This window comes from Shewanella sp. DNRA4 (assembly GCF_012843185.1).
GTDB lineage: Bacteria > Pseudomonadota > Gammaproteobacteria > Enterobacterales > Shewanellaceae > Shewanella > Shewanella xiamenensis.
Genome location: NZ_JABAIP010000001.1, coordinates 57,672 through 288,357, shown reverse-complemented (window position 1 = coordinate 288,357; position 230,686 = coordinate 57,672). Strand labels below are relative to the sequence as shown.

Annotated in this window: 191 protein-coding genes and 3 tRNA genes (2 of these 194 only partly in view); 84 read left to right on the top strand and 110 right to left on the bottom strand. The window is 47.0% G+C overall.

The genetic code is table 11. The annotated features are described in order from the left end of the window. The 7 genes from HG547_RS01210 to HG547_RS01180 all read left to right on the top strand — a co-directional run. Positions 1 to 372: the 3' portion of an ABC transporter substrate-binding protein gene (locus HG547_RS01210; RefSeq protein WP_169546648.1), read on the top strand. 1,254 nt of this gene lie to the left of the window's left edge; 372 of the gene's 1,626 nt are visible here — the last part of the coding sequence; its start codon lies beyond the left edge, outside the window; it ends in the stop codon at positions 370 to 372. After that, positions 372 to 1,403 carry an ABC transporter permease subunit gene (locus tag HG547_RS01205; RefSeq protein ID WP_037417220.1) on the top strand — a complete coding sequence of 344 codons (1,032 nt, stop codon included), beginning with the start codon at positions 372 to 374 and terminating at the stop codon, positions 1,401 to 1,403. The genes HG547_RS01210 and HG547_RS01205 overlap by 1 nt, the downstream gene beginning before the upstream one ends. Beyond that, the gene (locus tag HG547_RS01200) at positions 1,390 to 2,280 is read left to right on the top strand and encodes an ABC transporter permease subunit (protein WP_037417217.1); all 891 of its coding nucleotides are present in this window, start codon (positions 1,390 to 1,392) and stop codon (positions 2,278 to 2,280) included. The genes HG547_RS01205 and HG547_RS01200 overlap by 14 nt, the downstream gene beginning before the upstream one ends. A 3-nt stretch (positions 2,281 to 2,283) precedes the next feature. Then, entirely contained in the window at positions 2,284 to 3,291 is a 1,008-nt protein-coding gene (locus HG547_RS01195; RefSeq protein ID WP_037417214.1) for an oligopeptide/dipeptide ABC transporter ATP-binding protein, read from the top strand. Further along, complete coding sequence (locus HG547_RS01190; protein WP_037417209.1) at positions 3,272 to 4,057, top strand: ATP-binding cassette domain-containing protein; 786 nt, start codon at positions 3,272 to 3,274, stop codon at positions 4,055 to 4,057. Before HG547_RS01195 ends, HG547_RS01190 begins: the two co-directional genes overlap by 20 nt. Before the next feature lie 105 nt (positions 4,058 to 4,162). Next, on the top strand, positions 4,163 to 5,365 hold the full coding sequence (gene fabV / locus HG547_RS01185) for an enoyl-ACP reductase FabV (protein ID WP_037428157.1): 1,203 nt from the start codon (positions 4,163 to 4,165) through the stop codon (positions 5,363 to 5,365). Between the two features lie 117 nt (positions 5,366 to 5,482). Next, positions 5,483 to 5,695 carry a molybdopterin-binding protein gene (locus HG547_RS01180; RefSeq protein ID WP_099457903.1) on the top strand — a complete coding sequence of 71 codons (213 nt, stop codon included), beginning with the start codon at positions 5,483 to 5,485 and terminating at the stop codon, positions 5,693 to 5,695. Positions 5,696 to 5,839: 144 nt separating this feature from the next. On the opposite strand, the gene ppiD is transcribed toward HG547_RS01180, so the two are convergent. The 9 genes from ppiD to HG547_RS01135 form a co-directional block, all read right to left on the bottom strand. Beyond that, positions 5,840 to 7,705, bottom strand: coding sequence for a peptidylprolyl isomerase (ppiD, locus tag HG547_RS01175; RefSeq protein ID WP_169546646.1), 1,866 nt, complete (start codon positions 7,703 to 7,705; stop codon positions 5,840 to 5,842). Between the two features lie 226 nt (positions 7,706 to 7,931). Then, positions 7,932 to 8,204 (bottom strand): nucleoid-associated protein HU-beta, encoded by a 273-nt coding sequence (gene hupB, locus HG547_RS01170; protein ID WP_006081127.1) that lies wholly within the window; start codon positions 8,202 to 8,204, stop codon positions 7,932 to 7,934. A 259-nt stretch (positions 8,205 to 8,463) separates the two neighbouring features. Continuing rightward, a complete protein-coding gene (gene lon, locus HG547_RS01165) occupies positions 8,464 to 10,821 on the bottom strand; it encodes an endopeptidase La (protein ID WP_037428151.1) in 2,358 nt (785 codons plus the stop codon). Between the two features lie 132 nt (positions 10,822 to 10,953). Then, positions 10,954 to 12,234 carry an ATP-dependent protease ATP-binding subunit ClpX gene (clpX, locus tag HG547_RS01160; protein ID WP_037417195.1) on the bottom strand — a complete coding sequence of 427 codons (1,281 nt, stop codon included), beginning with the start codon at positions 12,232 to 12,234 and terminating at the stop codon, positions 10,954 to 10,956. Between the two features lie 99 nt (positions 12,235 to 12,333). After that, entirely contained in the window at positions 12,334 to 12,942 is a 609-nt protein-coding gene (gene clpP / locus HG547_RS01155; protein ID WP_037417193.1) for an ATP-dependent Clp endopeptidase proteolytic subunit ClpP, read from the bottom strand. A gap of 89 nt (positions 12,943 to 13,031) precedes the next feature. After that, the gene (gene tig / locus HG547_RS01150; RefSeq protein ID WP_047538512.1) at positions 13,032 to 14,336 is read right to left on the bottom strand and encodes a trigger factor; all 1,305 of its coding nucleotides are present in this window, start codon (positions 14,334 to 14,336) and stop codon (positions 13,032 to 13,034) included. A 261-nt stretch (positions 14,337 to 14,597) separates the two neighbouring features. Beyond that, a tRNA-His gene (locus HG547_RS01145) sits at positions 14,598 to 14,673 on the bottom strand. A gap of 9 nt (positions 14,674 to 14,682) precedes the next feature. Continuing rightward, positions 14,683 to 14,759, bottom strand: a tRNA-Arg gene (locus HG547_RS01140). Positions 14,760 to 14,858: 99 nt separating this feature from the next. After that, positions 14,859 to 14,935: transfer RNA gene (locus tag HG547_RS01135), tRNA-Pro, on the bottom strand. A 351-nt stretch (positions 14,936 to 15,286) separates the two neighbouring features. On the opposite strand from HG547_RS01135, the gene folD reads away from it, so the two are divergent. Further along, positions 15,287 to 16,141, top strand: coding sequence for a bifunctional methylenetetrahydrofolate dehydrogenase/methenyltetrahydrofolate cyclohydrolase FolD (gene folD / locus HG547_RS01130; RefSeq protein ID WP_169546644.1), 855 nt, complete (start codon positions 15,287 to 15,289; stop codon positions 16,139 to 16,141). A 93-nt stretch (positions 16,142 to 16,234) separates the two neighbouring features. Here folD and cysS read toward each other — a convergent pair whose 3' ends face one another. Beyond that, entirely contained in the window at positions 16,235 to 17,614 is a 1,380-nt protein-coding gene (gene cysS, locus HG547_RS01125; protein ID WP_047535621.1) for a cysteine--tRNA ligase, read from the bottom strand. A 140-nt stretch (positions 17,615 to 17,754) separates the two neighbouring features. Here cysS and HG547_RS01120 point away from each other — a divergent pair, with 140 nt between their 5' ends. Both HG547_RS01120 and HG547_RS01115 read left to right on the top strand, forming a co-directional pair. Then, a complete protein-coding gene (locus tag HG547_RS01120; protein WP_011623251.1) occupies positions 17,755 to 18,246 on the top strand; it encodes a peptidylprolyl isomerase in 492 nt (163 codons plus the stop codon). A gap of 9 nt (positions 18,247 to 18,255) precedes the next feature. Next, positions 18,256 to 18,975: a UDP-2,3-diacylglucosamine diphosphatase gene (locus HG547_RS01115; protein ID WP_047535629.1), complete on the top strand. Its 720-nt coding sequence runs from the start codon at positions 18,256 to 18,258 to the stop codon at positions 18,973 to 18,975. Positions 18,976 to 19,048: 73 nt separating this feature from the next. Here the strand turns inward: HG547_RS01115 and HG547_RS01110 are convergent, their stop codons facing one another. After that, positions 19,049 to 19,831 (bottom strand): tRNA isopentenyl-2-thiomethyl-A-37 hydroxylase MiaE, encoded by a 783-nt coding sequence (locus HG547_RS01110; RefSeq protein WP_169546642.1) that lies wholly within the window; start codon positions 19,829 to 19,831, stop codon positions 19,049 to 19,051. Positions 19,832 to 20,111: 280 nt separating this feature from the next. On the opposite strand from HG547_RS01110, the gene HG547_RS01105 reads away from it, so the two are divergent. Further along, positions 20,112 to 20,708: a Yip1 family protein gene (locus HG547_RS01105; protein ID WP_144376508.1), complete on the top strand. Its 597-nt coding sequence runs from the start codon at positions 20,112 to 20,114 to the stop codon at positions 20,706 to 20,708. 193 nt (positions 20,709 to 20,901) lie between these two features. On the opposite strand, the gene glnS is transcribed toward HG547_RS01105, so the two are convergent. From glnS to HG547_RS01090, 3 genes are all read right to left on the bottom strand, one after another. After that, positions 20,902 to 22,572: a glutamine--tRNA ligase gene (gene glnS / locus HG547_RS01100; RefSeq protein ID WP_037417167.1), complete on the bottom strand. Its 1,671-nt coding sequence runs from the start codon at positions 22,570 to 22,572 to the stop codon at positions 20,902 to 20,904. Between the two features lie 184 nt (positions 22,573 to 22,756). After that, positions 22,757 to 25,051: a Fe(2+) transporter permease subunit FeoB gene (gene feoB / locus HG547_RS01095; protein ID WP_169546640.1), complete on the bottom strand. Its 2,295-nt coding sequence runs from the start codon at positions 25,049 to 25,051 to the stop codon at positions 22,757 to 22,759. Beyond that, positions 25,044 to 25,283, bottom strand: a complete 240-nt coding sequence (locus HG547_RS01090; protein WP_011623257.1) for a FeoA family protein — start codon at positions 25,281 to 25,283, stop codon at positions 25,044 to 25,046. The genes feoB and HG547_RS01090 overlap by 8 nt, the downstream gene beginning before the upstream one ends. Before the next feature lie 425 nt (positions 25,284 to 25,708). Here HG547_RS01090 and HG547_RS01085 point away from each other — a divergent pair, with 425 nt between their 5' ends. The 9 genes from HG547_RS01085 (at position 25,709) to HG547_RS01045 (ending at position 40,233) form a co-directional block, all read left to right on the top strand. Next, the gene (locus HG547_RS01085; RefSeq protein WP_144345834.1) at positions 25,709 to 26,674 is read left to right on the top strand and encodes a DmsE family decaheme c-type cytochrome; all 966 of its coding nucleotides are present in this window, start codon (positions 25,709 to 25,711) and stop codon (positions 26,672 to 26,674) included. A gap of 13 nt (positions 26,675 to 26,687) precedes the next feature. After that, positions 26,688 to 28,826 carry an MtrB/PioB family decaheme-associated outer membrane protein gene (locus HG547_RS01080; RefSeq protein ID WP_169546638.1) on the top strand — a complete coding sequence of 713 codons (2,139 nt, stop codon included), beginning with the start codon at positions 26,688 to 26,690 and terminating at the stop codon, positions 28,824 to 28,826. A 35-nt stretch (positions 28,827 to 28,861) separates the two neighbouring features. After that, on the top strand, positions 28,862 to 30,781 hold the full coding sequence (locus HG547_RS01075; protein ID WP_169546636.1) for an OmcA/MtrC family decaheme c-type cytochrome: 1,920 nt from the start codon (positions 28,862 to 28,864) through the stop codon (positions 30,779 to 30,781). Between the two features lie 245 nt (positions 30,782 to 31,026). Continuing rightward, positions 31,027 to 33,213, top strand: a complete 2,187-nt coding sequence (locus tag HG547_RS01070) for an OmcA/MtrC family decaheme c-type cytochrome (protein ID WP_169546634.1) — start codon at positions 31,027 to 31,029, stop codon at positions 33,211 to 33,213. Positions 33,214 to 33,542: 329 nt separating this feature from the next. Continuing rightward, a complete protein-coding gene (locus HG547_RS01065) occupies positions 33,543 to 35,495 on the top strand; it encodes an OmcA/MtrC family decaheme c-type cytochrome (protein WP_069454675.1) in 1,953 nt (650 codons plus the stop codon). 68 nt (positions 35,496 to 35,563) lie between these two features. Beyond that, positions 35,564 to 36,565, top strand: a complete 1,002-nt coding sequence (gene mtrA / locus HG547_RS01060; protein WP_037417148.1) for a decaheme c-type cytochrome MtrA — start codon at positions 35,564 to 35,566, stop codon at positions 36,563 to 36,565. A 12-nt stretch (positions 36,566 to 36,577) separates the two neighbouring features. Next, the gene (locus tag HG547_RS01055; protein WP_169546632.1) at positions 36,578 to 38,671 is read left to right on the top strand and encodes an MtrB/PioB family decaheme-associated outer membrane protein; all 2,094 of its coding nucleotides are present in this window, start codon (positions 36,578 to 36,580) and stop codon (positions 38,669 to 38,671) included. Positions 38,672 to 38,890: 219 nt separating this feature from the next. Beyond that, positions 38,891 to 39,505: a hypothetical protein gene (locus HG547_RS01050; protein ID WP_037427911.1), complete on the top strand. Its 615-nt coding sequence runs from the start codon at positions 38,891 to 38,893 to the stop codon at positions 39,503 to 39,505. A gap of 2 nt (positions 39,506 to 39,507) precedes the next feature. Then, on the top strand, positions 39,508 to 40,233 hold the full coding sequence (locus HG547_RS01045; RefSeq protein ID WP_169546631.1) for a uracil-DNA glycosylase family protein: 726 nt from the start codon (positions 39,508 to 39,510) through the stop codon (positions 40,231 to 40,233). A 141-nt stretch (positions 40,234 to 40,374) separates the two neighbouring features. Here HG547_RS01045 and HG547_RS01040 read toward each other — a convergent pair whose 3' ends face one another. Further along, positions 40,375 to 41,871: a M4 family metallopeptidase gene (locus HG547_RS01040; protein WP_037427910.1), complete on the bottom strand. Its 1,497-nt coding sequence runs from the start codon at positions 41,869 to 41,871 to the stop codon at positions 40,375 to 40,377. A 229-nt stretch (positions 41,872 to 42,100) separates the two neighbouring features. Here HG547_RS01040 and HG547_RS01035 point away from each other — a divergent pair, with 229 nt between their 5' ends. The 5 genes from HG547_RS01035 (at position 42,101) to panP (ending at position 49,243) form a co-directional block, all read left to right on the top strand. Beyond that, on the top strand, positions 42,101 to 43,336 hold the full coding sequence (locus tag HG547_RS01035) for a sugar diacid recognition domain-containing protein (protein ID WP_169546630.1): 1,236 nt from the start codon (positions 42,101 to 42,103) through the stop codon (positions 43,334 to 43,336). 152 nt (positions 43,337 to 43,488) lie between these two features. Then, positions 43,489 to 44,487, top strand: a complete 999-nt coding sequence (locus HG547_RS01030; protein WP_169546629.1) for a catalase family peroxidase — start codon at positions 43,489 to 43,491, stop codon at positions 44,485 to 44,487. Between the two features lie 301 nt (positions 44,488 to 44,788). Beyond that, on the top strand, positions 44,789 to 46,147 hold the full coding sequence (locus HG547_RS01025) for a GntP family permease (RefSeq protein ID WP_169546628.1): 1,359 nt from the start codon (positions 44,789 to 44,791) through the stop codon (positions 46,145 to 46,147). Between the two features lie 58 nt (positions 46,148 to 46,205). Continuing rightward, complete coding sequence (locus HG547_RS01020) at positions 46,206 to 47,351, top strand: glycerate kinase (RefSeq protein ID WP_169546627.1); 1,146 nt, start codon at positions 46,206 to 46,208, stop codon at positions 47,349 to 47,351. Positions 47,352 to 47,593: 242 nt separating this feature from the next. Next, a complete protein-coding gene (panP, locus tag HG547_RS01015; protein ID WP_169546626.1) occupies positions 47,594 to 49,243 on the top strand; it encodes a pyridoxal-dependent aspartate 1-decarboxylase PanP in 1,650 nt (549 codons plus the stop codon). Positions 49,244 to 49,566: 323 nt separating this feature from the next. Here panP and HG547_RS01010 read toward each other — a convergent pair whose 3' ends face one another. Next, the gene (locus tag HG547_RS01010) at positions 49,567 to 50,007 is read right to left on the bottom strand and encodes a hypothetical protein (protein WP_169546625.1); all 441 of its coding nucleotides are present in this window, start codon (positions 50,005 to 50,007) and stop codon (positions 49,567 to 49,569) included. Positions 50,008 to 50,753: 746 nt separating this feature from the next. Continuing rightward, on the bottom strand, positions 50,754 to 51,311 hold the full coding sequence (locus HG547_RS01005; protein ID WP_169546624.1) for a hypothetical protein: 558 nt from the start codon (positions 51,309 to 51,311) through the stop codon (positions 50,754 to 50,756). Between the two features lie 281 nt (positions 51,312 to 51,592). Between HG547_RS01005 and HG547_RS01000 the strand changes: the two genes are divergently transcribed. From HG547_RS01000 to HG547_RS00965, 8 genes are all read left to right on the top strand, one after another. Beyond that, positions 51,593 to 52,057 carry a hypothetical protein gene (locus HG547_RS01000; RefSeq protein ID WP_023267497.1) on the top strand — a complete coding sequence of 155 codons (465 nt, stop codon included), beginning with the start codon at positions 51,593 to 51,595 and terminating at the stop codon, positions 52,055 to 52,057. 63 nt (positions 52,058 to 52,120) lie between these two features. Then, positions 52,121 to 52,495, top strand: a complete 375-nt coding sequence (locus HG547_RS00995; RefSeq protein WP_169546623.1) for a hypothetical protein — start codon at positions 52,121 to 52,123, stop codon at positions 52,493 to 52,495. Positions 52,496 to 52,636: 141 nt separating this feature from the next. Then, entirely contained in the window at positions 52,637 to 53,404 is a 768-nt protein-coding gene (locus tag HG547_RS00990) for an SDR family oxidoreductase (protein ID WP_169546622.1), read from the top strand. A 13-nt stretch (positions 53,405 to 53,417) separates the two neighbouring features. Beyond that, positions 53,418 to 54,311 (top strand): methylated-DNA--[protein]-cysteine S-methyltransferase, encoded by an 894-nt coding sequence (locus tag HG547_RS00985; RefSeq protein ID WP_169546621.1) that lies wholly within the window; start codon positions 53,418 to 53,420, stop codon positions 54,309 to 54,311. A gap of 123 nt (positions 54,312 to 54,434) precedes the next feature. After that, positions 54,435 to 55,109, top strand: a complete 675-nt coding sequence (locus tag HG547_RS00980; RefSeq protein ID WP_169546620.1) for a Vat family streptogramin A O-acetyltransferase — start codon at positions 54,435 to 54,437, stop codon at positions 55,107 to 55,109. Positions 55,110 to 55,278: 169 nt separating this feature from the next. Continuing rightward, positions 55,279 to 56,115, top strand: coding sequence for an AraC family transcriptional regulator (locus HG547_RS00975; RefSeq protein WP_169546619.1), 837 nt, complete (start codon positions 55,279 to 55,281; stop codon positions 56,113 to 56,115). A 138-nt stretch (positions 56,116 to 56,253) separates the two neighbouring features. Next, positions 56,254 to 56,949: an AzlC family ABC transporter permease gene (locus tag HG547_RS00970; protein ID WP_211164513.1), complete on the top strand. Its 696-nt coding sequence runs from the start codon at positions 56,254 to 56,256 to the stop codon at positions 56,947 to 56,949. Continuing rightward, positions 56,946 to 57,248 (top strand): AzlD domain-containing protein, encoded by a 303-nt coding sequence (locus HG547_RS00965; protein ID WP_169546617.1) that lies wholly within the window; start codon positions 56,946 to 56,948, stop codon positions 57,246 to 57,248. The genes HG547_RS00970 and HG547_RS00965 overlap by 4 nt, the downstream gene beginning before the upstream one ends. Positions 57,249 to 57,321: 73 nt before the next feature. Here HG547_RS00965 and HG547_RS00960 read toward each other — a convergent pair whose 3' ends face one another. From HG547_RS00960 to HG547_RS00890, 15 genes are all read right to left on the bottom strand, one after another. Beyond that, complete coding sequence (locus HG547_RS00960; RefSeq protein ID WP_248278672.1) at positions 57,322 to 58,251, bottom strand: hypothetical protein; 930 nt, start codon at positions 58,249 to 58,251, stop codon at positions 57,322 to 57,324. A 75-nt stretch (positions 58,252 to 58,326) separates the two neighbouring features. Next, on the bottom strand, positions 58,327 to 59,013 hold the full coding sequence (locus HG547_RS00955) for a YafY family protein (protein WP_133180563.1): 687 nt from the start codon (positions 59,011 to 59,013) through the stop codon (positions 58,327 to 58,329). A 110-nt stretch (positions 59,014 to 59,123) separates the two neighbouring features. Continuing rightward, positions 59,124 to 59,573, bottom strand: a complete 450-nt coding sequence (locus HG547_RS00950; RefSeq protein WP_169546616.1) for a GyrI-like domain-containing protein — start codon at positions 59,571 to 59,573, stop codon at positions 59,124 to 59,126. A 170-nt stretch (positions 59,574 to 59,743) separates the two neighbouring features. Further along, complete coding sequence (locus HG547_RS00945) at positions 59,744 to 60,127, bottom strand: VOC family protein (RefSeq protein WP_133180568.1); 384 nt, start codon at positions 60,125 to 60,127, stop codon at positions 59,744 to 59,746. A gap of 153 nt (positions 60,128 to 60,280) precedes the next feature. Further along, a complete protein-coding gene (locus HG547_RS00940) occupies positions 60,281 to 62,002 on the bottom strand; it encodes a phospho-sugar mutase (RefSeq protein WP_169546615.1) in 1,722 nt (573 codons plus the stop codon). 504 nt (positions 62,003 to 62,506) lie between these two features. After that, positions 62,507 to 66,064, bottom strand: a complete 3,558-nt coding sequence (locus HG547_RS00935) for a M1 family aminopeptidase (protein ID WP_169546614.1) — start codon at positions 66,062 to 66,064, stop codon at positions 62,507 to 62,509. Between the two features lie 11 nt (positions 66,065 to 66,075). After that, positions 66,076 to 66,954, bottom strand: coding sequence for an ABC transporter ATP-binding protein (locus HG547_RS00930; protein WP_169546613.1), 879 nt, complete (start codon positions 66,952 to 66,954; stop codon positions 66,076 to 66,078). Between the two features lie 249 nt (positions 66,955 to 67,203). Further along, complete coding sequence (locus tag HG547_RS00925; RefSeq protein WP_169546612.1) at positions 67,204 to 68,733, bottom strand: hypothetical protein; 1,530 nt, start codon at positions 68,731 to 68,733, stop codon at positions 67,204 to 67,206. A gap of 168 nt (positions 68,734 to 68,901) precedes the next feature. Next, on the bottom strand, positions 68,902 to 69,879 hold the full coding sequence (locus tag HG547_RS00920; protein WP_169546611.1) for a TerC family protein: 978 nt from the start codon (positions 69,877 to 69,879) through the stop codon (positions 68,902 to 68,904). Positions 69,880 to 70,322: 443 nt separating this feature from the next. Then, positions 70,323 to 70,562 carry a DUF3624 domain-containing protein gene (locus HG547_RS00915; protein ID WP_109285294.1) on the bottom strand — a complete coding sequence of 80 codons (240 nt, stop codon included), beginning with the start codon at positions 70,560 to 70,562 and terminating at the stop codon, positions 70,323 to 70,325. Positions 70,563 to 70,634: 72 nt separating this feature from the next. Next, complete coding sequence (oleD, locus tag HG547_RS00910; RefSeq protein WP_248278671.1) at positions 70,635 to 71,798, bottom strand: 2-alkyl-3-oxoalkanoate reductase; 1,164 nt, start codon at positions 71,796 to 71,798, stop codon at positions 70,635 to 70,637. Positions 71,799 to 71,938: 140 nt separating this feature from the next. Further along, entirely contained in the window at positions 71,939 to 73,795 is a 1,857-nt protein-coding gene (oleC, locus tag HG547_RS00905; protein WP_169546610.1) for an olefin beta-lactone synthetase, read from the bottom strand. Next, positions 73,795 to 74,757: an alpha/beta fold hydrolase gene (locus HG547_RS00900; protein WP_169546609.1), complete on the bottom strand. Its 963-nt coding sequence runs from the start codon at positions 74,755 to 74,757 to the stop codon at positions 73,795 to 73,797. The genes oleC and HG547_RS00900 overlap by 1 nt, the downstream gene beginning before the upstream one ends. A gap of 169 nt (positions 74,758 to 74,926) precedes the next feature. Next, positions 74,927 to 75,976, bottom strand: coding sequence for a 3-oxoacyl-ACP synthase III (locus HG547_RS00895; RefSeq protein WP_011717598.1), 1,050 nt, complete (start codon positions 75,974 to 75,976; stop codon positions 74,927 to 74,929). A 254-nt stretch (positions 75,977 to 76,230) separates the two neighbouring features. After that, on the bottom strand, positions 76,231 to 77,607 hold the full coding sequence (locus HG547_RS00890; protein ID WP_211164504.1) for a methyltransferase: 1,377 nt from the start codon (positions 77,605 to 77,607) through the stop codon (positions 76,231 to 76,233). Positions 77,608 to 77,886: 279 nt separating this feature from the next. On the opposite strand from HG547_RS00890, the gene HG547_RS00885 reads away from it, so the two are divergent. Then, a complete protein-coding gene (locus HG547_RS00885) occupies positions 77,887 to 78,120 on the top strand; it encodes a DUF1289 domain-containing protein (RefSeq protein WP_011623302.1) in 234 nt (77 codons plus the stop codon). Between the two features lie 26 nt (positions 78,121 to 78,146). On the opposite strand, the gene HG547_RS00880 is transcribed toward HG547_RS00885, so the two are convergent. The 4 genes from HG547_RS00880 to HG547_RS00865 all read right to left on the bottom strand — a co-directional run bounded on the left by HG547_RS00880 (position 78,147) and on the right by HG547_RS00865 (position 81,817). Further along, positions 78,147 to 78,509 carry a YajD family HNH nuclease gene (locus HG547_RS00880; RefSeq protein ID WP_011717601.1) on the bottom strand — a complete coding sequence of 121 codons (363 nt, stop codon included), beginning with the start codon at positions 78,507 to 78,509 and terminating at the stop codon, positions 78,147 to 78,149. Between the two features lie 88 nt (positions 78,510 to 78,597). After that, a complete protein-coding gene (locus HG547_RS00875) occupies positions 78,598 to 80,574 on the bottom strand; it encodes a BCCT family transporter (protein ID WP_144345813.1) in 1,977 nt (658 codons plus the stop codon). A gap of 411 nt (positions 80,575 to 80,985) precedes the next feature. Beyond that, a complete protein-coding gene (locus tag HG547_RS00870; protein WP_169546608.1) occupies positions 80,986 to 81,132 on the bottom strand; it encodes a hypothetical protein in 147 nt (48 codons plus the stop codon). Positions 81,133 to 81,211: 79 nt separating this feature from the next. Beyond that, the gene (locus HG547_RS00865; protein WP_011717603.1) at positions 81,212 to 81,817 is read right to left on the bottom strand and encodes a DUF502 domain-containing protein; all 606 of its coding nucleotides are present in this window, start codon (positions 81,815 to 81,817) and stop codon (positions 81,212 to 81,214) included. Positions 81,818 to 81,972: 155 nt separating this feature from the next. Here HG547_RS00865 and HG547_RS00860 point away from each other — a divergent pair, with 155 nt between their 5' ends. From HG547_RS00860 to HG547_RS00820, 10 genes are all read left to right on the top strand, one after another. Continuing rightward, positions 81,973 to 82,368, top strand: a complete 396-nt coding sequence (locus HG547_RS00860; RefSeq protein ID WP_055646786.1) for a VOC family protein — start codon at positions 81,973 to 81,975, stop codon at positions 82,366 to 82,368. Positions 82,369 to 82,500: 132 nt separating this feature from the next. After that, the gene (locus HG547_RS00855) at positions 82,501 to 83,034 is read left to right on the top strand and encodes a hypothetical protein (protein ID WP_050991394.1); all 534 of its coding nucleotides are present in this window, start codon (positions 82,501 to 82,503) and stop codon (positions 83,032 to 83,034) included. Between the two features lie 109 nt (positions 83,035 to 83,143). After that, positions 83,144 to 83,818 carry a cold shock domain-containing protein gene (locus HG547_RS00850; protein WP_047538552.1) on the top strand — a complete coding sequence of 225 codons (675 nt, stop codon included), beginning with the start codon at positions 83,144 to 83,146 and terminating at the stop codon, positions 83,816 to 83,818. 685 nt (positions 83,819 to 84,503) lie between these two features. Then, positions 84,504 to 84,758, top strand: a complete 255-nt coding sequence (locus HG547_RS00845) for a hypothetical protein (RefSeq protein WP_169546607.1) — start codon at positions 84,504 to 84,506, stop codon at positions 84,756 to 84,758. A gap of 143 nt (positions 84,759 to 84,901) precedes the next feature. Continuing rightward, positions 84,902 to 85,348 carry a diadenylate cyclase gene (locus tag HG547_RS00840; RefSeq protein ID WP_169546606.1) on the top strand — a complete coding sequence of 149 codons (447 nt, stop codon included), beginning with the start codon at positions 84,902 to 84,904 and terminating at the stop codon, positions 85,346 to 85,348. After that, positions 85,345 to 85,740: a hypothetical protein gene (locus HG547_RS20750; RefSeq protein ID WP_211164503.1), complete on the top strand. Its 396-nt coding sequence runs from the start codon at positions 85,345 to 85,347 to the stop codon at positions 85,738 to 85,740. The genes HG547_RS00840 and HG547_RS20750 overlap by 4 nt, the downstream gene beginning before the upstream one ends. Next, entirely contained in the window at positions 85,730 to 86,014 is a 285-nt protein-coding gene (locus HG547_RS20745; RefSeq protein WP_211164502.1) for a hypothetical protein, read from the top strand. Before HG547_RS20750 ends, HG547_RS20745 begins: the two co-directional genes overlap by 11 nt. 19 nt (positions 86,015 to 86,033) lie before the next feature. Further along, positions 86,034 to 86,273: a carbon starvation protein CstA gene (locus HG547_RS00830; RefSeq protein WP_248278670.1), complete on the top strand. Its 240-nt coding sequence runs from the start codon at positions 86,034 to 86,036 to the stop codon at positions 86,271 to 86,273. Between the two features lie 178 nt (positions 86,274 to 86,451). Further along, positions 86,452 to 87,351 (top strand): nucleotidyltransferase, encoded by a 900-nt coding sequence (locus HG547_RS00825; protein WP_169546605.1) that lies wholly within the window; start codon positions 86,452 to 86,454, stop codon positions 87,349 to 87,351. Continuing rightward, entirely contained in the window at positions 87,351 to 87,983 is a 633-nt protein-coding gene (locus HG547_RS00820; RefSeq protein WP_169546604.1) for a hypothetical protein, read from the top strand. The genes HG547_RS00825 and HG547_RS00820 overlap by 1 nt, the downstream gene beginning before the upstream one ends. A gap of 496 nt (positions 87,984 to 88,479) precedes the next feature. Here the strand turns inward: HG547_RS00820 and phoU are convergent, their stop codons facing one another. From phoU to HG547_RS00800, 4 genes are all read right to left on the bottom strand, one after another. Next, entirely contained in the window at positions 88,480 to 89,190 is a 711-nt protein-coding gene (gene phoU, locus HG547_RS00815) for a phosphate signaling complex protein PhoU (protein ID WP_169546603.1), read from the bottom strand. Positions 89,191 to 89,318: 128 nt separating this feature from the next. Beyond that, on the bottom strand, positions 89,319 to 90,137 hold the full coding sequence (pstB, locus tag HG547_RS00810; RefSeq protein WP_037416943.1) for a phosphate ABC transporter ATP-binding protein PstB: 819 nt from the start codon (positions 90,135 to 90,137) through the stop codon (positions 89,319 to 89,321). A gap of 33 nt (positions 90,138 to 90,170) precedes the next feature. Continuing rightward, entirely contained in the window at positions 90,171 to 91,829 is a 1,659-nt protein-coding gene (gene pstA / locus HG547_RS00805) for a phosphate ABC transporter permease PstA (RefSeq protein WP_169546602.1), read from the bottom strand. Positions 91,830 to 91,888: 59 nt separating this feature from the next. Beyond that, positions 91,889 to 94,147, bottom strand: a complete 2,259-nt coding sequence (locus tag HG547_RS00800; RefSeq protein WP_169546601.1) for an ABC transporter permease subunit — start codon at positions 94,145 to 94,147, stop codon at positions 91,889 to 91,891. 199 nt (positions 94,148 to 94,346) lie between these two features. On the opposite strand from HG547_RS00800, the gene HG547_RS00795 reads away from it, so the two are divergent. Then, positions 94,347 to 94,847 carry an ACT domain-containing protein gene (locus HG547_RS00795; RefSeq protein WP_037416937.1) on the top strand — a complete coding sequence of 167 codons (501 nt, stop codon included), beginning with the start codon at positions 94,347 to 94,349 and terminating at the stop codon, positions 94,845 to 94,847. Between the two features lie 61 nt (positions 94,848 to 94,908). Here the strand turns inward: HG547_RS00795 and HG547_RS00790 are convergent, their stop codons facing one another. Beyond that, entirely contained in the window at positions 94,909 to 95,796 is an 888-nt protein-coding gene (locus HG547_RS00790) for a DMT family transporter (protein WP_037416935.1), read from the bottom strand. A 291-nt stretch (positions 95,797 to 96,087) separates the two neighbouring features. Here HG547_RS00790 and HG547_RS00785 point away from each other — a divergent pair, with 291 nt between their 5' ends. Next, positions 96,088 to 96,912, top strand: coding sequence for a DUF2797 domain-containing protein (locus HG547_RS00785; RefSeq protein ID WP_169546600.1), 825 nt, complete (start codon positions 96,088 to 96,090; stop codon positions 96,910 to 96,912). A gap of 84 nt (positions 96,913 to 96,996) precedes the next feature. Here HG547_RS00785 and HG547_RS00780 read toward each other — a convergent pair whose 3' ends face one another. After that, entirely contained in the window at positions 96,997 to 97,395 is a 399-nt protein-coding gene (locus tag HG547_RS00780; RefSeq protein ID WP_144344964.1) for a VOC family protein, read from the bottom strand. 204 nt (positions 97,396 to 97,599) lie between these two features. Next, the gene (locus HG547_RS00775) at positions 97,600 to 98,205 is read right to left on the bottom strand and encodes a DUF4136 domain-containing protein (RefSeq protein ID WP_037416929.1); all 606 of its coding nucleotides are present in this window, start codon (positions 98,203 to 98,205) and stop codon (positions 97,600 to 97,602) included. Positions 98,206 to 98,522: 317 nt separating this feature from the next. Between HG547_RS00775 and HG547_RS00770 the strand changes: the two genes are divergently transcribed. The 3 genes from HG547_RS00770 (at position 98,523) to HG547_RS00760 (ending at position 100,254) form a co-directional block, all read left to right on the top strand. Continuing rightward, the gene (locus tag HG547_RS00770; RefSeq protein WP_011623319.1) at positions 98,523 to 99,116 is read left to right on the top strand and encodes a LysE family translocator; all 594 of its coding nucleotides are present in this window, start codon (positions 98,523 to 98,525) and stop codon (positions 99,114 to 99,116) included. Positions 99,117 to 99,143: 27 nt separating this feature from the next. Then, entirely contained in the window at positions 99,144 to 99,692 is a 549-nt protein-coding gene (locus tag HG547_RS00765) for a DUF1415 domain-containing protein (RefSeq protein WP_169546599.1), read from the top strand. A gap of 73 nt (positions 99,693 to 99,765) precedes the next feature. Next, entirely contained in the window at positions 99,766 to 100,254 is a 489-nt protein-coding gene (locus HG547_RS00760; RefSeq protein WP_169546598.1) for a hypothetical protein, read from the top strand. Positions 100,255 to 100,361: 107 nt separating this feature from the next. Here the strand turns inward: HG547_RS00760 and HG547_RS00755 are convergent, their stop codons facing one another. Beyond that, entirely contained in the window at positions 100,362 to 102,236 is a 1,875-nt protein-coding gene (locus HG547_RS00755; protein WP_248278669.1) for a methyl-accepting chemotaxis protein, read from the bottom strand. A 555-nt stretch (positions 102,237 to 102,791) separates the two neighbouring features. Next, complete coding sequence (locus tag HG547_RS00750; protein WP_169546596.1) at positions 102,792 to 103,202, bottom strand: hypothetical protein; 411 nt, start codon at positions 103,200 to 103,202, stop codon at positions 102,792 to 102,794. Positions 103,203 to 103,499: 297 nt separating this feature from the next. Here HG547_RS00750 and HG547_RS00745 point away from each other — a divergent pair, with 297 nt between their 5' ends. Further along, the gene (locus tag HG547_RS00745; RefSeq protein ID WP_169546595.1) at positions 103,500 to 105,065 is read left to right on the top strand and encodes a S8 family serine peptidase; all 1,566 of its coding nucleotides are present in this window, start codon (positions 103,500 to 103,502) and stop codon (positions 105,063 to 105,065) included. Between the two features lie 220 nt (positions 105,066 to 105,285). Here HG547_RS00745 and HG547_RS00740 read toward each other — a convergent pair whose 3' ends face one another. From HG547_RS00740 to HG547_RS00715, 6 genes are all read right to left on the bottom strand, one after another. Then, complete coding sequence (locus tag HG547_RS00740) at positions 105,286 to 106,572, bottom strand: acetyl-CoA hydrolase/transferase family protein (protein WP_169546594.1); 1,287 nt, start codon at positions 106,570 to 106,572, stop codon at positions 105,286 to 105,288. A gap of 310 nt (positions 106,573 to 106,882) precedes the next feature. Continuing rightward, complete coding sequence (locus HG547_RS00735; protein ID WP_169546593.1) at positions 106,883 to 108,004, bottom strand: ABC transporter permease; 1,122 nt, start codon at positions 108,002 to 108,004, stop codon at positions 106,883 to 106,885. Continuing rightward, positions 107,994 to 108,935 (bottom strand): ABC transporter ATP-binding protein, encoded by a 942-nt coding sequence (locus HG547_RS00730; RefSeq protein WP_169546801.1) that lies wholly within the window; start codon positions 108,933 to 108,935, stop codon positions 107,994 to 107,996. Before HG547_RS00730 ends, HG547_RS00735 begins: the two co-directional genes overlap by 11 nt. A gap of 95 nt (positions 108,936 to 109,030) precedes the next feature. Next, the gene (locus tag HG547_RS00725; RefSeq protein WP_169546592.1) at positions 109,031 to 110,044 is read right to left on the bottom strand and encodes an HlyD family efflux transporter periplasmic adaptor subunit; all 1,014 of its coding nucleotides are present in this window, start codon (positions 110,042 to 110,044) and stop codon (positions 109,031 to 109,033) included. Beyond that, complete coding sequence (locus HG547_RS00720) at positions 110,044 to 110,742, bottom strand: TetR/AcrR family transcriptional regulator (protein ID WP_169546591.1); 699 nt, start codon at positions 110,740 to 110,742, stop codon at positions 110,044 to 110,046. Before HG547_RS00720 ends, HG547_RS00725 begins: the two co-directional genes overlap by 1 nt. A gap of 174 nt (positions 110,743 to 110,916) precedes the next feature. Then, positions 110,917 to 111,264, bottom strand: coding sequence for a hypothetical protein (locus tag HG547_RS00715; protein ID WP_099458520.1), 348 nt, complete (start codon positions 111,262 to 111,264; stop codon positions 110,917 to 110,919). A 490-nt stretch (positions 111,265 to 111,754) separates the two neighbouring features. On the opposite strand from HG547_RS00715, the gene HG547_RS00710 reads away from it, so the two are divergent. The 9 genes from HG547_RS00710 (at position 111,755) to HG547_RS00670 (ending at position 123,678) form a co-directional block, all read left to right on the top strand. Further along, positions 111,755 to 112,612, top strand: coding sequence for a hypothetical protein (locus HG547_RS00710; protein ID WP_144375610.1), 858 nt, complete (start codon positions 111,755 to 111,757; stop codon positions 112,610 to 112,612). Positions 112,613 to 112,622: 10 nt separating this feature from the next. Further along, positions 112,623 to 113,951 carry a DUF4785 domain-containing protein gene (locus HG547_RS00705; RefSeq protein ID WP_169546590.1) on the top strand — a complete coding sequence of 443 codons (1,329 nt, stop codon included), beginning with the start codon at positions 112,623 to 112,625 and terminating at the stop codon, positions 113,949 to 113,951. 368 nt (positions 113,952 to 114,319) lie between these two features. Continuing rightward, positions 114,320 to 117,580 carry a winged helix-turn-helix domain-containing protein gene (locus tag HG547_RS00700; protein WP_169546589.1) on the top strand — a complete coding sequence of 1,087 codons (3,261 nt, stop codon included), beginning with the start codon at positions 114,320 to 114,322 and terminating at the stop codon, positions 117,578 to 117,580. A 19-nt stretch (positions 117,581 to 117,599) separates the two neighbouring features. Continuing rightward, on the top strand, positions 117,600 to 117,977 hold the full coding sequence (locus tag HG547_RS00695; RefSeq protein WP_169546588.1) for a DP-EP family protein: 378 nt from the start codon (positions 117,600 to 117,602) through the stop codon (positions 117,975 to 117,977). Between the two features lie 582 nt (positions 117,978 to 118,559). Further along, positions 118,560 to 119,609 carry a transposase gene (locus tag HG547_RS00690; RefSeq protein ID WP_169546587.1) on the top strand — a complete coding sequence of 350 codons (1,050 nt, stop codon included), beginning with the start codon at positions 118,560 to 118,562 and terminating at the stop codon, positions 119,607 to 119,609. Between the two features lie 266 nt (positions 119,610 to 119,875). Then, positions 119,876 to 120,895 (top strand): diguanylate cyclase, encoded by a 1,020-nt coding sequence (locus HG547_RS00685; RefSeq protein WP_169546586.1) that lies wholly within the window; start codon positions 119,876 to 119,878, stop codon positions 120,893 to 120,895. Positions 120,896 to 120,956: 61 nt separating this feature from the next. Continuing rightward, complete coding sequence (locus HG547_RS00680; protein ID WP_169546585.1) at positions 120,957 to 121,967, top strand: hypothetical protein; 1,011 nt, start codon at positions 120,957 to 120,959, stop codon at positions 121,965 to 121,967. A 232-nt stretch (positions 121,968 to 122,199) separates the two neighbouring features. After that, complete coding sequence (locus HG547_RS00675) at positions 122,200 to 123,105, top strand: EamA family transporter (RefSeq protein WP_169546584.1); 906 nt, start codon at positions 122,200 to 122,202, stop codon at positions 123,103 to 123,105. A 42-nt stretch (positions 123,106 to 123,147) separates the two neighbouring features. After that, positions 123,148 to 123,678, top strand: a complete 531-nt coding sequence (locus HG547_RS00670) for a lipocalin family protein (protein WP_088585804.1) — start codon at positions 123,148 to 123,150, stop codon at positions 123,676 to 123,678. A gap of 102 nt (positions 123,679 to 123,780) precedes the next feature. Here HG547_RS00670 and HG547_RS00665 read toward each other — a convergent pair whose 3' ends face one another. After that, positions 123,781 to 125,373, bottom strand: coding sequence for an ABC-F family ATPase (locus HG547_RS00665; RefSeq protein ID WP_169546583.1), 1,593 nt, complete (start codon positions 125,371 to 125,373; stop codon positions 123,781 to 123,783). A gap of 356 nt (positions 125,374 to 125,729) precedes the next feature. Beyond that, on the bottom strand, positions 125,730 to 127,991 hold the full coding sequence (locus tag HG547_RS00660) for a heavy metal translocating P-type ATPase (RefSeq protein ID WP_169546582.1): 2,262 nt from the start codon (positions 127,989 to 127,991) through the stop codon (positions 125,730 to 125,732). Positions 127,992 to 128,128: 137 nt separating this feature from the next. Between HG547_RS00660 and HG547_RS00655 the strand changes: the two genes are divergently transcribed. After that, positions 128,129 to 128,518 (top strand): MerR family DNA-binding protein, encoded by a 390-nt coding sequence (locus tag HG547_RS00655; protein WP_011717642.1) that lies wholly within the window; start codon positions 128,129 to 128,131, stop codon positions 128,516 to 128,518. A gap of 86 nt (positions 128,519 to 128,604) precedes the next feature. Here HG547_RS00655 and HG547_RS00650 read toward each other — a convergent pair whose 3' ends face one another. The 11 genes from HG547_RS00650 to HG547_RS00600 form a co-directional block, all read right to left on the bottom strand. Next, a complete protein-coding gene (locus HG547_RS00650) occupies positions 128,605 to 130,641 on the bottom strand; it encodes a prolyl oligopeptidase family serine peptidase (protein WP_169546581.1) in 2,037 nt (678 codons plus the stop codon). A gap of 59 nt (positions 130,642 to 130,700) precedes the next feature. Continuing rightward, complete coding sequence (locus HG547_RS00645; RefSeq protein WP_037416867.1) at positions 130,701 to 130,943, bottom strand: hypothetical protein; 243 nt, start codon at positions 130,941 to 130,943, stop codon at positions 130,701 to 130,703. Positions 130,944 to 131,150: 207 nt separating this feature from the next. Beyond that, complete coding sequence (locus HG547_RS00640) at positions 131,151 to 131,909, bottom strand: SDR family oxidoreductase (RefSeq protein WP_011717645.1); 759 nt, start codon at positions 131,907 to 131,909, stop codon at positions 131,151 to 131,153. 19 nt (positions 131,910 to 131,928) lie between these two features. After that, positions 131,929 to 132,831 (bottom strand): 3-hydroxyisobutyrate dehydrogenase, encoded by a 903-nt coding sequence (mmsB, locus tag HG547_RS00635; protein WP_169546580.1) that lies wholly within the window; start codon positions 132,829 to 132,831, stop codon positions 131,929 to 131,931. Between the two features lie 99 nt (positions 132,832 to 132,930). Further along, positions 132,931 to 134,082 carry an enoyl-CoA hydratase/isomerase family protein gene (locus HG547_RS00630; protein WP_169546579.1) on the bottom strand — a complete coding sequence of 384 codons (1,152 nt, stop codon included), beginning with the start codon at positions 134,080 to 134,082 and terminating at the stop codon, positions 132,931 to 132,933. Beyond that, positions 134,082 to 134,855 (bottom strand): enoyl-CoA hydratase, encoded by a 774-nt coding sequence (locus tag HG547_RS00625; protein WP_169546578.1) that lies wholly within the window; start codon positions 134,853 to 134,855, stop codon positions 134,082 to 134,084. Before HG547_RS00625 ends, HG547_RS00630 begins: the two co-directional genes overlap by 1 nt. A gap of 64 nt (positions 134,856 to 134,919) precedes the next feature. Continuing rightward, complete coding sequence (locus tag HG547_RS00620; protein WP_169546577.1) at positions 134,920 to 136,077, bottom strand: acyl-CoA dehydrogenase family protein; 1,158 nt, start codon at positions 136,075 to 136,077, stop codon at positions 134,920 to 134,922. Positions 136,078 to 136,237: 160 nt separating this feature from the next. Continuing rightward, a complete protein-coding gene (locus HG547_RS00615) occupies positions 136,238 to 137,737 on the bottom strand; it encodes a CoA-acylating methylmalonate-semialdehyde dehydrogenase (RefSeq protein WP_169546576.1) in 1,500 nt (499 codons plus the stop codon). 132 nt (positions 137,738 to 137,869) lie between these two features. Further along, on the bottom strand, positions 137,870 to 139,060 hold the full coding sequence (locus HG547_RS00610) for an acetyl-CoA C-acyltransferase (RefSeq protein ID WP_169546575.1): 1,191 nt from the start codon (positions 139,058 to 139,060) through the stop codon (positions 137,870 to 137,872). A gap of 711 nt (positions 139,061 to 139,771) precedes the next feature. Beyond that, on the bottom strand, positions 139,772 to 140,713 hold the full coding sequence (gene metA / locus HG547_RS00605) for a homoserine O-succinyltransferase (RefSeq protein ID WP_037416842.1): 942 nt from the start codon (positions 140,711 to 140,713) through the stop codon (positions 139,772 to 139,774). Between the two features lie 70 nt (positions 140,714 to 140,783). Next, a complete protein-coding gene (locus HG547_RS00600; protein ID WP_169546574.1) occupies positions 140,784 to 141,218 on the bottom strand; it encodes a YbaY family lipoprotein in 435 nt (144 codons plus the stop codon). A 117-nt stretch (positions 141,219 to 141,335) separates the two neighbouring features. Between HG547_RS00600 and HG547_RS00595 the strand changes: the two genes are divergently transcribed. After that, a complete protein-coding gene (locus HG547_RS00595; protein ID WP_169546573.1) occupies positions 141,336 to 142,079 on the top strand; it encodes an SDR family NAD(P)-dependent oxidoreductase in 744 nt (247 codons plus the stop codon). 85 nt (positions 142,080 to 142,164) lie between these two features. On the opposite strand, the gene ompW is transcribed toward HG547_RS00595, so the two are convergent. From ompW to phhA, 7 genes are all read right to left on the bottom strand, one after another. Further along, positions 142,165 to 142,809, bottom strand: coding sequence for an outer membrane protein OmpW (ompW, locus tag HG547_RS00590; protein WP_037416836.1), 645 nt, complete (start codon positions 142,807 to 142,809; stop codon positions 142,165 to 142,167). A gap of 449 nt (positions 142,810 to 143,258) precedes the next feature. Further along, entirely contained in the window at positions 143,259 to 143,846 is a 588-nt protein-coding gene (locus HG547_RS00585; RefSeq protein WP_169546572.1) for a nucleotidyltransferase family protein, read from the bottom strand. 98 nt (positions 143,847 to 143,944) lie between these two features. After that, on the bottom strand, positions 143,945 to 144,595 hold the full coding sequence (maiA, locus tag HG547_RS00580) for a maleylacetoacetate isomerase (RefSeq protein ID WP_169546571.1): 651 nt from the start codon (positions 144,593 to 144,595) through the stop codon (positions 143,945 to 143,947). A gap of 83 nt (positions 144,596 to 144,678) precedes the next feature. Further along, positions 144,679 to 145,665: a fumarylacetoacetate hydrolase family protein gene (locus HG547_RS00575; protein ID WP_169546570.1), complete on the bottom strand. Its 987-nt coding sequence runs from the start codon at positions 145,663 to 145,665 to the stop codon at positions 144,679 to 144,681. Between the two features lie 342 nt (positions 145,666 to 146,007). Continuing rightward, positions 146,008 to 147,546: a transcriptional regulator TyrR gene (gene tyrR / locus HG547_RS00570; RefSeq protein WP_169546569.1), complete on the bottom strand. Its 1,539-nt coding sequence runs from the start codon at positions 147,544 to 147,546 to the stop codon at positions 146,008 to 146,010. Positions 147,547 to 147,806: 260 nt separating this feature from the next. Beyond that, positions 147,807 to 148,145: a 4a-hydroxytetrahydrobiopterin dehydratase gene (locus tag HG547_RS00565; protein ID WP_037416823.1), complete on the bottom strand. Its 339-nt coding sequence runs from the start codon at positions 148,143 to 148,145 to the stop codon at positions 147,807 to 147,809. 351 nt (positions 148,146 to 148,496) lie between these two features. After that, on the bottom strand, positions 148,497 to 149,447 hold the full coding sequence (gene phhA / locus HG547_RS00560) for a phenylalanine 4-monooxygenase (RefSeq protein WP_224020785.1): 951 nt from the start codon (positions 149,445 to 149,447) through the stop codon (positions 148,497 to 148,499). 185 nt (positions 149,448 to 149,632) lie between these two features. On the opposite strand from phhA, the gene galU reads away from it, so the two are divergent. The 6 genes from galU to HG547_RS00530 all read left to right on the top strand — a co-directional run bounded on the left by galU (position 149,633) and on the right by HG547_RS00530 (position 156,716). Next, positions 149,633 to 150,541: a UTP--glucose-1-phosphate uridylyltransferase GalU gene (gene galU, locus HG547_RS00555; RefSeq protein WP_037416817.1), complete on the top strand. Its 909-nt coding sequence runs from the start codon at positions 149,633 to 149,635 to the stop codon at positions 150,539 to 150,541. Then, positions 150,541 to 151,554, top strand: a complete 1,014-nt coding sequence (galE, locus tag HG547_RS00550) for a UDP-glucose 4-epimerase GalE (RefSeq protein ID WP_037416814.1) — start codon at positions 150,541 to 150,543, stop codon at positions 151,552 to 151,554. Before galU ends, galE begins: the two co-directional genes overlap by 1 nt. 76 nt (positions 151,555 to 151,630) lie before the next feature. After that, entirely contained in the window at positions 151,631 to 152,116 is a 486-nt protein-coding gene (gene napF, locus HG547_RS00545; protein ID WP_037416811.1) for a ferredoxin-type protein NapF, read from the top strand. 74 nt (positions 152,117 to 152,190) lie between these two features. Then, positions 152,191 to 152,616, top strand: coding sequence for a polymer-forming cytoskeletal protein (locus HG547_RS00540; protein ID WP_169546568.1), 426 nt, complete (start codon positions 152,191 to 152,193; stop codon positions 152,614 to 152,616). A 391-nt stretch (positions 152,617 to 153,007) separates the two neighbouring features. Continuing rightward, positions 153,008 to 153,997: a LysR family transcriptional regulator gene (locus HG547_RS00535; protein ID WP_169546567.1), complete on the top strand. Its 990-nt coding sequence runs from the start codon at positions 153,008 to 153,010 to the stop codon at positions 153,995 to 153,997. A gap of 421 nt (positions 153,998 to 154,418) precedes the next feature. After that, positions 154,419 to 156,716 carry an OmcA/MtrC family decaheme c-type cytochrome gene (locus tag HG547_RS00530; RefSeq protein WP_047539196.1) on the top strand — a complete coding sequence of 766 codons (2,298 nt, stop codon included), beginning with the start codon at positions 154,419 to 154,421 and terminating at the stop codon, positions 156,714 to 156,716. Between the two features lie 92 nt (positions 156,717 to 156,808). Here the strand turns inward: HG547_RS00530 and HG547_RS00525 are convergent, their stop codons facing one another. From HG547_RS00525 to HG547_RS00490, 8 genes are all read right to left on the bottom strand, one after another. Beyond that, positions 156,809 to 157,504 (bottom strand): DUF2982 domain-containing protein, encoded by a 696-nt coding sequence (locus HG547_RS00525; RefSeq protein ID WP_169546566.1) that lies wholly within the window; start codon positions 157,502 to 157,504, stop codon positions 156,809 to 156,811. A gap of 4 nt (positions 157,505 to 157,508) precedes the next feature. Next, positions 157,509 to 158,243: a YdcF family protein gene (locus HG547_RS00520; RefSeq protein WP_248278668.1), complete on the bottom strand. Its 735-nt coding sequence runs from the start codon at positions 158,241 to 158,243 to the stop codon at positions 157,509 to 157,511. A gap of 106 nt (positions 158,244 to 158,349) precedes the next feature. Beyond that, the gene (gene mak, locus HG547_RS00515) at positions 158,350 to 159,270 is read right to left on the bottom strand and encodes a fructokinase (RefSeq protein WP_169546565.1); all 921 of its coding nucleotides are present in this window, start codon (positions 159,268 to 159,270) and stop codon (positions 158,350 to 158,352) included. Positions 159,271 to 159,332: 62 nt separating this feature from the next. After that, a complete protein-coding gene (gene cysQ / locus HG547_RS00510) occupies positions 159,333 to 160,139 on the bottom strand; it encodes a 3'(2'),5'-bisphosphate nucleotidase CysQ (protein ID WP_169546564.1) in 807 nt (268 codons plus the stop codon). Positions 160,140 to 160,437: 298 nt separating this feature from the next. Continuing rightward, on the bottom strand, positions 160,438 to 161,436 hold the full coding sequence (gene rfbD, locus HG547_RS00505; protein WP_248278667.1) for a dTDP-4-dehydrorhamnose reductase: 999 nt from the start codon (positions 161,434 to 161,436) through the stop codon (positions 160,438 to 160,440). 5 nt (positions 161,437 to 161,441) lie between these two features. Then, the gene (locus HG547_RS00500) at positions 161,442 to 162,200 is read right to left on the bottom strand and encodes a phosphatase (protein WP_169546563.1); all 759 of its coding nucleotides are present in this window, start codon (positions 162,198 to 162,200) and stop codon (positions 161,442 to 161,444) included. Positions 162,201 to 162,321: 121 nt separating this feature from the next. Further along, a complete protein-coding gene (locus HG547_RS00495; protein WP_169546562.1) occupies positions 162,322 to 165,597 on the bottom strand; it encodes an SNF2-related protein in 3,276 nt (1,091 codons plus the stop codon). A 191-nt stretch (positions 165,598 to 165,788) separates the two neighbouring features. Continuing rightward, complete coding sequence (locus HG547_RS00490) at positions 165,789 to 167,612, bottom strand: DUF885 domain-containing protein (protein ID WP_169546561.1); 1,824 nt, start codon at positions 167,610 to 167,612, stop codon at positions 165,789 to 165,791. A 526-nt stretch (positions 167,613 to 168,138) separates the two neighbouring features. On the opposite strand from HG547_RS00490, the gene HG547_RS00485 reads away from it, so the two are divergent. Next, positions 168,139 to 168,348, top strand: a complete 210-nt coding sequence (locus tag HG547_RS00485) for a cold-shock protein (protein WP_011071803.1) — start codon at positions 168,139 to 168,141, stop codon at positions 168,346 to 168,348. 115 nt (positions 168,349 to 168,463) lie between these two features. On the opposite strand, the gene HG547_RS00480 is transcribed toward HG547_RS00485, so the two are convergent. Further along, entirely contained in the window at positions 168,464 to 170,410 is a 1,947-nt protein-coding gene (locus HG547_RS00480; RefSeq protein ID WP_169546560.1) for a monovalent cation:proton antiporter family protein, read from the bottom strand. A gap of 171 nt (positions 170,411 to 170,581) precedes the next feature. On the opposite strand from HG547_RS00480, the gene HG547_RS00475 reads away from it, so the two are divergent. Further along, entirely contained in the window at positions 170,582 to 171,472 is an 891-nt protein-coding gene (locus tag HG547_RS00475; protein WP_099457824.1) for a GGDEF domain-containing protein, read from the top strand. Between the two features lie 50 nt (positions 171,473 to 171,522). Here HG547_RS00475 and tilS read toward each other — a convergent pair whose 3' ends face one another. The 17 genes from tilS to rpsB form a co-directional block, all read right to left on the bottom strand. Continuing rightward, positions 171,523 to 172,920, bottom strand: a complete 1,398-nt coding sequence (gene tilS, locus HG547_RS00470) for a tRNA lysidine(34) synthetase TilS (protein WP_169546794.1) — start codon at positions 172,918 to 172,920, stop codon at positions 171,523 to 171,525. A 52-nt stretch (positions 172,921 to 172,972) separates the two neighbouring features. Next, complete coding sequence (gene dnaE, locus HG547_RS00465) at positions 172,973 to 176,449, bottom strand: DNA polymerase III subunit alpha (protein ID WP_169546559.1); 3,477 nt, start codon at positions 176,447 to 176,449, stop codon at positions 172,973 to 172,975. A 117-nt stretch (positions 176,450 to 176,566) separates the two neighbouring features. Beyond that, entirely contained in the window at positions 176,567 to 177,196 is a 630-nt protein-coding gene (rnhB, locus tag HG547_RS00460) for a ribonuclease HII (RefSeq protein ID WP_037416766.1), read from the bottom strand. Next, the gene (gene lpxB, locus HG547_RS00455; RefSeq protein WP_169546558.1) at positions 177,196 to 178,353 is read right to left on the bottom strand and encodes a lipid-A-disaccharide synthase; all 1,158 of its coding nucleotides are present in this window, start codon (positions 178,351 to 178,353) and stop codon (positions 177,196 to 177,198) included. Before lpxB ends, rnhB begins: the two co-directional genes overlap by 1 nt. 133 nt (positions 178,354 to 178,486) lie before the next feature. Beyond that, the gene (lpxA, locus tag HG547_RS00450) at positions 178,487 to 179,257 is read right to left on the bottom strand and encodes an acyl-ACP--UDP-N-acetylglucosamine O-acyltransferase (RefSeq protein ID WP_169546557.1); all 771 of its coding nucleotides are present in this window, start codon (positions 179,255 to 179,257) and stop codon (positions 178,487 to 178,489) included. Continuing rightward, on the bottom strand, positions 179,254 to 179,718 hold the full coding sequence (gene fabZ / locus HG547_RS00445) for a 3-hydroxyacyl-ACP dehydratase FabZ (protein ID WP_037416758.1): 465 nt from the start codon (positions 179,716 to 179,718) through the stop codon (positions 179,254 to 179,256). The genes lpxA and fabZ overlap by 4 nt, the downstream gene beginning before the upstream one ends. A gap of 32 nt (positions 179,719 to 179,750) precedes the next feature. Then, positions 179,751 to 180,776, bottom strand: a complete 1,026-nt coding sequence (gene lpxD, locus HG547_RS00440) for a UDP-3-O-(3-hydroxymyristoyl)glucosamine N-acyltransferase (protein WP_169546556.1) — start codon at positions 180,774 to 180,776, stop codon at positions 179,751 to 179,753. 3 nt (positions 180,777 to 180,779) lie between these two features. Beyond that, entirely contained in the window at positions 180,780 to 181,277 is a 498-nt protein-coding gene (locus tag HG547_RS00435; RefSeq protein WP_037416754.1) for an OmpH family outer membrane protein, read from the bottom strand. A gap of 65 nt (positions 181,278 to 181,342) precedes the next feature. Beyond that, a complete protein-coding gene (gene bamA, locus HG547_RS00430; protein WP_037416752.1) occupies positions 181,343 to 183,823 on the bottom strand; it encodes an outer membrane protein assembly factor BamA in 2,481 nt (826 codons plus the stop codon). A 31-nt stretch (positions 183,824 to 183,854) separates the two neighbouring features. Further along, positions 183,855 to 185,225, bottom strand: a complete 1,371-nt coding sequence (rseP, locus tag HG547_RS00425; protein ID WP_055648597.1) for a sigma E protease regulator RseP — start codon at positions 185,223 to 185,225, stop codon at positions 183,855 to 183,857. A 51-nt stretch (positions 185,226 to 185,276) separates the two neighbouring features. Then, complete coding sequence (gene ispC, locus HG547_RS00420; RefSeq protein WP_169546555.1) at positions 185,277 to 186,467, bottom strand: 1-deoxy-D-xylulose-5-phosphate reductoisomerase; 1,191 nt, start codon at positions 186,465 to 186,467, stop codon at positions 185,277 to 185,279. Positions 186,468 to 186,471: 4 nt separating this feature from the next. After that, positions 186,472 to 187,329 carry a phosphatidate cytidylyltransferase gene (locus HG547_RS00415; RefSeq protein WP_069454609.1) on the bottom strand — a complete coding sequence of 286 codons (858 nt, stop codon included), beginning with the start codon at positions 187,327 to 187,329 and terminating at the stop codon, positions 186,472 to 186,474. Between the two features lie 20 nt (positions 187,330 to 187,349). After that, complete coding sequence (uppS, locus tag HG547_RS00410; protein WP_037416741.1) at positions 187,350 to 188,177, bottom strand: polyprenyl diphosphate synthase; 828 nt, start codon at positions 188,175 to 188,177, stop codon at positions 187,350 to 187,352. Between the two features lie 82 nt (positions 188,178 to 188,259). Then, positions 188,260 to 188,817 (bottom strand): ribosome recycling factor, encoded by a 558-nt coding sequence (gene frr, locus HG547_RS00405; RefSeq protein ID WP_037416738.1) that lies wholly within the window; start codon positions 188,815 to 188,817, stop codon positions 188,260 to 188,262. Between the two features lie 30 nt (positions 188,818 to 188,847). Then, complete coding sequence (gene pyrH / locus HG547_RS00400) at positions 188,848 to 189,576, bottom strand: UMP kinase (protein ID WP_037416734.1); 729 nt, start codon at positions 189,574 to 189,576, stop codon at positions 188,848 to 188,850. 70 nt (positions 189,577 to 189,646) lie between these two features. Beyond that, on the bottom strand, positions 189,647 to 190,498 hold the full coding sequence (gene tsf / locus HG547_RS00395; protein WP_037429566.1) for a translation elongation factor Ts: 852 nt from the start codon (positions 190,496 to 190,498) through the stop codon (positions 189,647 to 189,649). 119 nt (positions 190,499 to 190,617) lie between these two features. Continuing rightward, the gene (gene rpsB / locus HG547_RS00390) at positions 190,618 to 191,346 is read right to left on the bottom strand and encodes a 30S ribosomal protein S2 (RefSeq protein ID WP_011071784.1); all 729 of its coding nucleotides are present in this window, start codon (positions 191,344 to 191,346) and stop codon (positions 190,618 to 190,620) included. A 309-nt stretch (positions 191,347 to 191,655) separates the two neighbouring features. On the opposite strand from rpsB, the gene map reads away from it, so the two are divergent. The 3 genes from map (at position 191,656) to dapD (ending at position 195,964) form a co-directional block, all read left to right on the top strand. Beyond that, the gene (gene map / locus HG547_RS00385; protein WP_169546554.1) at positions 191,656 to 192,453 is read left to right on the top strand and encodes a type I methionyl aminopeptidase; all 798 of its coding nucleotides are present in this window, start codon (positions 191,656 to 191,658) and stop codon (positions 192,451 to 192,453) included. 82 nt (positions 192,454 to 192,535) lie between these two features. Then, positions 192,536 to 195,121, top strand: coding sequence for a bifunctional uridylyltransferase/uridylyl-removing protein GlnD (gene glnD / locus HG547_RS00380; protein WP_047534636.1), 2,586 nt, complete (start codon positions 192,536 to 192,538; stop codon positions 195,119 to 195,121). 18 nt (positions 195,122 to 195,139) lie between these two features. After that, positions 195,140 to 195,964: a 2,3,4,5-tetrahydropyridine-2,6-dicarboxylate N-succinyltransferase gene (gene dapD / locus HG547_RS00375; RefSeq protein WP_037416726.1), complete on the top strand. Its 825-nt coding sequence runs from the start codon at positions 195,140 to 195,142 to the stop codon at positions 195,962 to 195,964. Positions 195,965 to 196,035: 71 nt separating this feature from the next. Here the strand turns inward: dapD and HG547_RS00370 are convergent, their stop codons facing one another. From HG547_RS00370 to HG547_RS00355, 4 genes are all read right to left on the bottom strand, one after another. Continuing rightward, positions 196,036 to 197,964, bottom strand: a complete 1,929-nt coding sequence (locus HG547_RS00370) for an HD domain-containing phosphohydrolase (protein WP_169546553.1) — start codon at positions 197,962 to 197,964, stop codon at positions 196,036 to 196,038. A gap of 190 nt (positions 197,965 to 198,154) precedes the next feature. Next, positions 198,155 to 198,970: a formyltetrahydrofolate deformylase gene (gene purU, locus HG547_RS00365; RefSeq protein WP_037416965.1), complete on the bottom strand. Its 816-nt coding sequence runs from the start codon at positions 198,968 to 198,970 to the stop codon at positions 198,155 to 198,157. Positions 198,971 to 199,183: 213 nt separating this feature from the next. Further along, the gene (locus tag HG547_RS00360; protein ID WP_144375576.1) at positions 199,184 to 200,665 is read right to left on the bottom strand and encodes a PTS transporter subunit EIIC; all 1,482 of its coding nucleotides are present in this window, start codon (positions 200,663 to 200,665) and stop codon (positions 199,184 to 199,186) included. Next, a complete protein-coding gene (locus HG547_RS00355) occupies positions 200,617 to 201,081 on the bottom strand; it encodes a flavodoxin (RefSeq protein WP_037416717.1) in 465 nt (154 codons plus the stop codon). The genes HG547_RS00360 and HG547_RS00355 overlap by 49 nt, the downstream gene beginning before the upstream one ends. 127 nt (positions 201,082 to 201,208) lie before the next feature. On the opposite strand from HG547_RS00355, the gene HG547_RS00350 reads away from it, so the two are divergent. Further along, complete coding sequence (locus HG547_RS00350) at positions 201,209 to 201,382, top strand: hypothetical protein (protein ID WP_037416714.1); 174 nt, start codon at positions 201,209 to 201,211, stop codon at positions 201,380 to 201,382. 88 nt (positions 201,383 to 201,470) lie between these two features. Here HG547_RS00350 and truC read toward each other — a convergent pair whose 3' ends face one another. Further along, complete coding sequence (gene truC, locus HG547_RS00345; RefSeq protein WP_037416711.1) at positions 201,471 to 202,307, bottom strand: tRNA pseudouridine(65) synthase TruC; 837 nt, start codon at positions 202,305 to 202,307, stop codon at positions 201,471 to 201,473. Next, positions 202,294 to 202,614 (bottom strand): YqcC family protein, encoded by a 321-nt coding sequence (locus HG547_RS00340; RefSeq protein ID WP_169546552.1) that lies wholly within the window; start codon positions 202,612 to 202,614, stop codon positions 202,294 to 202,296. The genes truC and HG547_RS00340 overlap by 14 nt, the downstream gene beginning before the upstream one ends. Before the next feature lie 147 nt (positions 202,615 to 202,761). Between HG547_RS00340 and HG547_RS00335 the strand changes: the two genes are divergently transcribed. Both HG547_RS00335 and HG547_RS00330 read left to right on the top strand, forming a co-directional pair. Next, positions 202,762 to 203,775, top strand: coding sequence for a DUF3549 family protein (locus tag HG547_RS00335; RefSeq protein ID WP_037416706.1), 1,014 nt, complete (start codon positions 202,762 to 202,764; stop codon positions 203,773 to 203,775). Continuing rightward, the gene (locus HG547_RS00330; RefSeq protein ID WP_169546551.1) at positions 203,772 to 204,158 is read left to right on the top strand and encodes a DUF3301 domain-containing protein; all 387 of its coding nucleotides are present in this window, start codon (positions 203,772 to 203,774) and stop codon (positions 204,156 to 204,158) included. The genes HG547_RS00335 and HG547_RS00330 overlap by 4 nt, the downstream gene beginning before the upstream one ends. 1,821 nt (positions 204,159 to 205,979) lie before the next feature. Here the strand turns inward: HG547_RS00330 and HG547_RS00325 are convergent. Beyond that, the gene (locus HG547_RS00325; RefSeq protein ID WP_169546550.1) at positions 205,980 to 206,285 is read right to left on the bottom strand and encodes a DUF962 domain-containing protein; all 306 of its coding nucleotides are present in this window, start codon (positions 206,283 to 206,285) and stop codon (positions 205,980 to 205,982) included. Further along, a complete protein-coding gene (locus HG547_RS00320; RefSeq protein WP_037430045.1) occupies positions 206,278 to 206,916 on the bottom strand; it encodes a GNAT family N-acetyltransferase in 639 nt (212 codons plus the stop codon). The genes HG547_RS00325 and HG547_RS00320 overlap by 8 nt, the downstream gene beginning before the upstream one ends. 145 nt (positions 206,917 to 207,061) lie before the next feature. Here HG547_RS00320 and HG547_RS00315 point away from each other — a divergent pair, with 145 nt between their 5' ends. Then, positions 207,062 to 207,295 (top strand): DUF2789 domain-containing protein, encoded by a 234-nt coding sequence (locus tag HG547_RS00315; RefSeq protein ID WP_169546549.1) that lies wholly within the window; start codon positions 207,062 to 207,064, stop codon positions 207,293 to 207,295. 38 nt (positions 207,296 to 207,333) lie between these two features. Here the strand turns inward: HG547_RS00315 and HG547_RS00310 are convergent, their stop codons facing one another. Further along, complete coding sequence (locus HG547_RS00310) at positions 207,334 to 207,732, bottom strand: DUF3192 domain-containing protein (RefSeq protein WP_047534614.1); 399 nt, start codon at positions 207,730 to 207,732, stop codon at positions 207,334 to 207,336. A gap of 147 nt (positions 207,733 to 207,879) precedes the next feature. On the opposite strand from HG547_RS00310, the gene HG547_RS00305 reads away from it, so the two are divergent. Both HG547_RS00305 and HG547_RS00300 read left to right on the top strand, forming a co-directional pair. Next, positions 207,880 to 208,263 carry a hypothetical protein gene (locus HG547_RS00305; protein WP_169546548.1) on the top strand — a complete coding sequence of 128 codons (384 nt, stop codon included), beginning with the start codon at positions 207,880 to 207,882 and terminating at the stop codon, positions 208,261 to 208,263. Continuing rightward, positions 208,263 to 209,036 (top strand): Zn-ribbon-containing protein, encoded by a 774-nt coding sequence (locus tag HG547_RS00300; protein ID WP_037416681.1) that lies wholly within the window; start codon positions 208,263 to 208,265, stop codon positions 209,034 to 209,036. Before HG547_RS00305 ends, HG547_RS00300 begins: the two co-directional genes overlap by 1 nt. 85 nt (positions 209,037 to 209,121) lie before the next feature. Here HG547_RS00300 and syd read toward each other — a convergent pair whose 3' ends face one another. Beyond that, entirely contained in the window at positions 209,122 to 209,772 is a 651-nt protein-coding gene (gene syd / locus HG547_RS00295; protein ID WP_169546547.1) for a SecY-interacting protein, read from the bottom strand. Positions 209,773 to 209,831: 59 nt separating this feature from the next. On the opposite strand from syd, the gene queF reads away from it, so the two are divergent. Next, a complete protein-coding gene (gene queF / locus HG547_RS00290; RefSeq protein ID WP_037416675.1) occupies positions 209,832 to 210,692 on the top strand; it encodes an NADPH-dependent 7-cyano-7-deazaguanine reductase QueF in 861 nt (286 codons plus the stop codon). A 47-nt stretch (positions 210,693 to 210,739) separates the two neighbouring features. Here queF and HG547_RS00285 read toward each other — a convergent pair whose 3' ends face one another. After that, positions 210,740 to 211,684, bottom strand: coding sequence for a LysR family transcriptional regulator (locus tag HG547_RS00285; RefSeq protein WP_088585831.1), 945 nt, complete (start codon positions 211,682 to 211,684; stop codon positions 210,740 to 210,742). Positions 211,685 to 211,806: 122 nt separating this feature from the next. Here HG547_RS00285 and HG547_RS00280 point away from each other — a divergent pair, with 122 nt between their 5' ends. Beyond that, the gene (locus HG547_RS00280) at positions 211,807 to 213,798 is read left to right on the top strand and encodes an alkyl sulfatase dimerization domain-containing protein (RefSeq protein WP_140906860.1); all 1,992 of its coding nucleotides are present in this window, start codon (positions 211,807 to 211,809) and stop codon (positions 213,796 to 213,798) included. A 63-nt stretch (positions 213,799 to 213,861) separates the two neighbouring features. Here HG547_RS00280 and HG547_RS00275 read toward each other — a convergent pair whose 3' ends face one another. Both HG547_RS00275 and HG547_RS00270 read right to left on the bottom strand, forming a co-directional pair. Continuing rightward, the gene (locus tag HG547_RS00275; protein ID WP_088585832.1) at positions 213,862 to 214,407 is read right to left on the bottom strand and encodes a hypothetical protein; all 546 of its coding nucleotides are present in this window, start codon (positions 214,405 to 214,407) and stop codon (positions 213,862 to 213,864) included. Between the two features lie 157 nt (positions 214,408 to 214,564). Continuing rightward, a complete protein-coding gene (locus HG547_RS00270; RefSeq protein WP_348981353.1) occupies positions 214,565 to 215,545 on the bottom strand; it encodes a 4'-phosphopantetheinyl transferase superfamily protein in 981 nt (326 codons plus the stop codon). A gap of 369 nt (positions 215,546 to 215,914) precedes the next feature. On the opposite strand from HG547_RS00270, the gene HG547_RS00265 reads away from it, so the two are divergent. The 4 genes in view from HG547_RS00265 to HG547_RS00250 are tightly spaced (at most 8 nt apart) and all read left to right on the top strand, a layout consistent with a single transcriptional unit that may run on beyond the window. After that, a complete protein-coding gene (locus tag HG547_RS00265) occupies positions 215,915 to 216,784 on the top strand; it encodes a transcriptional regulator (RefSeq protein WP_169546546.1) in 870 nt (289 codons plus the stop codon). Beyond that, positions 216,781 to 224,427 (top strand): type I polyketide synthase, encoded by a 7,647-nt coding sequence (locus tag HG547_RS00260; protein WP_169546545.1) that lies wholly within the window; start codon positions 216,781 to 216,783, stop codon positions 224,425 to 224,427. Before HG547_RS00265 ends, HG547_RS00260 begins: the two co-directional genes overlap by 4 nt. Then, positions 224,424 to 226,856 (top strand): PfaB family protein, encoded by a 2,433-nt coding sequence (locus HG547_RS00255; protein ID WP_348981352.1) that lies wholly within the window; start codon positions 224,424 to 224,426, stop codon positions 226,854 to 226,856. The genes HG547_RS00260 and HG547_RS00255 overlap by 4 nt, the downstream gene beginning before the upstream one ends. Positions 226,857 to 226,864: 8 nt before the next feature. After that, positions 226,865 to 230,686, top strand: the 5' portion of a protein-coding gene (locus HG547_RS00250; RefSeq protein WP_169546787.1) for a beta-ketoacyl synthase N-terminal-like domain-containing protein. Its footprint extends 2,100 nt past the window's final position; only the first 3,822 of its 5,922 coding nucleotides appear in the window; its start codon is at positions 226,865 to 226,867; its stop codon lies off the right edge, out of view.

Below are 230,686 nucleotides of genomic sequence, written 5' to 3'. Positions count from 1 at the left end.
ACCCAAAGATTAAGTCGAGATGAATACGATTCAGTGCTCATCGGCTGGAACGCCGATAACAGTGATCCCGATAACTTTTTCACGCCACTGCTTAGCTGCGCGTCGATGCAATCAAACAACAACCGCTCTCGCTGGTGCAATAAACAGTTTGATGCCATTCTAGACAGAGCAAGAGAAGTCTCAACACAAGCAGATCGCAAGCAAATTTATCAAGAAGCCGAAGCATTCATCGCCGAGCAAGTACCAATGCTGAGTTTGGCTCATGCCAAACGGGTCGCTTTAACGCGTAATAATGTACATACTATGCAACTCACGCCTTTTGGCGGCATTTCCTTTACAAAAACCAGCCAAACCACACAGGAGACTAACTGATGTTAAGATACCTGTTACGGCGCCTCAATTTATTCCTAGCGACTTCACTCGTCATGATTGGTGTCCTATTTTATGCAACAGGTTTGTTCCCCATTGAACGCACCTTTGCCCTCACAGGAATACATTCACCATCGGCAGCTCAGCTTAGCCAAATCGAACAAGACTATAAGTTAGATAGCAACAAGGCGTTGCAGTTTATTGCTTATTTGCAGCAAAGGCTGAGTGGTAACTTAGGGGTTTCAGTGACTTCCCATCAAAGCGTTGCAGAGGAGTTAAGTACCGTACTCCCCGCCTCCTTCGAGCTCGCAGTCATGGCCGCGGTAATCGCCATTGGTTTAGGCGTGCCTTTGGGCGTTTTGGCTTCACAAAGTCAGCATAAACTCACCCAAAATACCATTATGGCTATTACTCTTACGGGTTACTCTGTTCCAGTCTTTTGGTTGGGACTGTATTTATCGCTTTGGTTTGGTGTCGATCTCGGTTGGTTGCCAATATCGGGGCAACTCAATCTTTTATATGAGATAAAACCCGTCACTGGTTTTATGCTGGTCGATATCCTACTTTCTGATTCGGAGTATCGCATATCGGCGTTTAAGGATGCACTGCTACACATTATTCTGCCAGCGACAACGCTCGCAGTGCTGCCTTTTACTGTGGTAGTACGTAGCACACGTTCTGCAATGATGAATGTGATGAACCAAACCTTTATCCGCGCAGCCGAAGCCAGAGGCATGCACACCAATACCATTATTTTACGCCATGCCTTACCCAACGCGCTTATCCCTGTATTAAAGCACTTAGGTTTAATGCTAGGTGCCTTTGCTAGCTATGCTATTGTTGTTGAAGTGATATTTTCATGGCCAGGTGTAGGCTCTTGGTTAGTATCAGGAATTTATCAGCGGGATTACACGGTTATTCAAGGTGGAATATTGGCTGTCGCCTTGCTGATCATCTTTTTAAGTATTTTGATTGAAGTGCTACATACCGTCTTCAATCCATTAAGCAGAAAAGATCTTTATGCCTCCAGTTAAAATTTATCAGGAAGATCAAATTGCTTCCCCAATGATGCGGGTCTGGCAAAATTTTTCGGCAAACCCTTTTGCCTTAGCGGGATTGTGGACCATTATTTTTCTGCTGCTGCTCACCCTCTTTGGTCCAATGATTGCGCCTTTCGCACCAGAGGCTCAAGATCCACGCGCCCTATTGTTACCTCCCTCTTGGGATCCTTCCGGCACTGTGGCGCATTTTTTAGGCACCGACGATCTTGGCCGGGATATTTTTAGCCGCTTGCTACATGGCGCGCATTTAACCTTTGGCATGGCATTAATGATTGTCGGTACAGCTCTGTTTACTGGATTTATCATCGGCTCACTTTCCGGCATGATGCGTGGATTAAAGTCTAGTATTTTGGGCCATTTGCTCGATGCATTGCTGTCAATCCCTTCGCTTCTGATGGCGATTTTAGTGGTTGCCGTTATGGGGCCAGGACTTGAAAACGTGTTTTGGGCCGTGGGCATTGCCTTGACGCCACAGTTTGTCCGCTCTATTCATCAATCGGTCCATGAAGAATTACAAAAAGAATATGTTACCGCTGCCCGTTTGGATGGAGCCAATTCAATGCAGATTTTTTGGTATGTGATCATGCCAAACGTCTGGGAAGTAGTGATTATTCAAACCACGTTAGCCATTTCTGCCGCGATTTTAGATATTGCTGCCCTCGGCTTTTTAAGTCTTGGTGCTCAAGCCCCTAGCCCAGAATGGGGCGCTATGGTGGCGCAAGGCATGGATAATTTATTGACCGCACCTTGGACTGTAACTATTCCAGGGCTGGCGATTCTCTTTAGTGTGCTTGCCATAAACTTGGTAGGCGATGGCTTGAGATCGGCGCTTGCGCCCATCAGAAACTAACCTATGCCATTACTCGACGTTAGAAACCTGACTATTGAACTCGACACGCCCCACGGCAAAGTGCGGGCTCTTGAGAAAGTAAGCTTGACCTTGAATGCGGGTGAAATCCACGGCCTAGTGGGTGAATCCGGCTCGGGCCGAAGTCTACTCGCCAGAGCCATTCTAGGTATCCCTGGCCCCAACTGGACCATTACTGCCGACCGCATGATGTGGGATGGTAATAATCTGATGGCCATGACCTCGAAGGAGCGCCGTAATCTGATGGGCTCAGATATGGCGATGATCTTCCAAGACCCATCAGGCAGCCTTGATCCTTCGCAAACCGTGGGTAGCCAGCTGATGCAGGCCATGCCTAAGAATCCTAAAGCTTATTTTTGGCAAAAGCATAAACATGCCAAACTCACGGCGCAGAAATGGCTACACAAAGTTGGCATTAAAAATCCGCAAAAAGTCATGTCCAGCTATGCATGGGAATTATCCGAAGGCGAATGCCAAAAAGTGATGATCGCCATGGCAATTGCCAACCAGCCTAGATTATTGATTGCAGATGAGCCGACAAACTCGATGGAGCTGAGTACTCAGGCACAGATATTTCGCCTACTATCACAGCTTAACCAACTGCAAAATGTGTCAATTTTAATCATCAGTCATGAGCTTGAGACCCTCGCCCAATGGTGCGATCACTTATCGGTACTCTATTGCGGCCAAGTGATGGAGTCAGGACCGACGGATGAATTAATTAATCAGCCCTATCATCCTTACACTAAGGCACTCTTGGATAATATGCCGGATTATTCGGGGATAGAGGCGCACAAGGCAATTATGCCAACACTGCCAGGCTCGGCGCCAGCACTCCAACATCTCCCCATTGGTTGTCGCTTAGGGCCAAGATGTCCTGAGGCGCAAAAGAAATGTGTTAATCAGCCAAGTTTGAGTCATTCAAGAGACCGCTACTTTGCCTGCCATTTCCCTTACCACGGTGAAACGACAAATGACGACTCCACTGCTTAAAGTTAACGATCTCTTTAAAAGGTATGATACTGGTTATAAAGGCTTTACCCGCCAATATAACGATGCCCTCGCGCCAGTCTCTTTTGAACTCAATCGCGGTGAGACCTTAGCCATCGTGGGTGAAGCTGGCTCAGGTAAAAGTACTCTTGCACGTATTTTAGTGGGCGCAGAACCGCGCAGCGGCGGTGAAATTTACTTCGAAGGCGAAGCCTTAGACAGCCGCAATATCAAACAACGCTGCCGCCTTATTCGGATGATTTTTCAAGATCCTAATACCTCGCTCAACCCAAGGCTCACCATTGGTCAATTACTCGATGAACCATTGCGCTTTAACACTCAGCTATCTGCCAAAGAGCGTAATTCTCAAGTAATTGAGACATTAAGGAAAGTCGGTTTATTACCTGAACATTCTGACTTTTATCCGCATATGATTTCTGAAGGCCAAAAACAGCGGGTTGCCGTGGCGCGGGCGCTAATGCTCAACCCCAAAATCATTATCGCCGATGAAGCGTTGACCGCTTTAGATCTGTCCGTACGCTCGCAAATCCTCAATTTGCTACTGAAATTGCAAAAAGACTTAGGATTGTCATATATTTTTGTGTCCCATAACCTCAATATTATTCGCCATGTTAGCGATAAAATTATGGTTCTTCATAAAGGCGTTATGGTTGAGAAAGCTCCCACAGAACAGATATTTAATTCACCGCAGCACGAATATACCCAAAGGCTTATTCAGGAGCAGAGCCTGTTTGTTCATAAGCGTTAAACTGCTCCAACCACTTAAATATTCAGGCAAATTGGCTAAAAATAGATGCCATTTAATCGCCGAAGTATTTATCCTATTGGTCATTTTGATAGAAGAAGCTTAAACATGATTATCAAACCCAAAATTCGTGGATTCATTTGTACCACTACTCATCCCGTTGGTTGCGAAGCTAACGTTCAAGAACAAATTGCATTAACCAAAGCGAAGGGCAAAATCGCCAACGGGCCTAAAAAAGTCCTCGTTGTTGGTTCATCAAGTGGTTATGGCCTGTCTTCACGCATTGCCGCCGCCTTTGGTAGCGATGCAGCAACTATTGGTGTGTTCTTCGAAAAACCAGGTACAGAAGCTAAGCCAGGTACTGCTGGCTGGTACAACTCTGCCGCTTTCGACAAGTTTGCCAAAGCGGAAGGCTTATATTCCAAGAGCATCAACTGCGATGCCTTTAGCCATGAAGCTAAACAAAAAGTCATTGAGCTAATCAAGCAAGATTTAGGTCAAGTGGATATGGTGGTGTATTCATTAGCATCACCTGTGCGCAAACTGCCAGATTCTGGCGAACTAGTACGCTCTGCGCTCAAACCAATTGGTGAAACTTACACTGCAACAGCGGTAGACACTAATAAAGACTGCATTATCGAAGCCACTGTCGAACCTGCGACAGAGCAAGAAATTGCCGATACAGTAACAGTGATGGGCGGTCAAGATTGGGAATTGTGGATTAACGCGCTCGCCGAGGCTGGCGTATTGAGCGACAACTGCAAAACCGTTGCCTATAGCTATATCGGTACTGAGTTAACTTGGCCAATCTACTGGCATGGCGCATTAGGTAAAGCCAAAATGGACTTAGACCGTGCTGCAAAAGCCTTAAACGATAAGCTCTCAGTGACAGGCGGTAGCGCCAACGTTGCCGTGCTCAAAAGCGTTGTCACTCAAGCCAGCTCAGCCATCCCAGTGATGCCACTGTATATTGCAATGGTGTTTAAGAAGATGCGCCAAGAAGGTCTGCATGAAGGCTGTATGGAGCAAATCTATCGCATGTTCAGCGAGCGTCTGTTCCGTGCCGATGGTGCAAAACCTGAGACCGATAGCGATAACCGTCTGCGTTTAGACGATTGGGAATTGCGTGAAGATATCCAGCAGCATTGCCGTGATCTGTGGCCACAAGTGACCACTGAAAATCTATCAGAGCTGACCGATTATCAAGAATATAAAGCCGAGTTTATTAAACTTTTCGGCTTTGGTATTGAAGGCATCGACTACGACGCTGATGTGAATCCGTACGTTGAGTTCGATGTGATCGAGCTGTAATCGTCACGATTACAGCTTGCTTTTAAACGCCACCCTCGGGTGGCGTTTTTATTTGCTGCAAACCCATGACAATAGGCTAGAATAGCATGACCATTCAACACTAAATAAGGATAAAGAATGAAGATCAGTGCACGTAATACCCTAAGTGGCACTATTACCGCAATCGAAATTGGCTCTGTAAACAACGAAGTCACTATCGAACTGGCACCGGGCGTAGTGTTAACCTCCGTCGTAACTAAAGCCTCCTGTGAGCGTTTAAACTTGAAGGAGGGTGATTCGGCTTACGCACTCATTAAAGCCAGCAGCGTGATGATTGGCGTGGATGATTAAGCTGCTGAAATAGCGCCCATATCGTTTGATAACGCACAAACAAAAAGGCCAAGTAAACACACTTGGCCTTTTCTATTTGATTAGCAAAACACTTTATATTTGCTTGCGAATATAAGGGATAGACTGAGTTATCCCTTATCACCATTAACCTTCTACAGGGTAATGGATTTTTGCATTCGCTTTCAGTGACTCGATCAGACCGCGGTAATCCGCTTCGCTGTATTGTGCATTTAGGCGTTGTTTTAGTGCATTGACTAACTCATCACTAATAGACTCAGCCGCGTTCACTTTGTCCAGTGCAATCACAGCATAGCCATTTGCTAAAGCGACAGTATCAACCACAGGTGCGGCACTCGGCGTTGGCATTTGGAAGGTTTTTGTCACAATGGCCGCGTCTAAATCCTGTGCACCACGCCCCAATTTAGCCTTAGCGATTAAGCTCACATCAGCAGCGCCAGCTTTCACTTGCGCCATTAACTCTTCTGCTTTAGCACGTGCTGCTGCGTTCGCTTGATCTTGCTTTAAACGCTCTGCGATGTCGGCCTTCACTTCGGCTAATGGCATAGTGCCCGCATCGTGATGTTCTTTCATGCGAATAACCACTACGTGATTCGGTTCAAGCTCAATCACTTCACTATTTAGCCCTTGGCGCATCACTGAGTCTGAAAATGCAGCTTTTACTACATCAGGCTTGTTCAGTGCCGCTGGCACATCATCACGTGAAAATAGCGGCGTTGTCTTAATCTCAACACCCACCACTTTTGCGGTTTCGGCTAAGGTATCAGGCACTTCGTAACTGGTATCGGCCAATTTGCTCTGCAAGCTATAGAATTGATCTACCGCTTTTTTCTCTTGTAACTGAGCAATAATCTTAGTTTTAACGTCGGCAAAGGGCACTGTGGTACCAGGCTGAACGTCTAACAGTTTGATGATGTGGAAACCAAAATCTGTTTTGACGACTGTTGAGTGTTGGCCTTTTTGCAGAGCAAAAAGCGCAGCATCGAATGAGGGGTCCATCACACCGGGCTCAAACCAGTCTAATTTACCGCCCTGCTCCGCACTTAACGTGTCTTCAGAATTGGCTTTGGCTAACTCAGCAAAATCAGCACCGTTATCTAACTGCTTGGCTAAATCTTCAGCCTTGGCTTTCGCTGCGGCTTCATCGCTACCTGGACCAATCAGAATGTGCGCGGCTAAACGTTTCTCGTTAGACACATATTGCGTCTTATGCTCATCGTAGTAAGCCTGAGCTTCTTCTTCGGTCACTTTGCTGTCTTTGGCAAAATCAGCCGCGTTTAACTCAACATATTCTAAACTCACCTTCTCTGGGCTCATAAACTGGCCCTGGTTGGCGTCATAGTAGTTTTTTACTTGCTCGTCTGTCACAGAGGCATTGGCAAGGTATGGCGCAGAGTCCACCACTAAATAACGAATGTCGCGAGTTTGGCCTTGCAGCTCAGCTAATTGTTTAGCTTCACCGGGTAACACAAATTCAGTGCCCACTAACGCCGCTGTTAACTGACGACGAGTCATATCGACACGCATCATGCTTCTAAAGGTTTGTGGTTGATAACCTAACTGACGCAAAATAGCCTGATAACGGTCGTTATCAAATTTACCGTCAGTTTGGAAAGCGGGTTCAGATTTAATCGCTGCAATAATTTGTTCGTCAGAAACACGTAATCCCATCGCAGCGGCAGCTTGATCGATCAGTTTGTCTGCCACTAGACGCTCGAGAACACTCTGCTTAATGCTTTCTAGGTATCTTTCGTCCGCAGATAGGGCAGCAAACATTTCGCCCAGTTGTTGTTCCATACGAGCGCGTTCGCTCTGGTAGGCTTGTTCTAACTCGGCTTTAGTGATCTTGTCACCGTTGACTTCTGCGGCAGGTACATCGGAAGTTGAGCCTAAATAGCTACTCACCCCTGCAAATGCAAAAGATAAAATCACAAGTACGAGAATGCCTTTAGCAATCACGCCTTGCGAACCATCGCGGATCTTTTCTAACATCAGATATCTCGTTCGTTGCGATTAACAAAATAAAAAGGCGCATCAGCTTGAGATGCGCCTTTCTGTAATTAATAGGGATTATTCAGACGCTACCACTGGTAAGTGCTAAAACCCCGAGTAATGGTAGAAATTGACCTTCAAAATCCATTACTTTCAATTCGTAAAAAGCACTGTTTAAACAGTGCTTATCATTACGAACGCCTTACAAAGGCTGCGATATCAAAAATTAATTGACAGCGTCTTTCAGAGCTTTACCCGCTTTAAAAGCTGGGATCTTTGCTGCTGCGATTTTGATTTCTTCACCCGTTTGTGGGTTGCGGCCAGTGCGTTCAGCGCGCTCACGCACTTCAAAAGTACCAAAACCAACAAGAGAAATTTTATCGCCTTCTTTCAAACCTTCAGTCACAGCTGCGATAAAAGAATCCAGTGCACGGCCGGCAGCGGCTTTAGAAATGTCAGCACCAGAAGCGATTTTCTCGATTAGTTCAGATTTGTTCATGTCATCCCCTTGAATGTAATTTTTTTGCGCCGCAACCAAATCCGTCTCTAGAGCGGTCTGCGGAGGCTTTTATAACAAGCTTGAATTCAAAGTTCAAGCTGAGTTCGAAAACCAAAGAAATAAAACTAGATACAGCTCAAAGCCAGTTGCCCCAAGGGCTTGGAGCAGCTGGCTCTCCACTGACCTAGGCTACCACAGGTCTGCGCTTTGTTAAGCCCCTTTTTTCATTTTTTTTAACGTCATAGCGCATTTTCTTGCGTTATGCCAAGTTTTTAACCACTTCGAAGCCTTCAACGGGTCTTTCTAGCGCCAGTTTTAACACTTCGTCGACCCAACGCACAGGGCGAATTTCTAAATCGGCAATAACATTGGCAGGAATTTCTTCCAGATCGCGCTCATTTTCTTTTGGAATAAGCACCAATTTAATGCCACCGCGATGTGCTGCCAGCAGTTTTTCTTTTAAACCACCGATAGGTAACACTTCACCGCGTAAGGTAATTTCACCCGTCATCGCCACATCGGCGCGCACAGGGTTACCAGTGAGGCTAGAAACAAGCGCAGTACACATTGCAGCACCTGCGGATGGACCATCCTTAGGCGTTGCCCCTTCTGGCACGTGAACATGGATATCACGCTTCTCATAAAAGTCGCCGTTGATACCTAATTGTTCCGCACGGGCGCGAACAACTGTCATTGCCGCTTGAATCGACTCTTGCATCACATCGCCAAGTGAGCCAGTGTAGGTCAACTTGCCTTTGCCGGGCACTGAAGTCGCTTCAATGGTGAGCAAATCACCACCCACTTCAGTCCAAGCCAACCCTGTGACTTGACCGATTTGGTTGTTCGATTCCGCCTTGCCATAGTCAAAACGCTGCACACCGAGGAAAGACTTGAGATTATCCGCGGTGACTGTAACTGACTTGATGGATTTATCCAGCAGGATCATTTTTACGACCTTACGGCAAATCTTCGACAACTCACGTTCTAGCGCCCGCACACCCGCTTCACGAGTATAGTAGCGGATGATGCCGACTATCGCACTGTCTTCGATATGAATTTCATTCGCTTTAAGGCCGTTACGCTCGATTTGCTTCGTCAATAAATGCTGCTTAGCAATATTGAGCTTCTCATCTTCGGTGTAACCCGACAGGCGAATAACTTCCATACGGTCCAGCAATGGGCCAGGAATATTCATCGAGTTCGAGGTCGCCACGAACATCACATCGGATAAGTCGTAATCGACTTCGAGGTAATGGTCGTTAAAGGTCGCGTTTTGTTCAGGATCAAGCACCTCTAACAGTGCTGACGCTGGGTCGCCACGCATATCCGAGCTCATTTTGTCGATTTCATCCAGCAGGAATAAGGGGTTTTTCACGCCCACTTTGGCCATTTTTTGGATGATTTTACCTGGCATAGAGCCAATGTAGGTGCGGCGATGTCCGCGAATTTCCGCTTCATCACGCACGCCGCCTAAGGCAACACGCACATACTTACGACCCGTCGCCTTGGCAATCGATTGACCGAGTGAGGTTTTACCTACACCTGGTGGTCCAACTAAACACAGGATTGGCCCTTTCAGTTGACGTACACGGCTCTGCACCGCCAAGTATTCCAGAATACGGTCTTTGACCTTTTCCAAACCATAGTGGTCAGTATCCAATACTTCTTGGGCTTTCGCTAAATCACGTTTGATTTTAGAGCGTTGACTCCAAGGCACGGACGTCATCCAATCCACATAGCTACGAACCACGGTCGCTTCGGCAGACATCGGCGACATCATACGTAATTTGTTCAGTTCAGCGACCGCCTTTTCTTTGGCATCGCTTGGCATATTGGCTTCTTCAATCTTACGATTTAAGACTTCAAATTCGTCATGGCCTTCGTCTAAGTCACCCAATTCTTTTTGGATGGCTTTCATTTGCTCGTTCAGATAGTACTCACGTTGGCTCTTTTCCATCTGCTTTTTAACGCGGGTGCGGATGCGTTTTTCAACCTGTAACAGGTCAATTTCCGACTCCATCATCGCCATTAAATATTCAAGACGTTCGCCAATATTGGTCATCTCAAGGACAGATTGTTTGTCCTCAAGCTTAAGCGGCATGTGAGCCGCCATCGTGTCTGCAAGGCGTGCCGCTTCATCGATACCTGAAAGCGAGGTTAAAACCTCTGGCGGGATCTTCTTGTTGAGCTTGATATAGCCTTCAAATTGGCCAATCGCGCTACGAACCAAGACTTCCTCTTCTTTGTCTTCTAAAGGCTCAGATTCGAGATATTCAGCCTTAGCCACAAAGAAATCTGCTTCTTGGGTATAACGCGTAATACGGGCGCGGCGACCACCTTCGACCAGCACCTTGACTGTACCGTCTGGTAGTTTCAGCAGTTGCAGAATAGATGCCACTGTACCAACGTCAAAGATATCGTCTTTGGTCGGCTCATCTAACTCAGCATCACGCTGAGCAACTAAAATAATTTGCTTATCCTGGGCCATTGCCGTTTCGAGACAACGAATCGATTTTTCTCGGCCAACGAACAACGGAATTACCATATGGGGATAGACCACCACATCTCTCAGTGGCAGCACGGGGAGTTCGATATGCGCTTCACGCTCTAAGGTCATAGTTCGATTCCGTTTAAATAAAAGGGATTTGTTAAGGAGTATATTGGGGCGGTTTAGGCCCTTTCAATGGTCAATACGAAAAAAGGAGCCCATTGGACTCCTTGATTTTCAGTTTATTAGCTATCTGTACAATTATTGTTCGCCAGAAGCCGCCTGTGCTTCATTGCGCTCATAAATCAGAATCGGTGCAGACTCACCATTAACCACTGACTCATCGACAACCGCTTTCACTACACCTTCTATAGATGGGATATCATACATAGTATCAAGTAAGATACCTTCTACGATGGAGCGTAAACCACGGGCACCTGTTTTACGTGACATGGCTTTATGGGCAATCGCTTTAAGTGCATCTTCGCGAAACTCTAATTCGACCCCTTCCATCTCAAACAGTGCGTTGTACTGCTTAGTTAAGGCATTTTTAGGCTCAGACAGAATTTGCACTAATGCATCTTCATCCAATTCAGTTAGTGTAGCAACGACAGGTAGACGGCCGATAAACTCGGGGATCAAGCCGTATTTAACTAAATCGCCTGGCTCAACTTGAGACAGGGTTTCAGATATCGTTGCTTTATCTTTTTCGCCTTTAACTTGCGCACCAAAACCGATACCCGAACCAACATGAGCACGTTGTTCAATCACCTTTTCAAGACCCGCAAATGCACCACCACAGATAAACAGGATCTTAGAGGTATCAACCTGTAAAAACTCTTGCTGTGGATGCTTACGCCCACCTTGGGGTGGAACCGCGGCAACCGTACCTTCGATAAGTTTCAGCAGCGCTTGCTGTACGCCTTCACCCGATACATCACGGGTAATCGATGGGTTATCTGATTTACGGCTGATTTTGTCGATTTCGTCGATATAGACAATACCGCGCTGCGCTTTCTCAACATCGTAATCGCACTTTTGCAGCAGCTTTTGAATGATGTTTTCAACGTCTTCACCTACATAACCGGCTTCAGTTAAAGTGGTTGCGTCTGCCATAGTAAATGGGACATTCAATGAGCGCGCGAGCGTTTCGGCCAGCAGTGTTTTACCGCTGCCCGTTGGACCAATCAGCAGAATGTTACTCTTGCCCAATTCCACCCCATCTTTAGGGGATGAATTTCTCAGACGTTTATAGTGATTGTATACCGCAACAGAAAGGACTTTTTTAGCTCTGTCCTGCCCAATGACATAATCATCTAAATGTGCACGCAACTCATGTGGCGTGGGTAATTTATCATTATCACGCTTGGGGGAGATTTCTTTAATCTCTTCACGAATAATGTCATTACATAACTCGACACATTCGTCGCATACATATACTGATGGGCCTGCAATCAGTTTTCTGACTTCATGCTGGCTCTTACCGCAAAAAGAGCAGTACAGCAATTTACCGCTGTCACCATTATTTTTGTTGTCGCCCATTAATTACCTCATTTGCAGTCTGCTCTACTGCTTATCTTAAACTTGTTCACTTTAAACTCAGCGTTGCTTTACAGAGCATAGCCCAGTCAAAAGTAAAAATCAGCTGCGTTTAGTCATCACTGCGTCAACTAAACCATATTCCACAGCTTGAGTAGCGCTCATGAAGTTATCACGATCAGTATCACGCTCAATTACTTCGAGTGGCTGGCCCGTATGCTCTGACAGCATCAGGTTCAGTTTATGCTTGATGCCTAAGATTTCTTGGGCATGAATAGCGATATCAGAAGCCTGACCTTGGAATCCACCCAATGGTTGGTGGATCATCACGCGAGAATTAGGTAAGCAGAAACGCTTGCCCTTTTCACCGCCAGCTAATAAAAACGCGCCCATACTGGCCGCTTGACCAATACACACCGTACTCACATTAGGCTTAATAAATTGCATGGTATCGTAAATCGCCATGCCCGCGGTGACTGATCCACCGGGTGAGTTGATATATAAAAAGATATCTTTATCTGGGCTTTCTGATTCGAGGAATAGCAACTGCGCCACAATCAGATTCGCCATATGCTCTTCAACTTGACCCACTAAAAAGATAATCCGCTCTTTTAACAGACGAGAATAAATGTCGAATGAGCGTTCACCCTTAGCAGTCTGTTCGATCACCATAGGCACTAAAGCACTTTGTATGTCTGACGCATTATGCATTATTCATTTCCCTAAATAAAAATGGCTCGCATGAGGAGCCTCATACGAGCCATTATAAATGGCGAACTGCCAATCAAGTCAAGCTTAGCTTATGCGCGACCTGTAGCCTTGTTCATAAATTCTTCAAAAGCGACTTCTTTTTCGGTCACTTTGGCTGTTTTAAGCAGTGCTTCAACAGCTTGCTCTTCAAGCGCAACGTTGCGCATGTTTTGCATCAGCTCTTTATTGCTGTTGTAATACGCAATCACTTCACTTGGATCTTCATAAGCAGAAGCCATAGAAGCGATTAAGCCTTGTACACGCTCATCTTCCGCTTTCAGCTCGTTAGTTTTGATCACTTCGCCTAATAACAGACCGATTTTCACGCGACGAGCTGCTTGCTCAGTGAATAATTCAGCTGGCAGCTCAGGCATGTTAGCCGTTTGACCGCCGAAACGTTGCATCGCTTGTTGACGCAATACGTTAACTTCGCCATCGATCAATGCTTTTGGCAGTTCGATGTCATTGTTAGCTAATAAACCTGCGATCACTTGCTCTTTCACATTAGCTTTTAACGCTTGCTCAAGCTCACGGTTCATGTTCTTACGGATTTCAGCTTTAAGGGCTTCTAAACCACCTTCGCTGATACCGAATAATGCTGCAAACTCATCGTTTACTTCAGGTAAGTTAGCCGCTAATACTTCAGTTAAGGTGATAGCAAACTTAGCTGCTTTACCTTTTAAGTTTTCAGCGTGATATTCTTCAGGGAAAGTCACGTCGATAACGAACTCTTCACCGGCTTTGTGACCTAAGATACCCGCTTCAAAACCTGGGATCATACGGTTACTACCTAATTGCAGTTCGAAATCTTCAGCTTTACCACCTTCGAATTCAACACCATCAACTGAACCCACAAAGTTCATTTTCACTTTGTCGCCGTCAGCGGCTTCACGCTCAACAGCGGCGAAAGTCGCGTGTTGCTTACGTAAAGTTTCGATCATGCTGTCTACATCTGCATCGGTTACAGAGGCTTTTGGTTGCTCTACTTCAATTGCATCTAAACCTTTCAGCTCAACTTCTGGGTAGATTTCGAAAGTTGCTACGAATTCGAATTTTTCACCGTCAGTTGCACCTGGAACGAAAGTTGGTGCACCTGCTGGGTTTAATTTCTCAGCGATGATCGCTTCGATAAAGTTACGTTGCATCACTTCACCAGTGATGTCTTGACGAATAGCTGCGCCATAACGTTTGTTGATTACAGTAACAGGCACTTTGCCAGGACGGAAACCTGGGATACGAGCACGCTTAGCTTCACGTTGTAAACTGTCTTTAACCAGTTTTTCAATTTGTTCAGCAGGAACAGAAATGGTCAGGCGACGCTCTAGGCCTTGGGTTGCTTCAACAGAAACTTGCATTGTTTTACCTCGAAATTTGTCTAACGTCCTTTGTAATAGTCGAATCTTCAACTATTCAGGTATTCGTTTCTTGATCATTAAATTTGACTACAATGCCCACCACTACTGGCTTTTGGCACAGGTCGCTGTTAGTTGATATCTATCAAGACGCGACATTATAGCCACCGTTTTGTGCAGAGTCGAGCCTCAACGGCCGAATCTAGGGTATAAAAAAAGCGACCAGAGGTCGCTTTTTTTATTTTGTACTCAAAGTACTAAAAATGGGGTGACTGATGGGGCTCGAACCCACGACAACCGGAATCACAATCCGGGACTCTACCAACTGAGCTACAATCACCACTGAAACTGGTACGCCCGGCAGGATTCGAACCTGCGACCACCCGCTTAGAAGGCGGGTGCTCTATCCAACTGAGCTACGGGCGCATGGTCTACAGATTACTCTGCATCCTAACCGGCGTTGGATAGCATTTGGCTATCCATGCTACTCGCTCATGTAAACACTCGAGCAAATAACAATTAAAGTGGTCGGTGATAGAGGATTCGAACCTCTGACCCTCTGGTCCCAAACCAGATGCGCTACCGGACTGCGCTAATCACCGAAGGTCTTACTATATTTGGCATTAACTGAGAGGGTTTCCTCTGTTCTGCTCTCATCCAAAATCTGGATTCATTACAGGACTGCGCTAATCACCAAAAAAGTTTTCAAAGCAAATCAACACATCTGCTCGAGAACGGAGCGCATCTTAGCCCCTCACTTTGCACCCGTCAACGATTTTTTTAACCGTTCACGCTAGATGCTGAATTATCAGTCGAATACGCTTTTTTTTATCCATTTCACGACGGCATTTGCCATGACACACCCGCTACGCCCTGTTAAAATAGCCGCGATTGCCAATCTCTGTGTTAACTACCGTTTTAACCATCGCCAATATAAAGGATATCCTACACCCATGACAGCCCAAATAATCGACGGCAAGGCGATTGCTCAATACATCCGCACTCAACTGCGCGAAAAAGTTACCGCCCGTAAAGAGGCTGGACAACGCGTACCAGGTTTAGCCGTCATATTAGTGGGAGCCGATCCTGCCTCTCAGGTTTATGTTGGAAGCAAACGTAAGGCCTGTGAAGAAGTCGGTTTTATTTCCCGTTCATATGATCTCGAGACAAGCTGCACCGAAGAAGAATTACTCAAACTCATCGATAACCTCAATGATGATCCAAGCATTGACGGCATCCTAGTGCAACTGCCCTTACCAGCCCATATTGAAGACTCTAAGGTTATCGAGCGAATTCGCCCCGATAAAGATGTCGATGGTTTCCACCCCTATAACGTTGGCCGTTTAGCACAACGTATTCCTGTGCTGCGCTCTTGCACGCCAATGGGCATTATGACACTCATTAAATCCACTGGCGTCGATACTTATGGCTTAGATGCGGTTGTCGTTGGCGCCTCGAACATTGTCGGCCGACCAATGACACTCGAGCTACTGCTTGCGGGCTGCACCACCACAACTTGCCATCGTTTTACTAAAAACCTCGAACAAAAAATTCGCCAAGCTGATTTAGTCGTAGTTGCCGTGGGTAAACCCGGTTTTATTCCCGGTGAGTGGATCAAACCTGGGGCGATTGTGATTGATGTGGGTATTAACCGCTTAGAAAACGGCACTTTAGTCGGCGATGTGCAATATGATGTTGCTGCGCAAAATGCTAGCTTTATCACACCTGTACCTGGCGGTGTGGGACCAATGACCATAGCCAGTCTTTTAGAAAACACCTTATATGCCGCCGAGCAATATCACGACTAGGTTCTAGGTTCGGCAAGCATAAAAAAACCTGCATAATGCAGGTTTTTTTATTGGCTGAAGATTTTTTTGATTAAAAACAATAGCTAATTAAGCTTATTTCTTACGCCAAGTGGTGCCACTTGGGCCATCCTCTAAGACCACACCAAGCTCATTTAAACGATTACGCGCCACGTCAGCCGCTGGCCAATCTTTTTCACTGCGAGCGCGGTTACGTTCAACGATCAAAGCTTCAATCTCTGCCACTTCATCATCGCTCCCTTCGCCTTTAAAGAAGGCATCGGGAGATTGATGCAATAAACCCAGCACATCAGCAAGTTGTTTCATTGATACAGCTAATGCGGAAGCCTCTGCCATATCAGTGAGTTTCAGACGGTTGATCTCACGCACCATATCAAACAGCACTGAATAGGCTTCAGGGGTGTTAAAGTCATCGTCCATTGCCGCTTTAAACTTAGCGACAAACTCTTCGGCAGGTGCCGGCGCTACAGTCAGGTCAACATCTTTAATCGCAGTGTATAAACGCTCTAACGCCGCACGCGCCTGCTTGAGGTTTTCTTCAGAGTAGTTAATCTGGCTACGATAGTGACCCGATAGCAGGAAGTAACGCACGGTTTCTGCGTCGTAATGACTTAATACATCACGAATGGTGAAGAAGTTGCCTAAAGATTTAGACATTTTTTCGCGGTCGATCATCACCATGCCAGTGTGCATCCAATAATTCACATAAGGCGTGTCATGAGCGCAGCAAGACTGGGCAATTTCATTCTCATGGTGTGGAAACTGTAAATCTGAGCCGCCACCGTGGATATCGAAATGTAAACCTAAGTGCTTGCTGTTCATCGCAGAGCATTCGATATGCCAGCCTGGTCGACCTGGTCCCCATGGCGATTCCCATGTTGGCTCACCTGGTTTAGACATTTTCCACAGCACGAAATCCATTGGATTTTGCTTATTATCATCAACTTCAACCCGTGCGCCAGCCTGTAATTGCTCCAGATTCTGGCCAGATAGGCGACCGTATTCGGGGAAAGAGGCCACACTAAACAGCACATCGCCATCGGCAGCGATATAAGCATGACCACGGGCCAATAAACGTTCGACCATATCGATGATTTCGGCAATGTGCAGTGTGGCACGCGGCTCAAAATCAGGGCGTTTCATATTCAGCGCATCGAAATCCTTGTGCATTTCACCAATCAAGCGGTCGGTTAATGTATTGCAATCTTCTTGATTTTCGTTGGCGCGTTTGATGATTTTGTCATCAATATCGGTGATGTTGCGCTGGAAATTCACTTCATAACCCGCGTAACGCAGGTAGCGAACAATCATATCGAAGGAAACAAAAGTACGCCCATGGCCAATATGACAGAGATCGTAAACGGTCACGCCACATACATACATCCCAACTTTTCCGGGATTAATAGGCTTAAATTCCTGTTTTTGGCGGGTAATACTGTTGTAAATCTTCAACATCGGTATTCTCTTCAAAGATAGATTCAAGTGTAAAATCAAGGGGTCAGTCTACCACGCTGACGAGGGTTTTGAATACTGCACTTTGCGCGCAATCCGAGATAAGTTAGAATCGCGCCACTATTTACTGAGAGTATGAAAACATGATCACATTACACACTAATTTTGGCGACATTAAACTGCAACTGAACGCCGAAAAAGCCCCGCTGACCGTGGCAAACTTTATGAAATATGTTGACGAAGGTTTCTTCGACGGCACCATTTTCCACCGTGTAATTGACGGCTTTATGATCCAAGGCGGTGGTTTTACCGCTGAAATGAGCCAAAAACGTTGCCATGAGCCAGTGAAAAACGAAGCGAACAACGGTTTATCAAACCGTACTGGTACTATCGCGATGGCGCGTACTTCGGACCCACACTCAGCGACGGCTCAGTTTTTCATCAACGTCAACGATAACACCTTCCTTGATTTCAAATCTGAAAGCATGCAAGGCTGGGGTTACTGCGTATTTGGTGAAGTGGTTGAAGGCATGGACATCGTTGAAAAAATCAAAGCTGTCAGCACTGGTAACCGTGGCATGCACCAAGATGTGCCATTAGAAGCGGTTGTGATTGAAAAAGTAAGTGCAGCCTAATTCCCTAGGATGCGGACCTTATTTATTGGCGATCTGCACTTAAGTGCCGATCGCCTCGATATCACCCAAGCCTTTAATCGTTTTCTCGATACAGAACTTGATGATGTAGATGCTCTCTATATTCTGGGGGATCTCTTTGAGGTATGGGTCGGCGACGATTTAGCCGCACCTTTTGCCCTCGAATTAGCGCGCAAGCTCAAACAAGTCTCCCAAAGATTGCCCATCTACTTTATTCACGGTAATCGAGACTTTATGTTAGGCAAACAATTTGCCGATGCTGCGGGTATGCAAATGTTGCCCGAAGTCAAATGCTTAGATCTCTATGGCGTTAACACGGTTATTTTGCATGGCGATAGCTTGTGCACCTTAGATAAAGCCTACCAACGCTTTCGCAAACTACGTAGTTTTGCCTTCGCCCGTTGGCTTTATAGCTGTTTGCCGAAGAAAAAACGTCAAGCCATTGCCAATAAAATCCGCAGTAACAGCCAAAGCAGTAATCAGCAAAAAAGCTATGTGATTATGGACGTAGAACCCAGTGCGGTGAATGCGTTATTTGCTCAAACCCACAGCAAACAGATGATCCACGGTCATACCCATAGGCCTGCTATCCATGAATTAAACAATGGCTGCAAACGGATTGTAGTCGGTGATTGGTACGAGCAAGGCAGCGTGTTAGTGGTCAGTGCCGACGGCGTGGAGCTAAAAAGCCTGCCCTTCGACGCCAGCTAAGCACCTATAGCGTCTTCACCATTAAAACATCTACCGCTAAGGCCTCATACCTGAATATGGTTGAGGCCGCTACTTATCTTTCCCGCTGGGCAACTAAGGGTTGACCACTGTGGAAATGAAACTCGTCATCGGGCGCCATAATCAATTCGGCTTCTCTCTCGCCAAAATAAGCAACTCGCTCGCTAATATCCTCGGTCGATACTAACTGTGCCAGCTTAAGATAATCCTCAAAATGACGCGCCTCTGAGCGCAGCAGTGACACATAAAACTTACTTAACTCTGCATCTAAATAAGGCGCTAATTTGGCAAAACGCTCACAGGAGCGCGCCTCAATGTATGCACCCACAATCAACTTATCCCGCAGAATATCCTTCTCATGGGTGGTCACGTGGCTCATCATCCCTTTTGCGTAACGCCCAGCACGAATATTACGATATGGGATTTGCCGTGCGTGCATCAGCTCCAGCACTTGCTCAAAATGATGGAATTCTTCTTTTATCAAACGGATCAGTGGTGGGATCAGATCCTGTGCAAAAGCAAAATGTTGATTCGGCTGTAGATTGGCTACCAACTCGTTCTTTTTGACATCACGAGCCAAAAACTGCTCGATATCGCGATCCTTATGATAAACAAATTCCTCATAAGGTTTCGCCCATGCCAATAGCGATTGTCCGCTGTCTTTATCCAAGGCATATCGCCTCAATAAGAACATCGCAGTCTGCGCCGCTTTTAGCTCACAATTACAATGGTCAATTAAGAGTTCATCTAACGAGGTAGAGGCTCTTGCTACATCAATCCAAGTTTGCGGCGTCTCACAACGAAGAAACGCATGAACAGGTGCCAGTAATTGCTGCATGGGATCACTCAAAAATCTTAAAGAAAATATCGCCATATTTTACGCGTAATTATCAACAAGCTATAGCTTTAGACACCAGTAAACTTGACTAGCTGAACTTTTTGTTCAATAAATAATCTACACTTTAAGAACTGAGATCCTGATCACGGCACATCTCAATTCAAAGAGTAGGCAATCGGGAGTTAAAGGGATTGCGGAGCATTAACCCTGATTGCAGAGCTGTTATCAGCTCGTCTGACGTTTGGCGAGCCATCATCAATGCTGAACAAGGATAATTATAATGATACTGAATCACTTAATGGGGTTATACACTCATCCAAAGCAAGAATGGCATGCGATTGAACAAAACCATGAAGCACTCAAAAGTAGCTTAAGTCACGTTGTTCTCATCGCGCTCATTCCCGCTGTCTGTAGCTTTATTGCAACAGCTTACATTGGCTGGAATCCAGGAGCCGGTGATCCTATTTATCTCACGCCGCAAAGTGCAATGTTTATGTCCGTAGGTATGTATTTTGGCCTAATTGCAGGCGTCTTTGCCCTCGCCTATTTAGCCTTTTGGATGGCAAAAACCTTCGATGCTCAGCCAACTTTCACCCAAGCATTAGAACTCGCGTCCTACACCGCAACACCGCTGTTTATGGTTGGTTTGGCGGCACTCTACCCAGTACTCTGGTTTATTATGATTGTTGGGCTGATTGGCTTAGCCTACTCGGTTTATCTGCTATATGCAGGTGTGCCCATCATTATGAATATCCCTGAAGAGAAAGGCTTTATTTACGCCAGTTCGATGGTCACAGCAGGTTTAGTGCTCTTGGTTGGATTAATGGCCACCAGTGTTATCCTCTGGAGCATTGGCTTTGGTCCTATGTACCAATAAGGGATTAATCCGCACTCAGGTGCAAACGACTTGAAATACTGATAGTGACAAATTGATAGTGGCAAATAGACGTGTTGAAAACGAAAAGTTGTAAAACAGAAAAGGCCCTTAGCTTGAAAACACTAAGGGCCTTTTTATTCTTTACTGCTGTTGACAGTTAGTCGCGACAGAGATTATCGCGGCCAACAACTTGCTATTCAAACGAGTCCCGCAGTGCAACCGTTAAGTTAAACACTAAATGCTCGGCTGAAGAGTCTTTATTGTCAGCACAGAAATAACCTTCACGCTCAAACTGATAAGCTTTTTCCGCTGGCGCATTCGCAAGGCTTGCTTCAACTAAACCATTAACCACTTCAAGTGAGTTAGGGTTAAGCACTTCATCCACTGTCTCGGCAGCAGCAGGATTTGGATCAGTGAACAAGCGTTGGTATAAACGGAACTCAGCAGGTTTAGCCGTAGTCGCTTCAACCCAATGGATTACGCCTTTCACCTTGCGACCATCGGCAGGGTTTTTACCTAAAGTATCAGCATCGTAGCTACAGTAGACGGTAGTGATATTACCTTCACTGTCTTTGTCACAACGTTCGGCTTTAATCACATAGGCGTTACGCAGGCGCACTTCTTTGCCCATGACTAGACGTTTGTACTGCTTATTGGCTTCTTCTCTGAAGTCAGCCACATCGATATACAATTCGCGGCCAAAGGCAAGTTCACGTGTACCCATGCTTTCATCGCTTGGGTGAGAAGCCGCTTGAATCGTCTCGATTTGACCTTCTGGGTAGTTCTCAATCACCACTTTTAATGGGCGCAGTACGGCCATCGCACGTGGCGCATGTTCGTTGAGCTCTTCACGGATGCAGGCATCGAGCATCGCCGCTTCAATCATGTTTTCTTGCTTAGTGATACCAATACGTTGGCAAAACTCGCGGATAGACGCTGGGGTATAACCACGACGGCGTAGACCTGCAATTGTTGGCATACGGGGATCATCCCAGCCGGTTACTAACTTGCGTGTCACTAAGTCATTTAATTTACGCTTAGACATCAGCGTATATTCAAGATTTAAGCGTGAAAACTCATATTGACGAGTACGATTTGGCGCTTGGAAATCATCTAAATTATCGAGAACCCAGTCATACAGACGACGGTTGTCTTGGAACTCAAGTGTACATAATGAGTGAGTAATGTGCTCGAGCGCGTCAGAGATACAGTGAGTAAAGTCGTACATTGGATAAATGCACCACTTATCACCCGTTTGGTGATGGTGAGCAAAACGAATACGGTAAATCACCGGATCGCGCATACACATGAAAGGCGATGCCATATCAATTTTAGCGCGCAGCGCACATTCGCCCTCTTTGAATTCACCTAGACGCATTTTTTCAAATAAGCGCAGGTTTTCTTCCACAGGAGTATCGCGATAAGGGCTATTTTTACCAGGCTCTTTTAACGTGCCACGGTATTCACGGGTTTCATCAGCATTGAGAAAACACACATAGGCTAAGCCTTTATTGATTAACTCAACGGCATATTGATGTAATTGGTCGAAATAGTTAGAGGAATAACGCACCTCACCATCCCACTGGAATCCCAACCAACGCACATCCGCCTGAATAGAATTGACATAATCGATGTCTTCTTTTTCAGGGTTGGTATCATCAAATCGTAAGTTACAGAGACCTTGGTAATCGCGGGCGATGCCAAAGTTCAAACAGATGGACTTAGCATGACCTATATGTAAATAACCATTTGGCTCAGGTGGAAAACGCGTCTGCACACTCGTGTGCTTACCGCTTTTCAGATCCTCATCAATGATATTACGAATAAAGTTACTCGGACGTACTTCAGTGTCCACATGACTCATGGAATTCCTCTTTGCGAACAATGGCAATTTTAACAAAACCAGCATGATCCTACAGATCTCGGCCAGTTACAATGCCCAGTATTAAAAACTAAGGGTTATGCCGTGGATAGTAAAACAATAAAAGCAGCCGTGAAAGCTGCTTTTATCTTTGTAACCACTAAGCTGACATTTATTACTCAGGGGTTTACTCAGTAATAATCCGCACGCCTGGGATAATTTGCTGAGTTCTGCGCCCTTTACGTTTTAGCCATAGATAGAATATGACTAACGCACTGAGGAAGAAACCAATCCATAGACCCGATTGCAATGGGTGCTCGGCAAAGGTTGCTACTTGGTAAGCGATAGTTGCACTGCCATAGGCCAGAGAGAATGTCCATGTCGCTGCAAACGTTGCCCAACGAGTACCAAACTCGTTCACTAAAGCGCCCATCGCCGCAACACAGGGAGTATAGAGTAAGATAAACAGCAAATAAGAAAACGCTGCCACCTTGGTAGTAAACCCAGATTGCAAGGCACTAAAGGTTGACGTTGCAACACCTTGCGCCTCTGCCGCAACATCGGTACTGGACACATCGCCTACAGATAACTTAAGCGGGTCTTCCAAATCTAAACCAAACAAGTTTGCTGGGATAGTCGCAAGAGCCTCATTAAAACTATCGGCTAATGGTGTTAATTCGCCGTCCTCAGAACCGGCATTGGTATATAAGCTATTGAGTGTTCCCACCACAGCTTCTTTGGCAAAAATCCCAGTGATAATCCCGACCGTTGCAGGCCAGTTATCTTGCTCAATTCCCATTGGCGAGAAGATAGGTGTCACTTTCTGGCTCGCTACGCTTAAGAGTGACGCTTGGCTATTCTCATGGCCAAAGCTACCATCTACCCCTATCGCATTGATAAAATTGAGCAGTGTCACCACTAGTACAATGGTTTTACCCGCACCAAGGATAAAACTCTTAGTCCGCTTACCAGTACGCACCATCACCGCTTTAAATTTAGGCAACTCATAACTTGGTAACTCCATCACTACCGCACTACTGGTGCCTGGTAATAAAGTGCTTCGCAGCAACAATCCGGTACCTATGGCCGCAAAAATCCCGATGATATACAGTAAAAATACTAGATTTTGGCCAGAGTCAGGGAAAAATGCCGCCGCAAATAGTGCATACACAGGCAACCGTGCGCCACAAGACATAAAGGGAGCCATCATTCCCGTGACAATACGCTCACGCTCACTGCCTAAGGTACGCGTTGCCATAATGGCTGGCACAGAGCAACCAAAGCCCACGATCATTGGTACGAAAGCTTTGCCCGGCAAACCTATGCGACGCATTAATCCGTCAACCACAAACGCGGCACGAGCCATATAGCCCGAACTTTCAAGAACAGATAAACCAAGGAATAATGCCGCAATCACAGGAATAAACGTAGAAACGGTTTGAATACCTTGGCCCACACCACCCGCAAGGATAGTCACCAACCAAGCTGGCGCGCCTATGTTATTGAGCAGTGCACCAAAATGATCGACCAGTAATGCCCCTGCGAACACATCGAAGAAATCGATAAACGCACTGCCGATGTTGATGCTGAACATAAACATCAAATACATAACAAATAAGAACACCGGAATGCCAAGTACAGGATGTAAGACTAATTTATCGAGTTTATCACTCAAGGTTAAGAAGCCATCGGTTTTAACGGAACCTTGGAATACTCGCTCCACAAAATTAAAGCGAGTGGTTGCGACCATCACTTCAATGTCGTGTCCTTGCTGCGAAATTTGCTGAGTACAAGTATTCACCTCATCCTGAAGCTCAGCATTTTTACAGCTACCACAACCAGAACCGTTACCCAACATCGCTAAGGCGCGGCCACGGCTTAAGTTGGGATCTTTACTACAAAGTAGTTGCACGCCTGCTTCAATTTGCTCGTCGTAATCAAGTAACAAAGGCGCTTCAGATACACGACCTTGAAGTAAGTCAAGCACTTGCGCTTGTACTTTAGCAACATCAGCAGGATCGCGGGAACAAACCCCAATCACTGGGCAGCCCAATTCTTGACTCATTTTCTTTAAATCGACACGAATGCCACGCTTGATAGCAGCATCGATTTTGTTCAACACCACCACCATAGGGATCGACAATTCACGGAGTTGTGCCGTCAAATAGAGGTGGCGCTCGATATTGGTCGCATCAACTAAGTTAATGATGCCATCGACACGTTGTTCGGCGAGATATTGTTGAGCAATCTGCTCATCGAGAGAACAATCACAGCTATTACCCGCAGGGAGTAAATCGTAGATACCGGGTAAGTCGGTTAAGTAAACGTCAGCACCATTGAGAGTGAAATGACCGGTTTTTTTCTCAACCGTCACACCGGACCAGTTGCCAACTTGCTGATTAGCGCCTGTAAGCGCGTTAAAGAGTGTTGATTTCCCAGCGTTTGGGTTACCAACGGTGACGCAATGAAACTGCTTAGTCATTCGCCTTTTCCACCTCAATAATGTCTGCCAAGTCTCTGCGCATACAAAGCTTACTACCACGAATATCCAGCTCTAAACCAGAGCCCATTGGCGCTCGGCGAATCAAAGAAAATCGTGTATTTGGGGTAATGCCCATGGACAATAATTTACGCTTCACTGTTTGCGGCAAATCTAATCGCCCGATTTCAGAAATAATGCCACGGTCACCGGGACTGAGTTCGCTTAACTTCATTACCTATTTCACCTTGTAACAGCTTCAGCTTGAAAAACTGTGTTCATTGTATCTGAGCTATGGAGCTAATAACTTTACCTAGATCAAGCTTTTTGACTGGTAACGATAATAGTTTTCAATTGTGTTGAGTATTATGTGACAAAAATCTCAATGAATAAACGCCTGACCGAAAATAAAAATGCCAGCTAGCTGCCACCATTTATCGCAATCGAACAACATGTTCAATAAGCGTTAAAAAAAGTCATCCTCGGCACAAAATGAGACATTGATCACACTTATTATTTATCCCTACAAAATCATTCCTCTTTACAGTCAACCAGCTAAAAAATGTTAAGCACTTGTCACGTGCTTGTTCTAATATTAATCAGCTAAATTAGCGATGTCGAAAGCTTGAAAAATAACAAATAAAACGCACTCGGGAATAGATGAACATGGATATAGGTTTAAAGTTCAAAAGCATAACTCAGGTTATGCTTGCTCTGATGTTATCGATACTCAGCCTTTCAACGGTAGCGACACCTTGGGATGACAAGCCACCCGAGGAGGTCGTCGCGACTTTGGACAAAAAATTTGCCGAAGGTAAGTACTCGGCCAAAGGGGCTGACACTTGCCTGATGTGCCATAAGAAAAGTGCCACTGTGATGGCCATTTTTGATGGTGTACATGGTAATCCTAATGTCAAAGATTCCCCCATGGCCGACTTACAGTGTGAGGCTTGCCACGGCCCACTCGGTAATCATAACAAGGGCGGCAAAGAGCCGATGATCACCTTCGGCCAGAATTCTCCGGTTCCCGCGCAAAAACAAAACAGTGTCTGCATGAGTTGCCATAACGACGATCAACGCATCGCGTGGAAAGGTAACCACCATGACAATGCCGATATCCCTTGCAGTAGCTGCCACCAAGTACACGTGGCAAAAGATCCTATTAGCGACAAAGCGAACGAAGTAGCGATTTGTACCCAATGCCATACTCAGCAAAAAGCGGATATGCACAAACGCTCATCCCATCCACTACAATGGCAACAAATGGTCTGTAGCGATTGCCACAATCCCCATGGCAGTTTAAATGATGCCAGTCTGAAACAAATGAGCGTCAACGAAAACTGTTACAGCTGCCACGCCGAAAAACGCGGTCCTAAATTGTGGGAACATGCGCCAGTCACCGACAATTGTGCTAACTGCCATAACCCCCACGGCAGCGTGAATGAGTCAATGCTCATCAGTAAACCGCCACAATTATGCCAACAATGCCACGCCTCCGATGGCCACAGCAGTAATGCTTACTTTGGTAATCAAACCAATGCCTTCACCTCGGGTAATTCCTGTATGAATTGCCATGGACAAGTGCATGGTTCAAACCATCCATCCGGCAAGTTGCTCCAGAGATAACAAGGAAATGATCATGCAAATAATGAACATATCGACTCCTAGAGCTTGTTTCTCACTCACATTACTGGCTTGGGCGATTAGTGGCGTACTCAACACAGCCCATGCTGAAGGATATGAAATCCAAAAAGCGAATCGCAGCGGCGTAAAAAGTGACTCATGGAGCTGCAAGCAATGCCAGCCCAAAACAGGGCACCAAGGCAACGTCAGCGCCACGCTCGCCTATAATGACGGCGAAGATAGCCGTTTTGGTAATCGCACTGGCACGGATAAAGATGGCTTGGTCGGTGCTGTGGGCGCCGATATGCAATACCAAGCTGAGAGTGGTTACCAAACCCGGCTAGAGGCCGATAAACTGGGATTTGATACGGGTTCTGCCAAGCTAACCACAGGCCAACCCGGACACTATCAAATCCAATTGGGTTATAAAGGTCTCGCCAATTACCAATACAATCAGCTAAAAAGCCCTTATCTCACCGATAACGATAAGATGCTCTTGCCTGATAATTGGGTAGAGGGAGCAACGACCCAATCCATGCCGTTACTGCAATCGAGTTTAATCGAACAGGACTTAAGCATTACGCGGAATAGATTCAACCTCGGCGGTTACTTCGCAGGCCATATCTCATCGAGCAGCCGCTACAAAGCCTCGGTGAACTACCAGCATGAAAACCGCAGCGGCGCGAAAAAGACCAGCGCAAATATTCTCACTAACAGTGTGATGTTGGCGCAGCCCATTGATGACAGCACAGATGAAATCGATGCCAGAGTCTATTTTGGCGGCGCAGGCTGGCAAGCGGGCATAAACAGCCAGATAAGCCAATACAAGAATGATCATCAGGCACTGCTATGGCAATCGGCCTATACGCCCACATTTGGTGCGGCCTACTTTGGCCAAAATGCCGTCGACCCAGATAATAAGGCCTATCGGATCGCAGCCGAGGCCAGTGGTGGTCAAAATGGCCATAACATCCTTATGCACGCGGGCATCAGTAACATGTCACAGGATGAGGCTTTTCTGCCTGCGACCATTAATGGCCCCTCACCTTTGCTGCCAACCGATAATTTAGATGCCCAAGTGGACGTCCTAGATATGGTGCTTAAGTATTCAGGCCGCATCACACAGGATTTGAGTGTTCAAACCAGTTATAACTATCAAGACAGGGAAAACAAGACGGCTCAGTTAGATTTCCCACAGGTCGTGACCGACAGCTTTTATCAAGGCACAGCTACAAATCGTCTCTACGATAAACGCAGTAAACAATTCGATCTCAAAGGTAAATATCGCCTAACGCCGTCGGCCTATGCTGAAGCGGGATATAGCCGAGATGAAATCATTTATTCGGAGCTTGATAGGCAGTCCATCGATGAATCGGGTCTCTTTGCCAAACTCAGCTACCGCTATTCGCCAGCTTGGTCAGCTTGGTTAAAGGGCGAAGTATTAGATCGTAATGGCAGTGAATACGATGCTGTAACAAGCACACAAAGTCCGAGTAATCCTTGGTTACGTAAGTCTTATCTTGCTGATCGCAAACGTCAAAAAGTCACCTTGCACACAGATTACCAAACCGATATAGGGTTCTCTGTGGGTGCGAGTTTACACAGTATTGATGATGACTATAACCATACATCAGTCGGGCTCACCCAAGTGTCTTACCTTGGCTACGATGTAACTGCGCAGTATCTAATTAGCGACAATCTAAGTCTTAACGCCTATCTCAACCAAGACTGGCGCGATTCAGATCAGGCCGGAAGCAATCGTTTCTCAACACCTGATTGGTACAGCACCGCGGAAGAGAAATCGACCCTGATTGGCGCGGGTATCGCCTATCAAAACCTGCTGGATAATCGTTTAGATCTGGGATTGGACTACAGCTACTCCGATGGTCAAAGCGATACTGAAATCACCTATGGCATCACTAGCCCCTACGGTGACTACTACAGTCGCAAGCACAATATTAACGCCTACGCCAAATATAGGCTGGCCGACAGTATGTCATTACGCTTCGATTGGTTGTTCGAGAAATATCAAGATGCAAACTGGCAAAACCAAAACACCACTTGGGACACTGTCCCCAATGTGCTCAGTTTTGGCGACATCAGCCACGATTACAATGCTCATTACTTAGGTTTGACCTTAAGCTACCAAATGTAACTTAGGCACTGACAGCGTATTCCAAGGATAGAAATATGAACAAGTTTGCCAAATTAACCACACAATATAGTTTGATGCTGCTCCTCACCACACTTGTCTCCGCTTGTGGGGGCAATGATGGTAATGATGGCTCACCCGGTGAGCCGGGGAAACCACCCGCAATAACGATCACTAGCCTAAACATCATGGTCGATAAAGTTACCGTGACCGACGGCATTGCCCAAGTCGATTATCAGGTGAGCAATCAAGACGATGAAGCCGTGGTTGGTATTCCTTCAGCCACCTTTATTGCGGCGCAATTACTACCTCAGGGCGCCACAGGTGCTGGTAATAGCAGTGAGTGGCAACATTTCACCTCTGAAACGTGCGCCGCTTCTTGCCCAGGCACGTTTGTTGACCATAAAAACGGCCATTACAGCTATCGTTTTAGCGCCACATTTAACGGCATGAATGGGGTGACATTCGTTAACGACGCCACCCAACGAGTAGTCATCAAACTGGGCGGTGATGCATTAGCCGATGGCACAGCGCTCCCTATAACTAATCAGCACTATGATTGGCAAACCTCGGGGAATACCTTAGCTTATACCCGTAACTTAATTACCATTGAAACCTGTAATAGCTGCCACAACAATTTAGCGTTCCATGGTGGACGTTATAACCAAGTTGAAACCTGCGTAACCTGCCATAACAGTAAGAAAGTCAGCAATCCCGCGGATATTTTCCCGCAAATGATACACAGCAAACATTTAACGGGATTCCCTCAATCCATCAGTAATTGCCAGACTTGCCACGTTGATAATCCAGATTTAGCCGAGCGTCAAAATTGGCATAGGGTACCCACCATGGAAGCCTGTGGAGCCTGCCATACCCAAATTAATTTCCCTGCGGGCCAAGGCCATCCAGCACAAGCGGATAATAGCAATTGCGTTGCCTGCCATAATGCCGATTGGACCGCCAGCGTACACGGCAATGAAGATCAAATAGCCGCGTTAGCTCAATTTAGTCCAAGCATCAGTAGTGCAAGCATGGATGCCAATGGCACAGTGACTGTTGCGGTGACCCTGATCAACCCCAGCACAGGCACTGTTTACCTAGATAGCGCAGATAAACTCAAATTTATCAGCGACCTAAGGGTTTATGCTAACTGGGGAACTAGTTTCGATTACAGTACCCGCTCCGCGCGCTCAATTCGTCTCCCTGACTCCACGCCAGTCTCTGGCAGCAACGGCACTTACACTTATACCATTTCGGGTCTCACTGTTCCCGCGGGAACTGAGGCCGACCATGGCGGCTTAGCGATTCAGGGCCGGGTATGCGCCAAAGACAAAGTCTTAGTGGATTGCAGTACCGAACAGGCAGAAGTACTGGTGATCAAATCAAGTCATAGTTACTTCAATATGTCTGCATTAACCAGTACTGGCAGGCGCGAAGTCATTAGCAATGCCAACTGTGCTAGCTGCCACGGCGATCAACAACTGAATATTCATGGTGCGCGCAACGATTTAGCAGGCCAATGCCAACTTTGCCACAACCCGAATATGCAGGCCGACGCTACTGCGGCCAATCCCTCCATTACCTCCTTTGACTTTAAGCAGTTAATTCATGGCATCCATACCAGCCAATTTGCTGGTTTTGCAGATCTCAACTACCCAGGCAAAATCGGTAATTGTGCTCAATGCCATATCAAAGATGCAGGAGGCGTTTCAACGGTTGCCCTGCCCTTAAATACAGCGGTTCAACCGCTTGCGCTTAACAATGGCACCTTTACCAGCCCAATTGCCGCCGTATGCAGTAACTGTCACTCAAGTGATATAACCCACAATCATATGAAGCAACAAGGAGCCGTGTTTGCAGGCTCCAAAGCTGATGCAACCGCAGGCACTGAAACCTGTGCATTCTGCCATGGACAAGGGGCCGTCGCCGATGTACTCAAAGTCCACCCAATTAATTAACCCTATGATGCAGGCCAAAAGGCCTGCAACTGCAGATATAAAAGGAACTCATACTATGCAGTCTTCTACCTCTAAAGAAATAGTCAGATCTCAATCACATAACCCGCTTAAAGTGACTGATAAATACCAATGACTTAGTTAGCCTTACAGGTGGGATCTAATCCCACACATTAAATGCCAATAATGAGATTTATTCTTATTTGATAAGTGTTTAATGATGATTAAAACTATTGCAGGGAAATATCATGATGAAACGGTTCAATTTCAATACCGCAACAAAAGCGATGTTGGGTGCCGGTTTACTTTCACTTCTTCTCACTGGCTGCGGTGGCAGTGACGGTAAAGATGGTGAAGACGGTAAACCAGGCGTTGTTGGTGTCAATATCACCTCAACCTCAACCTTAAAAGCAAAATTCACAAATGCCACTGTTGATGCAGGCAAAGTCACCGTTGATTTTACGTTGGAAAATGCTAATGGCGTTGCCGTATTAGGCTTAACTAAAGATCACGATTTACGGTTTGGTATTGCGCAATTAACTCCAGTTAAAGAAAAAGTGGGTGAAACTGAAGCTAACCGCGGTTATCAATGGCAAGCTTATATTAATGCCAAAAAAGAGCCTGGTACCATTCCATCCGGCGTTGATAACCTCAAGCCATCAGCCCAATACCAAGCAAACGTTGAAGCAGCAAGTAAATGTGATACTTGCTTAGTTGACCATGGTGATGGTAGCTATAGCTACACCTACCAAGCCAACATTGCTAATGTAACTGAGCCATTAACCGTTACTTACAGCGCTGACGCGACTCAACGCGCGACGATGGAGCTTGAATTACCACAACTCACAGCCAACGCCCATTTCGACTGGCAACCTTCTACTGGTAAGACTGAAGGTATTCAAACCCGTAACGTGGTTTCTATTCAAGCTTGTTATACCTGTCACCAACCTGAAAGCTTAGAGCTTCATGGTGGTCGTCGTATCGATATTGAAAACTGTGCCTCTTGCCATACTGCGACTTCTGGCGATCCAGAATCAGGCAATAGCATTGAATTTACTTACATGATCCACGCTATCCACAAAGGTGGTGAGCGTCATACCTTCGATGAGACAGGCGCAGAAGTACCTGCTCCTTATAAGATTGTCGGTTACGGTGGTAAAGTGATCGACTACGGCAAAGTAGGCTTCCCATTAAAACCTGCTGCTGATTGTTCAGCATGTCACGTTGAAGGTGCTGGTGCACCTGCCAATGCAGACCTATTCAAAGCAGACTTAAGCAATCAAGCTTGTATTGGTTGCCATACTGAAAAACCATCTGCTCACCATAGCAGCACTGACTGTACCTCTTGCCACAATGCGACAGAGCCTTATGGCGGTACTGGCAGCGCAGCCAAACGTCATGGCGATGTACTGAAAGCCTTCAAAGACACAGAAGCAATGAGCGTGAAGTTTAGCGATATTACCGCAGATAGTAGCGGTACTCTAACGGCTAAAATGCAAGTGCTAGACTCAACAGGTACTGCTATTGATAAAAGCTATGTCGATCAAGGTACTAGCATCATGGTATCTTGGGACAGTGATAAAGATTTCACTGGTTATAAGTCAGTGAAATTATCAAGTCCTACTGATGTCGTATTTGATGCTACAAGTAAAACTTACGCTCTAACCATTAAAGGATTAACTCCACCAGCAACAAGTCAAACCATTCAGTTGTACTCAGACTTAACTGCATGTTTTAACAATGGTGGTTATAATGTTGCTGATGTTGTTATGACAGCTTGCTCTGAACCTAATGTGCGTAAAGTACATATCAAACAAGCACCGCTTAATGTTGTCTGGAATGCAACTGGCATTGATAACAACGCGACACCCAAAGCACGTCGTAACATTATTGATGCAGGTAAATGCCAAGGCTGTCATGGCGATGTCATCTATACGAGTACTAGAGGTGATCACCATGCAAATGGCGTGAATTGTGGAGTATGTCATACCCCAACTAAGAGCCTAAACAAAGATGATAAATATCCTGGAGGTAAAATCCCATCCAGCTTTGCTTGGAAAGCTCACGAGCGTGAAGGACATTATCTGAAATATGCAGGCGTACAATCTGGTACTGTACTAAAAACCGATTGTGCAACATGTCATACTGTAGATAAATCAAACGTTGTAACGGGTATTGCTTTAGGCAGATCACCAGAACGTGTATGGCGCTACGGTGATATCACAAATAATGGTGCTGATATTTGGATATCTTCCGATGCCGGTGCATGCTTAAGTTGTCACCAGAAATATCTGTCTGACGCTGCTAAATCGCATATCGAGACTAATGGCGGTATCTTAAATGGCTCAAGTGCAGCAGATGTTCAAACTCGTGCCTCTGAAAGCTGTGCGACTTGCCATACTCCATCACAATTGATGGAAGCTCACGGTAACTAAGTCGACGTAATTCTCTCAATAGAGAGCAAGAACAAAAAGAGAGAGGTATCCCCTCTCTCTTTTTTATTTTAGCTTCACAATCCGCCGTTTTTTTGATCTAAATTTGTTTTTCCCCTGTGGTTTAACTACCTCTTTAGAAATAGAAAGATCCAAGTCACACATTAGCAAAGGCTTAGAAGATTTTAGAGGCATGTTAGGTTAGCCTTTCCTTGGGGAATTCTATTTCCAGCATCCACTTAGGTTGCCTTCAAGACCAAAGCACAGACAAAGAATCTGTCGGGTGAAGAAGACAAGCACTTAAGTAATGCCAAACCTATGCAGGGAAAAAAATGATGAACGCAAAAAAATCAAAATTCGCACTGCTGCTTGCAGCAAGTGCCGTCACTATGGCCTTAACAGGCTGTGGTGGTAGCGATGGTAACGATGGTAAACCCGGTGAACCTGGTGGAGAGCCAGCTCCCGCTATTCAAAAGCTCAATTTTACATTCAACAAATCTGTTGTGACTAACGGTGTACCTAGTGTTGAATTCACTGTCACCAACGAAGACGATTTACCGGTCGTGGGTCTGCAAAAAATGCGTTTTGCAGCAGCTCAATTACTTCCTCAAGGCGCTACAGGTGCAGGTAATGCCTCTCAGTGGCAATACTTTGGTGATGAAACCTGTGATCTCGCTTCAACTTGCCCAGGTACTTTTGTTGACAAGAAGAACGGCCACTACAGCTATACCTTCAAGATGAACTTAACTGCCAATGCTAAGATCACCTACAACGACCAGTTGGCTCAACGTGTGCTAATCCGCGCTTATAATACGCCACTACCAGATGGCACCTTAGTGCCTAACAGCAACGCTTTTGTAGATTTCACCGCTGACACAGGTGCCGAGCCTGGTTATAGCCGTAAAATCGTTGCCACTGAAAGCTGTAATACTTGTCACCAAGACTTAGCACAGGTTAAACATGGTGGTGCGTATTCAGATGTTAACTACTGCGCAACGTGCCACACCGCAGGCAAAGTGGGCGTAGGTAAAGAGTTTAATGCTCTAGTTCACGCCAAGCATAAAGACCTGACCTTAGGCTCATTAGAAAGCTGCCAAAGCTGTCACACTGAAAATGAAGCAACACCTGATTGGGGCAACTGGTCACGTATTCCAACTGCCGCAACCTGTGGAAGCTGTCATAGCACTGTGGATTTTGCTGCGGGTAAAGGTCACTCTCAACAACTCGATAACTCTAACTGTATCGCCTGCCATAACAGCACTTGGACAGCCGAGTTACATACAGCTAAAACCGCTGACAAAAAAGCCGTTATCGCTCAATTAGGTATGTCTGCAACATTAGCTGCTCAAGCAGACAATACTGCGGTATTAACCGTGTCTATCTTAGATAAAGACGGCAATGCCATTGATGCGGCGAGTGTACAAAATAAGATTAAACGTTTAGAAACTATCACTAACGTCGGTCCTAACTTCCCCATCATGGGCTATAACAAGAGCCCAGGTAGCGGAACAGCTAAAGTGGCCAAAGATCTAGTCAAAGATGGTGCATTACAAGCTGATGTTACCATCGCTGATGGTAAACTGGTGTTCACTACTCCTGCACTGCCATTTGGTGCGGGCGATACTGATACCGCCTTTACCTTTATTGGCTTAGAAATGTGTAACACTGGTACCACATTAACGGCTTGTACTGCTAATAGCACAACCACCAGTATGAAAGCCGAGTTAGCCTTTGGTACTAAATCTGGTAAAGCGCCTAGTACGCGTCATGTTAACTCAGTTAACTTCAGTACTTGCCAAGGCTGTCACAGTGACACCTTTGAAATCCACAAAGGTCACCATGCAGGCTTTGTGATGTCTGAACAAGTTTCACATGCCAAAGACGCAAACGGTAAGCCTATCGTGGGTGTTGATGCTTGTGTTGCCTGTCACACACCAGATGGCACCTATGCAAACGGTGCTAACAAAGGTGGTTTCGAAATGAAACTACACGTGGTTCACGGTGAGCAAGGCGTGATCAAAGAATGTACTCAGTGCCACAACGACTTCAACTTAGATGCGTTTAAAGTGAAAGGTGCACTGGCTACTTCTGCAGGTAAATACACCACCCCAATCACAGCAACTTGTACTTCATGCCACGCGCCAGAATCTATTGGCCACGGCTTAGAAAATATGGGTGCGATTGTGAACGGTGATTATACTCAAGCCAACCAAGCGGCACAGTCAGAAACCTGTTTCTACTGCCATACCCCAACAGTTGCAGATCACACTCAAGTGAAAATGTAATTTGCCCAAGCAGGGGGAGCTCGCTCCCCCTTTCTTGAATTTTGTTGGGACAAATTGGGAAGCCTATTATGAAGAACAGTCACAAAATGAAAAATCTACTGCCGGCATTTGTCATCACAATGGCAATGTCAGCAGTTATGTCTTTATGCATCACACCAAACGCTTACGCGTCGAAGTGGGATGAAAAAATGACCCCTGAGCAAGTCGAAGCGACCTTGGATAAGAAGTTTGCCGAAGGCAACTACTCCCCTAAAGGTGCAGACTCTTGCATCATGTGCCATAAAAAATCTGAAAAAGTGATGGACCTTTTCAAAGGTGTCCACGGCGCGATTGATTCGTCAAAAAGCCCCATGGCTGGCCTGCAATGTGAGGCATGCCACGGCCCAATGGGCCAGCACAACAAAGGCGGCAACGAGCCGATGATCACTTTTGGTAAGCAATCAACCTTAAGTGCCGATAAGCAAAACAGCGTATGTATGAGCTGTCACCAAGATGATAAACGTATGTCTTGGAATGGCGGTCACCATGATAACGCCGATGTTGCTTGTGCTTCTTGTCACCAAGTACACGTAGCTAAAGATCCTGTGTTATCTAAAAACACTGAAATGGAAGTCTGTACTAGCTGCCACACTAAGCAAAAAGCGGATATGAATAAACGCTCAAGTCATCCACTCAAATGGGCCCAAATGACCTGTAGCGACTGCCACAATCCCCATGGGAGCATGACAGATTCCGATCTTAACAAGCCTAGTGTTAATGATACCTGTTATTCCTGTCATGCCGAGAAACGCGGCCCAAAACTTTGGGAGCATGCACCCGTCACTGAGAATTGTGTCACTTGCCACAATCCTCACGGTAGTGTGAATGATGCCATGCTGAAAACCCGCGCGCCGCAGCTGTGTCAGCAATGTCATGCTAGCGATGGCCACGCCAGCAATGCTTACTTAGGTAACACTGGTTTAGGTTCTAATGTCGGTGACAATGCCTTTACGGGTGGAAGAAGCTGCTTAAATTGCCATAGTCAGGTCCATGGTTCTAACCATCCATCTGGCAAGCTATTACAGCGCTAAGGAGACGAGAAAATGAAATTTAAACTCAATTTGATCACTCTAGCGTTATTAGCCAACACTGGCTTTGCCGTAGCCGCTGATGGTTATGGTCTTGCTAATGCCAATACTGATAAAGTGAAATTATCCGCATGGAGCTGCAAAGGCTGCGTGGTTGAAACGGGCACATCTGGCACTGTGGGTGTCGGTGTCGGTTATAACAGTGAAGAGGATATTCGCTCCGCCAATGCCTTTGGGACATCCAATGAAGTCGCGGGCAAATTTGATGCCAATTTAAGCTTTAAAGGTGAAAAAGGTTACCGTGCCAGTGTTGAAGCTTATCAACTCGGTATGGATGGCGGTCGTTTAGATGTGAATGCAGGCAAACAAGGCCAGTACAACGTCAATGTAAACTATCGCCAAATTGCGACCTACGACAGCAATAGCGCCCTATCGCCCTACGCGGGTATTGGTGGCAATAACCTGACGTTACCCGATAACTGGGTAACTGCTGGTTCAAGCAGCCAAATGCCATTGTTGATGGATAGCCTCAATGCCCTTGAATTATCACTTAAACGTGAACGCACGGGATTGGGATTTGAATATCAAGGCGAATCCCTGTGGAGCACCTATGTTAACTACATGCGTGAAGAAAAAACTGGCTTAAAACAAGCCTCTGGTAGCTTCTTCAACCAATCGATGATGTTAGCAGAGCCAGTGGATTACACTACTGACACCATTGAAGCGGGTGTCAAACTCAAGGGTGATCGTTGGTTCACAGCGCTCAGTTACAGTGGGTCTATATTCAAAAACGAATACAACCAATTGGACTTTGATAGTGCATTCAATCCTACCTTTGGTGCCCAAACCCAAGGTACGTTGGCGCTTGATCCCGATAATCAGGCACACACAGTGTCATTGATGGGACAGTACAACGATGGCAGTAACGCCCTATCGGGTCGTATTCTTACTGGACAAATGAGCCAAGATCAGGCGTTAGTAACGGATAACTATCGTTATTCCAGCCAGCTAACAAGCGATGCGGTTGATGCAAAAGTCGATCTATTGGGCATGAACCTTAAAGTCGTTAGCAAAGTCAGTAAAGATCTTCGCTTGACAGGTAGTTACGATTATTACGACCGTGACAATAATACCCAAGTTGAAGAATGGACCCAGATCAGCATCAACAATGTCAACGGTAAGGTGGCTTATAACACGCCTTATGATAATCGTACGCAACGCTTTAAAGTCGCGGCAGATTATCGTATTACCCGCGATATTAAACTTGATGGTGGTTATGACTTCAAACGTGACCAACGTGATTATCAAGACCGTGAAACCACGGATGAAAATACCGTTTGGGCTCGTTTACGCGTCAATAGCTTCGATATGTGGGACATGTGGGTAAAAGGCAGTTACGGAAAACGTGACGGCTCACAATACCAAGCGTCTGAATGGACTTCTTCTGAAACTAACAGCCTGTTACGTAAGTACAATCTGGCTGACCGTGACAGAACCCAAGTCGAAGCGCGCATCACCCATTCGCCGCTTGAAAGCCTGACCATCGATGTTGGTGCCCGTTACGCGTTGGATGATTATACCGATACTATGATTGGCTTAACTGAGTCAAAAGACACCAGTTATGATGCCAATATCAGTTATATGATCACCGCAGACTTACTGGCAACCGCCTTCTACAACTACCAGATCATTGAGTCTGAACAGGCGGGTAGCAGTAATTACAGCACCCCAACATGGACTGGCTTTATTGAAGATAAAGTGGATGTGGTCGGTGCAGGTATCAGCTACAACAACCTGCTGGAGAACAAGTTACGCCTAGGACTGGATTACACCTATTCCAACTCCGACAGTAACACTCAAGTCAGACAAGGTATCACTGGCGACTATGGCGATTATTTTGCCAAAGTACATAACATTAACTTATATGCTCAATATCAAGCCACCGAAAAACTCGCGCTGCGCTTCGATTACAAAGTTGAGAACTATAAGGACAATGACGCCGCAAATGATATCGCCGTTGATGGCATTTGGAACGTCGTAGGTTTTGGTACTAACAACCATGACTACACCGCACAAATGCTAATGCTGAGCATGAGTTACAAGCTCTAATCTGCGTTTATTGATGGTCAAAAGCCCGCACTGCGGGCTTTTTTATTGCCAACAAAAACTCACCGCGCTTTGAATGCAAGTTCTGGCTATTCCAGAAGCAAAAATCTTGAATAAGATCAGAATCTGGGGCAAAACTCGCACTCAAAATAAGGTATTCCTTGAGTTTACAAGCACTTTAGCGGATGTTAATTCAGCCCGTTAATTATCAGTGGATATCAGATGTCGTCCTTCACTTGTTCTTTTTGGCGTTTATCGCCTGTACCCGCCTTGATAGGCTTAAGTTTGTTCTCTACCCCTGCCATGGCATTTGATGCCAGCGGTGGCACTGCAAGCTTATTTATCATCGTCGGTCTGGGTGGATTTACCCTGATCAATAGCTTAATGCAAGGGCTGTTCTTTTTTGCGGGTCAGTATCGTAATCCCATCTTTGCCAAACGCCACGTACTAACCGCACTGATAGTACCACTGCTCGCTTTTACCTTTACCCTTTATGAACACCGCACTTGGAGCGACTTTGCACTCAATCTTGGGATGATCATTGTAGGCGTTGGGCTGATTTTATTGCCGCTGCAGTTACGCCAACTTCATCAGCCCAGCAATCAACATGCGGGCTGGCTACTGAGTCTTGGCGCCTTATTGATTCTCGGCATCAGTTATCTACTGCCGCCCTGCGCGCTCTTTGCTATCATCTTGGCCCATATTGCTTTAGCCTCTCATGCCAAAACTCCCACTAAATCCTTGGGTGCCAAGCCATTGAGTTATCTTGTATTAACCGCCTCTTATGCACTCTTTGGTTATTGGCTCTATCATCTATTGAGCAAACTAGGGGCTTAACGATGACAACCGCCCCACACTCAAGTATCGAGCCCGCTTGCTCAACAGAACTCAATTTACTGCTCAAGCAAATTCGCGCCTGCCAACTGTGTCAGGCCGAGCTTCCACTTCCAGCAAAACCTATCTTGCAAGCCAGTAGCCAAGCACGGATCTTAATTGCGGGCCAGGCCCCCGGTGTAAAAACTCACCACAAGGGCATTCCCTTCGATGATGCCAGTGGCGAGCGTCTGCGCACTTGGCTTAATGTCAGCAGAGAACAATTCTATGATCCCGCCCTGTTCGCCATAGTGCCGATGGGGTTTTGTTTTCCGGGAACCATTGAACGAAACGGTAAAAAGCAAGGTGATAAGCCGCCGCGCCCAGAGTGCGCTACGACTTGGCATAAAAAGTTATTAGCCTTGATGCCACAGGTAGAGTTAGTGCTCGTCCTTGGCCAATATGCAATTGATTACCATCTGCTACGTGCTAAGGCTCGTCTTAGTACTGCATGCAGGGAGTTAACCTCACCGGACTTAACGTTATCGACACCATTGTCGCCCCCAAAAGTCACAGTAACCCAAGCGATTGAGCAATGGTCCTTGTATTGGCCTCAATTGATGGTCATGCCTCACCCTAGCCCTCGAAACAACCTTTGGCTAAAACAGCATCCCGAATTTGAACGCGAACGACTTCCCACGCTTCAAGAGAGGGTTGCTAGCCTACTGGCAAGCTCTCCAGAACCGAAATAAAAATCCATCATCAACAGGATAGCCTTGTGAGGGCAATATAAATCCAATTAAAAAGCCCCATTTAGGGGCTTAGAATAAGATCTTGAACGACCGACTTAATATCTACAACACAGCACTTTATACATTGCGTTTAAAATTAGCTTATTGGCAACTCACACCAACTGCCGAAAATGCCGCTGTCACATCCGCCACAGGATAGCCTGAGCCTTTAGCACTCGCGGCCTGCTGAACCCCACAGGCTGCTTGATTAAACGTCGATGTCGGAGTCCAATACAACTGGTTTGCTAGCACAAACACATCGAACGCCTTACGCGTATTCCAACCACTTTTAGTCGCCAGTGTGTAAAAGGCTTTATTAAAAACACCAGAGGAATAATGCACATCCATAGAACTGGTATAATTGGCGGCATTGTCAATTGAACGTCCATCCTTTGTTGGGGTATCCATATAACGCAGCGCCCCAGCGCCTTTGACTATATCGTAGCCGACTTTCCAATCGTTACTACCACGCATGTAGTACTCGGCCGCTTCACCAGCTATATCCGAAAATGCCTCATTGATACCCCCGGACTGGCCGCTGTAATTTAACCCAGAGTTTTGCTCGGTAAAGCCGTGGCTGACCTCATGGGCGGAAACATCTAAGCTCACAAGTGGATAGAAATAGCTTGCGCCATCCCCAAAGGACATAGCCGTACCATCCCAGAAGGCATTTTCATAATTGCGGCCATAATGCACCCGCATCTCCAGCTGGAATGTTAAAGGTGCGGTGTTATACCAATCCTTGTACATATTAAAAATAACGCCGCCGAAATAGTGCGCATCATTTAAAGGAGAATAAGCACCATTTACCGCCAAATAAGTGTTCTCTGGACAAGTAAAAGTGAACACCGAACCACGGCGAGTCGAGTTCGCCATGTTGACAGTTTTCACATTGGTGTTGGTCATGGTGCATGTACCATTAGACTCGCTCACCTTGAGATAACCATAATCACTGCCGTAGTAATAACCACCGATTTTGGCATTTCCTCCAGGTCCAGTGGCATCTAAGGCTGTGCTACCGCCACCTGAACCACCACCGCCAGGTTTACCTGCGGTACTTTTTGCGGTCATGATTTCATTCCAATGCTCGAGCACCATCCCTGTTTGAGCATCTACAAAGCCCGTTGGTCGAGACAATGCATCGGTTTGGTCGCTTAAATAGGAAACCCGATACGCTAACCTTGGAGTATCACCCGTCATCAGGATAATAAGCTGTACGTCCTTTTTCCCCGTTGCCGCCGAACCCGGATATAGTCTATTCAAGGCCGCAATCGCCTGCCCTTGAGAAATCCCAGCTTCCACGGAAAAATCATCCGCAATTTGTGCCACATCCCCTTCAGCACTCAGTTGTGTATCATCCGTGCTCACAACCAAATGGTGGCCATACACCAGCACCCCATCGAAATACTGCAACGCTTTGGTTTTACTTTGGCTTTTGTTAAGCGTTATCGTTTTAACTTCTTTAAAACTGTGTTTTTGGCTCAATCCTACAGCAGCGGATAAGGATTGCCCGTGATTAAATTTAATTTCAACAGCTTGTGCCTGAATACTCGCCGCTATACACATCGCCAGTGCTGACGGTAAGAGATAAACTTTCATCGTGATATCCTTTGCCTTAGCCCATTAAGGGACAAACGACACTAAAGGGAATAAATACGGTCATCATTTTACCCACCCAATTTGTTAAAATTACGTTAAAACCGATTGAGTTCAATAATCAGTATAGAAGATAAAAAAACACCTGCCCTTTTCTGTCGTTTGCCATTACCCTAACTGCGTTGCTGTTTGCGTCAGTGGTTTATCAATAGATTGAAAAATAAGGTGAGTTATGTACGTTTTGGATCAACACATCGCCAAAAAAATTGTGAGTCGCACAATGAAAATCATTGGACACAATATCAATGTGATGAATGGTCAAGGCGTGATTTTAGGCTCAGGCGACCCTAAACGTATTGGTGCAACCCATGAGGGCGCTTTACTCGCGATTGCGCAAAATCGCAATGTGGAATTGAGCGAAGAAGTCGCCTCCGGTCTTCATGGCGTAAAACCCGGCATCAACTTACCTTTGCATTACCAAGGGCAAATTATTGGTGTGATTGGCATTACTGGCGACCCGGCAGAACTAACTCACTACGGCGAGCTGCTAAAAATGACCGCCGAGATGATTGTCGAGCAAGCCAATCAACAGGATAAATTGCAATGGGAAAACCGCCAGCGTGAAGAATTTATTCTGCAACTTATCAAGGCACAAACCGATGACGATGAGCAATTGCATCGCTGGGCCAAGCAGCTCGATATTGATATCACGCTACCACGAGTGGCCGCCATTATTGAAGTCAGTGAAAAACAACCCTCCGCCATCCACAAAATGATATCGCAGGTAAACACATCAACAGATAACGAGCTAAGCGGTAGTGATGAGCGCAATCCCAGAGTCAGCGAAACCCTCAAGCAAGTATTGCATCTACTGCAAAATCCCGATCGCGGCAACCTAATTGCCATGACATCCATGTCACAGCTGGTGATCCTAAAACCCGCTTTTCTAGATGGAAAACAATGGGATCCCGAGCTTGAAAACCAACGTATTGATAAGTTATTGCAACGATTACCTGCACAGATGGACTTAAATTTTAAAATTGCCTTGGGCCACTTTTTTCCCGTAAAAGGTGGGATTGCACGCTCCTATCAAACCGCGCAAGAAACGTTGAGCTTAGGTAAACAGCTCAACCCTGATGGCACAAAATACCTATTTGAGGATTATTCTTTACAAGTGCTGCTCTCAGGACTCAAGCATGACTGGCGCGGCCAAGCACTCACAAATGCCTACCAGCAATTAGCCAAGGCCGATAAAAACGGCCAGCTACGTAAAACCTTAGCCGCCTATATCACCCACTTTGGCGATGTGCAGCAATGTGCAGATGCACTATTTATTCATCGAAATACCTTGCGATATCGATTAGATAAAATTCAGCAACTCACTAACACCGATATCCATTCCCTGCATGGGCTATTAAGTCTTTATCTTGGGCAGTTGATAGATACCTCCAATTATCAGTTGGAGTGATAATCGTCGCGGGATAGCCCACTCAAATTTGCGCCTAAGCCTTTCAGCCTCATAGCAATATTGCGCAATATTAATGAAAGATTTTTCCGCATTGTCCTTTCCTATACCTAAAGGTGTCACCCATACGGTTAATCATTAAGGAAAGAAGTCCCATGCAGCCATTTCATGCCAAACTTAGTTCACTCGCCACCGCTTGCCTAATCGTTGGCTCAGTGTTTGCAGCCCCAATCGCCAACTCGACGGAGCGTACCATTGCCGAATTAGTGGATGCTGTAAACGGCACGCCAGATGCGGCAAGTCGCGAAGCGGGTAAAAAAGTGAAACTGCGCAATCACACAAAAGGATTTTGCACCTCCGGCTATTTTGCGTCCAACCCAGAGTTACAAGATTCGCTAACGATTCCATTTTTTAATCAAAGCCAAATTAAGGTTACCGCTCGCTTTTCCCTCGGCGGTACCAATCCTAAGCTTTCCGATAAAACCCCAGGGCGCTTTATGTCACTCAAAATTGATGGCGATAAAGAAAACCTGAACTTTGTCACTACCAATGTGCCGATATTCTTTGCCAGCAATCTGGATGATTTTTTTACCTTTCAGACTAAAGTGAAACAAGGTGCCGAGGGTAAACAATGGCTGCTCGATAATAAACCCGATGCCAAAGCCTTTTTCGACTATCTAAAACAATTGCCGCCGAGCCCGAGCTTTGCCAATAGCCAGTACTTTGGAGTGAACAGTTTTCTGTTTACCGATAAGCAAAATAGCAGCATTGCGGGTAAATGGATTTTTGAACCCGTAGCGGGCACCGCAGCACTGTCAGCCAGTGAACTTGCCAATCTGGGTGATGATTTTTTAAAGGCGGAATTACTCCAGCGCATAAACACCCAGCCAGCACAGTGGGATCTGTATATTCAGTTAGCGGAACAGGGCGATGAGATTAATAATCCGACTGTGCTCTGGCCCGAAAACCGCCAGCGCATTCTCGTCGGCCAAGTGGTGATTGATGGTAAGCGCGACAGCGATCCTCAAGTGCAACAATGCGATAAAAGCATTTTTAACCCTCTGCTCCTGCCCAAAGGCATAGCAGCGTCAGATGACCCAATTCTCAATGCCCGCACCGCGGCATATGTCGAGTCCTTTATTCGTCGTCAATAACTCAAGATATTAAACGCTACACTTTTAAGGTTGGTAAACCGCAGGTTTACCAACCCCTCGCAACAATATTTCTGCTATTACATTCGAAGTCACACGCATTATTTTGTGCACACGCACAAAATAATGGCCTGTTTATACCGTAATTCCGTCAGTTTAACCAAAGCTATTCAATTCGCAGTATTCAATAATAGGCTGACCTTAAAGCAGCCTTTATTTGAACTTAGGATCAGATAACAGCCGCGCCCTACAAAAACAGCCAAAACCACTTAAGAACTTCAGCCAAGACTGAACGGGACAATCTATGAACTTAGTGCTCATCCTCATCGGCGTGATTGCATTTATTGTTATCGCGACCTCAAAATTTAAGCTCCATCCGTTTTTAACCTTAATTCTAGCCGCCTTTATTGGCGCCTTCGCCTATGGTTTACCGAGTGGCGATATTGCTAAAACCATCACCACTGGCTTTGGCAATATCCTCGGCTATATCGGTCTGGTGATCGTGCTCGGAACCATTATCGGCATCATCCTCGAAAAGAGTGGCGCCGCCATTACCATGGCAGATGTGGTGATTAAAGTGTTGGGTAAACGCTTCCCAACACTCACTATGTCGATTATCGGCTACTTAGTGTCGATTCCGGTGTTTTGTGACTCGGGATTTGTGATCTTAAACTCGCTTAAACAATCCATGGCGAACCGCATGAAGGTTTCGAGCGTGTCCATGAGCGTGGCGTTAGCGACAGGTCTTTATGCGACTCACACCTTTGTACCGCCCACACCTGGCCCTATCGCCGCGGCGGGTAACCTTGGCTTAGAGTCCAACTTAGGCCTAGTGATTGGTGTTGGTTTATTTGTTGCGGCCGTTGCCTCACTTGCAGGCATGCTATGGGCGAACCGCTTTGCAGGGGTTGAACCCGATGGCGAAGGCGCGGAAGAACTCAAAGCTCAAGCCGCTGATTTTGAAACCTTAAAACAAAGCTACGGCACACTCCCTAGCCCATTAAAGGCATTTGCACCGATTTTTGTGCCTATCCTATTAATTTGTTTAGGTTCTATCGCTAACTTCCCTTCTGCACCACTGGGCAAAGAAGGCCTATTCAGCCTATTAGTCTTCCTCGGCCAACCCGTTAACGCCCTGCTTATTGGTCTATTCCTGTCACTGCTGTTACTGAAAAGCGATAACAAGATTGCCGAGTTTAGCGAGCGCATTAGCCAAGGTTTAGTCGCCGCAGCACCGATTATTTTGATCACCGGTGCCGGTGGTGCCTTCGGCGCCGTGTTAAAAGCCACACCTATTGGTGACTTTTTAGGCAGCTCATTATCAGCACTCGGCGTTGGGATTTTCATGCCCTTTATCGTCGCTGCAGCATTAAAATCGGCTCAAGGTTCATCCACCGTTGCCTTAGTGGCAACCTCAGCCTTAGTCGCACCAATGCTGGGCGATATCGGTCTTGGCAGCGAAATGGGCCGCGTGTTAACCGTAATGGCAATTGGTGCCGGCGCCATGACAGTCTCCCACGCTAACGACAGCTTCTTCTGGGTGGTGACTCAATTTAGCCGTATGAGCGTTAAACAAGCCTATAAAGCCCAAACCATGGCGACCCTTATCCAAGGTGTAACCTCCATGCTGGCCGTGTATGTACTAAGCTTAGTGCTGCTCTAAGCTGCATTTTTCTCGTCCTTGGGCGTATCCTAGCGCCCAAAAAGCTGTAGGATTTTGAATGAAGATAGTTATTGCCCCCGATTCCTTTAAAGAGAGCTTAAGCGCACTCGATGTGGCTAATGCAATCGAACAAGGCTTAACACAAGTGATCCCAGACTGTGAGATTGTCAAAATCCCCGTCGCCGATGGCGGCGAAGGCACAGTGCAATCTATGGTCGATGCCACTGGCGGCAGCCTTGTCAATTTAGAGGTCATGGGGCCACTCGGCCATAAAGTCAAAGCCCATTACGGCATTTTAGGCCAGCAAACCAAAGGCACGATTGCGGTGATTGAAATGGCCTCCGCCTCGGGTTTACACCATGTACCAAGGGATCAGCGTAACCCGCTGATCACCACCAGTTATGGCACTGGCGAGCTGATTTGTGATGCGCTCAATCGCGGGATAAAACACATTATTTTAGGCTTGGGCGGCAGTGCAACCAATGATGGCGGCGCAGGTATGGCCCAAGCGCTGGATATTTTACTGCTGGATAAACAAGGTAAAACCTTAAGTGCGGGCGGCGCAGCGCTATCTCAGCTTGCCAGTATCGATATGAGTAACGCCCATCCGCTACTGAAAGAATGCACCTTTGAAGTGGCCTGCGATGTCGATAATCCGCTGTGCGGCGAGCGTGGCGCCTCGGCCATCTTTGGCCCGCAAAAAGGCGCAACGCCCGAGATGGTGAGCATTTTAGACGCCGCACTGAGTCACTATGCCGATGTGATTGCCCAAAGCGGCGTCACCGATCACCGCAACCAAGCTGGCGCGGGCGCGGCGGGCGGTATGGGGCTTGGCATAATGGCCTTTTTAGGCGCCGAGCTTAAACCCGGTGTTGAGATTGTGATGCAAACGGTAGGACTGGCTGACAAAATTCGCGGCGCGGATCTTGTCATTACGGGTGAAGGCCGAATCGATGGCCAGACCATATTTGGCAAGACCCCGATGGGTGTATTAAAGCAAGCGCAGCTGCAAAATATTCCGACTATCGGAATTGCGGGTTGCCTTGGCGACAATGCCAATGCCGTGCTCGAGCAAGGTATGGCGGCGATTTTCCCTATCATCCCACACTTAAGTCCGCTGGACGATGTGCTGGCTAACGCCAAAGCGAATCTGACCAATACCGCCCGTAATATTGCCGCGGTCTTGATGCTGGGCCAGCGTTAACTTTACCTTAGTGTTGTGATAGCTCACGACAGACACCCAAGGCGCTATTCATAGCGCCTTTGTTTATTCTGTAACCCAAGCACAGACTCAAGCGGTGTTTTAGTACTTGATGCCTAAAAGGCCTTGCAGTAAAGTGAGCTCCCTTTTTGGTAATCCGTAAACGGGTTTAAGCGCCATGTATTTGGTTATACTCTTAATCACCTTTACGGTTTCACTATAAGAATTAATAGACGGCAAGCCCCATGACCCAAAAACTCCCTCGCCAAGCCATCGCATCTGAAGAAAGTCTAATGCGAATTTTCACTGTGCCCGAAGATGCAGATTCCACCTTAAGCATTATCGAGCAGAAGCTTTCCGAGGACTTAGCTGGCTTTTTGGGTGACAGCATTGCCGCGCTGGAAAAGCCGCTCTCCGAAATCGAAACCGATTTTCAAGCCTTTGAAATTCCAAGCCAGCCGCGTTTTGTCTCCGACTACACCGACGAAATCATGCAAAACCTGGTGGCGCATTCAGTACATACAGCGGCGCCGAGTTTTATCGGCCATATGACCTCGGCACTGCCCTATTTCGTGTTACCACTATCGAAGATGATGGTGGGGCTGAATCAAAACTTGGTTAAAATCGAAACCTCCAAGGCGTTTACCCCGCTTGAGCGCCAAGTGCTCGGCATGATGCACCATTTGATTTACGCCCAAGATAATGATTTTTATCGTAATTGGATGCACAGCGCCAACCATTCTCTCGGCGCATTTTGCTCCGGCGGCACTGTGGCTAACATCACCGCCCTGTGGATTGCCCGCAACCAATTACTCAAGGCCGATGGCGACTTTAAAGGCGTGACCCGCGAAGGCTTAATCAAGGCGCTGCGCCACTATGGCCTCGATGATTTAGCGATTCTGGTCTCCGAGCGCGGCCACTACTCTTTAGGTAAGGCCGTCGATCTGCTCGGTATCGGTCGCGACAATATCATCAGCATCCCAACCGATGGCAATAATAAAGTCGATGTAGCCAAAATGCGCGAAGTTGCCGCGGAACTAGCAAACAAACGCATCAAAGTCATGGCGATCGTGGGTGTGGCTGGCACCACCGAGACGGGCAATATCGACCCACTGCGCGAACTTGCCGCCTTAGCAAGTGAGCTAAACTGCCACTTCCATGTGGATGCGGCTTGGGGCGGCGCAAGCTTATTATCCAATAAATACCGTCACTTACTCGATGGTATTGAACTCGCAGATTCAGTCACCATCGATGCCCATAAGCAAATGTATGTCCCCATGGGCGCGGGCATGGTGCTATTTAAAAACCCAGAGTTTGCCCATGCGATTGCCCACCACGCCGAATATATTCTGCGCCGAGGCTCTAAGGATTTAGGCAGCCAAACGCTGGAAGGCTCACGCCCAGGCATGGCGATGTTAGTGCATGCCTGTTTGCAGATTATTGGCCGCGATGGTTATGAAATCCTGATCAATAACAGCCTTGAAAAAGCCCGTTATTTTGCCGAGCAAATCGACGCACACCCTGACTTTGAGCTGGTCACCGCGCCTGAGCTGTGCCTGCTCACCTATCGTTATGTACCCGCGGAAGTGCAGGCAGCCATGCAAGTGGCGATAGACCAAGGCGATAAGGTGAAACTCGCTCGCTTTAATGAGCTGCTCGATGGCCTGACCCAATTTATTCAAAAACACCAACGCGAACAGGGTAAATCCTTTGTCTCGCGCACCCGCATTCAACCCGCGCGCTACTTCAGACAACCCACTGTGGTGTTTCGCGTCGTATTAGCTAATCCCTTGACTAGCCATGAGATCCTTAATCAAGTGCTTATCGAGCAAGGCGAAATTGCCGCATTGGATAAAGAGTTCTTACCTGCGCTATTAGCTATGGTCAATGAATAGCGAGTGATTTAGTGTAAGCGTTAAATCTATTTAAAATACAGAATGTTAATCACAAACAGCCGCAAATATTTGTGGCTGTTTTTGTTTGCAGAGCTGGGATGAAAGAAGGTTAGGTTGAAAATATAAGGCTTTATCCAAGCACTTCTGATCTCGTTGCGGATACGCCGAATTCCATTGCTTCCGTGACACGCCGCGAAGGTCACGTCAGCAATCGAATTAACCTGACACAGAATTATGAACAGCCTCTTAGTGAAAACTCGCCTATGTTAGGGCTAAACAATGAAGAGTTCTTTAACGATAGTGCTTTTCATTCGCAGGATACATTAAGAGGTAAACGTTTTAAGTGCTTGATATAGTTCTAATGGTTCATTAGTTCCAACCACAATTGAAACGCCTGAACTGAAGTCAATTTTAACACCTTCGAAACCGGATATATTATATATTGCTCCTTCAGATGAAATTCGCATACCCCAACCACAATACCATTTATTTTTTACCATAGACACATTGGCAACATCTGAAAGATCAAATCTCTTTTTAAATAAACCAATTCCGTAGCTTAGCGTAAGCTTTTTATCTTCGATACTCACCCTCAACTTAAAGGTCATCAATAGTATGATACTCAATATTACTATTAAAATAATAAAATCGTTTTCACCTTTAAAGTCTTGCAGAAAAATTTTATTGACTATAAAAACAGACAGCAATACAACGAAATAAATTATAATGAAAGGGTATCCAATTTGATTATTTAAGTAACGCATCAACAATTCTCCTTTATGGCAAATTAATCTTGGCTATATTTTTAGATACGAAATTCTTAGCTAGGTATTAAAAATTTAGCCAACCATTTTATCTCATACCATAATGCACTTTCAGTTTACCTACAACCCGTATGGCATAAATTGCTTTAACCAAAGTAATAAAAAACACAAGGAGGTAATAAATCCTACATTTTAAATCAAAGACATAAAAAAGCTCCAAGTCATTAAAAATAGTATATTTCAAACGTGCAACTCCCAATACAACAAATGGCCAGCGTGGAAGATGAAGGTAGCCTCACTCTTTTTCCTACTATTTTCCAGTCGATGACGATTAGGTTCTTATGCTCAAATAGCGAATACGCCAAATTCAGCAGCTTGCGTGACACGCCGTAAAGCCATCCATGGTGGCTCTCGAATACATCCATATTATTGAAGGTCATGCCCGTAATAGAATTCACCTAAACAAATTACGGCTTAATCTGTTGTATATTGAGGAAAAATACTGTGATAACAGTGCTGCATTGTTCACCACTTCCCATAGGAATTATGTAGTAAAAGAGTAACTATGGGAGGATATTAAGGAGTAAGATTTCTCCCCTTGAGAGGGCGCGGCATACAAACCTCTTATTCAATGTTTAACCAAGATATAGCCGGAGGTTCACTGCCACGCTATTAAAGTTGGGAGTCAATATTTTCACCCACTTTTTTAGTTTATATATCTCCGTTTGTATGTCATTAATGGTTACTTAACTCATTTTAAATTTTCTGTAATCCGCCCAACGCTCTCTTAATGACTCAATTAGAGATAGTGCTATGAAGAAAAACACCAAGCACCAAATATTCGGCTCGTAATTAACACCTAATCCATTTACGGGATAAATTAATGGCTCGTTCGTGCTCGCAAGATCAACGGCATAAATCCATAAAGCTCCTTCACTATTTTGGCTAAAAACACCATTATACCTCTTGGTATAATAGATTACTTTTTCGGGAAAACGTAACTCATTTAATGCTCTAGATAAATTTTTGCACTTTTGCCAACCACTAAACCATACCTCTCGTTCAGGAAAGGATGTATACAAAATAATACTATCCGCCCCTGCAATTTTATTCTTACATTCAATCGAGTAAAGAATACCTTCTACTTTTACAAGTTCAGATTCATTAACACCGCTAACAAAGTATCTAAAGTGCCAAGTCAGATAGAATAAAGATATGATTAATATTACTTGTAAAGAAATTGGTAACTGCTTCAACCAGCTCATTAATTTAGATTTTTTCGGTACCGTGGGAATAATTTTCACTGTTTATCCTTTTTCACAGAAAATCGAGCAACCCTTTTCAAAACAATAACATAATGTGCTTTCAACTTACGTTCAAGCAATTAGTTATTAAGTTAGCTCTAAGAAAAAATTTAACAAACACCCATTGTTAAATCCTTGGCATATCCTAATTGTGAGTAACAGACCATCTGCCATACCAACGGCTTAACGGCATTAGGCTGTTGGGTAAAGCCCCACGACCTCGCGGTTGGTTTTTACACCACGACAGAGTAATCTAGCCAAAATCGACAATGGGATGTTCTATGGACAGAAAATCATTATTGCTAGTTACGCTTATCTTGCCTTTTTCGGCCAATGCCGCCGTATACCAATGTGCCGATGGAAAATATCAGGCCGATCCCTGTGATGAAAATAGCCAACCCGTAGATCTCAGCGGCGTCGGTAGCGTGGTTAAAGGCCCTGATATTGCCCATGCAAACGCTGTTACTCACTCGGATAAAAAACAAGAAATTAGCGATTTTATTGATAAACAACGCATTAGCCGTGAAATCACTAAACTAGAAAACGACCGAAAACTCATTATTGATCAAAGGGATAAACGTATTGTCGAGCTAAGAAACGATAGAAGTTACGCCAATAACAATCTTGCTGGGGCAACTTGGGAGCAAAGCTTGGCACAAGAAATGTCGGCGGTGGCGCAGCAAGCAGATACGCAGGTTGCGTCTATCGATAGGCAAATAGAACAATTACGACTCAAGTTAAAGTAGATAAAGCGCAGCCACTCACGCTTTCCCATGCCAAATAGATAAGAACCAATACAAGGAATGACGATGTATTTTATTGCGGCTTTTGGCCTATTGATGCTGTTTTTTAGCCTTGTAATGGTCATCAAGCCTGCGGCTTTCGCTAACGGTATCATTGCATTTAGCGAGCAGCCCTACTTCCATATTGCTGAAGTGGTTAGCCGTATTATTGCGGGTATGATTTTTATCCAATATTGCGCCGATACCCGATTTCCACAGATCTTTTTGGCGATAGGCGTTGTCTTACTCTGTGTGGGAATAGGCTTGGCATGCACGCCGCCGAGTAAACATCGTAAATTTGCCCTATGGTCAGCCCAAGCGTTTAACAATAAATTCCGCTTAATCGGTGTTGTTTCCGTCCCGCTGTCTTTGCTGCTGATTTATGCTGCTGGCATCGCCTAAAACTCAGTGACAATCCACCCAACTTCCACGACTGAAGCGCCGAGTGTAAAAGCGCAAGATTCGGGTCGAGTTGCATACCCTAACCCTGCACTATGTCTCTATCGGCGCATATTGGCCGAGGCAATCAATGGAGACATATCTATGGCAGTGTTACAGGGAAAAGTCGCAATCATTACTGGGGCAAGTTCGGGGATTGGCTATGCCACCGCGAAACGCTTCGCCCGTGAAGGCGCAAAACTGGTGCTAGGGGCGCGCCGCGGCGCCATATTGGCCTCATTGGTGGATGAGATCATCAGCCAAGGCGGTGAGGCGGTTTATCTGGCGGGCGATGTAACCGACGAAGTGTATGCCAGTGATTTAGTGGCACTTGCCGTTGAGCAGTATGGTGGATTGGATATCGCCTTTAATAATGCCGGTATTAATGGTGAGTTAGGCGTAGATTCGGATGCGCTTAGCCGTGCCGAATGGGAAAACACCCTAACAACCAACCTTACCAGTGCATTTTTAGCGGCAAAATATCAATTACCACAAATGCTTAAACGTGGCGCAGGGTCGATTATTTTTACATCTTCCTTTGTTGGCTATACCATAGGTTTTCCGCAAACGGCAGCCTATGCGGCGAGTAAAGCGGGGATGATTGGCTTAACCCAATCCTTGGCCGTTGAATACGGCGCGCGCGGCATTAGGGTTAATGCGCTATTGCCTGGCGGTACAGATACCCCAATGGGGCGGGAGTTCGCCAATACCTCGGAGGCCATGGCCTTTGTGAAAAACCTCCATGCCCTCAAGCGCCTCGCAGATCCCGCGGAAATCGCCCAATCCGCGCTATATCTCGCCTCCGATGCGGCCAGTTTTACCACAGGGATCGCCTTATTGGTCGATGGTGGTGTGTCCATCTGTAAAACCTAGGGAATGGATAACGATGACCCAAGATTACGAGCGAATTGCGCGTGCCATTGACTTTATTCGTCAGCATGTGGGTCATCAACCCTCACTGGCGGAGATTGCGGCGCACGTCCATTTAAGTGAATTCCATTTCCAGCGGCTCTTTAGTCGCTGGGCGGGGATCACTCCCAAGCGTTACTTGCAGGCCTTAACCCTAGAACGGGCAAAACAGTTATTGCAGCAGCCGTCCCACTCGACCTTGAGTGCCAGTTATGAGTTAGGCCTGAGCAGTGGCTCGCGCTTATACGATCATTTTGTGCAACTCGAGGCGGTCACCCCCTTCGAATATCGCCAGCAGGGTTTAGGGATCAACATTGCCTATGGCTATCATCCTACGCCCTTCGGTTTAGCCTTTATCGCCCAAACAGCCCGGGGCATTTGCCAGTTTGATTTTGTCGATATGCTGCAAATTCAATTGCCATTAGAACGTTTAAAGCAGAGCTGGAGTCAGGCCACCATTTATGAGGACACAGCGCAAACAGCAAGCTTAATTGATCACCTCTTTAGCCAGTACTTTGCTGACACGAGTGCCAAAAAGCTTAGTTCAATAGCATCCAGCACTCAAACTATTCACCAAGGTGAGCCTTCCCCGCTCTCACTCTGGGTAAAAGGCACTAATTTTCAGCTTAATGTGTGGCGCGCCCTACTGAATTTACCTAAGGGAGAAGTCGCCTCCTACGGTGATATTGCCAAGGCCATTGGTAAGCCTAAGGCCTCACGCGCGGTCGGTACGGCGATTGGCGCTAATCCGGTGGCATTACTTATCCCCTGCCATCGGGTGCTACGCCAAACTGGTGAACTTAGCGGTTATCGCTGGGGTGAAACCCGTAAACATGTCATATTGGCAAGGGAAGCGGCCTATAGTGAGTAAAAGATTCACCAGCAGGTGTAACTGAGCATTCCAGTGCTTAACGGCGCTCGACTCTTAACTTAGCTCTAATTCTAACTGCGCGACGACCCAATTCTTAACAATTAAATCATCAGGGAGGCAAACATGCCGACGCATTCCCCATCCCAACAGGGACCAAACCCGAATGACAAATCCCCCTTAAAAGGATTTCCTCAGGTGGGTTTTCTGAAGAACTTCATTAGCCGCGACACTATTATCGTCGGCGATTACACCTATTATGACGACCCTGCGGGGCCAGAACGTTTCGAGTCAAATGTGCTTTATCACTTTGACTTTATTGGCGATAAGCTGATTATCGGTAAATTTTGTGCCATTGCACGGGACGTTAAATTCATAATGAATGGCGCCAATCACCAAGTGTCGGGCTTTTCCACTTATCCCTTTTATATCTTCGGCAATGGTTGGGAGAAGGCGGCGCCAGCGCCCGAGGATTTACCCTTTAAGGGCGACACCCACATAGGCCATGATGTGTGGATAGGTTATAACGCCACCATTATGCCCGGCGTCAACGTCGGCCACGGCGCCATTATTGCCAGCCAAGCCGTGGTCACTAAGGATGTGCCGCCCTATGCGATTGTCGGCGGCAACCCCGCGACTGTGATTAAATTGCGATTCGAGCCCGAAGTAATAGACACATTACTCGCCATTGCGTGGTGGGACTGGCCGATTGAGAAAATCAGCGAGCATTTACCTGCCATTGTAGGCGCCGATCTTAGCCAATTAGCCCGCGTGGCCGATGGGATACATACGCGGTCCTAAGCGTTGGTGTCAGAAAACAACGCACAGAACTTCCCAAAAAACACGGCAAAGCGCAATTTTGTACAAAAGTGTCGAGGCGTTCTGGGTTACTATCTGGCAAAACAAGCGTTAAACGCCTTGGTCTTGATAAACCAACTCGCCCATTCATCCAGTCGATAAAGGAGGCCGAATGAACACTGAACATGCGGCCTACCACATCGCCAATGAGCTTGGGGGCCTTGAGCTACTTAATGCCCGCTACCATAAGCAAAATTTTAGCCGCCATACCCACGAAGGTTACACGGTTGGCGTAATAGAAACGGGTGCCCAGCGTTTTTATCGCACTGGTGGCAACCATGTAGCACCCAAGCACAGCATTATTCTTGTCAATGCCGACGAAGTGCATAATGGTTGTAGCGCCACCGAGGACGGCTGGTCCTATCGTGCTATGTATCCCGTCCCTGCTCAATTTGCCAATATGACTCAGGAGTTCACTTCAAGTCGCGGCGCGCCCTATTTCCCGCAACCCGTAGTGCAGGATCCCGAGCTTGCCGAATTGCTGCGCCTCACCTTTAGCACCTTAGATACCTCGGACAATAGGCTATTGCGCGAAAGTCTGGTCTATTCGAGCCTGACGCAACTTATGGCGCGCCATGGCCGTAATTATCCCTGTGACCAGTTGGCAGCAAACGCTAAGCCTGCGTTAGCACTGGTAAAATCCTTTATTGACGATCATCCAGCGGCCGATATCTCCCTCGAAGAGTTGGCAACACTCGCGGGATTAAGCCCCTATTATTTGCTCAGACAATTCCAACGTTGTTATGGTCTGCCGCCCCACGCCTATCAGACTCAAGCTAGAGTCAGACTGGCAAAACAGAAAATAGGCCAAGGAATCAAACTGCTGGATGTTGCCATGGAATGTGGTTTCCATGATCAAAGCCATTTAAACCGCCATTTTAAAAAGACTGTCGGGATCACCCCAGGGCAATTTGCCAAGGGGATTGGCCGCAATATTATCCAAGCTTAAGCCCTGATTTTACGTTAGTCTTAACCCCTTATATTCTTTTTATCCCAGCCGTTGTGAGGAGTCAGAGTGTCTGAGCCGTATATTGTCCATACCCATTCATCCAGTAAGACCAAGGCGTTTTTCAAGGGCACACTCGCTATGTTGCCACTCACTATTGCCGTGGTGCCTTGGGGGATCCTCGCAGGCTCGTTCGCGATTGAGGTCGGTCTGACACCAATAGAAAGTCAGGCCATGTCGGCCATTATTTTTGCGGGCGCCGCACAATTGGTCGCACTCGGTATGGTTAAGGCGGGGATTGGTCTGTGGAGCATTTTAATCACGACTTTGCTGATCACTTCGCGTCACTTGCTGTATGCCATGGCGATGCGCAGCCAAATCAGCCCCTTATCACTGAAATGGCGCCTCAGTCTGGGCTTTTTATTGACCGATGAACTCTTTGCCATCGCCAACCAAGGCAAGCTGCATAAATTCGATCCTTGGTACGCGCTGGGCGGCGGCCTGAGTTTTTACCTCGGTTGGAACCTCGCCACCCTGCTCGGCATTATCGCCGGCAATGCCATCGATAACCTAGGCGAATTAGGGCTCGACTTTGCCATTGCCGCGACCTTTATTGCCTTAGTGGTCCCCACAGTGAAAAAGCCGTCCATCTTAGTCTGTGTGCTGGTTTCGCTCACCTTAGCCGTGGTATGCGCCGTACTGGATATTCAGGCGGGACTGTTAATTGCCGCCCTCTCGGGAATGAGCGCTGGCGTGCTCTATGCCAAAGTCACGGGCGAAGATAAACCAGCCCCCAAAACCGACACAACCGCCATTCAAGCGGAGGAAACCCTATGATCTGGTTAATGATTTTTTCAATGGCGGCGGTGGTGTTTATCAGTCGGCATTTACTGCTCGAGCCCAAACTGCCGCTAAGGCTGAGTAAAAATACCCAGACATTTTTGAGTTATTCGGCGCCCGCCGTACTCACGGCCATCTTTGCACCTATCGTATTTGTGCAGGAAGGGAAACTCGATTTAAGCTTAGATAACAGCTACTTGATATGCGCTGTGGTCGCAACGTTATTAGCATTTGTCACGCGTAATACCCTATTGACCACAGTGCTGAGTATGGGATTATTTTTCACTATTCATTAAGGCGTTAATCTTACCGTCTATACAACCGTAAAAATAGCCATAAGGCAAAGCTAAAATACAAGAGAATAGTGACTTAATGATATTTTTTACATAAAGTCGAAAAGTCACTACTTGGATTGATTAAGAAGTCCTTGCCAACAATAGATGTCATTTCCGCCTCAGAAACCAGTGGATTATTAATCTTAAAAACGATCCTGCGATTAATATTGCTTTTTAATAAAAGATCACAGTGTCTTTGGTAAAAAAATGTATCAAACTGGCCATTTTCAATAATTCGCTGTAGGCCGACTTGTATTCTTTTTGCTAAACGAGGTTGACTTGGAGATACGTAATAATAGGTAGCTAATGGAATATAAAGTAAAATATTATCGTCTACGATTAAATCGGGATATTTTTTATTAAATTGCTCCACTTCCTGAAAGATTTCATTAACTCCACGACCAAATGTAACAAAACGCCCAACAGATAACATATTGAATAAATTATCATATTGAGTGCTCTCTATCACATTGAATCCTGCTTTTTGCATGGCAACTTTAGTCGACCATTGACTACCCGAGCCCGTATCTAATGCCATTAACTCTGCTAAAGTCTTTACATTCGCCATCAGTGGTAAATTATCTTTCTTGATAATAAATAGTCTAAATCCTTGGATCCCTTTGCGGATTGGTATTTTTACGGGAATAAGCTGCTGATCCCAAGTAGCATTAGAGGCCTCTGCCATTACATTAATATTTTTACCTTCTAATAACTCCCTAAAGATTCGATTTCGACTCATCACAACACCAGACATCTCTAGCGTAGCCTCACCAAAATCATCCTTAGTTGCATCAATAACCAATGCCAATAGATCATAGGTATATTGATATCTATGATCATTATCGGACTCGGGAGGATTAATGATAAAAGCGTCAGTTGCGAATGACTGTGAAGGAAAAAAGCATGTACCAATATAAACCAGCATAATTAAAAAACTAAAATGCCTAAATATCATCATGTACATGCCCACTACATATATGAAAGCTGTCCCTATCGTTTGATTCTAGCAGAACGTATCAACAGCGAGTAATAGACTGCACTATTTTTGTGCATTTTGTGAATCCATCAGACAAATATAATCCTCTAATTCCTGCCCGGGCGTCGGTTCAAAATGGCGGTTAAGCCTTAATAACCCAGTGATACGATCGACCCGAAAGTTACGAAAATCCTGGCGTAATTCACACCAAGTCAGCAAGGTCCAAGTGCCACGCCAAAAATAGATGGCCAGCGGCCGCACTTCGCGCTCGGTCAGCGCTTTATTCACATCTTGATAGAAGAGTTTGACGTATTCACGGCGCTGTGCCGCATTACGCAGCGGATCGAGAAACTGAAACTCGTTGGAATCTAAATAAAAATCCGGCGAAAACATCAAGGATTGATAGGCTTGCAAACGCTTAGGTAGTACGGCCTCCACTTTTATCATCGCCTGACGCGCCGCGCTGCCAAGCTCTTTGCCGCCCCATGTTTGCACCATGCGCATGCCAACTTGAATCGCCTCTAATTCGGCCTCGTTAAACATCAGTGGCGGCACATTCACTTCGTGGCGTAAGAGATAACCCACGCCCGCCTCCCCTTCAATGGGAATGCCGCTCAAACACAAATCCTGTACATCGCGGTACACTGTACGGGTCGAGACTTCTAAACGATCCGCCAGCTCTTGGGCGGTCGTCAGTCGTCGATGTTTAAGAATTTGCACTATTTGAAATAGGCGGTCGGCACGGCGCATGGACAGTAATCACACCTTAAATTGGCTTGGCTGCGAAAGTTAAGGGATCTTACCCGCTAAAGTGGGCCAGCCCAAGCGATAGTGTATTGGCACAGTGTTATGGATTCAGCCTACACAATCCCGATATAAATCTCGACCTTATCGGCGCTTCGATACACTTCAAAATCTGTTTGATAATCACGCTGGTGTGGGCAATCAGGCGCACTAAAGTACTGCCAAATCTGTCCCCAAAGGTCAACTACGCAGTGGGGCATTTCCCCCTCGGCACTGAACTTAAGGTAATTTCCCTCACGTAGCAGCAACGCAGTAAAAGGGCCGGTCTCGCTGACAGACTCAACGCTTTTACCCACTAAAACCGAATAGTCTCCCGTCATATCGGATTCATAGTCGTAGTAAACCCCATACATGGGAGAGTCGAGCATCGTCGTGAGTTGTGATGACTCAAAGAATGTCTGCCAAAGCGCTGCAATCTTGCCGCCCTCAGCCGCCATTTCGGCGTTATTATTGGTGCGCGTACTCAGCCCAAGCATAGGTTGAGCCGCCATAAAAACCTGTTCCATTATCCTTTCACCTTCATCACTGAAATTTGCTGTTGCTTGTTTAAGGCTATCGCTAGACGTTATTGCTCGTCGCTATTATCCGCAGAACTGACTTTATCCACTTAAATTAAAGAACTGCTTAAAAATCAGTACCAAGAGCCGTGCCAAGGCACGACTCTTTAGGATATTCATTACTGATTTTGCGACCAGAGGCCGACTTTATTGCCTTCGCTATCCACAAACAGCGCGATATAACCACAACTGCCGTCCTTGATAGGCGTCACAGGCAATAACATAGTCACATTGGCGGCCACGAGTTTATCCACTAAAGGTTGCAATTGCGCGCTGAAATGCAGGTATACAGTGCTACCGTCCATCGACGGTTTGCTCATGCTGCATTTAACGAGGCCAATGCTTGGTGCGCCTTCATCCTCTGTTTCAATCGTGGCGTATTGCATGTCTTCCATATCGTCACGCTTAAATTCAACCCCGAAATGTTGTTGATAAAAAGCGATAGCACGATCCATATCACTGACAGGAATTTCACCCCAGACTAACGGTGCAATTGATAACATTTTCACTTTCTCCTTGTTGAAAAATGCCAATGATTCATCATGTTATAAATGTGATTCACCAGCGGACGACAACAAGAATAAAACAAGGCTACTGACAACATCATGTCAGTAGCCTTTGAGTGAAGCTGATTTTATTGAGTGCGCTCAAGGCGCTTATTTAGGCAAACTCGCCTGATGGGCTGAAATAAACGCCTCCATCGCCTGAGTAGCCCGAGCTTGGGCGCTGGCTAAGGTGTCTTGCGCCGTCATAGGTTCGACTACCTCGTAATAGCACTTAATTTTAGGCTCAGTACCCGACGGCCGTACTATCACCCGCGCGCCATTGGCTAAGCGATAAGTTAATACATCACTGGCGGGCAGATTGATTTTCTCGACCTTGCCATCGGCAAAACGGCGCTCTAACGCCTTGAGATCATCAGTCGACACCACGGCATGCTCACCAATTGCTAACGGCGGATGTTCACGCAGATAGGCGCCGATATTGGGCGTGTCGGGTTTTAAGGCAATGCTGACTTGGGCATTGAGATGGAACCCCTGCTCGCGGTAAATCTGCTCGAGTCTATCCCAAATGGTTTGCCCTTTGGCGGCAAGCTCGGCGGTTAATTGGGCGAAGGCGACGAGAGCTGACAGGCCGTCCTTATCCCACACCATGCTACCCACGGTGTAACCCAGTGCCTCTTCGTAGGCAAACAGAAATTGATTGTCAGGCTGACTCTGCGCAATTCCCACATTCATCAGCCACTTAAAACCGGTGAGCGTGGTATAGCTTTCAACGCCAAAGCCTTTGGCAATTTTAGATAACAAACTAGAAGACACTATGGTGGTGCCCACCAGACGTTGATCCTTGCTCGCATGGCTTAACAGATAATGACCAAAGAGCACGCCTACTTGGTCACCCGTTAGCATTTGATATTCGCCATCATCTTTGCGTACAGCAACCGCAAATCTATCGGCATCGGGGTCATTGGCACAGGCGAGCATGGTGCCATGCTTTTTCGCTTCGGCGATGACTAAGTCCATCGCGCCCTTTTCTTCCGGATTAGGGAAGTTAACCGTTGGGAAATCCCCATCGGGCTCGCGCTGCGCCGCCACCGAATAGACTTGGGTAAAACCCGCATCCTTGAGCACGGTTTCAGCCATTTCAGCACCCACACCGTGCATCGCGGTATAGGCAAGACTGACTTTTTCGGGCGCGGTGTTATTTTGCAGCACATTGGCGTGCATCACGCCGCGGCGATAGGTTTCGTAATAATCGTCCTGCAACCAGATAAGCTTGCCCTGTTTGGTCGCCTCCACCTGATCCATAAACGGAATAGCTTGAGTTGCCGCCAGCTCAATTTGAGCGGCGATACCTGAGTCATGGGGCGGGATAATCTGCGCGCCGTTTTCCCAATACACTTTGTAGCCATTGTATTGTGGCGGGTTATGGCTGGCGGTCACCACAATACCCGCAGCGGCATTAAAATGCTTAACCCCAAAGGCCACCAGCGGCGTTGGCGCCACTTTGGCGGTGAGGCGCACTTTAATCCCCATCGCGGTGAGCACACTGGCGGTATCATGGGCGAAAGTGCGTGAATCGTGGCGGCCATCGTAACCAATCACAACTCCGCGCTCGGCGGCATCTTTAATTTGTTCGAGTAAATAGGCACCAAGCCCAGCAGATGTTTGGCGGATCACTAGGCGATTCATGCCCATGGGACCTGCGCCCACCACACCGCGTAATCCGGCGGTTCCAAATTCTAAACGTCCCGCAAAACGAGCTTCGAGTTCGGCATCATTTCCGGCATCGATTAAGGCTTGCAGTTGTACTTGAGTGCGGAGATCGGGGTCATTTTCGAGCCAATGCTTAACCTGTAATTGCAAATGGGTATTCATAGGGGGCCTCAGTGAAAATCATTTTCAATTACCTTAGGAAAATCCATGCCGAAGAACAAGCAAATTTGCACTAATTTCACCGTCATCCCATGAGTTTTAATCTTTCAGGATGAGTTTTTGAGCGATTTAACCATTGATTTACAAAGTGAAATCAATACTCTTGGAGATTCACATAACTGGACGCTAACCCAGCCCTAAGCAATACAAGCGTCTTACGCTTAGTTGCTTAATAGCCCTAGAACGGTGAAGCTAAATAACCGCTAACAGAATAAAATACGCACTATCCATGCTTTAAGCCAGATAGTGCGTGAGTTGTAGAGCCGTTTTGATTAGGACATGTGAAGTTTCGAAATTCAATATTGCCCCTTGTGGCAGGGCTTGGTTGGCGTTTCTGCAGTGTTATTGTCCAATAAAGGAGAATAACGACATTGCATGAACATTGCCTTGCAGAAACACCAAGCTATTTCGGCAAAAATTCCCAAAACATCAACACGCCCTAGTCATTTACAGTTTAAAGATGTTGTCCCTCGCGTCGCGGTCAATCAATTTCACAAAGGGATCGACACCGACATAGCTTGGTTTTTCATCCAACGTAAGAGTGAGTTTATTTTCGCCACTGACTAAATGATGTTTTCCAAGCAACAAAATTTGCTTTTCATCTTTTAGCTTATCTGGGTCTACACTAAATGCCCCGATATCAACCTGCATATCCAAAGGCTGCTCGGTTTCTTCACCTTTACCACTGGCAACTTTACGACTCGCGTAAATAGTTAATTCAACTTGCGTTTTGCCATTAGGAAGAACCGTTGCCACTGCATTCGTTAATCGCAAATCATAGAGCGTGATGTCATTGAAAGATTCATCGATAAAACGCGACTGAATATCATCTGTTCCCTGCTTGAGATAACTCGCTAAATCTACTGTGGTAGGGAAAGGATCGTTACGGTACTGATAGCGAGTTAAGAAGGCTTTGAGGTTAGCGTTTAGCTTAGCTTCACCCAACACATCCTTAATAGCCATCATCACCACAGAACCTTTTTGATAATGAATGTACTGCTGGTTTTCACTACGCAATAACGGCTGTTCTTTTATCGGCTCTGATGAACGGCCACGCAGATAGCGATCAAGCTCATATTTCAAGAACTTGCGGATCATTTTATCGCCATACTTATGCTCTAACACCATCAGCGCCGAATACTGTGACAGACTTTCGGAGATCACCGCACTGCCCTGAACATCCGCAGCCCCCACTTGGTGTCCCCACCACTGGTGAGCGACTTCATGGGCAGTGACATAATATACAGGGTCAATATTATCCTCATTGCGTAAATCAGTAATAAAGCCAATACGCTCGGAGTAAGGCACAGTATTCGCGAAACTTTGTGCGAAACTTCGGTATCCAGGAAACTCCATAATACGCATTTGCTTATGCTGATACGGGCCAAATGCCACAGTGTAATAATCGATGGAATCCTTAACCGACTCCACCATCCGAGCTACGTTCCAAGGATGATCCACATGGTAATAGACCTCAACGGCAATCCCATTATGTTCAACCTTTTCAACTTGGTAACGACCGGAGATAATGGCATAGAAGTTCACCATTGGACTGTCCATTAAATAATGGAAGTACTGGCGACCATCTTGCTGCCACTGCTTTTGCAAATAACCTGGCGCGAGGGCAATTTGGTCAGTACTGGTCGAAACCGTCGCTTCAAATTGGATAAAGTCGCCATCTACGCCAAAGAAGTTTTGTCGATAATAACGACTGTCTTCCAGCTTGTTCGCCCGCTCTTTTTCTGTCAGTCCGCGTTTTTGGCGCTCATGGCGATCCATAAGCTCGTAACCATCTTGATAACCAAATAAGGGTAATAGCTCAAGATTATTGATAAAAGTGCCATTTTCTACGACAGACAAATCAAAGCCAGACTCGGCAATACCGACAGACTCACGCACTAATTCGATATTTCCTGCAACTGTCTGCCCAGGCAACACTGGCGCAGAAAAACTTAACCAGGTATTACGGAAACGACGATCAAACTCGCCTAACGTCGCATTGGGAATAGTGATCTTTACCGTGTCCGCTTGGGTGTGCTCGGGCAGTTGTACCAGCATCTTTTCAATTGGCTTATCCGATTTATTTTGCCATTCAAACATTACTTTAGCGGCTATTTTGCGTTGCTCAGGAAAAATATCGATATTCGCATTAACCTTAGTGGTCACTAAAATAGGCATGCCTTGATATTGTTTGAACGTCTTTTCGTAATCGGCTTGTAAATCTGTAGTTTCTTCTTGGGTAAGGTAATGATTAACCACCTTAGTTTGATAGAACAGGTAACTACCAGATCCAATAAATATCACTAAGCCCGCCACAACAATGGCCTTGCCACTGAGACCAAGCTGATAACCCAATAATCCTAATCGAGTTTTAAGACTTTGTTGCGGTCCTCTGTGGTATAAACCATAGCCCAACACGAACAGTATTAAGCTAAAAGCGCCCCAATAAACCATATACAAACTATGGCTTAGCAGACCCCAACCATAACCGTTCATATCCGAGTAACTTAAGCTAGGTGATTGGGCAAAGTTATACAAACTATGGCCAAATCCCCAATTTGCCATCACGAATGTCGTCAGGTAATAAGCCACAAACAGCCCCATACCTGCATATTTGTTCGGGCTAAGCACTTGTAAGAAAAATGCCAGTATTGAAGAGAGCAATAATGGCAGTAAGTAATAAAACCCAAGACGAATAAGGTATTGAGATAATTCTAAATTACCTTGGCCCTTTATCAGTTGGAACACTATTGTGGTTGACATCGCCAGCACATACAGCAAGGTCATCACAATAAGTACAGCAACTAACTTTGACGCCCAAAAACATAGGTTAGATACAGGCGCACTATCAACAATATCTCCCATGCCAGAGGTGCGTTCACGCCAGACAATTTCCGCGCTGTAATAAATCAGTACGATAACCATTAATAATCCGGTCGCACCGGCAATGTTATCCACCATATCCTGAGTTAAAGGCCAGTTAGAGGTACCGTACCATCCAAAATCATCAAACATTGGGCCTACTAAGTTGAATACTGTTAACACCCCTAGTACCAAAAAGGGGGCAGTAAACAGCACTTGCTTCACCTCAAATTTAACCCGAGTCCAAAATTGCAAGCGCGCGTTAATTTCAGTGCGAGTCGATAGTCTAGATAAAGGGACTAACTCAGGGATCTTTTCAACTTTGGTGGATTTTTTATCGCGCTTTTTCGTTAATGTGGGCTGGCGGAAAATCCCTGACAAAGCCAGTAATACGCAGGCGATCGCAAGCCACAGTGTTCGATTTTGTAGCACGAGTCCTGACAACTCGAGTAACTGGTGATTCTTCTCACTAATCGTCCAATAACGGGTCACTTCAGCGAAGGTACGAAGTGCAAAGGGGTCGAGTAATGCCGCGATAGTACGATACTGCGGTTGGCTCGCCATTTCGCCTGTCAGCGTGTAAAGCACCAACATAGCCACGGCCGTCAAATATAAGGCCATCAAAGATCGGAAACGGCTTGCCATGGCATAAAATAGGCATGAGATAAGCAGTAAACTTGGAACCGATAACTGCAAATAAGGGATCAAATAGTGGCTAAGGACAAAGGGGCCAAAGCGACTCCCGTCAACCCAAGGCATAAATGAACCTAATATCAAGCCAATTGGTACAAAGGCGAATACGGCAAGCACTACCATAAAACTGCCTAAAAAATGCCCAAATTGATAGGCGAAAGGCGATAGTGGTTTACTGTAAATCAGCTCCTCCATTAAATTCTGATGATTACGAATGGCGGTGCTACCGACAAAGTTTACAACAGCAAACATAGAGATAAGCCCCATGATGAGCAAGGTTTGGCTAATACCAAAAGGGCTATTTTTCAACACTTCACCACCGCTACCAATTTGAATATTATTGGAGGCAACTGATAAAAAGCTCATTAAAAACAATAAAAAAGAAACAACGTAAAATGATGGCTGACGCAAATAATAACGCCACTCAAATCTCAACATAGATAACAGCATAGGGAGTCTCCTTAAGCTGCCTGATGGCGATGGCTGTGCAAGGTTGAGAAATACAAATCCTCAAGCCCAGCAGCGGCTGGCGTAAACCCTTCAGGGCATGTATCAGCCATCACATTTAATATCGTTCGACCGGCAAGTAATCGTTTTGAGATGACCGGCAATACATTCTCAAGTTGTTGCGCTTCAGCCTGATCAACGGTTTTAGTCCAAATCTTCTCAGTTAACTCACTGACTAATTGCTGCGGATTTCCCTGTAATAGGATTTTTCCCGAGGCTAGCACCGCCATATTCGGGCAGAGCTCCGACACGTCCTCAACAATGTGAGTTGAGAGGATAACCACTTTTTCCTCGCCCAAACTCACTAACAAATTGTGAAAACGATTGCGCTCTTCAGGATCGAGCCCTGCGGTTGGCTCATCAACAATCAATAATTTAGGATCGCCTAGTAATGCCTGAGCAATCCCAAAACGTTGCCGCATACCGCCGGAAAAGCCACTTACCGCCTTATTTTTATGTTGGTATAAGTTAGTGTGGGCCAATAAGCCCTCCACGATTTCTTTGCGTTGCTTGCTCTGATTGATGCCTTTTAACACCGCTAGGTGGTCCAATAAGTCAAAGGCGCTAATTCGCGGATAAACATTAAAATCCTGTGGTAAATAACCTAAGGTTTTACGCAATGCCTGTGGGTCCGCTAAGACATCAATACCGTCGAAAACGATGCTGCCACTGTCAGCACTTTGAAGTGCAGCAATAGTTCGCATCAAAGAGGATTTACCCGCTCCATTCGGTCCTAGTAGGCCAAACATACCCTTCGAAATAGTTAAGTTAACCCCATCGAGCGCCCTAACGCCGTTATCATAGGTTTTGGTTAAATCAGTAATTGTTAGCATGCTTCCCTCTTGCTTTTATGTTCAAAATAACGCCAAGTTATCACAAATAATTAACCAAAACAGCAGTTACTAATGTATTCATGCACTTACCGAATGACTAACTAAATAATGCAAAGAGAAACAATCGATAGAATTAAAAGCAAAGGGCCCGAAATGGGCCCTTCAATATTGAAATGACTGATAATAGTCAATGATGTAAGTTTATCCCTATAGCAAACGCTAAATACAATTCCTTACATAAATCACGTGTTAACGGGAAGGCAGCGTGCCATCAAACACGCGCACTTTAATATTCTTCTTCAGATTTTCCTGATCCTGTTGCCATTCCTGCCACTGAGTCAGACTGATACTCAACTGCAAAGAGAAATCCGTGGAGATCCATTGTGTTTGTCCCTGCGCATATTGCGGCAGTGGCACAATATTTTTAGGGCCATTGAAGGATTCAGAGCATTGGAAGGACTTAAAGTAAACTTGGTCGATAGCCAGATCGAGCTTACTCGGCGTCGTCATACATTGGCCGCTTCCAGGCTCTTGGTAGGAAGCAAATTGGTACATAATCGCTGGGGTATTATTGCTGCTATCGGGCACGGAAGCCGTTTGATGGCAAGATAAGCAGCTACTTAGGGCATTATCTGCTGGACCGTTTAACCTGCCATTACACCCTAGATGCCCTGCATTGGTTTTCTCATTTAATCGTCCAACCACCTCTTGAAACACCGCGCTATCTTTAAGGCCTGACACCGGATTTTGTGGAAAGGCAGCCGCGCCCAAGTTTACAGGAGGGGTATCATTGCCCCACATAAGTCCAAGGGGTGAGATACGGTTCCACGGATTTTTCTCTTTTGCCTTAAATTGGCCGTCGGCCACAAAGGTGCCATAGGCCCAGCCTACTGGGGAGCGGCTGTCACGTACCGCGATATCAAACTGTAGCAAGTACACATCGGCGACCGAACGTGGACACTGCTCTGTTTCTTGCTGGAAGCTACAGGCACTACCATCGGCATTTTTACACTCACAAAAATCACTCGAACTGATATTAGCTTGCCATACAGGCACATTCTCTAAGAAGGGGTAATTATTGGGCGTAGCCGTAGTAAACAGCAATTTGCCAATCACACTGCCTTCATTAAAGGCAAAATTGGCTTGGGGCATCACAGGTGCAGCAGCCCCCGTCCACACCTTAGCTAAGCTGCCCGCAGCCTGAGGGTTATAAAAGCCGACGGCCCACATGGTGGTTTTAATATCGCCTTGGTCTTTCACCGCCATAGTGACGGGTGCTTCACGGGTTAATCCATGGATAAATTCGCGTCCACTCATGGGATCGTAGGTTTGATAAGGAATATGGTACCAAGAACGTACCTTGTTATTACACAGATCCCAGTCGGTATTAACATCACCACTGTCGATATTGCCCGCTTGGATATACTGCATAACGGCCCAAAGATAATTCCAAGCTTGGGTGTTCTTATCCTTTTCGGAGAGATTTTTATCGAAGGGATTGAACTTGAGCCATGGCATTTGCTGATCGACTTTGGCTGCGGAGTAGGCATCACTTAACTGAAAAATGGGCCCTTTCCAACCAGGATAGGCCTGATTAATGATTACTTGATTATCCCACATGCCGGTTTTGGCAAAGGCTGGGTCTTGAAAGTAACTCGGGTAAGTTCCTGTACAAGTGGAGCTTGAAGGGGCTGGTGTTTGGCTGGTTTGAGTTCCAGCGGCGTGGGCATTGGCTCCGAGCAAAACGCCAATCAATAAACTCGCAAGAGGTAGTTTCATCGCTTCATCCTTGAAAGTATTCGTCATCTTTAGGGTTTGCACCGCACCATGGCAATGCCAATTAAGCATAGACTAATTTTCCAAGTCGCGATTTTGCCTTCCACAGAAGTAAAAAGGCCATTTAGCATGGGCTAAATGGCCTTGATCGATTCCTAAGTCATTAGGAGCTTACTTCTGCTCGCGCGTCTTCCACAGGGAGAATAATACCCCCGCCAGCAAGAGGCCGAAGGTGACACCAAGGGATAAGGCCGTTGGGATTTTAAAGTCCACAATGCCTTCATGATTAAAGTACACCAGTCCGACTTTTACACCGATAAACACCAATACCACCGATAGCGCATACTTGAGGTACTCGAAACGATGCACCATGGCCGCGAGGGCGAAATACAATGCCCTCAAACCTAAAATAGCAAAGATATTAGAGGTATAGACGATAAAGGGATCTTGGGTAATCGCAAAAATCGCCGGAATACTGTCCACCGCAAACACCAGATCCGCGGTTTCGACTAAGATCAACGCCAAGAATAGAGGCGTTGCCCACCAGCCTTTGCGGAGTTGATGCTCCTCTCCCCTTACCCAAAACTTCTCTTGATGAAGGCTTGGGGTAAAACGCATTTTAGAGCGTAACCATTTGTAAAACTTATTATCTTGGATATCACCATGCTCATCATCGGAAAAGAGCATCTTAATACCGGTGAAAATCAAGAACAGGCCGAATAACACCAACACGCCTTGGTATTGCGCCACCAGTGCCGCGCCTAAGCCAATCATAATGGCACGTAGCACAATAACGCCCATGATCCCCCAGAATAACACTCGGTGTTGATACAGACGGGGAATGCCTAAGCTACTGAAAATAAGCGCGATAACGAAGACGTTATCCATAGATAAGGATTTTTCGATAAGGTAACCCGTGAAGTATTCCATCCCCGCGGTCGAACCCTTGTACCACCATAACCAAGCGCCGAACAACAGACCCATACAGATATAAAAGGCCGATAACTTAAGACTCTCTGCCACGGTAATTTCGTGTTGCTCTTTGTGTAGCACGCCTAAGTCAAAGGCTAACAATGCCAACACAAAGCCAAAAAACATTAACCAAACCCATATCGGGTAACCCACAAATAGCGTGGTAAAAAACTCCATAACACTCCCTAAAACCTAAAAATACCGAGTTTTCTCGGCCACATCGCCATGCTCGATCTTAATACTTAGCGACACCAAAAACAGTGAAACAGGGTAAAAAGTTTAAAATAGCAGATTAAAATTTGTTTAAATCCATACTAAACAGCCAAAACAACTAGTTGCACTAGACCCTCTCTTCGGAACATTTATCGTACTCTTATCAGATTTAAGCCTAGTCCTAACGCTCACGGACTCATCAATACTCACGCCTTAGCCAGCACAAATCGATAGCGTTTGCGCTAACGGTGTGAAAAGCGAGCTGTTTCAGCGCACTGTGTAACACTTGAGCATTAAGCGAAAATGAAAAAGTTCGCGGGCAAGCATGGCCGTTTGAAATAGCGTTAATGGCGAGTGTGACCACTCACCACAAAGGATAAAAAGGAGATTCGATGGGAAGTGAAAAACTACTCACGCCCGAGCAGACGGCGCGCGACTAATACCACAAGATGCAGTAACAACAGGCCACTAAAGGCTAAGCAGAAAAACAGTAAGGCGATGGAGTTGACCTCTCGAGGAGCGTCACTGTAGAGATACCACCACAAAGGCCAACCGATAAGCGACAGCAACGTCAACTGCCACATGCAGCGTTTGCAGCGGCCAATCTTTTGCCGAAAAATCGAAGTATTACAATCGTCGCACGCCATTAACGTTTTAATCCATTAGCTTACCGTAACGGCATAAGATATCACCAAGTTTGTCCTGTGCTAAATACCGCACTAGAGCGATGCCTTGAGGCGCCTCATACCCTCTTCTATCGACACTAAGGCATGATAACCAAAGTCCCGTTTTGCCGCGCTGATATCGAAGTAATGGCTACAGGAGAGCTGTTTGGCAACAAAGCGGGTCATTATCGGCTCTTCTTGCTTATTCAGCAGTCGATATGTCATTTCTAACACTGTGCCCACCACATAGGCCAGTGTCTGTGGCACGCGCGCGGTCACTGGCGGCAGCCCATCACAGGCTAGAATGAGGTTCAGCATCTTGGCCATAGTTACAGGCTCGTCGTTACTGACAAAATAGGCTTTCCCTTGGCACTTAGGCGAGACTTGGCAAAGCTCAACGGCCGCCAGAATGTGGGCATAAGCCGCATTATCGATATAAATGGTATCGACCAGTTTATCTTCACGGCCAACCAGTTTTAACTTTCCTAAACGGCCACGTTCCAGTACCCGCGGCACAAGGTGGGGATCGCCAGGACCCCAAATCAAATGCGGCCGCAGGGCAACGGTCTTTAGCGCATACGCCGATGCAGTTATCGATGCTTGATTTGCATCGAGCATCATCTTCTCGGCAATCGCCTTGGAGTGAGCATAATAATTTAAAAAACGGCTGGCGTAGGGCGTCGATTCATCAATACCCGATTCATCCTCGCCCGCAAAGGTCACGCTAGGGGTGCTGGTATAAACTAATTTGCTGATTTTAAGCGTTTTACAAGCGGCAATCACATTAGCTGCGCCCTTCACATTAGGGCAAAAATAGCTGTCCCTGTCGCCCCATACCCCCGCTTTTGAGGCCACATGGAACACGATATCGCAGCCCTGCATCGCCTGTTTGACTTGCTCAGGATTGGCTAAATCCCCCTGTACCATAGTCACGCCAAGAGCTTCAAGCTCAGGGTAATGGCCACGGGCAAACCCTGTTACCTTAATCCCAGCAGCAAGTAAGCGTAGGCAAATCGCCTTACCCAAAAATCCGCCCGCGCCAGTCACAAAGGCATGGCTGACCTTAGCCGCCAAGGCATAAAGCGCGACTTGCTCACGCTTATCGAGACTCAATTTGCTACATGCTTGGTCACCGCCCACTTGGTTTAGGCCTGTTGGTTGCGACGGCGTACATTCTAAGTCCGTAGGGGCGAGAGAAATGGAACAATTATCGGTCATCTTGCTATTCCGAGACACACAGTGCCGTTTACAGTATTAAGTTCAGCGCTTATATGCAATGGAATAATATTTCATCCCTATGCCACTAAAAAGCAACAGAAAATCTAGACGAGTAAGGTTAAAAGTCCCTTAAATGAACATCAGCCTTTGGTTTGCGATTGCGCCCAAACGGCTAATTTTTCTCTAAATATTTTGGCATTGTGCCGCACATCCACAGGGAAATCGGGATGAATGAGAAAACGTCTAATCCCCTGAGTGTGGCTATACTGCTCGGCAATCGCCATCAGCTCTTGATAGAGCTGCGCGCTCTTATTGCATACCAAAGATTGGTCAAGCTCAATGCAGATGAGGGGTTCAATCTCACTCGCGCCGCCTTGCCCCTTCACTTTGATCCCCACTAACGCCGAGCGCTTCACATTCGGATGGGTATTAAAAATACGCTCACTCGGAATGGAATAGTAACGTTTAATACACTGCCCGCCTTGGGTGGCATCCACTCTATGGGCTTTGCGGCCACACATCCACAACCGGCCGCTGTCGTCCAGATAGCCAAGGTCGCCCATTCTGTGCCTAAAGGTTTGCTGCTCGCGGTCCCAGATTTTAGCCGCCGTCGTTGCCTTTTCGCGGCGATAATAGGACTGGCTCACCATAGGGCCTGTTACCACTATTTCGCCAATTTCCCCCGCGTTAAGACGCAGGCCATTATCCCACTCAGGAATATCCGCTTCAGTGATGGCGATAATCTCGATGCTGACACCATCGATGGCGCGACCGACACAAATCCCACCACCATTATCTGTGGTTTGAGTCGTGGTAAATAGCTCATCGCTGGCGATCATGCTGATGGGTAAGGATTCGGTAGCGCCGTAGGAATTGAGTACAGGCACGCCGTCACTGAGCATTTTGCTAAAACGGGCAATCGAGGCAATGGTCGCGGGCGCGCCAGCGGAAATTACGCGTTTCACACTGCTGAGTTTATGTTGGCGCTTCGACTCGGTTTGCTCACCGGCACGGCCTAAACGCTCAAGCAATGCAGGATTGACAAAGATATTGCTGCATTGGTATTTCTCAATGGCGGCAAATAAAAATTCAGGATTGGCCGTAATCGGTTTACTGGCATCCATCTCAGGCACAATCGATGCCATACCGAGCGCCGGACCAAAGAGGGAGAATAGCGGAAATGTCGCTAAATCACGCTCGCCATGTGCAATGCCATAATCCTGTTTTAGCGCCTGAATTTGCGCCTCAAACATGCCATGGCTATAGACAACGCCCTTTGGCGTCCCCGTGCTGCCACTGGTAAAGAGAATCGCCGCCATCTCGTCATGCCTAAGCAGCACCATAGGATACTCAGCCTGTTCCGGCAATTTAGCCGCAGATGACTTAGCTGTAGATGTCTTAGCTGTAGATGATTTCGTTGTAGACGACTTAGCTGTTGATAAGAGTATCGACGCTAAACTTGGCGCGCCCGTGAGTAAGCGCGATAGCGTGCCAGCAACTCCGCGTGGATTAACATCCACGTTGATAAGATGCTGCACACTGCCCTTACCCCAGCCTAATAAGCGTCTGGCGATATGGGCTTTAGGGATACCGATAAAGGCATCGGGCGCAGCTTCAATAAAACATTGCTTAAGGTTTTTAATGCCCATGCCCGGGTCAACCAGCACGGGAATAATCCCCGCCTTAAACAGCGCAAACGTTAACGCAAAAAAATCCAGACTCGGTGTGACCATCAGCACCGCCTTCATCCCCCGCGTCAACCCATGGGCATTGAGCGCGAAGGCGATGGCATCGCTTTGTTTATCGAGGCTAATAAAATCGAGTTCTTGGTAAGTTAGGTTGGCAAGGGATTTCCCCTTGCCCTGTTGCACCGCAACCGCAAGATGATGGGGAATGTGATGGGCGGCCTGCTTTAAATGCCGACAAATATTGGCATCGCTTGCTTGCTCGGCGGTAGATGTCCCATGGCCGAACTGCGCATCCTCCACCCTAGCCATTAATGTAAGGCCTGTGGCGCTTGAGTCTCTGCCTCAGGCTCTGTGGCCTGTTCCATTTCAACGCGCTGCACTTCTGCCGCTGGCGTTTGCGCCTCAGCCATAAAGTGTTTGATATGGGTAATCACCTCATCACTCGCATCTTCGAGGATATAGTGACCACAATCGGCAAATTCATGCACCTGTGCATGGGGCATATGTTCGCGCCATTTGGCTAAAAAGTGCTTATCGAACACAAAGTCCTGTAATCCCCAGCAAATCAGTGTCGGCACCTTGGCAAACTTTGGCAGACTGGCGGCGATATCCGACACTAGCTGATAGTTTCTGTCACCCGGTTTTAGCGGAATATCCTGCACAAAACGCAGGGTCGAAATCCGATTCGCCCAGGAGTTAAACGGCGCGACATAGGCCTCACGGATGTACTTTGACATCGGCTGACGCTTTACCCCAACGTAGGAGGCAATTGATGAAAATGCATTAAAACCACGCACTAATACGGTGCCAAGCAGTGTATTACGGCAAATCCACAGCGCCAGCGGTAAAGGTTTAGTTTCGGGTAAATGGAAGGCGCCGGTATTTAAAATCACCAGACGTTTAATTCGTTCAGGGTAACGCGCAGCATAGCCCATGCCGATCATGCCGCCCCAGTCGTGGACGACTAAAGTAATGTTTTCGTTTACCTTTAGGCTGTCGAGCAGCGCCTCTAAATCGTCAATGCGATTCTTAAGGGTGTAGTCGTAACCGCTGTCATCCGGCTTATCCGACAGGCCACAACCAATATGGTCGGGCACGATACACTGGTGAGTATCCTTAAGGGCGCTCACGAGATTACGGTAATAAAAACTCCAACTTGGATTACCGTGCACCATGACCACAGGCTCACCTTGGCCTTCATTGATGTAATGCAGCTTGTTGCCATTACGGCTAAGAAAATGACGTTTAAACGGCAACAGAGTGTCTAACATGACGCTTCCTATCTTTTGTTTTAATTATTTTGTATTGGTAGCCTGTGCAGGTAAATTCACCTTTACCTATGCTCAGTGCTAATGCCCATCACTAAACCAATAAGCATAAAAATGCCCTAGCAAACCTTGCTCTCAAGCGTCGGCTAAGGCAAATAACAATCCTTGAAAACTACCACTTAATGCCCAGCATCATGCAGTTCAAACCACTGCCGATACCTAAAAAGCTCACCTGATCCCCTGGGCGTAAAAAGCCTTGATCGTGTGCCATGGCCGCTGTGACGGGTAAAGAAACTGTGCCCATATTGCCAAGCAGTTGATATGTTGGAAATTCTTTTTCAGGTGGAATATTTAACGCACTCAAGACCTGTTTGCGGTTTGAAGCGCCGACCTGATGACAGATTACTTTGTCGACCTGCTCGACCAACCAATTCCGCTGAGCGAGGAAATGCTCCCACGTGTGCTTTGCCAGCTCGACCCCTTCTTTGAGTAAGGTCACCGCATCGGTACGCATAAACTCACGGTAAATATTGTGACCTACTTCCTGCAAACCCCACTGACACAGTTGATGGTGCTGCGGCGCAGATAAATGGGAGGCGCCAAGTAACTGATGCTTACGCACATTCGTCAGCGGCAAACTGCCATCGGTCAAGATCACCGCCACCGCGCCAGAGCCGCCAGTTAAGGTCGCCAGCGACTGGGCAAAATTCTGCATGGTCGGATCGGCCAACATATTATCAATGGTCACATCGACAATATCCCGCGCCGATTCGCAGGACACCACCATGCCCGCCTTAATTTGACCAAGCTCGATACGGTTGGCAATGTCTAAAATGCCCGACAACACCCCAAGACAGGCATTGCTGATATCGTAAATCGCCGTGTCCTTCGACACACCTAAGGCCGCCGCAATCCGACAGGCGGTGGCGGGTTCGTGCTGGTCACGGCAAACGCCGGTATACACCACAGCGCCCAGCTCAGCGACTTCTATTCCCGTTTCTGCAATCGCCTTGTGCGCCGCTTTAATCGCTCCATCGGATAATTGATGCCCTTTGGGCCACCAACGGCGTTCGGTAATGCCCGTTAACGCCGCAAGTTGCCCCATGGGAATGCGAAATTTTTGATATAGAGGCGCGAGGCGAGATTCTAGCTCACTACTGGAAACCACCACAGGTGCCAGTTCATAGGCAAGGCTATTAATAAATACGCGGGAATATTTCATGAAACTGTTTTATTCGCTCACTAGGATCACTGATCTTTTAGGTCAGTTTTTAGTTGTTATGTGTCATTAAGGCGACATTTGAACAAGAAAAGCCCGATGATTCAATAAAAAACCATCTTTCGCCTTAGACTTGTCTCACAGGGTTTATAAACCCTTGTGACGATCATGCCGCCAATCCGTTAATTCAAAATGAACTAATAAAGAAATACTTTATAAAAAACAGTCAGGTATAACATTAAATAGTAGATTGTTTTTTACTCGCTCAATTTTTGCGCCAAAATCAGCGCATTTCTGGGTGTCACACTGTTTGCACAAAATTCCCTCAGGGTCACCCGATAGCCACTTTCCAGCAAAAAGCAGCAACGATCGAGAATTAACCACAGCTCTAGCGCACGGCGGAATAAATGCGCGGCCAAATCGATGCGTCGGGTTAACCTTTGTCGCTGTTTGCCTATCTCAAGCCAAGCGTCAAAATCACAATCTGCATCTAAGGTAACCGCCTTTTGCGCTGCCGCCCAATGGCAAAACTCGGCAAACTCACCACTCAGCTGACTTTGCTTTATTGCGGGTAAAGGTAAATAAGCATCTATGCCACGATAGCTTCGCTGCAACGCATCAAAACCGAGCCGCCAGGCGATTTCCTGATGCCGCAGCGCCTGTTGTTTCGGATTGGCGATCACGCTCTGTTGTAAAGGCAATTGCAGATCATGGCGACTTAAACGCAGCGCGCTGTGGTTAGCGAGTGTCGATAAGCCTTGATATTGATTAGCTTGAATTAAATGATAGCAGCAAGGTGAAATCGCCAGAGCCTGGGTGCCCGCCGCTGCGGCCAATTGCAGTAAACGCACATGCAAATCGCCACAGGCATGCAGCGCCACCGCCTGTTGCTGGGCGCGAAAAGGATTGGTTTGATGAGTGGAATTTTCGCAAGCATTACCTTCGATAGCGAAGGCATCAGCACAGATAAATCGCTGTGATAATTGCCATTTATCAGCAAAGGCTTGGCCCTCTTCACAGAGCATCGCCTGCCACTCGAGGCTTAACACATCCACACCACGTGCTTTGGCTATTAAGCGGCCTAAATGGCCTTTGCCCGCACACCACTCCAGCACGGGTAATCCCGCATCGGGCAAATGCTGCACAAAGGCGGTAATTTGCTCCCACTTACGGCCCTTTATATGGGCGCTAAAGTGAGCCAATTCGGCAACTTCAATGTTAGGTGAAGTAGCAGTTTCAATATCGTTAGAGCTAATGTCAGAGTCAATATCTGAGCCTATATCTGAGTCAATATCCGAGCCCTGCGAAAGTTCGGCAAAGGACAATGTGAGTAAAGACAGATCCCAGTCTAAGCCTAACGCGGCAATATCCTGCTTGAGTGCTGGAGATAAGGCATCGACTAACACCGATTGCTCGGCATCCAAGGTATCGAGCACGGCATCATCAAGCGCCCAAAGGGTGGTTGCTAGCCTTGGGAATTGCGCCGCCCAAGGCAGTGCTTTTGCCTCAAAGGCACGGACTTGCCACAGGGCGCGGCCCTGCTCAAGTAACTTATCCAATTGGATAAAGTGCGCCCTGAGCCTGTCCTGACGCTCGGCCCTTGCCTGCTTATGATTATCGCGCTTAATTGCCATGCTAAATTTGCTTTACTCTGATGTGTTCCATTTGACTCTCTTATTGGCCTTAGCCGTCAGTTTGAAAACAGTGCCGTCATTAAGCCTTTACGAATATTAAGGTGCATTTCACTTAATATCGCTGCCCAAATGGCGCCTAAAGCTGCTAGTATCGCCACAATTTTTGTCAGCCTGCATTACTCGCTGACCAGCATGGGAGATACGCCTTAACGCAGCAACAGTTAACGCTGCGGCCTCCCCCATTGAACCCGAAGACGAAAACCTGTTAAGAGGAAAAGTATGCTCTCCCCCTGCGTCGCCCGCTGCGGCTTAAATGATGAAGATTATTGCATGGGCTGTTTTCGGCATATCGATGAGATTGTCGCTTGGCGCGATAGTAGCGATGCAGAACATGCCGCGATTATCGCACAACTTCCCGCCCGCAAAGCCCATTTCGAAGGCGACGAAAATCAACAGGTGCTAAGCCGCGCTAAATGGCTGGAAGCCGAGGCACGACTTGCAAAAAAAGCCTGAAAATTTCAGGCTTTTTACTTTTATCGCTACTTTTTCATCATCGCCTTTAAATCGGCAAAGGGATTATAGGTCGCCGCCGCTTGCTTGGTTTCGGTAGTGCTACCGTAGCGGATCAGTTCTTCGAAGCGTGAATGTTCGTTATCGTGGCAATAGAGGCACAATAATTCCCAATTCGAGCCGTCGGATGGGTTGTTGTCGTGGTTGTGATCTCTATGGTGAACCGTCAACTCGCTTAAATTTTTTGAGGTAAATTCGCGGGTACAGCGGCCACAGATCCAAGGATACAATTTGAGCGCCTGCTCGCGGTAACCGCCCTCACGCTTTGCGCGGTATTCCCGCTCTTGGGCTAAGACTTGATCTAACTTACTCTGGCCTGGATTTGCTGACATGCTCACACCTAACTGATGACCCCTAAAAAAGTGCCCCAAGGATAATCCGACTTATCACTTGGGGCAATATTGTTACCGTCAAAAGCTTTTAGGCGACGTGGCCTTGATCGGCATTAGACAGATGCAAATAGTGCAGGTATTTCTCATATTGGGTGACCACATCCGCCAAAAGCTGCTCTTCGGTATAGCCCATCACATCATAGTGCTGGCCGCCCTGCTCTAAGTACACTTCGGCGCGATAATACCAATTGTTGCCCTGCTCTAACTCTTCACCGACCGGATTAACGATTTCAAAGCAGCGCATCCGCACACCGTATACGAAGGGTTGATAGGCTTCGTTGCTGATCACCAATCGCACTTTGCCGTCGAGATACTCAAGATCCGCCGTCAGGCCCTTACTCATAAATTGCTGACACACCTTAGATAACGCTGGTGTCGCGACATTATTGAGGAAGACACGCGCCTCATCTTCGGTGGGATGCGACACTAAGACTTCGATACGCTCCTCCCAGCTGATATTGGTCTTAGCATATTGCACACTGGTGGTATGGAGCTGCACACTGTTGATCTTCAGCCAATCGTCCTTAAGCGCCTTATACAGCCCTAAACACATCAGCAACATCACGCATAAAAATGGCATCGCACTGGCAATAGCGGCGGTTTGGAGTGCCTGTAAGCCACCCGCAAGCAGCAGCACCGAGGCCACCACACCCTGGAGTAATGCCCAAAACACCCGTTGCCAAACGGGCGCATTGTTATCGCCCCCCGAGGTCAGGTTGTCGATCACTAAGGAACCGGAGTCAGATGAAGTCACAAAAAAGGTCACCACTAAACAAATCCCAATGCCCGATAACAGGTGCGGGTACGGCATATGTTCAAAAAACACAAACAGCGCCACGGGCACATTGGTATTCACCGCTTCGCTTAGGTAGGTCGCGCCTTGATTCATAATGGCGTCGATGGCCGAGTTACCAAATACCGTCATCCACAAAAAGGTCAGCGCCGAAGGTACAAATAAAATGCCGACTAAAAACTCACGTATGGTACGGCCGCGACTCACCCGTGCAATAAAGGTGCCGACAAAAGGTGACCATGAAATCCACCAGCCCCAGTAGAGTAGCGTCCAACCGCCAAGCCAGTCTTCCTTATGCTGATAGGCATACAGATTAAAGGTTTTATTAACGATATCACTCAGATAACTACCGGTATTTTGCACAAAGGCCTGTAGCAACATTACCGTTGGGCCAAGAATTAACACAATCAGCAGCAGAATAAGGGCCAAGCCTAAGTTAAGCTCACTTAAGCGCTTGACCCCTTTATCGAGCCCCGAAAATACCGACAAAGTGGCAAGTAAGGTAATACCAATAATCAGCGACACTTGCACCGTGGTGTTATTAGGTAACTGCTCGAATAAATAGCTTAGGCCCGAGTTAACCTGCAACACCCCAAACCCGAGGGAAGTCGCCACCCCGAACATAGTCCCTAATACCGCAAAGGTATCGACGCAGTGGCCAATGGGGCCGTGGATGCGCTCACCGATTAAGGGATAGAGTGCGCTGCGAGGTAACAAGGGCAACTTATGCCGATAAGCAAAATAGGCCAAGCTCAGGGCAACCACCCCGTAAATCGCCCACGCATGTATGCCCCAATGGAAGAAAGTGATCTTCATCGCCTCTTTAGCGGCTGCCAAACTCTCAGGGGTTGCATCGGGCGGCGCTAAGTAATGCATCACGGGTTCGGCAACGCCGAAGAACATCAGTCCAATCCCCATCCCCGCCGAAAACAGCATAGCAATCCAGCTCTTATAGCTATAGTCGGGCACGGCATGATCGGGGCCTAGCTTAATATCGCCAAAGCGACTGACCATAACAAAGATGATAAAAATCAGAAAAATCGCTACACCAAGGATATACAACCAGCCCGCTTTCGCCTCTAGCCACGACTGCATGGATTTGAAAAAGTGATTGGCCTCGGTGGGCCAAATGGCGCAGATCATCACCATTAATGTGATAAAAAAGACCGACGAATAAAAAACCGGTGGATTAATACTCGACTTGATAGACATAAAACTCCCTTGTTCTAGCCAGTTCCCTATTAACATCCCTTCGATGTTGAAGAGATAGCACAATAATAGGTAACCCTAGCCTCAGCAGTATGTGGTCAGGATGAAATAGGCATAAATAATCCATGACAAGGGCTCGCGGTCAGCAATTCCTTGTGATGTCATACTCATATTGAAAACGCTTCCCCACTTTCCCGTTTGCTCAACGCTTTTGCTTGATAGTAAAGTCGGCAAACTGTTGACTCGATAAACAGCTAAACCGCTGCTAATGCCCTTTGAGAGCCTATCGCCCTCTCAAAGACAGCGAGCATCAACACCATGCGACCGAATCGCAGGGTTCAACCTCTACGGCGACATAATGCATATAAGCGGTTCGATATCGGTGATATCGAGGATGAGGAATACAAAGCGCGATTAGCAGCTAACGGTTAACCAGTAGCAAATATCGACTCGGCCTTGCTTAAGCTCTACTGGAGTGCCTTCGAACAGAGACCACATACTGTCGAAAACTGACTCAATAGAGACAAAGATAATGCTAAACAGCAGCTGCTGAATCAGCATAAAAAATGGCGACCTATTAAGTCGCCACCAGATTGTATCACAAAAATGCACCTATTTGACGTAAAAAACCAAAAACCACTTATTCGGCTTTAGTTTTTACCGTTGCCGCGCCCGGCGTTTGCGAGATACCCGCCGTTAAATTAAAGCGCATCGCCTCTTCAAAAGACCAGTCGACTAAAATCAAATCTTCACGTTTGACTAGGCTAGTCACCCCCGCCATTTGGTAACTGAGTTGGAATAACACAGGCACCCAATCTCCTTCGGGTAAGGCATCGAGCAACGGCTGCGGCGGTGTATCCGTCATAATAAAGCCCACCACAAACCCGCCATTGGCCTGTTTAACCAACACGGTTTGCTGAGTATTGGGTTTGCCCTCACGGTTCATTAAGGAAGCGATATCACGAATACTGCCATAGACAGATTTAAACAGCGGAAAACGCATCAGCTGACGTTCAATCCAGCCATAGAGCCACACAATTGGACTCACCGAAAACAACAGGCCCACCGCAAACACTATGGCCACGACTAAGATAAAGCCCGCGCCGACAAAATGTTGGTTAATCCCTACCAACTCTAAAATAAAAATCCCTAAACCATCTAACGATACAAACAATGACCAAAACAACCACAGGCTTAAAGCCATGGGCAGTAGGTTCATCAAGCCACGGGCTAAGGTTTTCTTCATTACAATCTCATCAAATCCAATGGGATAAAAAAAGGCATAAATTATTTACGCTAAAAAGCGCGTTAAATGCTACCACAGAGTCACTTATGCACCAGCACTTGATGTAAGGTAAGGCGCAGAGAACACCAAACCGCTACGACATCGAGGGAAAGAATATGCGCGTGACCCGCCTAGACCATTTAGTGTTAACTGTGAAAGATATCGAGGCCAGCGTCGACTTTTATCAACGCGTGTTAGGGATGAAAAAGTCCGTATTTGGTCAGGGCCGTATCGCATTAAGCTTTGGCGATCAAAAAATCAATCTTCACCAAGCAGGCGCCGAATTTGAACCTAAGGCAAACCTTGCTACGCCCGGCAGCGCCGATCTCTGTTTTGTGGTCAGCCACAATATTGAAGAAGTGATCAACCACTTAAACAGCCTTGAAGTTGAGATTATTGAAGGCCCAGTCCTGCGCACCGGCGCCACAGGTCGCATCAACTCCGTCTATATCCGCGACCCCGATTTGAATCTATTGGAATTATCCGAATATCTGCCGGCCTGCACGCAGTAGCGCCTAATCCAATCATTTTTAATCGGCACAAATAACCTTATTTCAGAATGCGGATACTATAGATTATTGTTTTGCAACGATAATAATCAGTAACAGCTAGCCAATGAAGTCAACAATAAACGGAATGATAAGATGATAACAATACCCATCCTAGGTTTGCTTGAAGTTGATCCCTATGATGGCTGGCTTAAAAGCCAACCCATTGAGATCAATGCGCTAAGCGGTAAATTTGAGTTTATCTTAGAAGAGTACGAAACCGACCCACAGGTGGAGGATTTTCATACTGCGGTACAACATTTTCTCGCCCTAGACCATACCGCACTCGAGCAAGCTCAGGACGCGATTTACCAATATTATCAAGATTGCTGCACATACATTACGCCTGCGAGCGAAGAATATATTGATATTCCTAACCCAAACCAAGTATGGCGCCATATTGAGTTTGGCGACGAATTAATGGTGTCACGCCGCGCCCATGGGGATAACGCCGTGTATATCTCCCTTACTTGCCACTGCGATTGGGAGCCCGAGCACGGTTTACAAATCGTGTTTAAACAAGGATCAACCATCAATAAAATTGGGGCTTTTGATGGACACCTTTCCCACGCAGATGCCTATGACGATCCTAGATTCGAAGACATGGTCTATGTGCCGTGTTGCAGATAAATTCAGATCGTTTATCTGATTATCTATCTGATTTATAATATTTTTCATTTATAACGCTAGGCAAGTAACATAATACTCGGCTGAGCATCAATTTATATAGGCTAATGTTTTGAAAGGAAAAGTTGTCTCATACCTTGCCGCTAAAAAGTATGGGTTTATCCAAGGCGATGATGGTGAAAGCTATTTTTTGCATTTTTCTGAACTATTAGACAAGAAAGATGAAGGCAAGTTAGTCAAAGGCAGAATGGTCCATTTTGATCCAACGCCCACACCTAAAGGCCTAGCCGCCAAAGCGATCAGTTTGCCCGAAGTCTTTATCAGGGAGCGATTAGTTGACTTTTTTACCACTAAAGACCGCCACCCTAAAAACGGCACAGTGCTTGTTAGCTATCCCATTACGACCCGCTTTTTTAAAGACCCCAGCGAAGGAAGACGTCATTTAGAACAGCTTGCAAAGCATTGTGGATGCAATGCAGTACTGAATGTCAGCTTTGAGAAGGACACTTTCTCAAAAGGTAATTATCGCTATACGGTACACGCCTTCAAAGGTGAACTCGCCCTAGTAACCGAGAAAGTTCCTGCTGACTCTCAAGAACTGGTTATCGCCTCTGCACAGTTACTCGAAAAACGAAAAGCAGATGTAGAGCAGACAGTTAAACAAATGAGTGAAGCCGAAAATTTAGCACGACAAAAACAACTGTCTGGTTGTCTAGGTACCCTTGCCATGATCACGCTGATACCGCTCGCACTGGTGCTCAGTGCTATAGCGGTTTTTCCTGCTTAGCGAGTTTAAAACAAGTCGATAGTGTTATTTATTAAAGAATATATGGACGGATTTATAACCCATGATAACTGGCTTAAACTGACCACCGTGTTTGGCAAGCTATTTCACTGTTGCTTCCCCAGTGACACGCCATAAACTCATCCCTGAGGGCTCGACGGCGGCATCCATGCCGCCAACGGTCACAGTTGCAACAATGACAATCTTTACGACCATTGAACTGTTCATCTAGCTAAAAACTTTTTGCCCCATTCCTCGTTAGCAATGTGGCATTTAGCTTACTTCAACATGAGTATGCTGCCCCAATTTTAGTAATGATACAAAGGCTACGGATCTCAGGCATTATCAGTTTTATCCAATCGCAATTACGTTAGCCAATGTGAAATATGTGGTACGAGTGTTAGTTGAATGCGAGGCCCAAATGCAGTCAATCAAGGTCAATAATTAGTCGGGCATCAGTGTAAAAGAATGAAGAAGCTAAAACGATATCAATTAATTGCCCATCAAACTGTATAAAAAATCGCTACCGCAGAAAAGCAAATTCCTATAGCATCATTTATACCAATTGACATGGATGTGGCAGCAGCCAAGTCCAAGAAGCGATTTATGCCTGCAAACAGCGCAGGGCATAAATACTAAGAAGTTAGCTTATCCAGATTCAAACAAACATCGCATTTAGGAGTATATTATGACGTGCCAACAACAACATCGCTATAATGCAGAATTTGAATTACTTCCACATGATCAAAGCCATTTTAATGGTCGTCATAAATGTGCTGGTTGTGCATATGATTATGGTTACTCACTTGGAATAGCAAAGGCTCAGTCGTTACATATTGACTTTAATTCTTTGCCAGATAGTCAAGCCGGAACAGTTCGTCATAAAAGTGTTCAAGCCGCTTTCGCTAAAGGATACTTAGACGGCGTACTTGCATCATATTGAGTAATACAAGAAGCTAACAAATTGCTTAATTTCGTTCCGGCCACAAAAGGCGTGGCCTCCAAGGGCCTGCCAGCGCTGTGGCAGCCCATTAGCAAAGCGTTAACAGTCCTAGGTCGTGCGTAGAGATAAATTAGAGTGGATTGATGCAGCAAGAAATATTTTTGAAAGCTATTTGCGATATAGCGAGAAAAGGAGTGCCTACTGGCTTCACAGGTCTAGGTGTTATATTGATAAATAATGATATAGGAACGCTACCAATTTCACATCTTCTAAGTGAAGATGGCTTCCTAACAGAAGATTTAGATGCTCAGAATGTTGTCAATTTCCTATTTTCCATTTCTAACATTAAAGATAAAAGACATGATGGTTTTCATGTTGTCAGTGGAGACTCTCGGCTCTTAAAAATATCACAATATTTTAGTCCCCTGATACCTAAAGGCTTTAATGGAACGGTATTTGATGTGGGCGCGAGATATCGAACAGCTCAATACGGCTCACTCTATGAGAATGTAACGTCAATCATCGTTGTTAGCCAAAAGGGAGAAGTTTCTATTGCAAAAAAAGGAGTTGTGGAGTTGATCGTTACATGAATCAAGCAGAAGTCAAAATATTTGCGACTGGATCAATTGTAATAGGTGCTATCGTTTGGATTATTCCTTTTTTGATCAATAGGTTCGAGGTTCTCTCTCTTGAAAGTCTTAAATACATCAACTTAGGTATTACGGTTACTGGACTATTTTGGTTTTCATATTTCAAGTGGGCCTGGAAATGGAACTATATAAGAAAGCTTTTATATCGGCCAAACCTAAACGGAACTTGGTTGGGTGAATTTGAATCTGATTGGAAAAATGATCAGGGTCATGTAAATCCACCCAAAAGGTTTGTTCTCGTTATTCGTCAGCACTGGTTTACTATATCTGTAAGAGCTTTCACAAACATACAAAAAAACAGAATCTTATGTGGAAACTCTAATGCTAGATGATAGCAAGGGTACAAAGCTTCTTGCTTACCTATTTTCTGAAAAACGCTCAAGAACAGGGGAGCATGGCTCAAGACAAGGAGCCGCGGAGTTAGATCTAGTAGAAACAGAAGTAAATAAGTTATTAGAAGGTCATTTTTGGACACAAGCGGGAACACGCGGATATATACTGGTAAAACAAATATCTAGTAATGATCACATAGACTCTTTTGAGCAAGCAGAAAATAAGTGGTCAGTTAGTGATTGTTGGGAGTCAATTCAGGGTAGCAACTGTTAACAAGTTGCCAAGGACGGTCATGAGAACACTCCAACTCTTAGGTTTTTTACTTGCAATTGCAGGGTTTATTTTAGGCTATGTGATGCTAGCCCCTGTCGATGGTGAAACATCGGAAGCTTCAGCTGGAGGTGCAGGCATATGTATTATTTTTATAGTCTTACCTATGCTTGGTTGGTCTGCGTTAATGTTGGTGCCAACTTCATTTGCTTTGTTTAACAACGCAGTAAGGCAACAAACTTATTTTAAAGGTCATTTTTGATTAAACCTTTGGAGATTGAACTTAGTAATTTCAGGCGGACATATAGCTGTCGCTCTATATTTCGCTTATTTATGGTTTAAAGTCAGCATTGGCAACTAACAATCGCCATCAAAAACACGCCTTAGTTGCTCGCATTTGTGGCGGGCGTTAGTTGCTTTAATAAAGTAAGGAGTAATTCGTGAGCCGAGATTGGGAATCAGTATTTACAACTTGGTCTCAAGGGCCAAGTAAAACAGAGCAAGAAAGAGCTGAAAATGCTGAAAGGCAAATAAGGCAAGCAATTCAAGCGAGTGATAAGTTAAAAAATAGAAATATCAAAGTGTTTACCCAAGGCTCATACAGAAACAGGGTTAACGTAAGACAGGATAGCGATGTTGATGTTGGGGTTCTCTGTTTTGACACCTATTTCCCCGAATACCCTGATGAAAATGTTAAAATGGAGCTTGCAAAAAGTTTCGTTCCCGCCACTTATGAATACGCGATGTTTAAAAGTGAACTAGAAGAAGCGCTTGTAGCAAGATTCGGAAGAGCTGCCGTTACGCGTGGTAGTAAAGCCTTTGATATAAAAGCAAATACATATCGCGTAGAGTCAGATGTAGCTGCATTTTTTGAGCATCGTAGATACGTTACCGCAACTTATTATCATTCTGGGGTCGAAATGATGCCGGATGATCTCGACCCACCAAGAGTGAAAAATTGGCCTGAACAACACTACCAAAATGGTGTTTCAAAAAATGAAGCAACATCAAGAAGATACAAAAGAGTCGTTCGAGTATTAAAGAAATTATCTAACGAAATGGCGTCAAATGGTATTCAGTCGGCAAAAGATGCACCGAGCTTTCTCATTGAGTGCTTGGTATTTAATGCATCAAACTCATGTTTTGAGCATCAATCTTTCAAGCCAATGGTAAAGCATGTGCTTGCAGAGCTTTTCAATAATACTTTGTCATATGAAAAATGCTCTGAGTGGGGGGAAGTAAATGAACTTAAATATCTTTTCAGAGGGTCGCAGCCGTGGACGCGCGCGAGTGCTCACCAATTTTTGAGTGATGCCTGGGACTACATAGGCTACGAATAATGCTAACTAGACTTCATATTTCATCATTTATTGGCCTCACGATTGCAGTTTGGTTATTTGCACTCTGGTTTCAAGGCATGCCTGTTCTTAGTGCGGACTTCGTAAAGCCATTTAGCACAGTGGTTGGTGTCATAACCCTATTCGTCACCTTATTTAATAAATACATGTGGTCATGGAAAATATTTAAAGGTTGGTATGTAAAAAGGCCAGACTTAAGAGGTACGTGGAAAGTCGAGTTGAAAAGTAGCTGGGTAAATACTGAAACTGGTGAAGAAATTGCGCCAATATATGGGTATGCAGTAATTAGGCAATCTTTAACATTTCTTAGTTTGAGGTTGATGACAAAGGAATCCAGATCTGTGTTAGTGGCTCATAGTATAGAGCAGCAAGAAGATGAAGATCTGTTTAAGCTTGTTGGTGTTTACCGAAATGAACCAAAAATTGAATTACAAGGTGTTAGAAGCGAAATTCATCATGGTTCTTTCGCTTTAGAAATACACGGTTCTCCAGTAGAAGAACTTGAAGGTCATTATTGGACAGATAGGGCAACCAAAGGTGGCATGAAATTGGTTGGTCGTGTTGAAAAATTATATAGCACATATGAGCAGGCAGAGCGTGAGATCGGCAACTAACAAGCGCATGTTGTCGGAGTGGCTTTCTGCTGCTCTCCAAGCCAGCCGCAAATGCGGGCGTTATCTCCTTAGAAATTTTAATCCGACACCCCAAAATTAGAGTTGGGAATCTAACATGCTTTTGTCCCAAAGCGTGCTGAGTAAGATTATTAAGTCTACAGGCTACGACAATGCTAAACAGGTGAGCCATGGTGATTAGCGAGACGACCGTCCGCCCCACGGACGGGGCGGTCGAGCATCCAAGGAAGGACATGAACAACATCCTTGTTTAAAGGCCAGTTTGCCATCCATGGCTCTCGTTCATAAGCTTAGAAACCCTAGGTTTCTATTCACCGTGTCGTAGAGCAAATGCCATGGCTCGCCCATCGTCATAACGAACAACCTCGCCAACCTTCTTACCGTCTATTCATGGCCATCAATCAGTTAAACATCTAAACAAAAACGCTCTGCGGATTAGGCAGAGCGTTTGTGGATAACGCCTTGTGATAAAAGGCGTTTAGTCCTTTAAATCCTTTTCCATATCTTCGTAGGAAGTATGGCGGACGTCTTTACCTTTTACGTAGTAAATAATGTATTCGCAGATATTTTTACAACGATCGCCCACACGCTCAACCGCACGGGCGGCCCAGAGTACGTCTAATACATCGGGGATTGAGCGTGGATCTTCCATCATGTAGGTCATTAATTGACGGATAATACCTTCATATTCACGGTCGAGTTTAGCGTCTTCCTTGTGCAGTTCCAATGCAGACTCTGCATCCATACGGGCTAATGCATCTAAAGTGGCGTGGAGCATACGAGTCGCATGGCGGCCCATATTTTCAATACTGACTAATAAAGGCTGCTGATTATTCAATCGCTTATCTAATGCTGCCTTGGCAATACGCACGCAGGCATCACCAATACGCTCAAGATCAGCAATGGATTTTGAAATCGCGATGATCATCCGCAAGTCGCTCGCTGCGGGCTGGCGCTTGGCGATAATGCGGGTACATTCTTCGTCAATCGAGACTTCCATCCCGTTGACTTTATGGTCACCTAAGATCACCTTTTGCGCTAATTCGGCATCTAAGGTGCTTAAGGCGTCGATGGCTTGCTCTAATTGACGCTCAACCAAGCCACCCATAGCAAGTACACGGTTACGAATATCTTCTAGCTCGGCGTTAAATTGCCCAGAGATATGTTTGTTTAAATTCATATTTTCCATTTTGCCAACCTTTTACTCAACTGTATCAACGCCTAGATGGAGTTTGCAATGCTTAACTCTGTTCTAGGCGGTGGCTTATTTCGTTAATCGCTTATCACTCACATCACCTACTGCCAAGGGCAAGGTGATTAACCGTAACGGCCGGTAATGTAATCTTCGGTCTTACGTTTTTTCGGTGTGGTGAAAATGGTGTTGGTATCGGCGTATTCCACCAATTCGCCCATATACATAAAGGCCGTTTGGTCCGATACCCGCGCCGCCTGTTGCATGTTGTGGGTAACGATAACCACTGTGTACTTAGTTTTAAGCTCGGTTATCAGCTCTTCGATAGTTAAGGTTGAAATCGGGTCGAGTGCCGAAGTAGGTTCGTCGAGCAGTAATACTTCTGGCTCGATGGCAATAGCACGGGCAATCACCAAACGTTGCTGCTGACCACCGGATAAGCCAAAGGCGTTATCGTGCAGGCGGTCTTTCACTTCATCCCAAATCGCCGCGCCGCGTAGCGAACGCTCGGCCGCTTCGTCGAGTTCACGGCGGTTGTTAATGCCCTGCAGACGCAGTCCATAAACCACGTTTTCGTAAATCGATTTAGGGAATGGGTTAGGACGCTGGAACACCATACCCACGTTACGGCGCAGGGCGGCAACGTCGATCTTTTTGTCATAAATATTTTGACCGTGCAGCAAAATCTCGCCGTCGATATGGCAGTTGTCCACCAGATCGTTCATGCGGTTAATGCAGCGCAATAAGGTGGATTTACCACAACCGCTGGGGCCGATAAACGCCGTCACTTGCTTTTTGGGGATCTTCATCGACACATTGAATAGCGCTTGCTTATTGCCATAGCGCAGGTCTAAGTTGCGGATCTCCAGTGCGGTATCGTTCTGGCTCAAGTTTGCTAAGTCAAAGTTATTGGTTTTCATGGCTGTTGAATCTATAGAAATCATATTCAGTCCTAATACTTTCAGGATAATCGCTGATTAATGCTCAAGCGAACGATATTTTTCACGTAAGTGGTTACGCACACTAATCGCGGTTAAGTTCAGTGCCACAATCACTGTAACCAGCAAGAAGGAGGTGGCGTATACCAGAGGACGTGCAGCTTCAACGTTAGGACTCTGGAAGCCCACATCATAAATATGGAACCCTAAGTGCATGAATTTACGTTCTAAATGCACAAATGGGAAGTTTAAGTCCAGTGGCAATGTCGGCGCTAATTTCACTACACCCACCAGCATTAACGGTGCCACCTCACCCGCGGCGCGGGCCACAGCTAAAATCAAACCCGTCATGATCGCAGGGCTTGCCATCGGGATCACAATCCGCCACAGGGTTTCGGCCTTAGTCGCGCCCAGTGCCAAACTACCTTGACGCACCGCGCTAGGAATACGGCTTAAGCCTTCTTCGGTCGATACAATCACCACTGGCAGGGTCAGAATCGCTAATGTCAGCGCCGACCAAATCACCCCTGGCGAACCAAAGGTCGGTGATGGTAAGGCTTCGGCGTAAAACAGTTGGTCAATCGAGCCGCCCATCATGTATACGAAGAACCCTAAACCAAACACCCCGTACACAATCGATGGCACACCCGCTAAGTTGATTACCGCAATACGGATCATCTTAGTAATTGGGCCTTTTTTGGCATATTCGTGCAGGTAAATCGCGGCAATCACCCCAAATGGCGTAACAATAATGGCCATTAAGATCACCATAAATACTGTGCCGAAAATTGCAGGGAATACCCCCCCTTCAGTGTTGGCTTCGCGTGGGTCATCCAGCAGGAAACGGCCCACCCCGACAAACCATTTACCGATTTTTCCCATCAAGCCTAAGTGGTTGACGTAGGTAACATCTAGCACAGTGTCTAATTTAAGTTCCACCTCAACACCGCGCATATCACGTACAATCACAGCGTCGCGAGCCGCTTCATCACGCAGGGCAAACAGCTGTTTTTCGAGTACTTTATAGTCTTGTTCGAGCGAATGTTTCGCCGCGGCTAACTCCTGCTTGCGACTATCGGTCAGCTCACCATCTAACTCGTAACGGCGCTCTTTTAGACGCAGTTTTTCAATGTTGTAGTTAATCGAGCCAATATCTTGTTTTTGCAGTGATAAGGCTTTGTCAGACAGTGCGACTGCGCGATCAATATGCTCCATTAAGGAGGATTCAAGCGCATCGTTTTTAAGTTCTAAGCGTTTACCGTTTTCAATCACGGCTACTGGGTAACCGTAAAAATTACCGTTTTTCGTCCGCTCAAGCATTGCGACATCAGCTGGCTCACTACGGCTAATAATGTCAGTCGCTAAAATCCAGCGGAAATCTAGGCCCACAAATTCACGGTTACCGGTCTTGACTAAATAACGGGTCACAAACTCACCGGGTGGCTGTTTAAACACATGGCCTGCGGCGGTTAAGCGCTCGGTCGGCACTTCTTCTCTATCGTAGATTTCACCGATTAAGGTTGACCGTACACCCGAGCTATCTTCAAGTTCCCATTGATAAATCGTCGCAGGCCAAAAAAAGCTTAATCCGCGCCATGCAATCAGCAGTAACAAACCTAATACTGCAATCAAACTGATGCTCACCGCGCCACCTGTCATCCAAATCCATGGCGAGCCTGATTTTACCCACTTACCCATTGCACAAACCTCTCAAGGTCATTGGCGAAATAGTATTTAGTATCATTATCTTATCTCCATTATAGCGAGCTATAGCGGTCACGCAGACGCTGTCTTACCACTTCGGCAATGGTGTTAAAGAAGAAGGTGAATACGAACAGTACAAAGGCTGCGAGGAACAGCACACGATAATGTGAGCTACCAATTGCCGATTCAGGCATTTCTACCGCAATGTTAGCCGCTAATGTCCGCATACCTTCAAACACGCTCCATTCCATAATGGCGGTGTTACCCGTTGCCATTAACACGATCATGGTTTCACCCACAGCACGGCCAAGTCCCATCATCACCGCAGAGAAAATCCCTGGGCTTGCGGTCAGCAGCACAACACGAGTCAGAGTTTGCCAAGGCGTCGCGCCCAGCGCCAAACTGCCGTTAGATAGATGGCGTGGCACAGAGAAAATCGCATCTTCGGCAATCGAGAAAATGGTTGGAATAACCGCAAAGCCCATGGCGATACCCACGACCAGCGCGTTGCGTTGGTCGAAGGTGATGCCTAATTCGTTAGTGATAAATTGGCGAGTGTTACCATCAAACAATGCCACTTCAATCATCGGGCTGATGGCAAAGGAGAACCAACCCACAAAGCAGATAACCGGGATCAGCATCAGCTCCTGATAGACTTCAGGCAGACGTTGTTTCCAAGTACCGGGTAATTTGCTCCAAGAGTAAGCCGACACCAGAATCGCCGTCGGCAGCAGGATTAGCAGTATTAGGATGCCCGGTAGATGTTCTTCAATCAGCGGTGCTAGCCAAAGTCCCGCGAGGAAACCTAAGATAACCGTCGGTAAGGCTTCCATAATTTCAATCGTTGGCTTAACGATGCCGCGCACCTTTGGCGACATAAAGTAAGCAGTATAGATGGCGCCCGCAATCGCTAATGGTACAGCAAATAACATGGCGTAAAATGCAGCCTTCATGGTACCAAAGGCCAATGGCATTAAGCTCAGCTTGGCTTCAAAGTCATCACTGCCCGAGGTGGATTGCCACACAAATTTAGGCTCAGGGTAACCTTCGTACCACACCTTATTCCACAACGCGCTCCAAGATACCTCGGGATGAGCGTTTTCGACGTGGAAAATATTTAGCTGGTTGTTCGCCTCGACGACTAAGCCATTCGAACGTGGGCTAAACCCCATGGCTCCCGGATTTTTAAGGTCAAAGGTTTTATCAAACAGTTCACGCTCACTGGTGGTGTAAAGCAGTGATAGTTCACCTTCGGGGCTCACCACAGCAAAACTTTTACGGTAAAACTCAGAAGCCATAGAGGCAACAGGTGGTAAGCCCGAAAACTCACGAATTTCTTTATATAAACGGCCTTTTGGACCATTTACTTGGAAGTACTGGGTCACCACACCGCTGTCATAACTCACTAAAATCGAGCTAGCACCTGCGAGCAAGGCAATATTATTAACCTTAGACTTGTCCTTTTCGGCATCAATAACTTGAATTAAATCGATATTTTCAATGTCACGAATATTGTAAACAAACACCTTATTGCCCATCTGCAACATCAGTTGGCGTTGATCAGGGGTCATTAATTGGTGCGCCGCCTTTTTAGGGGCATCTGGGAGCAGTGCACTCGTCGTTGTCCACTCAATCTCTTCGGTCATCATGTTTTCTTGACCTTCAAGACGGCTTAAACGCCAAATGCCATTATTATCTTGGTAGGCAAAGGTGATTTTATCGCTACTGAAACTAAAGGCTAAATGGTTGATAGCACTACCAGATTCATCAATCGTGATCGGCATTTCACCTGCGCTATAACGCAGTTTTGGCGTGATAAGACGTTTATTATTGGGATAGCTTAACCCAAACTCAATACCCACGATTAAGGCTTGGCCGTTACTCAAACCTAGGGCAAAACGTTGCTCACTCGGCGCAGCAATGGCGGCGCTGGTCACGCTCACACCAGCAGGTAATGGCGGGGTAAAACTGGAGAGTAAGCTGCCATCGGCAACAGTGTAGAAATCCACTTGGCCATCGGCGGCTACGCGATACATTACCTCATTTTGCTCATCAGCACCGACCATCAGGGTCGCGACTTCAGCATGTTGATAACTCACGCTTTTTACTGGAGTCACATCCGCGCTGTCGAAAATGGGTTTAATCACGTATAACAAATAGAAGAAGATCAACAATAAGGCGACAAACACCATAGTGCCGCCAATCGTGACCCCAATTTGAGCCGCTTTATCCTTAAATGCCCTGCGACTTGAACGTCCGCCTTTCAGCATACTGTGCGGCGCAGAACCAGGTTGAATGACCTGACTTTCCATTAAGAACCTCTATTATTAAAGCCTGTGAGTTTTTTCGCTAGGAATTGCGAAATGCTATGCTTACACTGTTTGAGCATAAACTGAGCAATAACAACACCCTTCATTCTAAGTGCGTTGAATTATATGACGCAAAGATGACAGTTGTGTTACACCCCGTTGTAAAACAGGTGCCTTTTACAAAAAATAGGAGTCAGTCGCCATGCTACGATATTTAATCACGCTTCAAGCACCTGATAGAAAAGGATTAGTAGAGCAAATCGCCCACGCCGTGAGTCGCCATGGCGGCAATTGGCTCGACTCAGAATTGCGCCATATCGACGGGATTTTTGCCGCCATTTTGTTACTCGAAGTACCTTCCCTGAAAATGGACGAGCTGATTGAAGCCTTAGAGTGTATCGACGGGCTCACCCTCACCTATGCTAAAACCTCAGTCGCCCTCAAACCCATTAAGCGGCTGACCTACAGTTTAGTGTCCTACGACAGACCCGGATTAGTGCTGGATATCTCCAATCGGATCACCGCGCTTGGTATCAATATCGAGCAATTTAGCAGTCAATTTGAAACCGCTGGCCATACTGGCATCGCCCTCTTTCGCGCCACCATAGGTTTAGGCTTGACCGACCTTGCTCAAGAGGAGCAACTGATGCAATCCCTCTACGCCCTCGGTGATGACTTAGTGCTGGATAAACTCAGCCGTTAGGTTTCAACACTTTTAACAAAAAACGCCGCGGGCACTGCCAGCGGCGTTTTTTTATAGAGACTTAGCTGACGTTCTGGTGCCGAGACTTAATCAAATAACGCAGCGGCACTTGAGAAATCAGCATACCGAGCAGCATCAAACCGCAGCCAACCAAGGCGCGCAGCCCTAAGCTCTCCCCAAGGAACAAAATACCGCCGATGGCCGCAAACACAGTTTCTAAACTCAAAATAATTGCCGCATGGGCAGGATGCGCATGCTTTTGCGCCAGCACCTGCAAAGTATAGGCAATACCCACTGAAATCAGCCCCGCATAGGCCAGTGAGCCCCAGGCGGCGACCACCTTATCGACTGTCGTGACCTCAATGGCCGCAGACACCAGCAGGCTTAATACGCCGCACACCAAAAATTGCATCATGGCGAGTAACACTGGCGAAATCCGCTTGGCAAAATGATCTACCGCCAAAATGTGCATCGCCCAAAACAGTGCGCCAATCAATTGCAGCATATCGCCATAACCAATGTGAAAGCCGTCTTTAATACTTAAAAAATACAGCCCCACTAATGCAACGGCACACCCCAACCATGTATTTGCGCCAGTAGCATGTTTCAGCGCCAGCCCCAAAATCGGCACTAACACGATATAAAGCCCAGTGATAAAACCCGCATTGGCCGCGGTGGTGTAAAGCAGCCCCACCTGTTGCAATGAGGCGCCTGCAAACAGCAATCCGCCTACCGCAACACAGCCAATGGCAAAATCTTTGGGTGTACCGAGATGAATTTTACCTTGCCGAGCCAAGTACCACACCAGTGGAACGAGTGACAGCGTACCAATTAAGAAACGTAGCCCGTTGAATGCAAAGGGCGATAAATGCTCCATTCCTAAGGTTTGCGCGACAAAACCAAAGCCCCAAATGGCGGCGGCGAGCAGGAGTAAAAAATTGGCAGGCAAGATACAGTCTCTATGATTAAAAAGGATGACAAGATTACCGAGATGCTGGACGCTTGTCCAAAATAACCTACAAGTGAATAACAAACTGACGCACTCACCACGAGTTAATTGACAGTTCATTGACCCCCGTTAACCGCCGTACATTTAAATCAAGTAGGGGTATCAATCGAAAATTCCTATCTAAACTCGACGGGATAATCTTGTATACTGCACATCAAGCAATGACGAATGCATAAGTGCGCTGGGAAGCCTTACCCAACCCAGTGACACCATAAAAAACTAGGAACACCTATGTTAGGAACGCTAAAAAAGCTGCGCGCACACTTAGATGAGACGCAACAAGTACAGTATCAACTGGTGATAGGTGAAGAATTACTGCCACTGAATCCCTTAATTGGCAAACCGCTGACACTTACCCACACGGGTAACATCTTCTGCTGTAACTGCGGCAAAAAGACCAAAAAGAGCTATTCGCAAGGCCATTGCTTTGTGTGTATGCAAAAGCTCGCCAGCTGCGATATGTGCATCATGAAGCCCGAAACTTGCCACTTTGACCAAGGCACCTGCCGTGAGCCAGAATGGGCGCAAAGCCATTGTTTTGTGCCGCATTATGTTTATCTATCGAATACCTCAGGCATCAAAGTCGGCATCACCCGCCACACACAATTGCCCACCCGCTGGATAGATCAAGGCGCCACCCAAGGTTTACCGATTTTCAAAGTGTCGACACGACAAATCTCGGGTTTAGTAGAAGTGGAATTAGCGAAGCTCATCAACGATAAAACGCACTGGCAAGCCATGTTAAAGGGCCATGCCGATGATATCGATTTGAACGCTAAGGCTGCGGAACTGATCCCTCACATCGAAGCTAAACTGCATGAAATCGCTATGCAAAAAGGCGATTACAGCATCGAGCGATTGCAGGAAGACATTCAAACCATTCATTATCCGATTGAAGTTTTCCCCAAAAAAATCAGCTCACATAATTTTGATAAAGACGCTGTGGTCAGCGGAATTTTACAGGGCATCAAAGGCCAATATTTACTGTTCGATACGGGCGTGATTAATATCCGCAAATTCACCGCCTATGAAGTGAGTGTATCCTTAAGCAACTAGCTTGCGCCGCGTTGTGCTAAGGCGAAGCCCTACACAACGCGCGCTATTCTTGGCTTAGCAACGCTTGGCTTGAAAGGCAATGTACTAACTAACTTGCGCTTCCATATAGACAAGTTCCCAAATATGTCCATCGGGATCTTCGAACGCATGGCCGTACATAAACCCTTGATCTTGAGCTTGACGATAGGCTTTGCCACCATGCAGTTCAGCAAGTTTTACCAATTGGTCGACACGTTCTCGACTGTCACAGTCTAGGCAATTGAGTACCTCTGTCGTGGCATGGGCATCGGCAATCACCTTATCGGTAAAACCAGCAAAAAAAGGCTTCGCCAGCAGCATCACATAAATATTGTCCGCGATCACCACGCAAGCAGCCTGCTCATTGCTGTATTGATCATTGATGCCAAACCCTAGACCAGCGTAAAAAGCCCTTGATTGTTGAACACTTTCAACCGCCAAATTAACAAAGATACTTTGTGCCATCATAATCTCCCTTTATAAGTCCTCTGCGGACGTACATCCTAGTCCGGTAAAAATACCTGTCATCTGTAGATAGGTAAGTAAATAGCTAACTGAATTGTCTAGTCTATCATTGCAACATCCTAAACTCGTGTTCCAGCGAGCTCTTAAGGCGAGTATCTTACTCACCTTAAGACTTGTACTGATTACTGCGCCAAAATATCCGCCCTATTGCACCGCATGGGTGGCGGGCAGCGATAGCAGCATTTCCTCGATTGAGCCATCGAAGCGGGCTTTGACTTCGTCCATATCCTTAATATTGGCAAAGCCTTGGCCAAGAACTCGCCATACCATCTCATAAGGCTGACCCGCAATGCCCGTTGGCTTAAAAAAGCTAATCAACACTGAGCCTTTATCGTATTTTTTAAGATCAACACCTTGATTCGACAGGCCCGGCACTAAGCCTGCGGCGGCAAGTATCTGCTCATCCGACATTTGTGTGCCCATGGCGATGCCGAACCCCACTTGAAAGTCCGCCAGTTGCGGGTCTTCAACCCAGCGATAACCTTTTGTCAGCAGCACTTTTTTAAGGGTGTCCTGCATATGTTGTAAGACTTGTTGTTGATCGAGCCTGCGGTCAACAAAGATCTTCTGTAGTGTGGGATGCCAACTGTAGGTCATGGCGCTCGGCGGTAATTGACTCAAATCCCCCGAAGTTACGACAGTAGTTCGTAGCGCTTGCGAATCATCGTTCACACTTACACAGGCGGTAAGACCTAGCAAACTCAAGCTTACAATTGTCAGTACACGTCTTATTTTTTGTGGTAAATACATGCTCTTTCCCTTATGGCAATTTTTACAGCTTAAGGATAGTTGCTATTTCTCAGACTGAAAGTCGATATTCATCATAGTGTTAAATTGCAACGTTCGGCAACCGCTGCACTTATATTGCTTAGAAACCTTAGTGTGCACCACATAGTTATGATTTGTTACTTTATAAAGCCCGTACAGCGTATAGGCGCGATTCAATTTACCCGCTAGAATGCCTCGCTCAACGTCAGTGATAGTAATACCTCGACGCTTAAATTCGAGAGTAATATCCCTATTACAATGCCAAAAATGACAATAAATAAAAGGTGTGGAATTTATCTATGGAGTTAATACTGGCTATCGCATTGTTTGCCTTCTCATCGGGGATCACTCCGGGGCCTAACAATATTATGCTGATGACCTCAGGGGTCAACTTTGGCGTTAAACGCAGTATTCCGCATCTGATGGGGATTAGCCTTGGCTTTCCTACCATGATCCTCGCCATCGGCCTAGGCTTAAGCGCCCTATTTCAAGCCTACCCGATTATCCACCAAGTGATTAAAGTCATTGGGATTGTATACCTTCTGTACCTGTCATGGTTGATAGCCAATAGCAGTAGCAAGATGGAGGGCAAGAGCATCGCTAAACCTTTTAGTTTTCTGCAAGCCGCGGCATTTCAATGGGTTAACCCTAAAGGCTGGATTATGGCGGTAGGCGCGATTGCCACTTTTACCTCAGTACAACAGGATCTCACACCTCAAGTGGTCACTATTGCCACAGTGTTTTTATGTGTGGCCTTTCCCTGTGCCGTGGTATGGCTTGGGTTTGGTGTAGCGCTTAAACGTATTTTGAAAAACGAACGCCAGCAAAAGATCTTTAATATCACTATGGCCATCTTGCTTGTGGCGTCTATCATCCCTATGATCGCCCCCTAATTTTGGCCGTAAGAGTTAAGCACTAGCATGAATGAGATAGAACTGATCACTCAACAAACCGATAACTGGGTGAAAAAAGTGATCATGAAATACAATATTTGCCCCTTCGCCAGACGTGAGGTCGAGCGCGGCAGTATTCGCTATCTTGTTGTTGAACAAACCAAAGTCAAGCTAGTGCTTAAGGCATTGATTGAAGAATGCCAATACCTGGATGCCCACCCAGAGCACGAAACCTCGCTGTTTATTCTGCCGCGGGGTTTTGAGGGCTTTTACACTTACCTCGATCTCGTCGATATGGCGAACGACGCCTTATTCAACAACGACTATGAAGGCGTTTATCAGCTCGCGCATTTTCATCCCGACTATTGTTTTGAGGATGAACCACAGGACTCGGCCGCCAATTTTACCAACCGCGCGCCCTACCCAACCCTGCATATTATTCGCGAAGCCAGTATGGAGTTAGCTCTGGCTAACTACACCGACCCTGAATCGATCCCCGAGCGCAATATTCAGTTTTGTGAACGTAAAGGTAGCGAGTTTTTTATTAAATTACTCGCAGAGTGCATGGGGAAATAGCTTAATCACGGCGAATAGCACATGCGCCGCATCGCAATCTGCTCATTGCTTACGACAACGGAATGTAATCACGATGGACTTGATTATCCCAGCAACATTAAAGCCCTTTTTTAGCACAGAGATACCAGACTCACGCCAACTAGACATCGGTTTTGCCCTATTTGAATTTCCAAGATTTGAAGACCTAATCGATTTTCAAATGGGTTATCGCTGGCATGGTATCACCCAAGCGCGGGAGCCTGCTTGGGATGATAATTGGCTAGTACTGGCAAGCTCCTATGGCGATCCCTTAATTTATCATTTAAAGGATGAACACATTCTTTTCGCTCGCCATGGCGCAGGCCGTTGGGAGCCCCGCCTTCTTTTTACCGATTTAGCCCAAATGTCTCGCTGTTTTAATGCCTTAGCAGCACTAATCTCCGACGCAGGCGACGCTCTTTTTGATGATGACGACAATATCCAGCCAAACTATGTTGAGTTAATTAAAGCGAAGATTGTGAATCATGTAGGGCTTGAGCAAGGCAACCAGATCGTCGAGCAACTAGAAATTATGGCCTACTAACATAAGAAGTAGGCCGTAGAAATTTAAATGCTATAAATCATCGCATTAAGGATATCTACGGCCTCTTTTTCATAGTCAGTAATACTCACAAATAAGATCAGTCAAACCTATAACTGAAAACGTGTTACTAATCCTTTTAGCGTAACGCCAAGGCTAGCAAGATTATCGGCGGAGCTTGCTGTTTCTGCTGCGCCATCAGCGGTTTGTTCGGCAATATCCCTCACTCTCACGATACTTTTATTTATCTCTTCTGCCACAGCGCTTTGTTCTTCCGAGGCAGCAGCGATTTGATGTGTCATATCCTGAATACGGCTAACCGCAACGGCAATATCCACTAACATCTCACCGGCTTCACGGGATAATGACACTGCGCCATCACTCAATGTTCGGCTTTTGGTCATCATTTGTACCGACTCCGATGTCCCTTTTTGCAAGTTAACAATCATATTTTCAATTTCTTCGGTAGAGGATTGTGTGCGACTCGCAAGGCTTCGCACTTCATCGGCCACCACTGCAAATCCCCGTCCCGCCTCACCAGCCCTTGCAGCTTCAATGGCCGCATTTAGTGCGAGTAAATTAGTCTGCTGTGCAACCGATTTGATCACATCAAGGACGGCACCAATACTGTCACTTTCCGATTGTAAGCGCTCCATTGCATGTGCAGTGGTCGCTATTTCCTTGGCTAAAAGTTCGATTTGGCTAACCGCTTCGATAACTTTTTTATTACCTACCGCAGTGGTGTGATCCGCCTCTTTAGCGGCTAATGCAACATTTTCAGCACTCGTTGAGACCTCTTGTACTGTCGCAGCCATTTCATTAATCGCGGTAGCGACTTGGTCAGTTTCACTACGCTGATTTTGCATCCCCACACTATTTTGTACTGTGACCGAAGAAAGCACCTCAGCCGATGAAGCCAACTGCACCACGCTATCACCTATTTGTGCCAACATTTGCCTAAGGGTGCTATTCATTTCATCCATGGCACGCAATAGTTCTCCCATCTCATCCTGACGCTCTGAGTGAATAGTGCTACTTAAATCACCTTCGGCAATTTTTCTTGCTGTAACAAGGGTTTGTTTAAGTGGCCCAACAATTTGTCCACTGATTAACCAAGCCAGTAAGGGACCGACGACCAAGGCAACAATTAATGTACCAAGTACCACCTCCTTGGCTTGAGCATCCGCGTCTGCCCGCTGATGCTTTTGGATGTCAACTAATTCACGAATATTCACCATCAATGTTTGTGCAGCCTCGCCCATCGACTGTGTTAGGTTAGCCATATCACGGTTAACATTGACCAACGCATCAATATCTTGGTCATACCGATCCAGTATCTGTATGGCTTGCGCAGTATCTTCCCCCTTAAGAGTGGCAATAGTTTGAGATAATCTGGCAATCGCATCTTTTGCCGTTTTTAAATTAAGATCACTAGCATCATAGACATAGCCTCGAATGTGATAACGTAACATGGTCATTTGCTGGCTAACACTTAAGGCATCTTTTAATAATTCAGTATTTTGGGTCGCTTGAGCCTTGTTGGTCATTCTATCGACCAATTCCGCATATGTGGCAACCAACTTTGCTCCCACTTGGGCACCTGTGACTTTTAATGCCTGTTTATGCTTAAACACATCACTAAACTGATTTATTGATTGATGATACCGTTCCATCGCCACTAATGATTCTTGAAGATACCGTCTATCGTAGGCATCGCTATACTCTGACAATTGTTGCTGTAAACCACTTTTTGTATTTTCAATTAAGCTCTGGAGTTCATCTAATTTTGTTAAATCTCCACTTAGGATAAATTCTAATCGCACGGCCTTGGCCGCAAGCAAGGTTTTATCGACATTGGCAATAAACTCTAACCGACGACTACTGATATCGATTGAGGTAAGTCCCCTGTATCCAGCCGCTGCTACAATAAATATCAGCAATAACAAGATCCCAAAACCAAGCCTTAACTTATTGGTTACAGTCATGTTTCCTAGCAGGCGGCGCAAACCTTCCATTTAAATACCCCGTATCAATTTTAAAGATGAGTAAACAAATCCAGTGCAATTGTAATAATTTTCCCATGACCGTTTATTGACCTAGTTAACCAATCGGTAAAATACATTATATGTATAACATTTAAATAAAAAGTATATTGTGAAAGTCAGAGGCAGGAGAAAGCACGGCAAGTAATTAAACGGAATTTATAAAATAAAAACAAAAAGTTAAATCAATACCATCAGTGTAGTGGCTGCAAAATATCCAACATATCGTATCAACGAAGTTTTTAGATGGTATCAGGGCTTTGGTATGACGCAGACCATTCCCCCGACGGGGAATGGGCTCAGCAATACTGGCAATCCGATTCGGTATTAAAACAGAGTTAATTCAGCTTATCCGGCATAGACATCAAATGAAAAGACATAAAAGGTTTTATGTGGATGATTTAAGAAATACTATTCAACTTCAACGTGTTAGTGTGGCTTTGAACGGAGTAACAAGCGTGTTATCTAATAGCATAGAGATTTTCTAACGGCACAACATTATTTCAAATTTCGTCGTATCGCTGACTTTAAGTCGACCTTATCCAGCCCGATGGTTTTTAGCATTTGTTTACTTTTAGTGTCGAGTTGAGCCCAATCAAAGGATTTGTATGCTCCATTTCTTATTGCCATAGCGGCGATTATTATCGCTATTGATACGCCATTCATAGGCTTTTTTAGCGCAAACAGATACTCATCTTCAACATTACTGCTGTGGATATAAACTTCGGCTCTGCTCTTATTGTTAAAGTTGATTTGCAACTCAAAGAGAATGATCACAGCCATTAAACTTGGCAAGAAAACCCCAGAAGTTACGACCTTTACCGCACTAAAGTTGGTAATTATTGGTATAAAACCCATCAAATCATGAAGTGAGATTTGCTTGGCGAGCAGTGCAAACCAAGCAGTCACAAACCCTAACCCAAGGACTTATCAACAAAAAATAAATATATTTAAATAACTTAAAGAAAATTAGCCAATATATTCCCCCTGCATTGCTTAGTTATTAACGCTGCGCTCATTGTCACCCTTTGCTTACCGCACAAATGTTTACAAATTGCTACACTTGTAATTTATTTGTTAAAAACAATTTCCTGTGTTAGGTTGAATTCGCTTAAGTCAGCAGACTCTCGTCTGCGCATAGGAGCGCAAGTAGATGCTCCGTGTCACTTAGGTCTTATAACCTTGATAACAAATGGAGCAAGCACAATGAAATTAACCAAAATCGCCAGTGCCGTTATTGCTGTATCTGTAGGCGTTATTACCCAAGCCCATGCGGATGACAATCGTTATGTCATTCAAGTCGAAGAAGGCCATAAAGGTATTGTTAAAGCACTCGCTAAAAAGCTTGGTGGCGAAATAAATCTTGAAGGGGATGAATTTATTGCTGCGACTTTTACAGGTAAAGATCTCGCCCAAGTCAAAGGCCTGTTAAATAATCCTCATATTACCCTGATTGAAGAAGACGTTCGTCGTCATCCTATGTCGCTGTATAACGATGATGCGGGTAATCCTATGACCCAACAAGTCACGCCATATGCGGTATATCAATCCCGTGCAAACCAAGTGACTTTTAACCCAAATGCGGGCATGAAGGTTTGTATTATTGACTCAGGATTAGATAGCTCAAACCCCGATTTTAACTGGAACAACATTACTGGCGATAACGATTCAGGTACAGGAAATTGGTTCCAAAATGGTGGCCCACATGGCACGCACGTTGCGGGCACCATTGGCGCCGCCAACAATAATATTGGTGTCGTCGGTATGGCACCTGGCGTACCTATGCACATCGTTAAAGTATTCAATGCATCGGGTTGGGGCTATTCATCTGATTTAGCCTATGCAGCCAACAAATGCAGCAATGCGGGCGCTAAGATTATCAGCATGAGCTTAGGTGGTGGTGCGGCAAACAATACCGAAAAGAATGCCTTTGATGCCTTTACTGCTGCCGGAGGCTTAGTGGTAGCTGCTGCTGGTAATGACGGTAATTCAGTACGATCTTACCCTGCGGGATATCCATCCGTCATGATGATCGGCGCTAACGATGCGAACAATAAGATTGCCGATTTCTCTCAATATCCTAGCTGTTTAAGTGGTCGCGGTAAAAAAGCTGTCAATGATGACGGTATCTGTGTCGAAGTCACCGCAGGCGGTGTCGATACACTCTCAACCTACCCAGCTGGGATGGCAACGGCATCAACCTTAAGCGTCGATGGCGCGAATGTAGTCTCCTCAGCGATGGAAAACGCTGGCTCAGCCACGGGCAATACTTACTTTATGGGAACAGCTCAAGCAGTAGACTCTAGCGCTAACGGTAAGATCTGTGTGATCGACCGCGGTGTGATCTCCTTCCATGATAAAGTACTTAACTGCGAAAACTCTGGTGGCGTGGGTGCAATTCTGATCAATAACACCGCCGGTATGCTCTACGGCACTTTGGGAGATACTAATGCCACCAGTATTCCGGCAGTAGGCGCAGCGTTTGAAGATAGAGCTCGCCTTGTTGCCGCACAAAATGCGACGATCTCGATTGGCGCAGTTGACTATGGTTTTATGAGCGGAACATCGATGGCAACCCCAGCGGTATCGGGTATTGCAGCACTCGTGTGGTCTAACCATTCTCAATGTACTGGAGCCCAAATTCGCAAAGCGTTAAAAGCAACCGCAATGGATGCGGGCGCAGCAGGTAAAGATATCTACTTTGGTTATGGTATCGTCAATGCTAAAGCGGCCGATACTTACCTCACCACCTATGGTTGCTCAGGCAAATAAGCTTAACAAAGCTTATTTCAATGTAAAAAATCAGCACTTGTGCTGATTTTTTACATTAAGAGTGAGTTGAAGGCTGTTGGTATATGAAGCAAGAATACAAGCTAAACTCAGTTCAAAAGCCTCCTTGAATAAATTCTCGCTTTACGCTTCTTCATCTCAGCATTGAAAGGCATAACAACACAGCAATAGGCATTAAGTAATAACGCCATGATTTACAAGGCTAGAGACTTAATCCCCACACTTCAAAGGCATCGCGGCAAAGTTGCTCACGAAAATCCGGATGGGCGATATTAATCAAGGCCTGTGCCCGTTCACGTAGCGAGCGGCCACGAAGATTCGCCGCGCCATATTCGGTCACTATGTAATGCACATGGGCACGGGTAGTTACCACCCCCGCCCCAGGAGATAACACGCTAGCGATGCGAGAAACCCGACCTCCAGAGGCCGTACTTGGCAACGCAATCACAGAGCGGCCACCTTCGGACAGCCCCGCGCCGCGGATAAAGTCCATCTGGCCACCCACGCCCGAATAAATCTTAGTGCCAATGGAATCGGCACACACTTGCCCAGTGAGATCGACCTGCAGCGCCGAGTTAATCGCCATTACATTGGGGTTTTTACGGATAATAGACGTGTCGTTAACTTGCTCGATATCCATAAAGATAACCGCAGGATTATCATCCACATAGTCGTATAACTTCTGGCTACCTAAGGCAAAACCTGTAACCAGTTTTCCGGGGTAAAAGCGCTTTTTACTGTTGTTAATCACGCCATTTTCAACCAATTGCAAAATCCCGTCGGAAAACAATTCGGTATGCACGCCTAAGTCTTTGTGCTCGGTCAGGCAGGACAATACCGCATCGGGAATCGCGCCAATACCCATCTGCAAACAATCACCATCGCGGACTAATTCAGCCACATTTTTCCCTATCGCCAGACTCACAGCATCGCCAGTGGCAAACGAATGAATGGGTAAACTGGCGCTTTGCTCATACACGGCGGCAAAACGGTCGATATGAATAAAACCATCGCCGTGGGTGCGGGGCATTTGTGGATTAATATGGGCAATGATTTTACCCGCCACTTGGCAGGCGGCTAAAGTGGCCTCCACCGAAATTCCTAAGGAACACATGCCATGTTTATCCGGCGGCGACACTTGGATAATCGCGGTATCGATTTTTTGCTCGCCGCTGCGGAACAGTTTAGGCACTTCAGAGAGGAAAATCGGCACATAATCGGCATCGCCACTTTGTAATAACGGCCTTGTAGGCACCCCACCGAAAAAACAGCGATGGCGCAAATGCCCACGTAAATCGGGATGACTTAAGGATTCAGCACCTTCGGTATGTAACTGTAATAAGGTGAGATTTTCAAGGGTGAGCGCATGTTTTGCCAGCGCATCTAATAGGACTTTTGGAGTTGCGCCCATGGAATGGGTCCACAGGGTTTCGCCACTTTGGATCAGTGAAACCGCTTCGAGGGCACTTTGACACACAATCGCAGGCATACAGAATTCCTTCGCTAAGCTAAATCTCTATTCCTTTTGCGTATGATGTAACGTTGATACGCATCGCGCTGCTCAGCCGAATAGGCCTTCACATTCACTGAGCTGATAACCTCAGGTATCGATTTACACAAATCGGTCTGCATAAATCGCGCGAAGGGACACACTAAGCCATCACATAAAAGGAACATTTTGTTAGCAACAGTGTAAGCGAGTTCTAAAGTAACTAACATCCATTTCAACTACTTAGTCCAAATCTTTACGCATAATTTGCGTTAAATCAAAACTCGCGCCTAAAGCGTGAGTCAGCCCCTTAATCCAAACGTTTGGAAAAGCGCAGGCTTGCCACCAGCAGCCCCAAGCAGGTAAAACCAATCATCCACAAGGCATCAAATTGCAAGTCACTCACCTGGGCATCCCTCAGCACAATCGCGCGGGACATACGCATAAAGTGCGTCGCGGGTAACGCCTCGGCAATCCACTGCGCCGCTACGGGCATGGCCTCGTAGGGGAACATAAAGCCCGACAACAAAATCGATGGCAGCAGGATAAACACCGTCATTTGCATCGACTGTAACTGGGTTTTCGCGATGGTCGAAATCACTAGGCCTAAGGTCAAACTGGCGCAGATAAACAACATGGCCGCCAGCGCAATCGAGTCCAAACCGCCGCGAATCGGCACAGCAAACAGCAAATGCCCAGCGGTAAGAATAATCGCCAATTGCACAAAGCCGACTAACACATAAGGGGTTATTTTACCTAGCATTAGCTCAAGCGGCCTCACCGGCGTGGTGATTAAAAACTCCATATTGCCCTGCTCTCGCTCGCGCACAATCGCGGCCGAGGTAAACATCACCATGGTCATAGTCAAAATGACCCCTAAGAGGCCGGGGACGATATTCACCACAGATAGTTGCTCAGGGTTAAAATACTGCACCACCTCAAAACTGGGGGGATTGGATTTGACCGCCCTGCCCGCAATTTCATCCAGCGGCATTTGTCTTAAACTGCGAATGGTGGAGGCGACCACAGTATCCGAGCCATCCACCAACCATTGACCGACAGGCTCTGCAAAATAGGTCTGCCCTGCAAACGCCGGATGCCGTACTAAACGCTCGTCAAGATCGGCACCTAAATACAGCACGGCTTTCACTTCGCCGCGGGTGATCGCTGCTTCCGCCTCGTTGACACTCAAATAGCGATTTTTAAAATCAACTACTTGGGTCGCTTCTACCGCCTTGACTAAAGCACGGCTATAGGCGGAGTCACTTAAATTGACTAAACCTGCGGGCAAATAACGCGCATCGGTATTGATAGCATACCCAAACAGCATCAACTGCACTAAGGGGAGCATCACTATCATGCCGAAGGTCATGCGATCCCGCGATAACTGCCTGAGTTCTTTGACCACCACGGCCCAAATTCTACCTAGCATCTTGAGTCTCCACTATCGTGGCCTGACTGCCGTTTGGCGGCGCCAGTTGGGCACGTCCGCCCGTGCAAGTCACAAACACATCCTCAAGGCTTGGGCGCACCTCGGTCAGTGCCCGCCCAGCAACCCTTGAGCTTAACCAAGCCTGCGGATCTGCAATCGAACTTTGCACTAATACCCGTAAACGACTGCCAATCTGCGCCGCCGATAACACGTTGGCATCGCTGATAAGCGACTGTTTAAGCTTACGTAAATCTTCCCCCGATACTTCAACGACCCGCGCGCCCATGGCCGCCATAAGTTGTTGCGGCGAGCCGTCGGCACGTTTTATCCCGCGCTCTAAAATCGCCAGACCATGGCAACGCTCGGCCTCATCCATATAGTGGGTCGAGACTAAAATCGTGGTGCCTTGGGCGCAGAGATCGAACAGTCGCTCCCAAAACTCGCGGCGATTTTCAGGGTCCACCGCCGACGTCGGCTCATCGAGAAATAACAGCTCGGGATGATGTAAGGTTGCGGCAGCTAAGGCCAAACGCTGTTTTTGTCCGCCACTCATGGAGCCCGCCATTTGCTTCTCGCGCCCAGCCAAATCGTACAAGCTTAATAACTCGGCCAAACGCGCCTTAGTTTGGCAACGATTCAGCCCATAAATTTGCGCCACAAACTCGAGGTTTTCCCGCACCGATAAATTGTCGTAGAGGGAGAATTTTTGCGTCATATAGCCAATGCGGCGGCGCAGTTTTTCCTCGGCGCCGGGCAAGGTTTCACCCAGCACCCGAATATCCCCCGAGGTCGGACTAAGCAGTCCAGTCAACATCCGAATCGAGGTCGATTTACCGCAACCATTGGGGCCTAAAAACCCATAAATCGTGCCCTTAGGGATCGCCAAATCGAGATTTTCTACCGCATTAACACCGCCAAAGGCGCGGGTCATACCACGGGTTTCGATAGCAAACTCAGATGCCGCAGTTGATGTTTCAGCCGCTGATGTCCCAGCGACTAATCCCCCTGCTGAAACCTGTTGTGCACTCATGGCAGTTGTACCTCAAGGGCCATTCCCGTGGGTAAATCCTGTCCTTCTGGCGAAATATCAATATCGGTGAGATACATCAATCTCGCCCTATCGCGTTCATTTAAGGCATAAAAAGGGGTGTAAGCCGGTTGACTGCGAATATTACGCACTGTGCCAGCAATAGGCTGCGTGCGGCCATCGACAAGGATCTTCACTTGGCTACCCGCCTTAACCCTATCGAGCCAAGTCGCAGGTAGATATACCCGCACATAGGGATGCTCAATTGCCAATAAACCAATAAGTTGACTCCCTGCGGCCACCCTATCACCCACCCGCCAAGGCAAGGTATCTACCACAGCGGGTTTCGCCGCCACTAGGCTTAAATCCTTGAGGGCTTTTTGCTCCTGTGCCACCGCAGCCATGGCCGCCTCGACTGCGGCTCTGGCTTGTTCGAGTTGCTCGCTGCGGGTGCCGTTTTGCAGCAGTCTTAGGCTCTGCTCGGCTTCGGCTTGCTTGGCAAGGCTGGTATCACGCGCCGCGCGCGCCGCATCTAAATCTGCTTGACTGAGCACCTTAGTCTTAAATAACCGCTGCGTACGCTCAAAACTCTGCTGCGCCTCTTTAACACTGGCATTGGCGCCATCAAGGGCGGCGCGGGCTTTATCTATGTCTTCCGAGCGAGCCCCCGTTACGGCTTCCGCCAGCTTTGCCTTGGCTTGTTTAAGCTCGGCCTGACGTTGGCTAAGGCGCGCCTGAGCGGCGGTGCTATCCAGCTCGAGTAATACTTCCCCCGCCTGCACTTGCTGGCCTTCGACCACATTAATTCGATTAATCAGCTCCCCCACGGGGGCGGTGAGGGTTAACCTATCGCGCTCAATCGTACCCAGCACTCGGGGGGATTCATCGCCACAGGCTGTTAATTGCAGCAACAGCGCCGCGCCCAATAGACTCCTCACCAGCTTGCCCCATCTTTGGGGAGATAGTCGTCGCGCCTTAACCGACATCACAGCTAACCCATTAGATACACTCATCATTCACTCCTAGGTTCACGTAATACGCCCTGAGTAAACACCTGCATATTGTGCAGTGCCAAACGTTGTAAATCCTCGGCATTGCTACTAAACAGGCCAAACTGACGCATTAAAACTGGGGGAGCAATCAGCGGAAACACCATCAAACTGATAAAACTCAGGCGCACTAAATTGGGATCTAGCCCTTCTTTGAGTAATCCAGCATTCACTAATGCCGACTCAACCCATTGGCGCGAGAGGGACAGAATTTGCTCAAACACCGACAACATGATCCGATAGGCCTCGGTGCCATCGCCTTCCTGCAACACACGCACGATTAATCGGGGTAATCCTGGATTAGGTGCCATCACCCGATAATAGATCTGCATCAGTTCGCCAATATCATTAGGTGCTTGAGCGCAGGAGATTTCACGCAAACGCGCAATCACAGGCTCGAGGGTTTCACGCACCATCTGCTCGAATAGCCCAGCCTTAGAGCCAAAGTAATAGCGGATAAGCGCCGCATCCACCTCGGCTTCACGGGCTATTTCACGGGTAGAAACAGTGGGATAACTGCGTTCACTAAAGAGCGTCACCGCAGCGGTGATCAGCCGTTGGCGCGCATCAGAGTTGCCTTTCGGGCGACCCGCAGCCATAGACAGCCCAGATTGGGCGGCAAAGGGAACCACACCTCTTGGGCGACGAGGGATAAGCGACATAAGCCTCTCCGGCTGAATTCATCTATTGATGAATATACTGAAAAGCTGCTGGAAAAGGCAGCAGTTAAATTCCTCATTTTGATTAAAATTGAGGAATTTAACCTAAAAGCTTAAGCCTAAGATATCAGAGGTTTAAAACCATTCTTAAGGCTGGTATTTATCTTCGATGAAATCCTAAGCCCCTTTGACGATAGCGCTTAAACGCTCAATAAATTGCTGCACCGCCTCAATGGAATCAAAACTAAAGGCCAATCCATAGTGGGTTTCGTTAAGGCTCTTATGTAAGCGCTTGGGAAATCGCGTCATTTCCGCGCTGTGGTAATAGTCATATTTAGCATGCACGCCTGCTAAGGTGGTAAATTCACCCGAAAATATCTCAAACGCGGGGCGAATAATCAGTTGCGGCGTTTTGCCATCCATATGCAGGTAAAAGGCTTCCTTAGTACCTGGCAACATATATTCGGTAATGCTCTTCACCGAAAAATTGCTACGGCAATTGAGTTCGGTTAAACAGCGGCTCATTTCCTGTTGTGTGATGGCCAAAGGTGCCTCCCAATAAGTGTGAAAACGCTATAGAACCAATAAAGATCCAAAACGTTAAAGTAAAAATAATTTTTGAGCCATCCCAGCCAATTCAAACGGCTAAATACGCTATACGTTTTATTAGCGTTTACTGATCAAGCAATTAGCTGTCGGTTAGGTCATATTAAAACAAAGTCAAAAGATTGTCGCTATGTCATTAAATTGTATAGCGAATTTTTGCTTGCCAGCCCCAAATGTTGCGACTAGGTTAATAAGCCAGAGTAAGAGTCTACCCTGTCCACCATAGCAAGGTCACTCAGCTTGTGAACTTTTACTCCCAGTGGTTTTACTGCGCAGCATTCCTTAAAACCAGCCTAAGATTGCCTTGCACCAGAGTGCAGCGATGTCAATCGACACAGACACCTGATTAATGTTCACGATTGCAGTGCACTGTAAGGCCGCGCTCAATCACTAGAGATGAGAAACACCCATGAAGATAAAAAACACCTTAATGCTCTTGGGTCTGTTAGCTGTCAGCCCCGCGGTTTTTGCCGCAACAGGTATCGCCTTTGTTCACGGAACCGGAAAACAAACCAATGCGTTAGCCGACTATTGGACTTCGGAATTTGTTAACTCAGTGCGCCAAGGGATCCCCGTCCCCAATAATTACACTGTTATCAACTGTGACTTCGACCAATATATGTGGGAAGAAACGGCCGCGGGTTGCCTCGCCACTCAGCTCAATAGCTTTATTCAAGCGAAGAATATTGATGATTTAATCCTGCTCACCCACTCCAATGGCGGTAATGTGGTGCGCTGGATTTTATCAAACCCCACCTGGGACAGCCGTTATCCTGCGGTGATCAAAGCCACCTCCAGAGTCATCGCCCTCGCGCCATCGAGTGGCGGCACGCCGCTGGCCGATGCAGTCAATCAAGGCAATGTGTTCGAAACGACTCTAGGTTGGCTCTTAGGCTATGGCAGCAATGCGGTCAAACAGCAGCAAGTCGGCTGGATGGCAAACTACAACAACACTTGGCTCTATGGCACCTCGGGTCGCCCGAGTTTAGGTAAGCCCTTCGAGGTGGTTGTCGGCTCGGATGTGGATTCCGCCATTTGGGACAGCGACAGCTACTGCGCTGGCTATCAATATCAGGTCGCCCTCGAAACTACCCAAAACTGGCTTGATAGCTGCTCCGACGGCTTCTTAAATTGCAGCTCCCAAAAAGCCGCAGGCACAGTCTGGTTTACCGATAAACAAAAGACCCGAGGCCAAGAACCGTTAAGCCATCAGCAGAGTCGCCGTGCCTGCTTTAACTTAGACACGCTGATCCGCAATCATATTTAAGGAGCTCACTATGCCACATTTTACACTCCGCACCTTAAGCAAAGCGGTCAGCTTGGTCATCTTTGCTAGCCTGCTCGGTGCCTGTCAGGATGATTCACCCACGCCTGAGCCACAAAAAGAAGCCAGCCCAATGTATGCCAAGGGCTTAACCTTAGCCGCGCCGACGCAGAGCGATCTTGTCGATACCAATATCGCCTCGCCAACCCTCGCGCCGATTAATACCAGTACCGATTACGTCAGCTTTATTACCCCGCTCTACGGCGAATACCAAGCCAGTCAACCCGTGCTTGAGCAGGCAAGCCAAAGTGATGAGTATTGGCTTAATGTCACCGGCGCCGAGCTAAATGCTGGCGTGCAGCTTAACTTAAGCCAAGCGGGCAGCTTAGTGCGAATTGCGCCCCGCGGCGATGTCAGCACAGGCGCCTTAATGCATGCCGAGGCGGTCGCCCCCGAGCGGGTGCAAATTCAGCGGATAGGCCAAACGCCGCAGGGGAAAAACGCCAGCCCGCAAGCCACGGAATCCTTGGTTAAATCGCTGGTGAGTGCCGAAGCCTTAGCCAGCGCAGGCTTAGCCGATGACTCCAGCGCCCTGCAAATGTCTGAAAAAGCCACGGCCGGAGCATATCGCCTACAAGTCAGCCAGCCCTTGGTCGCTAAGGCCAACTATCTGGTCAACGTGAAAGAAAAAGGCTCGCCCTATCAACTAAGCATCAAGGCGCCCAGCGCAATTGCGGCCGATGCCCAAACGGTTGGGGTAAAACTCGCCTTAAGCCAAAGCGATAATCAATTTGCGCCTCAGGCCAAACTCAAACAAGCCGATGGTACAGAGCAAGCGCTGGCCATGGTGAAACAAGGGGATGAATGGCAGGCGTTAGTGCCCACGTACTTGCCCCTTGCCAGCAGCAATGCGGGGCTGAGTGAAATCGAAGTCACAGTCCAGACTCAGGTCGATGGCCGCCCAGTGCAGCGCACGGTGAAAACCGCATTTAAGTCCTATGTCAATTCCGCCAGCATCAAGCCCGAAGTGCTGACCGTCTGGGACAAAGGCGTGCCGAATCAAGTCAACTTTGAGCTAAATGTCGCCGAGGCGGGACGCTTTGGTTTGAGTGGCGTGCTCACGGGCACCAATGCCGAGGGCAAAAAAGTGGCGATCATGCGCACCCAAGCGGCAACGTGGTTAACGCCCGAATCCCCCAAACTCAAGCTGATGTTTGACCCCAAACTTATCCAAGCATCCGGTCTACAACCGCCCTTTGAACTCAACGAGCTTGAGCTGCAAGATCAAGGGCAAATGGCACGGTTAAGTTTTCAGGCCAACGCACTGGTGCTTACGCGCTAACTCAATTTAACCCATTTCTCCCTTCCCAACCGCTTTGAGTGCCCACCTTGGGCACTCTTTTTTTTCCCGTCATCCGAGTTTATGCTGCCAAGCCAAGCGTTTACCCAAGCGAAAGTGCAATTATCGCGCAATCCCACAACCCTGTGACAACACATGGGTATCAGCACAACATGCTGTCACAATTTCAAGATAAAATTTACATTGATTATAAAAGCTTACTTCTTTTAAATAACAAGGAGTCTAGGCATAATGCCAATGTTTTGACGCAAAACCCCATAGCAACATATGCAAATGGAATATAAAAATAACAATGGCTAACGGCACCGCGATTCCTCCGCCTTAGTCGATGCTCAAGCAATGGAAATCCTATGAGTGACAGCACATTTTTTTTTGGTGAATGGCAAGTTAATCCCAGCGCCAACAGCCTACTCCTTGGTAAACAAGTTAAACAGCTTGAGCCTAAGGCAATGGATGTGTTGTTATTTCTCTGCCAAAACGCCGGTGAAGTGGTCAGCAGCGACGAAATTGTCAGCCATTGCTGGCCGGGGGTCGACACGGGCGACAATCCACTGCATAAGATTATCAACCAGTTACGTCGCGCCTTAGGCGATAGTGCCACCGAATCCCGTTACATTGAGACCATTCGCAAACGTGGTTATCGCACCTTAGCCGAGGTGCGCTTTCCCGTCGGCCACGAGGCCAGCGCCACGCCACAGACCTGGCAAGGTGGCTCGCCGTTTCCGGGCTTGCAAGCCTACAGCGCCAACTATGCCGACGTGTTCTTCGGCCGCAGCGAACAAATTAGCACGCTGCTGAATCGCATTAGCCAACAAATCCAATTTGGCCGCGCCTTCTGCTTAATTTTAGGCCCCAGTGGTAGCGGTAAATCCTCCTTAATTAATGCCGGTGTATTGCCTAACCTCATGACCGCCAATGGCTTTAATGGCGTTGGGGTTGTGGCCTATAGCAGCCTCGATTTTGCCGATGTCAGCAAGGGACAACTGCTTACCGATCTGGCCAGCGCCATGCTCGACTGGGAGCTAAACGACACCCCAGTATTTGAGGGCATGAGCGCAGACAAGCTTGCCGCCAAGCTTGAGCAAGATCCGCAGAGCATTGTCGAGATATGCAAACAAAGCCTTAAAAATCATGCTTATGCGACGCCACGCTTTGGCTTATTTCTCGATCGATTAGAGGTGCTATTATCATCGCCGCTGTTTAGCGACGCCGAGCGCAGTGCCTTTATCGAGTTGTTAGAGCGCCTTGCCACTTCCCATGCGGTGTTGATTTTAAGTGCCTGTCGCAACGACTTTTATCCGTTGCTGGTCAATTATCCCAGTCTGATGGCGGGAAAAGCCCGCGGTGCCCATTTCGACTTAGCGCCGCCCACGCGCACCGAGCTGTTGCAAATGATCCGCCTACCAGCCGTTGCCGCCAATTTAACTTGGGACATTGACAGCGACACCGCCATGCCGCTCGATGAAATGCTCTGTAGCGATGCCGCCAGCAATCCAGATGCGCTGCCCATGCTGCAATACACCTTGCAGGCGCTGTATTTACAGCGCAGCGACGATGACAAACTATTAGTCTCTGTGTATCGCACCTTGGGCGGCATCGAAGGCGCTATCGGTAAAAATGCCGAGCAGGCCATCTCCCATTTAACTGAGGCCGAAAAAGCCAGTCTGCCGCGGATTTTGTCCCTGTTAGTCACCCTGCGTGAGGATGAAAAATCCATCACCAGCCGCACCGCCCGCTGGTCGCAGTTGCAAAGCGCGGCCGAAACCGCCCTAGTGCAAGCCATGGTCGATAGCCGCTTATTTGTGTCCCATCTACAAAATGGTGAGCCCTGTTTTAGCATCGCCCACGAAGCCCTGCTGCGCCGCTGGCCAAGGGCGACGGCGTGGATCAGCGAACATAACGACAGCCTTAGCATTAAGAGCCGACTACAGCATTTATCCCAGCGCTGGCTCAGCGAAGCCAAACACAGCGCCTATTTGCTGGCCGAGGGTAAACCCTTAAAAGAGGCCCAAAGCCTTAGGCAAAATCCCTTATTTGACTTAGACGAGCGGGAAACCGACTTTATTGCCGCCTCCAGCAAACGCGCCACTATGCTGCGCTGGACGAGGCGCATCACCGTCGCCCTGCTGTGCGTACTCACCTTAACCTCAGTCATTATGAGTGTTCGCAGTATCGAAGCCGAAAAACTTGCCCAGCAAAAACGCCTCGCCGCCGAAGATCTGCTCGGGTTTATGGTGGGTGACTTCGCCGATAAGATGCGCGGTATCGGCCGAATGGACTTACTCGACGGCATCAGCAATAAGGCATTGGAATATTTCACGGATTTCTCCAGCCAAGACGATGAGAAGTACTTAAGCTTCGATGCTCGCTTCCAGCATGGACAAACCTTAGAGGCCATGGGCGAAGTCGCCTATTCACGCAATAAAATCGATGAAGCCCGCAGCGCCCTACTCGCCGCACAGGAAAAAATGCTGCCGCTGCTTAAGTTGCAGCCAGAAAACTTAGCCCTTTTAAAAACCTTAGGTGCCAATGCCTTTTGGTTGGGTCAGCTTAAATATGATGTAAGTGATTGGGCCGCCACACGCCCCTATTTCGAACAGTATTTAGTCTATAGCCAAACCATGTATGCCTTAGCGCCTGAGGATAAAGATGCGCTGATGGAGCTGTCCTATGCCCATAACACCTTGGGCTCAGTGTCGATGAAGCAACAGGACTTTGCTAAAGCACAGCAAGATTTTGAGGAGTCATTACGATTAAAGCTCTTGGCACTGGCCAAAGCCCCCGAAGATAGCCAACTGATTGCCGATGTGGCCAATGCACGTTCTTGGTTAGCGAGTGCGGCTCTTGCAAATGGCTCCGTTCCTGATGTAATCGCAATCCACGATGATATTCAGCAAGCTTTATCAAGTATTGACTCCAAAAAACAAAATCCTTATATACTCGAAACATTAGCATTGAGTTACCAACAATCAACATTACTATTTGAATATCAAGAACTCTTCGAAAATGCACTAGATAAAGCAAATAAGGCAAATGAACTAATGGGTGTGTTAAGACTTATAGACCCCAACAATGAAACTTGGAACATACAGTCTTACCAAATAAAACTTCTTATTTTAGAATTAGAGAGCAATCTAAAAATCAAAAAAAGTTACACTCCAGAGGAACTGCTGAACAGCATTGAGAATGAAGGTCTTAAATCAGAAAACAGTCCAAGACTTCAACTGCTAAAAGTGTTGCTATATAAAACACTGATGAACTATTCATTAAAAAACAAGAATGCTGAAGATTTCACGTCCTACTCATCTAAAGCGGAAGCTTTAATAGAAAAAACCAAAATAATCCATCAGGAAAATCTTCAATACAAAGCGTGGGTTTCTGAAATAGAGCTATTAAATGCAAAGAATTCAGAATTAAATGGAAATAGCAAAAATAAAATTATAAACTGCACCAAGGTTAAATCAACATTAAAACCTACAATATATAACAACAAAGAGCCACAAATTACTATTCCATACATTCTATCATTGAAGTGTTTAAACGAATTAGATACTGAGCCAGAACTCATACAAATGCTTAATGAGGCTGGAATCACTAATCTAGTTTTCTAATCAAAAAAGGGAGTTCCATATGCCAAACGTACAAGGTTATGCACATTTTATTAATGTAATCGTAGATTTGCAGTCAGGTGAACCTGTATTTTCTTATACAGATGCCACGGGTGAACAATGCCAAGGCGATGTCACGATTACTGAAGCTAGCACAGTAACATACCAACTTATCGATAATACAGGTAAAGGCCTTAAGTTTATCGGGGTTGGCTTCCTGACTCCTTTTGATCAAATTGTTGACGCTGTTACTGTTAGTAGTGATGGTAAGTTTGTACAACTAGTTGACTTAGACCACACGCCGGGAACAACGAAATTCCAGTTCATCTTAAGCAACTCATCCAATACCCTGATGCTTTTAAGCCCAGATCCAGAGATTAAAAACCGTCCACAAAACTAATCTTTGTTAAAGATAAAATCAAGTGGGGACAGCCAACCCTGTCCCTTTTTTACTAGCCCCAACAATCATACTTAAATACATAAAAAACTATTGAATTAAATGGAATTATAATGAAAAACACTCTGATAAGAATAAGTGGGGACAGCCATGTCTTTTTGAAATAAGTGGGGACAAATAAGTGGGGACAGCCATGTCTTTTTGTGCTTTATCCCCTCTTATACTAGCCTTACATTATCTTGATTGCGTCTGTTTGGAGCGGATAATGACCTCGGCCAGAAGAAGGCGGTAAGTGGGGACAGCCATGTCTTTTTGTGCTTTGTCCCCTCTTCGGAAAATAAAATAACTGGGGACAGCCATGTCTTTTTGTGCTTTGTCCCCTCTTCTACTAGTCTTTAAATTATCTTCACCTGAAAAGCGGGGACAGCCATGTCTTTTTGTGCTTTATCCCCTCTTATACTAGCCTTACATTATCTTGATTGCGTCTGTTTGGAGCAAAAAGCGAGGACAGCCATGTCTTTTGTGCTTTGTCCCCTCTTCTACTAGTCTTTAGATTATCTTCACCTTGTCTGTTTGGAGCGAGTCATGACCTCGGCCAGAAGAATGCTTATCGATGCCAATACAACCCCCTTCTATCATGTGATTAATCGCTGTGTCAGAAGGGCTTTTCTGTGTGGTGAGGATAAACTCACTGGGCGCAGTTATGAGCATAGACGTGGCTGGATTGTCGATAAAATCAAAGCATTATCCACCATCTTTTGTATCGATATTTGCGCCTATGCAGTGATGAACAACCATTACCATTTAGTGCTTAAAATTGATGTAGAGAAGGCCAAATCGTTAACGCAAAAAGATATTATCAGCCGCTGGTGCCAAATCACTAAAGGCCATGCCATTGCCACTAAGTATATGAATGGTGATGCATTAATCGACGGCGAACGCATGTTACTCGATGCCTTAATTGCTGAATGGCATGAGCGTTTATCCAGCATATCTTGGTTTATGCGCTGCCTGAACGAAGAGATTGCCCGTAAAGCCAATCGAGAAGATGCGTGTAAAGGTGCCTTTTGGGAAGGCCGTTTCAAATCCCAAGCGTTACTAGATGAGCAAGCTTTACTGGCGTGTATGATGTACGTAGATTTAAACCCCATTCGAGCAGGGATTGCCGATTCTTTGCAATCCTCTGATTTTACATCGATTCAAGAACGTCTAAATGCACTTTCCCCTAACAGCGTCACACCACTGATAACCCAACCCCCTGTAGATAACACTCAACCATTACCACGCAAATCCCTTGCAAAATTTGAGGGTGCAACGCATCTCCATCAGCAAACGGGCATCCCCTTTCATTTTGCCGATTATCTTGAGCTTATCGATTGGACTGGCCGCGCCATCCGCCATGATAAAAAAGGCTTTATCGATAACCTACGACCTAAGTTGCTTAATGAGTTAGGGATTGCATCCGATGCCTGGTTACTTTCAGCCAAGGAGTTTCGTCGCCAGTACAGTGGTGTAAGCGGTCGATGGGATGCAATGTGTGCATTTAAACACAAGCAAGGTGGCAAATGGTGCCGAGGAAAATCCCATAGCCAAGCACTACATCCCGAGCAAATTAATGGACTTACACTGCGTTAAATTGCCCCAATAACAAATATTCGACTCAGTCTTAATGCTTAAGATTGGGGGCTATCTAGTCCCAATTTTGCGAGATGTAAACAAGCGCCTAGCTAACCATGATCCTAATTGCAGATAAAACGACTCAGAAGGCAAAATTTAAAACATTTAAAATCAAATAATTACACCAGAAGGTAAGCAGAAGGTATCTTTTCTTCCACCAGAATAAAGTCATCCTCAGAAAAGCGCCTAGCGCAGATGATTAAAGTTCACGGAGAAAGAGAACAATGACAAACTCACCGAAACTGGCTCGCCAACAACCCGCTTTATCCATTGTCGATGATGCTGCATTGCCCTCAACTCTGCATGCAAAAGCTGCCGAGCTACCGCTGAACTTTTTCGAGCATTCTTCCCTCGAGACCATTGAGCTCTTTATTCAACATTTAACTGAAGCCATGATCTTAGTGAATGCCAACGGCTTTATCCGTTCGTGCAATCAACGCAGTGCCGAGCTACTCGATTGCCCGCAGGCGACTTTAAAGGGCCAAGACTGGCGCAATTTTTTGACCGAACATCATCAAGCGCGCTATGACAATCTCCTGAGCCACGATGTGCAATTAGGTACCAACTGCGGTCAACCCGTGCAGCACCCTGCGCAGGAAACAACACTGATCTGCGCCTCTGGCAAGGCCAAAGATGTTGAATTGTCTATCTCTTATATTCCTAGCCATGAGCCTATTTTCGTCATGGTGATGCACGATTTAACTCAGCATAAGGCGGAAAACCAAAAGCTGCGCAAGTTGGCCGCCACCGACTCCCTCACCCAACTGGCGAACCGTCGCTATTTTGATGAAATGCTGCAACAACACTGGGAAGAATGCACCGCCAAACTACGTCCTATCAGCGTAGTCATTATCGATGTGGATTATTTTAAGGTGTTTAATGATCAGTTTGGTCATATCCAAGGTGATGAATGCCTTAGAAAAATTGCCAAAGTGATCGCCACTATTGTGCCTATCGAAATCGGTCTTGCGGCCCGTTACGGCGGCGAAGAGTTTGCGCTGATCCTACCTAATCACAATGCCAAAATGGCGCTGACCATAGCGCAAAAAATTCAGCAAGGGATTAATAATATTCGTTTTACTGACCAAGGGCTTAGGGATTATGTCTCGATAAGTGCTAGCCAAGGGATTGCCAGTGAAGTCAATGGCCAGTTCCGTACCTCACTCGCCATGGTATGCGCCGCCGATACCGCGCTTTACCGCGCCAAGGCCGATGGTCGCGATAGAATTAATACCTCGCTGTGATGATATTTGTCTGAAATAAAACCAAAGGTTTATGCATGACATAACCACAAGGATGTCACCCATGAAAACCTCAAAAAACATTTGTTTAAGCTCGAATAACTTAGTTCAAGACCTCGCTCAAGAAACATCAGAAAATACGGCTAAAGTCGTTTTATTAGGCTCGAAAACACTCGATATTTTCACTTGGCAAGCTTGGATAAAAAACCAACATGGAGGACTAGTATTTCAATATTGTTGTGAATTTAATCATACGGGCTTTATTGTGAAGATAAATGCACTTGGCAATATTGAATCGGTTGTTAGTAGTCGATTATTATCGATTGAAATGGCTTCGATGTCAGGTGGCTTAAATGATGATTATTGGCATTTATTATCCATCAGCTACCAATATCATAAGCTAAAATGTTATATCGATGGCGATGAAATCGAAGTTCAACAGCAAATTATCCCTTTAACAGATAACCATGTATTAAAGGCTATGACCAATAACGCATTATCTTTTGAAGGAGAAATGACTAACATCAGTTTAATTGAACACTACTTAACAGACTATCAAATCCTAAATTATTATCTGCAACCTGATAGTCAGTCATTTATCGCCGAAAATAATATTTATACTGCACAAGATAAACACTCCCTAAAAAACATTCATTCAAACCCACTTAACTCAACAAGGCAAGATGTGATGCTAGTTATTTTTAATGACACTAAATATAAATTCATTAAAAACAATCTAACCACCAATAATTTCAAAAAACAGCTATCCAATATTATTCCAGCCAATGATCGCTGTGCCTATATAATTGAATCAAATAACCAAAATTGGCCACACTTTATTTATCATGCTAATTATTTTTCCGAAGAGGATCCCGATATTGCGTTAAATTTTGATATATTAAAATCTCTCACACCTAATCGTTCCCGTGTTCATTTGCAGCTTACCAACGAACTGACATTTGATTGCTTTATCAGTCAATCTACTTCGAGTCGATTAATCGCCGAAATTCGTATCAGTGAAAATATCGATTTTACGCTAGCCAAACATGCTCTGCGCTTTATTAAGGATTATTAAAATCCTAGGATTGATCGTTGTTCGCTTCGACAAGCGGATGATCACTTAAAGACTGAAGCTATCGTCCTTTATAGCGTGGGTCATAAAGAGCCCCTTCGAAACAGCTAGTTTGCACGATACCCAAAGTACAGTCGAATACCTCGCTAGCCTAGCAAGATATTTTAGGGCAAACTCAGCGTCCTTACCCGTTGGACTGTTTCTACAGTTCTGGACTGTACGCTAAAGGTGACACATGAATCCACCTCCTACTTTGGCCTTGCTCTTTGCCCTATTGGCTGCCACCTTAATGGGCACGATTGGCGTATTCGCACGCTTTGCAGCTCTGCCAGCCGAACATATTACCTTTTACCGCCTGCTACTCGGCGCGCTGTTTTTAATGGCCTATATGCTGTTAACGGGTAAAGGACAGCAAATTCGCCATAAACCGAGCAAACGCACCTTGATAAATGGCGCTATGCTCGCCGGATTTATGGCTTTTTATATCGAGGCTATTCAATACACTCAAATGGCAACCGTGATTATGATCATCTACCTCGCACCTGTGGTAGCGTCACTCTTTGCGCACTTTGTGTTTAATGAAAGACTCAACCGATTCAGTATGGCAAGTGTGGTACTCGCCTTAGCGGGCTTTATATTAATGCTCCCCATGACATCGAGCCAATCACTATATGATTCTGAAATATTGGGATATTTTTATGCATTATTGTCGTTACTGACCTATAGTGGCTTTATCTTAATCAACCGCAAACCGAGTGCCGCCTCACCCTATCAAAGTACGCTGGTACAGCTAGGTGTTGGCGCTTTATGCCTACTTCCCTTAGTGTTAACCACACCCTTAGTACCCAGCCTGAATCAATTTGCTTGGCTGCTGGCAATTGGGTTCTTTCCGGGATTTTTAGCTATTCTGTTTGCAGTAAAAGCTCTAAATCAATTGCCATCAATCACCTACGGCACACTCTCCTATGTGGAACCTGTGGTGGTGGTCACTCTGGCGTGGTGGTTATTTAATGAAACATTAACCGCACAGCAATTGATAGGTGTGGTACTGATAATGCTGGCTGGTATAGCACAAGGTTGGTTAAGCCAACACAAAGCCCTAAAAAGCCCTGAAAATCCCTCTGTTTGCCACCATGAATAAATGAGTAAAATATAAACTAAATCTTTTTGATAGGAGCATCACTTGAAAAAACTACTCTTAATGATCAGTGCTTTGGTCCTGACAGGCTGTCTAGGAATGCCTAACTACGTCGAACCCGTTAAAGATTTTAAACTCGACCGCTATTTAGGCAAATGGTACGAGATTGCGAGGCTTGACCACTCCTTCGAGCGCGGATTAACCCAAGTTTCTGCCGAATACAGCCTTAAGCCCGATGGCGGCGTTAAAGTCATTAATCGGGGCTATTCTGCCGCCAAACAGGAATGGAAAGAAGCCGAAGGTAAAGCCTATTTTGTGAATGGAGAGAACGAAGCCTACTTAAAAGTCTCCTTTTTCGGGCCGTTTTATGGTTCGTATGTAGTCTTTGGGCTCGACCAACAAAATTATCAATACGCCTTTATCTCGGGGCCAGATACGGATTATTTATGGCTACTAGCCCGAACTCCAACCGTATCCCCTGAGGTGATTAAGCAATTTGTCGACATGGCGAGCGCCCGCGGCTTTGACACTGACAGCTTGATTTATGTCGAACAACAAGCCGAGGCAAAACAATAACCGCTAAGCCGAGGCTAACACTCAAGGTAAACACCATAAACAAAAACGCCGCTCAATAAGCGGCGTTTTTTCTGTGCATTTAAGGCTATTTAAAACAAGTAATTAGCCTTCGATGCCCTTGCTCGCGAGGAACTCATCGTAGGTACCCTTGAAGTCATTCACACCGTTTGCGGTGATTTCAAGGATACGGTTTGCCAATGACGATACGAATGCACGGTCGTGACTCACAAACAACAAGGTGCCTTCGTATTTTTCAAGCGCATTGTTTAAGGATTCAATCGATTCCATGTCCATGTGGTTGGTCGGTTCGTCGAGCATCAGGATATTTGGCTTTTGCATAATCAGCTTGCCAAATAACATACGGCCCTTTTCACCACCCGAGAGCACTTTGACAGACTTTTTAATGTCGTCGGCGCTAAACAGCATACGGCCTAAAATACCGCGTACCGCTTGGTCGTCATCTTCAGGTTTACGCCACTGGCTCATCCACTCAAAAAGCGTCATGTCGTTAGCAAAATCAGACTCATGATCCTGCGCGTAATAACCGATATTGCTGTTTTCAGACCATTGGATATGGCCTTCATCCTGTGGAATATCATGGATTAAAGTACGCAGCAGGGTAGTTTTACCCACACCGTTCTCACCGAGGATAGCGATACGCTCACCCACTTCGACAATCAGGTTTAAGTCTTTAAACAGTGGCGTGTCATAACCTTTCGCCAAATTCTCAACCACTAACGCATTACGGAACAGTTTCTTTTCCTGCTCGAAACGAATGAATGGGTTAACACGGCTAGAGGCTTTAACTTCATCCAGCTTGATCTTATCGATTTGACGGGCACGAGAAGTCGCTTGTTTTGCCTTAGAAGCGTTAGCAGAGAAGCGCGCCACGAAGGTTTGTAGCTCAGAAATTTGCGCTTTCTTCTTGGCGTTGTCAGCCAGCAGACGCTCACGGGCCTGAGTCGCTGCTTGCATATATTCGTCGTAGTTACCTGGGTAAACACGCAGTTCACCGTAGTCTAAGTCAGCCATATGGGTACAGACTGAGTTTAAGAAGTAACGGTCGTGCGAAATGATGATCATGGTGCTGTCGCGTTGGTTCAACACGTCCTGTAACCAGCGGATAGTGTCGATGTCCAAGTTGTTGGTGGGTTCGTCGAGCAGCAATACATCAGGATCGGAGAACAGAGCCTGCGCCAATAATACCCGCAGCTTTAAACCAGGGGCGATTTCAGACATTAGACCGAAATGACTTTCGATACCGATACCCACACCAAGTAGCAGTTCACCAGCGCGAGATTCGGCGGTGTAACCATCCATTTCGGCAAATTCCATCTCAAGGTTTGCCACGGCAATGCCGTCTTCTTCGCTCATTTCAGGTAAAGAATAGATACGGTCACGCTCTTGCTTGACCTTCCACAGTTCACGGTGGCCCATGATAACGGTGTCAATCAGCGTGTATTCCTCGTAACCGAATTGGTTCTGGCTGAGTTTACCCAGACGCTCATTGACGTCTAAAGATACGTTACCGCTGCTCGGCTCTAGATCACCGCAAAGGATCTTCATGAAGGTTGATTTACCGCAGCCGTTCGCACCGATAAGACCGTAACGGTTACCGCCGCCGAATTTAACTGAGATGTTTTCAAACAGTGGCTTAGCGCCAAACTGCATGGTGATATTCGCTGTTGTGATCAAAATGAACTTCCAAATCGAGTAATATTGGCCAGATTATTGGCAGTGCATATAAGCATAAACCAATTTCCACCAGCCTGAGGGGGTAAAAATAAACGTGGCACTATAGCAGTTTGGGTTAAATTATCAACTAAAAAGGCCCCGTTAGCCGCGAATGCTTAAGCGATTCTGAGCCATGTAACCCAAAGATAACTGTTTATTTAACCTGAATTTTTACAAACACAACCCAAGATAATCCTATTGGATGACAACTGAATTAACATTGCATTTTTAGCCAGACAATCCAAATACCGCCCACTGAACTGGGCGGTATTTGTAAGCCCCCGCTCGCTCGCGGGCCAATAAACAATACCAATACGTTATAGTTTTTGCTGCCTTAAACGGTTCGCATTGGTGACCACAGTTAAAGAAGACAGCGCCATCGCAGCCCCGGCAATCACAGGACTTAACAGCATACCCGTAAGCGGATACAAGACGCCCGCCGCCACTGGGATACCTAAACTATTGTAGATAAAAGCCCCAAACAGGTTCTGTTTAATATTGCGAATGGTCGCGCGGGAAAGTGCCAATAAGTTAGCAATCACTATCAGCTGATGGGACAGTAGAGTCATATCCGCGCTTTCGATCGCCACCTCAGTGCCCGATCCCATGGCGATCCCCACATCGGCGCTCATTAAGGCAGGCGCATCGTTGATACCATCCCCCACCATGGCAACCACATGGCCTTGCTGTTGTAAGGCTTTAATATGCTGTTGCTTTTGCTCGGGTAACACGCCCGCTATCACTTCATCTATCCCCACTTGAGCTGCCACCGCCTGCGCCGTTTGCAGATTATCTCCGGTCAGCAGTACTACGCGAATCCCCTGTGAACGTATCGCGCTTATCGCTTCTTTGGCGTCGGCCTTGATCGGATCGGCAATGGCGATAGTGGCCACTAACTTGCCCGCCTTAGCGACATAAATCGCCGTCTTGCCCTGTTTGGCAAATTGCGCGGCGACTTCTACCGTAAAGCCTGAGCTGCTGCCTGTCACGCCCTCCGCTGACGGTACATCAAATGCAGCCATTAAGGCTTGATTCCCCACTAAAAAGTCGGCGCCATCGACTCGCCCTTCGATGCCCTTACCTTGATGATTGGTAAAAATCTCGGTTGCGGGTAATGGAATCGAGGCTTGCTTAACATAGCTGACTATTGCGCTAGCTAGCGGATGCTCTGAATGCTGCTCAAGACTGGCGATAGCGCCAAGGAGTGCGCGCTTGTCTTCATCACTGAGCGCTTGATCATTAGTCTCAATCCAATGGATATCAGTCACTTGGGGTTTACCCTGAGTCACTGTGCCAGTTTTATCCAGCACCACGCAATCGACCTTGCTGGCGCTTTGCAGTGCTTCACCATTTTTAACCAAGACGCCCATTTGAGCAGCGCGGCCAACGGATACCATGATAGACATAGGTGTGGCTAAGCCTAAGGCGCAGGGACAGGCGATGATCAGCACGCTGGTGAGCACCACAAGCGCATGACTGAGTGCGGGTTCTGGCCCAACAAGATACCAAATCGCCGCCGCGAGCAGCGCGATAACCACGACCGTTGGCACAAATACCGCCGAAATGTTATCGGCCAGACGACCAATGGGCATCTTAGAGGTTTGCGCCTCCTGTACCAGTGCGATGATTTTGGCAAGGCGCGTATCCTGCTGCCCAGCGGTGACTCGGTAGACTAAACTGCCGTTACCATTGACTGTACCCGCACTGAGATTATCCCCAACATGCTTTGGCACAGGAATGGGTTCGCCCGTTAGCATGGCCTCATCGAGTAATGACTGGCCGGACTCCACAACACCATCGAGTGCGACCCTGTCGCCGGGGCGAAGTCTGAGTTTATCCCCCAGTTTGAGCTGGTCGATTTCCACCTCTTCATCGCCATTGTCGCCAATACGAATCGCGGTAGAAGATTGCAGGCCGAGTAAGCGCTGCACCGCTTCGCTAGTTTTGCCCCGAGCTTTGAGTTCGAGGGCATGGCCTAAGTTAATCAAGCCTAAGATCATCACGCTCGCCTCAAAGTAAACGTGGCGAGTATCCATTGGAAACGCACTCGGGATGAGCACCACCAGCATGGAATAGAGCCATGCCGTGCTGGTACCTAACACGATTAAGGTATCCATATTGGTGGTTTTGGCTTTAAGCGCGCGCCACATTCCCTGATAGAAATGGCGCCCGGTGCCGATTAAAAGTGCTAAGGTGACTAAGCCCATAATACCCCAGCCAAGCTGCATGCTAGGGCGATTAATCATCATTTCACCGCCCAGCAATCCCCATAACATCATAGGGATACCGACAGCGAGCGCGGCGATAGCCTGACGCATCCGCAGGCGATACTCCACCGCATCTTCGACCCGCTTTTCCTCTGCGGCCGCCTTTGCGTCCACGATCAATTGAGCGGGATAACCCGCCTTGTCCATAACAGCCAGCGCCGCATCACCGCTCATCTTGCCATCGACAGTCACTTGCTTATCGGCGAGATTGATACGGGCACTCACATTCGGTTCGGCCGCAAAGGCCTTTTCAATTTTGGCCACACACCCCGCACAATTCATGGTGGCGACATAGAGTTTTATCTGCGACATGGAAGATCCCTCACTTGAACTTAACCGCTATAGGGTTAAGATAAAGTCTCCCATCACAGGAGAGTCAAGGGTGTTTTTGTGGCAAGTATCACACTTGTCTGCACGAGTCTTTAGAACAGATAAGAACTGAGGTCAGTATGAAAATTGGTGAAGTCGCGAAGCACACAGGGTTAAGCGTCAAAAGCATACGCTATTACCACGATATCGGCCTTGTCTGTGGCGAGCGTAACGAGGCGGGATACAGGGTGTATCGCCATCGGGATATCGAATCGCTGAAATTTGTCCACCAGTGCCGCGACTTAGGTTTTAGCCTCGAGGATTGCAAACTCCTGCTTGGCCTTCGCAATAACGACAGCCGCAATGCCGAAGATGTGAAGCAACTCACCCGCAACCATTTGGCCTATGTTGAGGAGCAAATTGGTAAATTGCAGAATCTTCGTAGCCAGTTACAACAAATGGTGAGCGAGTGCCAAGGCGGCGAACAGCCCCACTGCGCCATTATTGATAGTCTTAACCACCAGCATTAAATCCGCCATCACCCGCATTAACCCAGCCATAAAAAAGCCTGCTTGGATGCAGGCTTGTTTATGGGGTTGTCACTCATACCAAGGTGTTAGCGCTTTAGCGCGGCCACATTATCTAGCTGCAACGCTGGCAATTTACCCGCTGGCGTAAATGAAAACACTTGCCCATAAAAGGCTAACTCGGTTTCTAATCCCGCCGCTTTATGTTCTGGCGTGCGTCCATCACTTGCGTCATCGCCATAATCGATATAGGCCGTCGGCACACCTTTGGCTTTAAGGGCATCATAGATTTGCCGCGACTGCGCCGTCGGTACAATCTTGTTTCTCAAGCCTTGGAAAATCAGCAAAGGCTCATTTAAGCCATCTAAGTGATTGAGTGGCGATAACTCGCGGTAGCGTTCCTTCTTCTCTGGATAGGGGCCGATAAGTTGGTCTAAATAACCCGACTCAAACTTATGGGTTCCCTTAGCGAGCTGCTCAAAATCGCTGATCCCCTCATAGCTCACACCCGCTTGAAACACATCATAAAACGCTAGCGAAGACATCACAGTTAAGCCACCGGCGCTGATGCCGCGAATCGCTAACTTATTGGCGTCTACCCAGCCCTTAGCCACTAAATACTTTGCAGCATTAACCGCATCCTCTACATCGCTTTCACCCCATTTGCCATAAAGGCTTTGGCGATAGGCGCGGCCAAAACCACTGCTGCCGCGAAAGTTTAAATCCAGCACCGCAAACCCGCGGCTGGTCCAAAACTGAATTTCACTGCGATAGGCCAGGGAAGCCCGCGCCGTCGGCCCGCCATGTAGCATCACGATAAGCGGCGGCCGTGTATCGTGGGGCGCCACGTAATTAGGGTTCACAGGGCTGTAAAAATAACCATAGGCCTGCTGATTTTTACCGGTAGCGAAGGCAATATTTTTCGCCCGCGAGACATAGTTGGGATCAAGATTCGCAAGCGCTGGGGCGTACACAAGCTCAGTGCCACGCCCAACAACGCGATAAATACCTTTCTCTGGTGTTGCCTTAGCGCCAACAAAATAAACACCATCTTCACCCTTTACCACCTGAGTGATCTCAGCAAAATCAACGGCAAGAGATTCGGTCAAGCCGGAATCTAAGTGCATACGCAGCAATGCGGCTCGATTACCTTCAACGTAGCTCGCGATGAGAGTCGAAGCATTTTCAAAGGCATAATTATGGTTACCTAAACGCCAATCCGGCACCGCAAACTCGGCATTTTTACTCAAAACAGGCTCTAGGGTTTCCCTAGGGGTGACGCGGTAAATGTTCCACCAGTTACTGAGATCGGACACCACATATAATTTACCGTCTGGGCCAAATAACGGCTGAGTCACCGAAGAGTCCTCTGGCGTACTCACCTTACGAATATTTTTTAATTGACCTTTGCGGTCAAGATCCCCAAGCCAGAGCACACTCTTATCCCAAGGCATATAAGGATGTTCCCAAGTGATCCACGCCAATTGGTTGTTATCGGGTGAAATAGTCGGGGAAGAAATAAAATCATGACCCGTAACAAAGGTATCGCCTTCACCGGCAAAGTTAAGATTGATAGTCACTAGGCTCGCTTTCGGTTCGCCGCCCTGACGGTGATCTTCACGCACGCAAATAATCCGTGAGCCCTTAGGATACGCCACACAATCGGCATGACGGGTACCATTAGGAGTTAACGGCAATGGTGGCTGATTAGGCGCAAAACGGTAAAACAGCTGATCCTGCAATTTAGTGGCAAATAGGCTCTGACCTATGCCCAAAAACGCCGCACCGCCATACTCATGCACAGTAGATTTAACATTAAAATCAGGAGGAACCACTTCAGTGACCTTGCCAAGATCATCGAGACGCTTGATACCAACTTTGCCTTGGGCACGTCCGCTCGATTCTGCAAAATAAATCGCATTACCTACACTTTGTAGTTCAGCAATATCATCGGTTCGTTCAAAAACCTCAGCAGCAGACAAAGGTGATTGCCAGCTGCCATAGGGTGCAACTTTAATGTCGCCGCTTTCCTTGGCGGATTGATCTTTTGTATCCGTACGCTCACACCCGCCGAGTAGCAGTAACACTGCACTTAGCAAGAATGGAAAATAGCGTCCTAACCCCATTGTGTTCCCCAAGTTTGCAAACTAAAACAAACCGTAAATATGCAAATCCCCTTAAGGGCTTATTTTTTGACTTTTTTAACAAACCATTTCAGTACGCTAGCTTGTTGTACTTGCGTCAGACCAAAGTAAATACAAATCCAGGGTGATAACAGAAAAAACCACGGGATCACGGCGACCGAACGACCACTGAAGAGAAGAAAAAAGAAGCCTCCGTAAATCACTATGACTCCTAAGGCACCGACAATCAGCATCATCCGCTTGGTAATTTTTTCCAGCCAAAGGGCTTTATCCTGCCATGACATTCAGATAATCAACTCCAATACGATAATGTCAACTCTATTTGTAAAGTTATGTAAAAAAGTAGCGTGCGATTGTTGAAGGATAGCCAGTAAATGTCAACCTCCGAACAACTCTTACCCAAGCGAACAGACTAAAAAAAGAGAGCTAACTTTTGCCAACAAAAAACCGAGCAAACGCTCGGTTTTATTTAATATCAATAAGATACCATGTTACAGACGGATACCGCCATCCACTTCAAAGACACGACCATTTACATAATCGTTTTCGATGATAAAGCGTACGGTAGAGGCTATCTCCTCCGCTTGGCCTAAACGGCCAACGGGCACAAGCTTCTCTAAACGCTCTAAGGCTTCAGGTTTCATTGCCGCTGTCATTTCGGTGGCAATCACCCCGGGTGCTACCGCCGCGCTACGGATATTGTAACGCGCCAGCTCTTTTGCCCAGCCCACAGACATCGCCGCGACACCCGCTTTAGAGGCCGCGTAGTTAGATTGGCCTACGTTACCCGCTTTAGCTAGGCTAGAAATGTTGACAATCACCCCTGCTTGACCCGACTCGATCATCGCCGCAGCCGCCTCACGGCCACAGAGGAAGGTGCCAGTGAGGTTAACATTGATCACCGATTGGAATTGGTCGAATGACATACGGTCAGTCACTTTGCCGTCTTTGGCTTTGACTAACATACCATCACGCAGGATGCCGGCGTTATTCACTAATACGTTGATTTTGCCAAAATCTTCCAATATGTAAGCAAAGCCTGCGACCACATCTTCTTCGTCGGTAATATCTAACGCATAACCTTGGACTTCGGTGGCTGAGCCTAAATCAGCACAGGCGCGCTCGAGTTTTTCTTGATCAACATCGATCAGCGCCAACTTAGCACCCGCCTGCGCAAAATTGTGCGCCATCGCTAAGCCTAAACCACCCGCGCCGCCAGTGATGACGACAACCTTATCTTTTAAATCCATCTGGTTATCCCTTGTTTATCTATTTTTTAAGTGGTGAAAATTGTTCAAAAATACTGGAGAAGTCTCGGCGACCATTGCCTTGTCTTGCATGATTCACATACAAGCTGCGCGCGAGTGAGCCCATGGGTGTACTCGAATTGCTCAATAATGCGGCTTCTTGGGAGAGGCCGAGATCTTTAACCATCAAATCTACCATAAAGCCGCCCTGATAGCCCTTAGAAGAAGGCACATTCTCCATCACGCCCGGACAAGGATTGTACTTTTCAAGCGTCCAGTTACCACCGCTGCTGACCTTCATAATGTCTGACAGCACTTTAGGGTCGAGGCCATGGTCAATCCCCATTTGAAGCGCCTCAGAAGTACCTACCATCAGCACAGATAACAGCATGTTGTTGCAGATTTTAGCGACTTGACCCGCACCAGCGCCGCCCGCGTGGAAGATATTCTTGCCCATAGCGTTAAGTACAGGTTGCGCGCGTTCGAAGGCGATATCTGAGCCACCACAGATAAAGGTCAAGGTGCCTGCCGCCGCGCCCGCGGTACCACCCGATACTGGCGCATCGATAAACTCGATACCACTCTTAGCCGCTTCGGCCGCCACTAACTGGGCGCTTTGGGCATCGATAGTCGAGCAATCGATCAACAAAGTATCGCCAGCGACCACCTCGAGCAGGCCTTTATCTGTACCATTACCAAGATATAAACTTTTTACATGCTTACCCGCAGGCAGCATAGTGATCACCACATTGGCCCCCGCCGCTGCGCCGCATGCCGTGCTCGACACTAAGGCGCCTTGGTCGGCCAAGGCTTGCATGGCGGCAGGCACTAAGTCGAAGACACGTACCGTCATGCCCGCTTTTAATAAATTGGCCGCCATTGGGCCGCCCATATTACCTAAACCGATAAATGCTACTGTACTCATGCCATCACTCCTGTGTTCTGGTGTCTTTATTATTCCAGATAGTTGTTATTCCAGACAAAATGGCAGGCAAAGCACTCGCTTTACCTGCCATCGATTGGCTTAGCTTAATTGGCTTAAGGGATGTTCTTCTCCCCAAGGTGAGGTCAACATGTCCTCGATAACGCTGTTTGGCACTGATTGCACATCGACAAATTGCCATTTAGGCTGTCTGTCTTTATCAATCAGCAGTGCCCGTACGCCTTCACAGAAATCGCCCTTAGCGCAGGTGTTAACACTGACGGTTAATTCCCATTTAAAACATTGTGCTAGGCTGAGTTTAGTGCCGAGTTGGGTTTGAATATACGCCAAATGCCAACTGATTGGGCTGCCCGCCAACATAGTCGCGCAGGCTTTATTTAACCATGCTTCATCGGTGCTTAAGGTCGACATACGGCTGACGATATCGGTTAAACTGCCCGCCATCAGTCGGTCGACTATCTCTTGGCTCTCGGCCAGTAAACTATCGCCTTTAGGAATATCAACTTGGTTCGACAGTTCGTTGATCATCGAGTCGAGTCGTTGATGGTTCAGCGCTGGCGTATCGCTCCAGTCGAGGGTCGCCATGGCATCGAACATCAGTTCTTTGTCGTCACGATTCAGATAATGATCGGCAAGGCCAACGTAACAGGCATCGGCGGCGTTCATTTGATAGGCCGTTAAGCCTAAAAACAGCCCCATTTTGCCCGGCATGCGGTTGAGGAAATAACTGCCGCCCACATCGGGATAAAGCCCGATGGTGACTTCGGGCATAGCGATACGAGAGGTTTCGGTCACCACTCTATGACTCGCGCCCGCCATCAAGCCGAGACCACCACCCATCACTATGCCATCACCCCATACCAACACAGGTTTGCCAAAGGTATGTAGTAGATAATCGAGACGATATTCTTCTTCAAAGAATACTTTAGCGACCTCAGTCACTTGTCCCTTAGCAGCAACTGAGGCGTGATATAACGCCCGCACATCGCCACCCGCACAAAACGCCTTTTCTCCGCTGCCATCGAGTACCACACAGGCGATTAACGGATCTTTTTTCCACAAATTGAGCTGCACCGTCATGGCTCGAACCATATCGAGATCCAAGGCGTTGAGGGCTTTTTCAACATTGAGCGTCACCACCCCAACTAATTTACCTGAGGCGGTGGCTAAGGTTTGAAAAACCACATTTTGTGTGGTGGACGTGTGTGCAGCCTTATCTACTAAATTTGTCATTAGCGGTTCTTCCAATCAGCTTTACGTTTTTCCAAAAACGCGTTCACGCCTTCGGCCTGATCTTCAGTATCGAACAAACCGACAAACAGTTCACGCTCTATCGGTAAGGCTTGGCTACGCGGCATTTGACGCCCCGCTTGGATTAATGTCTTACAGGCAGTGACGCTGCTTGGGCTCTGATTCGCCACTTTGGCGGCCAGTGCAATCGCCGCATTTAAGGCCTCACCCGTTTCAACCACTTCCTCGACTAAACGCAAATTCAGCGCTTGGGCGGCATTCACCCGCTCACCGCAGAGGATCATCCGCTTCGCCCAACCTTCGCCCACTAAAGCAGTGAGATTTTGGGTGCCGCCCGCACAGGGCAGCAGACCAACGGTCGCTTCAGGCAATGCCATCACGGCTTGGGTTTCGGCGATACGAATATCACAGGCCAGCGCGACTTCTAAGCCGCCGCCCATGGCATAACCGTTAATGGCGGCAATCGACACGCCGCGGAACTGGCTTAAGGTTTCAAATGCTTCGCCAAAGTGTTTTGCCATGCTCGCCGCATTGCCCTTATCACCGTCGCTAAACAGTTTTAAATCGGCACCCGCGGAGAAAAACTTACTGCCCTCGCCAGTTAACACCAGCGCGTAAATGTCCTTGTTGGCATTAAGCTCCAGCACTTTGGCCTTGAGCGCCTGCAAACTCTGGGCGGTCCAAGTATTGGCCGGCGGATTGTTCATGGTCAGAATGGCCGTGTGGCCTTCAATACGCTCAACTAAATAGTCCATCTGTTTCGGCTCCCTTATATTTCCAATCTGTTATCGCCAAATCCTACAGTCCAATTAGGGCAGCTTAAAGGATTTGTCCGGCATTTTCGTCGAGTAAACGACGGGCGATAATGAGGCGCATAATCTCGTTAGTGCCCTCTAAAATCTGGTGTACGCGAACATCACGGAAGTGACGCTCTAACGGATACTCCCTGATATAACCATATCCGCCATGAATTTGCAGCGCTGCATCGCAAACTTGAAAACCCACATCCGTAGCAAAACGCTTCGCCATCGCACAATAGGCGGTGGCTTCTGGGTCACCACTATCGAGTTTAAACGCGGCCAGACGCACCATTTGCCGAGCGGCCACTAATTCGGTCGCCATATCGGCCAGCTTAAATTGCAGCGCTTGGAAGGCTGCCAGCGGCTTACCAAATTGCTGACGTTCGTTCATATACTGAGTCGCACGCTCAAGGGCGGCTTGCGCCGTACCCACGGAGCAGGTCGCGATATTGATACGGCCACCGTCTAAGCCTTTCATCGCAAAGGTAAAACCTTGGCCTTCTTCACCGAGCAGGTTCGCAACTGGCACTCGCACGTTATCGAAGGTAACTAGGCGAGTCGGCTGTGCGTTCCAACCCATTTTATCTTCAACCTTGCCATAGATAATGCCTTCACTGTCGGCAGGAATTGCAATGGCAGAGATTCCTTTCGGCCCAGCTTGCCCAGTGCGGCACATCACAACTAATAATTCAGTAGAACCTGCGCCCGAGATAAACATCTTCGAGCCAGATACCACGTATTCATCACCCTCACGCACCGCTTTGGTTTGCAGTGAAGCCGCATCCGAGCCTGCGCCGGGCTCCGTTAAGCAGTAAGACGCCAGCATTTGCCCTGTGGTCAAGGGCTCAGACCAAGCTTGACGCAAAGTCTCTGTGCCCCAAGTGGTCACCATCCAAGTGGCCATATTGTGGATTGTCAGCATGGCCGTTGTGGCTGTACAGCCCTTAGAGAGCTCTTCGAAGATAATCGAGGCATCTAAGCGCGACAGGCCCATGCCGCCTTCCGATTCGGGGGAATACAGGGAGCAGAAACCCAGCTCACCGGCTTTTTGGATCACATCCTTAGGGAAATGATGTTCTTCGTCCCATTTGGCGGCAAAGGGGGCGAGTTCATCCGCCGCGAACTGGCGGGCCAGATCGGCAAATTGGCGTTGGTCTTCGTTGAAATTAAAATCCATTTGGCTCTCCTATGACTCTTTGGCCATTTCTTTCGTAAATTTCTTTGCGTAATACACAGTGAATTTAGCAGCAGGCTTATCATCAATGGGGCCAACTGCGCCACATTTAGACTGAATCACCTGCTGTTTCACAATGCGTTTAAACTGTTATTTAAACCGCTTAGCGCAAGTTAATGCTCATATTTGGGCCTGCGGCCACGGCAATGTCCGACTCGAACCAGCGAGAGGTAATGGTTTTAGTTTCAGTGTAGAAACGTACCGCTTGCTTACCGTAGGCGTGTTGGTCGCCGTAGAAACTGCCCTTCCAACCCGTGAACGAGAAGAAAGGTAATGGCACTGGGATAGGCACGTTAATACCGACTTGGCCAACTTCGATTTCGTGTTGATATTTACGCGCTGCGGCGCCGCTGGCGGTAAAGATAGAGGTACCATTGCCGTAGGGACTGGCGTTAACCAGTTCTATGGCATCTTCTAATGAATCCGACTCCATACAGCAAAGCACAGGGCCAAAGATTTCTTCTTTATAGATGCTCATATCGGTCGTGACCTTAGTGAACATGGTCGGTCCAACCCAGTTGCCTGACTCATAGCCCGCCACGCTAAAGTCACTGCCATCGAGTAAACACTCTGCGCCCTCTTGCTTACCTTGGGCGATAAGTTTGAGCACGCGCGCTTTGGCGGCTGGGCTGATCAGCGGGCCGTAACCTGCTTCTTTATCGTCCCATAAACCTGGGCGAACCTTCGCCAGTGCTTCTTTGAGTTCAGGGATCCACTCTTTAGCCGCGCCGACAAATACCGCGACAGAAATCGCCATACAACGCTGCCCCGCCGCGCCGACCGATGCGCCCACTAGGTTGTTGATCACTTGCTGCTTATTCGCATCAGGCATAATCACACAGTGGTTTTTCGCCCCAGCAAAGGCTTGCACGCGTTTTAAGTTATCGGTACCAGTTTTGTAGATGTATTGACCTACAGCCACAGAGCCGACGAAGGAAATGGCTTTCACCGCAGGGTCTGCCAGCAGGATATCGACCGCCGTCTTATCGCCATGCACCAGCTGTAACACGCCCTTTGGCGCGCCCGCTTCGACAAACAGCTCAACTAAGCGCTGTGGCGTCATTGGGTCTTGCTCTGATGGCTTAAGGATAAAAGTGTTACCGCAGGCAATCGCCAGTGGGAACATCCACAGCGGGATCATCGCTGGGAAGTTAAACGGCGTGATGCCCGCACACACACCCAGAGGCTGAGTGTAACTGTAGGTATCGATAGAACGTGCGACGTTCTCAACGGTTTCGCCCATCAATAATGAAGCAATGTTGCAGGCATGTTCTGCCACTTCAATTCCGCGCCACACATCGCCCTTAGCATCTTCAAAGGTTTTGCCCGTTTCTTTGGCAAGGATTGTCGCCAGTTCGTCGTGGTGTTCTTTTAGCAAGTGTTGGTAGCGCAACATGACACGGGCACGCTCAGACACGGGTACTTCTTTCCACGTCTTAAAAGCCGCCTTGGCACTAGCAATGGCCACGTGCACTTCATCGGCCGTTGCACTGTTGATAAGGGCGATTGGCTCGTTATTGGCGGGATTGGTCACCACGATTTGTGATGTTCCTGTGCCTATGGTGAATTCGCCATCGATGTAATGCTTAACTTGTGTGGTCATGTTGCAATCCTTTTCCTTGTTTAGGGTGGAGCTGGCGGTGCGATATTATGTTTATCCTAAGTGGGATGTTTGCCCTTGCCAGCTCAGTCTTGGTCTTGTTGATTTAGCAGTTATTCGCGATTAAGCCTTTGCTTAGACTTCGATAGCCATAGCGGTTGCTTCACCGCCACCGATACAGAGTGAGGCTACGCCGCGCTTAAGCCCACGGGCTTTAAGTGCATGGATTAAGGTCACCAGTAAACGTGCACCCGAGCAACCGATAGGATGACCTAAGGCGCAGGCACCGCCATTCACGTTTACTTTTGCCATATCTAAACCTAATTCAGAAACGGCCAGCATAGTCACCATGGCAAAGGCTTCGTTGATTTCGAACAGGTCAACCTCATCCTTAGACCAGCCGACATTGCTCAACAGTTTTGCCATCGCGCCAACGGGCGCAGTGGTAAAGAGTGATGGCTCCTGCGCATGGGTTGTATGGCCCTTGATGGTGGCCAGCACAGTTAAGCCTAACTGCTCGGCATTGGCGCGGGTGGTTAGCATCAGCGCCGCCGCGCCATCGGAAATCGAGCTTGAGTTTGCCGCAGTAATAGTGCCGTCTTTAGCAAAGGCTGGGCGCAGTGCAGGGATTTTTTCAGGGCGGGCATTGCCTGGCTGCTCATCGGTATCGATAGTCACATCACCACGGCGATCGCTCACAGTCACAGGTACAATTTCCGCCTTGAAGGCGCCAGAAGTAATAGCCGCATTGGCTTTTTCCAGTGAGCTTAAAGCAAACGCATCCATTTGCTCGCGAGTGATACCAAATTCATCGGCAGTTTTCTGGGCGAATGTGCCCATGGCGCCGCCGGTGTAGGCATCTTCTAAACCGTCGAGGAACATATGATCTAATACCTTGCCATGACCCATACGCATGCCAGCGCGCGCTTTGTCGAGCAAGTACGGGGCTTGGCTCATGCTTTCCATACCACCCGCAACCACCAACTTAGCACTGCCCGCTTTGAGTAAATCGTGGGCAAGCATCACGGTTTTCATCCCAGAGCCACAGACTTTGTTTACGGTCGTAGCGCCAACAGACAGGGGTAAACCTGCACCTAAAGTTGCCTGACGCGCAGGTGCTTGACCCAGACCCGCTGGCAATACGCAGCCCATTAACACTTCATCAACCTTATCACCCGCAACTTGGGTATCAGCTAACAGGGCTTTGATGGCTGTGGCCGCTAAGCTCGGAGACGTTACGCCAGACAAACTGCCTTGAAAGCCACCCATTGGTGTGCGTTTAGCGGCAACAATAACGATCTCTTGGTTAAATTGTTCAGTACTCATGGGGACTCCAAGCTAAATGTGCCTTGGCGGTAACACTCGCCAGCGGCGGATAAATAGTAACAATGAAACCACTCTGACGTTTACGCGAACGTAAAGCAAGTATTCCTTGGTCTAATGTATCGATTTTATCCACGCCAGATTGTCAGTCAGAATTTACAGTCGAGAGGCCTTAACGGCATTTGAAATGGTAACGAGGTGGAAGTGACTCAATAAAAGCGCTTGCCTTGCAGCAGTAACAAAACCTTACCAGCAGATGATGAACAGCGCTAAAGACAAATGAGATAAATAGGCGAGCAAACAGTGGCTAAGCAAATGGTAAATTTATTAGGGCGTGTTGACGTTTCGAGATTAGATTTTGTTCGTTCTGGCAAGCACGTGCTCGCGAAACGAGGAATGATGTGTAGTTATTCTACTCAAATGACGAGCGGCTCTTATGACAGAAAGTAAGAGCAAGAGCTTGCCAGACGAACCCTTCGGGCAGCATTTGGCTGGCGTTTCTGCTGCGTTATCGTCCGTTTATGTAGAATAACTACACTGCACGGACTTTGCCTTGCATAAAAGCCAGCCTAATTGCTGCAAAAATAACCCTGAAACGTCAACACGCCCTAGTCAGTTCAAAAAATTCAAACAAACAGAAACAGCATAGCGAGGTGATTCGACAGGCATTGAGCTTAAGAAACCGTCAATGCCTGACAAACTAAAACAACGTCCCTACTGCGATTCCCATGGTGTCATCGCTGTCATATCACTCAGGTCGTAAGGCGTTAATTGGTAAACGTAATAGTTAAGCCAATTACTCACCAACAAACTGCCATGGCTGTGCCAACGGGCGATGGCATCGGCCTTAGGATCGTCATTACGATAATAGTTTTGTGGCACATTTGGGTTTAAGCCCTGCGCCAAATCCCGATGATATTCATCGTTTAAGGTAGATTTTTGGTATTCGGGGTGACCCATGACAAACAGGTTGCGATTATTGCGACTGAGGACCAAATAGGCTCCTGCTTCCTCGGACTCTGCCAGCACTTGTAGTTCAGGATGTCGCTTAAGCTCTTCAATATCCATCTCGGCAAAGCGGGAATGCGGTGCAAAGAACTCATCATCAAATCCGCGTAGCAGCGGAAAATGCTGGCAGGTGCGGCGATGGACAAACACACCTGAGCGCTTTTGCTCAAGAATTTTACGATTTAATCCATAGAGATGGTAAAGCCCAGCGTGAGCAGCCCAACAAAGGAAGAGCACCGAGGTAACATGCTGCTGTGACCAATCGATAATTTCACGGATATGGTCCCAGTAAGTCACATCTTCAAAATCAATTTGCCCTAACGGCGCACCAGTGATGATTAGGCCGTCGTAGTTTTTATGGCGCACATCCTCAAAATCACGGTAGAAGGTGTTCATATGATCGATAGAAGTGTGCTTCGACTCTTTATCGTGAATACGCAGTAAATCCACATCCACCTGCAAGGGCGTGTTGCCTAAAAGGCGTAGAAGCTGGGTTTCGGTCTCAATTTTATTGGGCATCAAGTTCAGGATCAGTACCTTCATCGGTCTGATATCCTGATTGGCAGCCCGGGTTTCGGACATTACGAAAATATTTTCAGATTCTAAAATCCCTGCTGCTGGCAGATGATCTGGAATTTTAACTGGCATACCGCGCCTCTTCTGTTCAAACAATCAAGGGTTCCGGCGCGCGTATGCCACTCAGCAAAGAGCAAACAAATTAGCGGCCGACTTTCTCAAGCAGTATCGTCATAGGCTCAGTCGAATTGAGATCGACATGATAGGCTTGAGTATTAATAAACAATAACTTATCACCGAGCATAATCCTTGCACCAATGGCATAGGTATGCCCTGCTTCAAACTGATCGCGCCCTATAGTAAAACTAAATGGCGTAGGGGTTTTAGCGCCTTGACTCTCACGCTCTGCCATCACCACAGCAGGCACATCCATCTTAGAGACATCAAGCAACTGCACAATCAACTTGGCTTCGGCAGGCAGTGCGATACGTTCGCGATACATGGCCTCACCTTGAATCTCAACAACCGCATTTGGTGTTGCACAACCTGTCATCATCGTCGTCACAGTGAGTAATACCATTGCCGCCCATTTTTGCCATGCAGATGTCAGTCCGCTAATCCTTAACCCATGTGTCATTTCATTTCTCCTAATCATACATAAAGACTTCTGGATGTCTATACGCCCAAGCTATAAATCTTGTCATGCTGGGCATATCTTCCTATGATAAGCTACCATTTCGTTGCCGAAAAATTTATGACCCAAGCAACTGCGATAATTGTGGGCGCTAGCTCACATTTAAGCCGCGAACTTGCCAAACAATTGGCCGAACAGCAAGTTGAATTAGCACTTTTTGCACAGGATGTTGAATCGCTGCGCGAGTTCGCCTCGACCTTACCTACCAAGGTACAAGTATTTTCACTGCAAATTGAACAGCCAAGCATCATCATTGAACAGCTTGAAAACGTCTGGCAAAGTCTCGGCGGCGCCCACTTAGTCTTAGTGAATACCGGACTCAATAGCTACGATCCTGAGCTGCCATGGCTACCTGAGCAGGACATTATCGATGTCAATGTGCGGGGCTTTGCCGCTATCTGCAATACCGCATTTAGATTATTTCGCGAGCAGGGTTATGGCCAGCTTGCCACCATTAACTCGATAGCAGGGCTACGCGGCGGCCCAAGTGTGGCTTATCATGCCTCTAAAGCCTTTGCGCAAAACTATTTGGAAGGCTTAAGCATGCATGCCCAGCGGCTTAAGTTGCCTATTACTATTACCGATATTCAACTTGGTTTACTGGATAAGGCCGCCATGCAACAAAGTACGCTATGGCTTGTCCCACTCCCGCAAGTGGCGGCGCAGATCATTAAGGCCATGCAGCAAGGTAAACGTCGTGTCTATGTGACCAAGCGTTGGCGCTTAGTCGCTTGGCTGACTAAATTACTGCCTGAGTTTATCTATAATACACGCCACTGGAAGCCGAAAAAGGCTAAAAAGTAGTGTTGTTCCGTGTTTAGCTTTATTACACTGCGAAAACAAAAAAGGAGCCGTCGGCTCCTTTTTTTGTTACTTTAAAATCAGATAATTAGAAAGTGTAACCCACGCTGACCATATAAACCCATGGGTTAATGTCAGTATCAATTACTTTAGTATCACCCGCTAACTTAAACTTCACATCGGTGCTAATTTGCGCATACCACACAGAGGCGTTAACTAACCAGTTTTTATTGACTTGATAATCGATACCCGCTTGCGCCGCTAGGCCCCAGGAGGTGCTCATGCTTAAGTCAGTTAAGGCACCATTTAAATCGTTGGTGAATTCATTGTCGAAGAAGTTAGTGTAGTTCACACCCACGCCTACATATGGACGTAATGCAGATTGAGCATTACCAAAATAGTACTGTGCCACTAGAGTTGGTGGCAAATGTTTGGTTTCAGCAATCTTATTACCACCTAAAGAGACATCATGGCTAAATGGAGTCGCAGCTAATAACTCTACCCCGAAGTTATCGGTCAGCATATAACCAAAGTTCAAGCCTAGTTGAGTGTTATTGCTGATTTGGAATTCACCATTGCCCGCAACATCATCACTCGATTCATTTGGCGCAACAACCACTGCACCAGCACGAACAATAATATCGCCCGCTTGATGGGCAGAAACAGAAGCAGAGAAACCAGCGGCTAACAGGGTGGCAGCGATCAGTGTAGAAACAGTAGTTTTATTCATCATCATACTCCATATGTACAACATAGGTTTTTGTTTTACATTACATCCTTAACAATTGACGCTTACACTGCCAGATAAAATTATTCACCTTATTGATCCAAATCAAGATTAAGCGGTGATACTTATTTCGAGGTATAAACCATGAGATACAAGTCACGTTATCTAAACATTTATTGACAATACCGGTTCATTTTTTGTGACCAACCGCATTAATTAGTCATCACTAATCACCTCCCGAAGAGGTAATAGGAGGAAAATTGCCAATTTCGCCATTTACATTTAATCAACATAGATTGAAATTAAAATCCGATGAAATTCGACGATATTCAGTAGAAAAAACGCGAAAGAATCCAAAAGCAGGCAAAGACAGGAATTAAGAATCGACCTAGAAGGTGCTTATTTCGGTTTACACTCACTCATCTGCGAATAAAAGATCATGTTAACCAAATGGCTCAATAGGCTATAGCTAGTCGCGGATATTGTTTAAGCCAAGACTTTGCGGCTAGCCGTTGATGAAATAACGCTAAAGGACGCCGTGGATTGGGCGTTAGTTGTAAGGCAAATAATGAGGCTAAGCCAAAAGGGGCGATAATATGTAAGCCTTTAATGGCTGGAGCAGAAAACTTAAGCGTCTGTTCAAGCGACACACCGACAGCAGTTTCGATTTCGGGCCAATAACACATTGCATCCTGTGTCGATTGATAGGGATTGTCGAGATGCTTAAGGTGCATTCGCGCCTGATTTTTTACTGACCAAGGTAAGTCTGGCGCCAGTGTTTGTAGGTAAGCTTCTATCGCCCTATCTCGCTCAGGAAGAGTATCCAAGGGACAATAGTAAATCAGATCGATATCGTTTAACGGACGCGGCTTAATATCGTGTAATTTGTCCCACACCAGATTACGGACAAACCCCGCCGCCAAGCACCACTGCGGAATATCATACACTTGGGCACATTGCTGCGCTAATTCAAGTGCCCTTAACCGCTGTTTATCTTGGCTTAGCCATGCGCATAACAATGCATTTAATTCGGCTTCAGTCATGGCCAATATCCGCTTCAATAAGTTAGAAACACAGAAGTGACATCGACTCACGCCACTTAATCATCGATTTCATCGCATAATGAGCAGTTAATGATAGGTTAAACCGCATCGGCCTGGCGCTCGGGCGCCGCATCCGCAAAGGCAGGCAATAAATTACATTCAGCCCATACTCGCATAATATTGGGGTACGGCGTTAAATCCACATTAAAACGCTGCGCGTTGTACACCTGAGGCACTAAACACAAATCTGCGATAGTCACCTTATCCCCAAAGCAATATCGGCCACTATGGCGCGCCAGTTGGGTCTCAAGCGCCGCAAATCCCGTTGCCACCCAATGGTGATACCAAGCGGTTTTAGCTTCTTCGTCAACGTTCAGCTTCTGAGTTAAATACTGCAATACCCGCAGGTTATTGAGTGGATGAATTTCACAGGCGATGGTTAATGCCATGGCGCGCACCTGGGCACGCTCAAGGGCTGATGCGGGTAATAGCGGTGTCTTTGGATAGAGTTCATCTAGATACTCAATAATGGCTAAAGATTGGGATAACGCATCCCCATCCTGCTCATCATCCACCACCAAAGTGGGGACTAGCTCCTGCGGGTTTAGCGCGATATAGTCCGCCTTGTGCTGCTCACCACCATCACGCACTAAATGCACCGATAACTGCTCGGCGCTCACTCCTTTAAGATTGAGGGCAATACGCACACGATAGGCGGCGCTAGAGCGCCAATAACCGTATAGTTTCATCTCACGCTGTCCTTTTGTCATGCTGAAAAAACGGGGCTAAAAGCCCCGTCGATATTATCTATCACTTTTCAAATAAAAAAGCCTTACGCCTTGTACTCAACCACTTTTTGATCGATAGCGCCAAAAATAGAGGCGCCATTATCATCGAGCATTTCGATGCGTACTGTGTCGCCAAAACGCATAAACGGTGTGCTAGCTTTGCCGTCGCTAATCACTTCAAGCATACGTTTCTCGGCTAAACAGCTTGAGCCGGCACTGCGGTCATAGTTAGAAATCGTACCAGACCCGATAATGGCGCCCGCACCCAATGGACGGGTTTTGGCAACATGGCTAATTAACTGGCTGAAGTTAAAGGTCATATCGACACCCGCATTCGGGCGGCCAAATAACTCACCGTTTAAGTATGTGATAAGCGGTAGGTGCACCTTTGAATCTTCCCAACGTGCGCCTAATTCATCTGGCGTAATGGCTACCGGCGAGAAGCTGCTCGAAGGTTTAGATTGGAAGAAACCAAAACCTTTGGCGAGTTCGGCCGGGATCAAATTACGCAGTGACACATCATTGACTAACATCAGCAGTTTGATGTGTTTCGCTGCATTTTCAGCACTCACGCCCATAGGCACATCATCAGTGATCACAGCGATTTCCGATTCGAAATCGATGCCCCAGTCTTCGCTCGCCAGCGGGATATCCGCCTTAGGTGCGATAAAGCTGTCAGAGCCGCCTTGGTAAAACAGCGGATCAGTCCAGAAGGTTTCTGGCATTTCTGCGCCGCGCGCCTTACGTACTAATTCAACATGGTTAACGTAGGCACTACCATCGGCCCACTGATACGCGCGTGGTAAGGGTGATAAACATTTGGCTTCATCGAAGGCTTGCGCATTCGGTAATTTGCCTTCGTTGAGCGCATCATACAATTCTTGTAATTGCGGTTTGAGCAATTCCCAACCATCAAGTAATTGCTGCATCGTATGGGCAATCGCTGGCACGGCCACCGTTTGAGTAAGATCGCGGCTCACTAACATCAACTGACCATCGCGGCGACCATTGTTATAACTGGCAAGTTTCATATCTGCTCCTGTGCTTCTACGGCTCGGCGTACTGCGCTTTTTATCTCGTTATGGTTAACCGACAATATCAGCTAACGCGAATTTTTTGCTGACGAGAACATAGGTGAATAAAAACCTAGATTGACTCGGTATTAGGGTTTGCTGCGCGTAGAAATACCCGAAGCGACGGCGGATTCCTATAGCGTGAGCAAAATCACATTTCAGCTTATTTTTTCACATTTTGTAAACTAATCATTACATTTCAGATAATGTTGCCGCTTGTCACTATTTCGCTGAACGATATGGTGAAAAAGTCGGCAACAAAGTGGAACGATACTGTTACATCTCAAGCTTAAGCCAAGATTACTTTGGCTTGGAAATCTTATATTCGCGAAGTTTGTTAGCGATAGCCGTGTGGGACACGCCCAATTTCTTCGCCAATTGCCGAGTACTAGGGTAAGCCGGATATAAGCGTCGCAGTAAGCTGGCCTCAAATTGCTTCATCGCATCATCGAGATTGCCTTCGAAGGCATTATCGAAATAACCAAAACCTTCAGCGTAGGATGGCAGCTTAAGTTGCTCAACGGTCAATTCGCCCGAACCATCCCACATGGATACGGCTCTGAAAACGGCGTTTTTAAGCTGACGGACGTTCCCCGGCCAAGCGTAAGTTAACAGATGATCACGGCATTGGGCCGAAATCCGCCTGACAGGGCTAGAGAGTTGCTGGCTGTAATGCTCGAGGAACATCTCTGTCAGCGGAATAATATCGACCTTACGTTCACGCAGTGACGGAATGTGATAACTAAGCACATGGATGCGATAGTACAAATCTTCCCTAAATTCACCGGTTTGACATAGCTCGGCTAAGTTTTTCTGGGTCGAGCAGATAATCCGTACATCGGCGCGGACTTCTTCGTCGCCACCGATACGTCTAAAGGTGCCATCCTGTAATAACCGCAGCAATTTAACCTGTGCCGCCTTGGACATTTCGGCCACTTCATCAAGAAATACAGTGCCGCCCTTCGCCTCTTCAAAAAAACCACGTTTAATGACTTTACCTTGGCTAACGTAGCCAAACAGTTCTTCTTCGGCGGCGCTATCGGGCAATGCCGCACAGTTAATGGCAATAAACGGTTTTTCGCGGCGCATGCTGGCATCATGGCTGGCTCTGGCCATTAACTCTTTACCAGTGCCAGTTTCGCCCGTGATCAGTAATGGCGCATCGAGTTGCGCCATGCGGCGGGCTTGTTTAAGCACTTCTTTCATCTTGTCGCTGCTGGCCAATACATTTTCAAAGCCTGTGGTTTGATTTTGCAGCGCATTAAATTGTTTACCCACCCGCGCAGGCGATTTAAGCGACACCACCGCACCGACGAGGATAGTTTTCTCGTCCTCATCGGGTAAATAAATCGGTAACATTTCAGCCAGATATTCGTTTTGGCCGATATTCACCCGCGCCGCCTGCGGCAGCACTTGGCCCTCACTGAGCCAGCGGCTGAAGTTAAACCCTTGTACCCAATGGTTTAAGGATTCATCAAGCACTTCGTGTTCACCCATGCCCATATTGAGCAGCGCCGATTCGTTCACAATGCGAATACGCGCCTTCACGTCGATGGAAAACACAGAGTCTGGGAGAGTTTTAAGTAGGGTTTTTAAGGCGTAGTGTTCTTGCTCTGACGGCATAAATGACACCGTTCGTACATCGTGGACGCTCTCCACTTTGCGGATCTGCGGCATCAAGGCGCTTAAGGTTTCAAAACTGACTTCAGCAAATTGCAGGTAAAGAAAACCTTGGTTACTGGCATCAATGGCAATGAGATTAATGCCATAACGTTCTAACACGACTAAGATGTCTTTCGCTAAACCCACGCGATCTTGACAGCTAACTTCCAAGCGCATAATGACTGATATTCCCTTTTTTGATTCGAATTTTGGAATAAAACGTGCGAGCTATAGTCCCTGAGGTGCCCTTCATAAGACATGCGTTTGACGAAACACGTTCAGTTTACGCAAACGTAAGGGACTAGATAAATAGCTGGGCGTGTATACGTTAGAAGGTTACGCTCAAAGTGGCAAGCCTAGTTTACAGTGCATTTGTAACAGGAAGAAAAAATCAGCATCAAAATTGCATTAAGATGCTGATTTAAAATATTAACTTTTTAATCTAATAACTGGTCGGTCTTGGCCGCCATAATGAAATCATTCTTATGGAGGCCCTTAATTGAGTGTGACCACCAAGTCACGGTCACCTTGCCCCACTCGGTTAAAATACCAGGATGGTGGAATTCTTCCTCGGCCAATTCCGCCAACTTATTGGTAAATGCCATTGCTAGTTTAAAGTTTTTAAACTTGTACACCCGTTCCAATTGCATGATGCCGTCACGCACTTGCACGCCCCAATCGGGGATCATGCGGATAAGCTCGGCCAATTCTTCATCGGTCACTTTCGGTGCATCGGCTTGGCAAGCTTCACATTTCATTTGGGTTAACGCGGTCATACATACTCCTATTGGCAACATCACAGGTTCAATCCGTTGCTCTTATTACGCTTTATTTAATTCGTTTATGTCTAGGGCGTGTTGACGTTTCAGGGTTATTTTTGCAGCAATTTGGCTGGCTTTTATGCAAGGCAAAGTCCGTGCAGTGTAGTTATTCTACATAAACGGACGATAACGCGGCAGAAAAGCCAGCCAAATGCTGCCCGAAGGGTTCGTCTGGCAAGCCCTTGCTCTTTGTCACTCGTCATTTGAGTAGAATAACTACACATCATTCCTCGTTTCGCGAGCACGAACTTACCAGAACGAACAAAATTTAATCTCGAAACGTCAACACGCCCTAAAAGTCGGTCATTAACTTGCCTTGGCCTTGGGCGGATATTTAGGGGCAAACAAGCCGAGCTGCCGCGCCTTAGCCACATAGGCCATAATGTCCATTTTGGCGATTTCATCTAATACATCAATATGTTCAATCACATAGTAAATTGGCTGCATAATATCGATACGATAAGGCGTGCGTAGCACATCTAAAAGATCGAACGGTTTACGTTCAGGCACTTGGCTTTCCATCGCATATAAGGTTTCGCCAGGAGAACTTAAAATACCACCGCCATAGATACACAGTTCACCCTCTTGAGGCTTGAGCAAACCAAACTCGACGGTAAACCAATACAAACGAGCCAAAAATACTCGGTCTTCCTTGCTGGCATTTAAGCCTAATTGACCATACATATGCGAGAAATGGGCAAAAGATGGATTGGTCAACAAGGGGCAATGACCAAAAATCTCATGGAAAATATCTGGCTCTTGCAGGTAATCAAACTCTTCCTTACGGCGGATAAAAGTCGCGACCGGAAACTCCTTGTTAGCCAATAGCTCAAAGAATCGACCAAAGGAAATTAAGGCGGGCACGGCCGCGGTTTTCCAGCCCGTGGTGGCCTGTAGCACTTTGTCTATCTCCGCCAATTGTGGGATGCGATCCTTGGGCATCGCCAAGGCATCAAGTCCCTGCAGATACTCCTTACAGGCACGCCCAGGCAGATTCACCGCTTGGCGAGCATACAATTGGCTCCAAATCTCATGTTCTTCCTGTGGGTAATGGATATACCCTGAATCATCTGCACTTCTCGCAACATAGGGCGCAGTGTGCGCAATTTCTTTAGTCATAAAATTCACTTCATGGCTGACACTAATGCCTCCATAGTGATCTAAGCCTCGATTTTTGTTAACTCCCTCACAGTTTATTGTTTGCGCGTCAATGTGACGTAAACGTAAAGCAAATATTACAAGTCGTTTAAAAGGCATGGACAATATACATACAGACTCACCCAGATGGGTATCAATCCTTGACATTCAAACGTAAAAATGACGACGATAAACAGATAATATGCAGAAAAACCGACAAATTTCGGCGTTTGCAAATGGCTTTTCTGCGTAGGTCATTTACAATATTGCCCAATAATCGCCTCTCCTTAATCTGAAGGTTCGCAATGAAACAACATCAAATTCGTAAAGCCGTTATTCCTGTCGCCGGACTTGGCACTCGTATGCTTCCTGCGACCAAAGCTATCCCTAAGGAAATGCTCCCTGTTGTAGATAAGCCACTGATCCAATATGTCGTTAGTGAAGCTATTGCTGCGGGTATCAAAGAAATTGTGCTCGTAACCCACGCCAGTAAAAACTCTATCGAAAACCATTTCGACACCAGTTTTGAATTAGAAGCGCAATTAGAGCGCCGCGTAAAACGTCAATTACTCGAAGCGGTGCAATCCATTTGCCCGAAAGACGTGACGGTGATCAGCGTACGTCAATCCCAAGCTAAAGGCTTAGGTCACGCCATTTTATGCGCTAAATCCGTAGTAGGTGATGCACCTTTTGCCGTATTGCTGCCGGATGTGATTATCGATGACGCCAGTTGCGACTTAAAAACCGATAACCTTGCCGCAATGGTAAGCCTGTTTGATGAAACCCAAGTGGGTCAAATCATGGTTGAAGGCGTACCACATCATTTAGTCAATCAATATGGTATTGCCGATGTGAACGGCCACGATTTACAGCCTGGTGAATCAGAGCCATTAGTCGAACTCGTTGAAAAACCTCCAGTTGATGAAGCGCCATCTAACTTAGCCGTTGTTGGCCGTTACGTGTTACCCGCAGCAATTTGGCCATTGCTGGCCAAAACGCCTGCAGGCGCAGGTGATGAAATCCAATTAACAGACGCCATTGCGATGTTAATGAAGCAAGAAACCGTAAACGCTTACTATATGCAAGGTAAGAGTCACGACTGCGGTAACAAACAAGGCTATATGCGCGCTAACGTAGAATACGCTCTGCGCCACAGCGAAATCGGTGAAGATTTTGCCCACTACTTAAAAACAGTTGTAAAGGGAATTAAATAATGACGATTTTAGTGACCGGCGGTGCTGGTTATATTGGCACTCATACCGTAGTGGAATTACTTAATGCGGGAAGCGAAGTGATTGTATTAGACAACCTGTCTAATTCAAGTATCGAAGCACTAAACCGTGTCGAGCGCATTACCGGTAAATCGGTCACATTCTACCAAGGCGATATTCTCAATAAGGCCTTACTACAGAAAGTCTTTAGCGACCATAACATCGATGCCGTTATCCACTTTGCTGGATTAAAGGCCGTCGGCGAGTCAGTAGCTAAGCCACTGAAATACTATGAGAATAACGTGACTGGCACCTTAATTCTTTGCCAAGTGATGGCAGAGTTTAAGGTGAAAAATCTCGTCTTTAGTTCCTCGGCAACTGTGTATGGTGATCCTGCTAGCCTGCCCATTACCGAAGATTTTCCAACGGGTGCCACTAACCCCTATGGTCAATCTAAATTGATGGTTGAGCATATTCTGGCGGATTTACACCATAGCGACCCAAGTTGGAATATCGCTCGTTTACGTTACTTCAATCCCGTTGGTGCCCATGCCAGTGGTTTGATTGGCGAAGATCCTAACGATATTCCGAATAACTTGATGCCATTTATCGCCCAAGTGGCCGTGGGTAAACGCGAGGCCCTCAGTGTGTTCGGCAATGATTACCCAACCCATGATGGTACTGGCGTTCGTGATTATATCCATGTGGTGGATTTAGCCATTGGTCACCTTAAAGCCCTTGAGAAACTCGCCACAAAACCAGGGCTTGTCACCTACAATCTAGGTACAGGCCAAGGTTACAGCGTGCTCGATATGGTTAAAGCCTTCGAGAAGGCCTGTGGTAAATCGATTGCCTATCAGATTGCACCACGCCGCCCAGGAGATATTGCCGCCTGTTATGCAAACCCTGAGCATGCTAGAACCGATTTGGGCTGGCAGGCGACCCATAGTCTTGAGGATATGGCAAATAGCAGTTGGCATTGGCAATCAACCAATCCCAATGGTTATAAAAGCTAATCATCTAAATGGCTTGTGGTAATTCCCAAGCCATTTTTCTTCTCGATTAATAAAGATTGTTATTCATTAAACACCTATGACAGAAAGCATTAATCACAGTCGCCGTAGTCTTTTTAGTCGCCGAAAGTCCTTGGCGATTAGGCCGCCTTGGGTGCGCGAGGGGGTAGAATTTACCGATATCTGTACTCGCTGCTCAGCCTGTATCACCGCCTGTGAAACTAAGATAATTTTCAAAGGTGATGGCGGCTTTCCTGAAGTCTCGTTTAAGGACAATGAATGCACTTTTTGTACTCAATGCGCCACTGTCTGTCCTGAGCAAAAGTTGTTTGATTTGACCCAAACGCCATGGCAACACATCGCGGAGATTCAAGATAACTGCTTAACCTTTCAAGGTATTTGGTGCCAAAGTTGTAAGGATGCTTGTGAGCCCCGCGCCATCAGTTTCACCCTAAGTGTAGGCAAAGCGCCTATGCCGAAAATTGATACAAGCCTATGTACGGGTTGTGGCGCCTGTGTCGCTCCATGCCCAAATCAAGCGATTAGTATTAAGCAAGCAGAATAGCCATTGAGCCCCCTGGGCTTGTCCCTGTATTTACGTTACTATTTCATTCCCAATGTATTAGGTTTCTCATCACCATGTTTGGCAAAAATCTCCTGTTTACCCGCAAATCGTCCCCCGCGCTCAGTTTTATTGCTAAAGGCACTAGGCTGACTGGCAATATTGAATTTGCTGGCGATGTGTTGATTGGTGGTGAAGTTCAAGGTCAAATACTGTCGCAGGCGAATGTGATTGTTGAGCAAACGGGAAGTCTTCACTGCGAGGTAAAGTGTCGAGAATTAATTATTGATGGTTATTTCAAAGGCCGATTAATTTGCGAGCGCTTAGTCATCCAAGCACATGGGATTGTCGACGGTGATGTTGCTTGTACTTCAATGCAAGTCAATGAAGGCGGCCAGTTTATTGGTTTAAGGATTAAGGAAGATCACCAGACAATCCACGCACATAGCCTGTCCTCTGCAACATCGACAAACGTATTGTTATCGCAGAGTCAAAATGACTAATCCACATTTCAGCCCATAAAAGAGCGAGGGTGTGTCGACATTTAGAGATTAAACTTTATTTGCGCCGCTAAATTCTAGCCTACGTCACGCGAGTGATGTGTCGTTGTTCTAACCAACTACGAGCGACTCTGATGAAGATGATGAGCTCGCTAAATTACTCCTCCAGCCCAAAATCGCCTAAATAAACACCATACAATCCAATGACTAGCATTGTTGGTTAACCAATTGTTAAATTAAAGATTGAGATCACAGTTAAGCCGTACGACAACTGCTAACCTAATCCACCAACAATGCATTTTGTGCATACGGTTTGCTGCTTAATCAATGGTATCGATATGCTTAGGCAAAACTGTGTGACTGCAGACTCAGACTCATCGCAAGGCGAGACCAAATGAGCAATCAATTACTAAAACAAATCTGCGAACTTGATGTATTCACCTTACTTGTATTTAAAAGTATTTTTGATAACGGACATGCAAATAGTGCCGCCAAAGCGTTAAATGTGTCGGCTCCAAAAATTAGCCGCTGTCTCAATGCGCTACGGTTAACCTTTAATGATGAACTATTTTATCGGCGCCAACAGGGGCTCAAACCCACACCTCTTGCTGAAAGTCTGTATGTCGCTATTTGCCAATTCACCGATTCGGTTTATCACCTAGAACAATCTGCAATGCAGCTGCAAAATGCAGCGAGTCACGTTGAATTACCGCTCCATATAGCCGCAAGTAATGGATTATTAAGTTTCTTAGCACCACAGCTCAGTTCACCCGATGTGATAAGTGAATTAGGCCAAATAAGACTACACAAGTGGCAAGACAATAGTGCGGAACTGATACATGCAGGTGAATTAGATTTTGGGATCACAATAGAGCCGACCGAATCCAAAGAGCTTAGTGTTACACGCTTAGGCTGTATTTCAAATGTCTATGTCGTTGCTTCGAAACATCATTCCCTTTGGGACAGCCAACTTGAAATCAGCCTTGAGCACATATGCCGTTATTCATTTCTATGCATTGAACTGAAGGGCTTTAACAGCAGAATTGACCCACTAGAACTGTTCTGTCAGCGCCAAGGGCTGTTGTTACCCTCGATTGAAAGAGTCACGGATCGGGAAGAATGGTATGCCCACCTTCTCACCATGCAAAGTGTGGCATTTTGTTCGAGTATTGATATGCATACCGTAAAACATATGCCGGGATTAAAACTAGCGCCGCTTCCCATCGCAGAGTTACACCGTCTACATGAAACGATTATGCCACCACAGTATTTTCTCGTAGAAAAGCCACGAAGCCATCGACGCTACAGTCAAACACAATGCGAACTTGTCGTCAGTTCATTATTAACCGCCCTCACGCCTTTCAATACGCGAGTCAGTCAATAATCCCCAAAAGCATGGATGCTTGTGCCACTATTTACAAAAGCTTCAAATGTTAAATTTAAGTAAATACAGCGCATTCTCCCTCTGTACACTATGATTCTCAATAGTTGTTTTTGTTTTATTTTTCACTGTAAAAAAGCATTTGATAAATGTTTCATCAGTATCTTTAAGTAAAATTAATTGAAAATTAATTTCAACAAATTGTTAAAAACAAAAATAACATTCTGCAATCCACATCTCACTTTTACCGCCAGATTCTAATTTGCGAAATACTTAATTTCACATTTTAGAATTTCCATTTTGATGTGTTAAATCACTGTTCACATATCAGATACAAACTTATAAATACCACTTTATAAGTAGATTGTTCGACCTATAGTAGAGTCACTGCACACGCAGTCTTATAGAAAGAAAAAGGGACGCGATGATGAAAAACTACAATAAATCTCTACTGGCACTAGCTCTCACTAGTGCCTTGTGTTTAACCGCCTGCGGGGACGGAGAAGACGGGCAAGATGGTGCACCCGGCACGCCCGGAACACCTGGTACCCCTGGAACACCGGGTACGCCTGGTACACCAGGGTTACCCGCTGGTTCTTTTGCTAAAACCGCAGAATCTATAACCGATCTGAAATTTACTCTTAGCCCAGCTGATATCAAAGTCACCAGCAGCGAAGGTTTCAGTGTTAAGTTCAGCTTAACCGGAAAGAGCGCAGGCAAAGATGTTCCTTTTATGGGACTCGATAAAATTGCGATCTACTCTTTAACGGCAAATGACAATACGTCAGGCACTGGTGCGCCAATTCAATGGCAAAACAATGCTACGGCAAACAAAGCGGGTAGCTCATTAACTTGTACTCTAAACGGCCTTAACGGTACTAAGAATGCTTGTAAATTAACTGAAGATACAGCAAACCCTGGTACATACACTGCCACTTGGACTTACGATGGTGCTGCACCGATCATTAATCCAAATGATAACCCTAATGCAGTACACAGAGTATTTTTACGCGCATACAATATCGCCAATAGCCAAGGCGTTGCCTTAGCAGATAAAGTACTTTCAGTACCTGTTGATTTTATCCCAGCGACCGATGAGTTAGCCGCATCAGGCAAAGACACAGTATCGAGTGCAGCATGTAAAAACTGTCACGGTGAAACTGATGGCCATATCGCTAAGATCGAAGCTCACCATAATTATCAAGACGTTAAAAACTGCGTAACTTGCCATAACCCAGATCTAGTACCCAGCGATGCACAACTTGCTGAAGGTTGGGTCTTTGATTTTGCTCCAATGATCCACCGTATCCATGCCGGTGAACATAATGCAGCGTATCTGTCTGGTGAAGCCAAAGAATACTTTGGTGAAATTGGTTTCCCATCTGACTTGAAAGAATGTAAATCCTGTCACGATGGTGCACCAAGTTATAACACCAATATCTACGCTAAGGCTTGCGTGGGTTGCCATATCAATGTCAACTTCGCAACTGGTGAAAACCACTCAGAATTTGGTTTAGCTCAAGCCGACGACACTCAATGTAAATCTTGTCACGGTAGTGGTAGCCTAACACCAGAAGCTGTTCATAGTGTTGGTAAACGCGCTGAATACGCCAACTTATTTAAAGTGGACTTTACAAGTGCAGCAGTTGCACCGTCTGCCACCTTAGGTATGAAAACATTAACCATCAAGGCTAATGTGACCATCAATGGTACACCCATTGCCGATGGAACAAGCCTTGCAACCTATAATGCGACCACTAATCCAACAGGAAAGTTAGTTGCTAACGGTTTATTGCTGGGTAATGTTGCTACCGATGGTACTGTTTATGCGTGGCGAGATGTTAAACCAACAGCTATCAGCTTAAACCTTGCAAGTGGTACGCTTTCTGGTGGTGTATTGACTTTTGTTAAAGATATTCCAGATGCACAAGCAGTTGGAACTATGTATGTCAGTTCAGAAGCTAACGTTTGTATCAAGGCTGGTGCAGTAGCAAGCTGTAATGCAACAGGACTTGAATTTGGGCCAACTAACCCAATTGGCAACAGCTCTCCTGTTAAATTCTTCAGCTTAGATGGTAGCGCAGTCAGCACTGCTCGTATGTCTGACCCAACTCGTATCACTGTTGAAGAAGCCAAATGTAATGCCTGTCACGGTACCTTAGACTATGTTAAAGGAACAAGACACGGTACTTACACCTTCACTCAATGTATGAACTGTCATAACGATACAACGGGTGCTTCAGGTCACAAAACGGTTGTTTACAAAGGCGCTGATGGAAGCAAAGTAGTGAATCCAGACGTCACCTTCAACAACAAAGACCTATTCACCGTTGCCCACCGTTTCCACAGTGGTAACTTTGACTCTATCACAGGCATCTTCCGTGACGATAAAGGTGAATTGCTCGGTTACCCATCACCAGAAACAGCATGTTCTGCATGTCATAAAGACGGCGCTAAACTGTTTGCAACTGACGGTGGTTTGACTTCTGAAAAACGCTCTATCAAAGTGGGTAGCTACTACATTAGCCCAGTAGCTGAATCATGCCGCAGCTGTCACGCTCACTCAGATGCAGCAGCAGTAGCTCACTTTAGAAGTAACGGTGCGATTGTAGAAGCGGATGCAGTGACTGATCCTAACCTACCAGTAGAATCATGCGCGACCTGCCATGCTGAAGGTAAAACTTATGGCATAGATAAGGTACACGCAGAGGTAGCACACTAGTACTAGTACCTTTGGGTTGCCCCCTGCACAACCCAAACTTCCTCTCTGCAACTTATTGGGGCCCCATCGGGGCCCCTTTTTTATCAGTAGTGTTAATTTGTTGTAGCATCGATTTGCGTCGAACTCTGCGCGATGCGCTGCCTTAACAGTTTAATAAATTCCCGCGGCTCACGATCTAAACTGTCATGGGGAATATAAAGATGATAGCCAAGGTGAGTGTTGAGCATCACGCAGCGATGTCCAAACATCGCCAATACGCCGCGGTATCTGTCACCATCAACCACCAAAGGGCTAAATTCAGCACCAAGATAAGTTTCTAAGGTCGCTAAATCTTCTTGCTGTGATGCGGCGGTAACAAGTAACGGCCGCTGCTCAGTCAATAATCCCGCTGCAAGCCGTAATGAAATATTATCGAGTATCGGATTTAACTGCTTTAGCTTAATACCAATATAGGAAAGCTCAATAGTATCAACTCCCTGAGTCACCCTTGGAATGTCAACCCGCTGAATATTATCCCAGTTTATCGACACTTTGCCGCGACGATGAAAATAAGTCAGCCTCTGCTCATCCATAGTCAATGTGGTGTCAGGCTCGAAAACCTTTGCAAGGCCCAATATCAATGCGATCGCACCCAAACTGAAAAACACTAAGCCCACTGCAAATAGCTCAGGTAGTATCACAAACAAGCCAAAGCCCAACACAAAGGCACAGGCACCTACAATAGTTAAAGTCAAACCATTACGTTTAGAGAGTGGACGAACCGAGACAATATCAGACTCTAAGGCCATATTTTTATTCCTGTTTTACCCAAAGCCATAAACGGCCAATGTATTCATGTAGCGCACGTTGCGAGGCGAGTAAGTTATCAGCAGTAAAACGCCAATAAAAATCGTCTCTGGCCCTAAAATCCGTTGGCGCCGCACTTGCGGTTAATCCTTTACCACTAAAAATGGCCATCGCCCGTGGCATATGGGAGGCCGAGGTGACTAATCGCACAGGCTGATTGCCAAAGCGCTCTTTAAAATAGTGCGCTTCTTCAAGGGTGTCGCGCGCGAGCGGAAATTCAATAATACGTGACGCATCGATGCCAAGTTCAACCGCAGCCTTGGCCATCACTTCAGCGTGGGGATGTTGGGTTAGCTCGCCGCCCCAACCACTAACGACTAAACTACAATCTTGACCTAACTTAAGCTGCCGAAGCCCTTCCGTTAATCTTGCCAATGCCACAGCCGATAAGGACTGTACCGCCGTAGCACCTTCAATATCCGAGTGAGCAGAACCCAGCACCATCACCACACAGGTATCCGCAATGGGAGTGGAATTAATGGGATATTGGGTCTCAAGCGGTTTCACGAGATAATCGATACTAAATTGACTGCTTAATAACAGTAGAAGGGTAAAAGCACTGGCAATCGCCCATTTTGCTAACCGCGGTTTGCGCCAAATAAACAAAGATAGCAGCAATAACAACAGGATAAATGGAACAGGCATAATTGCCTGAGAGACAACTTTTTTAATCCAAAACATGCGCTAGCGCCCAATAATCCAAAGGAGCGCAATCATAACATCAAAAGAAAGCAAAACGCATCGCCGAGGCGATGCGTTGTCACGAGTGAAAATTAAGGTTACTGGGTTATTTTTCCCATAACCAAGCGGCGCCACGCACGCCCGAAGAACAACCATAAAGATTCTGTACAACCGGTGTTCGGCATTCGCGCCCTACAACATAATGGCTTAATAATGCAGGTAATCTTGGGTAAATAGCTTCGACATTTGACATGCCGCCACCTAATACAATCGCATCAGGATCAAGTAGATTAATCACATGAGCCAGTGAGCGTGCGAGTCTATCCATATAGCGGTCAAAGGCCGATATCGCTATCTCATCCCCCTCGTCGACTAAGCTCATGATCTCTGAACCAGATTTAGCGGGCACACGTTGGACGCTTGCTGCACGACTGAGCGCCTCATTGTAATCACGAACAAAGCCAGTGCCTGAAATAAAGGTTTCGATACAATCAGGATTACCGCAAAAACAACGGGTAGTATTAAACTCCTCCTTGGTCATCCACGGCAGCGGATTATGGCCCCATTCGCCACCAATGCCATTACCACCCGCATGCACTTTACCGTTAATGGCCACACCCGCGCCGCAGCCCGTGCCAATGATCACTCCAAACACCACAGATTTACCCGCAGCAGCACCATCGACGGCTTCAGATACCGCAAAACAGTTGGCATCGTTAGCAACCCGCACTTCACGGCCGAGCAGCTCCCCTAAATGCACATCCAAGGGATGACCGTTGATCCAAGTCGAGTTGGCATTTTTAACCAGTCCAGAATAGGGGGAAATCACACCAGGGATCCCTAGCCCTACTGAGCCTTTTTCACCTAAGGTCGCTTCCGCCTCATTCACTAAATCGACGATCGCGTTAAGCGTGCCCTGATAATCCCGAGGGGTATTGATACGCTTACGAAAAACCTCATTTCCTTCGTCATTTAAGGCGACGAGTTCTATTTTTGTGCCGCCTAAATCGATGCCCATGCGTATCATGAATAAGCTTCTCCGCTATTGTTCTGCCAAGGAGTCCGCGCAGACTCGCTTGTGATTGCTCGTTATTTTGCCCAGCCAGGCGCTGTGGCAATAAAATAAGGATTTAATATGTCAGGTTTTTGATTGTAGATTAAGGGTAAACCTGAGTCATAACACACGACTTTTCCGCCTGCGCTTTCAAGTACCGCCTGCGCTGCCGCGGTGTCCCATTCGCTGGTAGGCCCCAATCTTGGATAGAGATCGGCCTTACCTTCTGCCAACATACAAAACTTCAGCGAGCTTCCCACGCTTAGCATTTCATGTTGACCAATATTGTTCAAATAATCAGCAACATCTGGGCTTAAGTGCGAACGACTGCCCACCACTATAGGCACCTGTCTTGGCATCTTACAGCCCTGAAGCGGCTGTTCTTGCTGTCCATCCTGTCGCCATGCACCTAAGTGTTTCGCCCCATAATAAGTCGTGTTCAACACTGGAGCATAAACCACACCTGCAATAGCTTCGCCTTGATGGATAAGCGCAATATTGACGGTAAACTCACCATTTCGCTTAATAAATTCCTTCGTGCCATCTAAAGGATCGATAAGCCAGTAGGTCTGCCATTGCTCACGTTCATCCCAAGGAATATCGACGGCTTCTTCTGACATCACAGCAATGCCCGCAAATTGCTCAGCTAATTGAGTGACAATCACCCTATGGGCTGCAAGATCGGCAGCAGTTACAGGACTCTCATCACTCTTTTGTGTAACAGCAATATGCTCTTGGGCGTAAATCGCCATAATGGCATCACCTGCTGCATGGGCTATATTCACTAGCCGCAACAAGTCCGCTTTAGAAAAATGCAGCGCAATCGTGGTGTTATCGGTCACTTAGTCGTCCTTTATTCAATCAGCTTTGCGGCATTATGCCATCGGCAGCCATTGAGAATTAAGAACAAATTCGTCATACATCAAGCAAAATTGACTAAGCGGGCTTAAACACCAAAGCTTAAGTCCTAAGCAACAGGCTTTAATTTTAAATAAGTCGAGTCTAAGCCAAGCAAGATACGCTGAAAAGAGTCATTCCCTAGGCTGCATTCGTATTCACCGCCTTGAAAACAAACCACATAGGATTGGAATACTGGCAAAGGCAATCCGCTTGCCTGTGAGTAACAAAAACGGCGTCTGTTTAGGGTTTTGCACCTTGTGTTATAAGGGCGTTAAGCATGCAGTTAAGTTGCACTCGCCAATCCTGCCAAACTTCAGGACATTGCATAGCGGCAAGATGGTGCTTATCCAGCGTCTGTCGCAGTTTATCGCTATTAAGCGCGCTGTAAGTCGGCCTATGTGCCAGCACATTGCCTTTCTCGAGCGCTTTAGCGGCATAGCTGAGGCTATCAATGGCAATGATGGGCACGGCTTTCTTTAATAACTTCAGAGCCAACGCTTGCTGCTGAATTTCAACTGCAAATTCATACCAACTGCATTGCCCCTGCCCTGAATAATGAAATAGCCCCGCCTCACCCGTTAGCATCAGTTGCCAGATAAGCAACGCGAGGGTATCGACCCACGTAGGTGAGCCAATTTGATCGTTTATCACTGAGAGCGGCTGAGCATTAGGCGTGGCGGCCATCAACCTCAGCATGGTTTTCACAAAATTATGCCCATCGACACCGTAAAGCCATGCGGTACGGATAACAATCGCGCGCTCACCCAAGATACGCTGCACCGCTTGCTCTCCGGCAAGCTTAGTCTTGCCATAAACGGATAATGGCGAAGGTGTCACCGTTTCACTTAAGGCATTGGCCTCAACACCCGCAAGCAGGCCGCTAAAAACATAATCACTGGAAATATGTACTAACCGCGCGCCCGTGAGCGCACATTCGGTTGCCAATAATTCTGGGCCGAGGCTATTGACGCGATAAGCCTCATCCACCGCCGTCTCAGCCTTATCGACCGCATTATAGGCCGCGCAGTTAATCACCCAGTCGGGCTTAACCTGCGCAAACACCTCAGCCACACTGTATTTATCGCTGATATCTAAGGCAGCATGCGTAAGCGGATGGAGATTAAATGCTAATCCACCATTGAGATGCATTCGGATTAATGCTTTCGCCAGTTGGCTGTGCGCGCCAGTTAAGAGCACTGTTGGTCGCGCAGGAGTGACATCCTGCATTGATTGGCTCAAGCGCCTCAAATTGCTTCATCGCGAAAGTGCGGTATAAAGTCAACAACAGTTTGATGCCCACGCAGAGTCAAAAAGTCTAACAGCGCCATGGGCGAGCGATTAAGCAGCTTATCCTTTGGATAATCAACCGCATCGATAATACTTAAGGCGCGATCAAATCCACCAAGGCTAAATGCCACATGGGAATCAGACCCCATGACTAAGGTTGCACCTAACGCTTTAGCCGCCTTAGCGATCGCGGTGCAGTTTGCTTCACTGCCCTTGCGAGACACTTCAAAGGAGGAATTATTAATTTCAAGTGCAACCCCATATTGGGCGGCAGCGGTAACGACAGCTTCAATATCAATGGGATATGCGGGGTTTCCTGGGTGAGTAATAATATCGACCTTGCCACTTTTAATCGTATTAATCATCGCCTCGGTATGGGTGGCCTTATTCGAGGGCGCAAACACGGGTTCATGGAATCCAGCCAAGACGATATCGAGCTGAGACAGATAATCGCCAAAGTAATCGATTTCACCGTCGCGATTTTTAATATTGGCTTCAATGCCGCGTAAAATGCCGACACCATCGATCATGCGCGGCAATACCCGTAAATTCACAAAATGCCAAAAATGCGGCGCATCCGCCATGGCCGGGCCATGATCTGTCGTCGCAAACAGGCGGAGCCCCTTTTGTTTTGCCACCGCAAGATAATCATGGATAGTGCTATAGGCATGGGAGGATGCCACGGTATGGGTATGGGTATCGACTGGGTACTGCATGGGTCACCTCTGTCTTTTAACTCGCATTGTAAAAAGAATTTTTAAACATCAATCTGTTACCGCTCTGCTTGTACAAGAGTCGCCAAGTCAACGACCACAGGCGGTGATATGCAACAATACCTTAGTGGAATAAAGAGAGCAGTTCATCGGCGCTACCTTGCCATGCGCCACTGCCCTTACCTTCAAGAATACTATCGGCTAAACCTTGTTTATGCTGCTGCATCTCTTGGATTTTTTCTTCGACCGTCCCCTCGGCGATAAGCTTGTAGACAAACACCGGATTTTCTTGGCCAATACGGTGTGCTCTGTCAGTGGCTTGCCTTTCGGCCGCAGGATTCCACCAAGGATCGTAATGGATAACCGTATCGGCAGCGGTCAAATTAAGCCCGGTTCCGCCCGCCTTTAAACTAATTAAAAACACTGGCGTATCGCCTTCTTGGAATTGATCAATCTGCCCCTGACGCAGCCGAGTTTGCCCAGTCAGTTTGCTGTAGTCGATCTCTAAGGATTGCAGCAATTCTTCAATCAAAATCAGCATGCTAGTAAATTGGCTGAAGATTAAAATTTTGCGTCCTTCCTGCACCATTTCCGGCAAGTTTTGGCTAAGCCAGTTAAGCTTGGCGTTATTTTTAACTTTTTGTGCCTGTTCGAGTTTTACTAATCGCGGATCGCAGCAGGCTTGGCGCAATTTGAGCAAGGCATCTAAAAACTCGATATGGCTGCCCGCCACGCCTTGGCTTGCAAACAATTCTCGAATTTTTTTCTCCATACTTAAGCGAATACTCTCGTACAGATTGCGTTGATCTTTCTCAAGCTCAAGAGTTTGATAAATTTCGGTTTTAGGCGGAAGTTCAGTCACTACCTCCGTCTTAGTTCGTCTGAGCACAAAGGGCGCAATGCGTTGACTCAACACTTTTGCCTGCTCGCTATCGCCGTAACGCTCAATCCGATAACGAAATGCCTTATTAAAATAAGCCGTTGTCCCAAGGAGTCCTGGCAAACAAAAATCCATTAAGGATTTGAGTTCTCCTAAATGGTTTTCAAGAGGCGTCCCCGTAAGGCAGAGTTTAAAAGGCGCCTGCAGCGCTTTAATGATCTGACTGACTTTAGCTTGAGCATTTTTAATCTGCTGTGCTTCATCAAGCACTATGTGCTCAAAAGGTTGTGCCTGGTAAAAATCGTTATCCCTCACCATTAACGGATAGGTAGTAACAACCACATCAAACTCACTTAACCGTGCCAAAAGCGGCCCGCGCTGTGCGCCATGGATCACCGCCAGTGTTAACGAAGGTGCAAATTTTGCCGCCTCCTTTGCCCAGTTCCCGACCAAACTGGTGGGGCAAATAATTAAACTGGGTAGATGAGGGCCAGCCGCGGACTTAAGCTGTTTTTGCTTCAACAGGAATGCCAAAGTTTGAATGGTTTTACCCAATCCCATATCGTCCGCTAAAATGCCACCTAGTTGATATTCCTTTAAAAAACATAGCCAATTTAAGCCCTGTTGCTGATAGGAACGAAGTTTTGCCTGTAATTGGGTTGGCGCAGTAACCGCAACAACACCAGTAAATTGTTCTAATTTGGCAGCAAGTTGGCGCACCCGCTCACCATTGAGCAAGCTGATATCACTCTGGGCTAACTCATTGAGTAAATGTGCCCGATATTTAGGTAAGGCGATACTGTTGCCGCGGTGCTGTTCAAACAGCTCTAAAATAATGCTCATCAAGGGTTTGATAACACTGGCTTTAATTTTAAGCCACTCACCATTTGGGCTGGGTAGCAATAGCTCAGCATCATCGGCTGACTCACCGTGTTGTTTTAACCAAGTGGCCACCAGCGGCAACATGGGTAACCGCTGCCCATTGATATCCGCATGCAAAGACAAGGAAAACCAGCCCTCTTTACTGTCATCCAGCTCAACGGTTAACGGCGTGTCGACTACCTTAAGGCTAAACTCGGACGCCAATAACACCTCAACACCTTGGGCTTGTAATCTTGGCACGTCTTCCTCGATAAAGTGCAACCACTCCCGAATCGCCTCGGGCAACGCACCTAAGCGCCAGTGGCAGGCTAAACTGCTAAGATCAAATACAAAACGAGTAAATCCAAGCGTTTGCAGAACCTCAACCGCCGCTTGCTCTTCGTCCAACGCACGGTTAATTTGATAGGTCGTTCCGCCTTGGGTCACAAGGGTTAAGGCTTCTTTAGCTGCATTACCACTCAAAACGACATCACCATAGATAAATGCCAAGGTCACATAGGGCTGATTAATATCAACAGCTTGAATATGTGGCGCTGTTGTCTTGAGTTGGGTCGTATTAGGTACAGTAGCATTTGCCTGAGTCGATGCCGCCGAAAGCATATTCAGGCTCAACCGAACCCGAAGTTTATCCCGTAGTTCGACAAAATTGATGGCACTTGGTAGCGGCACTGTGCGCGCTGAAAAATGTTTAATCAGTTTATGACTCACCACCTCAACCTGCGTGCGAGGCACGGGTGGCATTTGGCTGAGTAGGCGCAATTTTTCAATACTGATATCGGTGTCGATAAGACCAATTTGAAAGTAATCGAGTTCGATATAATACGCAGGCTCGGTTGGCACAAGCTCCCAATTATCTCGCTTGGGCAAAACAAGGCGCATTTGCTTGTGTTCACTATCAATATCCTGCCAAATAAACTGTGGCGTAATGGCATCGCCCGCGGTCAATGCGAGGCGACTTTCCTCCCAAAAACAACGTTCGGTCGCGAGCATTTTCTCAAGCGCAACCGCACCTAACTGCGCCTTAAGATAGAGCCGCGATGCACCATGGCGCCTCGTAGACATCATCAGATTGATGATCAGCACATCCTCGGCACCAATCCATGCAGGCATATAATATTGCACATCCGAGAGTGCAATTTTGGAACCCTTGTTATAACCGCCCTTCTTCCCAAGCTTGCCGCGCCTAAGCTCGATAAACACTCCATTATCGTCCTTTGAGAGGATATACAGCACCCGATCATCGTAGAGGGACTCAACATCATTCAAACGAGGATCATCGGCATCATCGAGTAGATGTAACCATTGGGCGATTCGTTGATCCTCAACCGTTTTATCAGTGAGCAAGCTATACAGTACCGCAGCCATATGCTTGCAATGTCCCGTGGCGGGACAAGAGCAAAAACCGTTCATGATGAGCTTATGATTGACGCTGACTAAACGTATATCTTGACGATAGGGCGAAGTTTCACTGCCCGCTACCGAGCCTTCAATATGGCGAAAATCGGCATTGGCTTTTGCACTTAACACCTTCCCCTGCATCACATAATCACGGGCACGCATCAAGGTCGGCGGCGTGAATAAGGACTCAATTGCCGTTTGAGTCAATTGAATGGGCTCTTGGGGGGGAAAGCGATTCATCAGCAAAACCTTGAAACTCAAAAATCCCTTTACGGACAATAAACCACGATTGTCAAAGGCATTTATCAACGTGTAAGGGGGAATTGTATTGAAACCGGGTGGGGAAAGCCAGAAGACGAATCACTTACGTGAGCGGGATATATCCCCGCAGACCATTCCTGCGGGGATGTGCCAACTAAAGTCACCTCAACTTAGGCTTGACGACGCTTATCAGCAATATAGCGATCAACCAATTTTTCTAAAATATCTAAGGGAACAGCGCCATTTTTAAGCAGCACATCGTGAAAATCGCGCAAATCAAATTTGTCCCCAAGAGCTTGTTTCGACTTTTCCCGCAGTTCGAGGATCTTCATCATCCCCACCTTATAGGCTGTCGCTTGGCCGGGCATCACAATATAACGCTCAATTTCAGCGGTCACATCGCGATCTGACATTCCAGTATTTTTCTTCATATAGTCAATGGCTTGTTCCCTCGTCCAACGACTATGGTGAATACCTGTATCAACAACAAGGCGCACAGCTCTAAACAACTCCGCCTGCAAACGACCAATATTATCGAAGGGATCTTGTTGGAAACCGAGCTCCCAAGCTAAACGCTCACTATAGAGTGCCCAGCCTTCAATATAAGCGGTAAAAGGTGCCATCTTACGAATAAGTGGTTGCCCTTCAAGTTCCATTGCAACTGCAACCTGAAAATGATGTCCGGGGATCCCCTCATGGTAGGCTAAGGTACGCATGCCGTATTTAGGTGTTGCTTTGATATCAAAGAGGTTGGCATAAAAACGTCCTGGACGGCTGCCGTCAATCGCCGGTTGCTGATAATAAGCGCCAGGAGCCGTTTTCTCTTTAAATTCAGGAATACGCACCACTTCCATTCCCGCCTTTGGACGGATACGAAATGCGTTGTCGAGTCCGGCATTGATCTCGTCGAGGATTTTTTGATAATCCACTAGGATCTGCGCTCTGCCAGCATCGGTGTCTTCATAGTAAAATTTAGGATCGGCGGCCAAGGCCTCAATCGCCACCGAAAATCCTTGGCTTGTATCGTATCCTTGTGCAGACAAGATGGTCATGATTTCACCTTGGATACGGCTCACCTCGGCCAAGCCTTTAGCATGGATCTCATCGGCGGTGTAATTTGTCGTAGTAAAGAACTTCAACAGCTGTTCATAGGCGACATTCCCATTAGGCAAAGCCCAATAACCATCATCCGTGCCTGCTTTAGTCTGTAACTCAGTAAAATAATCAATGAAGAGTCGATACGCTGGCTGCACGTAAGCTTCAATATTGGTTTTTGCGGTGGCAAGCAAACGCGCCTGTTCATCGCTGCTAATCTGAGTTTCTGCTAATTTGGTTTTAAAGGAGCTGTAGAGAATATTGTCTTCAACTGGCGCACTGATAAAGTCATTCATTTCAGTAAGCACCCGCTCAATCACAAACTTAGGCGGAATAATGCCCTTAGCTTCTCGAAGTTTGAGCCCTTCTAAGGTTTGTCCAAACTTAGTCTTCACCGCAATTAAGCGCGAGAGGTAATTTTCAGCATCATCAACCGAATGGATTTGATGCTGCGCCTGCATAAAGCTTGGGTAACCATTTTGCACACCAAACAACTGATTCACCGTATAGTTATGATAGCGATAGGGTTCGGCCGCGAGGGCAAAATCCGCCAGATACAATGCAATATCCTTCGAAATACGCTGATTATCATCGAGATCAGCGTCTTGGTAACTCAGTAATGTGTCTCTTAACGCACGGACTTGAGTAAAGGTTTTGTCCATGGCTTCAGGGCTATCATCGTCGAGCAGGGCGTTATGCCCCGTAATCCCAACAGATTCTAAAAATCCTAAGGATGTTAACGTCTCAGGACTTTCAAAGGCCATTTTTACGACGCTTCTATCTAAAAATGCGCGAAAGAAAAATGGCTTTTTGGCAAACCATTCATGGGCGGCAACTGCCATCAACAATAGCAATATGGCTAAAATGCCAAGCCCAATGCGTTTTAATACTGTTTTCAATATTGATGCTCCACAGGTCATTATTGTCAAAGTTCGATGGGAAAACTTCCCAATACGAAAAACAATACCACCATCACAAATAGGCAACAATTTAATAACGTAACGAAAAGTGACAAATAAATAAGCCACCTTCTAAATGTTTAGCACCACTTTTTATAGTGCGATTAAACTTACAGGAATAATTATTTCAATCTGGCTTCAGTGACACAATCAAACACTATCCATATGAATAAAAACAATAAAAAATTATCCCCATCAAATATTCGAACTAAAAACCCCTAATAGATATGCCCTAGTTAAAAATAAAGCTATACAAAAAGTGGGAGTATGCTATTCTGCGTCCTGGCCTGTGAGTCAGACCTATTTATAAGCAATATTATGTATTTGAAAACCTTCGCTGCACCCGGTATTTGTTTGCTGTCATGAAGCTTTCCACTCATAACTTATCATCAATGTAAATAATTCTATTTCTGGCTAATTTCACGCATTGTTGCGAATTATTTTTTTGAAAATTTTGGAGACATTCATGTCTAAAACTACTGGTGTAGTAAAATGGTTTAACGAAGACAAAGGTTTTGGTTTTATTTCCCCTGATAACGGTGGCGCTGACGCATTCGTTCACTTCCGCGCAATCGTATCTGATGGCTTTAAAACCCTTGCTGAAGGTCAAAAGGTTTCTTACGAAGTCGAACAAGGCCAAAAAGGTCCTCAAGCTGCGAACGTTGTTGTTCTGTAATTAACTTCCCGCAAGGGATTAATTAACAACAAGTTTACAGACAAAATGCCGACTCAGTGTCGGCATTTTTTATTGGTGCGTTTTATCCTATTGATTGATGTTCTCATTAAACCTACTAGCCCTGCAGTAATTTCGCTTCTGCATTTTCTACTCTTCTCGGTTTGCCGACGATGAGGAGAATATCCCCCGCTCGAAATACCCAATGCGATGCAGGATGCTCAATTTCTTGACCATTACGACGTATAGCCCTCAACTCTACCCGCAGTGATTCCCAATCAATATCCGCCACTTGCTTACCAACGGCATTTGCACCGCGGTGCAGCAGCACTGCATGCAAAGATTCTAAAGTGAAATCCGTCTCTGTACCCGAGAAAAAGCCATGTAAAAATTGATAATGATTACGCCGCTCCGACTCTAACCGCTTGAGGATCCGTGCTAATGGCACTCCGCATTGATGCAAAACCTGCGAAACTAACATCAAACTTCCTTCTAAGGTTTCTGGGATGACTTGATTGGCCCCCGCCTTTTGTAATAAGTCTAACTCGCTGTCATCGCGGGTTCTGACCAAAATGTTAGCTTCAGGAGCCAGTTGCCGGCATAAGGGTAAGGCGTCTTCTAAACTGCGGGATTCGCTAAAGGTGATCACTATCATTTTGGCATGCTTAATACCAATCTGTTTGAGAATGGCCCGCTTACACACATCACCAAAGTAAATTGGCTCCCCAGCTCTACGCGCCTCAGAAACCCTTGTGGGATCAAGATCGAGCACCACATAAGGCACGGCTTCGGTCTTTAAAAAACGCGCAATGGTTTGCCCCACGCGCCCATACCCCAAAATCACCACTAAATCATGGTCGTCGGATACCACGGGGACGACATCATCTACATGCGTTGACTGGCGGATCCCCAATAACCACTTTGCAATATCCACACTGTGACGCACCAACCAAGGGGCGATACTCATCGATAATACCGCCACCATTACCAGCATAGTACTGATCTCATTACTCAGTAACCCATAGCTAACGGCGAGCGCGAGTACCACAAAACTAAATTCCCCTACCTGCGCCAAGCTTAAGGCTGTGCTAATCGCAATCCTAAAGGGCTCACCCACTAAGCGTAATAATCCATGGATAATAAGTGCCTTACCAAACACAACCGCGAGCAGAACCAATAGAATTTGCCACCAAAACTGAATAACCAATCCAAAATCTAGCATCATGCCGATAGAAATAAAAAATAGCCCCATTAATAGATCGCGAAAGGGGCGAATATCCGCCTCGAGCTGACGACGATATTGACTCTCACCAAGCAGCATCCCCGCCATAAATGCCCCTAAGGCCATCGATAATCCTAACCACTGGGTAAATGCGCCCGTGACCAAGGCGACCACTAATGTTGAAAGAACAAAGAGTTCATTTGAGCGCGACCTTGCCACCTCATCAAACAGCCTGGGTAAAGCCCACTTCCCCAAAGCCATTAAGAAAAAGAAGGCGAGAATCCCCTTGAGTAACGCCCAAGCGATAGAGGCTAACATTAAGGGTTCATCACTCTGTCCGAGTAATGGCAGTAGAATCAGCAGCGGCACTACCGCTAAATCCTGAAATAACAATACACTGACAGATAGTTCGCCATGACGACGCCTCAGCCAGCCCTGCTCATTGAGCAGTTTAAGCACTATGGCGGTAGATGAAAGCGCAATTGCAGCGCCGATAACTAGTGATTCAATCCAATTCAACCCACAGGCTAACGCCACTAGCATAGTCAAGACAGTGGTGACGAGCACCTGGGCACTGCCTAAACCAAACACGGTTCTGCGCATCGCCCATAAGCGGGGTACCGAAAACTCAAGCCCTAGGGTAAACATCAACAGCACTACCCCAAGCTCGGCGACAGACTGCATTTGCTGCTGAGTAAACCAATGAAAGCCACTCGGCCCACTAAGTACTCCTGTTAACAAATACGCCAAAATAGCTGGCAAACCGATACGCCTAAGTAGCGCAATCGCAACGATCGCAATGACTAACATCAGCAGAATTTGAATCAAGAAACCATGTTCCATAAACGCACTAGCTCCTGTCAAATTACTGGCATGTTAAAAATTATAACGATGAGCTTTAAGCTTAACTGAGTGACAAGTAAAGACAAATTTAATTGGCAAATATAACGGCACACATATTGCTTAACCAAGGTAACAGTTTTTATCGCCATTTCATTTGCTGGGGTAATCATAATGGACTTTGGCTTAGCGACCACGTTATATCCCGATGAATATAACTATCAAACAGAGGCATATAGCCCGACATCCGCGCCGTTGGATCTGGTGCAAGTTATCCAGCAACTGCATGCTAGTTTAGATCCGCGGACAGTCTTTGCCTGCTACGGCAAAGTGCTGGGACAACATCTGCCTATACAAGGGGTTCGACTACAATCTGAGCAATATAAATTAAGCTGGGGTAAACGTTATGGGATTAGCCTTAAACGGCAGATCATTTGCGGTGGGACACCAGTTACACTGCAGTATCAACTATTAACGCCGCTAACGCCCTCACAGAGCATCAGCTTGCAAGAAATAGAGCCGCTCTTGTTACAACCATTGCTGAATGCCATGCAGTACCAAGAAATGTCGATGCAGGCTATGTTTGACTCCCTAACGGGTCTTGGAAATCGTCACTATTACAGCCAAAGCCTGAAAAACGCGGTGGCTAGGGCTCACAGAAAACAGGGAACGGTGTCACTTATTGTGTTGGATTTGGATAATTTTAAGCAGCTTAACGATAAGTATGGTCACAAATGCGGTGACTATATTTTGAAGGAGTTTGGTGACATTATCCGTAGCAGTATCCGTAGTACAGATCAGGCTTTCCGCATCGGCGGCGATGAGTTTGTGGTCATAGTACAAGGTAATATTCATGCCGCGGGTTTACTGTGTGAGCGTATCGTCACTGCAACCAATGCCAATACCAGCTTCCATCAATTTGGCGTGAGCAGTAGCCTTGGGGCGGCTGAGGCGAGCGACACGATGGAAGCCGAACAACTCTATGAGCAGGCTGATAAAACTTTGTATCAAGCCAAAGCCTCGGGGCGTAATTGCTACAAGTTAAGCCCGGCCCAACTGTCTTAATCGAGCATGGATGCTGCTCACTGGCGATAAAGCATGGCAAATAGACTTTGCTATCCGATCGCATTCCCATCAAACTTAAGCCCGATATCATCCCCTTGGGCACAAAATGCCTTTTCGACCCAGAGACCAAAGGCCATCACCAGCTTATCGTTGTAGAACACGAATCCTACATCAGTACGTAACCATGGCGGCACAGCGCATTCTTGCCATAACTTTTTCAGCTCGCGTCCCTTATCGCGAAAATGCGGCTGACAGCGAAATTGCCCAGGCAAGCCATAACGTAGACTCACCACTTCATCGGCGTTAGGTAAACGCAGCCGAGGGCCTGTGGTAACCAACGCAAATGGCACAATCTTGTCTTCAACCATTGCTGATGCTTGAGTCAATAAGGTCAGAATCTCTTGATGTAGGTCGCGCGCTGTAATGTGGGGCGCAGTAGATAGGGTTTCTCCACTATCCAGATAAAGCATCCCGGCAAAGCGGCGCAGTACACAGTCATTAATGCGGATATGGACCTTAGCATCCTCTTTAGCGTGGATTAATTGCTGCAACATTTGCTGCAACTGCACGTAGGATGGCAGTGAAAATCCTTGGGACTCAATAAAGCCCCGCAGCAGTATCCCTTGCCATTCAATCGGTTGCGATGCTAACTCCGTCAGCTTAAGGACGGTTTGCCCAATTACAGGCGCCTTGGTTAACAGCTTAGGTAAACGCTCACTGACCTCAGTTTCTACTATGGCTTGCTGCTCGGCACAAAGCTGGGCACTGCGACTGGCAGTTGTGGCGATACTTGGCCAGCGCGCTTTTAGGCGTGGGATAATCTCGAGGCGAAGAAAGTTACGATCGTACTTATCATCTTGATTACTCTCATCATCGATATGGACTAAATGTTGCGCTTTGGCAAAGGCTTCAATCATCTCGCGGCTAATATCAAGCAAAGGACGCACTTGTAAGCACGATCCTTTGCCTGCTAATGAGAGTGGCTGAATGTGCCCCATGGCCGCTAACCCCTTAGGGCCTTGACCGCGTTTTAGGGCTAACAGAATTGTCTCGAGTTGATCATCTTCATGGTGAGCGGTTAGTAAGATATCCTGCGGATTAAGATGCGCTAAAATCGCCTGATAACGCGCTTTTCGCGCTGCAGCCTCAACGCTTACCCGAGGACCAAGCTCGAGTTGCACCCGTTCTACCGTCACAGGTAAACCATACAGGGCCGCGCGTTCTTGACAATGCTTGGCCCAAGCATCGGCATTAGGGCTCAAGCCATGGTGTACATAAATCAATTGATAGCGTAAATCAGGACGCTGTTTAGCATATTCACTTAAGCCGTAGGCGAGCACTTCGGAATCGACTCCGCCACTGTAAGCGAGGACTAACTTGCTCCCCGCTTGGAGGGGTAAGCTATCTAAACATCGCGCTATATGAACACTTAAATCCTGCGCCGCCATCTTCTTCCCCACCGAAAACCCTAAGTTTAACTTGGCTTAAGACTGAAACTCACTATGGAAATACAATCCGTACTTTCTGCGGGCCGAGTAAACTTTCAAGGGCTAAGACCAGCTCGTCACTTGGGTTAACTCGCCAGGTTTCGGCCAATCTAAACTGCCCCTTGGCTTGAGCTTGGCTGTAGTTAATCAGCACTGGCACAGCGCCATTACGCCATGGACTGATTGCCTGCTCAATGCCCTCGAGCATATTCGGAGTCAGCTGCGATGCCTCTAAATCGATTTCCAATGCACTGGCAAAATGGCTACGCGCCTCACTGATATCGATGATATTGCGCGCCGTCATCCGGTTTCCACCGGCAAAATCATCAAAACTCACCTCACCTTCACAGATCAGGATCCGATCCTTTTCCAGCAGGTGATTAAACTTCTCAAAGGCTTCAGTAAATAGCATCACCTCAAGCCGAGCGCTCTTATCATCTAAGGTCAGTAAGCCCATTTTCGAGCCGCGTTTAGTGAGCATCACCCGGGTCGCCACGACGAGGCCCGCAGCCTTAACGGTTTTACCGCGATCGGTTGGGTGCACATCCTTCAAGCGCCCAGAGGTGTAATGCTTAAGCTCTTTAAGGTATTGATTTATTGGATGTCCAGTTAAATACAACCCTAATGTTTCGCGCTCGCCCTCAAGCCAAATTTTGTCCGGCCATGGGGTACATTCCACAAACTGTTGCTTGCTATCCTCGGGATCACTATTGAGCAAACCAAACATATCATGCTGACCAATAGCCTCAGCCTTCGCATGTTGGTCTGCTGCGCTAATGGCCTCGGGTAAGGTTGCCATCATCGACGCGCGGTGCGGTCCAAGGGAATCTAACGCACCTGCACAGATAAGCTTTTCAATAACCCGTTTATTGAGCTTTTTTAGGTCTATACGGGCACAGAAATCGAATAAATCAACAAAGGGACCATCTTTACGCGCTTCTAAAATTGACTCAACTGGCCCCTCACCCACGCCTTTGATCGCACCAATGCCGTAGACAATCCGCAGATCATCATCAACGGTAAACTTAAATAATCCCTTATTCACATCCGGCGGAATGATGGTGAGCCCCATCCGCTCGCATTCATCCACTAAGGTCACAATTTTATCGGTGTTATCCATATCGGCAGACATTACCGCCGCCATAAATTGCGATGGAAAATGGGTCTTCAACCACAGCGTTTGATAGGAAACTAACGCATAGGCCGCAGAGTGAGACTTGTTAAAACCGTAACCAGCGAACTTTTCCACAAGGTCGAAGATTTTCATCGACAGCTCGCCGTCGACACCGTTTTTAATCGCGCCCTCTTTAAAAATACTCCGCTGTTTGGCCATCTCCTCAGGCTTTTTCTTACCCATGGCACGGCGTAACATGTCAGCGCCGCCTAAGGTATAACCTGACAATACCTGCGCAATCTGCATCACCTGCTCTTGGTACAAAATAATGCCGTAGGTGGGCGAAAGCAGTTCTTTTAAGGATTCATGCTGGTATTGAGAATCGGGGTAAGACACCTCTTCACGGCCATGCTTACGCTCGATAAAGTTATCCACCATGCCCGATTGCAACGGCCCTGGGCGAAACAATGCCACCAGAGCGATCATATCTTCGAAGCAGTCGGGTTGTAGACGTTTAATCAAGTCCTTCATACCACGGGATTCGAGCTGGAATACCGCAGTGGTTTCATAACGTTGCAGCAATCTAAACGAGGCTGGGTCGTCTAGCGGAATCGCTTCAATGCGTATTGGTGGACGACCATTTTTAACCTCCACCTTGTTGATCATCTCTAGCGCCCAATCGACGATGGTGAGCGTTCTTAACCCCAAGAAGTCGAATTTAACTAACCCTGCGGTTTCCACGTCGTTCTTATCGAACTGGGTTACCGGGTTTTTACCTTCAGCGTCGCAATATAGCGGCGAAAAGTCGGTGATCTTGGTAGGCGCAATCACCACGCCCCCCGCGTGCTTACCCGCGTTTCGAGTGACGCCCTCGAGTTTGCGGCACATGTCGATAAGATCTTTGACATCTTCATCGGCATCGTAGGATTCCTGCAATGCCGGTTCCACTTCAAAAGCTTTGGCCAGTGTCATCCCAGGCTCGGGTGGGATAAGCTTTGAAATGCGGTCGACAAAGCCATAGGGATGGCCCAGCACACGGCCGACGTCTCGGATAACCGCCTTAGCCGCCATGGTACCGAAAGTAATAATCTGCGATACCGCTTCACGGCCGTACAACTCAGCCACGTGGTCAATGACCTCGTCGCGTCGATCCATACAGAAGTCAACGTCGAAGTCGGGCATCGACACCCGTTCTGGGTTCAAGAAACGTTCGAACAGCAGGTCAAATTCGAGGGGGTCTAAGTCGGTAATCTTAAGGGCATAGGCGACAAGCGACCCCGCGCCCGAACCACGACCAGGACCAACGGGAATCCCGTTGTCCTTACCCCACTGAATAAACTCCATCACGATCAAGAAGTAACCAGGAAAGCCCATTTGGTTAATCACTTGAAGCTCGATGTCGAGGCGCTCATCGTACTCACCGCGACGCTCGGCGCGCACTTCTGCGTCGGGGAATAAGAATGCTAAGCGCTCTTCGAGCCCCTTCTTAGAGCGATCAACCAAATAATCCTCAATCGACATATCGCCGGTGGGGAAGTTAGGTAAGAAGTATTCGTTTAAACGAATAGTGACGTTACAACGCTTAGCAATTTCAACGGTATTGGCAAGGGCTGCGGGGATGTCAGCAAACAGCTCACACATTTCCTCTTCACTGCGAAGGTACTGCTGCTCACTGTACTTTTTAGGACGGCGTGGATCGGCGAGCGTAAAACCATCGTGAATCGCGACCCGTATTTCATGGGCTTCGAAGTCCTCTGGCTTTAAAAACACCACCTGGTTAGTGGCTACCACCGGAATGCCCTTTTCCTGCGCTAATCCCACCGCCATGTGCAGATAACGCTCTTCATCTGGGCGTCCGGTGCGTAACAACTCAAGGAAATAACGTCCCTCAAAATGCTGCTGATAGAACTCGCATAACGACTCAACCTGAGTATTGTTGCCCTTCAGCAGCGCCTTACCCACATCCCCTTCTTTGCCCCCAGACAGCAGCAAAATGCCTTGGTTATATGTGACCAACCACTCTTGGTCAATCACTACGCGACCTTGAACATGCCCGCGTAAATAGGCTTGGCTGATGATTTGGGTGAGGTTTTGATAGCCCTCATTATTCATCGCAATAATGGTTAAGGCGCAAAACTCACCCTCAAAACCAGGCACTTGCATCCAAAAGTCCGCGCCGATAATCGGCTTGATCCCTGCGCCATGGCAACCGCCGTAAAACTTCACTAGACCACAGAAGTTATTTTGATCTGTTAAAGCCACCGCCGCCATCCCATGCGCTTCAACTTGAGCAAGGATTGGCTTGACCTTAGCCACACCATCGGACATAGAAAAGTCACTGTGGACACGCAGATGCACAAAACGAGGATCGGACATAATTAGAATTATCTTTGAATAGCAGGTTAACAATCACTAAAAAAGCAGACTAGCAAAGTCACCGCTCTTGGGCTAGTGACTTTGCTCTCAAGCTGAAGTGAAAACACCCAATCGGTGTTAACGCTCCAGTAATGCCTTGACGGGTTTGAAACTTTTACGATATTGATCGAACACACCATGCTCGGCGATGGCGTCAAAATGCGCCTTCGTTGGATAGCCCTTATGCTTAGCAAATCCATACTGTGGATAAGCGGCATCGAGGGCATCCATCTCCCGATCGCGGGTCACTTTGGCAATAATCGAGGCTGCACTGATGCTGGCAATCAGGCCATCCCCCTTGACTATGCTATGGCTCGCCAAAGACAGCCCTTGGTGAGTAAACGCCGGGCTGCGATTACCATCGACTAAAACTAACTCGGGCGCACGTGCAAGCCCTGCCACCGCGCGCTGCATGGCAAGCATAGTGGCATGCAGGATATTCAGCTCATCAATTTCCGCAGGACTTGCCCGCCCCACATGAAAGCTTAAGGCTTTTTCACAAATCTCATCGAATAATGCCTCGCGGCGCTTCTCGCTGAGCTTTTTAGAGTCATTTAAGCCCAAAATAGGTCGATTAGGATCGAGGATCACCGCAGCGGTGACGACATCGCCAACGAGGGGACCGCGACCAACCTCATCGACACCAGCCACTAACACCGATGCAAAAGCAGCGATATCGGTGTCGTTCAGCGTCTTAAATACCGCCATTAGTTCATATCCTTAACATCAACCAGAGCCAAAACCGCCTCGGCCGCCTTTTGGCTGGCATCGCAACGCAGCAGTTGATGCAAACGTTCAAACTCGGCTTTGATTGGTGCAAAGTCGCGGTTAAGTTCAACGCCAACCGCGGCAGCTATTTTCTCTGGCGTGCAATCATGCTGAATAAGCTCTGGTACCACATCTCGCCCCGCTAATAAATTTGGCAGCGAGAAACGATTCACCTGCATCATGCTCTTGGCAATACGATAGGTCAGTGGACTCACGCGGTACGCCACCACCATTGGGCGTTTAATCAGCATGGCCTCTAACGTCGCTGTACCCGAGGCGAGTAAAATACCATCGGCAGCAGCCATCACTTCGCGTGACTTGCCTTCCACCATGTGAATTTCTAAATCCGGCGCATAATCTTTTAACGCTTGTTCAAACTGCTCACGGCGCTGTTGATTCACTAAAGGCGTCACAAAGCGAATATCGGGAAATTGCTGCTTGATAAGTAGCGCCGCCTTCACAAAGGGCTCAGCCAATTGCTTTAGCTCACCGCCGCGCGAACCAGGTAAAATCGCGAGATATTCAGCCTCAGGATCTAACTCCAGCAATTGACGTGCACTTGCTTTATCACTCTCAAGCGGAATGTCGTCGGCTAAGGTATGACCGACAAAGGTACAAGGCACTTGATGCTTATCGTAGAAGGCTTTCTCGAAGGGCAATAATGACAGCACCATATTAGTGGCCTTGGCGATTTTAAAGATCCGCTTAGGCCGCCATGCCCACACCGAAGGACTCACATAGTGAACGGTTTTAATCCCCTGAGCCTTTAATTTAAGCTCGAGACCAATATTGAAATCCGGCGCATCAATACCGATAAAGCAATCAGGCTTAAGCTCGGTGATGGACTTAATTAACGAAGCTCGGACATGGAGCAGGCGTGGCAGACGCGATAGCACTTCAACTATCCCCATCACGGCTAATTCTTCCATCGCGAACAGGGATTCGAAGCCTAAGGCTTCCATACGAGGTCCACCAATACCAACAAAACGGGCATTGGGATGTGCTTTTTGCAGCGCGGCCATCAAACCCGCACCTAAAATATCGCCGGAGAGTTCTCCGGCGACCATTGCAAACACTAATTGAGATTTTTTGCTCATAAACCAATCATATCTGACAAGTGAATGGCACCGCAGCGATAACCTCTGCCATGGCATTTTCTAACGCAGAATGTCACAAGCAGTGCCTATGAATGGCATAGTCTAGAGTCGAAACTCTTAACGCATCATGCCGCTAACGAATAATGCCGCGACCCGAAGATTTGACAAACTCAACGAGCAACTTAACTTGCGCGTCATTTTGTGCATCTTCGGCAATTGCCTCAACCGCTTCTTCAACCGTCAGGCTGCTACGATATAAGGTTTTATAAGCGCGGCGCACCGCTAATTGAGTTTCCTTAGAGAAACCTCGGCGCTTCATACCTTCGCTATTTAAGCCGCGAGGGATAGCTGGTTGTCCCGCCGCCATCACAAAGGGTGGCACATCTTGTAATAATAACGAACATCCCGCAGTAAAGGCGTGGGCACCAATATGCACAAACTGGTGAACGCCAGTCATGCCACCGAGAATCGCCCAGTCACCGACATGCACATGGCCTGCGATAGACGCATTATTGGCCATAATTACGTTATTGCCGACCACACAGTCGTGGGCAATGTGCACGTAGTTCATAAACAGGTTGTTTGAACCAATACGGGTTTCGCTATTGTCTTGAACGGTTCCACGGTGAATAGTGACATGCTCACGGATAACATTGTTATCGCCAATGATAAGGCGTGTAGGCTCACCTGCGTATTTTTTATCTTGGCATTCTTCACCCACAGAGGCGAATTGAAAAATACGGTTGCCTTTACCTATCACCGTTGGCCCCTTCACCACCACGTGGGAGCTTAACCAACAATCGTCGCCAATCTCGACACCCGCGCCCACATAACTCCATGGGCCTATGGTGACATTTTTACCAATTTTTGCATCGGGATGCACAAACGCTAATGTATCTATCACTGATTAATCTCTCTGCGGGCACACATGATTTCAGCGGAACAAACCACTTCACCATCCACTTTGGCCTCACCATAGAAAACGCCAATCCCGCGGCGCTCTTTAATCATTTTGACTTCAAAATGGATTTGGTCACCGGGTTCGACTACACGTCTAAAACGTGCATTATCGATACCCGCAAAATAATACAACACACCAGGTGGTGGCACATCGTCACTCATGGTCTTAAAAGCAAGCAGACCAGTGGCCTGCGCCATGGCTTCTAAAATCAGCACGCCGGGCATCACAGGCTGGATCGGGAAATGCCCCTGAAAGAAGGGCTCATTAATCGTCACGTTTTTAATCGCATGGAGACTCTCACCGGGGGTGAAATCCAGTACGCGATCGATTAATAGGAATGGATATCTATGGGGCAGATACTTAAGGATCTCCGAAATATCCATAGTGTTCATTTGATTAGACACGAACCTAGTTCCTCAAAATTGCCTTAGGGCAATTACTCTGGTGTATTTAAATTTTTTTCCAACGTCTTCACGCGCTGGAACAGTTCATCCAATTGACGGAAGCGAACTGTGTTTTTACGCCACGTTTTGTTATCCATAGCAACCGTGGCTGATGAATACAAACCAGGCTCACGCATATTGCCAGTAATGTTGGTCGCGCCAGAAATATGCACACCATCGGCAATGGATAAATGGCCAGCAATGGCACAATTTCCACCAATAATACAGTACTTACCAATAGTGACACTGCCCGCAATCGTGGTACTGCCTGCGATAGCTGTATTTTCACCAATAATATCGTTATGGGCGACCTGCACTTGGTTGTCGATAATCACACCATTGTGGATTTCTGTATGGCCTAATGCACCGCGGTCAATCGTTGAATTAGCACCGATTTCGACGCGATCACCAATGCGCACACCGCCAGTTTGGGGGATCTTAACCCACTGTCCGCGCTCATTAGCGTAACCAAATCCATCGGAGCCAATAACGGCACCGGAATGAATAATACAGTCTTGGCCTAAATGGACATTGTGATACAGGGTGACATTGGCCCATAACCGGCTATTTGAGCCTATGATGGAGTCTTGTCCAATCACAGTACCCGCACCAATTTGTACATTTTCACCAAGGATAACATTGGCACCAATCACCACATTAGCACCAATTGCCACACCTTCACCTAACTGGGCAGAAGGGTCAATTTGCGCCGAGGGATGAATACCCATCGCTGCCTTGGGCGTGGTATCTAACAACTGCGCCACACGAGCAAACCCCACATAGGGATCTTTTACGACTAACGCAGTGCCAGGATAGTCCGGCGCATCTTTAGCCGACAATAACACCGCGCTCGCTTGAGTTGACTCAAGCTGAGCACGGTATTTGCTGTTGGCTAAAAAAGAGATTTGTCCCGCTGTGGCATGTTCAAGCGTTGCAACACTGTTGATCACTAAGGTTTCATCGCCTTGGACAACGCCATCTAATATCAGGCTTAGCTCTTTTAAAGTCACACTTTTCATCAATTACTTGCCTTTGCTTAAGGCTTCAACCACTTTGCCACTGATGTCAGCATTTGGCTTAACATAAATGACTGCACCACGCTGTAAAACTAAATCGTATTTTTCTTTTTCAGCGATAGTGTTAATGGCTTTTTGAACCTTAACTAACAGTTTGTTTTGCTCTTCGCCTTGGCGACGACGTAAGTCCTCATCCAACGCCTTACCTTTCAACTGATATTCAGATTTTAGCGCTTCCATTTTACGAACCAGCTCAGTTTTTTGCGTGTCATTCATTAACGCGCCATCACGTTGCTGCTTCTCCATCAGAGAGCGCATTTCTTCTTGCATTTTCTGAACTTCAGACATGCGATCACCAAACTCTGACTTCAGAGACTGCATGATTTGCTCACGTTGAGGTAACTGCTCAAACACAGCGCCCATATCAACTACAGCAATATTTTCCGCCTGCGCAGCTAAAGGTGCACCTAATAAAGCTAACGTCACCAGGGCACGGTTTACCATCTTGTTCAAAATAGACTCCTTGTTACCTTTGTTATATTCAGCAAAACTTGCCGAGTGTATGCCTTTTAAAAAGTTTTGCCAATATTGAACGAGAAGATCTCTGTTTGATCGCCTTCGTACTCTTTAATCGGCCATGCCAAGCTGAATACCATAGGGCCCATTGGTGATAACCACTGTAAGCTTACCCCCCAAGATGCTCTTATACGCGCAGGGTCACTGTAGTCTTGTAACTTATCAAACTCTTCAGCGGGTAAGGTTTGATATTTGGCAAAATCAAACTCGGTATCCCACACGTTACCGGCATCGAGGAAGAAGCTGGTACGTACAGAGTTGGTATAAGCCTCATCCAAGAATGGCGTCGGTACAATAAACTCTAAACTCGCAGTTGCGATAGCGTTACCACCGATTGAACGGCCAGAGCTTACCTGAATACTGTTTGGATCGCCCGGTAAACTACAACCATCGCCCGATGGATCCGGCGCACAGGGTTCACTTCCACGGAAAAGATAGAAGGAACGCGGACCTACGGAGTTAGACTTAAAGCCACGCAGTGAGGTGCTACCGCCTGAGTAATAGTTTTCCCAGAATGGTAGGATCTGGTCATTATCGTTAAATTGACCATAACCATTACCATAGCCTAAACGACCACGTGCCAAGACCACAAAACTTTGACTGCGGTTGAGAGGGAAATAGTAGTTGGTATCGAAGTCAGTCTTGAAGTACTGCAGATCTGATCCAGGTACAGTCATCTTACCGCTTAAACGCTGTGATGAACCGTCTGTTGGGAAGGTTCCTCGGTTTAAGGTACTGCGATACCAACCTAAACTCAGCTCAAAGTTATCAAAACTTAAGTCTGCATTTGGATCATCTTCACGGTAAATGTTGTAGAAACGCAACGCCTGTTCATAGGCAGAGATTTCTGAAATCGTGTTATGACGATAACCAATACCGCCGTTGATACGGTTGTATTCGTTAATCGGGAAACCAGAGTTTAGCGCTACCCCATAGGAGCTGTTTTTATAGCGTTCAAGGTTGGCTTCGTTTGCATCGAACTCGTTCCAGTAAACACTACCGCCTAAGCTCACACCATCTTTAGTCCAATACGGATCGGTGTAAGATAAGTTGACGTTTTTAGAGTACTTGTTGGTACTTAAACTCACACCCGCTTGGTTACCCGTGCCGAGGAAGTTATTTTGTTGCACACCAAACTGTAGGCTTAGACCTGATTCAGTACCATAACCAACACCGGCGTTAAATGAGCCAGAAGGCTGCTCTTTCACCTTAACAGCTACATCGACTAAATCGTCAGTACCGGGCACTTGAATGGTTTCGGTATCGACGGTTTCGAAGAAGCCTAAACGGTTTAAACGGGCTTTAGATTGCTCAACCTGCGCTGAGTTTAACCAAGCACCTTCCATCTGACGCAGTTCGCGACGCATCACTTCATCTTTAGTGACAGTATTACCGGTAAAGTTGATGGAGCGAACATACACACGCTTACCAGGTTTGATATTGATGTTTAAGGTCACTTCCTTGGTCTTATCATCAATTTCAGGGTAGGTTTTCACTTCAGGGTAAGCGTAACCGAAACGGCCTAAGTATTTGCTGTACATCTCTTCGGTGAAGGTTACATCACCGCCGTTGTACATATCGCCCGCCTTGATAGGCAGAATCGATTTCATCAACTCTTCACGACCCATCAGATCGCCCGTGAGGTTAACGCCTTTTACCTTGTACTTCTCACCTTCATTGACGTTGATAGTGATGTACAAGCCTTTACGGTCTGGGGTCATTGCCACTTGAGTCGAGGTAACTTCAAAACGAATATAACCCTTGTTGTGGTAATAGGTTTTAATCGTCTCTAGGTCGGCTTGAAGCTTTTGCTTCTGATAGCGACGCTCACCAAACAGATCCCACCAAGCCACATAATCTTTCAGTTCTAACATGCCGATAAGCTCAGCATCAGTGAACTCATGATTACCGACCACGTTAATTTGGCGGATTTCGGCCGCTAAACCTTCAGTAAATTTGAACTTAAGTTCGACACGGTTCCGGGGCAAGTTAATCACCTGCGCCTCGACTTTGGCGCCGTATTTACCCACGCCGTAGTAGAAGTCTTGTAATCCCTTCTCGATGCCAGTCAGCATTGTGCGGTCTAAAGATTCGCCGACTTTAACGCCTGAGCCGTCCAGACTTTCCTGTAACTGCTCATCTTTAATGTCTTTGTTGCCTTCAAACGTCACAGCACTGATGGTTGGTCTTTCGGTGACTTTGACAATCAACACGCCGCCATCATGACTGACTGAGATATTCTCAAAGTTAGTTGAGGCATACAGGCTTTTAATGGCTTGCTGAATTTTTAACTGATCTACAGTGTCGCCCACTTTCACTGGTAAGCTTAACAAGGCAGCACCCAGTGCGACTCGCTGCAAACCTTCAACTTGGATGTCGGTCACTTCAAAGGGTTGGAAAGTATCCGCCAACACAGTCCCTGAAAACGACGCACCGACGAATAACATCGAGGCAAAAAGTTTATTCAATCTCATAGAGCACTTCTAATTATTAGTCTGTCCTTGCTCAGAGTCGGGCAAAATCATTGAAGAGCGCAATGCTCATCAACATCAGCAGTAATGCTGCCCCAAATCTGAATCCTATTTCCTGTACCTTTTCAGATACAGGCTTACCAGTTATTACTTCAACGAAGTAATACAGCAGGTGTCCCCCATCGAGCACAGGCAATGGCAGCAAGTTAATGATGCCTAAATTGACACTGATAAGCGCGAGGAAACCGAGAAAGTAAACCAAGCCATAGTTTGCACTATTGCCCGCACCCTGTGCGATTGAGATAGGTCCACTTAAGTTTTTCACTGACACATCGCCAGTAAATAATTTGCCAATCATCTTAAAGCTCACGACAACAAGTTGCCATGTTTTATCGGCTGCGATAGCAAAAGATTCGATTGGCCCATATTCCAGCTGTAATCGCATATTCTCAGGCCATTGTGCCTGAGCCGGGCTCACCCCAAGCACGCCGACATCTTTACCATCACTATTTTTAACACTTGCTGGTGTCACAGATATGGCAAATTGCTCGCCATTACGGCGCACGGTTAACTCCACAGGCACATTGGCAGAATGCTGAATAATGTCAACAAAAGCTTGCCAATCGGTATATTGCTGGCCATTGATAGCCACTAAGGTATCACCGACCTTCAGATCACTCTTAGCCGCTGCACTGCCTTCACTGATGAGCGCAATTTGTGGCTCAATCGCAGGGCGATACACGCCCAAGCCCAGTGCCGTGATCGGTGACTCTTTCTCAGGGTCGAAACGCCATTGACGGGTGTCTAAAGTGTAAGTACGAGTATCGGTATCAAGTCCCTGTAAACCGTTAAGGGGCGCAAGGGATAGTGTTAAACTATCATCACCAATATGGCCAACAAGCGCCAAATTGACTTCTTCCCAATTCCGTACCGGCTGACCTGAAATCGCCGTCACTTGCATCGGCTCAGTGACTTGGATTTGTGCCGCCGCAGTGCCAGGTGTCGTTGAGGTAATGACTGGCTTTAGCGATGGCACACCAATTAAATACATAAAATACAGTGCGATAATCGCAAAAATAAAGTTCGCAATGGGGCCAGCCGCCACAATTGCTATACGTTGCCACACGCTTTTACGGTTAAAGGCCTGATCTTTTAAGTTATCGGGGACATCTTCAACACGCTCATCGAGCATTTTGACATAGCCACCCAGCGGGATCATGGCAATAACATATTCAGTACCATCTTGACCGACTTTGCGCCAAATCGCCTTACCAAAACCAATCGAAAAACGCTCAACTTTCACACCACAGCGGCGCGCAATATAGAAATGGCCGTATTCGTGGGCAGTAATTAACAGCCCAAGTGCTACGATAAAAGAACCTAAGTTCCACAAAAAATCTAACATTCCACTCCTTACGTCATCAGTAAATCCACTCAAGCCTCGTCAACAAGAGGCCTAAGCAAATTTCGCTAGTAATTCACGGGCATATATCCGTGTTTGTGCATCGAGGGCAATGATATCTTCGATGCTGGTCATCGCCCGTTTAGGCACCGACGATAAACAGGCTTCGTTCACCTTGGCGATATGGGTAAACCCAATCTTGCCTTGTAAAAACGCCTCCACGGCGATTTCATTGACCGCATTGAGTACCGTAGTCGCTTCTTGCCCTTGGGCACAAGCGGCAATCGCTAAAGCCAAACAGGGGAAGCGATTAAAGTCTGGCTCACAAAAGCTTAACTGTCCGACTTTGAAAAAATCCAAAGGTTCAACACCGGAGCGAATTCTTTGCGGATAGGACATACAATGCGCAATCGGTGTACGCATATCCGGGTTGCCCATCTGTGCAATCACACTGCCATCGCGGTATTGCACCATAGAATGAATAACACTTTGCGGATGAATAACCACCTTTAGTTGATCTTTCTGGGTATTGAACAACCAGCGTGCTTCGATAAACTCCAAGCCCTTATTCATCATAGTGGCGGAGTCGACCGAAATTTTCGGCCCCATTGACCAATTTGGATGTTTGCAAGCCTGTGCTGGCGTCATTGCCGCGAGACTTGACAGCTCGGCGGTTAAAAATGGACCACCAGAACCGGTGAGCAAAATATGGGAAATACCTGACGCCGCTAAATCACAGCGCCCTAAATTAGCCTGCACTTCTTCGGGTAAGCATTGGAAAATCGCATTGTGTTCACTGTCAACCGGCAACAACGTGGCGCTAGAGCGTTTCGTTGCCTCAATAAACAGCTCGCCGGACATTACCAGCGCCTCTTTATTGGCGAGTAATACCCGCTTACCCGCCTTCACCGCCGCCAGCGTCGGGACTAAACCCGCCGCGCCGACAATCGCAGCCATCACAGTATCAACCACTGAGGAGGTGACTAAGGCAATAAGCTCATCCTCGCCACTTGTGACTTGGATATTAAGCGCCGCAGGTAATTGCGTCTTGAGTGCTAATGCAGCATTAGGATCGACCATATGGGCGACCTGCGGGCGATGGGCTAAACACAGGGCGAGCATCTTGTCGACACTCGCATTTGCCACTAAAGCATACACTCGATAGGCTGAAGGGTTGGCCGAAATCACACTTAAGGTACTGGCACCAATCGAGCCTGTCGCACCCAAAATCACCATATTTTGCATAGCGTTACATCCAAAATGCAATGTAGATTAGGGTAAACACCGGCAAGGCTGCTGTCAGGCTGTCGATGCGGTCGAGCACGCCGCCATGTCCAGGCAAAATCGTGCCCGAATCTTTAATGCACGCAGCGCGTTTAAACATACTCTCTGATAAATCGCCAAGGGCTGAAATCAGTGCCACAAAAATGGTCACCGCAACCACTAAGCCTAACTCCTGCTCAGGGGATATATACATAACACCCGCGACAACCACGAGCGTAGTCACTAGGCCACCGAGCAAACCCTCTAAGGTTTTAGCAGGGCTAACTGCGGGCATAAGCTTAGTTTTACCGACAGCTTTGCCCACAAAATACGCCCCAGAATCCGCAGCCCAAACGATCAACATCACCAATAATACTAGCGATGCCCCATAGTAAGGCGATATTTGCGAACTAATTGATTTAAGGGCAATCAGTGCCACAAAACAAGGTACTAAAGTCAATTGTCCAAACATGGACTTTAGCATCGGACTCTTTTGCCACAATTTGGCGCTTTTAGGATAAGTGACCACCAGCAGCAGTGACACCATCCACCACAAAGTACCTATGGTAACCACGGCAAGATAAATGGGATGAATTTGCCCCCGAAGCCAAATGGTGTCGGCGGGAACAATTAAATTAAGAGCGATCAGTAAAATACCGACCGTGCAAGTAAAACTCCATTGGGTGACATCACATTGACTATCGATGATCCTGCCCCACTCCTTAGCGGCGATCAGAAACACGGCGATCAAGGCCCAAGCAAAGTACTCAACGGGGAGTAAATAGATTGCTCCCAAAACTAATGGAATCAACCAAATTGCTGTTATTATACGTTGTTTTAGCAAAAAAAATCCCTCATGACGTTTTACAATGCGCGCATCTCATCAATTTGACTTCCGGTCAAACCAAAACGGCGCTGGCGACTGGCAAACGTGGCAATCGCTTCATGAAAAGCCTGTTCATCAAAATCAGGCCAAAGGGTGTCCAAAAACACCAACTCAGCATAGGCAGCCTGCCAGAGTACAAAATTGCTGATCCGGTAATCCCCACCCGTACGGATCATTAAATCAACTTCACTCTGATTTTGCATGCACAAATGTTCACTCAAGGCTTCTTCAGTGAACTGACTGCTGGTCATTTCGCCAGTTTCAACCTTTTCAGCTAACTTTTGCGCAGCTTGTAGTATGTCCCAACGACCACCGTAATTGGCCGCCACATTCAATATCAATCCCGTATTGCTCGCAGTTTTCGCTTCTGCGGCACGAATTTGCTTTTGTAAACGCGCAGAAAAGCGACTGATATCGCCGATGATATTCAATTTGACCTGGTTTTTATCGAGTAACTTAATTTCCCGCTGCAATACGGTAAAAAACAGTTCCATCAATAAGCTGACTTCTTTATCGGGTCTACGCCAATTTTCGCTAGAAAACGCAAATAGCGTCAGCGATTGTATCCCTAACTGGCTGGCCGCGCTCACCGCACGTCTCACCGCTTTAACCCCAGCCTTATGCCCCATCACTCGTGGCTTGCCCTGGATTTGGGCCCAACGTCCATTACCATCCATAATAATCGCAACATGCTTAGGTAATGACTGTTTAACGAGTTCGGGTAATATCTCCGGTAAGCTTGTCTGAGCACAAGCATCCGCCTCAGTCGGCCTAGATTGCGGATCAAATTCCACTGTGGATGACATCTAATACAACCCTTTAAAATAGACAAACGCCGTGTAGTATACCCCTACACGGCGTAGCAACTCTAGCTTATAGCGCTTGAGATTAGACTTCCATCAACTCAATTTCTTTGGCCGCTAAAATCTCATCGACCTTCTTAATGTGAGCATCGGTGAACTTTTGTACTTCCTCTTCGAAGCGGCGAACATCATCTTCAGTGCATTCTTTAGCTTTTTCGAGTTTCTTCACATCAGAAATCGCATCGCGACGTACGTTACGAATCGCTACACGACCACCTTCGGCCTCAGCACGTACTACTTTGATAAAGTCTTTACGACGCTCTTCCGTCAGTGCCGGTAATGGAATACGTAAGGTTGCCCCCGCTGACATAGGGTTTAACCCTAAATCAGAGCTCATGATCGCTTTCTCAACCGCTTGGATTGCACTGCGGTCAAATACGGTTACTGACAAAGTACGTGCATCTTCAACACCTACGTTCGCCACTTGGTTCAGTGGTGTCATAGTGCCATAGTAAGATACTTGGATTGAGTCCAGTAAGCTTGGGTGTGCACGACCAGTACGTACTTTAGCCATTTGGTTTTTGGTCGCGTCAACGCATTTACCCATGCGCTCTTGAGCATCTTTTTTAATATCTGCAATCACGTTAAATGTCCTTCTTGGTCATTGAATAACTTATTTCGCTTTGATCATTGTGCCTTCTTCTTCACCCATGACCACTCGGCGCAGGGCGCCAGGTTTATTCATGTTGAATACTAGGATTGGCATGTCATGATCACGCGCCATAGTAAAGGCTGCTAAGTCCATTACTTTTAATTCTTTATCCAGTACTTCAGTGTACGTTAAGTCATCGTACTTCACTGCTTCTGGATTTTTCATCGGGTCGTCAGAATAAACGCCGTCAACTTTAGTGCCTTTTAGCACGACTTCTGCTTCGATTTCAATGCCGCGTAAGCAAGCAGCAGAATCGGTAGTGCAGAATGGATTACCAGTACCCGCAGCAAAAATCACCACACGGCCTGATTTTAATAAGCTGATCGCCTCAGCCCAATTGTAGTCGTCACACACCCCTTTTAATGGGATAGCCGACATCAGACGAGCATTAACATAGGCACGGTGCAGGGCATCACGCATGGCCAAGCCGTTCATAACCGTTGCCAGCATACCCATGTGATCGCCCACCACACGATTCATGCCCGCTTTTGCTAAGCCTTCACCGCGAAATAGATTACCACCACCAATGACCACACCCACCTGAATGCCTAACTCTACCAGCTCTTTGACTTCTTGAGCCATGCGATCTAACACTTTAGGATCGATGCCGAAGCCTTCGTCGCCCATCAGTGCTTCGCCACTTAATTTTAGAAGAATGCGTCTAAATGCAGGTTTTGGATTGGTGCTCATAATTTTTATATCCTGGTCATAACAAGACCGCAGCCATTGCTGCGGTCTTGGGGGTATTTAGCGTTGGCGATTAAGCCTTTTTAGAAGCAGCGATTTGAGCAGCAACTTCAGCTGCGAAATCTTCTTCTTTCTTCTCAATACCTTCACCCACTTCTAAACGAATGAAGTTAGTGACTTTCGCGCCTTTCTCTTTCAAGAATTCGCCAACAGTTTTCTTTGGTTCCATGATGTAAGCTTGACCAGTCAGAGAAATCTCACCAGTAAACTTCTTCATACGACCAACAACCATTTTCTCTGCGATTTCAGCAGGTTTGCCTTCATTCATAGAGATTTCGATTTGCAGAGCTTGTTCACGAGCGACTACGTCAGCTGGAACGTCTTCTGGGTTAACGTATTCTGGCTTAGAAGCGGCAACGTGCATTGCGAGGTGCTTCAGAGTTTCGTCATCAGCGTCACCGGTTACCACTACACCGATACGCTCACCGTGACGGTAAGAAGCTAATTTAGTGCCGTCGATGTACTCAACGCGACGAACGTTGATGTTTTCACCGATTTTAGCAACTAGCGCAACACGGGCTTCTTCGAATTGAGCTTTTAAGTCTTCTAAAGTCACTTTAGACGCTGCAGCAACGTCTAAAACAGCGTTAGCAAAACCTAAGAAGTTTGCATCTTTAGCAACGAAGTCAGTTTGGCAGTTTACTTCTAACAGTACTGCGAAACCTTCACCGTTTTTGATCAGGATAGTACCGTCAGCAGCGATGTTACCTGCTTTCTTAGCAGCTTTAGCAGCACCAGACTTACGCATGTTGTCAATTGCTAACTCCATGTCGCCGTTGGTTTCTTCTAACGCTTTTTTACAATCCATCATGCCTGCGCCAGTACGCTCGCGCAGTTCTTTAACTTGGGCAGCAGAAATTGCCATTGTTAAATCCTCTCTAAAAAATCGACTAATTTGCAGATATAAAACAGGGGCCGAATGGCCCCTGTTAACCAATCAAAATCTTGGTTAATAAGGGTGATGAAACTCATCCCGCCTTATTATTATTCGGCTTCTACGAAACCGTCTTGCTCAGCTTGAACAGCTAAATCTTGACCACGGCCAGCGTTAGCTGCTGCAGCAACAGAAGTAGTGTACAGGCGAATAGCACGCATCGCGTCGTCGTTACCAGGAACGATGTAGTTAACACCATCTGGCGCAGAGTTAGTATCAACAACTGCAACAACAGGGATACCCAGGTTGTTAGCTTCTTTAATAGCGATATGCTCGTGGTCAGCGCCGATAACGAATAATACGTCTGGCAGGCCGCCCATGTTCTTAATACCGCCTAAAGATTTTTCCAGCTTTTCAAGCTCACGAGTACGCATCAGCGCTTCTTTTTTGGTCAGCTTGTCGAAAGTACCATCTACTGATTGGCTTTCCAGTTCTTTCAGACGTTTGATTGACTGACGAACGGTTTTCCAGTTAGTCAGCATACCGCCTAACCAACGGTGATCAACATAGTACTGATCACAAGAAATAGCAGCTTCTTTGATCGCTTCGCCAGCAGCACGTTTAGTACCAACGAATAATACTTTACCTTTCTTTGAAGCAACGTTGCTGATGAAAGCCAGTGCTTCATTGAACATTGGCACAGTATGCTCAAGGTTGATGATGTGAACGCCGTTGCGAGCACCGAAAATGAATGGCTTCATTTTTGGGTTCCAGTAACGGGTTTGGTGACCGAAGTGGACACCGGCCTGGAGCATATCGCGCATTGAAACTGTAGTCATTTCTATTACCTTAAAATTTAGGGGGTTAGACCTCCACGTATCCCATGTCTTCGACCCCGCAGTTAACAGCTGAGGGCACCCCGAAGAATGTGTCGACACGTGTGTGATTTAGTATTTAGATAAATTGCCATGTATAATGGCCGCCATCTTTAGTTTTGCTATCGCCCAAAAGCAGATAAAGCTGAGCTTGGGTAATTCATCAAGACTTAAACATAACGGCGCGCTTTATACCATAAATAGCCCTAAAGCACAAATTTTTGCATTAGGTTCATCGCGCCAATAGACACTGAAGACACAAGAGAAAACGCAATGAGTATAGTCATTAAGACAGCAGAAGAAATCGAGAAAATGCGCTCGGCAGGTAAACTGGCTGCACAAGTATTAGAAATGATCGCCCCTTATGTTAGGGCGGGGGTCACCACTAATGAATTAAACGATATCTGCGCCAAATATACCGAAGAGCAAGGCGCGATTTCTGCCCCGCTCAACTACCATGGTTTTCCTAAGTCGATTTGTACTTCGTTAAACAACGTCATTTGCCACGGTATTCCGAGCGATCGCGTTCTCAAGGATGGCGATATTCTCAATATCGATATCACCGTCATTAAAGACGGTTACCACGGCGATACCTCTAAAATGTTCTTAATCGGTGAAGTCAGCCCTAAGGACAAACGTCTGTGCCGCATCGCTCAAGAAAGTCTCTATCTTGCGATCCGTAAAGTGCGTCCGGGATTAAAATTAGGCGAAATCGGCAATACTATCGAAAAATTCATCAAAGCCAGCAAAACAGGCCTTGAGAAATATTCCATCGTGCAAGATTATTGTGGCCACGGTATTGGCGCGGGTTTCCATGAAGAACCCCAAGTGATGCATTACCGTAATGGTGACAACACCATTTTACGCCCAGGTATGTGCTTTACCATTGAACCGATGATCAACGCGGGTCGACACACCACTGTGCTAGATCGCGATGATAATTGGACGGTGACCACTTCCGATGGTAAAAACTCAGCCCAGTGGGAACACACATTATTAGTGACCGAAACCGGTGTTGAAGTGCTGACGCTGCGCGATGAGGAAGATTTTCCGCGGATCATAAATCACTAATGACAATTGTTAAACTATCCACCAGGTCATATTGGAACTTGGTGGGTAGCAAATATTTTAACGCATCCAAACAAGGGACTCGATGAATACAGCGCTGCTAGCTAAACAATCATTAATCGAACAGAATCAAACGCTTTTAGCAAGGTTCAAAGCCAAAACCCCGATTGAAGAGCTAGTGACTCAGCGCTGTCAGTTTGTCGACTCCCTTATAAAACAGGCGTGGTTGCAACACGGCCTAGATCAATACCCCATCGCCCTGATTGCCGTTGGTGGCTATGGTCGCGGAGAGTTACATCCGCACTCTGATGTCGATTTGCTATTCCTCTTCGAGGGCGAGTTAGCTGCGGTAGCGGAAGCCGCGCTCAGCGAGTTTATCGCCTTTTTGTGGGATGCTAGTCTTGAGATTGGTCATAGCGTCCGCACCCTTGATGATACGCTACGCCTTGGGCGAGACGACATTACCATCGCCACTAATTTGCTTGAAGCGCGCTTGCTTTCAGGGCCTGAAAGTCTGTTTGACCAGCTCTACGATGCCATTCGTCAAAGCGATTTTTGGACCTCCAGTCAGTTCTTTATCGCTAAGCGCGATGAACAAACGGCCCGCCATGCCAAGGCGAGTGCCTTCGATCTTGAGCCCAATATCAAAAGTTGCCCTGGTGGCCTTCGGGACATTCAAACCATCGCCTGGGTTGCCATGCGCCACTTTGGCGCCTCACGCTTAGAAGAACTGGTGCAATACGAATTTTTAGAACCCGCCGAATTAGAAGAGCTGCTCGAGTGTCAGCACTTTCTGTGGAAGTTGCGTTTTGCCCTGCACATGACTGTCGGGCGTGATGAAAACCGCCTGCTGTTCGATGTCCAGCGCCAAGTGGCTGAGTTGATGGGATACGAAGACGCGACCCAACTTGCTGTTGAGCAGATGATGAAACGTTACTATCGCACGGTGCGCCGCGTGATGGAACTCAACGAAATGCTGCTGCAACTGTTTAAGCGGGCAACTCTTGGTCAAACGAAAGCTTTAGAAATTCAAGCGATTGACAATAACTATCAGCGCCGTGGTGCCTTTATCGAGGCCCTAAGTGACGATTTATTCGACAGCGGTGAAGAAATTGTACGTTTGTTTGTCCATGTCGCCAAAAACTCTAATATTAAAGGCATTTATGCACCTACCCTACGCTCACTGAGGCGTGCTCGCCGAGCACAGCAGCAACCCTTGCAAGAAAATCCTCAGTGCCGTCAAGCCTTTATGGAGATCTTAAAACATCCACGCGGTATTGCAGCCTTATCGCTGATGCATAAACACGGGGTGCTCTCGGCTTATTTACCCGCATGGCGCAATATCGAAGGCCAAATGCAGTTTGACCTGTTCCACGCCTATACGGTGGATGAACACACCCACAGATTGCTCCTCAATATCGAGCGCTTCTCGCAGCCAGAACAGAAAGAAGAGTTTCCTTTAGGCTCAGTGCTTATCAATCAGTTACCGAAAAAAGGTTTGTTGGTACTCGGCGCGATTTTCCACGATATCGCCAAGGGCCGCGGCGGCGATCACAGCAAGCTTGGCTCAAGCGATGCCCTCGCCTTCTGTAAACTTCATGGCTTGAACGACCACGATGGTCGCCTAGTCGCTTGGTTAGTTGAAAATCACTTGGTGATGTCGGTAACGGCCCAGCGCCGCGATATTTCCGACCCCGATGTGGTGGCCGACTTTGCCAGCAAGGTGCGCGATGCGGTGCATTTAAGTTATTTGTACTGTTTAACCGTGGCCGATATCTGCGCCACCAACGAAAAGACTTGGAATAACTGGAAAGGCTCACTGCTGCGCGACTTATATTTTTCAACCCAAAGGGTGCTCGCTCGCGGCAAAGAAAAGCCCGTCGATATTCGGGCCCGAGTACGCGAATACCAAGCCAAGGCGAAAAAAGAACTACTGCGGCGCGGCATTAAAGAAAAAGATTTAGATACTCTTTGGCAACGCTTTAAGGCCGACTACTTTTTGCGCCACCAGCCCAATCAAGTCGCTTGGCATGCTGAAGCCATCCTCAAGCATAAGCAGTTGGATGAGCCCTTAGTGCTCGTTTCAAAACACACGACCCGCGGCGGCACAGAGCTGTTTGTTTATTGTCAGGACAGACCTAAGTTATTTGCTACCGTGATGGCGGTGCTTGATAATAAAAATATTAACGTCCACGATGCTAACATCATGACATCAAAGGACAATTATGCTCTCGATACCTTTGTTATTCTCGAGCAAGACGGCGAACCCGTCAGCCAACTCTCGCGCATACAAAGTATCCGTAAAGCCCTTGAAAAAGCGCTCGCCAGTGATAACCCCAAACTGCCACGCTTTAGAAAACTGTCGCGCAAGATGAAACCTTTTAATGTTCCCACTCAGGTGAGTTTCCTTGAGAGTAACCGTCATGGTACAAGTATGATGGAACTCATTGCCTTGGATACGCCGGGATTATTAGCTAAAGTGGGCGATATTTTTTATCGCTGCAACACCACTTTGCTCTCCGCCAAGATCACTACCATCGGCGAGCGAGCGGAAGACTTTTTTATTTTGCAAACCAATGATGGCTTGCAACTCAATGAAAACCAAGAGCATACGCTCAAGGAAGCCTTGATTAGCGCACTGAGCGCCATCAACACAGAGTCAACCAATTAACCACAACGGGAGAAGTAAATGGAGGCTTTACGCCAACGTATTGAGGCCGCTTTTGAAGCGCGTGCCGACATCACACCAAGCACTGTTGACGCTAGCGTGCGTAACGATGTGCAACATGTCATCAATATGCTCGACAAGGGTGAACTGCGCGTCGCTGAAAAAATCGACGGCCAATGGCATGTTCATCAATGGTTGAAAAAGGCGGTGTTACTGTCATTCCGTATTTTTGATAACGCAGTTATCGATGGCGCCGAAACCAAATATTTTGACAAAGTGCCGTTAAAGTTTGCCGAGTATGACGAGGCCCGCTTTAAAGCCGAAGCCATCCGCGTGGTGCCTTCAGCCACTGTTCGTAAAGGCTCTTTTATCGGTAAAAACACTGTGTTAATGCCCTCTTACGTGAACCTTGGCGCCTACGTTGACGAAGGGACCATGGTTGACACTTGGGCAACCGTTGGCTCATGCGCGCAAATTGGTAAAAACGTGCATTTATCTGGTGGTGTAGGCATTGGTGGGGTATTGGAGCCGCTGCAAGCTGGCCCGACTATTATCGAAGATAACTGCTTTATCGGCGCACGCTCTGAAATTGTCGAAGGCGTTGTGGTAGAAGAAGGCTCGGTGATATCCATGGGCGTTTATATCGGCCAAAGTACCCGTATTTATGACCGTGAAACGGGCGAAATCCACTATGGCCGCGTACCAGCTGGCTCTGTAGTCGTATCCGGTAACCTGCCCTCAGCATGTGGCAAATACAGCCTATACGCTGCGATTATCGTCAAGAAAGTGGATGCAAAAACCCGCGGCAAAGTGGGGATCAACGAACTGTTACGTATCGTCGATTAATCGTTTCGCTACATTGCGGGATAACAAAATGCCAAGCAGCCTGCTTGGCATTTTTTATCTACTGAGTTCCGTTAAATTAAACGCTCGACATCCTGGCGTAACTTATTCGCCATTGCTATTGCACGCCAGCCGATTACGCCTATTGCATGTTGCGCCTTATTCACAACCACCAAAAACTCAGAGTCAGACTCATTAAGTTGCTGCAGCGCATCTTCTGAAGTCGCCACATCACTAATTAAAGGAACAGAATGCTCCATGATTTGATGAGCTTTTTTACGCAAAAAAGCCCTATCCTGTTCTCGCTCGGCTGCACTGCCTATGAGGGGGCTGAGCCAGTAGTCCAATAATCTTTGGGTGATAACGCCAATGAGGTGATGTTCTTCATCCTGTACAACAGCCACCTTAGCATGGGCGTGAGCAAGTAGTCGTTTAATGTCGGCTAACTCATGGTCCAAAGTGACTGTCACTACCGGGTCTAGCGCGGCAGAACCGATATGATCGCTAATACTAATTTCACGGTTAATAAGTACCTCTAAACAGGTTTCAACTATATCAGGATCAAATAAGGTCCCTTTACCCGCCCGAAGCACTTCTGTCATCTTCGCCAATCCCAATGAAGGACGATAGGGTCGGTGTGATAGGATTGAATCAGCAACATCGGCAACGGCAATAATTTTAGCCTCATAGAGAATCGCTTTATCCTTTAATCCCAAGGGATAACCCGATCCATCAAGCCGCTCATGATGCTGTAATATCATTTGTTTAATCGGCCAGGGAAATTCGACATCCTCTACAATTTCCGCTCCATGTTGTGGATGAGTTTGAATTAAGGCGTATTCTTCTTTGGATAATTTTGAAGGTTTAGTCAAAATCTGTGATGGTATTGCAAGCTTTCCTATGTCATGCACCAGTGCACCAATTTTTAGCCCCTCTAAACGCTGCGGCTCAAGCCCGAGCTTTTCACCTATCAGGTAGCTTAATTGGGCCACCGACTTTTGATGCCCCGCGGTATAAGCATCCTTAAGTTCTAATGCCTCGGAAATGGCGCTGATAAGCTGAGTTAACGATTGGGATAATTGCTCCTTTTGCGCCTTAATAATTTTCGACTGCCGCGATACTGCCCGTAAACTGCGGGGAAGCTCAATCGAATGCCATAAAATACTCGCAAAAGTGAGCAATGAGCGGGCATCTTGACGACTATAAGGGTCACTTCGCCCAACGACGCAAATAATTCCCATCAACCGATTTCGAAATAAAATGGGCACCGCTAAATAGCGTTCGTCAAGCAGTAATTTATCGAATACTCCCTGAGCATTCACGGGCCTGCCTAGGCTATTTTTAATGATAGGCTTAAAGTTTTGAGCGCATTCAAGCCAGACAAGACTTTCAGTTTCAGGAGCTTGAGTCTCTTCTTCGACAATTTCTGGAAGGTCAATCTTAGATTGAGGATATTGGGTTCTGGCCGCCAAGCTAAGCAATTTCGATTTTTCGTTATGTAAAATAATAAACCCATACCGACTACTGCTGAGTGCGACAGATTTGGCTACCGCAACCCGGAAAACATCCTCAGGAGAAGACCTAATCACTTCTTCAATATGCTGCAACCAAACATCGCTCGCTTGGATTACACGGCGATAATCTACGTGCAATTCTTTAATTTTGGGATCTTTAAAATTTATCTCAGATAAGATCAAGTACCATCCATTTTCAGGGACTGCATGCAAAGCGAAATGCACATTTGCGCCATTATTGTCCTGTAACTGGAAGCCTATATAACCACCGCTACTATGCTCAATATCTGCACATAAATCAGTATCAAAAGCACTGAATAACTGGCAAATAGGTTTATTAATGATTTGCGCTGCTGAGCGGTTACAGCGCTCATAAAAGGCTTGACTCATTTTTTGAACACGAAACTCTTTATCAAGTTGTGCCCAAGACAAATGCAAACCATCGGGGAGATCCATCGTTCCGACAATTAGACCGCGATTTGTTGACATCCAACCTCCATCCTTGATTAAAAATAGGAATGTAGACTCAAAAGCTCATTAGGACATAAACAAAGTAAAAATCCTATTAAACATAAGGATAGCAAAGCGAATATTAGCCGCAGACTAAAACTGAAACATAAGATCCCCATCACGGTATGCGCAGGAGTATGTTGGGGATACTCAAATCAAATTTTACACCCTAAAACACTATGGTTTTATTGCCGTAAACCACCACTTGCTCATTTAACACTAATTGCAGCGCCTTGCTGAGAACACTTTTTTCAACATCGCGCCCCGCTTTGGCCATTTCGAGTGCGCTGTAACTATGATCAACGGGGATCACATCCTGTTTGATAATCGGCCCTTCATCGAGGCAGTTGTTCACAAAATGCGCCGTCGCACCGATAATTTTCACCCCACGTTCCCAGGCTTGGCGGTAAGGAGCTGCACCAATAAAGGCTGGTAAGAAAGAGTGATGGATATTGATGATACGGTTTGGATATTCAGCAACAAAATCCGGCGTCAGCACCCGCATATATTTGGCAAGCACCAGATAGTCTGGCGCGTATTGCGACACCGCGGCCAACAACGCCTGCTCATGTTGAATTCTGTCGAGTCCTTCATGACTGACGAGATGAAAAGGAATATCAAACTTTTCAACAAGTTCTTTAAGTACATCGTGGTTGCCCACTACGGCGGCAATCTCAACATTTAAACCGCCATAATACGCTTTCATCAAGAGGTCGCCGAGACAATGTGCTTCTTTAGTGACTAATATAACAATGCGTTTCTTACCCGCACTCACTAAGGTCATATGATTTGGAACGGGTAATACTTGACGCAGATCCTGCAATAATTGCTCGCTGTTAAAGTGCCCCTCAAGCTCAGTGCGCATAAAAAATCGTCCCTGCGCATTATCCACAAATTCACTGTTTTTGATGATGTTAAGCTGATGGTTAAAGCAAACACTGGTGATTTTGGCGATAAGCCCTTGGGCATCGGCGCAATCTGTCATCAGGATTTTACGTGCTAAGGCGGGTTGTGCGTTGGATACTACATGCTGTGACTGCAAAATCTGATCTCCTCTATGGTCCCTCACTCGAGTGTGCCATAGCCAATCCGCTGATACAGCATGAAAAGCTAACTTTTTGTGTTAAAAAATGAATTTATTGTGATTTGACTTTATTAAACACAATAAATCAGTGATTAATTTTAATAAGCTTCAATGCTAACGCCGTGTATCTAAATAACGCTGTAACACTTTACGCAGGGTTTCAGCCTTAGTGCCATACACCACTTGCACACCTTTCCCCATCACAATCACTCCCTTCGCGCCTAACTGACTGAGTCGAACTTTATTAACTAACTCAGGGCTATGCACACTCAAACGTAATCGCGTTAAACAGGCATTGAGTTCAACGATGTTATCGCGACCACCTAATGCCGCAATAATTGCTCTTAAGCTCTCTTTGGAGCGATTGGCGTCATAGGATTCAAGCCGCCCTGGCGTTTTTAAATTAAATGCCAGAATACTTCCCCTAAACAAAATGTAATAAATCACCGCCGTAAGCGGCCCTAAGACTGCAAACCATCCCGTATTGCGGGACAGGGAAAATAGCAAAGTGAAGTCAACCAGTCCGTGGGAAAATACAATACTATGGTGAATATCAAGCATAATGCAGACAGAGTAAGCCAAGCCCGCCAGCATGACATGGATAAGAAACAAGATCGGCGCCACAAACATAAAGGCAAACTCAATTGGCTCAGTCACACCTGTTAACCAACTGGCTGCCGCAGCGGAAAGCATAATACCCGCCACACGATTTCGCTCCGAGGCATCAGCGCAGCGCCAAATGGCCAGTGCCGCTGCTGGTAATCCCCACATTTTAATCAGGTAGCCCCCCGCTAAATTCCCAGCTTGCGGATCACCCGCTAAATAACGCGCCACTTCACCGCGTACCACTTCTGCGTCCTGCAACTGATATTGGCCAACTTCTAAATAAAATGGTGCATTCCAAATATGATGTAGCCCTAAGGGAATGAGTAAACGCTCAAGCGCACCATAAACACCAAACGCAATTGCAGGCTTTTGGTATACAGCCCAATCAGAGACTCGCTCAATCAATAAGGAGATTGATGGCCATACATGGGCGAGTACATAACCTAACCCCATAGCCAACGGAATGATCAATAAAGAGGCGCTACGCCGCCCTTCGAAAAAGGAAAAAATCGCTGGCAGGCGAATATATTGGCTCCAACGCACCGCAAAGCAAGTCACGCCGCCAATCAGCATGCCGCCAGCAATCCCAGTATCTAAGGTATCCATGCCAAGAACTAACTGAGTTGGCAATTGGTATAGGTCAGCTAAAGCAGCCAAGGTTGCTGTCAACACCCCATAGCCAAACACCGCGGTAAATGCAGCAATCCCTTGATCTCGACAAAAACCAATCGCCACCGCCACCGCAAACAAAATCGGCATAATCGCGAAGATCAGCTTACCCACAGCCAGCATTAATACATTAAGTACTTCAGGCATAAAGGGGATTGGGCTTACCGTCAACCCCAACATAACCCCAGCCGCGGGTAAAATGGCAATAGGGATTAACAGCGCTTGGCTTAAGCGCTGAGCAAATTTAAACCACTGCTGAGTGACCAAATGGCCTAAGCGGCGCGCTCGGATTTGACGACTTGGTTCCAGCTTTGCAGCCATTTTATCGCTTCGACCTCAGGTTCCATGGTTTCACAGGCGTCAATATCGAGACGCTCCACAACGGCTTTTGCGCCTAATTCACTCAGCAATGCATCCACTGACTTGCCTGCACCACAAAAGGTATCGTAACTTGAATCTCCCAGCGCAATAACACTGTATTTCAGCTCTGGCAAATAGGGAGCTGTTGTTTGGAGATGATAAAACCAAGGCTGGATATCATCGGGTAAATCCCCCTGCCCGGTGGTTGAGGTGACAACCACTAACAGCTCATCCTGTGGTGGTGTAAATTGGCTAATTTCATTCGGTTGCCACAATCTGGCTTCATAACCAAGTTCTGTCAGCGCTTTTTCTAAGGTTTCGGCGGTAAATTGTGCGCTACCATACACAGTGCCAAAGATCAGATTAACTTTTTTCATGATATACTCCGTCCCACATGCGTAAACGCAACTCAGCTGAAGTTACTTTATTGTTATGCTTTAGGGCAAGCAGCAAGGTAAAATTTTATAAATTAAATCAAGTTATTGAGCATGAGGAACTAAACTGATGCGACAGAGCAATAGGCAAAAACACCTCAAGCACCAACATAAAAGCACTCAAATTAGACGTAAACATTACTTTCATGCCGCACAGCAAAACCTGCAAACGCCACTTAAGCCCACCACGGGATTTTCAAGCTTAGTCACCTTAATGCAAGAACTAAAGCTAGCGAGTAGCTAAGCTGTTAACATCAGGGCCAACAGCAAGTGAACAGACCACACTATCTTAGTCACGCAAATAAACACGTGGCGACCTAATACATTTCAGCTTAACCCGCAATCAATATGCTCGGTGTGGAAGATAATGCGCTGTCATCCCAACCAAGGCGAGCAAAAACGGTTTCCCATTCAGGCTCAAGCTCTGTTTCAATGCTTAAGCGCTCATGGGTTATCGGGTGAGTGAAGGTTAACTTTTTCGCAATCAACCATAGTCGATTGATGTCAAAATGGGTTCTAAAAAATGCATTTTGCTTACCATCACCATGGGTGGTATCACCAATAATCGGATGGCGTAAGTGCGCCATATGGCGTCTTAGTTGATGCTTGCGCCCCGTTTTAGGACTCAGTTTAACTAAAGCAAATCGACTCGTTGCATAACGTCCTGACGGATAGGGGATTTCAGCATTGAGTAGCGGTTCATATTGAGTCACCGCTTCTTGGGCCGCTTTATCTTGATTTGAGAACTTATCCGCCACTTCATCCAATTCCACCTTGAGCGCATAATCCAATACACCACTCTCGTGCATATTGCCACGCACCAACGCTAGGTACTGTTTTTCGATACTATGGTCGGCAAATTGTTCGCAAAGCGCGTTAGCCACTTCACTATTTTTGGCAAATAACAACACGCCAGAGGTCGGTCTATCTAAACGATGTACAGGAAACACATGACACCCCACCAGATCGCGTGTTAATTGCATCGCAAAAAAACGTTCACGGCGTGCCAAATAACTGCGATGCACCAGCAATCCCGCAGGTTTGTGGATAGCAACGAGATGCTCGTCTTGATATAAAATGTGCAGTTCAGGCGCGGCTTCTACATCATCACTATCGGTATTCAATTGCTTACTCTCTGGTATATCTAACCAGATATCATCTTGGTTCATTTAACAATATATCCAATTCATTTAAGACACCGATTAAGGGTGTTAATGTCGCCTGCTCAGACCACACATGTTCAGCCATAGGCGCAATGGCAATTTGGCTAGGCAAGGGTTGTCCAGCATCGATCAATGCTTGCATTCGCGGGATAAAGATAAACTGTAACCATTGTTCAAACGACATAAGATCGCAGGCAAACGGCGCAATACTGGCCATCGCTTTATCACTTGGCGCATTGGCCGACCAAAGTCCAACACCTTGGAGCTCGTGAATAATTTGGGCTAATTTTATTTGAGTTTGGCTGTAAAGCATCAATGTAACGTCCTTTAGCTCGCAGTCAATAGAAGATAACGCTCAGCGACAGGGGGCGATAAAAGTGTGGCAATCATACCATCGTGAACAACTTCCCCCTATAATGTCGCCAATTTATTGAGCCTTTTTGATTGATATAGCAGCCAAATGACTGAAATTACTACGCTTAGCCAATTTTTAACGACAGCCAAAACCCAATTCCAAGTCTATGAACTGGGTCGAAGGGTACAGCACATCGACATGTTGGCCTTCCATCAAATCGAATCTCTAGCCACACCTTATCCCTACCCCATTCAAGGCCATGCACAGTTTGCCATTGTTTTTTGGAATGAAAGCCAGCAGCATTTTATTTGGTTCCTCAAGCTTCCTTTAGATGAGCAAGGCCTGCTCTCGCCTGCACCCCGTTCACAATTTATTGAAATGGTACTCACGGCACTGGGACAAGATCCAACTCAGCCATTAACCGATGAACAGCAGGATCGCCTCGCCAATAATCCATTTAGTTTTAAACCTAGCCAAGAGAAACTAGCGTTATTCAACGCCTTAGTGCGTAAGCAATTAGGATTAAAGGCATCAATCCAATATGAATTTGCCATGCAATACTTATCAGGCCAAATTGCTCCGAGTGAATGGCAACATATTGGCCTGCAAGGTTTGAGCGATGTTTGTGTCCGTCTCAATGAATTAGATCATGAGCAACATATCCTTGCCAGTTTTGACCATGCCGCCATTGAAGTGCAAATCGCTCTATGCCAGTGCCTCGAACATCTACAGTTGACTGAGGCTATTGCGGAGAAGATCTTTAGTAAGTTCATCAAGGCACCTAATGAGTACCAATCCTATTACATGCGAGCATTAGCATCACAGTCTGAATTAAGCCAACAAGCCTTAGCCCACTTACAGCATACAGACCAGCTTGATGCAAACGCCCTCATCAGTATTGCAGGTCGAAATTGGTCGATACTAAAGCAAGAGCTGAGTCGCAGTATTTACTTAGAAGCACTTGCACTTCAGCCGCAAGCCTTTTTTAATCAGGTCTTTGCTGATATTGTGGCTATTCCTAATTTACGCAATCACTTACTGCGTGAATTACGAAATCCCAATCGTAGTGTTCAACTATCACAAGCCATTGGTGGCTTGTTTAAGGCTGCAAGTAAATGATGTCAGATCTTCTGTTAATTATTGCGCTGATTGTCGTTGCCGCTTTCTTTTGGCAACTTCGTCAAATGGCAGAATTAAGCCGTATTTTTGCTGAAAAAGAATGCTGTAGACAAAAAGTACAACTATTGGCGATCGCAATGGAAACCGCTAGTCCTAGCCTTGGCGGCACTACCGGGATCTGTTGGAAGGCAAAGTATCTATTCGAGTTCAGCACAGATGGTATAAATCAATATCGTGGTCATATATGGATGCTAGGTAAAAAAATTCAAAAGATTGAATGGCCTATATTCCCAGAACCCGAATGGCAAGAAGCACCGACGGCGAAAGGTAAATTTGGTGGCTGTGGGAGCCAGAGTAGTTGTAGCTCGGGCAAGTGCCATTAAGCCACTGTAGTTGACCTTTGAGCTGAATTGATAACGCCAATAACACTCAGCCATAGCTCGGTTCAATATCTGCATCATCTGTATGAATACCAAAAAGAAAGGGCGTGATCCTAAGATCACGCCCTTCTGTTCTTTGTTAAGCTATCCCGCTATTTTCATGCTCCCTGCACCATCCATGCGTCAACTTGCATCCTGCATCATCCCTGTTCAATCCTTGATATCTCCCTGTACTCAAGTACATCCCTATCTCTTGGCGTTCCTTTTACCAAGCTTGCTCTTTCCTGAGCGGTTCCAGCATCATCCATGAAATAGGTTAAGTTGCCTCCTTTCTGCTGCACTCCTTGTGCCATCGCAATCCTGTGCAACTAGGCTATCTATCCGTGATAGTCTATCCTTCCGTGGTTCGTAACGCTTTCATCCTGAAAGTCTTTCCTTACCATTCCGTGAGTGTTAATCCGTTAAACACTGTCCGGCCATCCTGACCGCTAACATCCTGTTGTCTCTCGCTCCCTCTGCAAATCAATCTTAGGATAGTCATGATGAAATTTGCGCTAGTTAAAATAAAAAGATAAACCGCAATAATAACGACATAATTAAAAGCAAAACCTAACACACTGATTAAACTATATTTGATGGAATATGACGGTTTTTATCAGTCAAAAAACTTACAAATTACTTACATACTTGTGAGACATATCTCACAAAGGAACTGGCAATTTTAATCCTCTCAACTAATTTAGTTTGCTTGCCAATAAAGACTCAGAACCAACCAAGCCGTAAATCGCCGCATAAAGGAGCAATAATCGACAATCTCTTTTATCCCACTACCGTTAAAATTATAAAAATGGACATTTTGACACAGAATTATGAACAGCCTCTAAGCGACGCCAAGTTCCATATACTTTGGTTAGTATCAACCACTAGAACCAAGCAACTCAAAAGTATCATTGCGCATTGTTATCAATGCATAAGCGGGTTGATATTACAATCTTGATGAGCTGTGAACTGGGTGATTGGACGGATTTGCAATTCAATATTTATAAGATGCCTAGATACAAGCTGCAGCTTCAAAAGACAAAAAAGAAAAGGGCGTACTGTGTACGCCCCATTTATTCTCTGTAAGCCATCCTGCTTATTTGTGCTCCCTGCACCATCCATGCGTTTACGTGCATCCTACAGCATCCCTGTATCCCTAATCCTCCCTGTGTTATGGCTTAACCATAACACTCAATCCTTTGACCCGGAAATCCTATTCCGGCACCAGTCACATCCTATGACTCATTCCATAATGCATCCTGCTCAATGCCTTCCATAGACGAGTACAAGCTGTTCACCCTTATACTTATCCCTTAACTCGATACATCCTGCACCGAGTACATGTTTAATCCTTAAGCTTGTCCTTTATCATCCTGAAACCTGTCGTCCTAACAAGTATTATATCCTGTATCATCCTTGACAAAGCTATCCTGCTTTTCCTTAGCCTATCCTTGGTTTATGACAGTTTTCCTACCGCCAGAGGTTCAAATCCAAGAACCTAAATTAGTTGCTTCTTGCGTCCGTTTCGCCCGTATTGCAATCCGTGCTATCCATGTGTTTTGGCGACAAATAAATTCTACGTGAATTCTGTCTTTGTTGTTCCCCCATAAGAACAACAACCCAGGAAAATCTCATTCAACCAGCAAGATGGAATTTGTAACAAATTGAAATTAAACAACTTTTAAAGCTGCAGATTATAAAACAATCAACAAGAAAACATATTGTCTTACAGGCTTTGTAAGCGATCTCTCACACGCTTGTCAGCTTCTTACCGGAATATCAGATTCAATACTTTACTTTTCCCAAAAGAATTTGGACAAACATCACCCAATCCCCCATCAAGCTGTACAAAGGATATTGAAAGGTCGCAGGTCGATTATGCTCAAAGACAAAATGACCAACCCAAGCAAATCCATACCCCACTAGCGGGATCAGCATCAACAACCACCATACGGCAGTGATAAATGCAGCCCCTAATAATAACAATACCAGAATACTTCCAATAAAATGTAGCCGCCGACAACGACTGTCTTGATGCTGGGAGAGATAGAAAGGATAAAACTCAGCGAAAGAGCGATAACGTTCATTCATCTTGTTGGCCTGTATAAAAAAGTAATTGCCCAGCCACACTACCAATAGTCAATTCACCCAAGAAAACAAAATCATGTTGTTTAAATAAATGCATATGAGCTTCCTGCGAGGTGAATACCCCAATACCTTCAAGATTTGGCTGCTCATCGCACCAACTCACTACCGCTTGAACAAGTTGATGGCCCAGCCCTTTACCTTGCTCGTTTGGCGCTAAAGCAATAAATTGCAAAATCCCACAACGCTGGCTGGGTAACAGTTCCAAAATAATCGATTCCTTTTTCATCATAGCTTGGGTCGATTGCCACCCCGTACCCAGCAACATTTTGAGCCGCCAGTGCCAATAGCGACCTTCTCCGAGTGGCACTTCTTGGGTGACAACGCAAGCAACCCCCACTAAATGAGCACCATCGAAGAGTCCGATTAAGGCCTGCTTTTGTTGCCATAGAGTATTGAGTTCTTCGCGAATTGCGGCGCGTAATTTTTGTTCGTAGGCAAATTTATCTGCGGTGGATAACGCATTAATAAAAAAGGGATCATCGTGATACGCATTGTAGATAATTGAAGCGGCCAAGCGTAAATCTTCTGCGGTGAGATAAACGGCACGATACTCATCCAAGGTTTTATTGTCCATTGTTAGAATTCCTTGATTTAGATCACACTCTTATGAGTCTTTATCAATGTATCAAGGAAACCAAAAAGTGCAAATTTTAATCATTGATTGCATTTCCTAAAGAGATGCATAACCTAGATAAAAAGCTAACCAAGGGAGAGATCGAATGGATACTACACCAATTGATTTAAGCCATCTATTTGAACAACTGGGATTAGAGAACCAACCCAATGCTATTGCGCAATTTATTGCGACTCACAAGCTTGCAGCACAAATACACTTAACTGAAGCGTCTTTTTGGACACAAGCGCAAAAGAGTTTTCTCGTCGAAGCCTTAGAGGCTGATGCACAATGGACCGAACTGATTGAGCAGCTTGATGCTCAGTTAAGAAAGCCCTAATTTTTAGGGCTTTCAAGTGTATTTTGGGGCAGTTGGGGTTAAATCTTTTGATACGCAGTGTCGCCCCAACCTACTAAAACATGGTTACTCAACACTACAGGCGTACATTCATCCTTAGTGGTTTTACCGTCACTGTGGGAGTGCTGAGTGCGATAAAAGAGGACCAACACTTCTTTATCTGCTTGTCCTGCGCTTTGTTGTAAATAGGACTCGCTAAAGTCTGCAGCTCCCATTAGCGTCATCACTTGGTCTTTGCTCATGCCAAGGCTGAGCTTAGTCAGATTAGTGCGGTTTTTATCCTGTGTTTTTTCCCAAGATTCGCTACTATCCCACTTAGATTCACCATCGCCGACATTGACCACACAACCGCTAAGACCTAAGCTTGCTAACCCTAAAAACGTGACCGCGATGAGTTTGCGATTAATATTTGCGTTCATATTATGACTTCCTGTGTACTTGTTATAAAAATTGTTAAAAAGCAAAATCAATGCCAAACAGCAATGTATTGATTTATAAGAACTAAAATAACCACATCACAGTAAGTTAGTGAAAAACACGATATACATTAAGGAATTTCACTTATTATGAGTCCCATTGACCAAGTGTTAGCTGCAGCGTGCGCACTCGAAGCCAGCGGTAAAACCCCAAGCCTTGCCCTGATAAAAAGCCGCGTCGGTAACAAAATCCCCATGCCGCTGTTAATCCAAGGATTACAGCAGTTTAAATCGATACCCAAAGCCGAGCGGGAGCGTTTAGCTGCCCAATCACAGCCCGTGGTTGAAGAGACACATACCGCCGAAGCTTCACCACTCACAGTCGCCACACTGGCGCAACAGTTAGCCCAGTTGCAACAAGGCATTGAACAGGCCCTCGCGTTAAAAAACAACGAGATCATGCAACTCAGAAATGAACTTATCGAGCTGAAACAACATGTCAGTCAACTCGAATCCCAAGGAAAATCCGCTTAATGTTTGTCACCGAATTGCGCTTTGAATGCTTTGCCGATACCACTATCAGTGCGGCAGAACGTGCCATAAATCAATTGCTCGAAGCCTACCGCGCTAATGGCCAAATCCTCGGCCGCGAATTTGCCGTAGCCTTTAATGAGGGCGAATTTCGAGTACGCCTACTCACGCCGGAAAAAAACAGTTTGGCCCATCGTTACCACAGCCCTTGGGTGAAAAAAGCGCTGGCGGAATTAACCGAGGCTAAACTACTGGCGCCACGTGAAAAGTTTATCGGTCAGGATATTAATTCTGAGGTCAGTAACACTGAGCCACCCAGCTGGCAGTTGCTCTACACCAGCTATGTGCATATGTGTTCCCCCCTGCGTAGTGGTGATAACTTATTGCCTATTCCGCTGTATCAAATCCCTGCGACCTTTAATGGCGATCATAAGCGAGTTATCCGCTGGCAAACCGAGTGGCAAGCCTGTGATGAGTTACAAATGGCGGCCGCCACTAAGGCAGAATTTGCAGCGCTAGAAGAATTATCTAGCCCAAACAGTGATTTATTTAGACGAGGTTGGGACTTACGCGGCCGAATCGAATACCTTACTAAAATTCCCACTTACTATTATTTGTATCGCGTCGGAGGGCAGGATCTGCAATCTGAGCTGGCACGCCCCTGCCCGCGTTGTGGCAGCCACGACTGGAAACTCGATGAACCGCTATTAGATATGTTCCACTTTCGCTGCGAACCTTGCCGCATAGTGTCTAACTTGTCTTGGGATCATCAATAGCCTTGCCTTATTGAAGCGTAAACTCGACAGGCTAGATATGCATGTCGAGTTTACTATGTTTAGGCCTTGCTGCATTTCAACGCGCTTAACGCTTACCAATCAGGTTGTGCCACATACGTTTAAAGCTGGCAAAAATCCCAGGATGCTCGAGCGCTGGCATAGGCAATTCTTCATGTTTCACGGGTGGCGCGATACGTGGCGATAACGCCTCAATAAACGCCGCTAAACTCGGCGCCAATTGGGTAGAGGGAAGCTCGCCGGGGATTTCCACCCATACACTACCATCGGCATTATCCACCGTTAGCATCTTATCGCCCTCATCAAGCAAACCAATAAACCAGGTGGGCGGTTGCTTAAGTTTTTGCTTCATCATTAAGTGACCGATGATATTTTGCTGCAACGCGTCAAAATCCGCCTCGTTCCATACCTGTAGTAATTCTCCTGTGCCCCATGGTGAATCAAATAGCACGGGCGCCGCAAAATACTCACCATAGAAGTAATTGATATCAGACCATAATTTAAGTTCAAGTGCATGCTCAACATTCGCAAAGCTGCCTACTTGTTCACGTTTAACAGGTAACCAGCTCACCGCATCATCGGATGATTCATCAAACTCTCCTTGAATGCACAAAGATGGCTCACCTCGCGGGTAATATCGCGGTAATTCGCCTAAAGTTGATAGGTAAGACTGATGATAGTTTTGCAAAAATTTATCGAGAGCAGGCAGACAAGACACTTAAGCACAATCCAATTTCGGGTATAATGTGCGCCTATTTTGACATGGAAACAGTATTGATGACACAGAATCACGATCCCTATAGTGATGCAAAAGAACTTGCGAGCTTAACTTTAGGTAAAGCTACTGATTACCAAGCCGAGTATGATGCATCGCTGCTGCAAGGGGTTCCTCGCTCACTTAACCGTAACGCTATCAACCTGACTGCGGAGAGTTTACCTTTCCACGGAGCCGATATCTGGACGGCCTATGAGCTGTCTTGGCTAAATGCCAAGGGTAAACCTATGGTGGCTATCGCCGACATTCAGCTAAGTCATGCAAGCCAAAATCTGATCGAGTCAAAATCCTTCAAACTGTATTTAAACAGTTTTAATCAAACCAAATTCGACAATCTCGATGCGGTGCAAAAAACCTTAGTTAAAGATCTAAGTGAATGTGCCCAAGGCGATGTTAACGTTAAGATTATTGAGCCTAAAAGTTTTGGAATTCAACGTGTCGTCGAACTGCCAGGCACTTGCATTGACGATCTGGATATTGAAGTCAGTGATTATGATTTTAATCCTGATTATCTTGAAAACAGCACAGATGAAAAACAGATTGTCGCAGAGACACTCAATTCTAATCTATTGAAATCAAACTGCTTAATTACCTCTCAACCCGATTGGGGCAGTGTGATGATCCGTTATCAAGGGCCAAAAATCGATCGCGAAAAATTACTGCGCTATTTGATTTCGTTCCGCCAACATAATGAGTTTCACGAACAGTGTGTCGAGCGAATTTTTGTCGACCTAAAACATTACTGTCACTGTGCTAAGTTAACTGTATACGCCCGCTACACCCGTCGTGGCGGCTTAGACATTAACCCCTACCGCAGTGACTTTGAGCATCCGGGTGAAAGCCACAGGTTAGCCAGACAGTAATAGATACCTTCTTACAACAATAAGATAAGCACGCAAAAAGCGCTGATTCACTCGCTACGAGCCTGAACCAGCGCTTTTTCATTTGTTGTCATGGTACTGGCACTAAGTAATAAGCTTCGTAACCATTGATGACTCGGGTTTTGGGTATATTTACTGCTCCACACCATATATAAATCAATTGGTCTTGTTTTTAGTGGCATAGGTAGTATTTGTAAGCCAAACATTTCAGCGTATTGACTGGCATAACGTAAAGGGGCGATACCTATCGCCTCACTTTTACCTACGGTTGCAAACATACTTAATAGAGAGGACTGTTCACTGTACATCCTGCGCCTTGGTAACACGCCTTCAGTAAACAAATCCCCCGCCGTCAAATTAAAACGCCGCAAATTTAAAAATACGTGTTTCTCCTCAAAATACTGTTGATGAGTAATGGCTCCATGAATACGAGGATGCTGCTTACTGGCAATACAGACTAAACTTTCAGTAAAGAGTAATTTGCTTGAGAGCAAAGTTTGCTGAGCGGGTTTAATATCGATCGCCACCGCAACCTGCTCAAGCAAGATATCACGATATAACTCAGCCTCCTGTGGCGGCGACTCACGAAAAATCACTTCGATATCCGCATCCAACAATAAAGCTTGCACACCTGCTTGCAGCGTTTCAATAACCGACTCATTGGCATATACATAAAAGCGCCGCTGGCTTGAGCGGGGATCAAAATGCTCAAACCCAAGTAATACGGTTTCGATATCGGCCATGGGTTGCTCAAACTTGCGATACATCTCTCGAGCTACTGCGGTTGGTTCAATTCCACGCCCAACCCGAGTAAACAGCGACTCTCCTACCCATGATCTCAATCGGCCAATGGCATTACTCACGGAAGACTGAGTTAAATCTAACTCCTGCGCCGCTTGGGTAAACGAACGTGTACGATAAACCACCATAAACACACGTAATAAGTTTAAATCTAACGGCTTTTGTGTCGGCATAGGGGAAACACTCATTCACAAGATGAATATTACAACCTAAGCTAACTCGAGTTATCTAAATATACAAGCTGGCTATACTCAAACCATCAACGACACAATCCCACTTATCGGTAGGTAAAATGATGCAAAAATCTTTGATGACAATCAGTATTATCGCTAGCTTCTCCTTAAGCGCAGTCGCCGCTGAACACGAGCATGAACACATCAGCCTGCACTATCAAGGCAAGCCTGCTACCAAACAAACCATAGAGGTAAACAAGGCCACAGCAGCCACCCTTAACTTTGCCGATAAAAAAGCCTTTGAAGCGTTTTCGAAGAATCTTATCGCCGAACTCGATGAACCTACGGCAGCGATTTTACGGGCCGATTTCAGCTTTATTGGCGATAAAACTCCTGACACAGTTAACCCGTCACTGTATCGTCAGGCCCAGTTGAATATGGTGTCTAACGGCTTATACAAGGTCACCGACGGCATCTATCAAGTGCGCGGCACCGACTTAGCCAACTTAACCCTTATCCGCGGTAAAACAGGCTGGATCCTGTATGACGTGCTACTCACCAAAGAATCGGCAAAGTTGTCATTGGAATTTGCGCTTAAACATTTACCAGAGGGCAATGATTTACCTGTGGTCGCGATGATTTATTCCCACAGCCATGGAGATCATTTTGGCGGTTCCCGCGCCATTAAAGACATGTTTCCAAACGTCAAAGTCTATGGTTCCCATAACATCACCAAAGAAATTGTTGACGAAAACGTCCTCGCAGGAAATGCCATGAGTCGCCGCGCCGCCTATCAATACGGCGCCACATTAGAGCGCAATGAACAAGGCATTGTCGATGCCGCACTTGCCAAAGGCTTATCCAAAGGCGAAGTCACCTATGTAAAACCCGATATCACCCTTAACAGCAAAGATAAATGGGAAACGCTAACTATCGATGGTATCGAAATGGTGTTTATGGATGCCTCGGGCACCGAAGCTGCGTCGGAAATGGCCACCTATATTCCCTCAATGAAGGCCCTATGGACGGCTGAACTCACCTACCATGGCATGCACAACATTTACACCTTACGTGGGGCAAAAGTACGGGATGCCATCAAATGGTCTAAAGATATCAATGCGTTGCTAACACGCTTTGGTGATGATGCGCAGGTACTGTTTGAAGCACACTCCGCGCCCGTGTTTGGTAATACGGATGTCAACGCCTACTTAAGAATGCAAAGGGATAACTATGGCCTAGTCCATAATCAAACCCTGCGATTAGCCAATAATGGGGTGGGTATTCAAGATATTGGCGATGCGATTCAAACCACTATCCCTCAAGCCGTGCGCGATACTTGGTATACCAATGGTTATCACGGCACCTATAGCCACAATGCTAAAGCCGTGTACAACATGTATTTAGGCTATTTTGATATGAATCCGGCCAACTTAAACCCACTACCCACAAAGGATGAATCCGCCAAATTTGTTGAGTATATGGGCGGCGCTAACGCCGTGCTTAAACATGCCAAAACCGACTATGCCAAAGGCGAATACCGTTTTGTAGCCACCGCACTCAATAAAGTCGTGATGGCAGAACCTAATAACACTGAAGCCAGACAATTACTTGCCGATACCTATGAACAACTGGGTTATCAAGCCGAAGGCGCTGGCTGGCGCAATATTTATCTGACGGGTGCCCAAGAGTTACGCACAGGAGTCCAGCCCGGTGCACCTAAATCAGCCTCAGCTGATATTTTAGGTGAAATGGATATCTCAACCCTGTTTGACTTTCTCGCCGTCAAAGTCGATAGCATCAAGGCCGCTGAGCTTGGGCTGTTAAGGCTTAATGTGATTAATCCTGACACTAAAGAAACGCTCTATGTAGAGCTAAGCAATGGTAATTTAAGCAATATTCAAGTTGATAAACCGATGGAGGCTGATACCAATCTTTATATTGATAAGCGTTATATTACCGGCATTTTACTCGGTAAAACGACCCTTAAAGACTTGCTGGCTAACGGCAGTGCCAAACTGGAAGGCGATAAAACCGCTTTCGGTAAAATTATGTCGACCTTAGTCCAGTTCGATGCCAACTTTGAAATTGTCCCACTACCGCCGATTACCAAGTAGATAATTCAACGCCCTGAATATTCAGGGCGTTTTTATAGGATGAAGGCGTGACGTTCACACTGGTTAGTTGGCAGTGCTTGTCGCTGGGGATGTGGTTTTACACTCCAACAATAACTGCTGAAAATGCGTGCCTAAATCCTGCTGAGCAAATTGCTCACTCGCCAGTGCCATTTGTTTAAGGCTTTGCATTGCTTGATCTAATCCTTGCTGCTCAATAAGGTTTTTCGCATAGGCCGCGGCATCGGCGCCCTTTTGCAGCAAGCTTGCCACTTGATCAAAACTCACCTCTTGTTCCATTAGCTTCTGTAGGTCGCCGAGTAATTCTGTCACCTTGGCCGACTCCACTAAGGCGCCTTCGACATTGACTAACTTACCTAAGGGATCTTGCGTCAGTTTCTCTGTCACGCAGGCCGACACTGTGCCCGCCGCCGCACTTTGAGCCACAACATCGAGTCCGCGGCTGCGAATTTGCTCAACCACTTGCTGTAGTTGCGGATCTTGAGCAAGCCATGCCTGCTCTAATTGCTGTTTTTCATCGCCACCAAAGTAGCCACAGCCACCGAGCAGTAGCAAAGTGCTAGTCGATAAAAGGCATTTGAATTTCATCATTAACAACCTTATCAGTGAGTTCTCTTGCATGACTATAGCGAGCGAGGTTTAATCTAAAATGAATAATCAAGGAAGGAATAACAAACTCAGCTAAAAAACCGTAATCTAAATTCAAAGTGACTCATTGCAAGCAAAAGCCTTATCGCCACTGAGTACATTAGACGACTGAGCATGCCGCCAGTAATCCGGTAATACTGGTTAGCTGCATGGAAATCGCCACATTCCCCAAGCTATGACTATGCATTAAGCTCAAACCAAAACGATATTCATCATTAAGTCGACCAAAGAACCCCTGCCAATGCTGTACACCAGAGCTTGTTGCATCGAGTGCTGTTCTAGGTTCAATCAACAGCTTAATATTGGAATAAAGCTGAATATGCGAGGGGAGTTGAAGATAAGAACGGTGCTTAGCTTGGCTCGGTAAAGCAACGTTATGCCTCTGATTAAGCTCAACCCAGTGACGGGGTTCGGCAGCTTGCAGCGCGCCATCATCAACCGCCAGTAAACTGTTTGGTGCTAAGTCAAAGGCAAAGGATTTCAGCGACTGTGCTAAGCCCAAACCCGTTGCCTTGATGTAGGATTCCTTAAGAGCCCAAAGGTCAAAAAAGCGCTGCCGCTGCGCATCTTCACCTTCAAGGGCTAATAAGCTTTCGGCTTCAATCGGGGAAAAATAATGATTCAGGATCGGGTAAATATTAGTGCTGGCGCGGGAGCGCTCGATATCCACCCCCAAGCCTAAACGGGGCTGCGCAGTGTTAGCGGCGGCTCCCTTGCCATCATCTTGCGCTAAGGCAATCAATAACCAGTCGCCACTGTGGCTTAAGTTAAACTCCATGCCAGTACACAGAAACTGCTCATGGCTGAGGCCGGGTTTGCCCTTTTCACCGTATTCAAAACACCAGTCCTGCGGCGCAATCTGTCGTTGGGAGGAGTAAGCTGAGGATTCACCGCGAGATCGCAGCCCTTGGGATAAGACGCAACGCAGTGCCGCTCGCACCAATAAGCCATTCATTTGTGCCTTGGGTGCCCGGTAACGCGCCACTTTAGCGCGCTCGTCCTCACTCAAGAGCGCCATACAGGCATTCGTGCTAACCGCATCCATTTCGGTTAATGGTATAAAAAAAATCTCAATATTCACTAAGTTATCTCAATAACACCTGAGTTTAACGGCAGCCCTATTCTACTCAGTTCTGCTCGGCTGACGAACAATATCTGAACCTTACCAATAACCAACTGAATTTTAAAAACTATTTTTGATGAAATCGCATTTAGCTGCTTTGTTCGAAAACAATTTGATCATTAAAAAACCATTTCAAGTCCCATATGATTGTATCGAGCAAAAACCTAGGGTAATCTGCATCACCACTGTGTACTGTAAAACACCCAAAAACACGGGTTTTAAGCCTCTTTTAAGCATGAGTGTTGACTCAGTTAAAATGGCAATATCATGCAGTCCCGATAGATTATGTGGGGTGAAAATAATAATGATGGGACCGCACTAACAAGTATGAGTTTTCCAAAAGTCGACACTCAAGTTTCTGATAATGCTCGTATAAAGAAATTGAGCACAGAGAAAAAGTCTCGCCATAACGCGGCAAGGCACCGTAATGCCACCACCACGCCGGAAATGCGCCACTTTATTCAGCAATCTGAATTGAGTGTGAGTCAGCTCGCCAAAATTTTAAATATTACCGAAGCCACAGTGCGTAAATGGCGTAAGCGCGAGTCAGTGAACGACAGCCCGAATACCCCACATCACCTCAATACCACCCTCACCCCAATTGAAGAATATGTGGTGGTGGGACTGAGGTATCAGCTAAAACTGCCGCTCGATAGGCTACTTAAAGCGACGCAAACCTTTATCAACCCTAATGTGTCCCGCTCGGGGTTAGCCCGCTGCCTTAAGCGTTACGGGGTATCGCGCCTCGATGAGTTTGATCAAGAACTTGTCCCTAAACAGTATTTTAATCAATTACCGATTGCCCAAGGCAGCGACGTACAAACCTATACGGTTAACTCCGAAACCTTAGCAAAAGCACTCGCTCTGCCAAGCACAGATGGCGACACCGTAGTGCAAGTGGTGTCATTAACGCTGCCACCGCAATTAACCGAAGCCGAGCCTAAATCAGTGCTCCTTGGTATAGATAGCAAGACAGATTGGATTTATATCGATATTTATCAAGACAGTAACACCCAAGCGGCCAATCGCTACATCGCCTATGTGCTGAAGGATGGGCCGTTTCATCTGCGTAAATTGCTGGTACGCAACTACCACACTTTTTTAGCCCGCTTTCCCGGCGTACAAACCCCAAAAGCCATCGCTAAATCCCTTAATAAGGCAACAGCCAAACGCTTTGCCAGTGGAGACTCGTTATGAGCCATACCCCTTCACAGCCTCAATTATCAACCGATGAAAAAGCCGATAAGAGACTGAATAAACGCTTAAAAGATATGCCGATTGCCATCGTTGGCATGGCGAGTATCTTTGCTAACTCCCGCTATTTAAATAAGTTTTGGGATTTAATTTGCGACAAGATTGATGCCATCACCGACGTGCCCGAATCCCACTGGTCGATTGATGACTATTACGATGCAGATAAATCCAAGGCCGATAAGAGCTACTGCAAACGCGGTGGCTTTATGCCTGAGGTCGACTTCAATCCGATGGAGTTTGGTCTGCCGCCTAATATTTTGGAACTCACCGACAGCTCACAATTACTCTCACTGGTCGTCGCCAAGGAAGTCTTGCAGGATGCCAATCTGCCAGACGATTACGACCGTGACCGCATCGGCATCACCCTAGGAATCGGTGGTGGTCAAAAGCTAAGCCATAGCCTCAATGCGCGCCTGCAATATCCAGTGCTGAAAAAAGTATTTAAAAGCAGTGGCCTGAGCGATGAAGATAGCGAGCTGCTGATCAAAAAATTCCAAGATCAATATGTCCATTGGGAAGAAAACTCCTTCCCCGGCTCCCTTGGCAACGTGATTGCCGGACGCATCGCCAACCGTTTCGATTTAGGTGGAATGAACTGCGTCGTCGATGCCGCCTGTGCAGGTTCGCTTGCCGCCATGCGTATGGCGCTGACCGAACTGACCGAAGGTCGCAGCGACATGATGATCACCGGCGGTGTCTGTACCGACAACTCGCCCTACATGTATATGAGTTTCTCAAAGACGCCCGCCTTTACGACCAATGAGCAAATCCAACCCTTCGATATCGACTCTAAGGGCATGATGATTGGCGAAGGCATCAGTATGGTCGCCTTAAAACGCCTCGACGATGCCGAGCGCGATGGCGACCGTATCTATGCGGTAATCAAAGGCGTGGGCGCTTCATCGGACGGTAAATTTAAGAGCATTTATGCGCCGCGCCCCGAAGGCCAAGCCAAGGCATTAGAGCGCGCATATGATGACGCAGGCTTTGCGCCGCACACCGTTGGCTTGATTGAGGCCCACGGCACAGGCACAGCCGCAGGCGATGTGGCCGAATTCAATGGCTTGACCTCGGTATTTTCTAAGGATAATGAGCAGTTACAGCATATTGCCTTAGGCTCAGTTAAATCTCAGGTGGGTCATACTAAGTCCACTGCGGGCACAGCGGGTGTGATTAAGGCAGCATTAGCACTACACCATAAAGTCTTGCCGCCTACGATAAACGTCAGTCAGCCTAACCCTAAATTAAACATTGCTCGCTCACCCTTTTATCTCAATACCGAGGCGCGCCCTTGGATCCAACGCAGTGATGATACGCCGCGACGCGCAGGGATCAGCTCCTTCGGTTTTGGGGGCACAAACTTCCATTTAGTGCTCGAAGAATATCACCCCGAGCACGCGCGAGATGACGCCTATCGCCAGCGCAGCGTGGCGCAAAGCTGGCTGTTTGCCGCCGCCGACAAAACCGCACTGCTGGGCGAGTTAAAAAACGCGCTACAGCAAGCAACTGCGGCTAAGGCAGAGCTTTCTGATGCCCATTTTGTTGCCTTTGCAAAAACCTACGCCCTGCGTGAACTAGCACCGCAATCGGCCCGGCTTGGTTTTATCGCCAAGGACTATGCCCAGTTACAGACTCTGTTAACGCAAGCGATAGCGCAGCTAGAATCCAATAGCGCCGAGAACTGGCAACTGCCCTCTGGGATAAGTTTCCGCGCCCAGGCTCTGGTCAAGGATAACCACAAGGTCGCGGCCTTATTTGCCGGCCAAGGCTCACAGTACCTGAATATGGGACTGGAAATTGCCAACAACTTCCCCGAGCTTCGTCGCCATATTCACGCCAGTGATAAAGTGTTTAGCGACCGTGGTCAGGCGACGCTTTCAAGCGTGCTGTACCCAATCCCGGCCTTCGATGATGAATCGAGAAAAGCGCAGGAAAGTGCGTTAACAAATACTCTGTATGCCCAAAGCGCCATCGGCGCGATCTCTATGGCGCAGTACACCCTGTTGACTCAGGCGGGTTTCGCCCCGGATATGCTCGCAGGCCATAGCTTTGGTGAGCTTTCGGCCCTGTGCGCCGCAGGCGTTATCTCAATGGATGACTACATCAAGCTTGCCTTTGAACGTGGACAGGCAATGGCGCAGTCACCTCAGGATGCCGACTCCAGTCGTGATGCTGGCGTTATGTATGCCGTTATTCTTAAGCAAAAACAAGATATTGAGGCTATCAACGATTGCCTTGCGCAGTTTGACGACGTCAAGATTGCCAACTACAACTCCCCCACTCAGTTGGTAATTGCAGGCGCTACCGCTGCCACACAACAGGCCGCTAAGGCCATTGGCGAGTTAGGCTTTAAGGCGATAGTCCTGCCCGTTTCCGGTGCCTTCCACACGCCATTGGTTGCCCATGCGCAAAAGCCCTTTAGCGAAGCCATTGATAAGGCTCAGTTCAACACGCCAAAGATTGCCCTGTATGCCAATGGCACTGGTCAACTACACCCTACCGATGCCAACGCCATCAAAGCGGCCTTTAAAGATCATATGTTGCAATCGGTGCACTTTAGCGAGCAGCTAGAGGCTATGTATGCCGCAGGCGCACGGGTGTTTGTCGAGTTCGGCCCGAAAAACATTCTGCAAAAGTTGGCAGAAAATACCTTAGCTGCGCAGTTAAACGAGCTTTGCCTTATCAGCATTAACCCGAATCCCAAGGGCGATAGTGACAGCCAACTGCGCAGCGCTGCGGTGCAACTGGCGGTTGCGGGGGTAACACTGGGGGAAATCGACCCTTATCAAGCCGAATTGATTGCGCCAGCAACGCCTTCAGCCATGAATATCAAGCTCAACGCGACCAACTACATCAGCCCAGCGACCCGCAACAAAATGGTCGATTCGCTGCAATCGGGCAAAATTACCAGCCAAGTGCAGTATGTGGATCGCCTCGTTGAGAAAGTGGTTGAAAAAGTCGTTGAAAAACCAGTGATTGTCGAAAAAATTCTAGAAAAGGTTGTCGAAGTGGAAAAGCCCGTGGCACAAAATAGCAATAATATTCAACAGCAAACGCCTGCACAGCCAACCAGCTTTACCACTGGACAGGCGAATCAAGATGCCCTGAGCGCCTTTTTTGCCGCCCAAACCCAGGCCGCGCAATTACATCAACAATTTTTAGCGATCCCGCAGCAATACGGCGATACCGTCAGTGCCCTGATGGCAGAGCAAGCCAAAATGGCAAGCCTTGGCATCGCCATTCCAGAGAGCCTGCAACGCTCGATGGAGCTGTTCCACCAGCATCAGGCACAAACCCTAAAGAGCCATGCTGAATTTATGCAATTGCAGACCAGCAGCAGCCAAGCGGCATTAGCCCTACTCGGCCAAATGCCAGCGCCTCAGGTTCAAGCCCCCATTCAAGCAGCACCTGTGGAGGTTGCACCAGTGGCAGTTACAGCGGCAAAGCCTGTCGTTCCAGCGCAGGCGCCCGTGGTTCAAGCCTTAGTCGCAGAGCCAAAAGTGACTGCTGTGCCTGTGAGCGAGCCCAAAGTTCAGCAACCCCAAGTTGCCCAGCCACAATTAGCGCAACCACAAGTGCAAACTGTGGCGGCAGCAACTCGCGCGCTTTCCGAGAAGTCAGTCGTGCAGCAAATCGAGACCGCCATGCTGGCAGTGGTAGCCGATAAAACGGGTTATCCCGTTGAAATGCTGGAACTTGGCATGGATATGGAAGCCGACCTTGGGATCGATTCTATTAAGCGGGTGGAAATTCTAGGCACGGTACAAGACCAACTGCCAAACCTGCCAGAACTGAGCCCAGAAGATCTCGCCGAGTGTCGCACCCTAGGGGAAATCGTTGCACTATTTAGCCAAGCGGCTCCTGTAACCGCTGCGGCCACAGTTAGCCATGCGACACAAAATGCAGTACTCGCAAGTGCAGTAGCAGCAAGTGCGGCGGTTTCTCATGATGAAATTGAGCGTACTATGATGGCGGTCGTGGCCGATAAAACCGGCTATCCCGTTGAAATGCTGGAACTCAGTATGGATATGGAAGCTGACCTTGGTATCGATTCTATTAAGCGTGTGGAAATTCTAGGCACAGTGCAGGATCAATTGCCACATCTGCCAGAACTCAGCCCTGAGGATCTCGCCGAGTGCCGTACCCTAGGGGAAATTGTGGCGCTATTTAGCCAAGCGGCTCCTGTAGTGGCGCTCTTTAGCCAAGCGGCTCCTGTAGTATCGACAGCCGTAACAGCTGCGGCCACAGTCAGCCATGCGACACAAAGTGCAGTTGCTGCAAGTGCGGCGGTTTCTAATGATGAAATTGAACGCACTATGATGGCGGTCGTAGCCGACAAGACCGGCTATCCCGCGGAAATGCTGGAACTCAGTATGGATATGGAAGCTGACCTTGGTATCGATTCCATCAAGCGCGTGGAAATTTTAGGCACAGTGCAGGACGAGTTACCCAACCTGCCAGAACTCAGCCCAGAAGATCTTGCCGAGTGTCGCACCCTAGGGGAAATTGTGGCGCTCTTTAGCCAAGCAGTTCCTGTCGCATCGGCAGCCGTAGCAGTAAGCACTCATGCAATTCCCCATTCACAAAGTACAGTTGCTGCAAGTGCGGCGCTATCTAATGGCGAGATTGAACGCACTATGATGGCGGTCGTGGCCGATAAAACCGGCTATCCCGTTGAAATGCTGGAACTCAGTATGGATATGGAAGCTGACCTTGGTATCGATTCCATCAAGCGCGTGGAAATTCTAGGCACAGTACAAGATCAACTGCCAAACCTGCCAGAACTGAGCCCAGAGGATTTAGCCGAATGTCGCACCTTGGGTGAGATTGTCGCCCTCTATGCGGGTTCGCAACCATCAAGTGAGGCGCCACAGCAAAATCATGCTGCGACAATTCAAGAGATTCAAGAGGCAACTGCAGAAACCGTCGAGGAAACTATCGACCTGCCGCCCCATAGTGAGGTGATGCTAAAAAAGTTGACAGCGGCGGCTGAGTTAGCGCGCATCATAGCAACTAGCGATGTTCAACTGACGGCAAACAGTTACGTCGTTATTGGCGACGATGGCCACAACGCGGGGGTGATTGCCGAAAAGCTTCACGCCCAAGGCGTTAAGGTCGCGGTTGTACGCTCACCGAAAACGGTTGTGGCCAGTGCATCGCCACTCGATAGCCATATTGCCAGCTTCACGCTAGAGGCGATTGATGATGAAAGCATTTGTGCGGTCATCAATCAGATTGAAGCACTTGGCCAAATCGCCGGTTTTATTCATCTGCAGCCACAGCATAAGTCCGTTGCCGATCAAGGTGCAGGCTTAGTGCTGGCAGACGAAGCTAAAGCTTCGGTCGAGCAAGCCTTCTTGTTCGCCAAGCACCTGCAACCGCTGTTAACTGAACGTGACTATTGCCGCTTTGTCACAGTTAGCCGTATCGACGGTGGCTTTGGCTATATTGGCATGGACGAGTCGGCAGGCGCCCTCATCAGTCAGAGTGAACTCAACCAAGCAGCGCTCTTTGGACTCACTAAAACCTTAAATCACGAGTGGCCAGGAGTGGTCTGCCGCGCGCTGGATATCGCACCGAACTTGGATGCTAAAACGGTCGCTAATGCGGTAGTGCAGGAATACTACCTCCAAGATGCGCCAGTCGAAGTCGGTATTGATAGCGAGCTTGAGCGCACGACCTTAGTTGCAGGCAATGCCGTGCTTCGCCGCAGTGGCGCCTCTCTCTCGTCAGCGGACAAAATCCTTGTCACAGGCGGCGCTAAGGGCGTCACCTTCGAGTGCGCCTTAAGTTTAGCGAAACGCTGCAAGGCACATTTTATCCTCGCGGGTCGCAGCGCCCATCAGGGAATCCCCGCTTGGGCTCAGGGTAAAAATCGCAACGAGCTGAAAGCCGCTGCCATCGCACATCTACAAAGCCTGGGTGATAAACCCACACCCAAACAAGTGGATGCCTTAGTTTGGCCAGTACAAAGCAGCCTTGAAATCAGCCATGCCTTGCAGGCCTTTGAAGCCGTGGGCGCCAGCGCCGAATACTTAAGCCTGGATGTTAACGATCCAGCAGCCATTGCCAGCACGATTGCGCCTATCAGCGCCCTATCGCCCATCACGGGGATTATCCACGGCGCGGGCGTACTTGCCGATAAACATATTCAAGACAAAACCTTAAGCGAATTTGAGCGCGTTTATGGCACTAAGGTGACCGGACTTAACAATCTGCTGTTGGCACTGGATCTTAGCCAGTTAACGCTTATCGCCCTGTTCTCTTCGGCGGCGGGTTTTTACGGCAATACCGGCCAGAGCGACTACGCCATGTCTAACGACATTCTCAATAAGGCCGCGCTGCAACTCGCGCAGCAATTACCACAAGCCAAGGTGATGAGCTTTGACTGGGGCCCTTGGGATGGTGGCATGGTCAATCCTGCGCTGAAGAAAATGTTTATCGACCGTGGAGTTTATGTCATTCCACTCAAAGCCGGTGCCGAGTTATTTGCCAGCCAATTATTGAGTGATACCGGGGCGCAGCTGTTGGTCGGAACCGATATGCAGGGCAATACCGCCAATGCCATTGAAGCTGCATCAGCAAAAAAGCCTAAAGCGGATCTAACCACGGCGTTAGATCCGCAGCCTATGGTCAAAACTGTGCCACAGAGTATTCGCGTCACACGCAGCCTCGATCCTAAACGCATGAGATTTATTGAAGATCATTGCATCAATGGTCATGCGGTGTTGCCGACGGTGTGCGCCATCGATTGGATGCGTGAGGCCGCCAAGGCCCATTTAGGTAAGGCGGTGAGTGTCAGCGATTATCGACTGCTCAAGGGGATCATCTTCGATGAGGCGCTGCTTGCACGCGATGCGCCTATTGAGCTCGAATTGATGTTCACGCCGCTTGCTGACGCTGCACAGCAATCGACTGAGGCGTTAGCAGCGCTGATTAGCTTTGAAGGTCGCCCGCAGTATCAGGCAGTGTTAGTGGCGCAGACGGATGATATGCCAGACGCACAGGGTTTGGAGGTTGGCGAGTTGCATTCTCTGATAGAGGAGATAACGCAGCAACCCGCTATCGCGAACCGCGAATCGCTCTACAGCGATGGCACACTATTCCATGGCCCAAGACTGCAAGGCATAAGCGAAGTACTCGCCTTTGATGACCAGCAGCTTATCGCTAAGGTAGCCCAGCCAGCGGTAGCATTAGTTGACTGCGGCGAGTTTGCGCCAAATCTTGAGGATAAGGGCACACAACCCTTTGCCGAAGATCTGTTATTGCAGGCCATGCTCGTGTGGGCGCGCCTTAAATATCAAGCGGCAAGCTTACCCAGTACCATTGGTGAGTTCGTATCCTATTCGCCCTTAGGTTTTGGCGAGAAGGCGGTATTAGTGCTGGATGTGCTCAAGCATTCGTCCCGTTCACTTGAAGCCAATATAGCGCTTTATCATCAAGATGGCCGATTAAGCTGCGAGATGAAACGAGCAAAAGTCACGATCAGTAAGACGCTTAACCAAGCATTTTTGGCCAATAAACCTCAACAACTGGCGCAAGTGCAGGCATCAATCCAAAACATGGCCGAGGTAAGTGTTAAGTGACACTCGACCCAAGCGCACATGCCGCATTAAGCAATGCGGCACTAAACAGTCAGCATCCCAATGCCAAGCCACTGCGAATAGCCGTATGGCTTGGTGATGGCTGGATGCAGAGTGTGCTTAGCCATACTCAAACCGATACCACTGCGCTGCAGCGCCTGCTGGCCTCTCGGGTGCAACTGAATGTCGCAGATAAGTCATTAACTGATGAACCGACAGATGGGCCAACCTTAGTTGGCTTACTCAACGAGCAACTCGCCCATATTGCGCAGAAACAGCTCGTTGAAATTCGCTTTGAATATCAACAGCAAGTTCGTAGTCTATATCTGCTCGATGGCCTGCTTGCCGCGCAGTTACATCTGCATGCCGAGTCTTATATTTCAGCATTAGTGCAAATCCAAGCTGAAACAGCCGAAGAAACAAATACAATCAATACAAATACAGTCGAGCGCTGCTTAAACAGCGCTTTTACCTTGGCGAAACGCGATTGTACTCAGGCGGTTAATGGCTACACGCAGGCAGGCAATCTTGCCAGTCAGTTGAATGTATTATCTCAAGCGGTTGAGGCATTAAGTCACCGCAGCCTCCAAGGCATTGCCCCAATGCTTGATGCTGCTGATGCAGCGCAACTGGCTGAACTACACACTGAACTGCGCGCTGAAAAGCCAGTAAAAACCGCGCAGAACGGCTATTGGTTTACCAAGCCCCATCAGGCAAGGGTGTTAAGCCTAAATCTCTTGGGGAATATCTTGAATAAGCCCTTGGGTAATCTCTTGAATAAGGCCCCTCAAGCTCAGACAGCCCAGAGCATTATCTTGACCCAAGGCACTCGGCTTATTGCTCAGCCGTTGCTTAATGCCAACAGACTGTTTATTCCCATCAGCGGCAACACGCTTGAGTCTTTAACGGCACAGTTATCGCAACTGATTGATTCATTAGATTTATCGGCATGCCTACCTGATACGAACTGGCTCAGCAGCCAAGGCAGTGATTGGTTTGAGCGCTATCAAGCAAAGGATGAATTAGCCTTAGTGCTGATGGCGGGCTCCCTTGAGGAGTTAATGCAAGAAGCCAAGGCGATGCGCGCTTATATTGAAAAGACGCAACAGACTCCTGCGCCAACGCCAGCCCAAACGCCAGTGTTAATGCCATCGGCCAATCTCGCCTTTAAAACTCCTTCGGGCAGTTATTTTACGCCAACGCCCCTCGGCGATACGGGCTTAACCTTTGTCTACCCCGGCGTTGGCACGGTTTACCCGAATATGTTCAGCGACTTACATGGCTATTTCCCTGAGCTTTATCGCGAGCTTGAACGCGAAGGGAATTTAGCCGCCATGTTGCAAGCCGAGGCGATTTACCAAGGCGCTGCTTATGCGAAAACCGCAATTAATGTAAGCGTAAAAGATGCAGCAGAGATGAGCTTAAGTCAGCTTGCGATTAGTGGTGTTGGCGCCAGTTACCTATTTAGTCGGCTGTTAACTCGAGTCTTTACTATTCAACCGCAACTGGCTCTGGGCTATTCCATGGGTGAAGCGGCCATGTGGGCAAGTTTAGATATCTGGCAAACGCCACATGCCCTGATTAACGCCACCCAAAACAGCGCCATCTTCAATCAGGAGATATCAGGCCCACTGCTTGCGGTGCGCCGCGATTGGCAGTTGAATGAAGATGCACCGCTAATATGGAATAGCTTTTTAGTGCGAGCCTCTCGCTCCGAAATTAATGCCCTGCTGAATGATTTTCCACGGGTATATCTAGCCATCGAACAGGGCGATACCTGTATTATCGCGGGCTGCGAAGCAAGCTGCTTACAACTCCTTAAAAGGCTGAATAAGCGTGGCATTGACAGCAATAAAGTCACCGCCATGCATACCCCGCCATCGCAGTCACAGCACAGTGCTATCCAAGGGTTTTATACCTTGGGCTTAAAGGCGAATGCCTGCGAGACTCAGGTGCGTTTCATTAGCGCAGCTCAGCAAAGTACAGTCAGCATCGATAGCCAAAGCATTGCCAAGAGTATTGCTGACACCTTTTGTGCGCCGCTGAATTTTACCGCGCTGATTAACGCCGCGTATCACCAAGGTGCGCGCTTATTTGTTGAAGTGGGCGCCGATCGGCAAACCAGCACACTTATCGATAAAATCGGCCGCCAACTAGAGTTGAGCGCCGATGGCGTTCAAACACAGGAACAACCGATATTAGCCATGGCATGTAATGCCAAGGGCAGCGATACGATCACCAGTTTACTCAAATGTTTAGCTCAACTTATCAGCCATAGAGTGCCACTCTCCCTTGTGCCGCTTATGCCTCAATCGGCAGCTCAGTCAGCCACTCCCGGTGCGGATAAGACTGCAGCGAAAACGATAGCACCACATTCAGCCAGTGCATTAGGCCATTATTCAAACGTATTCCAAGAAGGAGAACCCCTTTGAGCTCTCAAATGCATGCTCAGCCGACTCTGCAAGACAGCGCCGCAGTGCCAAACGACCAGCGCCAAAGCTCAAAGGCGATGCCAAAGATCGCCATCGTCGGCCTTGCCGTTCAGTATCCCGATGCCGACACACCTGAGCAGTTTTGGCAAAATCTGCTGGATAAAAAAGATTCACGCAGCCAAATTGATGCGGCCAAACTCAATACCAATCCTGTGGATTACCAAGGTGTTCAAGGCCAAGCAGACCGTTTTTATTGCGATAAGGGCGGCTATATCCGCAACTTTCATTTTGACCCACAGGGTTATCAGTTGCCGCCGACGGCCTTTGACGGGCTCGATGAAAGCTTTTTATGGGCATTAGATTGCAGTAAAAAGGCCCTGCTGGATGCGGGCGTAGATTTAACGGCGCCATTGCTTGAACGCACAGGGATAGTGATGGGCACGCTGTCGTTCCCGACCGCAAGCTCCAATGAGCTGTTTTTACCGATTTACCATCAAGCGGTTGAAAAGGCATTAAAAACCAAGCTTAATCAACCCGAATTTTCTCTAGAACCCTTCGCCAATGCGTCAATTGCGGACACACAACTGGCAGCCAATGGTGCCATTGCCCATACCGCGTCTAAATTGTTAAGCGATGCCCTCGGCCTTGGCGGTGCACAGCTCAGCCTCGATGCCGCCTGCGCCAGTTCTGTCTATGCCCTCAAATTGGCCTGCGATTATTTAACTACGGGCAAGGCCGACATGATGCTCGCGGGCGCGGTATCGGGCGCCGATCCCTTCTTTATCAATATGGGATTCTCGATTTTCCACGCCTATCCAGACCATGGGATTTCGGCGCCTTTCGATAGCAATAGCAAAGGCTTATTCGCAGGCGAAGGCGCAGGCGTATTAGTGCTTAAGCGTTTAGAGGATGCCGAGTGCGATGGCGATAATATCTATGCTGTGGTCAGTGGTATTGGCTTATCGAACGATGGCAAGGGCCAATTTGTCTTAAGCCCCAACAGTAAGGGCCAAGTGCAAGCCTTCGAGCGCGCCTATGCCGCCGCCAACACCCACCCGAGCAATATCGAAGTGATTGAATGCCATGCCACCGGCACACCGCTGGGGGATAAGGTTGAGCTCACTTCGATGGAGCGTTTTTTCGAAGATAAACTCGGCGGCACTAAGGCGCCGCTAATAGGTTCGGCTAAATCCAACCTTGGCCACTTACTCACAGCTGCCGGCATGCCAGGGATCATGAAGATGATTTTTGCCATGCGTTCAGGTCATCTACCGCCAAGTATCAATTTAACGGCGCCGATTTCATCACCTAAGGGGCTGTTTAGCGGTAATAATATTCCCACACAGCGTCAGGCTTGGCCCGATAAAACGGGCAACGATCGTCGCCATGCGGGGGTGTCTGTATTTGGTTTTGGCGGCTGCAATGCCCATCTGTTGTTGGAATCCTATCAGCCGACAGCGCACAGCGCCAAGAAGCAAGCCAACAAACCTGTTTATCAGCAGCAAGCATTAACCGTTATCGGCATGGCGTCGCATTTTGGGCCTTTAGCCTCTATCAATGCGTTGAATAAGGCGCTATTAGCCCAAACAGATGCCTTTATCCCACTGCCACCTAACCGCTGGAAAGGCTTAGATAAACATCCCGATATCTTGCAGCAATTTGGCCTAAATCGCGCGCCCAAAGGCGCCTATATCGAGCAGTTTGACTTCGACTTTTTGCGCTTTAAAGTGCCGCCCAATGAGGATGACAGACTTATCTCCCAGCAGCTTTTGCTGATCAAAGTCGCCGATGAGGCGATTCGCGATGCCAAGTTAACCGCTGGCAGCAAGGTCGCCGTGTTAGTGGCGATGGAAACCGAGCTTGAGCTGCACCAATTCCGTGGCCGGGTGAATTTGCACACCCAACTTGCGGATAGCTTAAAGAAACAAGGCGTTCACCTCTCTAATGATGAATACCTCGCCCTCGAAGCCATCGCCATGGACAGTGTGCTCGATGCCGCCAAGCTCAATCAATACACCAGCTTTATTGGCAATATTATGGCGTCGCGCATCGCCTCGCTGTGGGACTTTAACGGCCCAGCGTTTACCATTTCAGCCGCCGAGCAATCGGTCGCTCGCTGTATCGATGTGGCGCAAAACCTGCTGTCCCAAGAAGCCCTCGATGGCGTAGTGATTGCCGCTGTGGATTTAAGCGGCAGTATTGAACAGGTGATATTGAAAAACGCCGAGGTCGCCGTTGATCTCGATGCCAACAGCGCAAATCCACAATGGAAGGTGGGTGAAGGCGCGGGCGCTATCGTGCTAACCAGCCAGCAAGCGAGCAATAGTCAACAATCGGCTTACGGCCAAATTCGTGGTCAAGCATTTGGCACACATCATCAGCTGCCCAAGCTGCTTGATTCGCTGATAACCGAAACGGCTATCGCCAATCCTTCAGTACCCGTTGCCATCCATATGGTTGAGCAATGTATTGCCCCAGAAGAGCAACTGCCAGCGGAGCAGTTATTAGCGCAGCTTAATCTTATGGGGACGTCATGCAATCGAGTCGCCAATACCCTTGGGCATAACTTTGCCGCTGCGGGTATGGCCAGTATTTTGAGTGCCCTGTTGAGCCTAAAGAACGGGTCCGCAGGCTCGGATAAAAACACCGATAAGCAGGCATTAGTGTCTACCCAAAGCCAAGGAGTGAGCTCACTGCTGCTGTTAAGCCAAACTAAAGCGCAAGCGGAACAACTAGAGCGACGCCTAGCGCAAGATTTAACCTTGAGTGAGCAAAAACACTTAATCAAACCAGTCACGCTCGGTGGCCGCGATATCTATCAACATATTGTGGATACGCCACTGCCCGCACTTGCCACCATCCAAGGCAAGATGCGCCAGTTGCAGCCTATCGCACCACAGGCGACACAAACTGTAGCCACAGTGCGCGCAGCACTTGATACCACGGCTGAAAACGCCACCCCATTTGCCACATCAATAGCAGTAGAGAGCGGTATGTCATCTAACGCACCACACCAATATTCGGCGGCGCCCTTGGCGCAGGATAGGGCGTCGCAGGATAGCGCGGCACTGTTACAAAACCAGCAACTGTTGCAAAACCAGCAATTGGCCCGCGAGGCGCACTTAGCCTTTTTACAGAGCCGTGAGCAAGGGCTAAAACTGGCCGATGCGCTGTTAAAAGCGCAATTGTCCCAGACGACACAAATGGGGGCTGTTACACCCCATGTTGCCCCCAGCACAAATGTCGCTCCCGCGGCGCAGCAAGCGGTATCAGTCCCAGAACTAAAACCAGAGTTAAAACCCGATCACGCGAATGTCGCTCCCTATACGCCACCCATTCCTGCGGATAAGCCCTGCATTTGGAACTATCAGGATCTGGTGGAATATGCCGAGGGCGACATTGCCAAGGTCTTTGGCGCCGATTACGCCATTATCGACAGCTACGCACGCCGCGTGCGTCTGCCAACCTCGGATTATCTGCTAGTCTCGCGGGTGACTAAGCTCAACGCGCAAATGAACCGCTATCAACCGAGCACTATGACCACAGAGTACGACATTCCCGTGGATGCGCCCTTCTTGGTCGATGGCCAAATCCCTTGGGCAGTGGCGGTCGAGTCGGGTCAGTGCGACTTAATGCTGATCAGCTACTTAGGTATCGATTTTGAAAACAAAGGCGAGCGCGTCTATCGCTTGCTCGACTGCACTCTCACCTTCCTTGGGGATCTGCCCCGCGGCGGTGATACCCTGCGCTACGATATCTCCATCAACCACTTTGCCCGCAATGGCGATACCCTGCTGTTTTTCTTCTCCTACGAATGCTTCGTGGGCGAT

Excerpts from the sequence above, each read along its gene's own strand:
- HG547_RS01205 (WP_037417220.1), top strand. The coding sequence starts at position 372 with ATGTTAAGATACCTGTTACGGCGCCTCAATTTATTCCTAGCGACTTCA.
- HG547_RS01200 (WP_037417217.1), top strand. The coding sequence starts at position 1,390 with ATGCCTCCAGTTAAAATTTATCAGGAAGATCAAATTGCTTCCCCAATG.
- HG547_RS01195 (WP_037417214.1), top strand. The coding sequence starts at position 2,284 with ATGCCATTACTCGACGTTAGAAACCTGACTATTGAACTCGACACGCCC.
- HG547_RS01190 (WP_037417209.1), top strand. The coding sequence starts at position 3,272 with ATGACGACTCCACTGCTTAAAGTTAACGATCTCTTTAAAAGGTATGAT.
- fabV (WP_037428157.1), top strand. The coding sequence starts at position 4,163 with ATGATTATCAAACCCAAAATTCGTGGATTCATTTGTACCACTACTCAT.
- HG547_RS01180 (WP_099457903.1), top strand. The coding sequence starts at position 5,483 with ATGAAGATCAGTGCACGTAATACCCTAAGTGGCACTATTACCGCAATC.
- ppiD (WP_169546646.1), bottom strand. The coding sequence starts at position 7,705 with ATGTTAGAAAAGATCCGCGATGGTTCGCAAGGCGTGATTGCTAAAGGC.
- hupB (WP_006081127.1), bottom strand. The coding sequence starts at position 8,204 with ATGAACAAATCTGAACTAATCGAGAAAATCGCTTCTGGTGCTGACATT.
- lon (WP_037428151.1), bottom strand. The coding sequence starts at position 10,821 with ATGACCTTAGAGCGTGAAGCGCATATCGAACTCCCCGTGCTGCCACTG.
- clpX (WP_037417195.1), bottom strand. The coding sequence starts at position 12,234 with ATGGGCGACAACAAAAATAATGGTGACAGCGGTAAATTGCTGTACTGC.
- clpP (WP_037417193.1), bottom strand. The coding sequence starts at position 12,942 with ATGCATAATGCGTCAGACATACAAAGTGCTTTAGTGCCTATGGTGATC.
- tig (WP_047538512.1), bottom strand. The coding sequence starts at position 14,336 with ATGCAAGTTTCTGTTGAAGCAACCCAAGGCCTAGAGCGTCGCCTGACC.
- folD (WP_169546644.1), top strand. The coding sequence starts at position 15,287 with ATGACAGCCCAAATAATCGACGGCAAGGCGATTGCTCAATACATCCGC.
- cysS (WP_047535621.1), bottom strand. The coding sequence starts at position 17,614 with ATGTTGAAGATTTACAACAGTATTACCCGCCAAAAACAGGAATTTAAG.
- HG547_RS01120 (WP_011623251.1), top strand. The coding sequence starts at position 17,755 with ATGATCACATTACACACTAATTTTGGCGACATTAAACTGCAACTGAAC.
- HG547_RS01115 (WP_047535629.1), top strand. The coding sequence starts at position 18,256 with ATGCGGACCTTATTTATTGGCGATCTGCACTTAAGTGCCGATCGCCTC.
- HG547_RS01110 (WP_169546642.1), bottom strand. The coding sequence starts at position 19,831 with ATGCAGCAATTACTGGCACCTGTTCATGCGTTTCTTCGTTGTGAGACG.
- HG547_RS01105 (WP_144376508.1), top strand. The coding sequence starts at position 20,112 with ATGATACTGAATCACTTAATGGGGTTATACACTCATCCAAAGCAAGAA.
- glnS (WP_037417167.1), bottom strand. The coding sequence starts at position 22,572 with ATGAGTCATGTGGACACTGAAGTACGTCCGAGTAACTTTATTCGTAAT.
- feoB (WP_169546640.1), bottom strand. The coding sequence starts at position 25,051 with ATGACTAAGCAGTTTCATTGCGTCACCGTTGGTAACCCAAACGCTGGG.
- HG547_RS01090 (WP_011623257.1), bottom strand. The coding sequence starts at position 25,283 with ATGAAGTTAAGCGAACTCAGTCCCGGTGACCGTGGCATTATTTCTGAA.
- HG547_RS01085 (WP_144345834.1), top strand. The coding sequence starts at position 25,709 with ATGAACATGGATATAGGTTTAAAGTTCAAAAGCATAACTCAGGTTATG.
- HG547_RS01080 (WP_169546638.1), top strand. The coding sequence starts at position 26,688 with ATGCAAATAATGAACATATCGACTCCTAGAGCTTGTTTCTCACTCACA.
- HG547_RS01075 (WP_169546636.1), top strand. The coding sequence starts at position 28,862 with ATGAACAAGTTTGCCAAATTAACCACACAATATAGTTTGATGCTGCTC.
- HG547_RS01070 (WP_169546634.1), top strand. The coding sequence starts at position 31,027 with ATGATGAAACGGTTCAATTTCAATACCGCAACAAAAGCGATGTTGGGT.
- HG547_RS01065 (WP_069454675.1), top strand. The coding sequence starts at position 33,543 with ATGATGAACGCAAAAAAATCAAAATTCGCACTGCTGCTTGCAGCAAGT.
- mtrA (WP_037417148.1), top strand. The coding sequence starts at position 35,564 with ATGAAGAACAGTCACAAAATGAAAAATCTACTGCCGGCATTTGTCATC.
- HG547_RS01055 (WP_169546632.1), top strand. The coding sequence starts at position 36,578 with ATGAAATTTAAACTCAATTTGATCACTCTAGCGTTATTAGCCAACACT.
- HG547_RS01050 (WP_037427911.1), top strand. The coding sequence starts at position 38,891 with ATGTCGTCCTTCACTTGTTCTTTTTGGCGTTTATCGCCTGTACCCGCC.
- HG547_RS01045 (WP_169546631.1), top strand. The coding sequence starts at position 39,508 with ATGACAACCGCCCCACACTCAAGTATCGAGCCCGCTTGCTCAACAGAA.
- HG547_RS01040 (WP_037427910.1), bottom strand. The coding sequence starts at position 41,871 with ATGAAAGTTTATCTCTTACCGTCAGCACTGGCGATGTGTATAGCGGCG.
- HG547_RS01035 (WP_169546630.1), top strand. The coding sequence starts at position 42,101 with ATGTACGTTTTGGATCAACACATCGCCAAAAAAATTGTGAGTCGCACA.
- HG547_RS01030 (WP_169546629.1), top strand. The coding sequence starts at position 43,489 with ATGCAGCCATTTCATGCCAAACTTAGTTCACTCGCCACCGCTTGCCTA.
- HG547_RS01025 (WP_169546628.1), top strand. The coding sequence starts at position 44,789 with ATGAACTTAGTGCTCATCCTCATCGGCGTGATTGCATTTATTGTTATC.
- HG547_RS01020 (WP_169546627.1), top strand. The coding sequence starts at position 46,206 with ATGAAGATAGTTATTGCCCCCGATTCCTTTAAAGAGAGCTTAAGCGCA.
- panP (WP_169546626.1), top strand. The coding sequence starts at position 47,594 with ATGACCCAAAAACTCCCTCGCCAAGCCATCGCATCTGAAGAAAGTCTA.
- HG547_RS01010 (WP_169546625.1), bottom strand. The coding sequence starts at position 50,007 with ATGCGTTACTTAAATAATCAAATTGGATACCCTTTCATTATAATTTAT.
- HG547_RS01000 (WP_023267497.1), top strand. The coding sequence starts at position 51,593 with ATGGACAGAAAATCATTATTGCTAGTTACGCTTATCTTGCCTTTTTCG.
- HG547_RS00995 (WP_169546623.1), top strand. The coding sequence starts at position 52,121 with ATGTATTTTATTGCGGCTTTTGGCCTATTGATGCTGTTTTTTAGCCTT.
- HG547_RS00990 (WP_169546622.1), top strand. The coding sequence starts at position 52,637 with ATGGCAGTGTTACAGGGAAAAGTCGCAATCATTACTGGGGCAAGTTCG.
- HG547_RS00985 (WP_169546621.1), top strand. The coding sequence starts at position 53,418 with ATGACCCAAGATTACGAGCGAATTGCGCGTGCCATTGACTTTATTCGT.
- HG547_RS00980 (WP_169546620.1), top strand. The coding sequence starts at position 54,435 with ATGCCGACGCATTCCCCATCCCAACAGGGACCAAACCCGAATGACAAA.
- HG547_RS00975 (WP_169546619.1), top strand. The coding sequence starts at position 55,279 with ATGAACACTGAACATGCGGCCTACCACATCGCCAATGAGCTTGGGGGC.
- HG547_RS00970 (WP_211164513.1), top strand. The coding sequence starts at position 56,254 with ATGTTGCCACTCACTATTGCCGTGGTGCCTTGGGGGATCCTCGCAGGC.
- HG547_RS00965 (WP_169546617.1), top strand. The coding sequence starts at position 56,946 with ATGATCTGGTTAATGATTTTTTCAATGGCGGCGGTGGTGTTTATCAGT.
- HG547_RS00960 (WP_248278672.1), bottom strand. The coding sequence starts at position 58,251 with ATGTACATGATGATATTTAGGCATTTTAGTTTTTTAATTATGCTGGTT.
- HG547_RS00955 (WP_133180563.1), bottom strand. The coding sequence starts at position 59,013 with ATGCGCCGTGCCGACCGCCTATTTCAAATAGTGCAAATTCTTAAACAT.
- HG547_RS00950 (WP_169546616.1), bottom strand. The coding sequence starts at position 59,573 with ATGGAACAGGTTTTTATGGCGGCTCAACCTATGCTTGGGCTGAGTACG.
- HG547_RS00945 (WP_133180568.1), bottom strand. The coding sequence starts at position 60,127 with ATGTTATCAATTGCACCGTTAGTCTGGGGTGAAATTCCTGTCAGTGAT.
- HG547_RS00940 (WP_169546615.1), bottom strand. The coding sequence starts at position 62,002 with ATGAATACCCATTTGCAATTACAGGTTAAGCATTGGCTCGAAAATGAC.
- HG547_RS00935 (WP_169546614.1), bottom strand. The coding sequence starts at position 66,064 with ATGCTGTTATCTATGTTGAGATTTGAGTGGCGTTATTATTTGCGTCAG.
- HG547_RS00930 (WP_169546613.1), bottom strand. The coding sequence starts at position 66,954 with ATGCTAACAATTACTGATTTAACCAAAACCTATGATAACGGCGTTAGG.
- HG547_RS00925 (WP_169546612.1), bottom strand. The coding sequence starts at position 68,733 with ATGAAACTACCTCTTGCGAGTTTATTGATTGGCGTTTTGCTCGGAGCC.
- HG547_RS00920 (WP_169546611.1), bottom strand. The coding sequence starts at position 69,879 with ATGGAGTTTTTTACCACGCTATTTGTGGGTTACCCGATATGGGTTTGG.
- HG547_RS00915 (WP_109285294.1), bottom strand. The coding sequence starts at position 70,562 with ATGGCGTGCGACGATTGTAATACTTCGATTTTTCGGCAAAAGATTGGC.
- oleD (WP_248278671.1), bottom strand. The coding sequence starts at position 71,798 with ATGACCGATAATTGTTCCATTTCTCTCGCCCCTACGGACTTAGAATGT.
- oleC (WP_169546610.1), bottom strand. The coding sequence starts at position 73,795 with ATGGCTAGGGTGGAGGATGCGCAGTTCGGCCATGGGACATCTACCGCC.
- HG547_RS00900 (WP_169546609.1), bottom strand. The coding sequence starts at position 74,757 with ATGTTAGACACTCTGTTGCCGTTTAAACGTCATTTTCTTAGCCGTAAT.
- HG547_RS00895 (WP_011717598.1), bottom strand. The coding sequence starts at position 75,976 with ATGAAATATTCCCGCGTATTTATTAATAGCCTTGCCTATGAACTGGCA.
- HG547_RS00890 (WP_211164504.1), bottom strand. The coding sequence starts at position 77,607 with ATGGCAATTAAGCGCGATAATCATAAGCAGGCAAGGGCCGAGCGTCAG.
- HG547_RS00885 (WP_011623302.1), top strand. The coding sequence starts at position 77,887 with ATGCTCTCCCCCTGCGTCGCCCGCTGCGGCTTAAATGATGAAGATTAT.
- HG547_RS00880 (WP_011717601.1), bottom strand. The coding sequence starts at position 78,509 with ATGTCAGCAAATCCAGGCCAGAGTAAGTTAGATCAAGTCTTAGCCCAA.
- HG547_RS00875 (WP_144345813.1), bottom strand. The coding sequence starts at position 80,574 with ATGTCTATCAAGTCGAGTATTAATCCACCGGTTTTTTATTCGTCGGTC.
- HG547_RS00870 (WP_169546608.1), bottom strand. The coding sequence starts at position 81,132 with ATGCTGATTCAGCAGCTGCTGTTTAGCATTATCTTTGTCTCTATTGAG.
- HG547_RS00865 (WP_011717603.1), bottom strand. The coding sequence starts at position 81,817 with ATGAAGAAAACCTTAGCCCGTGGCTTGATGAACCTACTGCCCATGGCT.
- HG547_RS00860 (WP_055646786.1), top strand. The coding sequence starts at position 81,973 with ATGCGCGTGACCCGCCTAGACCATTTAGTGTTAACTGTGAAAGATATC.
- HG547_RS00855 (WP_050991394.1), top strand. The coding sequence starts at position 82,501 with ATGATAACAATACCCATCCTAGGTTTGCTTGAAGTTGATCCCTATGAT.
- HG547_RS00845 (WP_169546607.1), top strand. The coding sequence starts at position 84,504 with ATGACGTGCCAACAACAACATCGCTATAATGCAGAATTTGAATTACTT.
- HG547_RS00840 (WP_169546606.1), top strand. The coding sequence starts at position 84,902 with ATGCAGCAAGAAATATTTTTGAAAGCTATTTGCGATATAGCGAGAAAA.
- HG547_RS20750 (WP_211164503.1), top strand. The coding sequence starts at position 85,345 with ATGAATCAAGCAGAAGTCAAAATATTTGCGACTGGATCAATTGTAATA.
- HG547_RS20745 (WP_211164502.1), top strand. The coding sequence starts at position 85,730 with ATGCTAGATGATAGCAAGGGTACAAAGCTTCTTGCTTACCTATTTTCT.
- HG547_RS00830 (WP_248278670.1), top strand. The coding sequence starts at position 86,034 with ATGAGAACACTCCAACTCTTAGGTTTTTTACTTGCAATTGCAGGGTTT.
- HG547_RS00820 (WP_169546604.1), top strand. The coding sequence starts at position 87,351 with ATGCTAACTAGACTTCATATTTCATCATTTATTGGCCTCACGATTGCA.
- phoU (WP_169546603.1), bottom strand. The coding sequence starts at position 89,190 with ATGGAAAATATGAATTTAAACAAACATATCTCTGGGCAATTTAACGCC.
- pstB (WP_037416943.1), bottom strand. The coding sequence starts at position 90,137 with ATGATTTCTATAGATTCAACAGCCATGAAAACCAATAACTTTGACTTA.
- pstA (WP_169546602.1), bottom strand. The coding sequence starts at position 91,829 with ATGGGTAAGTGGGTAAAATCAGGCTCGCCATGGATTTGGATGACAGGT.
- HG547_RS00800 (WP_169546601.1), bottom strand. The coding sequence starts at position 94,147 with ATGGAAAGTCAGGTCATTCAACCTGGTTCTGCGCCGCACAGTATGCTG.
- HG547_RS00795 (WP_037416937.1), top strand. The coding sequence starts at position 94,347 with ATGCTACGATATTTAATCACGCTTCAAGCACCTGATAGAAAAGGATTA.
- HG547_RS00785 (WP_169546600.1), top strand. The coding sequence starts at position 96,088 with ATGTTAGGAACGCTAAAAAAGCTGCGCGCACACTTAGATGAGACGCAA.
- HG547_RS00780 (WP_144344964.1), bottom strand. The coding sequence starts at position 97,395 with ATGGCACAAAGTATCTTTGTTAATTTGGCGGTTGAAAGTGTTCAACAA.
- HG547_RS00775 (WP_037416929.1), bottom strand. The coding sequence starts at position 98,205 with ATGTATTTACCACAAAAAATAAGACGTGTACTGACAATTGTAAGCTTG.
- HG547_RS00770 (WP_011623319.1), top strand. The coding sequence starts at position 98,523 with ATGGAGTTAATACTGGCTATCGCATTGTTTGCCTTCTCATCGGGGATC.
- HG547_RS00765 (WP_169546599.1), top strand. The coding sequence starts at position 99,144 with ATGAATGAGATAGAACTGATCACTCAACAAACCGATAACTGGGTGAAA.
- HG547_RS00760 (WP_169546598.1), top strand. The coding sequence starts at position 99,766 with ATGGACTTGATTATCCCAGCAACATTAAAGCCCTTTTTTAGCACAGAG.
- HG547_RS00755 (WP_248278669.1), bottom strand. The coding sequence starts at position 102,236 with ATGACTGTAACCAATAAGTTAAGGCTTGGTTTTGGGATCTTGTTATTG.
- HG547_RS00745 (WP_169546595.1), top strand. The coding sequence starts at position 103,500 with ATGAAATTAACCAAAATCGCCAGTGCCGTTATTGCTGTATCTGTAGGC.
- HG547_RS00740 (WP_169546594.1), bottom strand. The coding sequence starts at position 106,572 with ATGCCTGCGATTGTGTGTCAAAGTGCCCTCGAAGCGGTTTCACTGATC.
- HG547_RS00735 (WP_169546593.1), bottom strand. The coding sequence starts at position 108,004 with ATGCTAGGTAGAATTTGGGCCGTGGTGGTCAAAGAACTCAGGCAGTTA.
- HG547_RS00730 (WP_169546801.1), bottom strand. The coding sequence starts at position 108,935 with ATGACCCGCGCCTTTGGCGGTGTTAATGCGGTAGAAAATCTCGATTTG.
- HG547_RS00725 (WP_169546592.1), bottom strand. The coding sequence starts at position 110,044 with ATGAGTGTATCTAATGGGTTAGCTGTGATGTCGGTTAAGGCGCGACGA.
- HG547_RS00720 (WP_169546591.1), bottom strand. The coding sequence starts at position 110,742 with ATGTCGCTTATCCCTCGTCGCCCAAGAGGTGTGGTTCCCTTTGCCGCC.
- HG547_RS00715 (WP_099458520.1), bottom strand. The coding sequence starts at position 111,264 with ATGAGCCGCTGTTTAACCGAACTCAATTGCCGTAGCAATTTTTCGGTG.
- HG547_RS00710 (WP_144375610.1), top strand. The coding sequence starts at position 111,755 with ATGAAGATAAAAAACACCTTAATGCTCTTGGGTCTGTTAGCTGTCAGC.
- HG547_RS00705 (WP_169546590.1), top strand. The coding sequence starts at position 112,623 with ATGCCACATTTTACACTCCGCACCTTAAGCAAAGCGGTCAGCTTGGTC.
- HG547_RS00700 (WP_169546589.1), top strand. The coding sequence starts at position 114,320 with ATGAGTGACAGCACATTTTTTTTTGGTGAATGGCAAGTTAATCCCAGC.
- HG547_RS00695 (WP_169546588.1), top strand. The coding sequence starts at position 117,600 with ATGCCAAACGTACAAGGTTATGCACATTTTATTAATGTAATCGTAGAT.
- HG547_RS00690 (WP_169546587.1), top strand. The coding sequence starts at position 118,560 with ATGACCTCGGCCAGAAGAATGCTTATCGATGCCAATACAACCCCCTTC.
- HG547_RS00685 (WP_169546586.1), top strand. The coding sequence starts at position 119,876 with ATGACAAACTCACCGAAACTGGCTCGCCAACAACCCGCTTTATCCATT.
- HG547_RS00680 (WP_169546585.1), top strand. The coding sequence starts at position 120,957 with ATGAAAACCTCAAAAAACATTTGTTTAAGCTCGAATAACTTAGTTCAA.
- HG547_RS00675 (WP_169546584.1), top strand. The coding sequence starts at position 122,200 with ATGAATCCACCTCCTACTTTGGCCTTGCTCTTTGCCCTATTGGCTGCC.
- HG547_RS00660 (WP_169546582.1), bottom strand. The coding sequence starts at position 127,991 with ATGTCGCAGATAAAACTCTATGTCGCCACCATGAATTGTGCGGGGTGT.
- HG547_RS00655 (WP_011717642.1), top strand. The coding sequence starts at position 128,129 with ATGAAAATTGGTGAAGTCGCGAAGCACACAGGGTTAAGCGTCAAAAGC.
- HG547_RS00650 (WP_169546581.1), bottom strand. The coding sequence starts at position 130,641 with ATGGGGTTAGGACGCTATTTTCCATTCTTGCTAAGTGCAGTGTTACTG.
- HG547_RS00645 (WP_037416867.1), bottom strand. The coding sequence starts at position 130,943 with ATGTCATGGCAGGATAAAGCCCTTTGGCTGGAAAAAATTACCAAGCGG.
- HG547_RS00640 (WP_011717645.1), bottom strand. The coding sequence starts at position 131,909 with ATGGATTTAAAAGATAAGGTTGTCGTCATCACTGGCGGCGCGGGTGGT.
- mmsB (WP_169546580.1), bottom strand. The coding sequence starts at position 132,831 with ATGAGTACAGTAGCATTTATCGGTTTAGGTAATATGGGCGGCCCAATG.
- HG547_RS00630 (WP_169546579.1), bottom strand. The coding sequence starts at position 134,082 with ATGACAAATTTAGTAGATAAGGCTGCACACACGTCCACCACACAAAAT.
- HG547_RS00625 (WP_169546578.1), bottom strand. The coding sequence starts at position 134,855 with ATGGACTATTTAGTTGAGCGTATTGAAGGCCACACGGCCATTCTGACC.
- HG547_RS00620 (WP_169546577.1), bottom strand. The coding sequence starts at position 136,077 with ATGGATTTTAATTTCAACGAAGACCAACGCCAATTTGCCGATCTGGCC.
- HG547_RS00615 (WP_169546576.1), bottom strand. The coding sequence starts at position 137,737 with ATGACCACACAAGTTAAGCATTACATCGATGGCGAATTCACCATAGGC.
- HG547_RS00610 (WP_169546575.1), bottom strand. The coding sequence starts at position 139,060 with ATGAGTACTGAACAATTTAACCAAGAGATCGTTATTGTTGCCGCTAAA.
- metA (WP_037416842.1), bottom strand. The coding sequence starts at position 140,713 with ATGCCAGTTAAAATTCCAGATCATCTGCCAGCAGCAGGGATTTTAGAA.
- HG547_RS00600 (WP_169546574.1), bottom strand. The coding sequence starts at position 141,218 with ATGACACATGGGTTAAGGATTAGCGGACTGACATCTGCATGGCAAAAA.
- HG547_RS00595 (WP_169546573.1), top strand. The coding sequence starts at position 141,336 with ATGACCCAAGCAACTGCGATAATTGTGGGCGCTAGCTCACATTTAAGC.
- ompW (WP_037416836.1), bottom strand. The coding sequence starts at position 142,809 with ATGATGAATAAAACTACTGTTTCTACACTGATCGCTGCCACCCTGTTA.
- HG547_RS00585 (WP_169546572.1), bottom strand. The coding sequence starts at position 143,846 with ATGACTGAAGCCGAATTAAATGCATTGTTATGCGCATGGCTAAGCCAA.
- maiA (WP_169546571.1), bottom strand. The coding sequence starts at position 144,595 with ATGAAACTATACGGTTATTGGCGCTCTAGCGCCGCCTATCGTGTGCGT.
- HG547_RS00575 (WP_169546570.1), bottom strand. The coding sequence starts at position 145,665 with ATGAAACTTGCCAGTTATAACAATGGTCGCCGCGATGGTCAGTTGATG.
- tyrR (WP_169546569.1), bottom strand. The coding sequence starts at position 147,546 with ATGCGCTTGGAAGTTAGCTGTCAAGATCGCGTGGGTTTAGCGAAAGAC.
- HG547_RS00565 (WP_037416823.1), bottom strand. The coding sequence starts at position 148,145 with ATGACCGCGTTAACCCAAATGAAATGTGAAGCTTGCCAAGCCGATGCA.
- phhA (WP_224020785.1), bottom strand. The coding sequence starts at position 149,447 with ATGCCTTTTAAACGACTTGTAATATTTGCTTTACGTTTACGTCACATT.
- galU (WP_037416817.1), top strand. The coding sequence starts at position 149,633 with ATGAAACAACATCAAATTCGTAAAGCCGTTATTCCTGTCGCCGGACTT.
- galE (WP_037416814.1), top strand. The coding sequence starts at position 150,541 with ATGACGATTTTAGTGACCGGCGGTGCTGGTTATATTGGCACTCATACC.
- napF (WP_037416811.1), top strand. The coding sequence starts at position 151,631 with ATGACAGAAAGCATTAATCACAGTCGCCGTAGTCTTTTTAGTCGCCGA.
- HG547_RS00540 (WP_169546568.1), top strand. The coding sequence starts at position 152,191 with ATGTTTGGCAAAAATCTCCTGTTTACCCGCAAATCGTCCCCCGCGCTC.
- HG547_RS00535 (WP_169546567.1), top strand. The coding sequence starts at position 153,008 with ATGAGCAATCAATTACTAAAACAAATCTGCGAACTTGATGTATTCACC.
- HG547_RS00530 (WP_047539196.1), top strand. The coding sequence starts at position 154,419 with ATGATGAAAAACTACAATAAATCTCTACTGGCACTAGCTCTCACTAGT.
- HG547_RS00525 (WP_169546566.1), bottom strand. The coding sequence starts at position 157,504 with ATGGCCTTAGAGTCTGATATTGTCTCGGTTCGTCCACTCTCTAAACGT.
- HG547_RS00520 (WP_248278668.1), bottom strand. The coding sequence starts at position 158,243 with ATGTTTTGGATTAAAAAAGTTGTCTCTCAGGCAATTATGCCTGTTCCA.
- mak (WP_169546565.1), bottom strand. The coding sequence starts at position 159,270 with ATGATACGCATGGGCATCGATTTAGGCGGCACAAAAATAGAACTCGTC.
- HG547_RS00500 (WP_169546563.1), bottom strand. The coding sequence starts at position 162,200 with ATGCAGTACCCAGTCGATACCCATACCCATACCGTGGCATCCTCCCAT.
- HG547_RS00495 (WP_169546562.1), bottom strand. The coding sequence starts at position 165,597 with ATGAATCGCTTTCCCCCCCAAGAGCCCATTCAATTGACTCAAACGGCA.
- HG547_RS00485 (WP_011071803.1), top strand. The coding sequence starts at position 168,139 with ATGTCTAAAACTACTGGTGTAGTAAAATGGTTTAACGAAGACAAAGGT.
- HG547_RS00480 (WP_169546560.1), bottom strand. The coding sequence starts at position 170,410 with ATGGAACATGGTTTCTTGATTCAAATTCTGCTGATGTTAGTCATTGCG.
- HG547_RS00475 (WP_099457824.1), top strand. The coding sequence starts at position 170,582 with ATGGACTTTGGCTTAGCGACCACGTTATATCCCGATGAATATAACTAT.
- tilS (WP_169546794.1), bottom strand. The coding sequence starts at position 172,920 with ATGGCGGCGCAGGATTTAAGTGTTCATATAGCGCGATGTTTAGATAGC.
- dnaE (WP_169546559.1), bottom strand. The coding sequence starts at position 176,449 with ATGTCCGATCCTCGTTTTGTGCATCTGCGTGTCCACAGTGACTTTTCT.
- rnhB (WP_037416766.1), bottom strand. The coding sequence starts at position 177,196 with ATGGCGGTATTTAAGACGCTGAACGACACCGATATCGCTGCTTTTGCA.
- lpxB (WP_169546558.1), bottom strand. The coding sequence starts at position 178,353 with ATGAGCAAAAAATCTCAATTAGTGTTTGCAATGGTCGCCGGAGAACTC.
- lpxD (WP_169546556.1), bottom strand. The coding sequence starts at position 180,776 with ATGAAAAGTGTGACTTTAAAAGAGCTAAGCCTGATATTAGATGGCGTT.
- HG547_RS00435 (WP_037416754.1), bottom strand. The coding sequence starts at position 181,277 with ATGGTAAACCGTGCCCTGGTGACGTTAGCTTTATTAGGTGCACCTTTA.
- bamA (WP_037416752.1), bottom strand. The coding sequence starts at position 183,823 with ATGAGATTGAATAAACTTTTTGCCTCGATGTTATTCGTCGGTGCGTCG.
- rseP (WP_055648597.1), bottom strand. The coding sequence starts at position 185,225 with ATGTTAGATTTTTTGTGGAACTTAGGTTCTTTTATCGTAGCACTTGGG.
- ispC (WP_169546555.1), bottom strand. The coding sequence starts at position 186,467 with ATGCAAAATATGGTGATTTTGGGTGCGACAGGCTCGATTGGTGCCAGT.
- uppS (WP_037416741.1), bottom strand. The coding sequence starts at position 188,177 with ATGTCATCCACAGTGGAATTTGATCCGCAATCTAGGCCGACTGAGGCG.
- pyrH (WP_037416734.1), bottom strand. The coding sequence starts at position 189,576 with ATGAGCACCAATCCAAAACCTGCATTTAGACGCATTCTTCTAAAATTA.
- tsf (WP_037429566.1), bottom strand. The coding sequence starts at position 190,498 with ATGGCAATTTCTGCTGCCCAAGTTAAAGAACTGCGCGAGCGTACTGGC.
- rpsB (WP_011071784.1), bottom strand. The coding sequence starts at position 191,346 with ATGACTACAGTTTCAATGCGCGATATGCTCCAGGCCGGTGTCCACTTC.
- map (WP_169546554.1), top strand. The coding sequence starts at position 191,656 with ATGAGTATAGTCATTAAGACAGCAGAAGAAATCGAGAAAATGCGCTCG.
- glnD (WP_047534636.1), top strand. The coding sequence starts at position 192,536 with ATGAATACAGCGCTGCTAGCTAAACAATCATTAATCGAACAGAATCAA.
- dapD (WP_037416726.1), top strand. The coding sequence starts at position 195,140 with ATGGAGGCTTTACGCCAACGTATTGAGGCCGCTTTTGAAGCGCGTGCC.
- HG547_RS00370 (WP_169546553.1), bottom strand. The coding sequence starts at position 197,964 with ATGTCAACAAATCGCGGTCTAATTGTCGGAACGATGGATCTCCCCGAT.
- purU (WP_037416965.1), bottom strand. The coding sequence starts at position 198,970 with ATGACAGATTGCGCCGATGCCCAAGGGCTTATCGCCAAAATCACCAGT.
- HG547_RS00360 (WP_144375576.1), bottom strand. The coding sequence starts at position 200,665 with ATGGCTGCAAAGCTGGAACCAAGTCGTCAAATCCGAGCGCGCCGCTTA.
- HG547_RS00355 (WP_037416717.1), bottom strand. The coding sequence starts at position 201,081 with ATGAAAAAAGTTAATCTGATCTTTGGCACTGTGTATGGTAGCGCACAA.
- HG547_RS00350 (WP_037416714.1), top strand. The coding sequence starts at position 201,209 with ATGCGACAGAGCAATAGGCAAAAACACCTCAAGCACCAACATAAAAGC.
- truC (WP_037416711.1), bottom strand. The coding sequence starts at position 202,307 with ATGAACCAAGATGATATCTGGTTAGATATACCAGAGAGTAAGCAATTG.
- HG547_RS00340 (WP_169546552.1), bottom strand. The coding sequence starts at position 202,614 with ATGCTTTACAGCCAAACTCAAATAAAATTAGCCCAAATTATTCACGAG.
- HG547_RS00335 (WP_037416706.1), top strand. The coding sequence starts at position 202,762 with ATGACTGAAATTACTACGCTTAGCCAATTTTTAACGACAGCCAAAACC.
- HG547_RS00330 (WP_169546551.1), top strand. The coding sequence starts at position 203,772 with ATGATGTCAGATCTTCTGTTAATTATTGCGCTGATTGTCGTTGCCGCT.
- HG547_RS00325 (WP_169546550.1), bottom strand. The coding sequence starts at position 206,285 with ATGAATGAACGTTATCGCTCTTTCGCTGAGTTTTATCCTTTCTATCTC.
- HG547_RS00320 (WP_037430045.1), bottom strand. The coding sequence starts at position 206,916 with ATGGACAATAAAACCTTGGATGAGTATCGTGCCGTTTATCTCACCGCA.
- HG547_RS00315 (WP_169546549.1), top strand. The coding sequence starts at position 207,062 with ATGGATACTACACCAATTGATTTAAGCCATCTATTTGAACAACTGGGA.
- HG547_RS00310 (WP_047534614.1), bottom strand. The coding sequence starts at position 207,732 with ATGAACGCAAATATTAATCGCAAACTCATCGCGGTCACGTTTTTAGGG.
- HG547_RS00305 (WP_169546548.1), top strand. The coding sequence starts at position 207,880 with ATGAGTCCCATTGACCAAGTGTTAGCTGCAGCGTGCGCACTCGAAGCC.
- HG547_RS00300 (WP_037416681.1), top strand. The coding sequence starts at position 208,263 with ATGTTTGTCACCGAATTGCGCTTTGAATGCTTTGCCGATACCACTATC.
- queF (WP_037416675.1), top strand. The coding sequence starts at position 209,832 with ATGACACAGAATCACGATCCCTATAGTGATGCAAAAGAACTTGCGAGC.
- HG547_RS00285 (WP_088585831.1), bottom strand. The coding sequence starts at position 211,684 with ATGCCGACACAAAAGCCGTTAGATTTAAACTTATTACGTGTGTTTATG.
- HG547_RS00280 (WP_140906860.1), top strand. The coding sequence starts at position 211,807 with ATGCAAAAATCTTTGATGACAATCAGTATTATCGCTAGCTTCTCCTTA.
- HG547_RS00275 (WP_088585832.1), bottom strand. The coding sequence starts at position 214,407 with ATGATGAAATTCAAATGCCTTTTATCGACTAGCACTTTGCTACTGCTC.
- HG547_RS00265 (WP_169546546.1), top strand. The coding sequence starts at position 215,915 with ATGAGTTTTCCAAAAGTCGACACTCAAGTTTCTGATAATGCTCGTATA.
- HG547_RS00260 (WP_169546545.1), top strand. The coding sequence starts at position 216,781 with ATGAGCCATACCCCTTCACAGCCTCAATTATCAACCGATGAAAAAGCC.